The sequence below is a fragment of the Longispora fulva genome (assembly GCF_015751905.1).
Classification (GTDB): Bacteria; Actinomycetota; Actinomycetes; order Mycobacteriales; family Micromonosporaceae; genus Longispora; species Longispora fulva.
The window spans coordinates 4,006,852-4,233,006 of sequence record NZ_JADOUF010000001.1; the positions used below are offsets into that span (position 1 = coordinate 4,006,852).

The window sequence follows — 226,155 nt, forward strand, 5'->3', positions numbered from 1 at the left end:
AGGCGGTCCGGGCCCTCTCCCCCTGACGGGCCCCACAAATCCTCTTCCGGGGACGCCGGGACCCGGCCGGCGGACAATGACCCCATGAACGCCGTCACGCAGATCTTCGCGCTGGTCGCCGCACTCGTGCACCTGTGGGCCGGCACCATGGAGTCGTTCCTCTTCCACCTCCCCGCGGTCCGCAAGATGTTCACCGGCACGACGAACAACCCGCCGGAGCTGCGGCTGTGGACGTTCTGCCAGGGCTTCTACAACTACGGCCTCGGGGCGGGCCCGATCGCCGGGGTGATCCTCTACCACTCCGGTCACGCGGCGGCCGGCCACGCGCTCGTCATCTACGCGTGCGTCGTCATGGCCGTCTCCGGCCTCATCCTGTTCATCGCCGACCGCACGCTGTGGCGCGGCGCGCTCGGCCAGGGCGTCCCGCCGCTGATCGCGCTGGTCGCGGCCGTATTCACGACCTGACGGCTCAGTGGTGCCAGGTGAGGTCTACCGGCGGGTCGGGGAGGCGGCCGGCGATCAGGTCGGGGAGCAGGTCGGCCAGGCCGCCGGGGAAGACGGCCTCGTCGGTGGCGGCGAGCTCGGCGACCGTCCACCAGCGGAACCCGGAGTGGTGGGTCCGCTCGAACGCGGTCAGGCCGCTCGTGTCGACCTCGTGACTGTCCACCCGGTGCAGGAAGAAGTCGTCACGGAACAGGCCGTTGGCCCAGCCCAGGTCGGCCCGCCCGGACGCGGAGGCCACGTGCCGCAGCTCCCCGGGGGCCGCGCGCAGGCCGACCTCCTCGTGCAGCTCCCGCACGGCGGCGGCCAGCACGTCCTCGCCCTCGTCGATGCCGCCGCCGGGCGTGAACCAGCCGTGCCCGCGCGGATCGTCGGGCGTGAACTCCGACCGCACGAGCAGCAGCCGGTCGGCGGCGTCGAGGAGCAGGACCCGGGCGGTGCGGCGCGCGTAGTCGACCATGCCCCGCAGTCTAGAAGCCCCGATCAAACCCGTGAGACGGTTACGCCGCGCGAGGTCACCTGTGGAAGGCACCCGTCTTCACCGTGGTCGTGAACACCACCCAGTCGGCGGGCTCGACCGCGAGGGCCGGCCCACCGACATCCTTACTGTCCCGCACCCCGGTGACTCCCGACAGCTGCGCAACCTCGACACAGTTCGAGTTGGAGTTGCTTCTGGTCGACTTGCGCCACACGGCGTCAGCCAGGCTGCTCTTCATCGCTGCTGTAACTCCTCTGCTGCTCTCGCCAAGAACACCCGCGAGTCTGCCTCGTTGAGTGATCGATTGGCGAGCTCGTTGAAACCCTCCGCGAATCTGCCGACCTCGCTGGGACGATCGAGGTAGAGATCCCCGGTGAAGCCGTCGACATACACCGTCGCCGGCTCGCCGTCCCCGTTGCGCACGCGCGGAAAGTCCATGATCACGAATGGGCCCATGGTGATGCCGGTGTGAAATCCGAACGCGAAGGGCACCACGCGGATCACCACGTTGGGCAGGTGCCCGATGTCATTGATGTGCTTGAGCTGGGCCGCCATCAACACTGCGCCACCGACAGGACGCCTGAGGATGGCTTCGTTCAGGATGATCTCCAGCCGGGGTGCCTGAGGTGCCGTTCTCGTCAGGACCTTCTGCCTGGCCATCCGCAACTCAACCCGACGCGCGATCTCCTGTTCATCTCGACCACCAGGCGCGCCGACGATCGCTGCGGCATACGCAGGCGTCTGGAGTAGGCCCGGGACCAGCTCTGACTCATACCAGCGCAGGCTGGAGGCTGCTGCTTCCAGGTCGACGTAAAGTTCGAAGCCCTCGGGGATCACATCGCCGTAGGCGTGCCACCAGCCCTTGGCCTTCGTTTCGGCAGCGAGTGCCACGAAGTTGGCCGTCGTCTGCGCGTCGACCTGGTAGGCGCGGCACAGGGCCTCGATGTGGGCCCGGCCGTACTTCACGCTCGGGTCGCCGTTCTCCATCCGCCACAGGGTCTGCCGGGACACGTCGATCGTGTCGGCGACCTGGTCGGCGCGCATCCCGGACTTCTCCCGCAGCGCCCGCAGTCGCCTGCCGAGCTGCCTGCGCGGGACCGAACTTCCTGCTCCGTCGGACGTGTTCATGCCTTCGACCGGCTCCTCACTGGTCCCCGCGCCCGCGTTCCAGAATAGACGCGAAAGTAACGGACAGCACACCTCGAGGGCTTGCGGAACGCGAGAACAGCCCTCCCGAAATCTGCCCCGGATCCTACGCCCCGCAACGTTGAAATCCATCTGGGAGGGTTCTACGTTTCCGCCCATGCGGAACTCCACGATCGAGCTCGAGTTGGCCGGCTGGCAGCGGCAGGGCACCGAACTCGCCAGCGTCCTGCGACGGCACATGGGCGTCGACGGCCACTGCCCGGTGTGCGTGTGGCCGGACGGCACGCCCCTCACCGACCCGTGCGACCTCACCGTCGAGGCCCGCACGGCGCTGCGCCACCTGTGCGGCGAGTCATGACCGGACGGCACCCGGGCGGCCGGGCGTGAACCGGCCCGGCGGCGGGGAACGCGAGCCCGTCATGACGTCCCGCGAACACGCCGAACGCGTCCTCGACACGCACGTGGAGAACCTGATCGGCTCGTGCGGCCGGTGCTACGCCGACACCGGCCGGGTCACCCCGGCCCCCTGCCCGACCCGCCGCGCCGCCCGCCGCTACCTCGACTCCCCGTCGTGACCGTCTACTACAGCGCCTGGGCGCTGCCGGGCCCCCCGGAACGCTGCCGGTACGCCGGCCTCGGCCTCGCGGTCCTCACCGACACCGAGGCGCTCGACGTGCTGCGCCTCGCCGGGGGCCGCCACGGGCACCTCGTGGCGGTCCGGTGCGCGCCGTGCGACGGCTGGCACATCCGCCCCCGCACCGGCCACACCCGATGACCCCCGACCACGCACCCAGCTCCGGACCACCCCGAGAACCCGTCACCCTCTCGCGCGAGCCCTCCGGCCCGGTGGCGCCGCCCTCGCCGACCAGCCCCGGATCAGCGCGCGGAGCGGGCACCGTCGGCGCGGCGGTCGGCGCGCGGGCCCCGGAGGCGGTGCGCTGGCCCGTGCCGAGGTGTGCTCATCCCGTGTGCTTCGAGCGGGGCGGCGGCGAGCGGGGGCGTTACACGCGGAAGCAGGTGGAGGCGTTCGACGCGGTGCAGCTCCGGCGGGTGGCGGTCTTCGGGTGCCCGACGTTCCCCGGGCTGTTCCATACCCGGGCGCTGCCGGGGTGGCGGATCTGAGCCGCTGTCGAGGACCGACGCCGCCGGGTCGGGCTCCTGTCGTAACCGTCTGATCTTTCAAGGTCTTCTGCGGCGCGCCTGGGCTCTCGGGGTGATCAACGACGGGGTGCGGACCGGCTCCGGCGGGCGGAGGGCGTCGCGGCGGACCTGCTCGTAGACGATGGAACTGTGCACGGCGACCACCTCCTTGCGGGTCTGCACGACATCCAGGACCAGCTGCTGCAGGTGGCGGGTGTCGACGCAGGCGACGTGCACCAGGAAGTCCGCCTCGCCGCTCACGTGGAACAGCGCGCGGACCTCGGAGACGTCCAGGGCGAAGTCGACGAACCTGGCGAAAACCTCCCGGGTGTGCGGCCTGACCTGGACCGCGAGGATCGCCTGCACCGCCAGGCCGACCGCCTCCGGGGACACCTCCGCGTGGTAGCCGACGATGATCTGGCGCTCGCGGAGCCGGCGGACCCGGTCCAGGCAGGTACTCGGGGCGATCCCGACCTGGGCCGCGAGATCCTTGTTCTGGATCGTGGCGTCGTCCTGGAGCCGTTCGAGGATCGCCCAGTCGATGGCGTCGAGGCGGGTGTCCATGCCTGCAGAGAATACGGGTTCACCGAATCCGATTCGGCGGGAAGCTCGGAATCCGTGCTGGGTCCGGGGGGCCTTGTGCCGGGTCGGGCCAGGACCGGAAACTCGCGGCCATGCAGACCACACCCGCCGCCCTGCCCGCTGCCGCCCGCCACCGCACCCCGGCGGCCGAGGCGGTCGTGCTCGCCGAGGTGGTGCGGTCCGGGTTCGTCGAGGGGCGGCACCGGGGCTCGCTGGTCCTCCTCGACGCCGACGGGACGGTCTCAGCCTCCCACGGCGACGTGCGCTCCCCCATGCTCCCCCGGTCCTGCGCGAAGCTCGCCCAGGCCACCGCCATCGCCACCGCCGGGGTCGACCTCCCCGGCCACCTCACCGCACTGTCGGCCGCCTCCCACTCGGGCGAGGACTTCCACGTCGCCGGGGTCCTCGAGATCCTCGCCACCGCCGGCCTGTCCCCCGACCTGCTGCGCACCCCGGCCGACCTGCCGTACGAGCGCGAACACGCCCACCTGCGCGCCGGCGGCGACGCCAGCCCGCTCCTGATGAACTGCTCCGGCAAGCACGCCGCGATGCTCGTCGCCTGCGCGGTCAACGGCTGGGACCTCGACACCTACCTCGCCCCCGACCACCCACTCCAGGTCCTGGCCCGCGACACCCTCGCCGCCGGCGCCGGGGAGTCCGTCGCGTGGACCGCCACCGACGGGTGCGGGGCGCCCGTGCACGCGATCAGCCTCCTCGGGCTGGCCCGGCTGTACCGGTCCGCCGTCCTGTCGGCTCCCGGGAGCCCGGCGCGGCGGGTGGCGGACGCGATGCGGGCCTTCCCGGAGTACGTCGCCGGCGACGCCCGGCTCGACACCCGGCTGATGCGGGCCGTGCCGGGGCTGTTGACCAAGGTGGGGGCCGAGGCCGTGCAGGTGGGGGCGTTGCCGGACGGGCGGGCGTTCGCGCTGAAGATCGAGGACGGGGCGCATCGGGCGGTGCGGCCGGTGTTCGGGGCCGTGTTGCGGCGGCTCGGGGTCGCCGACGAGGCGGTGGAGGAGATCTGCCGGGTACGGATCCTCGGCGGGGGGCTTGAGGTCGGGCGGGTACGGGCGGCGGACTGGCTGGGCTGAGGCGCACCGGGCTCGCGCGGCGGGCGTTCGCGGCACCGGCTGCGGCTCGCGGCGGTCCTCGGGACACCGGGTCCCGGCCGGCGCTGGCACGGCGGAGCGCCGGGCCTGGCGCCGGCGCGGCGGGCGTGACGCCGGACACCCGGGGTCGGGTGGGGTGGGACTCCGGCTGTCCGGGGCGGCCGGAAGTGGTAGGCATAAGTCATGCAGCCGGGACGAGGGAGACGCCGATGAGGCAGTGGAAATCATTGGAGGCCATCGACGCGATGGCCACCACCCTGCACCGACGACACGTCGACAGGAGCGGAGAGCCGTACATCGAGCACTGCCGGGCCGTGGCGCGGATGACCGCGGAGAACGGCGGGACGCTCGTCCAGCAGATGGCGGCCCTGCTGCACGACTCGGTCGAGGACGTCGACGTCACCCTCAAGGAACTGATCGACCTCGGGGTCGCGCCGGAGGTGGTGGTACTCGTCGACGCGATGAGCCGCCGGCCGGAGGAGTCCCAGCAGGACTACCTCAACCGGCTCGTCACCACCCCGGACGCGATCCTGATCAAACGGGCGGACATCGCGCACAACTCCAGCCCGGAGCGGCTCGATCATCTCGACGGGGCGACACAGGAGCGGCTGCGGCTCAAGTACGCGGCGGCGACGGCCACCCTCGACGCCGCGGACCCGCGCTGACGGAACCGTTTCCGACGGGTCGCGCCCCGGGTCGGCACGGCAGTCTGTTCCGGTCGCGCGGACGACGGTCGGGCGCGGACAGCGGTCAGGCGTTGACGGCGGTCAGGGTCGCGAGGATGTCGCACAGCCGCTCCGCCTCGTCCTGCCACGCGTCGAACTCGATCCGCTCCCCCGCGACCGTGACCCCCACGGTCGTCAGCAGCCCCAGCTCGTGGGTGCTCGCCTCCGACATCTCGGCAACCGGCAGCGTACGTCCACCCAGGACGAACCGGTCCGCCCACAGCTCGGCGTCGACGAACTCGCCGGCCACGTAGGCCCGGCAGCGGAACATGGCGTCGTTCATTGTGTTTCCCCCAGCGTGATCCCCATGACAGTTGTCCGGGGGATCTTGCCACACACTGTCCACTACCGTCAGTGAAGAAACCGACAGTCCATCTCGGCCGGAGCCCCCCGAATCGTTACAGTGTGCTACGACAAACACGGTGCGTGACGAATTCGGCGGGACCGTGGGCGGAACCGGCGGGACCGTGGCAGCGAGCGGCGAAACCAGGGCCGGGAACCGGGTGAGATCCGCCGGAGGCGGAAGCCCGACCGGGGGCTCCGCACCGAAGCCCTGATCGCCTGAGCGGCGACGTCGTCGAAGGTTCGCATCTGTACGTGACGGGGCAGGACTATGCGAGGCGGACGAGTTCACCACACGTGAGGCCCGCCGCAACCGCGAACCACTCGATGGCCTGGACCGGGATCGGATCTCCGCATGCCGCAGGACGACCGACAGCTCGCGGAGATCGGAGCCCGGACGAATCTCCTGAACCTCCCACAGCGTGTTCTGCCCGCAGCACCGCGCCGGCACGGGACACGTCTCCCCCGGCCAGGGTCGTCCCCAAGCTCAGCATGCTTGTCACCGCAACTCCTCACCAGGGCGACTATCCGGCCCGGCCCGGGACGAGCTCCGGCCAGCGGTCCCCCGCAAGCGGGGCCCGGTCAGTCTCGGCACCGGCATACGTCGAACCTTGGGCCACGCCCCTGAATCGGGCTCAGCCCTACGCCAGGGCTGCGGCGCGGGCCACGAGGTCGCGGCGACGGCGACGCACCACCCGGAGCACCACGACCACGAACACGGCGAGTGCCACGAGCCCCAACGGCAGCCACGGCGGCGCCCACACCGACCCGGACCCGGTCGCCCCGGCGATCCGGCCCTCGGCGCTCACCGGGTTGAACGTCACCAGGGCCGTCAGCTGGCCGAGCGGCGCCACTCCGGCTATCTTGCGAGTCACGGCGATCTCGGAGCCGGGCAGCATCTCGGGGATCGGGACGTCACCGGTCTCGCCGAGGCCGATGCCCAGCGGAGCACGGGCCCGCACGTTGGCGGCGCCGGCGACCCGAACGTTGCCGGAGTTGCGGATCCAGTAGGTGACGGTCATGTCGCCGCCGGCGAACGGGTTCCACGGGTTGTCGTACTCGACCTTGACCGAGGACACCTCGGCGAACGGGCGCACCGGGCCCTCGACCCGGACGTAGACCCGGGCCGCGACCCGCTTGTCCACGTTGATCTTCTTGCCGTCCGCGCCGGTCTGCTCCTCGCTGAGCGAGGCGACGATGCCGCCCGCGTGGTCGCCGGGCGTGACCGTGGCGGGGATGGTCAGCCGAAACGCGATGTCGAGCCGCTTGCCGACCCCGATCGTGTACTGCTTGGGCGCCAGGTCCGTCCAGGTCCCCAGGTCCTTGGGCTTCTGCACGGCGGTGAGCAGGCTGTAGGCGCCGTCATTGGCCGTGAACGCGTCGGTGGGGTAGACCGACAAGGTCAGTTCGCGTGAGCTGAGGTTACTGATGCCCACATAGTCGAGGATCTGGTGCCCCGGCGCGGCCTTGTACTCGAAGGCGCCGCGGCCGTTGGGCCCCTGTTCGGAGGAGGGCTGCACGGCCCATCGCACCTCGTCGGCGGCGTGCGCCGGGGCGGGGACGAGCACCGCGAGCAGCGCGAGTACACAGAGGATCAGGAACCGTCTCATGGCAGCACTCCGAGTAGAACGAGGTAAAAAGGCGGAGGGGTCCGAGGACCCCTCCGCCCCCTTGTCCCTAGGCCAGGGTCAGGGTGAGGGTCGCGCTGTAGCTGCCCGGAGCGGTGGTGTCCGGGATGTTGAGGCTCAGGTTCGCACCGCACGTGAACGTGCCGGCGCTGCTGTTCGCCACGGCCTTGCAGAGGGTCTTGGCGGTGCCGAGACCGTTCGGAGCGGAGGAACCGGCGACGACCGCGCCCGAGCCGCTGACCTTGCTGGCCGACGGGGCCCAGCCGAGGTTGTCGGCACCGATGACGCCGGTACCGGCGTTCTTGAAGTCGTCCACCTGGCCGACCAGGTTCCAGCCGGCGTTGGTGCCCCGCAGGTCGACGACCTTCGCGGCGTTGAGCGCGCCGGTGGCGGAGCCACCGACGATGCCGCCGGTCAGGGTGACGGCGTTGCCGGCCAGCTCCAGGGAGAAGGCGCCCGGCGCGACGTCAGCGGTGATCGTCTGCGGCTTGGAGATGCTGCCGGCCACCGGGTTGATGGTGTACGACTGCGCCGACGAGACCGACGGCTTGTAGGCCGCGGCGTCCGCCGGGATGAACGCGGCGGTCAGCGAGAACGTGCCGACCGGGAGCGTCGTGGTGGACAGGGTCGCGGTGCCACCGACGACCGGCGAGGTGCCGACGACGGAGGTGCCCCGACGGAACTCGACGGTACCGGCGGCGGTGTTCGGGGAGACCGTGGCGGTGAACGTCACGTTCGTGCCCGAGGTGACCGGGCCGGCCGGCGCGATGCCGAACGCGGTGCCGGTGTCCTGGGCCGGAGCGGCCGTCTTGACCGACCAGGTGGTGCCCACGACCTTGATGTCGGTCATGAACAGGTCCGGGTGGTCACCCTGGGTCTCGCTGGTGCACACGACGACGACGGTGTAGTCGCCGGCCGCGGGCGCCGTGCCGCCGTTGGAGGTGGTGAACGACCGGTTGGCGCCGATCGTGAACGGCGCGGTGTCGTAGCCGCCGGCCGACTGCACCTTCTGCAGGTTGTTGTACGGGCCGCCGACCTTACCGACCTTGAGCGTGGCGTTGGTGCCGTACCCGGTGGGGCACGCCGCCGACGTGGTAGCCCCTGTGAACATGACGGCGTCGTTGACGTCGCCGCTCGTCTGCGACAGCGTCAGCGTGCCCAGCGGAGCAGCCTGGGCCGGCGCGGCCAGCGCGAGCGCCGCGGCGCTCGCCAGGACCGTGGCGGACACGAGGGCCGCCCCCCGCGCGAACAGGGACTGAGTACCCTTCATCAATCATCTCCTCTGAACGGAACAGATCCGAAACGATCTGTGCCTACGGTCAGGTTCGTCAGCGGTGGTGGCTGTGCGTGCAGGCCAACCTCTACGCCGGACATGCGCCAGGGAAACTCGCGATGACGCGGCCTAACCAAAACGCCCATGTACGTAGTCATGGGTGCGCGGGTCGACCGGGTTCTCGAACATCTCCGCCGTGGTGCCGTGCTCGACGATGACCCCGGGTGTACCGGCCTCGGCGAGGAAGAAGGCGCACTGGTCGGACACCCGGGCCGCCTGCTGCATGTTGTGCGTGACGATGACGATGGTGACCTCGGAGCCCAGCTCCGTGATGGTCTCCTCGATCCGACGGGTCGACGTCGGGTCCAGGGCCGAACACGGCTCGTCCATCAGCAGCACCCGGGGCTGGACGGCCAGCGAACGGGCGATGCACAGGCGCTGCTGCTGACCGCCGGACAGGCCGCCGCCGGGCTGGCGCAGCCGGTCACGGACCTCCTTCCACAGCCCGGCCTTCGTCAGGCAGCTCTCGACCAGGGCGTCCTTCTCGGTACGCGAGGCGCGCAGCCCGATCAGCTTCAGGCCGGCCACGACGTTGTCGTAGATAGACATCGACGGGAACGGGTTGGGCCGCTGGAACACCATGCCGATCTGCCGGCGGGCGTCGGTGATCCGCCGGGACTCGTCGTAGAGGTCCATGTCGTCGAGCAGCACCTCGCCGGCCAGGGAGGCACTGGGGACCAGCTCGTGCATGCGGTTCAGGATGCGCAGGAAGGTGGACTTGCCGCAGCCCGACGGGCCGATCAGCGCCGTCACCTGGCCGGCGGGCATGGTCAGCGACACCCGGTCGAGGACCTTGTGGTCGCCGAACCAGGCGGAGATCGACCGGGCGTCCAGCGTGGCGAGCTGGCTCGTCTCGAGGAGTTGCGTGGTCATGGACTGTCCTTAGAGGAGATTCGGGAGGAGCCGTACCAGGTGGTCGGCCACGGTGAGGCCCAGCGCGGTCAGCACGGGTACGCCGACGACCCACGCCTGGGCCCGGCCCCACCGGACCCGCGCCCACGCCACGCCGAACGCCGCGATCGTCAGCGCCTGGGCCCACAGCAGCAGCGGGGTCCACACCTCCGACTCGCCGGCCAGGGCGGTCTCCGACGCCGACAGCGCCGTGCCCTTCAGCGGCCGGGGGCCGTGCGGCTGGGCCGGGGTGGTCAGGTCTGCGTCGACCTGGATCACGTCGTCCGGCAGGAACGGCTGACCGGCCGCCGTCACGAGAACCAGCCGGCCGCCCGTGGTCGACGGCGGCGGTTCGAGGTCGCCGGACCGCCGGACTCCGAGCACCCGGTAGCTGTGCACGCCCTGCCCGGTCGTCACGGTCACGGTCGCGCCGCTGGACAGGAGGTCCAGGTCGCGGAACGGGGCGCCGTAGCTGGCCCGGCGGCCCATCAGGACACTCGTGCCGGCCTGGCCGGGGAACACGGTGTCCCGGCGGTGGCCGGGCCCACTCTCCAGCACGCCGCCGGCGGTGCCCTCGAACACCACCTCGTGCAGCCCGATGGCCGGGATCTCCAGGACGGCGACGGGAGTGCCGGGCTCGTACAGCCGGCCGGTCGTCTCGTCGAGCTGCCCCACCGGGGCGGTGGCCCGGGCGAGGTCCGCCCGGAAGTCCGCGTACGCCGTCTGCTGGGTGCGCTCGTGCCGGACATGCGACAGGAGGGCCACCTGGGAGGCGAAGCCGAGGGCGAGGACGGAGAGCAGGCTCAGCGCGGTACCCGGCAGATAGACCGCGAACCGGGGCGGGCGGACCGCCCGGACCACCTCGGGTGGGCCGGCCGGGCTGGACGCGGGCCCGGCGGCGTCGCCGGGCGGGGGCGAGTCGCCGCCGTCGGACGGGGCCAGCTCGGCGACGGTCTCCGTGGTCATGCCGCGCGCCGGCGGCGGCGGACCACCCATACGGCTCCGGCGCCCGCGCCGAGGAGGACCAGGCCGGCCGGGAGCAGCGGGCCGACCGACGTGCCCGTGGTGGGCAGCGGCCCCCCGGCGCGGGTCGGACCCGGCGTGCCGGTCGGCGTCGGACTCGCGACGTCCGCGTTGACCTGGGGCGCGGCGGTCGGCTGGGCGGCGGCGGGCTGGGTGCCGTCGACCTTCCAGGTGCTGCCGGTGACCGTGATGTGCGCGACGAACAGGTCCGGGTGGTCGCCCGCGGTGTCGCTCGTGCACACGACGACGACCTCGTACGCGCCGGGCGCCGGCGGAGCGTTCTCGTTGGACACCATGAACGAGCGGCTGGCGCCGATCGTGACCGGCGCGGCATCGTAGTGCCCGGCCGACTGGATCTTCTGCAGGTTGTTGTAGGGGCCCCCGACCTTGCCGACCTTGAGCGCCGCGTTCGTGCCGTAGCCGGCCGGGCACGCCGCCGACGTGGTGGCCGCCGTGAACATCACCGGGTCGGTGACACTCCCGCTGGTCTGCGACAGGGTCAACGTGCCGAGAGGCGCGGCCTGCGCGGGGCTGGCGAACGCCAGAACCGTCACAGCCGCGCCGAGGACGATCAGGGCTCTCATCAGGGTCACGCCTTTCGTCGACAGTGCTGGCGCGGCCCGCTGTCGGGCCGCGCCAGCACCGGTCATCAACTAGCTGTTGGCCTTGAGCCGGGTGTCGCCGCAGCCCTGGTGGAGCAGGTCCGCGAACGTCGAGCGGTAGCCGAAGCCGAAGAGCTCGATGGTCGGCTTCGCCGCGCACACGTAGGACGTCGAGCCGACGAACGTCGCCGCGATCACCGGGTCGGTGAGCTTGGTGGTCGGGACGACGTCGTAGACGTCGCGGACCAGCTCGGTGCGGAAGTTCACGTTGAGCACGCCGTTGGTGACGGGCGCCAGGTTGTTGACCCGGCCGAGGACGGCGGAGCCGCGACGGTCGGCGACGGTGACGCCGGTCTGGGTGAGGATGTTCGCGGCGTTGCCCTGGGCGATGAACTGGCCCGTCGAGAACGGCATCAGGTAGTCGTTGTGGTTGTCGAGGACCCGACCGTCGTGCTCCTGGATGGTGTTGTTCAGCGTCTGCAGGCACGGGTAGTCACCGGCGGCGATGTCCGCCTCGGTGACGCCCATCTTCGACAGCCAGAACGACCGGGTGCCCGAGCCGGACTGGACGAGCAGCGGGGTCACCGGGGTGCCACCCACGTTGGTGGTGAGGCAGCGGTAGATGCGCTGGAGCTGCACGTAGGTGAGGCTCGACGGCAGGTCGCTGTTCGCGTTGACCGCGTAGGTGACCGAGTCGACGCCGAAGGAGATGTAGGTGTAGGCGCCGGCCTCACCCGGGGTGCCGCCGCCGTAGCTGGACGACCGGGCGAAGTCCACGCAGCCGACGACGTTGGCGCCCTGGTACAGGCCGCCGGCCTCGCCGTTGGAGGCGCGCAGCGCGGTCCGGCCGTTGCCCGAACCGTCGGGGCGCTTGAAGTCGCAGTTCGCGGCCTTCGTCTTGATGTTGGTGTTGAGGGGACGGGCGTCGTAGGAGGCGATGACCTTGTTGTTCGAGCCGTCCTTGACCACCTCGCCCAGGCCGTTGAGCGCGTCCTGGGTGGTGTCGGAGCCGACGCCGGCCAGCTGGCGGTAGTCGCCCACCGGGTTCGGCTCGGCGGCGGCCGGGCTGGCCACGACGGCGAGGGCCAGGGCGGCCGCGCCGAGGCTGACGCCCAGCACCCTTCCAATGATCTTCACAGGTACTCCTCGTTCACAGGGGCAAGAGCCGAGATCATCGTTTCCCCGACTTGTGGTCGGGCCGCTTCGCCAACATGTAGGCCGAATGAATTCACGTCCGTCTCCGCCTACGGCTTTCCCAGCGCAACAGGGTCGGACCGGACAACGCGCCCACCAGGCCGGCGGTCAGGATCGCCACCCACGCCCAGCGGAGCAGTCCGACCGGCACCGACCGGGTCGAGCGCGCCGCCGGCACCGGGGTCTTGGCGCCCAGCGACGGGGCCGGCACGGCGACCTGCGGTACCACGCCGCGGTCGGGGGTGCTCTCCTCGACCTGCTCACCCGGCTCCGGCGGGTTGACCCACTTCTCCAACTGGTTGGCCATCGCGAGGGTCTGCGCCCGCAGGTTCTGCGGCAACGGCACGTACCCCGGCGGCAGCTGGCCCCGGGCCCGGCCCGGGTTCTGGCCGTCGGCGACGGCGTACCGGAGCATGTTCGCGAAGTCCTTGCGCGCCGCCGGTTCCTCGGAGGTGTCCGCCGCCGCGTAGGTGAGCATCGTCAACGGGTACGCCCCGGGGGCCTTCTTCTGCGGGTCGATCGTCAGCACCTGCGACCCTGCCGCCGAGGGGACCATCGCGGCGGCCCCGGCGAGCATGGCGTCGGGGGTCGGCGCGACGAACTCGCCGTTGGCGTTGCGCAGGCTGGCCGGGTAGAGGCCGTAGCGCTGCGCGGACACCGAGTCGGTGATGGAGAGCGAGAACCGCCGGCCGGGGGTCTGCGGCGGGTTGGCCTTGTAGGCCGGCGGATTGCGGCTCGGGTCCCACTCCGTCTTGCCCTTGCCGTCGGCGCGCGCGGTCTGCAGGGCGGCCTCGTGCATGGACTTCATGTACGGCCGGTACTTGCCCATGTCATACCCCTCCTCCTTCACCGCGTCGCTCGGGTCGTTCTTGTGCTTGGTGGGGTCGGGGTTCGGGTAATTGCTCGGCACCTTCCCGTCGGTGAACTCCTGCGCGAACGTGCTGTTGACCCGCATCAGCCGCGGCGTGTTCGGGTCGTTCGGCAGCCGGTAGGAGTACGGGGTCCCGTTCAGCCAGTCGTTGGCGTCCTTGTCGGCCCGGATCCACCGCCACACCTCGCGCGCGGCGGAGTTGTCGGGCAGCGAGACCATCAGGCCGTCGGGGGCTGCCTTGGTCAGGAACTTCGCGAACTGCGGGTTGAGCTCCACGAACTCGGGGTCGACGCGCAACTGTTTGATGTTCGTGCTGACCTGTGGCGGCGGATCGGTCGTCCCGCCCGGCACGTCGCGCTGGTAGGAGTGCGTGAGGAGCTTGGCGACGATGCGCGGGGTGAGCTTGAGCTCCGTGACCGGCGTGCCCTCGTCCGCCCCCGCGGGCTCCTTCTGGTTGTCGATGTTGAAGGCGACGACCACGCTGGACAGCGTCACCGGGCCCTGGAGCACGGTCGGGTCCCCCTCGCCGGTGCGGACCGGGTCGATGGTGAACCCCATCCCGGGCGCGCCCCGGCCCCGGACCGCGATCCGGCTGCGGACGTCGGCGTCGCTGTTCTGCGAGTAGCCGTAGACGGAGCCGGTCACGGCGCACAGCTTGGGCTGCCAGGAGGTGATCGCGTCGACGGCGAGTTCCGTGCCCATCATGCCGCGCTCGGCCGCCCCGACCGGGCAGCCGCTGGACACCGGCGCGAATTCGAGCGGGACGGCGATGGCGGACTGGAAGAACGTGCGGCTCAGGGGGCTGCCGTCCGTGGAATTGCCGTCCTTCTGCTCGGCGCCGTTCGCGTCGTGGTCGCCGCGCGGGACGATCACGAGCCAGCACGGGGCCAGGTTGCCGGTCGCGTCCTTGCGCACGCCGCAGCCCAGGTGCGGGGCCTGCACGGCCGTCTGCACCTCGAAGATCACCCGGCCGGTGTGCGCGGTGGACGTGCGCGCGTAGGGCACCTCGTTGGAGCTGTACCGGTCGAAGAACCGGGACAGCATCTCCGGGGTCTCCTGGTCCAGGGTGGGCAGGTCGTTGCGCTTCGGGTACGGCTGCCGGGGACTGCCGTTCGGAGTCGCGTCCCCGGTCAGCGCCGACCGGAACGGCACGGACTGCCAGTCGCTCGGCACCTGTGGGACGGGCTTGGGCTCGGGAACACTCGGGTCGGGCGCGGGAACGCCCGGGTCGGGCATGGTCTCCAGGGGGTCGGGATTCGAGCGCATCAGGTCGCGCAGGTGGGTGTCCGTGCCCGGCGCCTCCGTGCCGGGGCCCAGCGCCTTCCCGGAGCCGTACTGGCAGGTCTCCCGGAAGTCCAGGGCCTTCGGGTCGGCCCCCCAGCACTGCATCATCTGCAGGTAGTTCGTCTGGAACCCGCTCTGCGGGGTGGACGCCCCGCCGGTCCAGGTGACGGCGATCCCCTCGTTGCCGAGGTTCTGGGTCTTGGAGACCCGGACGGTCAGGCCCGTGAAGTCGTCGTAGACGCCCTTCTCACCGGACTGGACGCGGAACGAGTCGGTCAGCTTGTCGAAGTCCCACTCGTACGGGGTGTCGGCGTGCGCCACGGGCGGCCCGCTGAACAGCAGCCCCAGGACGACGGCCATCGCGGCCCAGCGTCGGTAACTCATCGGTCCTCACCTCGTCTCATCCGCCGGGACAGCAGGGGCGGTCCGACGATGACGGCGATCAGCAGCACGGCGGCGAGCAGCATCATGGTGTGCCGCAGCCGCCACCCGCCGTCCGCCTCCAGGGACACCGGGCTCGCCTCCACATCGGACACACCGTCCCCGCCGGAACCGTCGACCGCCCCGCCGGACGCGGTGCCGGCCGCCACCGGGCCGGCCGTGCCCTGGGTGGTCACCTTCTTCTTCGCGGTGTCCTTGCGCAGGCCGCCGGTACCCGTCGCGCACTGGGTCCTGCCGACCTGGTCGCAGTCGGGCGGCTGCGGGGCCGTCTCCGCGAGCTTGTTCGGGCTCGTGCTGGAGAACGTCGGGTTGTTGCACGTCTTGATGTCGGTGTCCTCCTGGATCGCGCCCGGCACCTTGCGCACCTGCTCCAGCCCCGAGCGCACCAGGTTGATCGGCAGCGGCGAGTAGCCGAGGATGTCGGCCTTCTGCTGCCCCTCGCACAGCAGGTACTTGCCGAACCGCGCGATCGAGTAGCCCTTGTTCTCGTCGAGCCCGCGTTCGATCTTGGTCGGCAGGATCATGTAGGAGTACGAGGACAGCGGATAGCTGCGTTTGTCCTCGTTGTGGTAGACCCCGTCGAGGTCCTGGGTCAGGTCCGGGCGGATCACGGCCTTGAGCAGCGCCACGGCGACGGCGTCGGCGGTCGGCTCGATGAAGTAGTTCGACTTGTTGCGGATCTTCGCGACCGGGAACTCGTTCTGCACGGCGTAGGAGTACTCGACGTAGGTGATCGCGCCCTCCGACGAGCTCTGCTTGACGAACCCCGCCGCCTCCGCCGAACCGCCCGCGCCGGTACCGATGATGCCCGGCGGGAACTGCGAGGTCAGCCCGCAGTTCTCACTGCGTTTGGCCCGCTTGCAGAACGCGTGCCACAGGTTCGGGTACTCCTTGCTCATCCACAGCGTGAACTGGGCCGTGGTGCCGGAGCCGTCCGAGCGGTACACCGGGACGATCGGCCGGGCCGGCAGCTTGAGCTCCGGGTTGTCCTCGGCGATCTGCTTGTCGTCCCAGGAGGTGATCACGCCGGTGAAGATCTTGGCCACGGTCTCGCCGGACAACCGCAGGTTGGTCACCCGGTTGTTGCCGATCTTCAGGTTGTACATGAACGACGTGCCACCGGCCACGATCGGCATGTACACGAACGCGCGCGAGGGCGGCGGATCGGCCACGCCGGTGCCCTCGTCGGTGATGCCGTACGGGATCTCGGACACGCCGAAGTCGGACTGCCCCTCGGCGAAGTACGACCGGCCCTTCGACGAGCCGAGCGGGTCGTAGTTGATCGTCCAGTTGTACTGGGCGACCCCGCGCCGCCACTCGTCGATCGCGTTGGCGCTCCAGGTGGAGCCGACCCCGGTCACCGGCACGATCACCGGCGCGGCCTGCGCCGGCGCTCCCCCGACCAGGGTGGCCGCCGCCAGCAGCAGAACGACCAGGAACCGTCTAAACATGACCATCCTCACGCTCGATATCCAGGGAACGGCGTCGGCGCTCGTCGAACCGCAACAGGTCGCGGGCCGAGGCCCGGGTCCGTCGGCGGCGCTGCCCCGCCGTGAGGTGCCCGGCCGGCCGGCCGCCGACGATCCGGGCCACCACGAACAGGATCAGGACCAGCACCAGGAGCACCGCCGCGGTGCCGAAGCCCCGGGTGACCATGTCCCGCATCGGGGACTTCACCATCGAGAACGTCTGCAGGGGCAGGGAGACCTGCGGGCCGGACAGCGGGTCGTAGTTCACGGCGAAGGACATGCCGGCCGTCAGCAGGACCGGGGAGGTCTCGCCGATCCCGCGCGCGGTACCCAGGATCACCGAGGTCGCCAGGCCCGAGCGGGCGGTGGGCAGCACGACGTGCCACACGGTGCGCCACCGCGACGCGCCCAGCGCCAGGGACGCCTCGCGCAGGGTGCCCGGCACGAGCCGCAGCACCACGTCGGAGGCCCGGATGATGATCGGCAGCATCATGACGCTCAGCGCCAGGGAGGCCGCGAACCCCGACTTGTTCACGCCCAGGCCGAGGATCACCATGGCGTACACGAACAGGCCGGCGACGATCGAGGGCAGCGCCGTCATGGCCTCGGTGACGGTCCGCACGATCCGGGTGAACCGGCCCCGGGTCTCGCTGAGGAACAGCGCGCAGCCGATCCCCAGCGGCACCGTGCCCAGCAGGGCCAGGCTGATCTGCTCGAGGCTGCCGATGACGGCGTGGTAGACGCCGCCCTCGGTCAGCGGGCTCAGCGGGCCGGCCCGGCCCATGTCACTGGAGTAGAAGTTCAGGTGCCGCAGCGCCGGGAAGCCCCGGTACAGGATGAACCCGATGATGAAGCCGAGCACGAGCAGCAGCAGGAAGCCGATGCTGTGCACCACCGCCGAGGCTATCCGGTCCCGGACCGCCGGCCCGCGCTCCTCGAAGGACACCAGCAGCGCGTAGAACAGCAGAAACAGCGTGTACGCGATGACGACGAACCCCAGGATGCCGTCGAACGGCGTGAGCTGGGTGTACAGCACCGCCGTCAGGCCGAGCGCCGCCGCGCCGGCTCCGAGGACGGTGTAGCGGTCCGACGGCCGGCCGCCGCCGAGCACCCGTCTGCGTTCGGACACCTCAGGCGTCACTGTCGGCTCCCGATCGGCTGCGGGTGATCACCATGGAGGCGAGGAAGTTGATGATCAGCGTCATCACGAACAGGGTGAGACCGGCCGCCATCAGGGCCGAGGTGCCCAGCGCGCCGGCCTCGCCGTTGCGGAGCGCGATCAGGGCGGACACGGAGTTCGCGCCGCTCTGCAGGATGTGCGGCTGGATCACGAACACCGGCGAGATGATCACGTAGACGGCGATCGTCTCGCCCAGCGCGCGGCCGAGGCCCAGCATGGTGCCGCCGATGATGCCACCCCGGCCGTACGGCAGCACGACGGTGCGGATCATGCCCCACCGGGTGCCGCCGAGCGCGTAGGCGCCCTCACGCTCACCGGCCGGGGCCTGGGTGAACACCTCGCGCATGATCGAGCACATGATCGGCGTGATCATCATGGCCACGACGAGGCCGGCGATGAACGCCGAGGACTTGTAGACGGTCTCCGTCTCCAACGGGTCCGAGGAGTCCGCCGACGGGATGGCGAACAGCGGGAACCAGCTCAGGTAGGTCGCCATCCACCGGGCCAGCCCCAGCACCATGGGCTGGAGCATGTGGAAGCCCCACAGCCCGTAGGCGATGCTCGGCACGGCCGCCATCAGGTCCACGAGGCTGACCAGCGTGGGCTTGAGCCGGCGGGGCGCGTACTCGGAGATGTACAGCGCCGTCCCGACCGCCAACGGAATCGCCACCACGATCGCCACGGAGGCGATCAGCACGGTACCGGTGAGCACAGCCGCGATCCCGAAGGTCCCCGAGTCCGGCTCCCAGCTCTCCGTGGTGAAGAAGCTCCAGCCCGCGATCCTCAACGCCGCCACGGCCCGGATGGTCAGGAACGTGCCCACCAGACCCATCGTGACCAGCACGACCATCCCGGCGAGCCGCAGCGCCCCGCCGAACACCCGGTCCGAGGGCGCCGGGCGCTCGGCGATCCCGCGCGGTTCGTCCTTCGTCTCGGCCGTGGTCACCGCGCCAACTTCCGCGCCTCGTCGTCGGCCCGCCACCGGCCGCCCCGGACGCTGCGGGCCCCCTCGACGACCCGGGCGACCGGGGTCGCGGTGAGGAAACACTCCAGGTTGTACCCGCACTCGCGGATCCGGAGATAGGACCGCGTCGAGCCGGCCACCGGCACCCCGTCGAGGTCGATCCGCCACGCCCAGTGGCCGTGCGTGTCGGCCACGGCCGAGTGCGGCCGGATCCGGTCGTACGCCACGCGGAGTTCGGACACGGCGTCGCTGCACGCGGCGTACGTGTCGAACAACCGCCAACTGCGACCCAGCGGCCGGTTGTTCGGGGAGATCAGCATCCACGCGACCCCGTCGGGTGTGGGCTCGTCCCCCCGGTCGCCGGGCATGGCCAGGAACACGAAGCGCGACAAGCTCACCCCACACCCCCATTGCTTCCATCGGTACGGGTTCAGGCTCACCACAGCCAGTGGCCGCCGTGACCGATCGAGGCACACGCCAGACATGCGGCAGGTGAACTCGACCTCGCAAGCGCGCAAAGTTTCCGATGCGGGCTTTGCGGATGTCCCCTATCCGAGGTGAGCATCCGGGTCGAACGGAACTCGAACTGGTGTACGATTTATGGGTGCGAGCAGCGGGGGAAAAGGTGGACGGCGTGTGGCTCAGAGCGATCGGTCAGCGGAAATCGCGGGAGCGGGGCGCCGCGGAGAGATTCAGGGCGGTGAGTTGATCGGCGGCCACGCCGAGTGCGCCGTCGACGTTCTGCAACCGGCCCCGGACCAACAGCGCCGGAGCCGTTCTGGCGATCCTGGCGTAGCGGCGGACCAGGCCCGGCGTGCAGATCACGTTGGCCTGACCGGTCTCGTCCTCGAGGTTGACGAACACGATCCCCCCGGCGGTCTCCGGAGCCTGGCGGTGGGTCACGATCCCCCCGATCAGGACCCGGCTCCCATCGGGCGCCTTCCCCAGCTCGCCGACCGGCACCGCGCCGCGGCCCCGCAGCCAGTCCCGGAGGAACTGCACGGGGTGGCTGTCCGGCGAGCTGCCCGTGGCCCACAGGTCCGCCGCGGCCAGCTCCGCCTCGCTCATCCCGGGCAGGGTCGGCGCGTGCGTGCCCACGACCGTGCCCGGCAACCGGTCCGGGGTGTCGCGGGCCGCGGCACCCGCCGTCCACAGCGCACGCCGCCGGTCCAGCCCCAGGCCGGCGAAGGCCCCGGCGGTCGCCAGGTTGCCGAGCTGCGCCTCGGTGACCCCGGCCCGCCGAGCCAGGTCAGTCAGGCCGGCGTAGGGCTGCCCAGCGGCGATCCGGGCCGCCACCTCGGACCCGATCCCCCGGACCTGGTCCAGGCCGAGGCGCACCGCCGGGCCGCCGACCCCCCAGGTCCCTGGCCGCGCCGACGCCGCCGCCGTCCCCGTCCCGGACAGGCCCGTGACCGCGGCGCTGGCGTTGACGTCCACGCCGAGGATCGGCACCCCGTGCCGGCGGGCGTCGCCGATCAGGCTGTTCGTGGAGTAGAAACCCATCGGCTGGGAGCGGATCAGGGCTGCCGTGAACGCCGCCGGGTAGTAGCGCTTGAGGTACGCGGAGGCGTAGACGATGAAGGCGAACGACAGCGAGTGCGACTCGGGGAAGCCGTAGCCGGCGAACGCCTCCAGCCGGTGGTAGAGGTCGTCGGCCATCGCGCCGGTGATGCCGTTGTCGGCCAGGCCGGCGTAGAACCGTTCCCGCAGTTCCCGCATCCGCGCGTGGGACCGCTTGGAACCCATCGCCTGGCGGAGCTGGTCGGCCTCCGAGGCGGTGAAGTTCGCGCAGTCGACGGCCAGCTGCATCATCTGCTCCTGGAACAGCGGCACGCCGAGGGTCCGGGCCAGCGCCTTCGCCATCCGCGGGTGCGGGACGGTCGGCTCCTCCAGCTCGTTGGCGCGGCGGATGTAGGGGTGCACGGCCCCGCCCTGGATCGGGCCCGGCCGGACCAGGGCGATCTGCACCACCAGGTCGTAGAAGCACTTCGGCTTCAGCCGGGGCGCGAGCTGGATCTGTGCCCGGCTCTCCACCTGGAACAGGCCGATGGAGTCGCCGGCGCGGATCATCGCGTAGATCTCCTGGTCGTCCGGCGGGAGCGCCGCCAGGTCCACCGTCGTGCCGTGGTGGTCGCGCACCAGGTCCACCGCGTGGTGCAGCGCGGTGAGCATGCCCAGCCCCAGCAGGTCGAACTTCACCAGCCCCGTCGCCGCGCAGTCGTCCTTGTCCCACTGCAGCACCGTCCGGTTCTCCATCCGGGCCCATTCGACGGGTACGACCTCGATGACCGGCCGGTCGCAGATCACCATCCCGCCCGAGTGGATCCCCAGGTGGCGGGGCGCGCCCACCAGCTCGGCGGCGTAGGTGGCCACGTCGGCGGGCAGGTCGTCGGGCGCGGGGCCGCCCCGGTGACCCGGCCCGGCCGTCCACGCGTCGGCCTGGCCGGGCGAGTAGCCCAGCGCGCGGGCCGCGTCCCGGATCGCCGAGCGGCGGCGGTAGGTGATCACGTTGGCGACCTGCGCGGTGTGGGTCCGGCCGTGCTTGTGGAAGAGGTACTGGATGACCTCCTCGCGTCGGCCGTTCTCGATGTCGAGGTCGATGTCGGGCGGCCCGACCCGCACGTCGCTGAGGAACCGCTCGAACAGCAGCCCGTACCGGATCGGGTCGGCCTTCGTGATGCCCAGCGTGAAGCAGACCACGGAGTTGGCCGCCGAGCCCCGGCCCTGCACGAGGATGTCGTTGCGCTCGCAGAACTGGACGATGTCCCAGACGATGAGGAAGTACCCGGGAAAACGCAGCCGCTCGATCATGTCGAGTTCGTAGTCGAGCTGTTCGCTGGCCTCCTCGTTGTCGGGGCCGTAGCGGCGGGCCATGCCCTGGAGCGCCTGCACGCGCAGCCAGGAGTCCTCGGTCTCCCCCGGCGGCACCGGGAACGGCGGCAGGTTCGGGGCGACCAGTTTCAGGTCGAAGGCCAGCTCGGCGGCGATGCCGGCCGTCCGGGTCACCGCGTCCGGCCAGGCCCCGAACCGGGCGCGCATCTCCGCCGCCGACCGCAGGTGCGCGGTGGGAGCCGGCGGCAGCCACCCGTCCATCTCCTCCAGCGACCGCCGAGCCCGCACCGCGGCGACCAGCTGCGCCAGCCGGTGGCCCGACGGCCGGGCGTAGTGCACGGCGTTGGTGGCCACCACCCCCAGACCCAGCTCCCCGGCCAGGCCGGCGAGGACGTCGTTGCGGTCGAAGTCGTCCAGGTGGCCGTGGTCGGTGAGCTCCACCTCGACGTTCTTCTTGCCGAACAGGCGGACCAGCGTCTCCAATTCCTCGCGCGCAGCCTCCGCCCCGCCGGCCTCCAGCGTCCGGCGGACAGCGCCCTTGCGGCAGCCGGTGAGCACCAGGACGTGGCCGCGCAGGTCGGCGGCCAGTTCGTCCAGGTCGTAGACGGGTCGGCCCTTCTCGCCGCCCCGGAGCTGGGCCGTGCCGATCGCCGACGACAGCCGGGCGTAGCCCTCGGTGCCCCGGGCCAGCAGGAGCAGGTGGCTGCCGCCCGGGTCGGGCGCCCCGGCCACCGTCGCCGGCAGGTCCAGGGACAGCTCCGCGCCGAACACCGCCTTCAGGCCGGCGGCGCGGGCGGCCTCGTTGAAGCGGACCACGCCGTACATGCCGTCGTGGTCGGTGAGGGCCAGGGCCGGCAGCCCCAGGCGGACCGCCTCGGCGACCAGGTCCTCCGGGGAGGACGCGCCGTCGAGGAAGGAGAAGTGGGAGTGGGCGTGCAGCTCGGCGTAGTCGCCGACCGGGGGGCGCTCCGGAGCCGGGGCCTTCGGCGGGCGGGGTTCCTCCGGGCCGGCGGCCTGCGGGGCGGGGTGCTCCTGGTCGGCGCTCAGTGGGGCGGCCATCAGGTCGCGCAGCTCACCCCAGGTGTGCGGGGCACCGCCACCCCACCGCTGGTCACTCAGCCGCCCACCGCCCCGACCCGCCGGCCGGTCGCCGCCCTGGCCGCTTCGCCGCCCGCCGCCCGGGTCAGTCATAGTCGGCCTCCAGCCGCCAGGCCCCGGCCGCGCACGAGATCAGTACGGCCCGGTCGGCGGCGAGCAGCAGCTGGAGCCGGGCCTGCCGGCGCGCGGTGGCCGGGTCCCACCACCGGTCGTCGGCCGGCAGCGGCCCGGCCCAGGCGAGCACCCCGGCCGACGCCCCGCCGTCGAAGACGATCCGGGCCGGTGGGGCGCTGAGCTCGGCCCGGCCGGTGACGGTCACGGGCCGGCCGGCGTCGTCGAGCAGCCGGACGGCCGGCGGCGAGGGGTACACAGTGGACGGGTACGGGGCCGGCAACGCCCCCGGCCACGGCCGGTCCGTCGGCCGTTCCGCCCCGCGCTCGTCCCCCCACGGGACCAGCCGGACCCGCTCGCCCGGGTCGCGCCCGCCGTCGAGGACCGGGGCCACCACCGCCTCGGGGCCGAGCAGGCCCTGCAGCCGCGACGCCGCCCGGTACGCGCGCTCCCGGTCGTCGCCCGTGCCGCCCCACAGGCCGGGTTGCAGCACTCCGGCGGTGACGACGCCCTCGGGGACCAGCCGCAGCCGCGCGATCCCGGACGGTTCACCGCCCCGCCGGGCGGTGTGGGTCAGCCAGCCGTCGAGCTGCCAGCGCAGCCGGTCGGAGACGTCCTGCGACCGCAGCAGCGCGTCGTGCCGCCAGACCCGGCGCAGCTCGACCCCCGTGGCGGTGGTCGCCTCGATGACGAGCCGGGTACAGGCCAGGCCGTGCCCGCCGAGCAGTTCGGTGAGCCGCTCGGCGAGGGCCCTGGCGGCGAACGCCGCGGCGTCGACCCGGTCCAGCGGGTCGTCGAAGGTCTGGTCGACCTCCAGGCCGAGGGGCGGGGTCCTGGGCGCGAGCAGCCGTTCGTCGCGCCCGGCGGCCAGCGCGTGCGCGAGGGCCCCGTCCGCGCCGAACCGCGCGCCCACGTCGCCGGCCGGCAGGGCCGCGAACCCGCCGAGGGTCGTGATGCCCAGCCGGCGGAGCAGGCCGACCAACTCGGGCCGGCCGAGCAGTCCCACGTCGAGGGCGGTGAGGAACCGGGCGCTGCCGCCCGGCGGGACGACGGCGCCGGTCAGGGCGGCCAGGGCGGCGGCGTGCACCCCGTCGGCGATCCCGACCTGGGCCTCCACGTCGCAGGCGAGGGCCAGCTTGTCGACGATGGTCTCGCCGGCCTTCTCCTCGCCCCCGTACCAGCCGGCAGGTCCCCGGGCCGCCAGCGCGCACGAGCCGGGCCGCAGCACCTCCACCCCGGCGGCGAGCTCCTCGAGCGCGGCGACCACCGGCTCGAAGGCGACCGCGTCGCGGGCCGGGTCCTGCTCGAAGACCGCCATGTCCGGGCACAGCGCCTGGGCGTCGCGTTTGCGCTGCCCGGGGCGCACGCCGACCGCGCGGGCCGCCGGACTGGCGTGCGCCACCCGGTTCAGCCGCAGGACCGCGACCGGGGAGTGCACGTCGGTGTCCGTGGCCCGGCACGCGGCGGTCACCGGCCAGTCCGGGCACCACACCACCATGGCCCGCATCGAAGAGGAATTATTCATCTGATGCAACATGGCTTTGTTCCTGCAGGATGATGACGTGGTGAGTTGCCATGGGGGTCGACAGTGGCCTGACCTGGGTGTTTGACCGCAGTGAACGGGTGATGCAACGATGTTGTATCCACTGCATCACTGGTGAGGGCTCATGCGGAGGCTGGACGTTCCTGGTGCGTCGCACCTGGTGCTCGTCGATGGTGTGATCCATCTCGACGAAGCCGCCGCGGTGTTCGAGGCGATGCTCGAGGGCTGGGCGCGTCAGCAGCGCAGCCGTCTGCTGGCGGCGACGACTGTGGACAGTCGACTGGCGTTGATTCGAAGATTCCGGGCGTTCACCGACGAGAATCCGTGGACGTGGAGTCCTGGTGACGTGGAACAGTTCACGTCGTGGCTGGTCGGTGGCGGCACACCGTTGGCGGTCTCGACTATCCGCGGCTATCAGATGACGCTGCGGCTTTTCTGCGACTATTTGAGCGATCCAGCCTATGGATGGCAAGAGGACTGCGTTCGAAGATTCGGATCCGCACCGATTCAGATCTGCCACGAATGGAACACCGTCGCGCATCTGGCTGACTACGAGGGAAAACCCGAACGTCGACCATTGACATGTGACGAGCTTGAGACGCTGTTCGATTTTGCTGACTCCCGGGTCGAGGCGATAGTCAGCTCCAGACGCAAAGGGGCGTTGGCCGCATTGCGTGACGCCCAGATGTTGAAGACGGCTTACGCTTTCGGACTGCGCCGTCAAGAATTGTGTCGCCTTGATCTGGTCGACCTTCGACCCAATCCGCATGCGAAAGCGTGGGGACGTTACGGTTCGCTGCATGTGCGTTACGGGAAGGCTTCCCGTGGTGGCCCGCCACGGCGCCGAACCGTATTGACGGTCCCGGAGTTCGACTGGGTTATTGACGGCATGCGGCAGTGGGTCACCGAGGCGAGGGCGCTGTTCAACGCCGGGGACCACCCTGCATTGTGGGTGACCGAACGGGCGAACCGGGTCTCCGTCCGCTACTTCGACAAACGTTTCGCCCAACTCCGCGATGAGGCCGGACTGCCCAAAGAGCTCGTCCCTCACTGTCTTCGCCACAGCTATGTCACCCACCTCGTCGAGTTCGGATACCCGGAACGGTTCGTCCAAGAGCAGGTCGGACACCGGTACGCGTCAACCACCGCGATATACACATCCGTGAGCAATGACTTCAAGAATCGAGTACTGGCCCAGGCTCTTGCCAGGGTGTACTCGCCTGAGAAAGGCGAACAGTCATGACCAGGAAGATGGCCTATCGTTGGCACCTGCGACAGCTCATGGCGACTCGTGGCATGTTCCAGACCAGCGACCTCGTCCCACTGCTGGCCGAACGCGGGGTGCGCCTGTCGCGCGAACAGGTCTATCGCTTGGTGACTCAGACACCCCAGCGCATGAACATGGACGTGTTCACCGCTTTGTGTGACATCCTCGCCTGCGGCCCCTCGGATCTCATCGAGGTCGTCGCCGAGCCCACGCAAATCCCCAAGAAGGCCGCGGCCGGTGAGGCCACCAACGCGGGGATCGGGCAGCTGCGACCCGTTCGCGCCCGGATCCGTCGGCCAAACCAAGGCTCGGACTGACCATGCCCAAGCCGATCGGCCGATGCACGGACTGCGGCAAAGACGGCAAACGCATGACGTCGAACACCTCTGGCATCTGCGGGAACTGCCGCGCTCATCGAACGGCCAAGATCTGCGTCCGATGCGGCCAGCACCGCCCCGTGAACAAACGCACCGAAGCGGGCCCCATCTGCGCTCGCTGCTACCGCCGTGACCCCGCCAACCAAACGCACTGCTCGCGCTGCGGTCGATTGAGCCATGTCGCCGCACGCACGAGCGATGGGCCAATTTGCGGCAGCTGCACTCCTCGTTCCCTAATACTCTGCAGTCGATGCGGACGCCAGGGACATCGTCGCGGCAAACTGGCTGGCAAACACATCTGCCGGCAGTGCGACTACGAGATCCGCCACCACCCTGAAACATGCCCGTCATGCCAGCAGTCCAGAATCCTGGCCTCCGCGAATCAAGCCGGACAGCGAATATGCGCAGCTTGCGCTGGCGGGCCATCACCGCTGGCCTGCCGACAATGCGGCCGCGAGGACTACCCCTACGGCATCAGATGCGCCCGTTGCGTTCTGGCCGAACGCGCCACCGCTTTGCTTTCCGGTCCTGACGGGCACATCAATCCCCGCATGAAGCCGGCCCTGGACGCGATGCTGGCCACACGCCGCCCCAAAACGGCGATCAACTGGATCCGCCGCAGTAAAGCGAAACCCGTCCTCCGCGGCATGGCACTTGGAGAAATACCGATCACCCACGAAGCCCTCGACGAGCTGCCCCGAACCCCCACGCTCGACCACCTGCGCGACTTCCTGATCACCTCCGGTGTCCTGCCCGCCCAACACGTTCGCTTGGAACGCCTCGTCCCATGGCTCAACGAGTTCCTCACCGACCAGCCTGCCGAACACGCGCGAATCGTGAGACTGTTCGCCACCTGGACGGTCTTGAGACGAGCTCGAGCCAAAGCGAATCGCGCTCCCTTCTCCCAGAATCAAGCAGCCAGAGCACGATCCACCATCCGCACCGCCCTCAGACTCCTTCAATGGCTCAGCGCCCAAGAAACAACCTTGGCGCAACTGCGCCAACCTCTCCTGGACCACTGGATCCTCGACTGCGCCCAGAACGAAAGGCACTACACCAAAGCGTTTCTCAGATGGGCCCACCAACACCAGCTCGCAGCCGAACTGAGCATCACGCGCCATCCGGATCCGCAACCCACGACGACCATGCACAACGACGATCGATGGGCGCTGGTCAACAAACTGCTCCACGATGACCACATCGCACTGGAGCTGCGCATCTGCGGCCTGTTCGTCTTGCTCTTCGGCCAACACCTCTCGCGAGTCGCAAAAATGACGGCCGATCAGGTCACCGACACCCAAACCCAACTGCACGTTCGGTTCACCACCGAACCGATCACCATGCCAACCCCACTGGACACCCTGATCCGCCACCTCATGCACCACCGCGGCCACTCCAGCTACCCGGACCCTGCCCAAAAATGGCTCTTCCCTGGCGGATTCCCCGGACGTCCCATCACCCCCGCCACGCTGGGCCAACGCCTGCACCAGATCGGCATCCACGACACCCGCCAGGCCCGCAACGCCGCCATGATGCACCTCGCCAGCGAAATCCCAGCCCCCGTCCTCGCCGACCTGCTCGGCCTCGACCCCGGACGCGCAGTGGTCTGGGCCAGACTCGCCGGCCGCGACTGGGCCAGCTACGCCGCCAACCGAACACCCAACCCGCTCCGGACAAATACAGCCCAGGAGCAATAAGCTCACTGCGCCCATTTACCCCACCACCCTCAGCCCCGCCCCGCCCGCGCGCACCGGCCGCGCGTGCCCGGATCCGGTACCCGTCGGATCGGGTTGTCGGCCCAGGCGCAGCGTCGCCCGGACCGGTCGGCCCGGCCCCCGCGCCGTGACGGTCAGCTCCCGGTACCGCAGCCGGCCCCGCCCCGGCCGCAGCCCGTGCCAGGCGGACCCTTCCGGCTCCAGGACCAGGTCGGCCCCTGGCCACGGGGTCGCTCCGTAGCCGATCAACACCCCGCCGCGTTGCCGGGCCCGCGCCGCCAGCCGGCCGGCCAGCCGGGCCGGCACCGCCCCGCCGGGCGCGGCGACCACCAGGTCGAATCCGTCGAGGAGCGCCGAGACCGCCTCCGGCCAGCTCGCGCCGGGGCGGGGCACCAGGGCGAGCCGGTCCAGGGCCACCCCGGCGTCGGCGGCGGCCAGGGCGCTGAATCCGGGCAGTCCGACCACCGCGCACCACGCGCCGGCTCCCGAGGCGCCGGCCAGCAGCTCGATCAGGAGTCCGGTCGAGCTGGTCAGCGCCACGGTGCTCCCCCGCCGCAGGCCGCCGGGGAGCAGGCCGGCGCACCGGGCCGTGACCGGCAGGTTCCTGGCCCCGGATCCGCCCTCGGCGTCCGGGGCGGCGGTCGCTGTCCGCACCGCCCCGGCGAGGGCCGGCGAACGCAACAATTCGGTCACCACCGCCCGTCGCGGGTCGTCGTCGCCCTCCGCGGCGGAGAACACGGCAACTCGACCCACCTCACACACCCCCAGACAGAAACACCCAGCTCACCGGGGGTACGAAGATCCTTGCTCCCCCCGACTATCGCACACTAGTACGAAACTTGTGGGCTCAGGTGAGGTAAAAAGTGGCCGCCAAGAGAGCGCCCATGGGACACTCTGCGCCGCCTCGACCAGGAGGGCGGCGAACCGACATTTCGCGGGTCAGGCGGCGTCGAGGTCGAGCATGCCGGCCCGGTGCAGGTACCCGCGCGCCGCCGCGACCGCCTCCGCCGTCGTGTCGTGCACCCTTCCCTCGGTCCGCAGCCGGTCGAGTACCCCGATGGCCTCCAGCGCCCGGGAGTGCGCGGCGGCGATGCCCGAGACGTGGACGGCGATCCCCTGGCGTTCGAGGCGCTCGATGGCGTCGCGGAGCATCCTGGCCCCGGTGCCGTCCACGGTCGACACCCGCGACAGGTGCAGGATCAGCACCCGGACGTCGGGCACCTCGGACAGTTCGGCCAGGAACCGGTGCGCGGCGGCGAAGAACAGCGGGCCGTCGAGGCTGTAGGTGGCGATGTGCTCGGCGAGCAGCAGGTCGGGGATGTCGAGGGGCACCTGTTCGACCCGGACGGCACGCGCGATGGCGCTGATCGCCAGCAGGCAGGCGACGACGAGGCCGATCCCGACCGCGGAGACGAGGTCGAGGGCGAGGGTCGCCACGGCGGTCAGGGCCATGATCAGGGCGTCGGACCGGGTGGAGCGGGCCAGGATGGCCAGCGAGCCGACCTCCACCATCCGGATCGCCGTGGCCAGCAGCACCCCGGCGAGTGCCGCGAGGGGGATGTGCGCGACGAGCGGCGCGGCGACCAGCATGACCAGGGCCAGGGCCGCGGCGTGGGTGAGGGCCGCCAGCCGGGACCGGGCCCCGAACCGGACGTTGAGGGCGGTGCGGGCGATGACCCCGCTGTTGGGCAGGCCGCCGAACAGCGGGGTGACCAGGTTGGCGATGCCTTGGCCGAAGAGTTCCCGGTCGGGGTCGTGCCGGGGTCCGACCGTCATCCCGTCGGCGACGGTGGCCGACAGCAGGCTCTCCAGGGCGGCGAGCGCCGCGACGGCCCCGGCGGCGGTGAGCAGCGCCGGGACCGCCGCCGGGTCGAGGAAGGCCAGCGACGGGGCCGGCAGTGTGGCCGGCAGCGCGCCGATCCGGGCGACGTCGAGCCCGCCGAGCTGGGCGGCGAGGGTGGCCGCGCCGACGGCGAGCAGCGAGAACGGCACCCCGGGCCGCCACCGGCCGCCGACGAGCATCACGACCACGACGAGGACCGCGAGCCCGGTGCCGGCCCAGTGCGGGGGGCCGTGGATCGCGTGCCAGGCTCCCATGATCACGTGGTCGCGGTGCGAGACGTGCACGCCGAGGGCCGCCGGGACCTGTTGCAGGAAGATGACGGCGGCGATCCCGACCGTGAAGCCCTCCACGACCGGGGCCGGCACGTAGCGGGCGAACCGGCCGGCGCGAGCCAGGGCCAGCCCGATCAGGGCGAGGCCGGCGAGCAGTCCGACGGTGAGCACCCCGCCGGGTCCGAACTGGTGCACGATCGGCACGAGGACCACGGTCATCGCGCCGGTCGGCCCGGAGACCTGCAGGTTCGAGCCGCCGAACAGGGCGGCGAGGATCCCTGCGACGATCGCGGTCGCCAGGCCGGCCGCCGCGCCGAGCCCGGAGGACACCCCGAAGCCGAGCGCGAGGGGCAGCGCGACGACGGCGACGGTGAGGCCGGCGAACACGTCGCGGCGGGGTTGGCGGCGCATCGCCACCAGGTCCGCGCGCGACGGCAGGAGGGCGCGCAGCCGGGTCCGGCCGGCCGCCATCGTGCTCCCCAACGCTCCCGGCACCGGTCACCCCCGTCACTCGGCGTCGCCAGATATCTCACCTAAAGTAGTGGATAGGCTACCCAAAGTGCTAGAGATAGAACATGAACACCAAGTTCATTTTCCGGTACGCCCTCCGCGCGAGGAACCGGGACCCCGGACATCCGGGGTCCTGACGCGGTTCAGGTGCGAGAACGACCCCGTGTAGGCCCGGGGTCGTTCGCCGGGAGCACGAACCTCGGCATTGACGTGATGTTAAGTCGGCGTTCAGGCGCCTTTGAGGTGTGGCCCTCCATGCTGTGGTCCCGCTCCCCTCCAGCGGGCGCCCACCCCTCGGAAGGTACCCATGAAGCGCCTCACCCTCGCCGGCGTCACGGTCCTGGCCGTCGTCACGCTCGTCGGCACCGGAGCCACCAACGCCGCCGCCGACCCGACCCGCACCCCCCGCGACCGGACGATCGCCCGCGCCACGGCCCACGTCAAGCAGCACCCGGCCGCCTTCGGCTACGGCCCCGGCCAGGCCCTCAGCGTCCGCGACGTGATCGTCGACCCCGACGGCACCGAGCACGTCCGCTTCGACCGGACCTACCAGGGACTGCCGGTGATCGGCGGCGACTTCGTGGTGCACACCGCGCGTTCCGGCACCCTCGCCGGCCACGACCACGCCCGGGCCCGCGACATCAAGCTCGCCTCGACCACCCCGAAGCTGTCGGCCCGCGACACCGCCGGCAACGCTCTGCGGTCCGTGACCGGGCTGACGGTCGACTCGTCCACCCCGCGCCTCGTGGTGTGGGCGCTGGACGGCACGCCCCGGATCGCCTGGGAGACCACGGTTGCCGGCACCGGCGCGCACGGCGAGCCCGACAGCGAGGTCGTGGTGACCGACGCGAACACCGGCGAGGAGCTGGAGCGCTACGACGCGGAGCCGAACGTCGCCGGGACCGGGAAGTCCGAGTACACCGGCAGCGTGTCGATCGAGACGACGCAGCAGGCCGACGGCACCTACACGTTGAAGGACGGGGTGCGCGGGCACGTCACGAAGGACGCGCACAACGTGTCCTCGAACTCGGTCACCGCCTCCTCCGGCACCCTGTTCTCCGACGCGGACAACATCTGGGGCGACGGGAAGAAGTTCTCCACCGACCGGTCCACGGCCGCCGTCGACGCGCACGCCAACACCGCCTGGACGTACGACTACTACAAGAACGTGCACGGCCGCAACGGCATCAAGAACGACGGCAAGGGCGCGACGGTGTTCGTGCACGTCGGCACGAAGTGGGACAACGCCCAGTGGTCGGACGCGTGCTTCTGCATGCTCACCGGTGACGGCAACGGCACCACCGACCCGGAGCAGGTCGACCTCGACACCATGGGCCACGAGATGACGCACGGCGTCACGTCGGCGACCGCGAACCTGCGCTACAGCGGCGAGTCCGGCGGCCTGAACGAGGCCACCAGCGACATCTTCGGCACCATGGTCGAGTTCTACGCCGGCAACGCCTTCGACCAGGGCGACTACCTGTTCAGCGACCAGTCCACCCCGCCGTGGCTGCGCCGGATGGACAAGCCGTCCGCCGACGGCAGCTCCGCGGACTGCTGGAGCCGGACGGTCAAGCGGCTCGACGTGCACAACTCCTCCGGCGTCGGCAACCACTGGTTCTACCTGGCCAGCGAGGGCAGCGGCGCGAAGACCCTCAACGGGGTGTCCTACAACAGCCCGACGTGCGACGGGTCCACTGTCGCCGGGATCGGCAACACCAAGGTCGCGAAGATCTGGTACCGGGCGCTGACGGTGTACATGAGCTCCACCACCGACTACGCCGGTGCCCGGGTGGCCAGCCTGAAGGCGGCGACCGACCTGTACGGCGCGACGAGCGCCGAGTACAAGGCCGTCGCGGCGGCCTGGACCGCGGTCGCGGTCAAGTAGCCGCACCCCGCCGGCGCGCCTCCCGTGCGCCGGCACCCCGGGAGGGGCGGACCCGACGGTCCGCCCCTCCCGTTCCGTGTCAGCCGAACACGTCGATCCGGTCGACGAGCATGTAGGTCCCCGAGCGTTTGACGGCCCGCAGCGTGTGCGGCCCGGCGCTCAGCCCGCGCGCCGAGTAGACGAGCTGCTGGGACAGCCGGGTCGGGTTCGTGGTGTCCACGGTGGCCTTGAGCACCCCGTCCAGGTAGAAGTCGACGAGCCCCTGGTCGCTGTACCTCTCGGTGCGGAAGTCCACCCCGGTGCCGGTGAACGCGTACGACACCGCGTCGCCGTTGGTCGTCGTGTAGTGCACGTCGGCGTTGTAGTCGGCGGCGTAGGTCCGGTTGGCGCTGACGTTCCAGGCCCCGGTGTAGGTCACGCCGGCGGCGTTGTCGTTGAGGACCGTCGCGCCGGTCGGGTAGAGCTGGCTGGCCGGCACGATCTGCTGCGGCGTGTTCGGGCTGGACCAGAACAGCTTGGCGCTCGCGTCGCCGCCGTTCTCGGTCTGTTCGAGGGTGATCGCGTACCGCTGCCCGGCCGTCAGCGTGATGCCGCCCTTGTCCACGGTCGCCCCGTGCGGGGTCGTGTTCGCGATCACCTGCTGCCCGTCGACCCACAGCCGCACGGTGTCGTCGGACAACGTGGCGAACGTGTACTTCTCCGTGAACCGGGGCTCGATCAGCCCGGTCCACCGGCCGGCGAAGTTGTCGGTCGGGATCGCCGGGGCCGGGGAACCGGTGTCGCGCCAGTTGTAGTTGACGCCCGCGTCGGTGCGGGTGACCGCCGGCGGCCCGGAGAACGCGGTGTTGGCCCAGAACTGCGCGGTGAGCCCGGTGCCGGTGCCCACGGGCGCGGCGGTCTGCGGGGCGATGTCCAGGACGATCACGGACGCGATCGGGTCGGGGGCGGTACCCGTCGGCTTCAGGTCGAAGCCGTCCCCGGCGGCGGTGACCGGCACCGACGCGCCGGTCCGCAGCACGTGCGCCCCGGTCACGGTGAACCCGGTCGTGGCGCTCAGGTGCAACGTCCCCCCGCTGGCCGGCCAGGTGTAGACCGATGCGTAGAGCTTGTCGGCCGCCCGGCTGACGACGCCCCAGGTCGGGCGGGTGACGAGCCCGGTGTAGCCGGCGCCGTACACGGCAGGGCCGTTGGCGGTGAGCCACGCGCCCATGCCGGCGAGCCGGTCGACCTCCGGTTGCGGGATCACCCCGTGGTCGTCGGGCCCGACGTTGAGCAGGTAGTTGCCGCTACTGGCGGCGATCCCGACCAGGTTGCGGGTCAACGAGGCGGTGGACTTGAAGTTGCTGTCGTAGCTCGCGTACCCCCAGTGGTCGTTGATCGTCATGCACGACTCCCACAGCTGGGCGTCGGTCGGCGTCGCGGGGATCTCCTGTTCCGGGGTTCCGAAGTCGCCGTCGGCGATCGTGCGCGTGCCGACCCGGTTGTTCACGATCGTGTTCGGCGACAGGCCCCGGACGTAGTCCTCCAGTTTCGTGCCCTCGGCTGCCGTCCACGGCGCCTCCCACTCGCCGTCGAACCACAGCTCGGCGATGTCGCCGTAGTTGGTGAGCAGCTCGCGCAGCTGGGCCCGCATCCGGGTCAGGTACGCCTGGTAGTTCGTGCTGCCGGGCTGCGCGTCGGGGTCGTGCCAGTCCCAGATCGAGTAGTAGAAGCCGAGCTTGACGCCCTGGGCGCGGGCCGCCGTGGCGAGTTCGGCGAGGATGTCGCGCTTAAACGGCGAGCGGTCGTGGATGTTCCAGTCGTTGACGGCCGTGGGCCACATCGCGAACCCGTCGTGGTGCTTGGTGGTGATCACGATGTACTTCTGCCCGCCGTTCTTCGCGGCGCTGACCACGGCGTTGGCGTCGAAGCCCGAGGGATTGAACGTGGCGGCCTTCGCCTCGTACTCGTTCCACGGGATGGCGCAGTTCCGCCGGATCCACTCGGCGTCGCGGCACACCGTGCCGTTCGACCGGGTGTACTCGCCCTTGTACGCCGAGTACAGGCCGAAGTGGATGAACATGCCGAAGTGGTCCGTCCGCCACCACTGGGTGCGGGCGGAGCTGAACGGGTCGTCGGGGACGTGGTTGTCGCCCGGCGCGGCGTGCGCGGGACCGCCGGTCACCACCAGGGCGAGGGCGAGGGCGAGTAGTGCCAGAAACGATCTGAACCGCATGGCGGCCTCCGGGGAGAGATCCGATGACCACGCTATAGTGGCGATGATACTCATCAATGTCAACGGGAGGTTACCGGGATATTTCCACCTCAGTGGACACTCCTTCCACGAAGAGATCCGATCTCAACGCGTCAGACCCGGCCGGGCCGGCCGCTGGCGTGTCGACACGCCGCGCGACCTCGGCGCGGCACCATGCGACACGACACCCCAACACTCTGTGCCTTTGCGCGCGGCCCACCACCAGATGTAGTGTCGTGCCGTTGTTGGTGCACAACCCCGCCAGGGGACGTGCGGCAAGAGGGAACCCGGTGCGAATCCGGGACTGCCCCGCAGCGGTGAGTGGGAACGAAAGCCGTCACACAGCACTGGGCGCGAGCCTGGGAAGCGACGGCCGGTAGGCGCGAGCACGACGCCCACGAGTCCGAAGACCTGCCAATGACGCGCGCGCCGGCGAAGGCGCGCGCATGTCCCGGGCCTCGTGGGCGGGCCCCGGCGGACGAGCGGACCCGTGTGCCGTTGTCGCCTCCTGCCCCGGTGCCCCTCGTGTTTCCGGGTGGGAGAACGATGACCGCAGTGCTGCACAGCCCCACGCCCGCCGAGACCGTCGCACGGTCCGCCGAGGGACTGGCCGGGGTCGACCCCGGCCGGGTCGTGCCCAACCCGTGGCCCGGGGCGACGGAGGCCGAGCTGCGGATCCGGGCCATCGAGATGGCCGCGGCGCTGGTCGCCGAGGAGCCGAACTACTCCCGGCTCGCCGCCCGGCTGCTCGCCACGCACATCACCGCCGAGGCCGCCGGCGAGGGCGTGACCTCGTTCTCCGGGTCGGTCGCCGCCAGCCACGCCGCCGGCCTGCTCGCCCCGACGATCGCCGGATTCGTGGCCCGGCACGCCGCCGAACTCGATGCCCTCGTCGACGACCAGAAGAACGACCTTTTCGAGTACTTCGGCCTGCGCACCGTCTACGACCGCTACCTGCTCCGGCACCCCGAGACCCGGCAGGTCATGGAGACCCCGCAGCACTTCTTCCTCCGGGTCGCCTGCGGGCTGGCCGCGTCCGTCGCCGAGGCCGCCGACCTCTACGCGCTGATGAGCACCCTGTCCTACCTGCCCAGCTCCCCGACCCTGTTCAACTCCGGCTCCCGGCGGCCCCAGCTGTCCAGCTGTTTCCTGCTCGACTCGCCCCGCGACGAGCTGGAGTCCATCTACGACCGGTACGCGCAGGTCGCGCGGCTGTCGAAGTACGCGGGCGGGATCGGGATCTCCTGGTCGCGGGTGCGCTCGCGCGGCTCCCTGATCCGGGGCACCAACGGGCACTCCAACGGCATCGTGCCCTGGCTGCGCACCTTCGACTCCTCGGTGGCCGCCGTCAACCAGGGCGGCCGGCGCAAGGGCGCGGCGTGCGTGTACCTGGAGACCTGGCACGCCGACGTCGAGGAGTTCCTGGAGCTGCGCGACTCGACCGGGGACGAGGCGCGGCGTACCCATAATCTGCATCTCGCGAACTGGGTGCCCGACGAGTTCATGCGCCGAGTGGAGGCCGACGCGGCGTGGTCGCTGTTCGACCCGAAGGAGGTGCCGGAACTCACCGACCTCTGGGGTTCGGAGTTCGACGCGGCCTACACGGCGGCCGAGCGGGCCGAACGCTACGTGAAGCAGATCCCGGCCCGCGACCTCTACGGCCGGATGATGCGCACCCTGGCCCAGACCGGCAACGGCTGGATGACGTTCAAGGACCAGGCCAACCGGACCTGCAACCAGACCGCGAAGCCCGAGAACGTGGTGCACCTGTCCAACCTGTGCACCGAGATCCTCGAGGTCACCAGCGACGGCGAGACGGCCGTGTGCAACCTGGGCTCGATCAACCTGGCCGCGCACTGCACCGACGCCGGCATGGACTGGGCGGCGCTGGACCGCACGGCGCGCACCGCCGTGACGTTCCTCGACCGCACCATCGACCTGACCTACTACCCGACCCCGGAGGCCGCCGAGACCAACCGGCGGTGGCGGCCGATCGGCCTGGGCGTGATGGGCCTGGCCGACGTGTTCTTCCGGCTCCGGCTGCCGTTCGACTCCGCCGAGGCCCTGGCGCTGTCCACCCGGATCGCCGAGCGGATCGCCCTCGCCGCCTACGACACGTCCGCCGGCCTCGCCGAGCAGCACGGCACCCACCCGTCCTACGCCGACACCCGGGCCGCCGACGGGGTGCTGCACCCCGACCACTGGAACGCCGCGAACTCCCCCGAGTGGGACGCCGTCCGGGCCCGGGTCGCCCGCACCGGGCTGCGCAACTCGCTCATGGTCGCCATCGCGCCCACCGCCACGATCGCGTCGATCGCCGGCTGCGCGGAGTGCATCGAGCCGCCGGTGTCCAACGTGTACAAGCGCGAGACGCTGTCCGGGGAGTTCCTCCAGGTCAACAAGTACCTGATCAGGGATCTCGTGGGTCGCGGGCTGTGGACCTCGGGGGTCCGGGACGCGATCCTACGGGCCGAGGGCTCCGTGCAGGACCTGGACCTGCCGTCCGACGTCAAGCAGCTCTACCGCACCGCGTGGGAGGTGCCGCAGAAGGCCCTGATCGACCTGGCCGCCGCGCGCACCCCCTACATCGACCAGTCCCAGTCGCTGAACCTGTTCATGGCCACCCCCACGATCGGCAAACTCTCCTCGATGTACGCCTACGCGTGGCGGGCCGGCCTGAAGACCACCTACTACCTGCGGTCGCGGCCGGCGACCCGGATCGCGCAGACGACGGTTTCCGCCACTCTGCCGACCATCGGCCCGGACGCCGAGGCCGTGGCCTGTTCCCTGGAGAACCCCGAGATCTGCGAGGCGTGCCAGTAATGCTGTTGAACCCAGGCCTGGACCTGACCCTGCGCCCCATGCGCTACCCCGACTTCTACGAGCGCTACCGGGGCGGCATCCGCAACACCTGGACCGTCGAGGAGGTCGACCTCACCGGCGACCTGCCCGACCTGGCCGCGCTGTCCGCCGGGGAGCGGCACCTCGTCAACCGGCTCGTCGCGTTCTTCGCGACCGGGGACACGATCGTGTCGAACAACCTGGTGCTGAACCTGTACCGGCACATCAACGCGCCCGAGGCCCGGCTGTACCTGTCCCGCCAGCTGTTCGAGGAGGCGGTGCACGTCCAGTTCTACCTGACGCTGCTGGACACGTACCTGCCCGACGACAAGGACCGGGCCGAGGCGTTCTCCGCCGTCGAACACATCCCGTCGATCCGGGCGAAGGCCCAGTTCTGCTTCCGGTGGATCGACTCACTGCACGATCTGCGGTCGCTCCAGACCCGCGAGGACCGGCGCGCCTTCCTGCTCAACCTGATCTGCTTCGCCGCCTGCATCGAGGGCCTGTTCTTCTACGGAGCCTTCGCCTACGTGTACTGGCTGCGGTCCCGCGGCCTCCTCGACGGCCTGGCGACCGGCACGAACTGGGTGTTCCGCGACGAGTCCATGCACATGGACTTCGCGTTCGCCGTCGTGGACGTGGTCCGCGCCGAGGAACCTTCGCTCTTCGACGACTCCCTCGGCGCGCAGGTGACGACCATGATCGAGGAGGCCGTCGAGGCGGAGCTGGCGTTCGCCGAGGACCTGTGCGGCGACGGGCTGGCCGGCATGACGGCCACGGACATGCGCTCCTACCTGGAGTACGTGGCCGACCAGCGGCTCGCCCGGCTGGGGCTCCCGGCGCGGTACGGGTCGGCGAACCCGTTCCCGTTCATGGCGTTGCAGGACGTGCAGGAGCTGGCGAACTTCTTCGAACGGCGGGTGACGGCGTACCAGACGGCCGTCGGCGGGACCGTCAGCCTCGACGAGGACTTCTAGGCGGGCGACGGAGGTGTCTGACCGCCGGAAACCGGGGCAGGCACCTCCGTAACAGATGAATGGTCTTGATCTTCGGTAGGGTGGGCCGGTGGAGTTCCGCCTGCTGGGTACCGTCGAGGCGACCGCAGCGGGGCAATCGGTCTACATCGGACAGCGCCGGGAACGTCGCCTGCTGGGGATCCTGCTCACCCGGCTGCCGCACCCGGTCGGCGTGGAACAGTTCATCGACCTGCTGTGGGGGGACGAGGCACCCCTCGAGGCGCGCGCCGCACTCCAGGTGCACGTCTCCCGGCTCCGGCGAAGCCTGGCCGACGCCGGGGTCCAGCTGAACCGGGCCGCGTCCGGGTACACCCTGAACGTCGACCCGGAACAGGTGGACCTGCACAGGTTCCGGGACCTGTGCGACCGGATCCGGACCGGACCGCGGGACCTCCCCGCCCTGCTCGCCGAGGCCGGCGCGCTCTACCAGGGTCCACTCCTCGGCGACGACGGCACGGAACGACTCCGCCGGGCACTGTGTCCCTGGCTCGACGAACTGTGGATGTCCACCCGGGAGTCCGCGGTCGAGACCACCGTCCGCCGGGGCGGGCACCCCCTCGCCGAGCTGGCCGAACTCGTCGCCGCGCACCCCGTCCGGGAGCGGCTCGCGAGCCTGCAGGTTCTCGCCCTGCACCGCGCGGGGCGGCGCGACGAGGCACTCGCGGCGTTCGAGCGGGCAAGGTCCGCGCTCGCCGACCAGCTCGGACTCGATCCCGGCCCCGAGCTGCGCCGAGCCTACGAGACGGTGCTGCACACCCCCGCCGTCCCCGCCCCGGCCCAGCTGCCGCCGGGCATCTTCGACTTCACCGGCCGTACGGAACCGCTCGCCGCACTCGACGGGTTCCTCACCCTGCGCGGCACCGTGGTGATCAGCACGATCGCGGGGACCGGCGGGGTCGGCAAGACCGCGCTGGCTCTGCACTGGGCGCACCGGGTCCGCGACCAGTTCCCCGACGGGCAGCTCTACGTCAACCTGCACGGCCACTCCGCGACCACCCCGGTCGGGCCGATGGAGGCGCTCGGCAGGTTCCTCCGCGCCCTGGGTTGTCCCCCCGAGGACATCCCCACCGAGATCGACGAGGCCGCCGCGCGCTACCGCAGCCTGCTCGCCGACCGACGGATCCTCGTGGTCCTCGACAACGCCCACCACCCCGACCAGGTACGGCCACTCCTGCCGGCCAGTCCCGGCTCGATGGCCCTGGTCACCAGCCGGGACCGGCTCGTCGGGCTCACCGCCCGCGACGGCGCGCGACGGCTGCACCTGCCGGCGTTCACCCCCGAGGAGTCGCTCGCCCTGCTGAGCGGCTGCGTCGGCGCCCAGCGGGTGACCGCCGAGCCCTGGGCCGCCGCCGAACTGGTCGCGCTCTGCGGCCACCTGCCGCTGGCGATCCGGATCATCGCGTACCAGGTCACGGAGGTTCCGCACCTGCCACTTGCCGGGCACGTCGCCCGGCTCCGCGCCGACCGGTTGAACGCCCTGGCCCTCCAGGACGACGTCGACACGTGTGTCCGCGCCACCTTCGACCTGTCCTACGCCGCCCTCGACCCCGACACGGCCCGGATGTTCCGGCTACTCGGGCTGGTGCCGGGCGCGGACTTCACGGCGGAGGCCGCGGGGGCGCTCACCGGGATGCCGGCGGGGCGGGCCCGGCGGTTGCTCGACCGGCTCGTGGCGGGCCACCTGGTGGAGGCGCATCCGGCGGGGCGGTACGCGTTCCACGACCTGCTGCGCGAGTACGCGGCCGGGCACGGCGCCTCCGACCCGGAGAGCGAAGCCTCGGTCACCCGGCTGACGGACTGGTACCTGCACACCGCCCTGGCCGCGGACACGGTCGCCGACATGCTGCCGACCCAGGAGATCATGGCGCATCCACCGGCGCCCCCGTCGGTCAGTCCGGGATCCTTCGAGGACCGGACGGCGGCCCTGCGGTGGCTGGACTCCGAACGGGCCGCCCTCGTGTCGGTCGTGCACCACTGCTGCGCCCACGGCGTCGAGGTGACGGCGCTGCGCGTCCTCGAAGCCCTGGGCGGGCACCTGCACCTGCGCCGGTGGTCCGCCGAGTTCCTCGCGACGGGACTCGCCCTGCTGTCGGCGACCACGGACGCGAGTGATCCCCGGGTCCGCGTTCTCGCGCACGATCTGGTCGCGGCCGCGTACCGGATCACGGGGAAGTTCGCGGAGGCCGTGCACCACAGCCGACAGGCGCTGTTCTGGCTGGACAACGTGGCGGGGCGGCCGGACGAGCCGCGGCTCCTCCTCAACCTCGGCCGGAGCCTGCGCCTCACCGGTCACCTGGCGGCGGCCGCCGACTGCTACCGGAGCGCGGCGAAGCGCTACGAGCAGGACGGGGTCGGCGGCGCCAAGACGATGTTCGTGGCCGGCGTGCTGGGCGACGTGTACCGCCACACCTCCGACTTCCAGGACTCGCTGACCTTCAGCGCGGAGGCGCTGGCCCTCGCCTGGGAGGTCGCACCCCCCTGGGCGCCCTACGCCCTCGAGGCGATCGCCAACGTGCACACGGAGTGCGGCCGGCACCAGGAGGGGATCGAACACGCCCGAGCCGCCCTGGACGCCGCCGAACGATTCGAGCAGCCGTTCATCAAGCCCAGCGCGTTCAACACCCTGGGCTCGGCACTGGCCGGGCTCGGCCGCCCCGACGAGGCGCACGGGGCCTACACCGACGCACTGCGACTGTGCGAGGACCAGGCCAACCCCGAGGCCGAGAGCGAGTCCCTGTGCGGGCTGGCGCTGCTGAGCAGCCGGACCGGCCGGCACGGGCAGGCCATCGAACAGGCCCGCCGAGCCGTGGACGTCGCGCACGGCAGCGCCAACCTCGTCGGCGAGGGCCGGGCCAGGGCGACCCTCGCCGAGATCCGGCTGGCGGCCGGCCACCGCGACGACGCCGCGACAGAGGCCCGACAGGCCCTCGCCGTCAACGAGTCCACCGGGCACCAGCTCGGCGAGGCCCGCAGCCTCCTGGTGCTGGGCACCGTGACCGGCGACAGCGACCTGGTGCGCCGGGCGCACGCGATCTACACCCGGATCGGCGCCCCGGTCCCGTCCTGACCTAGAACACCAGCCCCGCCGCGTAGTCGCACAGCGACAGCCGGTCCGCGTGCCCCAGCTTCGCGAGCAGGCTCGCCACGTGCTTCTCCACCGTCCGCGCCGAGATGAACAACCTCTGGCCGATCTCCACGTTGCCGATCCGCTCGGCCAGCAGCACCAGCACCTCGAACTCGCGCACCGTCACCCCGCTCTCCCGCAACGGCGCCGGCACCCCTTCCCACCCCTGGCGCTGCTGGGGCACAGACGCACCGGCCCGACGCAAGATGCTCCGGCAGGCGGCGCCGGTGGTGCCGAGCCCGGCACGGTGGAAGTACTCCCCAGCGGTCCGAGCCCACGCGACCGGATTGCCCCAGCCACCGTCCAGGGCCTCTTCCGCCAGCAGCCGGAGCACGATCGCCCGGCCCAGCGGGAACGGCTCTCCGACGTCATGACACTCGGCGACCGCCAGCTCCGCAGCGATGCTGTCTCCGTCCCGGGCGTGCAGCACCGCACGAGCGGCAACGACGAACTGCAGGTTCCACCGGACGAGGCCGGGCATGGAGCCGGCGATGGCGTCATGCTCCGCCCAGCCGGCGTCTCGGTCCAGCACCTCGAGGAGCAGCCCCAATCCGAAACTGCCCGACAGGGTGTACGCCGAGGGGAACCGTCGCTCCCTCTCCCGCGCCTGGTCGATCTTCGATCTGCACCCGGCCCGGTTCTCCTCGATGAGCTCGTAGAATCCCTCGGCCAGCCCCCAGGCGACGGGAAGGTAATGGGTGTCCTCACCACCGGCACTGACGAGTGCCTCGAGGTGAGTCTCCATGTCTCGGCGTCGACCCTGGTGCGCGGCCGAGACGGCGCTGACGAGGGACAGATAGCGGTTGACCTGGCGTAGACGCAGCCGGCCAGCCAGTTCCGCGCAAGGCTCCACAATGGCCTGGGAGCCGGCGTAGTCGCCGTGGTGAACGGCCAGCCAGGACAGCAGGCCGTTCACGGTGCACAGGGTCGGCAACGCCCCGATGCGGGCGGACTCCTCGCGGGCCTGGTGCAATCTGCCCGCGACGCCGTCAGCGAGCAGGTCGTTCCCACCCAGATAGCTCAGGGCGGTCACCCGCCACACCGAAAGCTTGTGCTCGTCGGCGAGGTCCAACATCCGCTGGAACAGGGACTCGGACTCGGCCATGCTCCGCCGTCTGGCGGCGATGCCGAGCACTTCCAACGCTTGGCAGCCCACCTCGGGAAGGGGGAAGCGGAGGGCGTCCTCCAGCGCACGCCGCGCCAGACCCTCAGCCTCCCCCACCCGAGGGTCGTCGGGCACGTCCTGCAGGATCCTGGCCTCGATCACGTCGATAGGCGCGCTGCGGCCGGGGGGAGCGTCGGGGCCGAGCAGCCGTCGGGCGATCGCGACCTGGGCCAGGCCGTCGCGCCACCGGCCCGCGACGGCAGCGGCTTCGGCCATCCGGGTGTGCAGGGCCGCGAGCCGCGCGCCGTCGAGGTGCCCGGCCAGCGCTTCGAGATCCTTCTCCATCTCCAGGGCACGCTCGGTCTGGCCGGATTCCGTGAGCGCCGACAGCAGGGGCTCCAGGGTCTCGGCCCGCAATGCGGGGCTGAACCAGCCGAAGGACAGGGTGCGGGCCTTCTCCAGTAGTGTGACCGCGCTGGTCGGCGCGCCGTCGGCGAGCGCACGGCGGCCGGCCTCGGTGAAGAGGCTGGCGGCGGCGGGCTCGTCCCCCGTGGCCAGTTTGAGCTGGGCGAGATGCTGGCACCAGTCGCCGTCGAGCGTGGGGAACAATGCCTCAATCGCGACGGCCAACTCGCCGGCGAGGGCGGCACGCTCGGAGGGTAGCAGCGGGGCGAGCAGTGCGTCGGCTGTGAGGGCGTGCCGGAAGGCGTACCACTCCGGGCCCTGTTCGTCGGGCACGATCAGCTGGGTGCGCACGGCTGTGCTCAGCACCTGCCGCAGCAACCCGACGTCCACGCCGGTGGCCCGCTGCACGACCTCGACCGAGAACCGGCGGCCAAGGGTGGCGGCACCGCGCAGCAGCGCGTGACCAGCCTCGCCGAGCCGTTCCGCCCGCTCCGTGACGCTGACGACAACAGTGGTGGGCACCTTCGTGGTCACTGAGCCGTCCACGGTCCACACCCGCGAACGTCGCACGAGGTGCCCGGCGCCGACCAGGCCGGCGAGCAACTCCTCGACGACGAACGGGTTGCCGTCGCCGTCCCGGCGCACTTGCGCCGTGACGATCGGCGGCACCGTCTCCTGGGCGGACTCCAGGCAGTGCGCGATCAACTGGTTGACGGCGTCATCGTCCAGCGGTCCCAGTTCCATCACCTGCGCCATCCGGCGGCGCAGCGCGGACTCCGCGAGTTCACGGGCCGCACCGACCTCTGGACGGCTCGTGGCCACCAGGAGGACCGGATGCTGGCCAAGGTTGTCGATGAGGTACTCCACCACCGCCAACGTCTCGGGGTCCGCGTCGTGCAGGTCCTCCAGAACGATCAGGCAGCCGTTGTCCCTGCTGGCGACGGCCAGCAGTCGCAGGATCGACTCGGCGAGGACCAGCACCGACTCGCCCCGCCGTGCGTCGTCCCGCTCCCGCCATTCCGGGATGAGCCGGCCAAGAGCCGGTCGGTACGGGGCCAGCTCGGGGTGGTCGGTGAGTCCGACGACCCTGACGAGGGTCAGCACCGCCTCCGCCAATGGGCGAAACGGCACCGAGGACGCGGTGGTGCTGGTGCGCCCATGGCACACCAGCACCCCTTCCGCCTCGGCGATGCGTTGCAGTTCCAGGGCCAGTCGGGACTTGCCGATACCCGCCTCACCGACGAGCAGCGCGGTCTGGCCCGTGCCGTTCAAGGCCACGCGCAACGCGTCGGTGAGGCGGGTGAGTTCGGCGTCCCGGCCGAGGAGCGCCGATGAGATCAACCGCATTCTGTCCCAAAGGCTCCGTTCGGCTCGCCCTTGGTGGTCGTCGTGAGCATGACGATCGTCCCGTCACCGCCGAGCCAGGGATCCATCACGATCTCCCCCGCCGGATGTCCCCCCTCCCGGTACTCCGGGTTCTTCCAGCCCCACACCATTTCCTCAACGCTCATGGTTTTCTCCTTCCGCCATGGCGTCCCCGATCAGTTTCTCCTGGGCGAGAAGGTCGTCGGGGCCCATGGCCGCTATCTTCTGGGACACCCGCGCCAGATGCGGCACGGGATAGACGTCGCGAACCCTCGCCCCGACGCCGGTGAACAGGTCGCGGCTGCCGGGCCGGCTGGTGAACACCGGCACGTCGCCGGCCCACAGCTCCCGCAGCTCGTGGTGGATCAGGCCCTCGCGGAGGGGGTCGCCGGTCGAGCGGGCCCACAGGTGGTCGAGGATCCGGTCCCGGTCGAGGGCGTCGCGCAGGACGTCGGGGTGGGTCGACTCGTCCAGGAGCATGGCGTAGGTCTGGGTCGGGCGGATCACGACCCGGATCTCGTCGTCGGCGAAGTCGGCGAGCCGGGCCAGGAACTCGTCCCGCGAGGCGACCAGCGTGGTGTAGCCGAGGCGGAAGCCGGCGAGCAGGTCGGCGGAAAAAGCCCGGGCGTCGACGGGTACGCCGCCGGCGAGCGGCCGGTTCCGCGCCCCCCGGGTGCGCAGGGTCCGCCGGTCGATCCGCATCCCGTCGGTGCCCGGCTCGGCGAGCACGGCGGACTCCGTCGGGTAGGGGGTGCCCTCCGCGCCGCCGAGCCCGCTCAGGTCGAGGCCGGCCAGGGGCAGCAGCCCGGTCTCGCTGACGGAGCCGGTCCGGTGCGGCGGGTGGAACAGGGTCTCCAGGTCGACGAGCACGGGCTGGTCCCCGCAGGCGATCAGGTTCTCCATGTGGAAGTCGACCCCGTCGAGGGCGTACACGAGGGCCAGGAGCGCGCCGAGCCGGCGGTAGTAGGGGCCGGGCGCGCCCGGCAGGGAGCGGTGTTCCACGAAGGCCGCCCAGCCGTGGGTGCCCCGGTCGAGGATGTCGGGGGTCAGCAGGTCGAGGCGACCGGGGTCGGCCGCCGCTGGAGGGGCCGGCTCACCGGTACCCGTCGGATCGGTCTTGGTGTTGAGCCAGCGCACGAGACCGTGGAAGCGCGCGTGCACCGCGAGGGACCGTGGCTTGTAGACCAGCTTGCGGCCGTCGGCGAACCGGAGGACGGCCACGGACCGGCCACCCCGGTGCGCGTCGCCGGCACCGGTGTCGACGGCCACGCACGGGCCGGGGTCGACTCCCCCGAACAGGCCGGCGACCACGGCGGGCCGATCGGCGCGCCACCGGTCGACCAGCTCGACGAACGCGTCGACGGCGTTGTCCGTCGCCTGGACGAGCAGCCGGGCGAGCACCGGGTACTCGTGCAGGATCGCGGTAAGCGCCGCGCGCCGGCTGGCCTGCCGGACGAAACTGGCGAACCGCTCCTGCGGGGTCGTGCCGTCGAGCCGGTCGGTGACCCGGGCGACGTTGAGTTCCAGGACCAGGGTGCGGCAGGCGATCCGGGTCAGGGTCACCGACAGCGACGCGGTGAACCCGGCCACCAGCAGGGACCTGTCCCAGGCCGGGGACTCCGGGATCCGGGCCAGGCAGCGCTCGCGCGCGGTGGCGACGAACGGGTCGAGGATCGCGGCGAACCCGGCCTGCCATCCGCCGCGGGCGTCGTCGTCCGGGTCCGCGCCGGAGGCCGTCGAGCCGGTGTCAGCGGAGGCGGTGGCCGGTGGCGCGGTCTCCAGCAGTGCCTCGACCTCCACCGCCCACCGGGGGCGCGACGCCCTGGCCGCGAGCTCCGCCGGCGCCTCGGCCAGCAGCGCGAGCACCCCGGCCTCGTCCAGCCCGACCGCGGCCAGCCGCCGCCCCCACTGCCCGGTGGCGGCGAGGTCGTGCGCGGCGCGCCACCGGTCCAGCCGGCGGGCCGCCCGGTCGGGAACGGGGGTGCTGGAGGTGGGTTGATCGGCCAGGGTCAGCCGTTCGGCCAGACTGAGGCCGCTCACCCATGGAGTCACATCAACATTCTGCGGGCGGGGAGCCGTTCTGCGCCATATCTCGCACCGCCCGGATGAAAGATCCTTTTTGGCAGGACCCCCCGCCCCCAGATTCCCGCGCCGTCCCCCCATATTCACCCGCACGCGTTGCGGGGCGCTGACCTGTGGGATTGACTCATCCCAAGCCACTCACATGGCTGCTCGGAATGGATCCGCCCCAACACGGTGCCATTCCGACGCCCCAGTGGGGGTGCGGCTCCTGGGACCGGGTCGCACCCCCACTAAAACCCTTTTATGGGTACTTTTCTACAAGTCGCGGAATGTCTCAATTCGCGCCCCCAGCAGATTCAGCCGCTGGGCGAGCTGTTCGTAGCCCCGGTCGATGACGTAGATGTTGCGCAGGACGGACGTCCCCTTCGCGGCGAGCATCGCCAGCAGGATCACCACGGCCGGGCGCAGGGCCGGCGGGCAGATCACCTCGGCGGCCGACCAGTGGGTGGGGCCCTCGACGTAGACCCGGTGCGGGTCGAGAAGTTTGACGTGCGCGCCGAGCTTGGTGAGTTCGGTGAGGTAGATGGCCCGGTTCTCGTAGACCCAGTCGTGCACCAGGGTCGCGCCGGAGGCCACGGCGGCGATCACGGCGAAGAACGGCAGGTTGTCGATGTTGAGCCCGGGGAACGGCATCGGGTGGATCTTGTCCAGGGGCGCGCGCAGTGTGGACGGCCGCACGGTCAGGTCGACGAGCCGGGTGTGCCCGTTGGCCGCCGGGTACTCCTCGCTGCGGGTGTAGTCGAGCCCCATCTCCTCCAGGGTCGCCAGCTCGATCTCGAGGAACTCGATCGGCGCCCGGCACACCGTGATCTCCGAGGACGTCACGATCGCGGCGGCGATCAGGCTCATGGCCTCGATCGGGTCCTCGGACGGGGCGTAGTCGACGGCCCGGTCGAGCTCGGCCACCCCGTGCACAGTCAGGGTGGTGGTGCCGACCCCGTCGACCCGCACGCCCAGCTCGCCGAGGAAGAAGCACAGGTCCTGGACCATGTAGTTGGAGCTGGCGTTGCGGATCACGGTGACGCCCGGGTGCCGGGCGGCGGCCATCAGCACGTTCTCGGTCACGGTGTCGCCGCGCTCGGTGAGGACGATGGCCCGGGTCGGCACGATCTCCCGGTCGACGTCGGCGTGGTAGAAGCCCTCGTGCGCCTTCACGGCGAGCCCGAACGGCCGCAGCGCGGTCAGGGTCGGCTCGATCGTGCGGGTGCCCAGGTCGCAGCCCCCGGCGTACGGCAGCTCGAACCGGTCCAGCTCGTGCAGCAGCGGGCCGAGGAACATCAGGATGCTCCGGGTCCGCCGGGCCGCCTCGACGTCCATCGTGCTCAGGTCCAGGGTGGCCGGCCGGGTGATCTCCAGGTCGTTCTCGTCGTTGAGCCAGCGGGTCCTCACACCGATGCTGCCGAGCACCTCCAGGATCCGGTTGACCTCCTCGATCCTGGCCACCTTGCGCAGCGTGGTGCGGCCCTTGTTGAGCAGCGACGCGCACAGCAGCGCCACACCGGCGTTCTTGCTGGACCGCACGTCGATGCTGCCGGAGAGCTGCTGGCCGCCCACGATCCTCAGGTGCATCGGCCCGGTGTGGCCGATCGAGACGATCTCGCTGTCGAGGGCGTCGCCGATCCGGCTGAGCATGTCGAGGCTGAGGTTCTGGTGGCCGTGCTCGATCCGGTTGACGGCGCTCTGGCTGGTCCCCAGGGCCTCGGCGAGCTGCGCCTGGGTCCATCCCCGGTGCTTGCGGGAGGCGCGGATGAGGCCGCCGATGCGGCGCAGGTAGTCATGGGCGTCAGACATGACGGCGACCTTATCTCACAGATGACGTTGCGACCGGCCCAACGTGGGGCGTGGCACGGATCCGGGAGACAGTAATTCGCTCAGTGACGGGAAGAAAACAGACAGCTCACCCGGGCCGGGCCACCCGGAGGCGACCCGGCACATGACGTTAGAACAGGGTGACGGGCAGCGACAGGTAGCTCGGCAGCAGGATCGAGTCGTTGAGCTGCGGGTTCGCCCCGATCGCCAGCTTCGGGAACCGGCGCAGCAGCCGGGGCATGGCCAGCGCGCCCTCCCTGCGGGACAGCGCCGCGCCCAGGCAGTAGTGCGGGCCGACCCCGAAACTGATCGGGTTGTTCTCCGGGCGGTCCGGGTCGAAGACGTCCGGGTCGGCGAACCGCTTCGGGTCCCGGTTGGCCGCGCCGAGCATCACCAGGATCGTGCCGCCCTTCGGGATGTCGACCCCGTGCACCGTCAGGTCCTCCGAGGCGCTGCGGCTGACGAAGTGCACGGACGTCTGGTACCGCAGGATCTCCTCGACCAGCGGGCCCGCGGCCTCCGGCACGTCCCGCATCCGCGCCGCCTGCTCGGGGCGTTCCAGCAGCTCGACGAGCGCGGCGGCGAACATCGGCGTCGTGGTGGAGAACGCGGCGTTGTACGTGACGACCAGGTTGCAGGCCAGCTCCAGGTCCGACACGTGGGTGCCGGCGTCGATCTCCTGGATCAGGCCGCTCGTCACGTCGTCACCGGGCTCCGCGCGCAGCCGGGCGATGAGCTCCAGGTAGTAGTCGACGAGTTCCTGGGTGGCGCGGTCTGCGGCCTCGAGCACCTTGGCGTTGTTGACCCGCATGTTCAGGGCCTCGTTGATCAGGTCGGTGCGCGGCGGCACCCAGGCCCAGTCCGCCTCGGGGATGCCGAGGAGCTGGCCGACGACCCCCGCCGGCACCGGATAGGCGAATTCCGTCATGAAGTCGATCTCGCCACCGTCGGCCCCGGCCGCCGCCATCCCGTCCAGCCGGGCGTCGATCAGTGCCGTGATCGCCGGCTCCATGGCCGTCACCCGGCGGGGGGTGAACACCTTGCCGAACAGCCGGCGGAACCGGCTGTGCTCGGCGGCGTTGCTGAACATGATGGTGCCCATCAGGGTGGTGTAGAAAGGGTGCTCCTCCCAGTCCGGTCGGGAGTCGGCGATGTTGCCCCGGTCCAGGTTGACGAACCGGACATCGCGCAGCACCTCGCCGACGGCCTCGTAGCCGTTGACGACGGCGCACATCTTCGAGCCCGGGATCTGGGGCAGGGAGTTGACCTGGCCGAGGGCGTGCAGGGACGCGTACAGCGGCCAGGGGTCCCTGCGCCCCGCCGGGCTGAGGATCTTTCGCAGGAGAATGCCAGCGTCCATAGTGAGGTCCTCTTACAGATGATCGAAGGAACACAGTGGAGCCTAGTCCGCCACATACGGACCGGGAATACCAAAGGAAAGGCCCCGGTGCACCAGAGGCGCACCGGGGCCCGGGTATTGCGGGTACTTATCGGAGCATGTTCAGGTTAACCGTGTCCGCCATCAGCTGGTAACCCGCGTCGTTCGGGTGGATGTGGTCTCCACTGTCGAACTCCGCGCGCAACTTCGTGGGGGCGGCCGGGTCACGCAGAGCCTTGTCGAAGTCGACGACACCGTCGAAGTCGGAGCTCGTGCGCAGGTACTCGTTGACCGCGATCCGGGTGGCTTCCCGCTCGGGGGTCCACACGGCGGCCGTCGAGGTCTCGTACGGCATCAGCGTGCAGCCGATGACCTTGATCGCCCGCTGGCGCGACTGGACCGAGATCTGGTGCAGACCGTCGATGATCGCATCGGCGCTCTCGTTGCTCATCCAGATGTCGTTGATGCCCAGGTCGACCACGACCGTACCGACGCCGGACGGCGCCAGGACGTCGTGCCCGAGCCGGAACAGCGCGCTGTTGCCGATCTCGGCGAAGCCGCCACCACCGTTGATGGGCTCGAGCCCGTCCTTGGTGATCCGGTTCCCGCTGACGCCCATGTTGAGCACGCCCGGGGTCCGGCCGTTACGCGGGTTGAGGATCAGGCGGGTGGCCAGGGCGTCCGGCCACCGCTTGTTCCCGCCCATCGTGGAGTTGGTGCCGTTGGCGATCGAGTCACCGAGGATGGCGACCGAACCGCCGGCCTTCTCCCGCAGCACGTCGATGCCGGCGAGGAAGTAGAAGTTCTCCCTCACGCTGGCACCGGGCATCGCGGCGGTGGTCGTCTGGTCGCCGACCATGTAGTAGGACGCCTGCCGCGACTGGAAGTGGAACGTCGTCGGCCCGGTCGCGACCGGGAAGAACAGCGTCACGACCAGGTCCTGCTGGTTCGGAATCGTCATGGTGACCGGGTCCGTCAGCAGGTCGGTGCCCTTCTTCTGCACCACCGACGTCTTCCCGTTGAACGTCAGCTCGTGCACGCTCGTCAGGTCGATGTCGGACGGGTCAGGGGTGGTCAGATCCGGCAGCGCGATCGTGGCGTGACCGATGGTGATGGACGGGTTCAGACCGTACTGGTCCGAGATCCGGATCCGCAGTGCCTCACCACCGACCGAGGTGTGCACGATCATGCGCAGGCTCTGGTTGGTGAAACCGATCTGGCTGGAGCCACCGGCAACACTTCCGGGCGTTGACCCCGCCGCCCACGTGCCGGTCCATTCCTGTGTCTTTTCAATGCCGCCGGTCGCCGAACCGCTGCTCGCGGCGAGCACAGAGGATGCGACAACCGCGACCGCCGTGGCGGCCAGCAGAACCCGCAACTTTCGAGGGGTGTTCATGTCGGGAGCGAACCTCCAATTGATGACCAACGTGGGTCGCCCGCCCGTGAATAACCAGGCGGTAGGGACAACAAGTTAGTGCCCTCGCCGTAGGGCGTCAATCGGCTCTTAGAATGGTTTCGCGCGCCCTTTCATGCATATCGATATACCGAATGCACTGTGGACCTACCTATTCGGGAAAGCGCCATGAAAAGGTCATTCCCGCGTTCGTTGCACAGTGGATCTTCCACACTGGCCCATACGCGGGTGGAGCTGTATGGTCCCGGTCACGGGGACCCAGTCGCCACACTATTCGCCCCCGTGAGGGCACGGAAAAGTAGGGGATTTAGATGGACAACTACGTCAATCGCGCCCTGGACATCCTCGCCGGATACGGCGACCGGGAGGCCCTCGTCGGCGACGGCGTCCGGCTCACCTACGACGACGTCCACGCGAAGGTGCTCGAACTCGCCGCGTCCCTGCAGGACAACGGCGTACGGTCCGGCACGGCGGTCGGCGTCCTGGTGTCCAACCCGCCCGAGGCGCTGCCCCTGCACCTGGCGCTGCACCTGCTCGGCTGCCGTACCGTGTGGATCGCCCTGATCACGCCCCGCAACGAGCTCGCCGCCTACGTGCGGCTCGCACAGCTCGACGTGCTGATCTACGACGCCCGCACCCAGGACGCGCTCGGCCGGGAGATCGCCGCGAGCCTCGCCCCGCTGCCGGTGCTGTGTCTCGGCCCCGACGGCCTCGGCCCGGACATCCTCGCGGCCCGGGCCGCCGACGCGCCCGCCCTGGACCTCACCGGCGTGACGCACGAGCCGGAGTCGGTGTTCCAGACCAGCGGCACGACCGGACTGCCGAAGATGGTGCACCACCGGCAGGGCTTCTTCGAGCAGGTCATCGCGCTGGCCGGCGAGTTCCGCGACTCCGGGCACCCGGTGCTGCGGCACCTGTCGGTCACCCCGCCGTGGCATGTCAGCGGGCCGATGACCGCGTACTTCAACCTGTTCCACGGCGGCGTGCTGTTCGTCCAGGAGGACTGGGACGCCGACGTCTTCCTCGCCACCATCCACGCCGAGCAGATCAACTCGACCTTCGTGTCGCCGCCGCTGTTCTACGAGCTGCTCGACCACCCGAAGCTGGCCGAGACGGACTTCCGGCAGATGCTGATGTTCAACGTCGGCAGCGCCCCGACCGCGCCGGCCCGCCTCGTCCAGGCGCACGAACTCCTCGGCCCGGTGGTCCGGATCGTGTACGGCCTGAGCGAGTCCACCCTGATCAGCGCCATGCCGAACGTCACCCCCGACCCGGCCCACCCGGACCGGCTCGGCTCGTGCGGCGTGCCCTACGGCGACGTGACGATCGAGATCCGCGACGAGGAAGCCCGGCCGGTGCCCACCGGCGAGCTCGGCGAGGTGTGGGTGGCCAGCAGACTCAACATGACCGGGTACTGGGGCCAGCCCGACTACACCGCCGAGACCCTGGTCGACGGCTGGGTCCGCACCGGGGACCTGGGCAAACTCGACGACGACGGCTACCTGTACCTGGTGGACCGGGTCAAGGACATGATCGTCACCGGACGCGGCTCGCGGAACGTGTTCTCCCGCCCCCTCGAGGACTTCCTCGCCGCCCAGCCCGAGGTGCGCGCCGCCGCCGTCATCGGGGTCGGCGACGACAAGCTCGGCGAGGTCGTGCACGCCTACGTCGTCCTCGCCCCCGACGCGGCGGTCACCGTCGAGGACCTGCAGGCCCGGGTCCTGGCGGACTTCACCCCGATCTGGGTGCCCCGGACCGTGGACTTCGTGGACCGGCTGCCGCTCGGCAACACCGGCAAGGTGGACAAGAAGGCGCTGCGGGCCCGGTACCTGGCCGAGCACCCGTGAGACGGCGTACCGGGCTGATCGCCCTGCTCGCCGCCGACACGGTCGCCGCGCTCGGCATCCAGATGTCGGTCGTGGCCATCCCGTGGCTGGTCCTGGTGATGACGAACAGCCCGGCCAAGATGGGACTGGCTGCCGGCGCGGAGATCGTCTGCTACGTCCTGTCCGGGATCTTCGCCGCCCCGGTCGCCGACCGGTTCGGCACCCGGCGGACCGCGATCGCCGCCGAGACGGGCAGCGCCGCGGCCCTGGCGACCGTCGCGCTGCTCCCGCACCTACACTTCGGCGTGCTGCTCGTCCTGGTGGCCGTCTCCGGCGGCCTGCGCGGCGTCGGCGACCGGGTCAAACACGTGATGATGCGGCCGATGGCCGAGATCGCCGACGCGCCGATGATCCGGGTGACCTCGGTCTACGAGAGCCTCACCCGGGTCGCGATGCTCGTCGGCGCGCCCCTGGCCGGCGTGCTCATCTCCGCGATGAGCGCCGCGCACGTCGTCGGGCTGACCGCCGTCACGTTCGCGGGCTGCGCGCTGCTCGTCACGCTGTTCGTCCGGCCGCCCGACGCCGGCCCCGCCGAGGCCCGCGAGCCGTACCTGACCGCGCTGCGCGGCGGGGTCCGCACCCTGCTCGGCGACCGGATGCTCGTCACGATGACCCTGATCCTGTTCGCGTCGAACCTGTTCACCCAGGCCGCCGTCGTCGTCTTCGTGCCCCTGTGGGTCCGCGACGTCGCGCACACCTCCACGGCGCTCGGCCTGGTCGACGGCGCGTTCGCCGGCGGGGTGCTGCTCGGCAGCATGGTGTTCACGCTGCTGGCGACCCGGGTCCCGCAGTACCTGGCGTTCACGCTCGGCGCCATCCTCGGCGGCGCGCCACGGCTGCTGGTGCTCGGCCTCAGCGACAACCTGGCCGTGGTGATGGGCGTGACCCTGCTGTCCGGGGTGGCGATGTGCGCCGTGAACCCGGTGTACGGCGCGGCCCTGTACCGCCGGGTGCCCGCCGCCCTGCAGACCCGGGTGTTCGGGCTGGTCACGGCCGTGTGCTTCTCGGGTATCCCCCTCGGCGGGATCCTCGCCGGCTGGGCGGTGCCCGGGTTCGGGCTGACCGGGACGGTGTTGTCGTTCGGGGTGGTGTTCCTGGTGGTCAGCCTGGTGCCGCTGCTCGGGGTGCGGGGACGGGACCCGTTGGGGGTGCCGGAGCGGGAGACGGCGGCGGCGTAGCGGTTGGTGGCTTTCGCACTGTTGGTCCGTCAGCAGCGGCGCGTTCACGCGTGTTTCATCGAGACTCCTGACTCTGTTGGGCACCGGTCCGCGACACTGGCGGCCCATCCCCATGGAGGTACCCGTGGAACGTCGTCAGTTCCTCACCATCGCCGCCGGCGCGCTCGCCGCGACCGGTTTCTTCCCGGACAACCTGCAGCGCGCCATGGCCGCGCCGGTCCAGCCGCTGGCCGCGCTGACCGACATCGAGCACGTGGTCGTCTTCATGCAGGAGAACCGCTCGTTCGACCACTATTTCGGGCTGCTGCGCGGGGTGCGCGGTTTCGGTGATCGGAGCCGGATCACGCTGCCCGGCGGGAAGTCGGTGTTCGAGCAGCCGAACGGGACCAAGACCCTGATGCCGTTCCGGGTGCACGACCAGTGCATGAACGGTACGCCGCACGACTGGGGCAGCGGGCACACCGCGTGGGACAACGGTAAGTGGGACAAGTGGGTGTCCGCGAAGGGCGCGGCGACGATGGCGTACTACGGCCCCGAGGACCTGGGCTTCTACTACCAGCTGGCCGACGCGTTCACCATCATGGACGCCTACCACTGTTCGGTGATGGGCCCGACGTGCCCGAACCGGCTGTACCTGTGGTCGGGGCACTCCGGCGGGTACACGGACAACTCGATGGGCGAGGGCAACCCGATCTGCACCTGGACGACCTACGCCGAGCGGCTGGAGGCGGCGTCGGTCAGCTGGAAGGTGTACCAGGAGTCCAACAACTACGACGACAACGGCCTGGCGTACTTCAAGCAGTTCCACGACGCCGCCCCGGGCACCGCGCTGCACGACAAGGCGATGGTGAAGTATCCGGACCTGGTGACGGCCTTCAAGAACGACGTCACGGCGGGTACGTTGCCGAAGGTGTCGTGGGTGGTCGCGCCGGACTACAAGTCCGAGCACCCGAGCTGGGGGCCGAACTCCGGGGCGCTGCTGACCAGTCAGTTGCTCGACGCGCTGGCCTCGAACCCGGCTGTGTGGAACAAGAGCGTCTTCCTGCTCACCTACGACGAGAACGACGGCTTCTACGATCACGTGCCGCCGCCGGTGCCGGCCCCGGGCACGCCGGGCGAGTTCAGCGGCGGCCAGCCGTTCGGGCTGGGCGTGCGGGTGCCGATGATCGTGGTGTCGCCGTTCAGCCGGGGCGGAAACGTCTCCTCGGAGACGTCCGACCACACCTCTGTGCTGCAGTTCCTGGAGAAGGTCACCGGGGTGGCCGAGCCGAACATCAGCGCGTGGCGGCGCAAGGTGACCGGCGACCTGACGTCGACCCTGGACCTGACGGGCACGGTCGGCACCTATCCGGCGCTGACCCGGCCGGTGGACCCGGCGTGCCGGTCCGGGGTGAGCGTCCGGCCGCCGAAGACGCAGGTGATGCCGGTGCAGGCGTCGGGGACCCGGCCGGCCCGGCCGCTGCCGTACCAGCCGACGTCGGCCCTGTCCGTGGACCGGGCGGCCGGCAAGGTGTGGATCGCGCTCGGCAACGCGGGGGCCGAGGCCGCGCACCTGGCGGTGTACGCGCAGGCGTTCCGCACCGACGGGCCGTGGCAGTACACCGTGGACGCGCACGCCTCGACGAGCGACTACTTCAACGTGCAGACGTACGGCGGCGGGAAGTACGACCTGGGCGTGTTCGGCCCGAACCGGTTCCTGCGCCGGTTCGCCGGGGACATCAACGCCGCGGGCGGGCTGCTCCAGGTGACCGACGAGGTCGACCCGGCCGCCGGGCTGTTCTGGCTGACCCTGGCCAACCACGGCACGTCTGCAGTGACCTTCACGGTCGCGGCGACCGGCTACCGGACGGACGGGCCGTGGACCTACCCGGTCGCGGCCGGCGGCTCGACCCGCGTCTCCTGGAATGCCACCACCGGCTGGTACGACCTGACGGTGACGACCGCCTCGGACACCGCCTGGACCCAACGTTTCCTCGGCCACATCGAAACGGGCGCGCCGAGCATCACAGGCTGAGCCTTGCCGTGGCCCCGGGGCGGTGCCCCGGGGCCACAACGCGCTACGGACGCCCGGATCACCCGTGTGATCCGGGCCGGTTGAGCTACCAGCTCAGGGCGAGCGCGGTGTCGTCGATGACGAACGACGTGTACAGCCCGGCGTCCTCGACACCGGTGAACGTGATGGTCACAGTCGAACCGGCCAGCGACGAGACGTCGACGGACCTGAGCACGAAACCGCCGGCGGCGTTCAGGTTCGAGTACGTCGCCAGGGTGGTGGAGCCCGCGGTCATAGTCAGCTTGTCGTAGGCCACCGTGGTCGTGGTCTCGGCCGTGTCGATGTGCAGGTACAGGCTCAGCGTCGCGTGGCACCCGGCCGGGATGGACACCGACTGCGACAGCGTGTCGGTGTGCGCGGAGCCGTAGCCGTCCAGCCACGCCCTCCACTGACCGCCGTGCGCGGGCTGGACGCTGCCGTCGTTGGAGATGACACCGGAGGCGGCGGTCCACGGCGCGACGCCGGACTCGAAGTCCGGGTTGACGAGCTTCTGGCCCGAGCAGGTGCCCGAGGACGAGGTCGGACTCGGGCTGGGGCTCGGGCTCGACGTCTTCGTCGGGGTCGGCGACGGGGCGGCGGTGCATGTCGGGTCGTCCACCTGGGCCGGGACGCTGACGGCGTTCCAGGCGGCCTTGACGGTGTTGAACTCGGTGCAGGTGCTGTTGCCGTAGAGGTTCTTGGCGGCCTGCAGCGTCCAGGTGCGGTACTTCAGGTACGAGGCGGACGAGGTCTTCATCAGCATCGCGTTGTACAGGATCTTGATCCACTTCTGGACGCCGATGCCTGTGATCGTGGTGCTGTTGCAGGTCGGGCTGACCGGGCCGCCAGCCGGGTTGGAGCCCATGGCCACCAGGTAGTCCCAGTGGTTGCCGGGGCCGGCGGAGGCGTGCACCTCGCCGTTGGGGACTGACGACGAGTAGCAGTTCGGGTGGTTGCCCACCAGCGACGGGTTGTACATGTTGCGGATCGGGCCGCTGCCGACCAGGTTGATCTCCTCGCCGACGGTCCAGTCCGGAACGTCGTACGGGGCGGGCTGGTTGGAGAAGGCCTCGGTGGCCGCGCCGAAGGAGTCGGCGATCCACTCCTGGGTGCCGTTGCCGGAGATGCCGCCCGGGGTGTGGTCGTCGATGCCGTGGCCCATCTCGTGGGCGACGACGTCGATCGAGGAGATCCACTCGTTGGCGTTGTTGTGCCCGATCTGAACCTGCGTGCCGTCGTAGAAGGCGTTGTTCTCGTCGAGGCCGACCCGGATCGGCCACGCGCCACCGTTGCCGTCCATGCCGCTGCGACCCAGCCACTGGGTCAGCATCTTCGCCTCGGTCTGCGCCGCGAACAGCGCGTCCACGCAGCCGGTCTCCTTGTTGGTGGCCGCGCCGTTGCCCCACATGTCATCCGAGCCGGAGAACGTGGTGTTGACGTTGAACACCGCTCTCTGACAGGGCAGGTTGGTGATGGTCGGGTCCTTCAACAGGTAGCTGCTGCCCGACTGGGTGGTGTTGAGGGTCAGCGGGTTCGGGCCGCTGTAGGCGCCGGTACCGGTGCCGTGCGCCACATGCTCCTGAACGTGCAGCACAGCGCCGGTGACCGCGTCGACGTCGACGGTCTGCCGGGTCGGGCCCTCGGGGTCCCGGCCGTTGACCGTGGACTCCCAGGCCAGCCGGGGAGCCGCGCCCGACGCGTACACCACGAGCTGGGTGCCCTCCACGGCCGGCGAGATGATCTTTCCCCGGGCGACGGCCTCGGCCGCGTCCCGGGCGACCTGCGGGGTGATCGACAGGTCGCCGATCGCGTGCTCCTGGGCGACGGAGGCGAACTTCAGCTGACCGAAGTCGTCGGTGGCCAGCACGAAGTCGCCGCCAGTGACCTTGAGACCCTTGTAGGTCCGGTCGAACGCCACGTACTGGGTGCCGTTCGAGCCGACCGCGTCGCGCTGGACGAAACTGTCGTCCGCGCTGGCCTTCAGGTAGGACGGCCGGCCGGCGACCAGCGACGCCGTCGACCGCAACGCGGACGCGTGCGCCGCGGCGGGGGTCGGGGTGACCAGCGAGGGGGCCGGCGCCGTGACGGCGGCGGCGGTGCCGGCCGCGGCGACCGCCACAGCCATGGCTCCACCCACGGTCAGTAGCCGATGGGAATGCTTCACGAGTGCTCCTTACGTTCCGGAGCCGGCGTCCTCTTCCGTGGATTGTGGACGCCGGACTCCGAACAGTGCGAGAGGTGACCACATGGCGCGCGCCGTTGCGCTTCATGTCATACGGACCTGCCGGGAGCCGGGTAGCGCCGAAGCCTTTCCAGCGCTTCGGGAGGCGCCCATGCCTCTTCGGTCACGGCAAGGGTTGTCGGGCATCGCGCCTGGTGAAGGCCGTATCGGCTCCCCACCGGTTCGGTGACGCCGCTAGTTTCCGCAGGGGCTGACGTTGCGCCAGTTGGCGACGATGGCGGAGACCGGAGCCCCGGTCAGCGTCGACGACCGGTTGCCGACCTCCGCGCACGAGGAACCCTTCTCCACGTGCCCCCAGTCCCCCAGGGTGAACTTGTAGCTCAGCGCGGCCCCGTTGGCCGGCAACGTCACCTTCCAGTGCGTCGTGTCCACGGCCGTCAGCGCCATGCCCGCCGCGTCCCAGTCCGGCAGCCCGGTGCCCAGGACGCTGAGGTTGCCGGCCAGGTAGACGGGCCCGGTGGTCCCGGCCGGCACGGTCACGGTCACGGTCAGCGAGGTCGAGGCGTAGCGCGCGGCGACGACGGACGGCCGTTCGACCGGGCTCCCCGCGTCGATGGACAGCGCGAGCCGGACGAACTGGGCCATCGACCAGGCCAGCGGGGCGGCGGAGTCGGTGCCCTCCCCCACCGGGAAGGGAGCACGGTCCCACGCCTGTTCCGGGATCAGGTAGCCGCTGTTGGCGGAGGCGGCCATGGTCGCGAGGTGGGTGGCGGCGGACCGGCCGGCGAGGAGTTCGTACTCGCCGCGTTCCCCGGACAGCAGCGGCCACAGGCGACCGATTCCCCCACTGCCCGTATAAGGCGACCCGTCGGACTTCTCGCCGTACGCGTCGTGGTTGTAGCGGTACCACATGGCGCCGTTGGGAGTGGTGACCTTCAGGGTCGCGTCGAGTTCCGGGAGGGACGCGAGGATCGTCGGGTCGTCGGCACGCTTGACGCCGAGTCTGACCAGGTCGAGGAAGCCGCCGTCGATGACGTCGCGCTCGTCCCAGGTGCCGCCGCCCGAGTTGATCTCCAGGGGCTGGCCGTCGTTCGGGTTGCCGTCGCCGTCGACCCGCTCGTAGTAGCGGCCGTCGCCGAGGTGCCCGGTGGTGGTGAAGGTCTGGGAGTCCAGGGCGTTGCGCCACGCGTCGGCCGTCGTAGCGTACGAACCGTCCCCGCCGAGGGCGGAAGCGCAGACCAGGCCCGCGATCTCGGCGGCGATGGTCGACGGGGAGTAGCCGGCCTCCTCCTCCCAGCGTTCCTGGGGGCTGTTGGTGCCCCGGGCGCGGAGGAAGTCGGCGGACTTCCTCAGCCTCGGCCAGGCGTCGGTGCGGCCGAGATGCCAGGCGAGGATGATCGGGTACGCGACCTCGTCGAGCTGCAGGCTGCCCCAGACCGGGGTGCCGTCGAGCCGGGTGTTCTGCGGGAAGGACCCGTCGGCGCGCTGCTGGACGTTGAGCAGGTAGTCCAGGGAACGGTTCGCGGCGGCGGTGTCGCCGGCGGCCAGTTGGGCGGTGGCGACCTGGTAGAGGTCGCGGGCCCAGACCGCGTGGTAGCCCGCCGTGCCCGGGTTGTCGGCGTTGATCGCCTGGCCCCACGGCACGGTGAGCGACGCGACGTTCGCGCCGAGATACGTCTTGTCCTCGTGCGCCTTCAAGGTCATCAACGCCACGTTGTACTGGGTCACCAGCCCCGTGGACGTCACGCTCGCCGGGGCGGGGTGCAGCCCCGACAGGTAGGAGTGCCAGCCGTCGGCGTAGGACGTGGCGACCGCCGGGAAGCCCGTGGCCAGGGAACCCGAGGCGGCGGCGGACGCGGCGGACCGGTCGGGTCCGAAGGCGAGGGCGAGGGTGAAGGTGGTGTCCGTGCCGACCGGCACCTGGCCGAACTGGACCAGGTTGCCGGGGGTGGGGGCGGAGTCGTAGGTGGCGTCCAGCACGTGGTTGGCGCGCAGGTCGACGTAGCCGTCCGAGGACGTGCCGCTGTAGCCGCTGGTCAGGGCCGTGAAGCCGGTGGAGACCGCGAGGGCGCTGGACACCGGGCCGTCGCTGGCGACGAGCTGGCCGGCGGAGGTGGCCCCGGTGTCGCCCATCCCGGAGTTGTTCAGGGACGGGTTGTAGAGGACGTAGAGCTGGAGCGGGCCGCCCGAGGTGACCTGGAACCTCGTCCGGAGCAGCATCGTCTGCCGGGCCGGGTCCGTGGCGTAACTCTTAATGATCTTGTATTTGCCGCTCTTGGCGGTGTTGACCTGGTCGTAGCTGAGGGACCGCTGGTCGGTGAGCGTGGTGGTGTGGTTCGTCGCGTCGCGCTCCAGCTCGGTGAACGTCGCCCCGTCACTGACCACGAACTGCAGGTCCTGGACGTTAGCGGTGTCGACCTGTGGGTAGTAGATCTCGTGGGTGACGCCCTGGCCGAGGGTGAACCAGACCTTCGAGCCGGTCGTGGCCGAGGTGCCCAGGCCGTCCTTCGCGCCGGTGGTCCAGGCCGAGCCCGTGCCGGGTGCTCCGGGGGCGACGGCGGCATAGGCCGGGGTGGGGCCCAGCAGCGCCGCGCCGAGCGCGACGACCAGAGGTAGGGCCGTGCGGGTTCGCATAGCGTTCTCCATCCGGGGGGTGATGGTTGCGCCGCAGAACATATTGCACTTTCGATACGTTGGCTACCCCTCGACAGCGCCAACTTCACCAGCAGGCAACAAACGCGAAACGTCCTTCAGGAGGTGGGGATGTCCCATCTTGGTCATGGGATGTTTCGGATCCGTTTCCGAATCGTTATTCAGAGCAACGTTAGTTCTCCTCGGTTCGGCTGGTGTCAGGCGTCACAGGGGCCTATGTTGTCGGCAGCAACATATCCCCCCGCAGCGCCGGGCCTCACCCGACGCGACCTCATGAAAGGACCCGAGCAATGCGCAAGGGACTCCTGGGCTTCACGACCGCCTGCGCGGTGCTGGCCCTCGGCCTGACCGGCTGTGGCGGCGGCTCCGGCGACAAGAAGGCCGACGCGAAGAAGCCGAAGATCGGCGTCATCCTCCCCGACAGCAAGACGTCGGCCCGGTGGGAGACGGCGGACCGCAAGTACCTGACGGAGGCGTTCAAGTCCGCCGGGGTCGACTACGACATCCAAAACGCCCAGGGCGACAAGAACGCGTTCCAGACCATCGCCGACCAGATGATCACGAACGGCGCGACGGTCCTCATGATCGTCAACCTGGACTCCGGTACCGGCAAGGCCGTCCTCGACAAGGCCAGGACGCAGGGCGTCGCGACCATCGACTACGACCGGCTCACGCTCGGCGGCGGCGCGCAGTTCTACGTCAGCTTCGACAACGTCGCGGTGGGCAAGCTCCAGGGCGAGGGCCTCGGCAAGTGCCTGACCGCCATGAACGCCGCCAAGCCGATCATCGCCGAGCTCAACGGCGGGCCGACGGACAACAACGCCGCCCTGTTCAAGAGCGGCTACGACGCGGTGCTGGACCCGAAGTACAAGTCGGGCGACTACGTCAAGGGTCCGGACCAGTCCGTGCCCGACTGGGACAACACCCAGGCCGGCACCATCTTCGAGCAGATGCTGACCAGTCAGCCGAAGATCGGCGGCGTGCTCGCCGCCAACGACGGGCTCGGCAACGCCGCGATCTCCGTCCTGAAGAAGAACAAGCTCAACGGCAAGGTCCCGGTCACCGGCCAGGACGCCACCGTGCAGGGCCTGCAGAACATCCTCGCCGGCGACCAGTGCATGACCGTCTACAAGGCGATCAAGCAGGAGGCCGACGCCGCCTCGAAGCTCGCGATCAGCCTCGCCAAGGGTGAGAAGGGTTCCGCCTCCCAGACGATCAAGGACCCGACCGCCGGCAAGGACGTCCCGTCCGTGCTGCTCACCCCGCAGGCGATCTTCAAGGACAGCGTCAAGGACGTCGTCGCCGACGGCTTCGTGACCAAGGCCGAGCTGTGCACCGCCGACTTCGCCGCCCTGTGCGACGCGGCAGGCGTCAAGTAGCAACCCCGTGGGCAGGCCCCCTCGCGTCCGCGGGGGGGCCATCACTAGAGGAGCCGTTATGCAGCCCGTGGTGGAACTCCGTGGGATCAACAAGAGTTTCGGAGCGGTGCACGTCCTGCGGGACGTGGACTTCTCCGCCTATCCCGGGGAGGTGACCGCGCTCGTCGGCGACAACGGGGCCGGCAAGTCGACCCTGGTCAAGTGCATGGGTGGCATCCACCCGATCGACTCGGGCGACTACCTGTTCGAGGGCCGGCCGGTGCACGTGCACAGCCCCCGCGACGCCGGGGCGCTCGGCGTCGAGATCGTCTACCAGGACCTGGCCCTGTGCGAGAACCTCGACATCGTCGAGAACATGTTCCTCGGCCGGGAGAACACCAAGGGCCTGATCCTCGACGAGCCCTCGATGGAGCAGCTCGCCACCGAGACCCTCGCCGGCCTGTCGGTGCGGACCGTGCGGTCCATCCGGCAGAAGGTGTCGAGCCTGTCCGGCGGGCAGCGGCAGACCGTCGCCATCGCCAAGGCCGTGCTGTGGAACAGCAAGGTCGTCGTCCTCGACGAGCCCACCGCCGCGCTCGGCGTCGCCCAGACCGCCCAGGTGCTCGAGCTGGTCCGCCGGCTCGCCGACAACGGGCTGGCGGTCGTCCTCATCTCGCACAACATGAACGACGTGTTCGCGGTGGCCGACCGGATCGCCGCGTTGTACCTCGGCCGGATGGCCGCCCAGGTCAAGGCGTCGGATGTCACCCACAGCCAGGTCGTCCAGCTGATCACCGCCGGTAGCGCGGCGGACATGAACGGAGCTTCGTCGTGACCACCACCGAGACCGCCCAGGAGAGCACCTTCTCTCCGGTGCAGGCGTACCTGGACAAGGTGCGCGGCGGGGACATGGGCGCCCTGCCCGCCGTGTTCGGCCTCCTCGTGCTGTGCACGGCCTTCACCGTCCTGCGCCCGGTGTTCCTCACCCCGGGCAACCTGGCGAACCTGTTCACCCAGGGCGCCGCCGTGACCGTGATCGCCATGGGCCTCGTGTTCGTGCTGCTGCTCGGCGAGATCGACCTGTCCGCCGGGTACACCAGCGGGGTGTGCGCCGCCGTCCTCGCCGTGCTGCTCACCAACCACGGCGTGCCGTGGTACCTCGCCGTGCTGGCCTGCCTGGTCACCGGCGTGATCATCGGCTTCACCCTGGGCTTCCTGCGGGCGAAGGTCGGCATTCCGTCGTTCGTGGTGACGCTGGCGGCGTTCCTGGCGTTCCAGGGCATCGCGCTGCTGCTGGTCAAGGGCGGGGCGAACATCTCGATCCGGGACACCGTGATCCTGTCGATCGCGAACAAGAACGTCCCGCCGCTGATCGGCTGGCTGCTGGCCGCCGGGTGCGTGGCCGGGTACGCGATCGTGCAGCTCGTCCGCGCCAACAACCGGGCCCGCCTTGGGCTGACCCGCACCCCGGTCGCGCTGGTCGCCGCCCGGATCATCGGCCTGGCGGCCCTCCTCGGGGTCGGCGTCTGGGTGCTCAACCTCGAACGCAGCCGCAACGCGGCGTTCGTGTCGCTCAAGGGCATTCCGATCGTGGTGCCCCTGATCGCCGTTCTGCTGGTCGTGGGCACGTTCGTCCTCGCCCGCACGAAGTACGGCCGGCACCTCTACGCCGTCGGCGGCAACGCCGAGGCCGCCCGCCGCGCCGGTATCAACGTGGACCTGATGCGGATGTCCGTGTTCGCCGTGTGTTCGACCATGGCGGCGATCGGCGGCATCATCGCGGCGTCGCGGGCCAACTCGGTCGACCCGAACACCGGCGGCAGCACCGTGCTGCTGCTCGCGGTCGGCGCGGCCGTGATCGGCGGCACCAGCCTGTTCGGCGGCAAGGGCCGGGTCCTCGACGCCGTCCTCGGCGGGGCCGTGGTCGCCGTCATCGAGAACGGGATGGGGCTGCTGGGCTACAGCGCCGGCGTGAAGTACGTGGTCACCGGGCTCGTTCTGCTGCTCGCGGCCGGGGTCGACGCCCTGTCCCGCCGACGGGGTTCCGTCGCCGGATTGCGCTGAGTAGTCGAGTCGACGGAGAATCCGAGCACATGCGCGCAGGACCGAGCCAGGAGGAGATCCGCAGGTACAACCTCGGATCTCTGCTCCGGCACGTCCATGTGCTGGGCCCGACCTCGCGGGCCCAGCTCACGGCACTCATGGGGCTCAACCGCAGCACCATCGGCGCGCTGACGGCCGACCTGGTGGCCGCCGACCTGGTCCGTGAGGAGCTGCCCCGCGACCGCCAGGGGGCCGGGCGGCCCTCGCTGGTGGTGCGGCCGGTGTCCGAGCGGATCCACGTGTACGCCTTCCACGTCGGCGTCGACCGGGTCGTCGCCGCCCGGGTGGGTCTCGGCTGCGTGGTCCTCGACCGCCGGGAGATGATCCACCCCCGGGGCGCGTTCAGCCCCGATGACGTGTTGCGCACGGTCACCGGCTTCGTGGAGCAGATGCGCCGTTCCGTCCCGGCGGACGGCACGTGCGTCGGGGCCGGCGCGTCGGTGTCCGGCCTGGTCCGGCACGTCGACGGCATGGTCAGCTTCGGCCCCAACCTGGGCTGGCGGGACGAGCCGTTCGGCGACCGGCTGTCCGGCATCGTCGGTGAACGGGTCATGGTCGGCAACGACGCGGACCTCAGCGCCCTGGCCGAGCACCTGCGGGGCGTGGCCGCCGGCTCGGACGACGTCGTCTACCTGCACGGCGACGTGGGCATCGGCGGCGGCATCATCGTGGCGGGCCGATTACTCGGCGGCCACGAGGGCTACGGCGGCGAGGTCGGCCACATGGTCGTCAACCCGTCCGGCGGGCCGTGCGGCTGCGGTTCGCGGGGCTGCTGGGAGACCGAGATCGGCGAGCGGGCCCTGCTGGAGGCCGCCGGCCGCTCCCCCGACGACGGCCGGCAGGGGGTCTCGGCGCTGATCGACTCGGCGTCCCGGGGCGACGCGGACGCCCAGGAGGCGCTGCGCCGGGTCGGGGACTGGCTCGGCTTCGGGGTCGCGAACCTGGTCAACATCTTCAACCCGCAGACCGTGGTGTTCGGCGGGCACCTGCGCGACGTGTATCTCGCCTCGGCCGCGCAGGTCCGGGGCCGGCTGAACCGGATGGGCCTGCACGCGTCCCGCGAGCCGGTGAAGCTGCGCACGCCGGCGCTCGGCGAGGACCTGCCGCTGATCGGCGCCGCCGAACTGGCCTTCACCCGCCTCCTCGACGACCCGCTGGGCACACCCTAAAAACCCAGTTCATACGGTTACGCCGCGTCTCTCCCGCGGCGCGAGGAGCCGGCGGCCGTCCTCTGGGAGGTGTGAACGGCCGCCGGTCCCCTCAGTCACGTCAGGCCGTTTCCCTCCGGCGGCGGCTGACGATCAGTACCGCGCCGACGACGCCCGAGGCGGTGAGCACCCCGAGTCCCGCCCACGCGGCACTGTTGTCGGTCGTCTCCGGGGCCGCCACCCCGAAGCCGCCGAGCTTGCCCTGGTTCGCGTAGTCCGAGCCGGGAAGTTTGTCGCCGTAGCGGCCGTGCACCACGTCCTGGTAGCCGGCGAGGCCCACGCCGGCGCCGACGATCGCGCGGGCCGTGTCGTTGAGAGGGACGACCCGGCCGTCGTGCACCTTGTACCAGGCGTTGACCTGCGGCTCGGTGAACACCAGGTCGGCGCCGGCCTGCCGGGGGTAGGCCACCTCGTCCACGGTGGACGAGATGTTCACGGCCTCCCACGTCGAGCCCCCGGGCTGGGCGATCCAGACCGAGGCGCGTTGCCCGTCGGCGGAGCGGGCCTCGACCGTGGCGTACGCGAACAGGGCCACCGGCGCGGACCTGTCCCCGGCGACGAAGGCGGGGTTGAGGGAGTACACGGCCTCGGCCGCCCCGGTCAGGCTGGGACTCTTGGCCGCGGCGGCGCGGTCGGCGCCGTCGCCGGTGAGCGCCACGGACCGGCCGGCCGCGTGCTCGTCGAGCTGGACGAAGAACCGGGCGAGCCGGGTCGGCGCGTCGCCCAGGCTCGCGGCGGCGCGCGCCGTGGCCAGGTCGGCGGCCGTGGGCCCGGCGATGCCCGGGGCGGCGGTCGCGGGGGCGGCCAGCAGGAGTGCCGTCGCGACGCCGAGACCGGCGAAGAGCGTGTGGAGTCTCATGTCAGCGTCTCCTCACAGACCGATCCGGTACAGCGACTGCGCCCAACGGAACTGGCCGTTGCTGACGTAGTAGCTGTAGGACGCCTGGCTGTAGCGTTGACTGCTCGGCCAGGGGTCGCCCCAGAAGATGGAGCTGGTGGCGGTGTCGTACCCGTAGATGACCTGGGCGTGGCCGCCGCCGGCCGTCCAGTAGATGCCGGTCTCGATCGGCCGGTTGCCGTTGATCTCGGTCTGCACGCCGCTGTAGGACAGCGCGCCGGTCACCGAGCCGGGCCGCAGCCCGAGCGCCTGGAACGCGCGCTGCACTGTGGACAGCTCGCCCGGCTGGTTCGGGCAGGTGGTGCCGGCGGGATAGCCGCGCCCGTAGTCGCAGAACGTGTTCTGGCTCGTGCTCGCGCCGTAGCCCAGGTAGCGGGCGATGGTGAGGCCGCTGGCGGCCCAGCACCACTGGTTCTGGACCTGCACCTGCTGCGAGATGCCCAGTTGCTTGCTGGCCGCGAACGCCGGCGTGGCGGGCAACGTAGTGATGAGCAGGGCGGTGAGGACGGCAACGGCGCCGCCGAGGCGTCGTCGGGTCATGTGCATGGTCACTCCTTTCGGGAGTGGAGGGGTGCACCTGACGTTAGGAGTAGACCAACATCAATGAAATGGGAAACAACCCTTGCGAAACCCTTTCTTCGGGTACTCCCATGACGCACCGCACGAAAGAGGGCCGACGGTCGGGGTGACCGCCGGCCCCCGGATTCCGGCGGGGTGGCAGCGCCGGTCACTGCGACCGACCATAGGAGACGTCACTGAATTAGGACAACCCTTGTAAAACCCTTCCAACCCACCAATTCATCTGGTACATAGCTTTCTGAGTGCAAATTAATTTTGTGTTACAGGGTTCAGCCGCCCACGATCCAGGCGGTGAGCACGGCGTGCGCGTCGGCGGGCAGCTCGAGATCGCGGAGCGTCGCGCGTGCTGCGGGGCGCAGGCTGGTGTTCCCGCGCCCCCGCACGACGACCCCGTAGAAGGCCTCCCGGGCGAACATGTGGTTCCGTCCCGCCGAAGCCGCGACGATGACCAGTAGCAGAGCCGCGCGGACCTGCGGCGGGAGCTCGCTCCACACCTCCGGGGCGTCCAGCGCCGCCGGGATCCGCAGGTTCCTGATCGCGCCCTCGACCGGCGCGAAGCGGACGGCGAGGTGCGGGGCCAACGCTGCCAGGTGTTCGAGTGCGTCGACACCTTGCCCGGCAGGTCTGTGGTCGAGAACGCGGAGTATCCACTCCGCCTGCGAGAACGAGCTGTTCCACGCGGTGGAGACGTAGTCGAACAGGCGGTCGAACCCGCCCCTCCGCAGACTCCGCGCGGACGGCAGCTCGAGGCACCGCCACCACCGCGCCCGCTCCGGGATCGCGGCGCCGAGACGCCCCGCGAAGCGGCTGGTCAGTGGAACGCTCCGCGACAACGCGCTGAAGAGACCCTGCCCCACCAGGCTCGCCCAGACGATGCCGGCGGAAGGATAGGCCGCCCGGTCCCCGGCTGCGGCCTCGACCGCCGAGATGATGCCCTGGGTGATGCGCGCCCGGTTGTCGGGGTTCCCCACGTGCAGGGCCGCAGCCAGCGGAACATCGTTGATGTCAGCGATCTCAGGCCCCCGCAGCCGGAGATCCGGATGCACCGAGCACGCGCGCAGCGTCGCCCGCGTGACCACGTCGCGGACCACGTCGTTTCCCGGCGCGACGTCGTCGAGCATCCCGGCGGCGAAGGTCAGGACCGTCGATGCCCGCACCGGATCGTCCGTGGCGTCGTAGTCCGCCATCGCCAGCCGCAGCACGCCGTCGGCGCCGCCCTCGAAGCTCCGGTCCAGGATCTGCACCGCCAACTGGGCCACCACGCTCCACGTCCCGTCACCCATCCGCGTCCGGAGTTGCTCCCAGACCGCCGCCGGGTCCGGCTTGGCCTTGACCAGCTGGGAGGCCGCGAAGTACTCGAGGAAGGTGCGGTGCACGAAGCCGTACTGGGGCTGCGCCCTGTCCACGCCCATGTCGGTGAGGACCCAGGCCCGCCCGGCGCAGAAGTCGAGGAAGTCCTCCGCCGCCTGCAGCGCCTCGTCCGGGTCCTCGAAACGCCTCTCGGACAGGTGCGCGGCCAGGCTGCGGCTCAGCTCGGCCCGGGGCAGGACCTGCCGGCCGGCCGGGTCGGTGAACAGCTGCCACGCCAGGCGTTGCACCGTCGGGCGGACGAAGGCGGAGTACTTGTGCGGGACCTCGATGTCGCGGGACCGGTCCCAGGTGACGAACAGCAGCTCGGCGCAGCGCTCGTAGATCTCCGGCCGGTTGCGGGGGATGTAGTGCGTGCTGGAGTACAGGGTGCACAGCAGGGACAGCATCAGCGGGTTCGCGCACAGGTCCCGGACCCCGACGCTCTCCCGGAGGAAGTCGCGGGCGAGGCTCCCGGGTTGCCTGGTCGGGTCGAGGGCGAACCACTTCGTCACGTACTCCGTGATCTGCCGGTCGCCGAACGGCGCGACGGCGGTCACGGCGAACAGGTCCGGCTCCAGTGGCGCGTCGGCGTAGCCCACGACGCGGGAGGTGAGCACGATCCGGGTCAGGGGGTAGCGGTGGACGAAGCCCTCCACCATGCGGGCGAAGGACCGGCGGTGCGCGGCGGTGCCCAGTTCGTCCAGGCCGTCGATGACGACGAGCGCCCGGCCGTTGAGGAGCAGGTACTCCAGGGCGTCCGGTGGCGGCTCCACCTGGTGCGGGCGGCGACAGACCGCCTCCAGGTACGTGACCAGGGTGTCGTGGCGGCGCCGCAGGCCGGCCGTGTGTTCGCGGACCACGAGCAGGAGCGGGACCAGCCCCGCCAGGCCGGGCACCCGGTCCGCGGCGAGGTCGTGCACGAGCTTGGCCGCGAGGGTGGACTTGCCGGCCCCCGGGTCGCCGAGCACCACGGTGCGCAGCCCGCCGGCCACGACCTTCTCCACAGTCGACGGATCCGCCTCCGGATCGTCCTGGGGCCGCAGGTTCGGGGCGACGTACAGCGCGGAGTAGTCCACGAACCGGGACTCGCCGGCGTGGTGCAAGCGGAGCCGGGTGTGCTGGGCGCGCGCGGCCTCGCGCAGGGTGCCGGCGAAGCCGTCGATCTCGACGAGGGAGTCGAGCCGCTGCAGCAGTTCCGCGTTGCGCACCCCGGCGGCGGCCACGTCCGCGCCGATCGCGAGCGTGTACCCGTCCACCTCGCCGGGATCGCCGACGGTGACCTGGACCAGGTGCAGCACCAGGTCCGTGACCTCGAAGCAGACCTCGGGTCCGAAGACCCCGGTGTGTCGTAGGCCGTGCCGGATCTGGTCCCGCAGGGTGGCGCGGGCCCCGTCGGGATCGGGACGTGCGGCGGCGACCAACGCCTGCCGCACCACCTGCGCGAACACCGGACCGTGCAGGAAGTCCCGCAGGATCCGCAGCTGTCCGGGGTCGAGCAGTTCCAGGACGGCGCCGGAACCGGCGGGCAGCATCACGGCCTGGGCGTCGTCGACGGCCCGGGCGGCGAGGCGGCGGCGCGCCCGGGCCGAGGACCGGGAGTGGATCACGTCGCCGGTCACCTGGGTGACCATCGCTCCGACATATCCGAGCAGGGTGGAGAGGACGAGTGACACGGGGCTCCTCGGGCACGAACCGGCGAATCCTCGACGATAGTGAGGCAAGCCGCCCGGCGCTGTCCCGTAGGCGACGGGCGTCACACCGACTATTACCTACTTAGTCGCTAGGGATAGTTGCCTTTAAGTGTCGCGGGCCATTAGCCTCCTTGCCATGAGCCCCTACCCGAGCACCCGCGCGCATCGCAGCACGCGATGTTCGCGTTGACGTAGCCGCTCTCCTCCCGCCCGTTCCGGGCCACCGATCCACCCCTTTCCCGCCGACCGCGACCCTCGCGGCCGGCCGCCACGGCCCGCGCATCCGCACGGCCGTCCGCAGGCCCCCACCTCGTTCCATCCAGTAAGGAGAACCATCCGTGCGTCGTTCACTCGCACTTCTCACAGCCCTCGCCCTGCTCGGCACCGGGTCCGGCTGCGCCAGTCGGGGCGACGCCGCGCCGGGCGCCGAACAGAAGGTCCTGCGCTACCAGGGCGCGGTCGGCGCGGTCACGCTCCCCGAGCTGGCTGCCGACCTCGGCTACCTCGACTCCATCTCCCTGAAGTGGATCGGCAACACGACCAGCGGCCCGCAGGACATCCAGGCCGCCACCACCGGCGACGTCGAGTTCGGCGGCGCGTTCAACGGGGCGATCGTCAAACTGAGGGCCGCCAAGGCGCCGATCCAGGCCGTCGTCGGGTACTACGGCGTCAACGAGCAGGTCTACGGCGGCTTCTACGTCCTCGACGGCAGCCCGATCAGGAGCGCCAAGGACCTGATCGGCAAGAAGATCGGCATGAACACCCTCGGCGCGCACTACGAGGCGATCCTGAAGACCTACCTGGTCCGCAACGGGCTCACCGACGAGGAGGTCAGGAAGGTCGAGCCGATCGTGGTCCCGCCGGTCAGCACCGAGCAGTCGCTGCGGGCTGGGCAGATCGACGTCGCCGTGCTCAGCGGCACCCTGCGGGACAAGGCCCTGGAGAAGGGCGGCATCCACCCGCTGTTCACCGACTACGAACTGCTCGGCGCGTTCACCGCGGGCAGCTACGTGTTCCGCACCGACTTCCTGAAGAGGAACCCGGGCACGGTGCGCACCTTCGTCACCGGAGTGGCCAAGGCCATCGAGTGGACGAGGACGACGCCCCGCGAGCAGGTGATCGCCCGGTACGCCGACATCCTGCGGAAGCGGGCCCGCAACGAGGACGACAGCCAGCTGAAGTTCTGGAGGAGCACCGGCGTGGCCGGCGCGGGCGGGCTGATCGCCGACAAGGAGTTCAGCACCTGGGTGGACTGGCTGGACCGGTCCGGCGAGCTGAAGAACGGCAAGCCGGCGCTGACGGACCTGTTCACCAACCAGTACAACGCGTACAAGGCGGCGTCATGAAGATCCAGTTGCTGGACGTGACCAAGACCTTCGGGGACTTCACGGCGCTGTCCGACGTCAGCCTGGACATCCGGGCCGGGGAGTTCGTGGCCCTCGTCGGGCCGAGCGGATGCGGCAAGTCCACGCTGCTCGACCTGCTCGGCGGGCTCACCCGGCCGACCGGCGGCCAGATCCTGATCGACGGGAACCCGGTCACCGGGCCGGGGCTGGACCGGGGCGTGGTGTTCCAGCAGTACGCGCTGCTGCCGTGGCGGACCGCGCTCGGCAACATCGCGTTCGGGCTGGAAGCCAAGGGGGTGGGCCGCCGGGAACGCGAGGAAAGAACACGTCACTTCCTCGACCTGGTCGGGCTCGACGGTTTCGGGGACCGCTACCCGCACGAGCTGTCCGGCGGGATGAAGCAGCGGGTCGCCATCGCCCGCAGCCTCGCGTTCGACCCCGAGGTGCTGCTGATGGACGAGCCGTTCGCGGCCCTGGACGCCCAGACCCGCGAATCGTTGCAGGACGAGCTGCTCCGGATCTGGGAGCGGACCGGCAAGACGATCGTGTTCATCACGCACGGCATCGAGGAGGCCGTGTACCTCGGCCAACGGGTCGCCGTGATGACCTCGCGCCCTGGGCGGATCAAGCGGGTGGTCGACATCCCGCTGGACTCCCGGACGAGCGGCGGGGACCTGCGCGCGAACCCGGAGTTCGTCCGGCTGCGCCACGAGGTGTGGGAACTGCTCCGCGACGAGGTCCGCGCGGCGCAGGCGAGCGAGAGGGAGGCCCGCGTTGGCTAGCATCTCCGTGCCGGGGGTCGCGCGGCTGCGCGTACCCGTCATCGGTTGGGTCTTTCGTCGGTTCGGGGTCCTGGCCCTGCTCGCCGCCGGGTGGGAGTTCGTGCCCCGACTCGGCTTCGTGGACGCCACGTTCCTGCCGCCGTTGTCGGAGGTCCTCGGCGCGTGGTGGGACCTGGCCCGCTCCGGCGAGCTGTGGAACCATGTCGAGATCAGCCTGGTCCGCTCGCTCAGCGGGTTCGCGCTGGCCATCGCGCTGGCGATCCCGCTGGGCCTGCTGATCGGCTGGTACAGGCCCGTGGCCGAGGCGCTCAGCCCCGCCCTCGAACTGTTCCGCAACACCTCCGCGCTCGCGCTGCTGCCCGTGTTCATCCTGATCCTGGGCCTCGGCGAGACCTCCAAGATCTCCCTGATCGTGTACGCCTGCTCCTGGCCGATCCTGCTCAACACCATCAGCGGGGTACGCGGCGTCGACCCCCTGCTGATCAAGGCCTCGGTCTCCCTGGGCCTCAAGCCGGCCCGCCTGTTCCAGAAGGTGATCCTGCCGGCGGCCGTGCCCACGGTCTTCACCGGCGTCCGGCTCGCTGGCGCCTACTCGATCCTGGTCCTCGTCGCCGCCGAGATGGTCGGCGCGAAGGCCGGCCTCGGCTACCTGATCAACGCCTCGCAGTTCAACTTCGCCGTGCCCGACATGTACGCGGGCATCCTCACCATCTCGGCCATCGGCCTGGTGTTCAACCAGGTCCTCGTCACCCTCGAACGCCGCTTCTCGACCTGGAGAACCACATGACCCGCCAGCTGCACCTCAACGCGTTCCTGATGGGCGTCGGCCACCACGAGGCCGCGTGGCGGCACCCCAGCACCGACCCCCGCAAGGTCCTCGACGTGAAACACTTCCAGGACCTCGCCCGGATCGCCGAACGCGGCACGCTCGACTCGCTGTTCCTCGCCGACGGCCTGTTCGTCGGGCCCAACGCCCGGCACAACATCCTGTCGGTGTTCGAACCGCTCACCCTTCTGTCCGCCCTGGCCGCCGTGACCGAGCACATCGGGCTCATCGCGACCGTGTCCACCAGCTACCACGAGCCGTTCAACGTGGCCCGCAAGTTCGCCTCCCTCGACCACATCAGCGGCGGCCGGGCCGGCTGGAACATCGTCACCTCCGCCACCGACGGCGAGGCCCGCAACTTCAACCTGCCCGGGGTCGCCGCGCACCGCGACCGCTACGACCGAGCCGAGGAGTTCGTCGACGTCACCCTCAAACTGTGGGACAGCTGGGAGGACGACGCCCTGCGCTTCGACGTCGAGGCCGGGGTGTTCGCCGAGACCACGAAGCTGCACGCCATCTCCCACGTCGGCGCACGGTTCCGGGTCGACGGGCCCCTCAACACGCCCCGCTCGCCCCAGGGCCGGCCGCTGCTCGTCCAGGCCGGCTCGTCGCGGGACGGCAGGGACTTCGCCGCCCGGTACGCCGAGGCCGTGTTCACCGCCCAGCAGACCCTCGCCGAGGCCCAGAACTTCTACGCCGACCTCAAGGCACGCGCCTACGAACACGGCCGCGAGGTACGCGTCCTCCCCGGCATCGCCCCCGTGATCGGCTCCACGGAGGCCGAGGCCCTCGCCCTGGCCGCCGACCTCCAGGAACTGATCGTCACCGACCACGCGATCCACCAACTCTCCCAGATCCTCCAACTCGACCTCAGCACCTACGCGCTCGACGGCCCGCTGCCCGACGTCCCCGACTCGACGACGATCGAGGGCATGCAGAGCCGCTACCAACTCGTGGTCGACCTCGCCCGACGGGAGAAGCTCACGATCCGCCAGCTCCTCGGCCGGCTCGGCGGCGGACGCGGCCACCGGGTCGTCGCCGGCACCCCCGAACAGATCGCCGACGAGATCGAACTGTGGTTCCTGTCCGGCGCGGCCGACGGTTTCAACGTGATGCCCCCGGTCCTGCCGTCCGGACTCGAAGCCTTCGTGGACCACGTGGTGCCAGAACTCCGCCGACGCGGCCTGTTCCGCGAGTCCTACACCGGCTCCACTCTGCGCGAGCACTACGGCCTGCCCCGCCCGGCGAGCCGCTACACGGCGGTCCCGGCATGAGCCTCGCCACCGACGCGCAGGACCTGTTGTTCCGGGCTGCCCGGACCGCGAACACGTTCACCGACGAACCGGTCACCGACACCCAGGTCCACGCCATCTACGACCTGATCCGCTTCGGCCCGACCGGCGCCAACGCCCAACCCCTGCGGATCGTGCTGGTCCGCACACCGGAGGCCAGGGCCCGCCTGCTCACCCACGTCAGCGCCACCAACGGGCCCAAGATCGCCGCCGCCCCACTCGTCGCGATCCTGGCCGCCGACACCCGATTCCACGAGACCCTGCCCAGGCTCTTCCCTCACAACCCGGGAGCCCGCGACTGGTACGCCGACCCCGCCTTCCGCGAGTCCCAGGCCCGCTTCAACGCCTCGATCCAGATCGGCTACCTCCTGGTCGGCATCCGCGCGGCGGGCCTGTCCGCGGGCCCCATGGGCGGCTTCGACGCACCGGGGGTCGACAAGGACTTCTTCCCCGACGGCCGGCTACGCTCCCAACTCCTCGTCAACATCGGCCGCCCCGGCCCGAACGCCTGGCAGGCCCGCCTCCCCCGCCTGGAACCCACCGAGGTGATCACCACGGTGTAAACCTCAGACCGCGACTCTCGCGGCGAGACTCCGTGGCCGCCGGCCGGGGACCGGAATCGGGGTGTGGGCCCGACCCCGAACCCGGCGGCCACGGCCCACCCTCCACAACCCGCCCCACCCCCGGCCCGCCGCCCCGGCACCCAACAGAGCCGGTGGGGTCGGGTTCGGAGGGAGTAAAAGGCTCTTCTCCCTCCGAACCCGACCCCACCGGCGCCCCTACCGGTGCACCTACCGACGCGGCGTCCGCAGATTCAAACTCTCCAACCAGTGATCCACCCGCAACAACACCGTCAACAGAAACGCCGCCACGAGCGCCAACCCGACCCCCGTGAGATTGTTCTCCAGATTGTCGAACCGGAGCAAAAAGAACTCCCGACCGTACGGCACCGCCACCACCAACCCGAACGCCGCGACCATCGCCCCCACCAACCCGGCCCGCCACCACGTGTACGGCCGGGCGACCAGCGCCAACGCCCACACCGCCACCAGGAACAGCGTCAACGCCGCCGTCGTCCGGTCGGCGTCCAGCCCGGAGGCGGAGTTGGCCCGGGCCAGCCAGTACGCGAGGAACGTCGCCAGGGCGCAGACCAGCCCGGCCGGGACGGCGAACCGCAGGACCCTCGGGACGAAGCCGGGCCGGGCGCGCTCGGAGTTGGGGGCCAGCGCCAGGAAGAAGCCCGGGACGCCGATCGTGAGCGCGCCGACGAGCGTGACGTGCCGGGGCAGGAACGGGAACGGCAGCCGGACGACGCCGACCAGGATGGCGAGGGCCACGGAGTACATCGTCTTGACCAGGAACAGGTTGGCGACCCGTTCGATGTTGCCGAGCACCTTGCGGCCCTCGGCGACCACGTACGGCAGGGTCGCGAACCGGTCGTCGAGCAGCACCACCTTGGCGACGGCCCGGGTCGCCGCGCTGCCGGAACCCATGGCCACGCCCAGGTCGGCGTCCTTGAGCGCGAGCGCGTCGTTGACCCCGTCGCCGGTCATCGCGACCGTGTGGCCGCGCGACTGCAACGCGCCGACGAACGCCCGCTTCTGCTGCGGCGTGACCCGCCCGAACACCGAGTGCTCCTCCAGCACGTCGGCGAGCGCCCCGGTCTCGGCGGGCAGCGTGCGGGCGTCCACCGGGGAGCCCGCCCCCGCCACGTCGAGGGACGAGGCCACCGCGCCGACGGACACCGCGTTGTCGCCGGAGATCACCTTGACCGTGACGTCCTGGGCCCGGAAGTACCGGAGCGTCTCGGCGGCGTCGGGCCGGATCCGCTGCCGGAGCAGGATCAGCGCGGCGGCCGTCACCGGACCCAACTCCTCGCCGAGAGCGTCGGCCCGGCCGAGAGCGAGGACCCGCATCCCGGTGGATCCGATGTCCTCGGCGAGGGCCCGCTGCGGGTCGCCGGGGGCGAGGAGGACGTCGGGCGCGCCGAGTACCCAGGTGCCCTGGCCGTCGAAGGTGACGCCGCTCCACTTCCGGGCCGAGGAGAACGGCACCTGGTCGGTCACCGGCCAGTCCGGGGCTGTCGTGGTGCCGGCGGCCGCGACGAGCGTCGGGTTGGGGGTGGACTCGGCGGCGGCGAGCGCGGCGAGTACCCCTCGAAGGTGTTCGGGGGTCTGACCGTCGCACGGCCGCACCTCGTCGAGGTCCATCCCGGACTCCGTGAGCGTGCCCGTCTTGTCCAGGCACAACACGTCGACCCGGGCCAGCCCCTCCACCGCCGGCAGCTCCTGCACCAGGCACTTGCGCCGCCCGAGCCGCACCACCCCCACCGCGAACGCGATCGTCGTCATCAGCACCAGACCCTCGGGAATCATCGGCACGATCCCGGCCACGCTGCTCACGATGGCCTGCGGCAGGCTCTGGTCGGCCCGCAGCTGGCTGACGATCAAGAGCACGCCGACCGGCACGATCAGCCAGGTCACCCAGGTCAGGATGCGGTTGATCCCGGTCATCAGCTCCGAGCGCACCAGACTGAACCGGCTGGCCTCCGCCACCAACGTGTTGGCATAGGAGTCGGGCCCGACCTTCGTCGCCTCGAACGCCCCCTCGCCGGCGACGACGAAGCTGCCCGACATCACCTCCGCCCCGACCTCCTTGTGCACCGGGTCGGACTCGCCGGTGAGCAGCGACTCGTCCACCTCCAGCCCGCTACTGGCCGTGACGTGCCCGTCGACCGGGATCTTCTCCCCCGCGCCGAGCAGAATCAGCTCGCCCAGCACGACCTCCTCGGGCGTGACCGCGTGCTCGGCGGCGTCCCGGCGGACCCGGACCGGGGCCCGGCCGAGCACGGCGAGCTGGTCCAGGGTGCGCTTGGCCCGCAGCTCCTGAATGACGCCGACGGCGCTGTTGAACACGATGACCAGGCCGAAGACGGCGTCCCTCGGGGAGCCGAACACGAGCACGAGGAGGACCATCGGGGCGATGATGGCGTTGAACCGGGTGAACACGTTGGCCCGGATCACCTGGGCGAGACTGCGATTGTGGTCCCGGCTGGCGACATTGACCTGCCCCCGCGCGACCCGCTCGGCGACCTGTGTTCGCGTCAAACCATCCATGACCCCTATCTTGTACGGTTTGCCCAAGTCGCGCGGCGGATCGCCCCCTTGATCGGTGTTCGCGGCCGAATCGTGGCTGCGTGGGTTGAGCCCCGGCCGCGTGGGGCGCCGTCAGGTGTTGTGCCTCCAGAGTTCCCAGCCTTCGGGGCCGTGGTGGGTCTGGTAGGTGTGGTCGGGGTCGAGGGACTCGTCGCCGTGCAGGGTCGGGACGCTCATGGCCGGGTGGCCTGCGCGGCGCAGTCGGTAGGTGTGGCCGGGTTCGGTCCACGCGCCGCCGGTGACGGTCCAGGTGACGCCGTCGTGGGCGAGGCCGTAGGTTTCGCCGGGGACGAGCCAGTAGGCGTAGACGCCGTCCTCGTCATGGTCGTCGTGCAGGCAGAGGCTGATGACCCGGTGCAGGCCGTCGGCCTCGTGGGTGTCGAGGGTGCCGAGGGCGGTCGCGGTGAGCGGTGTCATGCCTGGCTCCCGAGCAGTCCGGCGAGTTCCCGGCTGGCCCGGCGCTGGAGAGCCTTTGTCGCCCCGATGCCGCGGCCGAGTTCCGTGGCCGTCTCAGTCAGCGACAAGCCGTGCAGGTATCGCAACCTCAAGCACCGCTCCTGGGACAGGCTGAGCCTCGCCAGCGCGAACACAATGGTGGCTCGACGCTCGGCCGCGAGTGCCTCGGACTCCGGGGAATCCCTAGGGTCGCAGCGGTCCAGGGCAGCCGGCTCACCAGTTGTGTGGACCCGCTGTCGCCACGAGGACTTCGCGTCGTCGAATACAAGATTCCGCGCGATCGTCACCAACCAAGCACCCGGATCCCTTCCGGTCTCCGCATAGCGCTCGACCGCCCCCAAGGCCCGGGCGAAGGTCTCTGAGGTCAGATCCTCGGCCAGGACCCGGTTGCGAACCCGCCGCATCAAGAACGCGAAAACAGCTATCCGGTACCGGCGGTAAAGCTCAGCGAACGCCTCGCGATCGCCACTCCCAGCGCCGGCTATCAGCATTCGAGGATCGATGCCCCGATAGTCCACAGCACACCTCCCACGGTTTCTCAGCGTGTGAGGGAAACGCTACGATCGGTTGACATCCGGATCGACTGACTGGCGGTACGCGTTACGGCAGGTCAGCCACCAGGTAGACGGAACTCAGCCATGCAGGCCGACTCCCAGTCAGCGTTAGGAGTTGTCATGCCGCACAGGGGCGTCAGCGGACCTCCGTCCGGGCTCGTCACAGGTCACGTCTTCAAGCTGGTCCGGGAGTCGATTCCCCGTAGTCAGGAGGCGCTGGCGGTCGACCTCGGAGTGGATCGCACGACGATCCAGAGCTGGGAGTCGGGACGACGACCATTCACCTCGGTTGCACTGAGCCAGGTGATGGCAGTCAGGAACACGCTGTCCAGGCTCGGAGCCAATCTCGCGCTCCTTTCAGCGCTGGATGACGCGGCGGAGGCCGACTACCTACTCCATGCGCTGGTCAACTGCGATGCCTCGTCGATGCCCCTCGACCATCACCCTCTGGCGTCAGCGGTCGTCACCCGAAAGGTGACTGACATGCTCGCCTGGGCACTGAACGGCGCCGTGCCCGAGGTGGTGAGAAACCAGCCCATATCCAGGAGCCGTCGAGGACCAGTTGCCGAAGGCCCCACCCTGGGTTCTCCAGAACGACAGACAGCGTTTCAGCACCTCGGGATCACCGTGGAGCGCTCACGCGCGTCGAACCTCCTTCTGCACAGGCAGGCTTGCTACCTGGGAGGAATGGACTCGACCAGAGGATCAGCCGAGTGGCTCACGCAGGCTAGGAGACATCGGAAGTATTTCGGCAAGGCACACGGGTGGTCACTGGCCTGGCCTGACGCCCGATCCGTGGCGACGTCGCTGGCCAACCAGGGCGACAACGAGCCACTCCGGGACTTCATCGCCAACTGCCATGGCGACGATTCCTGCGAACTTGCCGGTCTCAACTACTGGGCATACTGGATCGGCGAGGTCGAGTCGCGACAGCGTGACGATCTGTTCATGGCCGACCGCCACCTGCCGTGGAGTGGGAACAGGTTGTTCCGGCATCTCGTGGGACGGCTCGACAGCGACTCCGCATTCGTGGATCTCAACATCCATAGTCTCTGGGCACTGCTGTTTCTACGACGAGGTCTACCTCATCACGACCCTGCCAGCGCCGGCGAACTCATGGCCCGGGCCGAGCGCATCCTGGACATCGGAACGGTTTCGCCTCAGTCTCACCGTGAGCTAACGTCGGTGACCTACGGGCTACGCATGGATGGGTTCACCATGGCGAGGAGTGACGTGTGAGCGGTGTTGAGGGTGCGATGCGGTTCATCTTCGAGACCGGGATGCTCAAGCGCGCCAAGCGCACCGGTTGGTGGATCGCCGGGGTCCCCGAGCCCGAGTCCATCGCCGACCACTCCTTCCGCGTCGGCGTCGTCGGGGCGATCCTCGCCGCCATGGAAGGGGCCGACCCCAACCGGGTGGCCCTCCTCGGCCTGCTGCACGACACCCAGGAGACCCGGGTCGGCGACATCCCGCACATCGGGCGGCGCTATGTCACCACCGTGCCCAACGAGCGGGTCACCGCCGACCAGGTCGCGCACTGCCCACCGGCCGTCGCGGCGATGGTCCAGGACGCCGTCGACGAGTACGAGAAGGGCGAGACCGTCGAGGCCCTCGTCGCCCACGACGCCGACAAGCTCGAGTGTCTCGTGCAGGCCGTCGAGTACCGCAGCAGCGGCAACGCCAACATCCAGCCGTGGATCGACTCGACCCTCGCGTCGTTGAAGACCGCGTCGGCCCAGCAGCTCGCACAGGCGGCGCTCGACGGTGACCCGATCGGGTGGCGCAACCCCTGAGCGACGCGGCCGACACCGGCCGCTACGGGACGAACCTGTAACCCATTCCCGGCTCCGTGAGCAGATGGCGCGGCCGGGCCGGGTCCGGCTCCAGCTTCCGGCGCAGCTGGGCCATGTACTGGCGCAGGTAGTGCGTCTCCGACACGTACGTCGGCCCCCAGATGTCGGTCAGCAGCTGCCGCTGGCTGATCAGCTTCCCCGGGTTGCGGACCAGCGGTTCCAGCAGCTCCCACTCGGTCTTCGTCAGGTGCGTGTCGGGCGTCACGGTGCGTTTTGCCAGGTCCACCGTGTGCTCCCCCACCGTCACCACCGGGGTCGACTCCGCCGGGGCGTGCCGGCGGGTGACGGCACGCACCCGGGCGAGCAGTTCGTCGACCCCGAACGGCTTGGTGACGTAGTCGTCGGCCCCGGCGTCGAGGGCCGCGACCTTGTCCTGGCTGCCGGTGCGGCCGGACAGCACGATGATCGGCACGTCGGTCCAGCCGCGCAGGCCCCGGATCACGTCGGTGCCGTCCATGTCGGGCAGGCCGAGGTCGAGGACGACCAGGTCGGGGCGGTGCTGGGCGGCCGAGCGCAGGGCCTGGCCGCCGTCGGGGGCGAGGTCGACCTCGTAGCCTCGGGCGGTCAGGTTGATCCGGAGCGCACGGACGATCTGCGGTTCGTCGTCGACGACGAGAATCCGGGTCATTGCCCCAGTGTGCGCCACTCGCGCCGGTCGATGATCACCGACATTCTCCTTGTACTCTTGCCGGCATGTCTCTGTTTGACCTGAACGTCAACACGCTCGACGGCCGGCCCGACGCGCTCGGCGCGCACCGGGGCCGCACCGTTCTCCTCGTCAACGTCGCCTCGCAGTGCGGGCTGACCCCGCAGTACACGGGGCTGCAGGCCCTCGCCGAGCGGTACGCGGACCGGGGCCTCGTGGTGCTCGGCGTGCCGTGCAACCAGTTCGGTGACTAGGAAGGTAAAAACAGTGACCTGGGTCACCAGCCTCTCCCACCACAGTAGCCAGACAACTACGCTAAGTAGCGCCCGAGAATCGCACCGCAGCCCACACGAAGCCCCTCGCACGGGCACGGCGCAAGGGGCTTCGGCTGACTATGCGGACAGGTCAAGGTGCAGGTTGTTTTCTTTCGCCGCGTCGGCCAGTTCGTGAAGTTCCACAACTTCGACATTGGCCGCGCGGAGAAGTTCCTTACCCTCGCAGTCCACGAAGGTCCCCGGCTCGGACCACGCTTGCACAACTCTCGGAATCTTGCGAGCCAGGACCAGGTACGCACACCCCTCGAACCCCAGGCTCTTGTTACCTGACGCTCTGATGCTGCATGGCTCCAGGGTTGTGTAGATGGTCGACTTAAGCAGTCGAGGATCGTCCGCATCGATCTTGCTAAGGGCCGACTCCTCCGCGTGAATCCGCCCCGTTTCCCGGGAGTAGCCGCGCGCCAGCTCCAGGCCCAGATCCGAGCCATCGTCATAGACGACCACGGAGCCGACCGCGAACGCATTAGCGTCGAACGGGCACTTCTCGGACTCACGGATGGACTCGCCCATCCAGTAGAGATCTTTGAGGTACTGCTTGTCAGTCATGATTCCCCACCTGGTTGAGCAGACATCGCGTCAATGAACTGTTGGACATCAGGGTCACCCCGCCACACCACAAGAGCATGCGTCAGTTCGACCAGCTCCAGCTTCGCTCGCGCCGATCGAGTGTCCCTCTGGATCGAGAGGGCCCGCAAGCCCAGGGATGCGGCGCGAGCCGCATCTTCCTGGCCTGCGCAGGCTCGCGCCTCACGCGCCAGGTACACACCTTGATCCCGCCGAAAGCCCTCCTGAAGGGAAGGGAGGGCAAGATCGTAGGCGTCCATGGCAGCTTCGTATCTGCCGAGAACAGTCCGGCTCTGTGCCCGGCAGACCTGGATGTACGGCTCATCGAAATACTGTCCCCAGTTGACGGCCTCCGGCTCAGCATCGGACAGCAGCTCGTGGGCCAGATCAAAGGATCGCTCCGCTTCGTCGGAGTCGCCCAACAGGGCGTGTCCATGTCCGGCGTACGTTGCGGCGATAGCGGCAATCTTGGATCTCGGGCGGGCCATCCGAATGGCGGCCTCGGCTGTCTCGACAGCCTCATCCCCTCGGCCCATCTCCCCGGCAAGTTGGCTCATCCTTGCCATGACAAACGCCATCGAGGACCAATCCCCGGCGGTCGTTGCCCATCCCAACGATTTGTCAATCCAGAACTCGGCAGCTTGGTGATCGCCTACGTCCTGGTGCAGCCATCCGACCAGATCGGCGTACTCGGCCAGGAGTCGCAGCCAGTCACCTCTACGGTCTGAGTGATAGAGCTTTGCCTGCTGGACAAGCTTGAACTGCTCCAGCGCCGCCGGAAGCATGTTCCGCGCCCCAAAGCGATTATCGCACTCCGCAAGCAGTCGCCTGCTCTCGTCGTAGTACTCGATCGGGTGGTGATCGATCGCTGGCGAGTCGACGTCTGCGAACTGCCCTAGAGCGTTCACCTGTGCATCCACGTAGACGACCTGCCCCTTTGCCGTCCTTACCGGAAGGACCAGTTGCAGGCCCGGTGCCAAGCGTGCATCACTGTTGCGCTCATTGACCACAGGGCCAACCAAAGAAGCCTCATCAGCCGCCGAACTAGCCTCATGAGGTGTGCCTCCGAACAGCGTGTCCCAGAGGCCCAGGAGCGCGCCGCCAGCCTTGAGGGCGCTGTCGAGCTTCACCGCTAGTGCGCGGCTAACGCCGCGCTCGCCCCGCTCCGCATAGCCGATGTGGCTTGAATCGCAAGGCACAGCCTTGCCTAGGGCAACCTGCGACCAACCCATTTGTGAGCGCCACTCGCGGAGCTTGGCACCCCACATGTGCACGGCGCTCGCATTGGGAGTCAGACGAGCTGGACGCTGCCCCAAGAATCCCTCCCATGTGGCTAATTGAGGCGCGCAGAAGGAGCCTCATGCCGCTGTCGTTCAGAGTGCCAGCGTACCCCCACTCTGTGTACAGGCCCGATCTACCCAATCACGACAGTAGATCTTGACCACGATAGGGGGTGACCATCCATGACCAGCACTGACTTCGAGGGCGAGAAGCCCGAGGGCGAGACCGACGAGGCTGCCGACGAGTAAGAAGTGCGCGAGCCCCCGGCATCCCTCACAGACGCGGTCGGGGGCTCGCATCAGGGTTCGAAGCCAACCGACTTCGGGAGGGATGCACAGTGATCGGTCTGCCGATCTTGCTCGACTGCTCGGAGTCGAAGGGTTGCCGGGACGAGCTGGGCGACCTTCTGCCTCGGTACGTGGAGGCGGACTCTCGCGGCTACGAGCGTCGGCGCTGCGGCGCTTACAGCTTCCTGTGGCACCGCTTTGGGGAGAGATCTGAGTCCGCAGCCGTCGAGGCTGCGGGTTGGGCCTGGGTGAAGCCGGCAGTGCGGAACGCACCGAGTTACAGGAGGACCAGATGAGCAGCGAGCACCGAGAGCCGACCAATCCGTTTCCTCGGTACGTCGCCCTGGCCCTGGTGGCTGCGGTCGCACTCGGCGGGTTGGTGTTCTGGATGTTCACAGTGATCGTTCACCACTAAGGGCGCGCTGTGACTGGGATGCGAATTGTTTTCGGCTCCAAGGAGCTGGACGGCCAAACGTACGTCGTGGACGGTCGGCTCTCAGGAGCTATGACGTTGTTCGTTGAGCGGCACAGCGAAGACCACGAGCCCTTGGTGATGGCGTTGATCTTGTATCGCGACTCCCCCAAACCGCAACTGACAGGCCCGCCTGGCTGGGAGGAGGTAACGGCTGCGGTCGGTGATTGGGCGCTGAAGCGCTACCGGCTCTGGATGCACGACCACGGCCGCTGTGATGGTCGTTGCTTGGATCAAGTGTGCAAGTAGCTGCGGGGGCTACCTTGCCCGCGTCACCTTCCCTGAAGGAGGACTAGTCATGACCACCACCCCCACCTTGGAGAAGACGGGCCGCGCGCTCATCTCCCCTGCCGTGTTCGACCGGTTGACCAACCGGGTCGTCACGGACCACCTGATCGACCTGCCGCGCGCGGAGCGCATCGTCGACCAGGCGCTCGGCTTCGTGGCGACGTGTGCGGCGAACCCGGGTGCGGCGCTGTCCCCGAGCGTTGAGGTCGACATGGGATGGCACGCCTTCCTCGTGCACACCCGTGCCTATGCCGACTTCTGCACGGAGGTCGCGGGGCGCTTCATCCACCACGAGCCCACCGACGAGACCGACGCCAAGAGCGGCGGCATCATGCGCACCGTCAAGGCGATGCGCGCGGCCGGCTTCGCCGTCGATGACGAACTGTGGCCCAACATGGCGGACTGCACGCAGTGCCACCAGGGCTGCACCGACAGCAACTGATCCGTAAAACGGCGGCCCCCGGGATGTCGGGGGCCGCCTACCTCGAAGGAGACTCCATGGCCCTCTGGGAGGACCTACCCGCCGCGCTGCGCGCGACGGCCGAAGAAGCCGGCAGTGCCCCGATCCTCAGGGCCACCCCCACGAGCGCCGGCACCATGTCAGCGCTCTCGGTGGTGCTGGACCTGGGCGACGGTACCCGCGCGTTCTGCAAGGGCACCCCCGCCGACGCGCCGAATGCGTGGATGCACCGCAACGAAGCGAACATCACGCCGGTGCTGCCCTACGGTTTCGCGCCGCGCCCGCTGTGGAACATCGATGAAGACGGCTGGCTGTTGACGGGGTTCGAGTTCGTGACAGGCGAACACGTCGATCTCACACCCGGGTCACCAGACCTGTCGGGCCTGGCCGATCTGGTGGCCACCGTGGGCAAGCGGCTCACGCCCGCTCCTCACACCACCGCCGCCCCACTGTCGGAGCGGTGGGCTTCCATGCCCGAGTGGGGCAGGCACCCGATCGACATCCTTGCGGGCTCGACCTTGCTGCACATGGATATGAACGCCAACAACATCATCGTCAACCGCGACACTGACCGGTTCTGGTTGGTGGACTGGGCGTGGTCTGCGACGGGCGCGGCGTGGATCGACCCTGCACTCATCGTCATCCGGCTCATCAACGCCGGGCACGACCCCGTCGAGGCGGAGCAATGGGCCAAGGCTGTGCCTGCGTTCCACAACGCCCCGGATGCCTTCCTTGACATCTTCGCGGACGTCATGTCCACCCTATGGACACGCCTGGCCGTCCGCAGGCCGACCCCGCATAGCGCGGGCCTGGCACGCGCCGCTCAGGTGTGGTTCGCACACCGCAGCAACAGGGGCCGCTGATGCTCCGCCGGGTTGCTCGCCGCGTAACCCTGGCCTTCATCTTCGGCTGGGCGTTCGCGTCCATCGCCCTGGGCATCACCACCGCACTGCGATGACCGAGCCCCGGCCGTGCCACTGCGACCCCCGTGTGAGTTGGCAGCGGTTCACCCGAGGGCAGACCAACCGCTTCACCCGGCAACAGCTCGACCGCATCAAGGTCGTGGCGTGCCCGGAGGCTCCGGGCTACTTCCACACCATCCCGAGGACACCACCACCATGCGCACCATCGCACTCCTAGCCCTTGCCGGCATCGTCGTCGTGATCCTGGGACGCGGCACACACGCCTGGCTCGGCCTCTGGCGCACCTATGCCAAGACCGGCCTGATCCTCGCCGGGCTCCTACTCGCCGCCCTGGTCAGACTCGGCGCGATACCACTGCACTGATCGGGTCAGGTAGCTGCGGGGGCTACCTGCCCGTTTGAATCGTTGTTCACATTGGATGCACAGGACTAGGAGAGTGGTGTTCAAAAAGTCCCTCATCGGAGTCGCAGCTCTGATCATGGCGGCCTCGGTCAGCGCGTTCGGGTTCGTCCCGGCTGACAAGGCCGACGCTGCCAGCACCTCGCGTGTCCAGCACGCCAGGACCACCCCCAACCCGGCATGCGACCGCCCCCAGCCGCAGGCCACCCGCCCGGCGACCCCGCCAGCCACTCCTTCCGCACAGCCCGAGCTGCCCAGCGCCGCGAAGGCCGCCGCGCCGAAGGTCGCCCCGTCGAGTGCCCCCGCCCAGTCGCGGCGGGAGGTCCGCGACCCGTACGGCAACGGGCAGCCCTGCCCCGGCACCGTCGCCAAGGTCCACGCTCAGGGGCTCAACACGGGCGGCAACCCGGGCTCGGGCTGCTTCGGGGTCACCTGGCACACCTCCACCATCTGGGACGTGCCGGTCTACTACACCAGTGACCGCATCTTCATCAGCTCCGGCGACACGTGCACGTTCGATCGCAACTTCCGCACGGTCGTGACTCTGGACATGGACGGCTGGTTCAAGGTTTTCGACTTCTACCAGCCCACCCAGACCTGGACGCTGATCTGGCACGCGGGAAACAACGGCTACCCGAACACCCCGTGGCAGGCCCGCACCCAGACGGCCTACGCCGACTACATCCTGTACCAGACCGACAACAACCTCGTGGCCTACACCGTGGGCGGAAGTCCACGATGGTCCTCCTGGACGTTGCAGGCGGGCCTGGCGTTCGGCACCGCCCAGAGTGACGGGAACTTCTGCATCTACCTGAACTACCAGACCGCAGGCTGGTGCACGGACACCAACTACTGATGACCATCCATACCTAAACTGGAGCCCCTGGCCGATGGCCGGGGGCTCCCTGAGCACCAGGAGAAACAGTGATCCTCCCCAAGGTGTTAGTGGCCGGGTTCGCCGCCATCGTCGCGGGATCGGCCGGCGTCGGCATCGCCAACCAACCGCCACGAACCGCGCCCGCCGCCAGCCCGTGTGACAGCATCGTCCAGGGCGACCGCTCGCGGTATGACTTCCTCCACGAGCTGGCGCTGTGCCGGGACCGCAACCCGCAGCCCGGCCCGTCCCCGGATGTGAGCCCCCAGCCCGCACCGACGATCCCCGGCGCGTGCGTGGTTGTGTCCAGGCCGACCACGGACGCGCAGCGGGCGACGACCCCGACCTGTCGGCCGAGCTTCCTCGGCAACAAGTAGGGGCCCCACGACGTATGAAAAGAGCCTCCCGCGAACTCGCGGGAGGCTCTTTGTCTCTCGGATAGCCCGTCATCTTGTGCAGGTAAGGTTTCCGCTATGCCGACAGTTTACGAGCACTCAATCAAGGCACTCGATGGCGAGCCGTTCGACCTTTCGGGCCTCAACGGCAAAGTCACGCTCGTCGTGAATGTCGCCTCCAAGTGCGGACTGACTCCCCAGTATTCCGGACTTGAGGAACTTCACGCGCAGTTCAACAGCAGAGGCTTCACGGTCCTCGGCGTTCCTTGCAATCAATTCGGAGGGCAAGAACCCGGAACTTCCGAAGAGATCGCCACGTTCTGCTCGACAACGTACGGCGCGACCTTCCCCCTCACGGAGAAGATCGAGGTCAACGGCGACGGCCGGCACCCGCTGTACCACGCGCTGGTGGAGCACGCCGACACCGAGGGCCACGCCGGGGACATCCGGTGGAACTTCGAGAAGTTCTTGGTCAACGCCGAAGGCGCGGTGGTCGGCCGATTCTCGCCGCAGACCACGCCCGAGTCGCCGGAGCTAGTCTCCGCGATCGAAGCGGCGCTGAGCTAACGCCCGAACGAAGAAGCCCCGCTCCTCCACGGGGGTAAGAGGAGCGGGGCTTTCGCGATCGATTCTAGTTGTGACTGCGCGTGCTGTCGAACATGTTTTCGACCTCCAAGGCGGACTCTCGTCCGCTGGGCGTTTCCTGCCACTTACTGAAAATTCAAGTCACTTGAATTCCAGTATCCGAATTGATTCGGCACTAGGCCGACACTTTCCGGCGTTCTGCACTTGCCCGACCGCGCGCCCTTCCTGTGCGCGTCGAACGCTCGCACATCACTGAACGTGACGCAGCACTCCCAACAGTGGCAGGTGCGCAGCCCTCCCCACCCTTTGCCGCACTTGGAACACCTGTGCACTCCCCCTCCTTCCTACTCGCCGTTCATGCGCCGGGCCAGGGCAACAAGCCCCCGGTCGGCGGCCTTGCGTTCGGAGTCGGACGCGCCTTCCGTCCCGTAGGCGTACCGGGAGATGACGGCGTGCCGCTGCTTGTCGGTCAGCCGCCCCAGCCCGTAGTCCAGGTCCATGCGCTCCACGGACACTCCCCCGCCGGTCGCCGCCGAGTCCATGCCGCCGAAGAAGGCACGCATGATCTTGACTTCCTCGGTGGTGGCGTTGTGCATCAGTTCCAGGAGGTAGCGGACCTCGTCGGCGGTGTAGTGGTACTGGTCGCACGCGTGGTGGAACATGGCCAGCTCACTGTGGGCGATGATGACGACGCAGCGCCGGGCGATGGCTTCGGCCTGGTGCTGGTCCATGTCGTAGCCGAGCTGGTGAAGCTTGCCCAGCCGCGCGACGACGTCCGTGACGGCGTAGTCGATGAGTTCGTCCACGGTGGACGTGAGGGGTAGCGCCTTGTACCGCTTCGCGGTCTGGCGTACCTCGTCGGCCACTGCGGCGAAGTCGATCTCCAGGAGTTCTCCGAGGGCGGTCCGGTTCCACACTCCTCCGCTGGTGAGGACCGTCGCCCGCTGCTCGGTGAGGCCGACCGCGCCCGCCGCCGCGTAGATGTCCTCCAGGGGCCAGCCCTTGCGGAAGGCCCCGGTTATGGTGCCCCCACTGAGCATGTAGGCCGTTGCTTTGGTCACGCTCACCACTTCTCACCTCCAAACACGAATCCGCCATCCTGGCGCATGGGCACGCCGACGGGCGTGACCTTGATCCCGTCGATCCACATGACTCCGAAACCGCTTTGCCAGTTGCCCCGGCCGTCCTTGAGGTAGGTCGCCTTGCTGACCTGCATCATGTGGCCGCACTCGAAACCCACGATGGTGCGTAGGTTCCCGCCGTAGCCGCTGGATTCCCCGACGATGCCCATGCGGTGCGTGTGGCCCATGAGCACACACTTGCCGTACTGCCGGGCGAACTTGATAGCCGAACCACCCGCGTACGTCGATAGGCCCCGCCCCAGGTGTCCGTGCGTCGAGATCCAGCCCGGCGCGATGTCGTGGAAGCCGCCCACGTCCGTGATGCCGAACCCCTCGAAGTCGAGCATGGTCCCGATGTTGTACGGACTTGCCCCCTCCCCCACGAGCGCGGGGGCGTACTGCTTGAGGTAGGACTCCGGCCGCTCGTCGTGGTTGCCTGCGTGGAACTTGAACGGGCCATCGAACACGTCTCGGATCTTCTGGAGCCACTTCTTGCCCACCTCGGCATCCCGGAAGATGGACCCTTCAAACTCCCCCCGGGTGTCCTTGTTCCACCGCGACGGCTGCGGGAAGTCCATAAAGTCACCAATACACAGCAGCTCGTCCGGCTGGTACGCGCCAACGAACTCAATGAACTTCGTGAGCTGCTTGGGGTTGTGGTAGGGAATCTGTACATCGGACATGATCACGATGCGCTTCAAACTGCTCCTTTGTTTCAAGTGGCTTGAATGTGGAGGGCGGGGGCCGAAACCCCCGCCCGTTCTGCTAGCTCGGCCAGCGGTTGCACTCGTAGTTGCGCTCGGGGCAGCGGAGCTGCTTGTAGGTCCGCTGGACCTTGTCGGACCAGCCCTGGACCAGGGTCATTTCCCCGTGCTCGCAGTACTCGCCCGTCTCGGTGTCGAGCACGGTGACTTCCTTCGAGCCACCGCCGCCCCTGCCACTGGACGGCTTGCCGGAGCCCTGCGGCTTGCTGTAGCCGCCGCCCTTGGCCGCCGCAGCGGGCTTGGCGGTCTCGCCGCCCCGGAAGAGGGCTGCCACCTTCTTGACGTTCTCGTGCAGCTTGGCCGCCACCAGGGCCTTCAGCTCCTCGGTCACGTCGTCGGCGGTCTTGGCGCGCACGACGATCCAGGCCGCGTCGTAGCCAGTGCCCTCCTTGAGGGTCACGGTGTAGCCCGTGCCGTCCGGCACGTTCTCGAACGGGTCTTCACTCACAGTCCATCTCCTCTTGATAGTTCACTTTGAAAGGCTCCGCGTCCTCGTCGACGCCGGGCCACTGTCCTTCCAGGACCATGCGTGCGATGAGCGCGTAGTTGGCGAGGTCGTTGAGCGTGTCGGTCACGCTCTCGTCCGGGGCGTCGCGGCCCCGGCCGTTCTGGTGCAGGTTGCGCAACCGGGCCATCTTGTCGCCCATCCGGACGATGAGGCCGTTCATCGCTCCGCCGTAGCTGGTGGCGATGTTGCTGGGGCCGTACTTGGTCTGACGGTCGCGGAAGATCTCCGCCGCCTCCGCCTGGTAGCCCTGGAAGATCTCGGCCAGCCGCTCGGTCTCCGCGCCCTCGGGCTCGGCGTACCCGCTGACCTGCACCCTCTGGGGCAGCGCTCCGGCTTCAGCCCACACCAGGTCACCGAACATGTCGGCAATGAGGCGGCCGATCGCGTCATTCATGCGCCGTGCGGGTATCGCCTTGATGTCCAGGTCCTCCTTCGCGGTGCGTTGCCGCGCCGCTGCCCACTCGGGGCGCTGCTGTGTCGTCATCCCTTCCCTTCAGTGCCATCCGGGGACTTTGTGGCAGAGGCAGGCTGGGCCGTCGCAGTCCCCCGACTGTCTCCGCTCGGGGCGCTCGCCTGTGCGAATCCACTTGTCAAGCGCCGCCCGACTCAGTCCCGCCTTTTCCATGTACACCTCTTGCCGCTCCCGTCCGCCCTCCAGGTCTGAGCGGACGATCTCCTCTCGCCACTCGGGCAGCACCTCGGCCGCGATCCGCTTCCACAGCGGCGAGTCACCCTCCGCGAGGACTCCCGCCGGGGTCTGATACCCCAGCCGTCCTAGCTCCCTGGCGCGTGCACTCATGTACTCGGCCCGTTCGTGTTCGACGTGCCGGGCCTTCCAATTGCGCGCGTCCCGTGGCCTCATAGCCCCATGCGTGCCCGTAGCGCCTCCTCCCCCCGCTCCATGATCATCTTGTTCACGTCCATCCCTTCGGGCATGAGGATGACCCTCAGCCCTCGCACGTCTTCGGCCACCTTCTCCGCCAGCGCCCGGCCCTGCCCCTTGTCGTCGTTGTCGGCCAAGAAGTACACGGTCCGGTAGCCGCCCTTGATGACAAGCTGGCGGTACGGGCCGCGCCACGTGTCCACGCCCGGCAGCCCTACGGCGGGCAGTCCCGCCTGATCGGCCGCCATGCGGTCCAGCTCGCCCTCAGTGATGACTAGAAAGTCTTCCGTCCGGTCCAGCGCGGTCACGCCGTAGAGCCTCGGCTTGCCCTCAAGGCCAGGAAGCCCCAGATACTTGGGCTCCCGCCGGTCATCGACGTGCCGGAACTTCATGGACACGGCACCCGCTCGGGTCAGGTAGGGGATCGAGATCATCCCCCGGTACTGCGTGAACCCGGGCACGTCAGCGCCGACGTAGCCGATCTGCGAGCGTTCCAAAGTCTCGCTCTGGAACGCGCGGCCGTGTAGGTACTCCTCCGCCGGGCTTCCATCCAGCAGGGCTGCGAACGTGGCCGTAGCTTCTTCCAAACTCCTTTTCAAACTGTCGGACGGTACCGGCATCTATCTCCTCTCGCTCCTCAAGCTGCATGATGAAGCCCCGCGCCCCGCAGGCATAGCACTTGAGATATCCACTGTCGGGATTGAATGCGGCCGAAGGCCGCTTGTCGTCATGCGCGGGACACTTGACCTTCACCCACATCCATAGCCCCCTCTTTCAAGTGACTTGAATGGACTAGCCGCCGTACCACTCGCGCAGCAGGACCAGGAACTGTTCGCCCGACATGATCACGAACCCGTGTCCCGCTCCAGGCTGGCCGTTGCGCCGAGCCCATACGACGCCAACACCCGCGCCGTCGTTGTCTCGCTCCACTTCGGCCTGGCGTACCCACTCTGGTAGCCGATACGTCCGCTCGTGCTTAGCCTCGATGACCAGTCCAGGCAGCCCTGAAATGTCTCCACGATCTGCCGAGCCAGCCAGCCGACGCCGTTCAACGTGCGGAAAGCCGCTCTCTCGAAGGTATTCAATGATCTCCTTCTCCCATGCCCGCCCCTTGGCCTTGGCGTAGTCCTGCTTGCTCAACCCCCCTCCCTCACGACCACTCGATATCACCCTCTTCTTGATAGTTCACTTTTGGAACGTCGACGACTTCGGCCGAGGTGAAGCACCCGCCGTCGAGCTGCATCCGCTCGAAGTCACAGGGCATCTCGTACACCACTCCCCCGCTGGCAGAGGCCCGGCCCGACCGGTTTTTGAGGACGCTGAATCCCATGGCCCCCTCATACGGCGTGTAGACGCCCATGATCAGGCTTGGCAGCTTGCTGACCTTGCCCCGCAGCGCGGACAGTGTCGGAACCTTGTCACCGTCGTCGTACTCTCCCGTGAGGTGGTGCAGGGCCAGGACGTGAGCGTTGATGGTCTTGGCCAGGTCCGACAAGTGGGACAGGGTCCTTTCCCACGCATTCCAGTCTTCACCCCCTCCCCGGTCCGCGACGTTGCCGACGTTGTCGACCACCACCAGGGCGGGCCAGGCACCCCATCCGTAGGCGTACGCCTCGCACGCCTCCGCGATGTGATCCGTGGTCACGTAGGTGTCGAACGACCAGCGGACGAAGTTGAACCGCGACAGCACCTCGTCCACAGAAGCGGGGTTGCGGGCCATGGCCTGGTCCGCCTCGTCCACAGTGACCCCCGTGAGCATGGCGAACATGCGCCCGCGCATGGTCACGGCATCGGTATCCGGGCACAGGTAGAGCACAGGCAAGCCGTGCTCCGCGACGCCCAGGGCTAGAGTCTGGGCCACCACGGACTTGCCTCGGCCTGGTGCCCCCGCTACCAGGGCGAGCTGCCCCCGCCGATGCTGCACCCCCGCACGAGCGAGGCTCTTGAGGACAGGGGGCAGGGGCTCACCAAGGTCCGCCCGCTCGTATCTTGCCCTCGTCATCGGAATCATTTCTCACCACCTAACTTGACAGTCCACTTTGATTGGAAGACGTGACTACTTAATAGTTCACTTTCTTTACGTGAAGAACAGTTCTGGCTTCTGGTAGGAGCACCAAGGCTTCATGCCGCACATGGTGCAGTGGGAGCCGGGCTTCGGCAGGAACACGCCGGCCAGGATGCCCCGGTTGAGCATCGTGAACCAGGCTTCTAGTTGCTCGATGGGATGGGAGACGTTGAGGAGCTTGCCCGCCTTGCCGTCCTTTGCCATGTAGTAGCTTCCCCTGTGGACGTTGAGGCCGTAGATCTCCCTCAGCGCCGCCGCGTACACGGCAAGCTGGACGGGGCTCTCCGGCTTCTTCGCCCCGGTCTTGAGGTCGTCGGCGGTGATCTCGCCGTTCGCCTGGACCCGGACTTGGTCGATGAAGCCGCGCAGGATCACCTCATTGAACTCCAGCTCAAAGGCGACCTCCAGGCCGACTCCCCGGGGAAGCCGATCGTCTCGGAGAATCCGCCAGTCTGAACTCAGCGCATGGTCGTGGTAGGCCCTCAGCTGGGTCTGCCCGCGCTCCAGCCGGCTGACGATGTCGTCTTCCGTGCGCTGCTTGGGGGCTCGCTGCCACTTCCACAGCTCCGGCCATTCCCGCTTCGCGTTCTCCACGGCCGAGAGGTACCGTCGCTCATACTCGGAGGTCATCCACTCTGCGGACTCCGTCCGGTTGTTCAGTTCCCAGTCCTCTGCGACGCCATGGAATTCAGTGCCCTGGAACAGCCATGCGGCGGGCGGCTCGTTGTGGCCATCGATGTACCGGAGCCGGTATCGCTCACCACAGGTCAAGTACAGGTCTAGCTGAGACACGGACCTGTTGGACTTGCTGATGATCTCAAGGGTCATGCGTTCTCGATCTGAAGCACGAGCACAGTGGTAGCTACCTCCCGCTTGGTGATGATGGTGCGGTGCTTCAAGACTTGAAGCACCCTGCCTGGCAATGCGGCGTTGACCCGCGCGGAGTCACCTTCCCAGTCATCAGACGTGATGACTACTTCATCTCCAATCTGGCTCACCCAAAGCCCTGCCTCCGAAAAAAGTTTGCGTTCCGGCTCGACATGCGTCATTGCGGTCCCCCCGTGGGTTTGAATGGTCGCACCTCCCCAGATTTCGACCTTCGCCGCCTCTGGCGACTCAGCTCCCATCGTCCGATGCGCATCTAACTGACTGGCTGAAGCCCTCGGCGGTCCGTCCTGTTCGGACTCCACCGACTGCCCATCCGTGCCCGCTGCCGTTCCGTCGACTGCGTGCACTCCCAGTGCCCACGGTTGCATTGCACTTTCTTCCTCGCCCGTACTGCCCTCCGAGCTTTGGACTGGCCCTGATCGCGGTGAGGGTGGCCGCGATGGCGTTGATAATGGATCACCTCCTAGTTTTTCAAGTGACTTGAAACTCCGTCCGGTTCACGGATCAAGCCTTCGTCGCCCGGTTGGCGAGGCGCGTACATCCACCCTCCTTCCGGATGGAGATCCGTGCCCTCAAAGTCGGGGTCATAGTCCACGACCACACCCGCACGGCGAATCTGGCGCTCCCAAACCTCAAACTCGTGGATCTCCCACGTGGCAAGCTCAATGTCTTGCCGCCCCTGTTCGATGAGTTCCAGCTTGTACCCAGTGCGGAGCAGTCTCGGTATCTTGCCGTTCTGGTTGTGCTTCGCAAGTACCCGCCAGGGGAGGCGTGACTTCGGAAGCTGGATATTTGGCTTGGTGAGTCCTAGCCTTGCTGCGGCGCGTTTCGCCCCAGAAACCGAGCCTTCGAAGATCTCGGCAATCTCCTCAAACGTGTACTTGTCGAGGAATGCTTGGAACTCACCCGGCTCAACGGGGAATTTCGGGGTGTTCGCCACGGGGTCACCTCCCTGCGTAAATACCGGTCACAGACCGCTGGTCAACAGTCTACTTAGTGTGAGCCAGTGCGCAGCTCGGCCGTGAAAGGCGTGTCCTGGTAAAGGCTGCCCCATGAGCGTCCTCCTACCTCGGGGTCGGTGGTGAATTCGATTCCTTGGATGGTCTCCGTCATGATCTGCCCCATTTCCCAGGCGATCAGGTGAGCATCCTTTTCCGGCGCTGATCCTACTAGTTCGTCATGGATCGGCAGGCGGATGTAATCGGTCATCCCGGCTCGGTGCGCTCGCACCAATGCCCCCGCTGTCACGTCTCTACTGGCTGACTGAATGTCGTAGTTCACCGCGCTGTACGCGCGCGCCCTGTCGACATGCAACCGCCTTCCGGTCCTCGTGGTGATGTGCCCGAGCCGCCTGGCCTCCCCCTCCCTTCGTTTCGCGTATGCCTTGATGCCGGGGTATGTCCTCATCAGGGAGTCGATCACATGACGTGCCGTCTCCTCGTCAATCCCTGCCTGACTGGCCAGGGCCTTAGCTCCCCCTCCGTAGATGGTCAAGAAGTTGGCCATTTTGCCAATCTTCCGCTGTTCTGGCCCGGCATTTTCTCCGAAGGCCGAACGAGCAGTCATCATATGCAGGTCTGAGCCGTCACGGAAGGCCCTTTCGATCACACGTTCTGTAGCCAGGAGTGCCAGCATGCGCAGCTCCTGAGCTGAGTAGTCCACGCTCCAGATGACCTCTCCGGGCTCCGCCTGGACACAGTGCCTGATCATGGAGTCCTCGGACGGCAAGATCTGTAGGCCCGGGTCCTGGATGGACATTCGAGCGGTACGCGCCGCGAGGGAATTGATGCCCGGATGCACCCGCGAAGCACCGTCGGCCATCTCCAGGAACCGGGTGGCATACGTGGAGTTCCACTTGTGTGCCCGCCGGGCCCGCTGGACCGCGATGGCCAGGGGGTCGCCCAGGGCGACGAGCTGCCCCAAAAGGATCTTGTCGACCTGGAGGAGACCCGTCTTGGTCCGCCCCGGGATGTCCACGCCCCGCCGTTGGAGCATGTCTGCGACCTGCTGTCCAGCATGGATGTTGTCCACGCCCAAGGCCCGTGCTTTGGCTTCCCAATGCTCCGCCTCCTCCGCGAGCCTGGAGGATAGACGCCGGGTGTACTCCATATCGATCAGCAACCCACGATCTTGCAGGATCGCACACACCATCGCCACATCCCGCTCAAACTCCACCAGGTGCCTCGCGGACCCCGGCACCCGGGGCCGGAGCTGGCCGACCAACCCGGCGGCGTTGAGCACGTCGGCCCCGGCATACCGGACGTAGACATCACTGGCGATGGGGATACGGGCGAACGCCTGGCCCACGTTGAGGGACCGCGCCCCGACTGAGCGGCGCTCTGCCATGGGCACCTTCGCGGCGCGTTCCTCGTGCCGCAGCGCCCCGAGCTGGTCGACCGTGATCAGCTCGCCATCTGTCAGGAGGCGAAGGCGCTTGAACTCGGCCTTGAGGTCGCGCTCCGCCTGGCGGGCGTCCGGGCACACGTAGTGTTCGGCCAGGTCCTCCAGGGCGTGCCCCGTGGGCCCGCCATCCTTGAGGGACCGGGAGTCCGTTAGGTGACTGAGGGTCCGCGTGTCCGTCATCCGCGTGAAGACGCCCTCAATCCCGGTGCCCCACTCCTTGTGCGCGGCCAGGATGTCATAGGGCGCGTTGTGCGCGACCAGCGCCGGATGCCGGGAGACGACCCGCCGGGCGGCCTCCCCAAACTCCGCACCCGACTCCACGGGCAGCACCCAAGCCTCATGGCGGGTGCCGAACTGAGCCAGCCTGACCCGGAAGTCTCCACTGTAGATGTCCAACCCCGTGGTCTCGACATCGTAGGCCAGCTCCCCCTGCCGCTCCGCCCACCCGTAGAACTCCCCCACCTCCTCCGCCCGCTCTGCGACACGGATAGTGGCCTCATCTCCGGCCACTCGGTGCGACAGCACCCGCATTCCCTTCACCCCCTCTCAAGTCACTTGAAAACACGAACTTGACAGTTCACTTTCAGAAGCTTGAAGCCTGACCGGCGAACCGGCCAGGACTTGACAGTACACATTGCTAAGATCTGGAGGCCACCCCGTTGGGGGTGACCTCCGTCACATCCTGTTACTTGGCGGGGGCCTCTGCCTTGGCCTTGCGGCCCTTGTTGGCCTTCGCGGTGGCCTCATCGATGATCTTGGCCTTGATCGTGACCTGGGCCTCGCCCAGGTCGTCGGCCAGCTCCGTGAGCGTGGCCACCAGAGCGGTGAACCGCTCGTGCCAGTCCGCCACCTGCGTCAGCTCAAGTTCCGCGTAGTCCACGTTCTCCGCGCCGAACTCGTCGACGCTGGCAACCGCGCCGGCAAGGAACTTCTCAAGACGCTTGGCGGTGGCCTTCTTCGCGCGGACCGCGTCCATGGCGGCGGAGCTGGAGCCCTCCCCCTCGGCCTCGCCACCCTCCCCTTCAGAGTCGGCCCCGCCCTTCTTCGCGGCGGCAGCGGCCTTGACGTCCGCCTCAGCCTTCTTCCGGCCAGCCTCAAGGCCGTACTCACCCTCCATGATGGAGAACACGGCCGCCCAGTCCCCCAGCTCCTCGCACGCCGTGTAGACCTTCTTGGCCAGCGAGATCATCTGGGGGTTGGTCTCTACCTTCTCCATGATCTCCTGCTTCTGGTCCGCCGTGACCCGGCCGAACTCCTGAGCAAGGTGGTAGTACGACGCCATGACGTGCTGACTCTTGGACATGTGCCGCCGGGTGGCGTTGCGCCGCCGCACGAAGGTGGGCAGGGACGTCGGGGCAACCTCCCGCTCGGTGGGCTCCACACCCGCGCGGGCCGACGCCACGAGCCGGGTACGGCCGTCCACCAGGACCCGGGTACCCGCCGGGAACTCCTTGCCGTACAGGTCGACATTCCACAGGACGTACTCAATCGGCTGGTCCGCGTCGAAGCCGTGCTCCTTCATGTCCGCGATCATGTCGGCCACGTCACCGAGGTCGATCGTGTACATGTCCGCCTGGCTGTAGATGGCGACCTTGTCCAGCTCGGGAAGGTCCTTGTGGCGGCTGCCAAGGGCGGCCTTCTTCGGAGCGGCCTTACGCGTGGTGCCAGTAGCCACAGTGGACTCCTTCTGAGGTGCCGCCTTCCGGGCCGGAGTGGCGGGCTTCTTGGTCATTTCGGCGGTGCCAGCGGTGCTCACGGTACGTATCTCCTCGATTATCGTCAAGTTTGTGATCTCAAGTCACTTGAATTTCCGCCCCTGGGGGCACACCCCCGAGGCAACGGGAGGGGACTCACGGCCCCCTCCCGCGCCACACCCCTAGCGCTTGGCGGTTCGCCAGTCAGCGCCGTAACGCTCTGCGGCCAGCCCCTCCAGGGCCTCCCACGCCTTGCCCATCCAGTCCCGCGCCGTTCGGTCCGCGCTGTCACGGAGCTGGTTACCGTGCACCGTGCTCGTCTTCATAGTGTGGCCCGCGAAGGTCCCGACGATGTTGGTAGAGCCGATCTCGTACCCCTCGTCATCGGGCCCCAGCGGTTCGAGTTTCCGCAGGATCACCCCCGGGTTGCCCAGTCCGTTACCCCCGGGAATGGTCCCGAGGTACACCACCCGATCCCCCACGTTGAACGTGTGGAGCCGCTGGCCGCTGTCGTCGCGCCGCACCTCTCGCCCTTCCATACCTTCCCTCTCTACCTGGCGTTCGTCGCTTGATGCGTGAGAGACCCGGCGGGGTCTCCATGCGCGTCACGCCCGGACGCATGCGCGTGCGCGTGGCCCGGCGTGACGCCCGCTTTCGTCACAGTGACCTTTACGGCCTAGGTGCCGATCGCCTTGTCGTCCGCGTGCAGGGCGGCAAGGATCGTGTCTCCCGCCGCGAATTCCCAGTGGTTGTAGTGGGCCCACTTGTCATGCTCAGTCAGGAAGAGCAGGACCCGGTTTCCGAAGTGCCCGACACTGTGAATCGTGCGGAGTCTGTAGTGGGGCCAGTCGGGATTGCCGTACGTCCGGATGACCGGCATACCTCCCACAACTTCCGTGACCGGAATCGACCGGGCGGACATGTGCGGCTTGCCCGACGCGTAGTGCTCTTCCAACTCCGCGTAAAAGCGAGCCTGATTCGATTCCTCAGACGGGGTAGTCACGTAGTCCTTGGTGGCAGTCTCCGTGATGAATCCGCCGTGCCCGTTCTTGATGAGCACGCGCCATTCACGCGCCCCACCATCGTTACGCTTTCTCTCTTCGACAATCAGTCCCGGTGCCAGTGCCGGCCCCGGCACCATCACCAACACCCGTGAGCCTCGCTTCACAGTCCCTCACTCACTCTCCCCGCCCAATCCGGGGCGGACCCTAGGCCGAGGTACCCCCCGACCGTTCTAGGCTCTCTGCGTCGCTCTCAGTGCCGCCTAGTGGCGCATCCCCGGACCAACGGCGACCGTTGGCGGACGGAGCACCCTAGGGGTGCGGTAGTCACGGTGAGCCATTGCTGCTGCCAGGTGGCCAACCTGGCAGCGACAAAAGCTGACCGTCCCTAGCGGAGTGAGCGCGTCCATTCCTCGTATGTGTCCGGGTGCTTGACCATGTGGCCGTATGGCCCGTTCACTTCGTCCGCGTATTCACGGACGTACCAATCCGCGTAGTCCTCCGCCTTGAATCCAGCGGGAATCTCGTCTTGTTCCGCCCATTGCCGCGCGTGCTCATGCAGACTTATAAACCGCATGCCCCTGCCTCTTTTCGTCTTTGATGTGCCAGTGAAGGGACTCAATCAATGCGCGTGCCTCAAAGTCCCGCAATGGGTAGCCCGTGAGTTCAACCGCGCCGTCACTGTTGATTCCGCCGAGAATGGCCCCGTCAGATTCGCGCTCCGCTATCACTCCCTGCCGATTCCCCCGGAACGCAACCCGGTAGGGTCCGTCGTCGCCCCTGAACCACAGGTAACTCAAGATCGTTTGATCCACGCGCCTACTCCCATACCGTCGCGCCAGTGCCACTCAGCGCGCGTCACGCGCTCAATGACACAACCGGGGCGATACTTGACAGTTCACTTTCACTTTTTCAAGTCACTTGAAAGTCAGGATTCCCCTACGGGTCATCTCGTTGTGAACCATGCGCAGCCTGTGAAGATCGCAACGCCGGATGTGCTCCGGCCGAACAGTCCGGCAATGGTCCGACAACTGATGGAGGGTGGTTCGCTCCACCGTGAACAGCTTTCCGATAGGCATGCGGGCAATCTCGGCCCGCAACTCTCGGCAAGCGGACGCTAGCGTGAGCGCGTCACGTCGCCGGAGTGCCGCTATCGTCTCGGCACGCTTGACGGGGTCGCTCATGTCGCCGTACGCGTCCCCGTAGGCGGCAAGGTAGGCCGCATAGTCCCTAGGCAAAGTCGTCCCCGTACTGGCGCTCACAGTCCGTCCCGCACTCGTTGACGCACTCGTCACACTTGCCGAGTGCCAGGGTCACGACTTCCGGGAAGCCACAACAGGGGCAGTCCATCAGGAGGTTTTCAGCGTTCAGGTAGTCATTCATCGTTTCTCCCTTTATCCGCACTGAATGCAGTTGCAAGAGTGGCTCGTGTGCTCACACGTGCCGTTCTCGATATCGTCGGCACATTGACGACCGTTGTCGTTCTGACAAACGCGCTCGTATCCGTGCGCAAGCGAGGTGTTGCCTGTGCACTCGTCCGGGTCGTCCCCGTTGCTCGCGTGGTAGTAGTGGCTGTTCCAGTCGCCGGGGTCCGTAGTCTCCGAAAGCTCCCACGTTCCGCCACAGGTCATGCACGTTTCCGACCCGGAGTCACCGGACTGGAATCGGTGCCCGTACGCGGACCAAACCGTGATCATCATTTGACACACTCCCGTTCGCTATCAGGCCAGTGCCACTCAGCTACCGGGGTAGCTCAATGACACAAGCTTGATAGTTCACTTTGCGGACATCAGAGATCCCCAGGGAGCGCGGAGAACAGTCTCCGACTCGTTCAGGAACTTGACCCGGATCACACGCTTGTCCGTGTCCACTACAGCGCACATGACGTTTCTCAGAAACGCATTCCAGGTCTCACCCCTCCCCCGGGGAATCAGACACAGCAGTTGGTCACGGGTCAGCAGTCGCTCACCACCCTTGGCAAGGGTCTTGAGAACGTCCGTACGGGTCGGTTTCTTGTTGACAGGCTTACGGCTCACGGTGTCCCCCTAGTCACACTTCACGTTGGCACTCAGCGGCGCGATATCCAGCGGCTTACGGTTCGGGTAGACGTTCGGGAAGTCATCCTCACTCGTGAGGCATGCGACTTCCGACCGTCCGTCCGGCCACACGATCGCGTAAGGGTGAAGGGTCGGCGCACTCCGGGCGTAGCTGGTCCCCTTGACCGGTGCGACCGGCCCGCCGGTCGCCACAACCCCCAGCACTCCGAGTGCGGTTACAGCGATCATCAGGAACACGACTCCGGCCACAATTGCGCCAGACACGATGGCTACCGACTTCACGATGATCGGCCCCTTGCGCTCCGGCATTCCGGCAGCGATGAACGGGGGTCGCGGATAGCGGGTCACGCGTGGCCTACCTCTCGTTTGACAGTTCACTTTGTAAGGCCGCATCTAGTTCTGGGGCGCGTCGACTTCCGCAACGATCATCCAGGCCAACAGTTCCGCGATAGTCCGCAGCGTGCGGGTAGCAACGTCACTCATGTCGGTGATCCCACCGAGAACGGGCATCCGGTACGCGCCCAGGTCGACGTATTCGAGCCAACGGGCGTGCGTGTCGTAATCGATGACGCCGTTTGCGATGTGCTCAACCATGTGATGCTCGCTGGGCCATTCCTTACCCAACTCCGACAGGGCGGCAAGGGTGTCATCCCGCACGGCGCGCAGAAAGAGCGCTCCGGGGTCCGTGTTGTCCAGCGGAACCCTCAGGTTCAGGCTTTCCGCCATCCGGCGGGTAGTCCAGTTCTGAACCCGCTTGACCGCAATCGGTGCAACGCTGCTCATGTCCCCTGCCTCTCGTGTGTCCCGCGCTCTCGACTTGCAAGGGGAACGCTACGGCTCTCAAAGTGCACTGTCAAGCGATCCACGTTTTCAAGTCACTTGAATTTTCGCGCGCCAGAGGAGAAGGAACCGCGCGCGATACGGCACGGGTGCTCAGATGTCAAGGGCCAAAGTGTGCGCCTCGTCACATCATGCGATCAGTAGAAAGCTGTTCGATTCGGGCAGGCAAGGCATGCAGGGCAAGACGCACCCTAGCGGCTCTCATTTGCCCATAGCCGAGTGTTTGCGGCACATCAGTGGTTCGCTGTGTGATTGGTTGTGAAGAGTTGTCAAAGGTTCAATGTGTGTGAAGTTCATTCGAATAAGAGTGTTGTTCAACAGTGTGATTGTTCTGTGATGAGTTTGCTTTGTTATTCGCTTTCACAAAGGAAAGTCTTTCACTCAATGAAAGTGTGTTGAGCTTTCAATGTGTTGAGACTGATCAATCAATTAATGATTGTTTCATCATGAAATGATTTTAGTTTCACAATGAAATGAGTTTGACTTTCGCCTATGGGGTGGGGGTGACCCGAAGCCATCAGAATCAAGCCCGGGGTCGCATAGCTGTTGATCTTCTGCCCGGGTTCCAAACTTCGGCCTGGCGGTGCCGCGCCTAGCTTGAGCTGCGAAGACTCTAAAATTTCGACTCGCACACGCGCGCACGCGCGAGAGATCAACGTGTGAACTGTGTCACGCCACAGTCCGCCAGGGCTGTCCCTCGGCCGCCCTGACCTATGGGGGCCGCCATGGAGCGACGGACACGGAACGAAGTGCAGTGGCCGGAGCGACAGAAGGAACAGAGCGACGAAATGCCAGCCTTGAAGCTGGCTAAACAAGGCGGCCTGGAGCCGCCAATTGTTTACTTCCTTCCTTTCTCAAAGCAAGTTCTTTTCGTCGCGCGGGCGGCCAGCTCGCGCACGCCCAGGACCCGGCCGCATCCCACTGTTGTGGCTTGCATCACAGGATGTCCGGCAGGGCTGTCCTTTCCCCGCACGTATCTATGTAGGGCGAAGGAGGCACAGCCGATGGCCTGGGACTCCAGCGACCGCAGGGCGCAACTCCCCCGCGACTGGCCCCGCCGCCGGGCCCTCGTGCTCCGGCGCGACGGGCACATGTGCCAGTGGGTACGCCAGGACGGCAGTGACGAACTCTGCCTTGAGGCTGCCACCGACGTTGATCACATCATCCCCGGATCAGACCACCGGCTTGTGAACTTGCGTGCTCTTTGCGCATGGCACCACGGCCGCAAGTCTGGCGGTGAAGGTGCGCAGGCCGCCGCCGCAAAGCGGACCAGCAGATACCGCCCCCGCGAGCAGCACCCGGGCCGGCTTGCACCGTAGTCGCGCTAGCGCCGTTTCGGCCGCGCGGGCGGTCGAGCTGCCGGCGGGGTAAGTACCGCTGCGTCGAGGAGTTCGGCTGCGGCGTTGCACGCCGCCGTGTAGTCCAGTCCGCTATTTGCTCGCCCCCGCCAATGCTCAGCCGCGTCGGCCAGTAGGTCTGTCCGGCCACCCGCCTGGTCTGCCAGCTCCTGGGCTGCCTGGTCAGGATCGACCTTTCGGTGCACACGGTTGATCGCCGCGCCGATCAGTCCGGCAGCGGCAACGCGGTCAGGGTCTGGACGGGGCACACCGCCAGTTTGCCACACCTGTTCGAATCCGGCCGTAAACCGGGTTACCCAAGCTGCCGACCAGGACGACACACCACACACATTCGCTCAGGGTGCTCACGTCCTCCGGTCGGCTCCAACGGTTCCGCTCCAGTTCGCGCTGTTGAGCGACCTCGCGCCCCTCCCTTCCTCTCTCGGGAGGGGCATCGACTTTCCTGGAGGTGGCGCATGGTGGACTACGGCAGTACGCCGAATCTCGGCATCGCGTTTCCCTTGGACACTGCCCCGTTCAACCCGCAGGCAGACATGGAGACTCTGGCGCGATCGATCGACACCAAGGTCAGTGCGTTCGTTCCGCAGACCTGGTCGGGTGGCCGCAACTCGCGTGCGGCCGGTGATCCGGTTATCAGCCTCGCGGTTAACGCCTCGCTGCAACCAGCCCCCATGAAGCGGGTCATCAACGGTGGCACGCTCAATGCGTCCGGCGGCGTAGTGGTTCCCACGACGGGCCTGTACTTGGTCCTTGCCGTGTTCGCATTCGACGGTACCGGTGCCGCCGCGACGTCGCAGTTCTTTCTGTCGCGCGACAATGCCGCAACGGCAACCAACCTTCTCGGGTCCTCGACCGCTTCGACGGATACGTGCTTCCTGTTCGCCCCCGTAGCTCTGAACGCTGGCGTTGCGCTGTATCTGAAGGTGAACTCCGGTCGCGCGATCACGACCGCGCTGGATCGTGACTGCTACCTGCTGTTCACGCGCATTGGCGCGACTCCGTCGTAGGGGGGTGCCGTGCCGGGTCCAGCTCCGAAGGACGGCCCCAAGATGGGGCGCTACACCTCGCCACTCGACAAGCCCGAGGACATCCAGGGCACGACCACGAACGCGCCGACGCTGCCGACACCTAACAAGTGGCTTGCCGCGACGGCGCGATGGTGGGACACATGGGTGTCTAGCCCACAGGCCGCTGTGTTCGCGGGTACGGACTGGCAGCGATTGCTGATGCTCCTGCCGCTCGTCGACGGATACAACCGGGCAGTCCACAAGCTGGACTACATGCTGGCCGATCGGCTCCTGACCCAGATTGTGCGCTCTGAGAGCCTGCTGGGCGCGACGCACGTCGACCGGCTACGCGGCCGTATCAAGGTCCAGCCCGAGGAGACGCCAGAGCCGCAGCCGGATCTGTCCGCGCTCGCGCGGGACTTCTTCGGGGACTGACCTACTCCCCCGCTTCCAGGGGGTGAGCGTCGATGAGCACTGGTCGTCAGACCGGCAACCTCCCGAGCAAGGCGCTCATGAAGGAGAAGATGCTCTCCGGGGAGTGGGACTTCACGGTCGCGCTCCTGGTGATCGTGTGGGCGGAGACCTGGCTCCTGATGCCAGACGGCCCCCGAGCTGGCGAGCCGTGGCGGTTCACCGCCGAGCAGCGGCATTTCTTGATGGCCTGGTACGCCATCGACCCCCACTACGTGGACCCCGATGACGACTTCCGGGGCCGGTGGGTGTGGCGTCGGGCCATCTTGCGTCGCCGCAAGGGCTGGGGCAAGGGCCCTTTCTCAGCGGCCATCGCCCTGATTGAACTTCTTGCACCGTGCCGGTTCATGGTCGGTGACGACCTGGTCGTCAGGCCCCAGCGCGAAACCGCGCCGTGGGTCATGCTCGCGGCCACGTCCGAACGCCAGACCAAGAACACGTTCCGCATGCTGCGGGCGATGATCGGCAAGCGCAAGGTCATCGACGGCATCCCGGTCGAGTCCGGCAAGACCATGGTCCAGGCCGGTGAGAACTTCGAGCGGCTTCTAGAGCCGGTCACATCGTCTACAGCCACTTTGGAGGGTGCCCAGAGCACTGCGGTGCTGGGCGACGAGCCGCACCACTGGACCAAGTCCAACGGCGGGCCCGGCTTCGCGGCCGTGCTCAAGCGCAACTTGGGCAAGATGCGAAACGGCCTGGCCCGGCTCATTCTCACGACCAACGCCCACGAGCCCGGAGCGGGTTCCGTGGCCGAGGACGAGTATGAGAAGTTCCTGGACGTCCAGGACGGCAAGGCCACAGAGACCGGCATCCTGTACGACTCCCTTGAACCGTCCACGCTGGTCACCGACCTCAGCGACATCCCCCGCCTCCGCCAGGCCCTCACCGAGGCCCGGGGCGATGCCGTCTGGTTGAGCATTGACCGGACGATTGCCGAGATCTTCGACGGCACCACCACGCCCGAAGACTCGCGCCGGTTCTTCCTCAACGAAGTCGTCGCCGCCAGAGACGCGTGGCTTGACCCGAAGCACGTCGACGCGTGCGCACGCCCGGACCTCGTCATCGACCCCAAGCGCGACCTGATCGCCCTCGGATTCGACGGCTCCCGGAACGACGATTCAAGCGTTCTCATCGGCGTTCGCATCGAGGACTCCCACATTTTCCTGATCAAGGCGTGGGAGAAGCCGGACGGTCCCGAAGCCGACGACTGGGACGTGCCCATGTCCGAGGTGGACGAGATGGTCGATTGGGCCTTCGCCACATACAACGTCGTGGCGTTCAACTCCGACCGGCACCCCTTCGACAGCTACGTCGACCAGTGGGGCGAGCGCTACCGGCACACCCTGTTCGTGAAGGCCAGCCCCAAGCACCCCGTGTCCTTCGACATGCGGGGCAGGCTGCCTGACTTCACCCGAGCGGCTGAGGCGCTGCGGGCGGCGATCGAGGAGCACACCGTCACCCATGACGGGCACCCGATCCTGGTCCGACACCTGAAGAACGCGAGGCGTCGCCCCAACAAGTACGGGGTGGGCTTCGGAAAGGTCAACCGCCAGTCACAGCGCAAGGTGGACGCCGCCGCCGCTGCCGTCCTCGGACGGGCGGCGCGAAGCTCCGCGATCCTCGCGGGCGTCATCGAGAAGCGCAAGCGCAAGGGCACTGGTCGCGCCGTCGGCTGGGGCTAAGTCCACATTCAAGTGACTTGAATATCTGGAGGTGGTCAGTGGGTCAGGCCGTCTCCGAACTGATCGGCATCATCCGCGACGCGCAGCCCAAGCGACTCCAAGAGGTCGAACGACTTCGGGAGGTCAACCGCTACATCAAGGGCCAGCACCAGCCGAGCTACCTGCCGAAGAACGCCAAGGCGGAGTATCGCGCGCTCGTCCAGCGCGCCGTGACGTGCTGGCTGCCCCTAATCGTTGATGTCCTCGCCCAGAACCTCTATGTAGAGGGCTACCGCGACCGCAAGAGCGGAGTGACAGCGGCTGCGTGGGACGAGTGGACCGGCAACGGCATGGACATGCGCCAGCACGCCGTGCACCGTGGGGCGCTCGGCTTGGGGGTTTCGTACGCGACCGTTCTCCCGGCAGTACCGGGCCGTCGCCGCACGAAAGCCAAGTCCGTCATCCGCCCCGTGTCGGCGCTGTCGATGATGGCGCTGTACGACGATGAGGTTGACGATGACTGGCCGGAGTACGCGCTCCAGTACAAGGTCAAGAGCTACGGGCCCGACAAGGGGACCACGGTCCGGGTCACCGACTCAGAGAACGTCTACACCTTGTTCGGCAAGGGCGTACACCTGGAAGGCGAGCTAGCCCAGGTCGCGGACCTCGACAGCTTCGAACTGGTCAGCACGCTCCGGCACGGCTTCGATGTCTGCCCGGTGGTGCGGTTCCGAAACCGCATCGAGACGGACCCGGACGGCTACCCGATCGGGGAAGTCGAGCCGCTGATGGGCACGCAAGACCGACTGAATGACACTTTGCTAGCGCTCAGCATGGCTCAGATTTATGGCGCTCACCGCCAGAGGTGGGCTACCGGCTTGGCCATCCCCGAGGACGCCGCCGGCAACCCGGTCGAGCCTTTCAACTCGGCCGTCAATCGGCTCTGGCACACCGACGACCCGGAAGTGAAATTCGGCGAGTTCGGGGAAACCAGCCTCACAGGCTACATCGCCAGCTTCGAATCCGGCGTCAAGTCCATGGCAGCCATCGCCCAGGTTCCGCCCCACTACCTCCTCGGCGGGCTGACAAACCTATCAGCAGAGGCGCTGGCGGCAGCGGAATCCGGCCTCGGGCGTCGGGTGTCGGAAAGAAAGAGCATGTTCGGGGTGTCGTGGGATCAGGTGCTTCAGCTCGCGGCCATCGCCGCCGGGATCAATGAGCCGCCCGACACGGACGTGATCGTGTGGCGGGACACCGAGGCCCGCAGCCTCGCGGCCACGGTCGACGCCTGGGGCAAGGCCGTCACCATGCTCCAGCTCCCGCCGGAAGCGGTCTGGGAACGCATCCCTGGCATCACCGCTGATGACATCGCGTTCTGGAAGCGCCTTCGGGCGGAGGCCGACGTACAGACCTTGCTGCGCAAGGAGCTAGAGGCCCAGATGCTCCAGGAGGTGCATGCCAATGGCGGAGACCCCGGAGGGGGACCAGCTCACGAGCCAGCACTACCGGCAGCAGCTTGACATCCGTGCCCGGGGGGCCTCAGAGGCGCTAGACCTCTGGGGCCTTCTGGGACCTCAAGACCTGCAAGCCACCTGGCCCACCGTGCAGACCCAGAGCCTTCGCCTACTCCAGGACTACCGAACCGAATCGGCCCGCGCCGCCGTCGACTACTACCAGGCGTTGCGCACCGCAGACGGCTACGGACCACTTCCGGCGCTGGCGCCAACTCCCCCGATGCCCGTGGACGACATCACCACGTCGTTGCGGCTGGCTGGTCCCATCGCGGTGCAGTCAGCGGTCAGCGTCGGCATTGACACCGCGACCGCGATGCAGTCCGCACTAGTCCACTGGACCGGCGAGATGCTGCGGTGGCTCCTGGTCGGCGGGCGCACGTTCCTGCTCAACCAGACGGTCAACGACCACAAGGCCAAGGGCTTTCAGCGGGTCGCCTCGGGACGCGCGTGCGCGTTCTGCGCGATGTTGGCATCGCGCGGGCCGGTGTACCGCTCGCGAATGTCCGCGAAGTACAAGAAGACCGGCGGCCTGTACCACCGCCAGTGCTCCTGTTCCATCGAGCCCGTGTGGTCCACCACCGCGAAGCTTCCCCCTTCCTCGCAGGTCTACCGCGACTTGTGGCACGACTCCACCGTGGGCTTCAGCGGCGACGCAGCCCTGAACGCCTTCCGCCGCGCGCTCGGCCACAACTAGCGCACCCCAACCAACTCGTGCCCCGGCTGGCCCGGGGGCTGTTCCTGGAGGACACCCATGCCCGACAACGACCCGACCGCCACCCCGAACGCCCCCGAGGACCAGGAGGTGACCGGCACGCCCCCGGAGGGCAGCCCGGCCCCGCTGGACCTGTCCGCCCTGGACACGGTGGACAAGCTCCCGACGTGGGCTCAGGACACGATCCGCCAGCTCCGCCGCGAGGCCGGGGACAAGCGCACCCAGGCGAGCACGCAGGCCACAGAGCTGGAGACCGCGCTTGCGCGCATCAGCGCCCTGGAAGCCAGCAACGCCGACGCGTCCCGGCAGCTCCGGGTGGCCGACCTCGCCAAGACGCACAGCGTGCCCGCCGAACTGCTCACCGCCTCCGGCATCACCGAGGACGCCGCGCTGACGGACTACGCCGCGCAGCTCGCCTCCGCGCTCGCCCCGAAGGAGGAGGCCCCACAGGCGACCGTGCGCCGCAAGCCGGTCGACGGCCTGACTGGGGGCGCTTCCGCCCCGCAGAGCCCGGCGACTCCGACCAACCCGGCGGACGTGGCGGCGCTGATCCTTGACCGCTAACTCACCCCTTTAGGACACACCTTTGCCGCAGAACACTTCTCACACCTTCATCAAGCCCGAGACCCTGGTCAGTGGCGTCGTGGGCATCCTGGACCGAGAGATCATCCTCCCGGGCCTGGTCCAGCGCTCCGCCGGGGCTGACTTCGCCGGGGCCGCAGGCGACGTCATCAACATCAAGCGGCCCGCGCGCCTGGTCGCCAATGAGACCGCGATGCGCGGTGACGACGTGGCCGGGCAGCTCGCCCCCCGCATCTTCGCTGACAACCTCGTCCAGCAGAAGATGCAGGTCAAGCTGGACAAGCACTTCTACTCGGCGGTGGACCTGACCGACGAACAGCTCACCCTGGACCTGTCGGACTTCGGCAACGAGGTCCTGGCCCCGCAGGCTCAGGCCATCGCGGAGAAGCTGGAGATCCTACTCAAGGGCGAGATCGAGGCCGTTGAGGGCAAAAACTTCATCGCCGCTGGCGCGAAGCTGTCCGCCACCACGGAGAAGCAGCTCCTGGCCCTGATCGTGAAGATCCGCAAGGCTCTCAACCAGGCCAACGTGCCGGCGCGGGACCGGGTCCTCCTGATCGGCACCGACGTGGAGGAGATCCTGCTCAACTCCGACCTGCTCAACAAGCAGAACGAGAGCGGCACTTCCGAGACGCTTCGCAACGGCCAGATCGGCCGCCTCAAGGGCTTCGACATCGTTGTGAGCAACGTGGTCAAGACCAACCTCCTGGTCGGTTTCCACAAGTCCGCGTTCTTCCTCGTCACGCAGGCCCCTGTTGTTCCGACCGGCGTGACCTACGGCGCGGGTACCGCGTACAAGGGCCTGGCCGCACGCTACGTCCGGGACTACAACTCCGAGACCGCGTCTGACCGTTCGCTCGTGTCGACCTTTGCTGGCGTGGCCACCACTGTGGACCAGACCGTGAAGACCACGGGCACGGGCGCTTCCCGGGTGCACTCGCTCAACCCTCCGGCGGTGGTTCGGGCGTGTGCGGTGACGTTCACCCCGGAGTCGTAACCATAGAAAGTGAACTGTCAAGTAGCGGGGTGGGGGCTTCGGCTTCCGCCCCGCCCGACTCTCGGGGGTGACTGTGGCGATCGTCCGCAACACGGCCCGATCCCCGGGTGGCCTTCCGGTCGCGGTGCGGGTGACGGCCGAGCTGGTCACCGGAGCGCCCGGCCTGGCCGGGTACACCGCCACAGGCACGGTGCTCGACAAGGCCCGGACACGGTCCGAAATTCAGGGAGCCTGGCAGCTCGACCTGGTCCCCAACGGCACGATCCTGCCGAGCCAGACGCACTACGTGATCACCGAGTACGCCGACCAGTACGCCTACCGACACACGGTGATCGTGCCGGACGGCGGCCCGCACGACTTGCGGGCCATCCTCGCCGTGCCACCGCCTTCCCCGTCGCCCCTCGTGCCTATCGGCGGAGGTGGCGCGGTCAGCAGCGTCGACAACCGCACGGGCGCGGTCACCCTGACCGACAGGTATTCGGCACTCGATCACCAGCACGACAGCCGCTACGCGGCGGCGTCGCACACGCACACCGGCTTTGCGTCCGCTGGGCACGACCATGATGGACGGTACGCCCTAGTCGTGCACGCCCATGACTACGCGGCCAGCGATCACCAGCACGACGGCCGATACTCCCTTGCCGGGCACGACCACGATGCGCGTTACGCGCTCACCGGCCACACCCATACGGGATTTGCCCCAGCGACCCACGATCACGACGGGCGCTACGCGCTGGCAGCCCACGAGCACGACAGCCGATATTCCCAGCTCGGCCACGTCCACACCGAGTACGCGCCCACCTCCCACAACCATGATTCGCTGTACTCGCCCGTGGGTCACAGTCACACCGGATTCGCACTCACCGGCCACACGCACACCGAGTACGCGCCTGTCACGCACAACCATGACGCGCTGTACTCGCCACTGGGACACAGTCACAGCGGCTTCGCCCTGACCGGGCACACGCACGACGCCGCCACCCTCACGGGCGTGCTCGACCTCGCGCGGCTCCCACTTCTCGGCCTGACTTCTCGTGCCGTGTCCGGCCGCTGGGCGATGGTGCCGCCTACCGGATCGACCACCACTCAGACGATCGCGGTCGGGGAGCTGATCCTCTGCCCCCTGGTGCTGCACACGGCCTTGACGGCTGATCAGGTTTCGATCGACGTGTCCACGGCGGCAGCCGGGGCGACCGTGCGGCTTCTCGTCTACGGCGCGGTGGCGAGTGGGCAACCTGGCGCGTTCACGACCGAGCCAGCCTCACCGTTCGACGCCAGCCAGTCTGGTGCACGAGTGGTGACCCTACCGGGGACGTACACCTTCCCCGCCGGAGTGACCTGGCTCGGCCTGCTCTCCGCAGGTTCCGGCGTCACGCTTCGGGCGGCAGCCTCCTGGCATCCGCTGGTCATGACCGACGCCGCCAATCCACCGTTTGGCACGGGCGTGGCGGGCGCATACCTGATGACTGGAGTCAGCACACCTCCAGCGAACTTCACGGGCGTCACTACGCGAATCGCACCAAGGATCAGTTTGCGGTCCATTTAGGAAATTCAAGTCACTTGAATTCGGAGGTGGCCAATGCTGCCGCTCGCAACACTGGAAGACCTCCAGGCCCGGCGGCCGATCTCCATAGACGAGACCGAGCGACCTCGGGCGGAAGCCCTCCTTGAGGACGTGTCAGCCGTCATTCGTGACGCGCTGGGCTTGCCGGGGCTGGCCATCGAGACCGCTCCCCCGCTGGTGCGGGTGATGACGTGTCGTATCGTCCTGCGCGTTCTGGACAACCCTGGCGGCTTCGTGTCGGAACAGATGGGCAGCTACAGCTACCGGCGTTCCAAGGACAGCACGGACGCGGGAATTCTCCTGTCGGACACCGAGCGGCGGGCGCTCATGCGCTCGGTCGGCAAGGTGCTGGCGGGAACGACCCGGACGCCCATCGGCATTGACGACCGCGACCGGGCAACCCATGCGGGAGGCGTGAATCATGATCTCACCACTCCTTCTTACTGACCCCGTCGTGTTCCTGGTGCCAGGCGAGCGGGTCGACCGCTACGGCAACACGGTCCAGACGTTCGACGTGGCGCGGGAGATTCCCCTGCGCGGTTGGCTCCAGCATCGCACCACCGCCGAGGCCACCGACGATGGCGACGCGTTCGTTGACCGCCTGGTCCTCGTCGTGCCCCGGCTCCCGGCAACCGCCGTTCCGGTGGGCCTACTCCGGGTCCGCCTCGCGGACGGGACCGTGTGGGAGGTTGACGGCTCCCCGAAAGCCATGAGAGCGGCGTACCGCATCTCCCATTTCGAGCTTGTCTTACGGGGGGTGACCGGTGGCTGATCACATCGTCGTTGACCCCGAGTTTGGGGCGAAGCTCATCCAGTCCCCGGAAGTCCTGGCCCTCATGACCGTGCTCGGCCATGAGGTCAAGCTGGTGTCCGAGGCGACAGCGCCCGTTGAGCGTGGTGACTTCCGTAGCTCGTTCCGCGTGATCATTCGCGTCAAGCGCGGGGGCGCTGTGGTGCGGGTGTTCAGCTTCGACCCCGGCGGAGGTGCCGCGAAGATCGAGCTGGGCACCAAGTACACGCCCGCCCACCGAACAATGACCAAGGCCCTGGCCTACGTCGCCCGGCGGCGCACATGAGCTATGTGATCTTCGGGGACGCCCAAGCCGCCGTCATCTCCTACGTCAAGGCGGAGATGCCCGGAACGCTCGCGGGCTCCCGCCTCCCGGTCGACTACTCCCCCGCCAAGCACGGCCCGTTCACACGCCTGACCCGCGAGGGCGGAACACCCCAGTTCCCCGTACAGGATCTGGCGCTGATCGGCATCGAGGTGTACGCCCCCACCTCAGAAGCGGGCATCGACCGCCTCAACACGGTTCTAGCCCTACTGGTCGCCGCCCGGCGACGGAACAAGGTTCCCGGCGTCATCTTCGGCTCCACCGCCGTCTACGGCGGGCCCATGTACCTGGAAGACCCCGACACCCACACCCCGCGATGGACCGCGTCCATCCAGATCTCAGTTAGGTGGACAGTTTGACCGCACCCATCGCAGACCCGCACAACATCCGCGTAGCCACGACTGGCCGGATGTACCTCGCCACCAGCTCCGCCGCCAAGTTCCCCATCACCCTTCTGGACGAGTTCACCGCGTGGGGTCCAGATTGGACGAAGCTGGGCGAGTTCGACACTGACGCCATTGAATACGGCTTCTCAGACGATATTGAGGAGCTTCGCAGTTGGCAGAACGGCGTCGTGAGGATCATCGTGAAGGGCCGGGAGCTGACCCTGAAGGCCAACGCCCTGGAGTCCTCGCGCCAGGTCGTGGAGGCGTTCCACGGGGGCTCCTTCGGCCCATGGAAGCCCGAGGGCACTACCGTGCCGGGCGTCTCCGCGCTGACCATCGGCACCACGACCGCACGCCCCGTGTACAAGATCGGGTTCGAGTGGTTCGACGGCGACCCCGCTGCACGCCACACCTGGCGACTCCAGCTAGAGACCGTCCAGGTCTCCCAGGTTGAGTCCCCGAAGTTCAATGGCGAGAACGCCGTGAAGTGGGGCATGACCCTCAAGGCGCTCGGCAAGGGCGGCGTACTGGCCCAGTGGATCACCAACGACCCGGCCGTCGTCGGCAGCTAACCGACCACAGTGGAAGCATTTCAAGTCACTTGAATTTTGAGGGGGACATCATTAGCAAGCCGAATCGCAAGCGTTACAAGCTGGAGCAGATCCGGGAGGCCAAGCAGGTCAACGGCTCCGCCACCATTCCCTTCGAGGTGGGGGGCCTTGACTTCGACCTTCCCGCGCCGGGCTTCTGGCCGGACGCCGCGCACCTCGCGGCCAAGGAAGGCAACTCCATCGGCCTGGCCAAGGCCCTGCTTGGTGAGCAGCATGAACTGTTCATTGAGGCCGGCGGGCAGTCGGATGACGTCGTCCTCCTGATGGCGCAGTGGTCCGAAGACGAGCAGGGCGTGAGCCTGGGGGAATCCTCGGCCTCGTAGCCCTCCTGGAGGAGCACGGCGAGGCACTTGAGGTTGATCTCCTCCGGTTGGGCATCGACCTTCCCGCGCAGATTGGCACGCCCGCGCTCACCTGGCGACGGCTGGGGATACTCCTGCACCACCCGTCCCCGGACTCCACGTTGGCGCGCAGCGTCACGGAGGACTGGACGCGTCAGGATCACCTGATGGCGGCGCTGCACGATCAGCTCAGCGTCCTCACGTTCCTGACGGGGCAGATGCTCACCGCCTGGGGCGCGAAGCGCAATCCCATCCAGCCACCCAAACCCCTGCCCCGCCCGGGTCTCAGTGAGCCCGAGAGTGGTCGGACCGGCAAGGGCATGCGTTCCCTCATGCGAGATCTGGGGGCGCGTTCATAACTCCATAGTGCAAGGAGGTGGTTGCCCATGCCGGCAATCCGGGCAGCCACCGCCTTTGTCGAGCTTCGGGTGGGTGACACCTCGGTACTCATCCGGGGTGTCTCCGACGCCGCGAAGGAAGCCGCGCGTCGCGCGTCGCAGACCATCGCGGGGCAGATCTCCGCCAGCCTGGACCGGGCCGCGAGCAAGTGGGCCGAGACCGGCCGATCTATGACGGCGTCCGTCACGCTGCCCATGCTCGCCGTCGCCTACGCGGCTACCCGCACGGGCGTCGAAATGGCGTCGATGTTCCAGAGCAGTGAGATCGCCTTCACGCGGTTCCTCGGCTCCACGTTGGCGGCTCAGCAGCACCTCAACGCGCTCAAGGTCATCGCGGTCCAGACCGGTGCGGACATCGAGGGGATGGCCAACGCGTCGGCCCGGATGATGGGCATCGGCATCTCCGCCAAGGAGTCGATCAAGTGGATCACCGCGATCAACGACACGGTCGCGGCGTTCGGCGGTAATGCCGAGGGCGCGAAGCTCGCCATGCGGGCCTTCACGCAGATCCTCCAGAAGGGCAAGGTCTCCGCCGAGGAGATGACCGGCCAGCTCGGTGAGCAGTTCCCGGCCTGGGAGATCCTGAGCCGCGCGGTCGGCAAGCCGGTCTCTGAGCTTCAGAGGTTGGCCGCTGAGGGCAAGCTCCTGTCCAAGGACGTCCTCCCGGCGATGTTCGCGCAGATGCAGAAGGACTACGGCGGCTCGATGGCCGCCCGTCTGGACACCATCTCGGGTGCGTGGCAGCGGCTCAAGCAGACCGTGTCCATCAAGCTCGGTGAGGCGTTCCAGCAGGAAGGGTCATCGTTAGCGGCGTCGATCAACACGCTGACAGCGAACGTCCCGGCGTTGATGGAGAGCCTGGGGCCGATCATCACGGCGGCCATCGCCCTGGCGGTGTCCGCGACGCCGTTCCTGCGCACTCTGGCGGACGAGTTCAACTCCCTGTCCCCCGCGCAAAAGGAAGTCGTCGCGGGGGCCCTTGCGTTGTACGCGGCCACCGGCCCGCTGCTCACGGTCGGCTCGCGGTTCCTGTCCATCGGTTCCGGGGCGTTCTCCGCAGCGCAGAGCGTTCAGCGGTTCGTCACAGGGTTCCGCTTCGGCAATGAAGCCCTAGCGAAGGGCGCTCCCCTGGCTACCCGCTGGGGTGTCGCCATCGGGAACATCGCCGTCAAGGTGTCGGCCGGGTTCATCAACGGCGTCAAGGCTTTCGGCCTGGGCATCATGGGCATCGGCCGGGCGCTGATTCCTGTCATCGTCCAGACCTGGGCGTGGACCGTCGCGCTCCTGGCCAACCCGGTCACGTGGATCGTTCTCGGGATCGTCGCCCTGGTCGCGATCTTCATCATTTTGTGGATCAAGGTCCGTGCCTTCCGCGAATTTTGGCAGGCAGTCTGGGCCGCGATCAAGGTTGCGGCGCTCGCTGTATGGGGGTGGCTGAAGGCTGCCTGGTCCGCCACGGTCTCAGCGCTGGTCACAGCGTTCGAGTGGGTGCGCGTCCGGGTCGTCGCCATCTTCCAGTTTTTCGCCCCACTTTTCCGCGCTGCGTTCAAGATCTGGGGCGCACTGTGGTCGGCCTACTTCGCGATCGTAGGCGCGGTTTGGCGCGGGGTTTGGTCCATTGTGGTCGGTGTGTGGCGGGTGCTCTGGGCGTTCCTTGAGCCCGCGATCCGGGGCCTCGGTCTCATTTGGAATTTCGTGTTCGGGCTGGTGTCCGCCGGCTGGCGAAATTTCGTGACCGGCTTCACGATCATCTGGAACTGGCTGTACGCGAACGTCCTTCAGCCGGTCGGCGCGTTCCTGTACGCGGTCTTCGTTCAGCCGTTCGTTGACGCGTTCGCGACCCTGTCCAAATACTGGGGCTACTTCACTCTCGGCCTGTCGACTTCCTGGGCGTTGATCAAGGCAATCTTCGTGGCTGGTTGGAACTTCTGGGTGGGCGTCTTCCAGGGGCTGTGGTCCACGGTCTCTGACGCCTGGACCAAGGCGAGCAAGGCCACGAGTGACTTCCTAGCCGATGTCTACGCGTTCTTTCTCGATATTGAGAACAATGTAGACAAGGCCATCGCCGTCTTCCACGCTGCCGTCGCCTGGATCGTCGGCATCTTCGACAACGCGGTCAGCGCCGTCCGCGCCTGGCTCGACAAGGCCGCAGCGTTCATCACCGGCTTCGCGTCGAACCTGCAACAGGGCGGAAAGGACATCATCGACGGACTGATCCGAGGCATCCGAGAGCAGGGCGTCAAGATCTACGACGCGATCATGGGGCCGCTCAAGGGGGCTTGGAACAGCGCGAAGCAATTCCTTGGCATCAACAGCCCGTCGCGGCTCTTCATGGAGCTGGGCCGCTACACCACCGAGGGCTTCACAATCGGCCTCAACCAAGGCGCGGCAGACATCACCGGCGCGTCCTCCCGCGTGTTCGGCGGCAACGTTCAGCGGGCGGCAGGGACCGGAGCGCCGAACGTGTTCGACGCTCTCGCGCAGCTCATCAACGTGAACGTCCAGATCGGAGACGAGCCGCTGCGCGGCATCGTGAAGACCGAGATATCCACCAGCGACCGCGCCAACGCGAGCGCTCTACGCCTCGGATACCGATGACGGGGGACGCCTTGGCGCGTCCCCCGTTTTCAAGTGACTTGAAAATGGAGGGAGGACTGTGGACCCATTGACTCCCTGGTACGTGGACATGCAGCGTCGAGCAATTTCGCTGAAGTTCACCGTTCCTCCGGGCGTCGGCACCGCCACAATCTCATGCGCGTATCGGGGCGTGTCCGGAAGGTCTCCAACGTTCGACCCGTTCACCCTGGAGAAGCGGCCGGATCAATCCGTGTCGGCCATCAAGACGGATCTTGCGCCGCCGCTTGATACGACCTTCGGGTACACAGTGTTCGACGGAGGCAGTCCGCTACCCAATCCGGTGACGGGCTTTGACTATTTCGATGGTCACAACTTCCTCATCCCGTCCGGCGGATTCGCATGGGTCCGAACGTCCGGTTCACCCAATATCACGGTTGCCCTCCTCATGGAGGGGCCGCCGACGCTGAAGTACGGCATCGAGGCAGCCACTTTCTACTCCGGAGCTGGCTATATGGAGGGGCGCGCAGTCGGCGCATCCCTACCCCGACGCCAGCCCACCGTTTCGGTGTCGTTCCTGACGCTGTCCACGAGTGAGGCTCAGCGCCTACGTTCGCTGTTGACGCTCAATCCGCTGTATTTCCAGTGGCCCGCCGGGGCGTTTATGCCCGTAGCCGATGAGTGGTACCAGATCGGTGACGTTGACGAAGTCCCAATCAGTTTCGGAGATGCAACTCGGCGCTGGACAGCGGAGCTGACCCCAGTCACATCACAGGCGACCAAATGGACGGACTCAGTTCTGCCTCACTACTACGAGTACGCCTATTTCTTCGCCACCTACCGCGACGCCGCGCAGCAGGCGTTCACATACGCGAAGGCCCAAGAGTACGCCCTGGGGCTCCTGGCCCCTCCTCTACCCAGACTGGAGCTTTGAATGGCGTTTGGCACCAAGCCGCTCAATCAACTGCTGGGAAATTCCGCATTCCTCAGCTTCAGCGCCGACATCTACCGGGGTCGGGCAATGATCTACATGAACGTTCCGGTACGTGGCGAGATCACGGGCACCATCGAGGCGAACTCCCGCCTAGGCGGGCGCATCACCATCCCGAACCCCGACACGGTCACCCCGCCGTCAGCTCTCGCCAAGACACTGGCCATCGGCACCGAATTCTACCTGTACGTGGACGTCAACAACGGAACCGACGACCACATCAGGTACCCGCTCGGGGTGTTCCACCCGATGTCTGTGGGCTACTCGCAGCCCACAGCGTCGTTCGACATCGAACTAGCGGACAGATGGGATTGGTTCCGGATCTTCGACCTGCCCTTCTTCAACAACTGGGCTGGCGGGTACTTTTACTTCCAGCAAGATCAGTTCACGTTCGCGGACATGCTCAGTCGCGCGATGCTGCGAGTCCTCCCGGGCGTGCTGTCGGGCACCCTGGACATCGACTCCAGCAACATCCAGGTCAACAACAGCACGCTTCGAGTCCGCCCAGGTACGGACATCACACGGCGTGCGTCGAGTGTGGTTGCGATTCTCGACCTGTCGCATTCGAACTTCGCGGACCTGGTGATGAGTACATCGGATCTCGCCGCGTTCTATGACCGTGAGGGCTACCCAACTCTTGACAAGTCGATTTACGCGCGCATCAAGGACGGCACTCACGATTGGGAACTGAACCCCGAGGATGCGCGGGTTGAGGGGTACAGCTTCAAGGCTGAGGGCTTCTACAACCAGGTTTCCGTGTCCTACCCGCATCCGACCTTGGGCAGTACCTACACGCAGGCTGCGGACGTCGATCCGAACTCCCCCACGTACCTGTTCGGGCCTGCCGGGTACCGCACCAAGCTCCTGGGCCATCTGCCCGTAGCCACCCAGGCGGAAGCCGAAGCGCTCATCGCGAACGTCCTCAAAATCGTGGTGAGCACGGACGCGCAGATGACCGTCACGATTCCGGCGTGCTGGGCGATCGACCCCGGCGACGTCATCCGCGTCATCAACCCCACCAACGGCCGCGCCGCCAACTTTCTCGTCGCACAGATCACGTACCCGCTCGGCCCCGGGGTCACAAACCTGACCCTGGTCAAGTGCAGCGACTTCGACCAGCAGCCCTGGGAGGTGTAAGTGTTCGACCTGATCAAGCTTCTCGCGTCCAGGTTCGACAATCCGGTCGCGGCGACCCAGCACAAGAAGAAGATCGCCATCATGCGGCGGGCACAGGCCACCTCGGCGGCTGACAACCCCTTCGTCATCATCGACGGCCCGGCGTTCCAGCCGCCCTGGAAGGTCGTCAAGGGAGTCACCCTCGCGGGCACCGTGGTCAACGCGAATGACGTCCTGGACTGCTGGAGCATCGGCATTCTCGCCGTGGCTGAAAAGCCTGACGGCAAGATGCTGGGCGAGGAATAGCCCAGCCAACCAAACAGCGCACGACGTGGAGCCTTCGAGGCTCCTTTTTTCATGCCCAAATACTGGAGGAGAGCACATGTCCGAGGCTCCAGGCCTCACAGCCCTCAAGAACTTCATGCAGTCCAAGGGCATCGCCTGCCTTGGCATCATCGGAGACCCCCGCACCCACAGCTACGGCTACCACCTCGCTCCGTCCCTGCTCCCGTCCACGGACTACTCCCTGCGAGGTGAGGCCAACCGGCCCGTGGGCGACCACTCGTGCGCCATCGACATCGGCATGTCCGGCTGGGACGGCCGTGGCTGGCTTCGCTGGTTCATCGAGCGCTGCCGCAACGACGTGTACAGCGGCATCTATGAGGTCATCGGCTCCTACGATGGCCGCTCGGTGCGGTACTGGTCGGACGGCACCAACTGGAACACCGATGGCGTTCCCTACACCGGCTCGGGTCACGACACCTGGGTTCACGTCGGGATCTACCGCAGCACCGCCCTCCAGGACCGTACGAACTGGATCGCGGACTTCCTCGGTGCCAGCGTCCCGACCCCGCAGCCCCCGAAGCCTCCGGCCCCGTCGTACCCGGCCTGGCCCGGTCGGGAGTTCAGCTACGCGCCCGGCCGTCCGCAGATGCACGGTGGCGACGTGCAGACCTGGCAGACCCGCATGGCACAGCGCGGCTGGTCCATCGGTGTTGACGGCTGGTACGGCCCGCAGTCGGCGGGCGTCGCTCGGGCCTTCCAGCAGGAGAAGCACCTCCAAGTGGATGGGGTGGTGGGTCCGCAGACGTGGGCGGCTGCGTGGACCGCTCCCGTCACGTAAACCGCCGGGAGTGGGTGAGGCATCGGGTCAGGGTCGTTGCGGTCTCTACGGGGATTTCAGCGGCCCTGCTCGCCGCCCTCCTACCCGCCCCCGTCCAACCGGCACCCGTCAGCACCACTCGACCCGCCGTGAGCACACCGAGCCCGACGCCTAGCCCGACTCCCCCGCCCTGCCAGGAGCCGAGCTACCTCGGATTCGGCTGCGATTGGGTCAGCCGCAAGGCCGCCATCGAAACTCTCATCGCTTCAGCCCCGGGCCATCCGGCCCTGATCCTCCACGATCGACTCACGGGCACCGAATATCAGGCGGGGCCGACCGACCGTGCGAGCTGGACGGGCTCAACCATCAAATTGGCACTGGCCCTGGTCGCCATCGAGACCGAGCGTGAACGGGGCCAGCAGCTCCCCTCCCGTACCTCCGAAGACATCGCCCTGATGCTCTCCGTCAGCGACGATGCTGCGGCTTCGCGGATGTGGAGCCGCTACGGCGGTACACGCCTCCTGACCATCTTCCGAGAACGCTTCGGCATGGCAGGGCTCGTCATGGCCGGCTCAAACGGCGACTGGGGAGCGCTCACCTGTGTTCCCGCCGATCTCACAGCCCTTGTGCTCTACCTACTGGACCACACCAGCCCCGAGACCCGAGCGAATCTCACCCACGCCATGCGCACAGTCGGGGACATCCAACGGTGGGGCGTATGGGGAGCTGGGCCGAACATGCGACCCGGCGTGAAAGACGGCTGGCTCCACACCGCCGGTACGTGGACCGTCGCCACGGTCGGCTTCGCTGGCCCTGATGAGCGCTACGTCATCTCGATCATGTACCCGATGCCCGCAGGGCAGGACTCCCTGACCTTGGGAGCACAAACGCTCACCGATCTCACAGCACTGATCTTCGGACGGGCAACGCCCGCACCCGCGATCATCCGACCAAGCTAAGGAGGAACACGTCTCTTGGCTACCGCAGACCTGCTCCCCGCACTCCTCGGCACAGGCGCGGTAACCACTCTCCTCGGTGCACTCCTCGGCCGCCGCCGATCAGCGGCGGAGATCTCCCGACTCCTCGCAGAACGAGACCAACTCCGCGCGGAAGCTACCAAGGCCATCACGGACGCCGCTGGGGCTCTGGTGGGCGAGTTGCACGCCGAGCTGGTGCGCCTGGCCGACGAGCTGTCCGAGACCCGCCAAGCCGCAGAACGCGCCGAGTCGGAATCCGCGAAGCTTCGCGCCGAACTCGCCGCCGCACGAGCCGAGATCACTGAACTCCGCGCACAGCTCACATCCCTCACCAATGGAAGGAACGCATGACCTACCTGACCTCTAAGGCTTTCTGGATCGCCACCGCTGAGCGAGGCGCTAAGACCTTCGCTCAGGCACTCGTGGCCGCGCTTACGGTCGGCCTGGCCGCTGGCGCTATCGGCGTGGACGTGCTCCGCGTCGACTGGATCACCGCCGCGTCCGTCTCAGCGGGCGCAACCCTTCTGTCCGTCCTCACGTCCATCGCGTCCGGTCCGTTCGGCCCGGCAGACTCCCCCAGCCTCACGAAGGCTGACCGCAGCTAGAACACGATCGCGCCCCTCCTGGCCTCACGGCTGGGAGGGGCGCTTTCGTTGTTGGGGCGCTAGGCGATGTCGCCCGCGCCGCCCATGATGGTGTTGAGCGTGAACGAGATTCGCTGTCGAAGCTCGCCAGCGGCTTCCGCGTCGCCCGCCTTCACCGCTTGCGCGTACTCGTCGACCGCGTTCATGACCAACTCAGTCGCCCAACCTGCCGACTCTTCAACTTCTTGCGGGTCACCCACTCGATTCTCTCCTGTGTGGATTCAAGTGACTTGAAACATCTAGTCGGGAATGCCGACAGCGTTCGGGTTCTTGCGCAGCGAGGCGAAAACGGCGTCACCTTCCACTTCAAACACGGCCGTCCACCCCCCTTCATAGTCCTCGTCCACCAACTCGATCCAGTAGGTGAGCTTGCACGAAGGGCACACCGCTCGGTCCCCGAACTCAGCAGTCAGCGGGATCTCAATCAGCCGTTCACAGCAAGGCATCTCCGCACTGACATGGTGCTTCGCGCGGGCGTCGCCCGTGAGCCGTAGAACCTTGCGCCCGTTCACCAGCACAGATTTCGACACCCGCTCTGATGCGCCGATCACAGCCAGCTCGGGGGCCTTAGGCTTCGGCACCACGGGACGCGGCGGGTCTGCCCACTGGGCCAGCCCATCGGCCAGTTGCCGACCTAGCCCCGGGTCCGCCACCACGACGCGGATGCGGTCGCCCTCCTCCTGGCCATCTGACCAGGCACGAATGACGTAGCCCTCGGTCCCGATGTGCCCTGCCAGGTTCTCATCAAGGACGGCGCGCAGCTCGTACGGCTCCGAGGGAGTGTCAGCGCCTTGCTTCCGGGTTGCGCCCGCCTCCCACTCCACCACTCGAAGCGCCAGAGCCTCCGAGCGGCGCTTCACCTCTTGGCGCTCTTCTTCCGTCTCGATCGGCCCACCGATCCACTCACGCATATAAAGGAGCGCGACAGCGTGGGCGAAGATTCCGAAGGTCGCTTGAAAGACCGCCTCAGCCAGCTTCTTACCGCCCACGGGCGAACGCCGCAGCGTCTTGCGGTACACCACCAGTGTTTCCCGTAACGCCTTGTGACCAAGGTGGTCCAGGTCGACCTTGAGCCGGTCGATGTCCTCGGGAGGCTCCCGGAACGTCATTGCGTCACCCCTCCTCAACTGCGATCAGGCACTTGATGGACTCCGCCTCTTCGGCGGTCAACAGGTAGCCGGGAAGCTCCCGGACTCCCAACACACACGCCTTGACCAGCCGATGACGGCCATCGGCGATGACCATGGTCGCCCGGTCCAGTTGCATGACAATGATCGGCTTCGTCAGGTCGACTTCCATAGCCCGCTCGCGGTCGACATTGCCCGGTGGGGGCTCAACCCAAGCCCCCGCCAAGGTCAGGATTCCTGCGTTCACAGCCGCCCGATACACACTGACCGGCTGTGGTTCACGCTCCGATTCCTCGATCACCCGCAGCGCGGCGGCGATGGGGTACAAGAACGGCCCCAGCATGAAGACCTCAGACATCATGCTTCCCCTACACGAGAGGGTTCAAGCCGCTTGAATTCACTCATGCGCCTTCTTCTCCCGGGCCCACTTCCTCCACGCCAAGGACGCGTCCGTCCGGGTCCGTGACCTGTCGCCAGGTAACGGGCTCGCCGCCCTGACTCTCGGTTTGGGCCTCCATAGCAGCCACTGTGTACTCCCACGGCTTAAACTCGGCACCACCATGCAGATAGATCTTCACGTAACTCTCGGGCGGCCTAGAGGGGTCACCCTCGGTCGGGAACACGACGATCCGCCCGAAGCACTCCTTGACGGCGTAGCGCTGGGTCTCGATCGGCGCAACATCGAACCTGCTTGCAATCTTCTCCATAGAGACAAGCCGATTGCGCTCCCCGCGCTCGCGCTCCGCCTCCTTCAACGCGGCCTCAATCGCATCGGACTTCGACTTGTTTTCAGACTTAGACGCCAGATAGTTCGTCCGGGTCATGTCGCCCCCGAAATAAGACTTTTCAACCTCCGTGAGAAGGCTTTCCAGTTGGGAGAGCTTCCTCTCCAACTCCGCGACGTTCACCCCCGCACGAGAATCGATCTCCCTGAAGATCCGGCGAAAAATGGTCGGGTTCGTCAGCGCCAGCTTCACACTTTGCCGAACGTAATCGTCAATTGACTCTGCGTATACATACATGTGCCCGGTGTCCTGACAGAAGTACTGCCGCCGTCGACCGCGCTTCTTCAAGGTTCCGGTTGTGTGCTGCGTACCCAGGCGACCCGCCTTGCTGAGGTGCGGATCTCCGTCGGGCTCCGGGCACCGACCACAGAAGTACACGCCGCCACCGAGGTACTTGATGTGGTTGCCGCCCCCCGAGCGCGTGGACAACAGGTTTAGCTTGAGATTCCGCCACTCCGGAACGGTGATGATCGGATTCCAGTTCCCCTGGACCAAGTCCTTCTCATCCAGCTCGAACGGCGGCACAGTCTTACTCTTGGTCTTCCACAGGATCGATGTCTGCTGGTACGGCCGGAGCCCAGCCAGCGCGGGATGCAGCACCGCCCGCCTCACGGCTTCCCGCTTCCACAGGCCACCTTTGGAGTTGAGCACCCCGTCAGCGTTCCACTTCCGGGCAACCCCGGTGTAGGTGCCCGCAGCAAGAAGGTACTCATGCGCCCACTTCAGGGCTTCCACCTCTCGGGGGATCTGGTCATAACTTCCCGTCGCGTCGTTCAGCCTGTATCCGAACACCCGACCCGCGAAGTGAGGAAGCCCCTGAGCGGCCCTCTCCTCGTTGTTCTCCTTCTGCCTGGCTGACTTCTTCTCCATCTCTCCACGGGCCTCAGCGGCCCGTCCACGGGCCGTAGACCGGTCCTCCGGCGAAGACGTATCGATCTGGCCACCCATGCCGTAGATGATCAAGAGCTGATTGCCGGCATCGGCCGCCGCGTCCAGGACGCGATCCATCTCGGTCGTGTGCCGCAAAAGACGGTCCTGGTCCCGACAGGCGATGTACCTGCAACGGCCCTCGCGGATCGCCACGACAAGGCTTTCGAACTTCTCGCGTTCCTTGTGAGGGTTCGATGCTGACTCGATGTCATCCAGCACTTGCCCCGCCGGGGGCAGCGGAAGACCAACGCGCTCAAGCGCCCCACGAGATACGGTGTCCTGACTTGCGATCGACAGCGACTTGACACGAAGAGCAGATAACCGCAGGTAGATCCACACTTCTTCGGGTGCTACGTCCTCAAAACTCCTCCGCCTCATGAACCCAAGTTTACGCTCCTAGTTCGGCGGCCAGGAGCCCGGCACCTCCGAGGAGATCGCCGAGTTCTGCGACGCCAACTACGGGGTCACCTTCCCCCTGACCGAGAAGATCGAGGTGAACGGCGCCGGCCGCCACCCGCTCTACCAGGCGCTGGTCGACACCGCCGACGCCGAGGGCCACGCCGGTGACATCCGGTGGAACTTCGAGAAGTTCCTGGTCAACGGCGACGGGGCGGTCGTCGGCCGGTTCTCGCCGCAGACCACGCCCGAGTCGCCGGAGCTGGTCGCCGCGATCGAGAAGCAGCTCTAGCTCCCGGGATCGGAGACAGCCTGCGGCCCCGGGGCCGTGGGCTGTCTCCACTGCGCCTGACCCCCGAGGTGGCTGCCGGCCCCAGGGTCGTCGAGCCGACGGGCCGGGGGAGGCCCCACCGTAACCGTTAAAGGGTTTTAGTAGGTGTTGCTCTTGACCGGGGCTTCGTCGGCCTTCTTGGCCTTCGTGCCGTCGGGGGCGATCGCGAACCAGACGCCGTTCCTGCCGTGCCCGGCGGTCTGACCGAGGGCCACGTCGGTCTTGAAGTAGTACAGCGGCCAGCCCTTCAGGGTTACCTGCCTGCCCTCGGGCCGGTCAAGGAGCCCGACGAGGCTCTTGTCGACGCCCTCGATGTCCACGGCGCCGTTCGGGCCGGCGAGGACGGGCGGCCAGTTCTCGGCGCACGCGTCGAAGCAGGTGCTCTTCGCCGGGTTGTTGGTGTCCTTGTCGAAGCGGTAGATCGTGCGGCCCTTGGCGTTGGTGACGAAGGTGGTGAAACCCTCCACAGTGGCCACCCTCAGGGTCTGCGGGGCACCTGCGGCCGAGGTCGAGGTGGCGGGGGCCGACGTGGCCGGGGTGGCGGTCTTCGGGGCGGTCGTCGTGCACGCGGTCATCGCGAGGGCGGATCCGGTCAGGACGGCGAGGGCGATCAGCTTCTTCATGGTGTTCCTCCGTTGCGTCGGTCTCTACCCCGTACTACACAGCCCACCCCGGAACGGTTCATACATATAAAAAAGGCGCCCGAGATATCCGGGCGCCTTCTCCGCGTGCGACTACAGGGGCAGGGACGCGAACGTCCTCCCGCTGGTGTTGACGATCTCGACCCGGGCGACCTGCCCGGCGTCGAGGGCCGCCGTGCCCTCCAGGGTGGTGCCCCCGGCCGCGCCCTTCTCGGACACGATCCACCCGCCGGCCACCTCCCGGGAACCGTCCTTGCCGACGATGACCAGGCGGCAGTTCTCGCCCAGCGGGATGCCGGTCACGGCGGCGGTGACCTTGACCCAGTGCGCGACCGGGACGACGCTCGCGGTGAGCCGGACGTTCGACGTCGGGTCCACCGTGGTGCCGCGCAGCGTGCCCGGGGGCTGGGCCGTGGCGGTCGCGGACGGCAGCGCCACGGGTGGTGGGACGTCGACGCTGGCTCGGCCGGCCAGTACCCCGCCGACGGCGACGCCCGCGAGGACCACGATCCCGGCGGCCAGGGCGTACAGGCGGCGGCTGCGGTCGCGGGCGCCCTGCTCGGCGCGCAGCCGGCCGAGGACGCGGTCGAGGACGGCGTGGTCGTCGGGCGGGCCGTACAGCAGCGCCTCCGGCGGCACCTCTCCGAGCACGTCCCTCACCTCCTCCAGCTCCGCGACCTCACGGCGGCACCCGGCACAGCCGGTCAGATGGTCGTCGAACGCGCGGCGCTCGTCGTCGTCGAGCGCGCCGAGGACGTACGCGCCCGCCAGGCTCCTGTCGTGCGTCATCCCCCGACTCCTCTCAGCGCGACCGGCGAGGTGTCCAGCCAGTCCCGCAGCGTGCGCAGCGCGTAGTGGGAGCGGGACTTCACGGTACCGGAGGGGATGCCCAGCACCTCGGCCGTCTCGGTGACGGTGCGGCCCTGGAAGTACAGCTCGACCAGCACGCTGCGGTGCTCGTCGGACAAGGTGTCCAGCGCCTCGAGGGCGACCATCGAGTCGACCACCCGCTGGGAGTGGTCCCGCTCGACCGGCACGGCTCCCGGCGACTCGGCGACCTCCGTCGGCCGGGCCGCCCGGGCACGGTAGCGGTCGGCGACCAGGTTGCGGGTCACCGTGAACAACCAGCCGCGCACCGAACCCTCCGCCTCCGACAGGGCACCGGCGTGCTTCCACGCCCGGATCAGGGTCTCCTGCACCACGTCCTCGGCGGCGGCGCGGTCACCGGTGAGCCGGGTCGCGTACGCCAGCAACGCCCTGCCGTGCTCCTCGTACAGCGAACGGACCAGTGCCTCGTCGCTGGATGGCTGCCGTCTTCGCGGCCACATCGCACCCGCCCCTTCCTACGCTCTCACCCTGGGTACGCGCGCCGGGCCGAAACGGTTCACCAGATCTCGGCCCGAGTTCCGGCGGGCGGCGCCGCCCGGGCTGGTTCACCGTGCCGCCCGGGAGTAGATCGCGCTCGGGCCGGCGTCCGAAGGATCGTCGGACTCCAGGTCACGGACCGCGACCAGGGTGAACCCGGCACGCTCCAACGCCCGGCACGAGCCCCGGTTGGCGGCCTGCGGAACAGCCACGACCTGGCTCACTTCCGGGTACAGCGCCGCCGCCACCGGCACCGCCGCCCCGATGGCCGCGGCGCCGACGCCCCTGCCGAGCTGGTCGGGCTCGCCGACCAGGTAGTCGAGGCCGGCGGCCCCGGCCAGCCCGACGTCCTTCTCCCAGACCGGGTAGTCGGCGTGCCGGTAGCACTGGACGATGCCCGCCGGCACGCCGTCGACCTCGATCACGAACACCCGGGTGGCGCTGACCCCGTCGACCCTCGGGCCGTACTTGCGCTCCACCGCGTCGAGCGCCGCCGGCACGTTCGGCCACCACGCGCGGACGTGGTCGGCGCGCAGCCACCGCAGCAGGGCGGGGAAGTCGGCGCGGGTCAGAGGCCGCAGCTCAACACTCACCCCGTGAGCTTAGGCGTCCCCGGTCAGGAGCTCAGGTGCTGCACCTCCGCGTAGCTGCGGGCGGAGGCCGTCACCTGCCCGCCGGACCGGATCGCCGCCGCGGTGTCCAGCGCGGCGCTCAACGCCACCCGGAACAGCAGCGAGCCCAGACTGACCCGGGCCACCCCCAGGTCACCGAGCTGCGCCACCGTCGGACCGGTGGGCGCATACAACACATTGAGGGGTACGCCGACGTCCAGCACCAGCGCCGCGATGGTGTCCGGATCGGACAGTCCGGGGACGAACACCCCGTCGGCGCCCGCGGCCTGGTACGCGTCGAGCCTGCTCCGGGTCTCCCCCTCCCGACCGCCCAGCCAGTGGGTGTCGGTGCGCGCGTTGACGAACAGGTCCGGGACGGCCGCCTTCACCGCGGCGATCTTCGCGGCCTGACGGGCCACGGGCACGAGGCCGCCGTCGGCCAGGCCGTCCTCCAGGTTGATCCCGACCGCCCCGGCGTCGGCCAGCTCGCGGGCCACCTCGGCCACCTCGGCCGGGTCGTCACTGAACCCGCCCTCGGCGTCCACACTGAGCAGGAAGCCGGACCCGCCGAGCCGGCGCGCCAGGAGCAGGGTCTCGGCACGGGTCGCGGCGGTGCCGTCCGGCAGGCCGGCGGCGGCGGCCACCCCGAGGCTCGTGGTGCCGATCGCCGCGAAACCCTGCCCGGCCAGGGCGACGGCGGAGGCGTGGTCCCAGGCGTTCGGCAACAGGAGCGGGGTACCGGGTACGTGCAGGTCGGCGAAGCTGGTCATGACGGGTCCCTTCGGGTGGGCGGGGTCAGGTCGCCGACGGCTTCGGCGTAGTAGTCGGAGCCGGAGACGTGGAACGCGAGCTGGCGGAACGTCCAGCCCCGGCCCGGCGAGTGGTCGAGCTGCTCCGGCGTCAGGGCGCCGAGGCGGTTGGCCCAGATCCGGGCGAGCCGGGTGAGACGGCTGCGGGCCTCGTCCAGGTCGATCCGGGTGAACGGGGCGGTGTCGGCGGCGGTGGTCACCATGGAGGCGTGCCAGTGGTCGGGGATCGTCTCCTCGCCGGCCAGGCGGGCCTCGAGCTCGGCGAGGTGGTCAACGAGGTGGTCGGCGACCCGGCGGACCGCCTTGTGCGGGGTGTAGACCCGGTCGTCGACGGGGCGCGGGCGGCCGTCCCAGTGGACCCAGGTCGCGGCAAGATCCAGCACCCTGCCGACCATACCCGTCACGACCTCGGCCGGGTCCCGATCGTCGGTCCCGGGGGCATCCTCGGCTGGCTCGGGCTCCACTGTGACCGGCGTGCCCGCCAGGACGCCTGCGGCCAGGGCCAGGGCATGGGCCCGGCCAGGGCACACGCGGGGCTCCGCGCCGAAGGTCAGCGGCTCCGGGCCGGACCGGGACGGGTCGAAAAGGTCGGGGGCGGTGAACAGCTCCGGGTCACGGTTGGCCGCCGCGATATCCAGGGCCACCAGCTCACCGGCCGCGACCTCCACCCCGCCGATCCTGGTCGCGGCCACGGCGACCCGGCGCATGACCCGGACCGGCGGGTCGTGGCGCAGGGTCTCGCGGAGGAGACCGTCCACGGAGTCCTGACCGGTGCCATCGGCCCGGCGGGTGTGGGCGATGAGGCCGGCGGTGGCGTCGCAGGCCTGGATGAGGAGACCGATCCGGTTGGCGGCGACCTCCAGCGGGTCGGCGTCGGCGGCCTCGGACGCGGTGTTCGCCGTTCTCGGCACGAGCCAGGCCACGGCCGCGTCCGCCGCCGGGTCGTCGCCACCGAAGTACGTGGTCGCTGCCAGGGCCACGGCCTCGGCGACCGCGTCCGGGTCGGACAGGCCGAGAGCCTGCGCGAGGGCGCGCACGACCACGTGGCGTGGATCGAGCCGGGCGTCGGCGTTCGTCGTGGCCGCGCGGAGGGTTGTCGGGTCCAGGCGGGCGAGGTCGGCCTCGACGAGGGCGCGGCGGCGGGCGTGCGCCTCGCCGGTGCTGAACCGGGCGACCGTGGAGCGCAGCCACGCCATCGTGCCGGGCGGGCCGGGCTCGGCGGGCGTCGGGACGAGTGCCGGGTCGGCGAGGGCGGCGGTGACGTCGGCGTACCGGTGGAACGTGATCATGTCGACCACCGTAGGGCCGGGACGCTTCGGCGGTCGCCGAAGTGTGCCGGGGGCATGATGGGGGCATGTCGCTCGCCGAACTCGCCGGACTGCTCGCGGATCCCACCCGGGCCACGATCTGCCTCGCCCTGCTCGACGGCCGGGCGTGGACGGGCATCGAGCTGGCCCGGCTCGCGAAGGTCGCGCCGTCCACGGCCAGCGAGCACCTGACCCGCCTGATCGCCGGCGGCGTCCTGGCCGAGGAGCGCCAGGGCCGGCACCGGTACGTGCGGCTGGCCGGCCCGGAGATCGCCACCCTGCTGGAGGACCTGTCGTCGTTCTCCTCGACGCCGCGCCCGCCGAGGTCCCTGCGCGAGTCCAACCAGCACCGCGCGGAGGCCCGGGCCCGGACCTGCTACGACCACCTCGCCGGCCACCTGGGCGTGGCCGTCGCCGACGCGATGGTCCGCGACGGTCTCGTCACGGACGACACCGGGCTCACGGTCACCGCGTCGGGCGTGGCCTGGCTGGAGCGGCTGGGCATCGCCCTCGCCCCGGGGCGGGGCCGCCGCCCGGTGGTGAAGGCGTGCCTGGACTGGACGGAGCGGCGGACCCACCTGGCCGGCCAGGTCGGGGCGGCACTGTGCGGTACGGCGATGGACCGCCGTTGGGTGGAACGGATCGGCGCGGGGCGCGCGCTGCGGGTGACCCCGGCCGGCCGGGACGCGTTCCGCGAACACCTGGGCATCGACGCCCCGTAGCCGGCGGGTCAGCGGTAGCCGTTGCGGGTGTACGTGAGGCTGAACGTCCCCTCCCCGTTGAAGTACGCCGCCACGAGCTTCGCCGGGTCCGTGGCCAGGAGTCCGCGTGGCAGGTCGGAGCCGTCGTCGTGGTCGTCCCAGCCCCAGGGCGCGTTGGCGGCGTTGTCCTTGCCGTTGTCGCCCCGGAACGTGCCGAACGACGCGAACGTCTCCGCGTTGTTCCGCCGCGCCCACAGGCCGCCCGTGGCGAACACGTCGACCAGTTGGTAGCCGACCGACCGGTCGTTGCCGCTGGTCGGGATGCCGGCGGTGCCGGAGGGGTAGTACACGACGCCGTCGCCGCCCGGGAAGGCCGCGCCGTCCCACGCCTTGAGGCCGTGGCCCTTGGCCTCCTGCCGGGTGGTCGGCCGGGATTGGCCGCCGTAGGACTGCATGAGGACCGGGCCGTCGATGGACTCGCGCCCGTTGGTGTACGGGCTGCCGGCCGGCGTGAACGAGTAGAAGTCGCTGTGCGCGACGGTGACCATGCCCTCGAGCTTCCCGTACGTGCTGCCGTCCCGGCGGATGGCGAGCAGTAGCCCCTCCATGTCGTTCTCGTGCGACTCGCAGAACACGTTGTCGCACCAGTCGCGGGGGTGGTAGAAGGCGTACACGATGAACCAGTGGGTAGAGGTCTCGACCACCGAGTAGGAGACCGTGCCGAGCAGGGGTGACGTCGGCTCGTTCTCCCAGTTGTCCAGGCCGTTCCAGTTGCCGTCGTAGTTCACGGCGGACAGGTAGTCGGCGTCGTAGTCGGAGGAGTCGGTGTCCTGGTAGTGCACCGGGGCCCAGCGCTGGGCGAGGGCGAGGTCGGAGACCTGGGCGGCGGCCGGCGCGGGAGCGGCCAGCGTGGCGGCGAGCAGCAGCACGGGGAGTAGGCGTCGCATGACGCGCACGCTATCGACCGCTCGCAGTCAAGTACATCTATGTTTGGTGAAATCCGGGCGACGGTTGCGAGGATTCTCACTCCCCCGCACCCGCCGCCACCTGGGACGATGTTCCCGTGATCATCGAGGGCGTGTCGATTCCCGACTTCCCGGACGCCGAGCCCCCGCTCCCCGCCCGGCAGTGGCCGATGACCGTCCCGGCCGTGGCGCAGATCTTCCGCGAGGGCCTGACCTTCGACCGGCCGGTGACGTTCCTGGTCGGGGAGAACGGGTCGGGCAAGTCCACGGTCCTGGAGGGCATCGCCGAGGCGTACGGGCTGGACGGCCGCACCGGGCACGCCGGCCGCAGGTACGCCCAGGATGACGAGCCCGGCGTCCTGGGCGCCCGGATGAGGCTGATCCGCACGCGGCAGGGCAGCCGGATGCTCGGCCGGCGCGCGAAGGGCTTCTTCCTCCGGGCGGAGACCGCCTACGAGCAGTTCGTGAAGATGGGGTACGCCACCCCCGACGTCGTCAGCCACGGCGAGAGCGTGTTGCAGGTCCTCGACGGCCGGTTCACCGACGTGGGGCTGTACCTGCTCGACGAGCCGGAGGACGGGTTGTCGTTCAGTTCGTGCCTGCGACTGCTGGCCCAGTTCTCGCTGCTCGTCGAGGAGGGCGCCCAGGTGATCTGCGCGACGCACTCCCCGCTGGTGGCGGCGTACCCGGGGGCGGCCGTGCTGGAGGTCGGCAAGCACGGGATCCGGCCCCGGGCGTGGCGGGACCTGGAGCTGGTGGACCACTGGTCGCGGTTCATGGCCCGGCCGGACGCGTACCTGAGAGGTCTGCTCTAACTCCCAGCCCGTCCCCAGGCTGTTCACAGACACCGCCCCGACGATGGCCCCATGGGACGACGTGGATGGTGGCTGGGGCTGGCGCTGGCGGTGCTGGTCGCCGGGGCGGGACTGTCGGCGGTCCGGGGCCAGGCCTCGGCGTCGACGCCTGCCGCGAGGGACGTGCCGGCGGCATCGGGGACCACCAGCCCGACACCGGCCCCGACGGAGGCGCCGCCCGGGACCCCGCAGCCGGTCGCCCCGGCCCCTGCCCCGCCGGACCTGGTCACGCCCGCGCTCGACGCCGCGCTCGCCGGCTTCGAGGGCACCTTGTCCCTCGCCGTCGTCGACCACGTGCACGGCACGACCACGCTCTACCACGCCGACGACACCTTCCGGACGGCCAGCATCGTCAAGGTGGCCATCCTCGCCGAACTCCTCGACCGCGAGCCGGACCTGTCCGACGACGACCGCGCGCTCGCGTACCAGATGATCACGGTGAGCGACAACGACGCCGCCTCCGACCTGTGGGACGCCATCGACGGCGCGACCGGCCTGACCGACCTGGTCGACCGCCTGGGCCTGGCCCACACCGTGCCCGGCGAGGACGGCGCGTGGGGCGTGACCACCACGACGGCGGCCGACCAGGTCCGGCTGCTCGACGCGGTCACCGGGCCGGGGCTGTTGGCGACGCTGATGTCGGAGGTGAACCCCGACCAGCGCTGGGGGGTGACCGCCGCCGCCCGGTCCGGGGAGTCCGTGCTGGTCAAGGACGGCTGGATGAACTGGGACGACGTGGACGGCACCTGGTCGGTCAACAGCATCGGCCGGATCACCGGGCCCGGGGTGGACGTCACGATCGCCGTGCTGTCGACGGGCAGCACGGCGGAGGAGGACGGGATCGCGGCCGTGGAGAAGGCCGCGACGGCGGCCCGAGCGGCGGGCGGCTGGTGAGAACGCCCGGCTGACCCGGGGTCACATCCATCCGACCGCAATTCATGCAGGTGCATAAATTGTGGGTGCATGCGCGCCCGGCGGCCCGGCGCTCCGGCGGCACAGCCCGTTCACAGGTTTCGCACAGCGGGGCCACAGTGCCTGTGGGCACAATGCGACTATGACAGCACCCGACCCCCGGCGGCCGGACGGCGAACCGCCCCGGGTCCTGGTCGTCGACGACGAGCCGACCCTGGCCGACCTGCTCACCATGGCCCTGCGCTACGAGGGCTGGCAGGTCCGCTCCGCCCCCGACGGCTCGACGGCCGTCCGGCTGGCCCGGGAGTTCCGCCCCGACGCCGTGGTCCTCGACATCATGCTCCCGGACCTCGACGGCCTGGAGGTGCTCCGCCGCCTCCGCAACGACAAACCAGATATTCCAGTACTTTTCCTGACAGCTCGCGACGCCGTCGAGGACCGGGTCGCCGGCCTGACCGCCGGGGGCGACGACTACGTGACCAAGCCGTTCAGCCTGGAGGAGGTCGTCGCCCGGGTCCGGGCCCTGCTCCGCCGCGCGCTGCTGCACACCGCGCGCACCGAGGCCCTGCTGGTCGTCGGGGACCTGACCCTCGACGAGGAGTGCCGGGAGGTCCGCCGGGCCGGCGAGGAGATCACCCTGACCGCGACGGAGTTCGAGCTGCTGCGCTACCTGATGCGCAACCCGCGCCGGGTGCTGTCGAAGTCCCAGATCCTCGACCGGGTGTGGAACTACGACTTCGGCGGGCAGGCCAACGTGGTCGAGCTGTACATCTCCTACCTGCGGAAGAAGGTCGACGCCGGCCGGCCGACGATGATCCACACGATGCGCGGGGCCGGGTATGTCCTCAAGCCGGCCGACTAGAACGTGGTCGCTGCGGGCCCGGCTGCTCGCGGGCCTGGTGGCGCTGCTCGCCGTGGCCTGCCTCGTCGTCGGGGTCACCACCACGCTCGCGCTGCGGACGTTCCTCGTCGGCCAGCTCGACCAGCAGCTCGTCGCCGCCGGGCACCGCTCCGCCGCCGGGGCCGGCCGGCCGCCGCCCCAGGACCCGTCCCGGCCGACGCCGCCGCCCGGGCTGGAGTTCCTCCTCGGACCCGGCCAACCCGTCGGCACCGTCGGGGCGCGGGTGGTCGACGGCCGGGTCACGGTCGCCGGGGTCCTGGCAGCCGACGGCACGGTCACGGCGATCCCGGTGGACCGGCGCGCCCCGTTCGCCAACGTCGCGACCGACGACCGGCCGCACGACGGCCACCTGCCGGAACTCGGCGGCTACCGGCTGATCGCCGAACCGACCCGGGTCGGCGACACCGTGGTCACCGGGCTGCCGCTGTCCGGGGTGGACGCCACCGTGTGGCGGCTGGTCGCGGTGGAGAGCGCGGTCGCGGTCGCGGTGCTGGTCGCGGCCGCTCTGGCGGGTACCGGGGTCGTCCGGCTCGCCCTGCGCCCCCTGCGCCGGGTCGCCGCCACCGCCGGCCGGGTCGCGGAACTCCCCCTCGACCGGGGCGAGGTGGCGCTGTCCGAACGCGTCCCCGACACCGACCCGCGGACCGAGGTCGGCCAGGTCGGGGCGGCGCTGAACCGGATGCTCGACCACGTCGGCACCGCGCTGCAGGCCCGGCAGGCCAGCGAGACCCGGGTCCGGCACTTCGTCGCCGACGCCAGCCACGAGTTGCGCACTCCCCTCGCGGCCATCCGGGGGTACGCCGAACTCACCCGACGGGGCCGCGACCAGGTCCCCGAGGACATCGCGTACGCGCTGAGCCGGGTCGAGTCCGAGAGCGCCCGGATGACGGCCCTCGTTGACGACCTGCTCCTGCTGGCCCGCCTCGACGCCGGCCGCGACCTCGCCACCGGGGAGGTCGACCTGTCCCGGCTCGCGGTCGACGCCGTCAACGACGCGCGGATCGCCGCCCCCGGCCACCGGTGGACCCTGGACCTGCCGCCGGAGTCCATCACGGTCACCGGCGACGGCCCGCGCCTCCACCAGGTACTCGCCAACCTGCTCTCCAACGCCCGCACCCACACCCCGCCCGGCACCCTGGTCACCACGACCCTGGCTGTGCACGCCCCCGACGGCCCGGCCTCGACCGCCCCGCCCGCCGGGCCCGGACGCCGGCCCCGGACCGGCACGGTGACGCTGTCGGTGGCCGACGACGGGCCCGGCATCCCCGAGGGCCTGGAGGTGTTCGAACGGTTCGCCCGGGGGGACAGCTCCCGGTCCCGGGCGGCCGGCAGCACCGGACTGGGCCTGGCCATCGTCACCGCCGTCGTCGCCGCGCACCAGGGCACGGTCGAGGTCACCAGCCGGCCCGGCAGCACCACGTTCACGGTCCGGCTGCCCTCACAGCCGGGGCACAGCCCGGACACAAGCCCGGCATAGCCGCCGCCGCCAGGGTGGCCGGATGAGACTCCTCCGCACCCGGTGGCCACTGCTGCTCCTGCTGCTTGGCACCGCGGCCCTGTACCTGTGGGGCCTCGGCGCCTCCGGCTGGGCCAACTCGTTCTACTCCGCGGCGGCCCAGGCCGGGTCGCAGTCCTGGAAGGCGTGGTTCTTCGGCTCCCTGGACTCGGCCAACGCGATCACCGTGGACAAGCCGCCGGCCTCGCTGTGGCTGATGGGCCTGTCGGTGCGGCTGTTCGGACTCAGCGCGTGGAGCATCCTCGTGCCCCAGGCCCTGCTCGGCGTCGGCACCGTCGCCGCTCTCTACGCGACGGTGCGCCGGACGGCCTCGTGGCGGGCCTCGGTCGCGGTCTCCGGCGACGGTCGCCCGGACCGGGTGTCCGGCGAGGTCGCCGGGCTGGTCGCCGGGGCCGTCCTCGCGCTGACCCCGGTCGCGGCGCTGATGTTCCGGTTCAACAACCCCGACGCGCTGCTCGTGCTGCTCCTGGTCCTCGCGGCGTACACGACCGTCCGCGCCGTCGAGCGCGGCTCCACCTGGTGGCTGGTCGCCGCCGGGGCCTTCGTCGGCTTCGGCTTCCTGACCAAGATGCTCCAGGCGCTGCTGGTCCTCCCGGCCCTCGCCCTCGGCTACCTCCTCGCCGCCCCGGTGCGGATCTGGCGACGGATCGGGCAGCTGCTCCTCGCCGGGGCGGCGCTCGTCGTGTCCGCCGGGTGGTGGGTGCTGGCCGTGGAGCTGTGGCCGGCCGGGTCGCGGCCGTACATCGGCGGGTCGCAGCACAACAGCGTGCTCGAACTGACCCTCGGCTACAACGGGTTCGGCCGGCTCACCGGCGAGGAGACCGGGAGCGTGGGGGGCGGGCAGGGGCGCGGCTGGGGCAGTACCGGCTGGGACCGGATGTTCGGCACCGACATCGGCGGCCAGATCGGATGGCTACTGCCCCTGGCACTGTTGTTCCTGGTCGTGGGGCTCGCGGTGACCTGGCGGGACCGGCTGTCGCGGGCCGGGTTCGTGGTCTGGGGCGGCTGGCTGCTGGTCACCGGCGGGGTGTTCAGCGCCATGCAGGGCATCTTCCACCAGTACTACACGGTCGCCCTCGCCCCGTCGGTCGGCGCGCTGGTCGGCATGGGCGGGGCGGTGCTCTGGGCCCGCCGGTCCTCGTGGTGGGCGACGGCGGTGGCCGCGGCGGGCGTGGCCGGCTCCGCCTGGTGGGCGTTCGTCCTGCTCGGCCGGAGCGCGGCCTTCCTGCCCTGGCTGCGCCCGACGGTCCTGGTCCTGGGCATCGCGGCGGCCTTGGCGCTCCTCGTCTCCGGGCTGCTGTCCGCCGGGGTGCTGGGCACCGGCGTCCCGCGCGGCCGGAACGCCGCGTCCGGCCCACCCGCCAGTGACATCCGCGTCCTGCCCACCGCCACCGTTCAGGAGTCGAACGATTCGACCGGTGAACCGACCCTGGATCCGGACGCCGACGCACGGCCCGGAACGGGATCCGGTCCCGACGGACGGCCCGGAACGGAGTCCCGTCCCGGGGTGCGGCTCGGGGCCCGGCTCGCGATGCCGGCCGCCGTCGCCGGTCTGGTCGCGGTGCTCGCCGGGCCGGCGGCCTACGCACTCGACACGGTCGGCACCCCGCACACCGGTGCGATCGTGACGGCGGGGCCGGCGGTGGCGGGCGCGCGGGGCGGTCCGGGCGGCTTCCCCGGCGGGCCCGGGGCTCCGGGCGGTGGCGCGGGCGGACCCGGGGCAGCTCCGGGCGGCGGGGCCGGTGGTCGGGGCACCGGCGACGGTCGGGGAGGCGCGGCCTTCCCCGGCGGGTCCGGGATTCCGGGCGGAACCAACGGCCAGGGCGTCCCGCCGGGCGGCACCGGGCGGACCGACAGCCAGGGCCTCCCCGGCGGGCAGGCCGCTCCGGGCGGGCAGGGCTTCCCCGGCGGCGCGGCCGGTGGGCGCGGCGGCATGGGCGGACTGCTCGGCGGGCGCGAGCCCAGCGCCGCGCTGGTGAGCCTGCTGGCGGCGGACGCCGACCGCTACACCTGGATGGCCGCGGCCGTCGGGGCCAACAACGCCGCGTCCTACCAGCTGGCGACGCAGCGGCCTGTGATGGCCATCGGCGGCTTCAACGGCAGCGACCCGGCCCCGACGCTCGCGGAGTTCCAGAAGTACGTCGCCGAGGGCCGGATCCACTACCTCCTCGGCGGCGGGGCCGGCGGGATGGGCGGGGCGGGCAGCGCTGGCGGGGCGGGCGACTCTGCTGGTGGCATCGGCGGGATGGGTGGCTCGATGGGCGGCAGCAGCGCCTCGCGGGAGATCACCGCGTGGGTGGCGGCGACGTTCACCGCGACGACCGTGGACGACACCGTGGTCTACGACCTGACGTCACCCCGGTGATCCCCAGCGCTCCGGTCGGACCCGACCGACCGGAGCGCGCCCTGGCGGGATCCCTGCGGAACGGGTGGAGCCGGCCGGTCCGGACCTGGCCGAACGGCAGGTCCCGGTCATCCGTGCGGCGCGCCGGACCGGCCACTGCGGTCGGACCCATCAGCCGTTCGGCTGGCGGGAACACTCACAGGATCCACATAGGATTGCCGGAACCACACGGGGGGACGGCGATGACGGACAGTTTGACGGCACAGGTGCTGCGGGTCACCGACAAGCTCGCGGCGGCCCGGCGGCTGCCCGGTGCGGCGAAGGTGCCCGGGGCCGACAGCCACGGCTTCCACCTCGGCCCGCCACTGCCGGAGTCCGAGGTGGCGGCGTTCGAGGGCCGACATGGCGTGCGTCTGCCGGCGGAGTACCGCGCCTTCGTCACCCGGGTCGGCCACGGCGGTCCCAGCAACCTCGGCGGGGCCGGCCCGTACCACGGCCTGCTCCCGCTGGACCGGTGGGACGACGCGCTGGAGGAGCCGGCTACCGACGAGGTGCTGGCCACCCCGTTCCCGATGGATCCGGACTTCGCCTACCGGGACTGGTGGGGCGAGATGGGGCTCGGCGTCAAGGACGAGCCGTTCACCGGCGCGCTGGCCCTGAGCCACGAGGGCGAGGGCTACCTGTGGGTCCTCGTCGTCACCGGCCCGGCCCGGGGCCGGATCGCCAGCACGTACTTCGACGGGACGGGCCCGCACCTGTCCCCCGCCCCGGACTTCCTGTCCTGGTACGAGCACTGGTTGGACACCGTTCTCGCCGGTTAGCCCCGGTTCATAGCTCCCGCACAGCGGCGGCACACGCCCGGCACAGCCCCCGACGGGACCGTCAGGGCATGACGATGCCCCCCGCCGCCGTACTCGACGTCGTGATCCCGGTGTACAACGAGGAGGCCGATCTGGCCCCGTGCGTCCGCCGGCTGCACGCATTCCTCGCCGGGGCGTTCGCGTTCCCCTGCCGGATCACGGTCGCCGACAACGCGAGCACCGACCGCACGCCCGAGGTGGCCGCGGCCCTCCGCGACGAGCTCTGCGTCCACTATGTCCGGATCGAGGCGAAGGGCCGCGGGCGGGCTCTCAAACAGGTCTGGCTGGCCGCCGAGGCCCCGGTACTCGTCTACATGGACGTCGACCTGTCCACCGATCTGGCCGCCCTGCCGCCCCTGGTCGCCCCGCTGCTGTCGGGGCACTCGGACCTGGCGATCGGCAGCCGGCTGTCCCGGGGGGCGCGGGTGGTCCGGGGCCCGAAGCGGGAGTTCCTCTCCCGGGCGTACAACCTGCTGCTGCGCGGGACGCTGGCCACCGGGTTCTCCGACGCGCAGTGCGGGTTCAAGGCGATCCGCCGCGACGCCGCCCGGGAGCTGCTGCCGCTGGTCGAGGACACCGGCTGGTTCTTCGACACGGAACTGCTGGTGCTGGCGGAGCGCTCCGACCTGAGGATCCACGAGGTACCGGTCGACTGGGTCGACGACCCCGACAGCCGGGTGGACATCGCGGCGACGGTCCGGGCCGATCTGGCGGGGATCATCCGACTGGTCCGGCACCTGCGCGACCTGCCGTTGGGCGAGCTGCGTGCCCGGTTGGGCCGGGCCCCGCTGGACCCGCCGGGGGTGCCGCTCGGGCTGACCCGGCAACTGGTCCGGTTCGCGGCGGTCGGCGCGCTGAGCACCTTCGCCTACCTGCTGCTCTACGCCCTGCTGCGGCCCGGCCTGGGCGCGCAGGCCGCGAACCTGGCCGCCCTGGGCGTGACGGCCGTGGCGAACACCGCGGCGAACCGGCGGCTCACGTTCGGCATCTCGGGGCTGCGGAACGCCGCCCGGCACCAGGCCCAGGGGTTCGCCGTGTTCCTGCTGTGCCTGGCCCTGACCAGCGGGGCTCTGGCCGGCCTGCACGTCGCGTCGGGCACGCCGCCAAGGTCGGTGGAGCTGACCGTCCTGGTCGTCGCGAACCTGACGGCCACGGTCCTGCGCTTCCTGCTGCTCCGCGCCTGGGTCTTCCGCCCGGCTCCGGCCCCCGCGACCGCCCGGGTCGACGGCGAGCCGGCTCCCGGGCCGGGCCCGGCCGGTCAGCACATCCCGGAGGTCACGCCCAGCACCCGGGAGCCGTCGAGGTCGGCGAGCTTCACGCCGACGAACTCCCGGGCCCGGTCCGACGTCTGGTAGCGCAGCGCCGGGGCCTCGCTCTCGACCACCGACAGCACGACGGCCGCCACCTCCTCGGCGCTCTGCGCGGCGGCGAACGCGGCCTCGGTCCTGGCCACGTACCGCTCCAGGACCGGGCGGTAGTCGCCCATCCCGGCGAGCAGCGCAGCCCGGTCGGTGACGGCGTTGGCGACGAACTCCGTGGCCACCGCGCCGGGCTCCACGAGGGACACCCGCACCCCGAACTGGGCGGCGACCGGCGCGAGGCTCTCCATCATGCCCTCGACGGCGAACTTGGCGGCGCAGTACGCCTCGTTGAAGGGCTGGCCGACGACCCCGCCGACGCTGGACACCGTGACCAGCCGCCCCCGGGACGCGCGCAGGTGCGGCATGGCCGCCTTCGTCATCCGCACGACGCCGAGCAGGTTGACGTCGAGGACGGCCTGGAAGTCCTCGACCGAGTCGGTCTCGACCGTGCCGACGTGCCCGGCCCCGGCGTTGTTGACCAGGACGTCGATCCGGCCGTGGTCGCGCAGCACGCCGGCGATCAGCTCGGCGACGGACTCCGCGGAGGTGACGTCGAGCGCCCGCACGTCGGCGACGTCCGCCAGCTCCCCGGCCCGGGACGTGTCGCGCATCGTGGCGACGACCTGGTGACCGGCGTTCGCGGCCTGAAGGGCGAGCGCCCGGCCGATGCCGGTCGAGGTGCCGGTGATCAGGACGACGTTACCCATGACAAACCCCTTAGTTGATGGCCATGATGGTTATCCTCATGAACTACATTGAGTATGCACATGGACAGTTCATGTCGTCAACTATCCTGGGGGCATGACCGACCCCGTGACCTCCGAGGTAGTGCGCCTGATCGCCCAGATCGTGGCGATGTACACGAAAGAGTATGAAACAGCCGCCGGCGCCCGCGACCTGACCACCATCCAGGCCAAGGTGCTCGTGATGCTCGCCGAGCCGATGGCCATGCGCGAGATCGCCGACCGACTGGGCTCCGAGCGCTCCAACGTCACGGGCATCATCGACCGCCTGGAGGCCCGGGGCCTCGTCGAACGCCGCGCCGACCCGGTCGACCGACGGGTCAAGAAAGTCGCGCGCACGGCTGGCGGCGAGGCACTGGCGACCGGTTTCGCCGCCGAACTCCGATTCGCCGCCGCGCCCCTCGCCGGTTTGTCCGTGACCGACCGCACACAGCTCCGCGATCTTCTTCGCCAGGTGGCGGGTACGGACCTATCCTGACTGCCATGATCGGAGAACGTGACCTGTCCCGCCTGCTCAGCGGCCTGGAGCCCGAGCAGCACCCGGGCCGCTACGTGTTCGTCAGCGTGCCCGGCAAGGCCCCCGGGGACGTGCACCCCGTGGTCACGGTCACCGAGGACGACGGCACGACGCTGGTGCTGACCCGCGCGGAGGCCGACACGCACCACCTGGAGTACGACCTGGTCATGGCGTGGATCACGTTGACCGTGCACTCCGCGCTCGACGCCGTCGGGCTGACCGCCGCGGTGGCCACCGCCCTCACCGGCGAGAACATTCCGTGCAATGTGGTCGCCGGCTACTACCACGACCACGTGTTCGTGCCGTACGACGACGCGGCCCGGGCCATGGCGGCGCTGCGGGCGCTGGCCGCGACCGGCTGAACCGACGCTGCCGGGTCGGGCCCCACCGTAACCGTCTGAAAGGTTTTTACGGGGTTGTGATGCCCACCCCGCGGATGTGCTCGAAGATCAGGCTGGTCTCGGCGTGCGCGATCGACGCGCGGCTGACCAGGTGGTCGAGGACGAAGTCGCGCAGCGCGTCGGCGTCCGGCACCGCCACGTGCAGCAGGTAGTCGGTCTGGCCGGTCACGTGGTAGACCGCGAGCACCCCGGGCAGGGCCGTGGCCAGCGCGCGGAACTGGTCGATGTGGTCGCGGCCGTGCCCGGCGAGCCGCACGGACACCAGGGCCTGGAGCGCGTAGCCCAGCGCCGCGAGGTCGACCTCGGCGTGGAAGCCCCGGATCACCCCGTTGTCGCGCAGCGCCCGCAACCGGGTCAGGCAGGTCGACTGGGCGATCCCGCACGCCTCGGCGAGGGCGGCGTTGGACATCCGGCCGTCCTGCGCGAGCAGCGTGACGATCCTGCGGTCCGTGTCATCGAGGCGAAGATCCTTCGGCATGACCCCATTGTGCATCCGTGTTTTCGCAGATCACAATCATAGACAGATCAATTTCAGAATATTTTACGAGTGGATTGCGCTTCTTCATTCGATTCTTCATCCTTCGCATATGACCAGCCTCGACACCCTGGCCGTGCACGGCGGCCGCGCGGACCTCGCAGGACTCGGCGTGCACGTGCCGCCGATCGACCTGAGCACCACCTACCCGCTGCCGGACGTCGAGCTGGGCGGCGACTCCTACGAGGCGATGGCCACCGGCGGCCGGCCCCTCGACGGCGGCAGCCTCGTCTACCAGCGGCTGTGGAACCCGACCGTCGCCCGGTTCGAGGAGGCCCTCGCCGACCTGGAGGGCACCGCCGAGGCCGTCGCGTTCGGCTCCGGCATGGCCGGGCTCACCGCGTGCCTGCTGGCCACGGCCGCCGAGGGCAGGCGCAACATCGTCGCGGTCCGCCCGCTGTACGGCGGCACCGACCACCTGCTCGCCGTCGGCATGCTCGGCACCACGGTGACCTGGGCCCTCCCGCACGAGGTGGCCGACGCGATCGGCCCCGACACCGGCCTGGTGATCCTGGAGACCCCCGGCAACCCGACCCTCGACCTGATCGACATCGCCCGGGTCGTCGAGGCCGCAGGCGACGTCCCGGTGCTGGTCGACAACACGTTCGCCACCCCGGTGCTCCAGCGGCCCGTGCTGCACGGCGCGACGCTGGTGCTGCACTCGGCGACGAAGTTCCTCGGCGGGCACGGCGACGTGCTCGGCGGCGTGGTCGCCTGCTCCCCCGAGTGGGCCGCCCGGCTGCGGTCCGTCCGCGCGCTGACCGGCGGGCTGCTGCACCCGCTCGCCGGGTACATGCTGCACCGGGGCCTGCAGACCCTGCCCGTCCGGGTCCGCGCCCAACAGGAGTCGGCCACCAAGCTCGCCGACGCCCTGTCCGCCCACCGCGCGGTGTCCGAGGTGTACTACCCGGGCCTGCGCGACCCGCACGCCCTCGTCGGCCGGCAGATGTCCGGCCCGGGCGCGATCCTCGCGTTCTCCGTGCACGGCGGCTACGCCGCCGCCGTCAAGGCGGCGTCGGCCTGCTCGGTGATCACGCACGCGGTGTCCCTCGGCGGGGTGGACACGTTGATCCAGCACCCCGCGGCGCTGACCCACCGACCGGTGGCCACCGAGGCGCGACCGCACCCGGGCGTGCTCCGGGTGTCCGTGGGGCTGGAGGACCCGGCCGACATCGTCGCCGACCTGGTCGGGGCCCTGGACACGGTGATCTGATCCCGGGTCGGCCTGCGGCCGGGGCTCCGCCCCGCCCGCAGGCCACACCCCCGGCGCGCCCCGCTCCGGACCCGCCGCCCGCCGGCCCGGCCCGGGGCGCGCCGCGTTCCCGGCGGTCACGAGGAAGGCCGACCTCCGCCGCCGGGGCAACCGGGGCCTCGCCTTCGCCGCACCCTGCCAAAGTGACCTCCTCCGGTTCAGGTGTGGTCGTGGTCCAGCATCGCCCAGCCGAGCGGCGTCACGTGGTGCACCACCCGGTTGCGGTCCCGGACGCTCGCCAGCAGCCCGGCGTCGCGGAGCACCTTCGCCTGCTCGCTCGCCGAGGGCACCGAGATCCCGGCCCGGCGGGCGAGTTCGCTCGTGCTGCAGCCCGCGCCGGCCACCTCCAGCAGGGTGGCGCGGGTCCGGCCGATCAGCGCGGACAGCGCGGAGCGTTCGGCCCGGTCGGGCAGGAGCACCGTGTCGGAGAACCGGCTGACCGGGTAGATCAGGACCGGCGGCAGGTCCGGGTCGAACATGGTCATGGGCTGGTTGACGCAGAAGTACGACGGGACGAGCAGCAGGCCCCGGCCGCCGAGGTGGATCTCCTGTGGCCGGTGGCCGGGGACCCGCAGCTCGCCGCGGGACCATTCCATGATCGGTCGCAGACTGCGCAGCAGGCCCTCCACGCCACCGTCCAGCATGGCCCTGGCCCGCAGCGCCCGGTCGCGTTCCGTCGCCTGCCTGATGACCGGCAGGTGCGGCGCGATGGCCTGCTCGTGGTAGGCGCGCATCGTGTCGGTCAGTTCGACGACGGCGTCGGCCCCGCCCCGGGCGAGCGGGCCGACGTCGCCCGGCAGCCGGCGGTCGGCGGCGAGTTGGCGCAGCTCGCGGTCGAGCATCGTGGCCGGGGTGCGCCGGATCGCCTCGAGGCCCCGCTCCAGGCCCTGGCCGGCGGCGAACGGGGTGAGGAAGTCGGGAAAGTACCCCATGGTGGGGGTCAGGGTCATGAACCGCCGCCACTCCGGCCGCGAGGTCAGGCCCCGGATCCGGTCACAGGTCGCGCGCCGCCAGTCGCCGAACAGCAGGTCGCCGCGCTGGCCCCGGAGCATGTGCACGCTCAGCACCAGCTCCCAGAGCGGGTCCGGCGCCGCCGCGAGCCGGGTTCTGGCGATGTCCTCGCTCGTGAAGTAGATCCTCAGCATGGTGGCCGTCCAGGGCGAAGGTCACGCGATCGTATCCCCACCTCGGGGTCGTGGGACGCACCGGCCGGGACGGCACCCCACGCGGGGGACCGCCCCGGCCACCGTGCCCCGCTGGCCACGGTGCTGCGACCGGGCGCCGGCCGTGTGCCGCCGCGGCGAGGGGACTCCGCCACGACACCCATCGCCCCGGCGGTCGTACCCGCCGTGGACGCCCCCGTCCGGGCCCGTCGCCACGTCGCGCGGGCGGGTCCGGCGGTCAGCTGCCGGTCACGGAGAGCATCGCCGGTCGGTACCCGGCGGTCAATGTTGTTCGGGCCAGGCCGAAACAGCCGCCCGGGTCACAGCTCCTTGGTGAAGTACACGAGGGTCCATCGCGGGAACGTCGACCGGCCCGCCTCGGCGTAGCCGAGTCCACGGTAGAACGCGAGGGCCTCGGGCTGGTTGGTCGCGGCGTCCAGGAACATCGCCCGGAAGCCCAGCTCGCCGGCCCGGTCCTCCAGGGCCGCCATCAGGGCCCGGCCGACCCCGCGGCGGCGGACGGCGGGGTGAACGCGGACCCGCAGTACCTCCGCGTGGGTCTCGCTTCTGGGCTTGAGGCCGCCCATGCCGACGAGGTGGCCGTCGGTCTCCACGACGAGGAACTCCAGAAAGGAGCCGGCGATGTCCCCCAGGTCGGGGTACGCCGCCGGCGGGTGCGGCTCCGGCGGCAGCGCGAGGGGGACGGAGTCGTCGGCCGCCCCGACACTGGGCAGGTTGTTCAGCGCCCATACCGTGGGCGCGTCGCTCGGCCGGAACTCGCGGACGGTGATCACGACCCACTGTCACCCGTCTATCCCCTGTGGCACAAGCGCGTATTCGGGTCGACATCCGGGACCCGATCCGCCCATTCGGAGAAAACCGCCCGCGACCCCGACCAATTGTTAGGGTAGCCTCACCTCAAGGAGGTGGGGTCGTGACAGTCATGACCGGGACGCCACGGGTCGACGTGGCCGACGCCCTCGCCCGCGCGTCGGCGCTCAGCGGCTTCTACGCGACACTGCCCGCCGACGCGCCCGGCCTCGTCCCGCTCGACGCGCTCCTGCGCCCCGACTCCCTCGCCGACCTCCTCGCCGGCGCCGACACCGCCTGCGGCGGCTGCCGGACCCGACCGGCGCGCACGGCCGCCGCGATCATGCTCGCGTCCGAGTTCTTCTCGGTACTGGCCGCCGGGCCCGCCGGCCTCCTCCTCGCCGACCGCCGCGCCCTGCTCCTGGCTCCCGGCAGCGTCGCGCTCCGCGGCGACGGGGAGGGGGGCTTCGACGCGCTCGCCGGCACCGGCACGCTGCTCGTGCTCCCCGACGACCCCGCGGCCGGCCAGCCGGGCACCGAGACCGCCGGTTCGGTGACCGCGCTGCACACCCGGTTCGCGGCGTCGTACGCCGACCTCCTCGCCCCGGTCGTCGAGGCGGTCGCGGCCGTGACCCGGCGCAGCCGGCGCGCCCTGTGGTCGGAGGCCGCCGACCGGTTCGCCGGGGCGGCGCTGGTGGCGGCGCGGACCCTGGCGGCGGAGGACGCCCGGCACGCCACCGGCGCGGGAGCCGGCACCGACCCGTCGCGGCCGGCACCGCTGCGGCCCGAACTGCGCGCGGAGGTCGACGCCGTCCTGGCCGTCGCCCCCACCCCGCTCCGGCACCCGGTGCGGTGGATCGACGTGACCGCACGTTGCGGCCGGGTCACCTGGAAACGACGCGGCACGTGCTGCCTGACGTACCAGACCCCGAAGTGGACCGGCGAGTACTGCACCACGTGCCCGCTGATCCCCGAGGAGGAGACGGTGCGCCGGGTGGCGGCGTACCTCGACGCGCTCTAGAGTGCCCGGACCGCCTCGGCCACCGACAGCGGCCGCCGGCCGAGCAGCGCCGCGAGATCCCCCGTGACCTCGGAGAACCCGCCGGAGGCGATCGTGGCGTGGATGTCGAGCAGCACCGCGACCAGCCCCTCGGGCACCTCCGCGGCGCGCAACTGGCGGGCGTACTCGTCCGGGGCGACGGCGTCGTGCGTCACCGGCCGGCCGGTCACCTCCGACAGGGCCGCCGCCAGCTCGTCCTGGCTCCACGCGGCGGGGCCGGTGAGGTCGTACACGTCGCGGTCGTGGGTCTCGTCGGCGAGCACGACGGCCGCCGCCTCGGCGAGGTCGTCACGGAGCGCGCTGGCGACCCGGCCGCGCCCGGTGGCCGTGACCAGCTCCGTCTCCTCGAGCACCCCGCCGAGGAAGTTGTCCGTGTACAGCGGGTTGCGCAGGAACGTGTGCCGCAGCCCCGACCCGGCGATCACCGCCTCCGTCCTGCGGTGCACCTCCCCGATGCTCGCCGGGCTCGCGGTGCTCAGGCTCGTGTAGACCAGCGAGGACACCCCGGCGGCCACGGCCCCGGCCACGGCGGCCCTGTGGTGGGCGAACCGCACCTCGTGCGGCATGCCCGCCGAGGAGATCAGCAGCATCCGCCGGGCCCCGGCGAACGCCTCCGGCAGGGTGTCCGGCTCGTCGAAGTCCCCCCTGCGCACGGAGACGCCGAGGGCCGCCAGGTCGGCGGCCGCCCCGGGATCGCGCACGCTGACGGCGAGGGCGGTGGCGGGGACCCGCGCCAGGAGGTGGGTGACGACCCGTCGACCCAGTTGACCGTTCGCTCCGGTGACCAGCAACATGCGCGGAACGCTACGGCTCCCGCGAACTCCCGTCAGGACGCGCGGAGCAACCTGTGCCACGACCGTGGCCTACCGGTGATCACCGCCAGCCCATTTGGGTGGATCAGACCCAGTGGTTCCCCAGCCACATCCGGGCCCACCACGCGGCGTTGGAGATCGGCGTCCCCGTCAGCACCGGGTAGAAGTAGGCGAAGCAGACCGCCACCAGGCCGACATAGGCCCCGATCACGGCCGGGCCGGCCGAGCGCCACCGTCGGGCGACCGTCCCGAGGACGAACACGACGGCCAGGATCAGGAAGGGCTCGCTGGGGGCGGCGTAGAAGTAGTACATGGTGCGGGTGGTGAAGGCGAACCACGGCACGATGCCGACCAGCGCCCCGGCCAGGATCGCCCAGGCCCGCCAGTCCCGGCGGCTGATCGCCAGCCAGGTCAGCACGACGAGCGCCGGCAGGAACGACCACCACAGCACCGGCGTGCCGAGCAGCAGCACCACCGAGGAGCACTGGTCGGCCCCGCAGCCGGTGGCCGGGCCGCTGGCGAACAGCACCGGCCGGCTCAGCAACAGCCACTGCATCGGCCAGGACTGGTACGGATGCCCGGTGTCGAGTCCCGTGTGGAAGGTCAGGGCGTCCACGTGGTAGCGGTACAGGTTGTACAGCGCCCCGACCACCGGCCACTCCGCCCGGCCGTGGTCGCGCAGCCAGTGCCGGTCCCAGGCGTTGTCGCTGGCCAGCCAGCCGGTCCACGTGCCCAGGTAGACCGTGACCGTCGCGCCGGTGTACGCCAGCGCCGCGCCGAGCACCCGGCCGACCGCCGGGCGGGGCAGCCGGGCGGACCGCCGGCCCCGGTACTCCCACACCACCAGCAGCACCACGAACGCGACGGCGTGGAACACCGCGCTCCACTTCACGCCCAGCGCGCAGCCGAGCAGCGCCGCGCTGGCGAACCGCCACCACAGGCGGGGGGCCCGCCCCGCGAGCAGCCGGGACCGGCGGTGGTCGCGGTCGGCGACGAGGCAGGCGAACGAGCCGACCGTGAACGCGAGCAGGAAGATGTCCAGCAGCGCGAACCGCGACAGCACGAACTGGAACCCGTCGAGGGCCATCAGGAGCCCGGCGGCGCAGCCCAGCACCGTGGAGCCGAACATCCGCCGGCCGAGCCGGGTGACCACCACGACGGCGGCGACCCCCGCGAAGACCCCGGCGATCCGCCAGCCGAACTCGTCGCGGCCGAACAGCGCCTCGCCGGCCGCGATGCACCACTTGCCGAGCGGCGGGTGCACCACGAAGTCGGGGTAGTTGTTCTCGACGTTCCACTCGACGCCCCGGTCGAGCATCGTCTGGGCGTGCTTGACGTAGTGCTGCTCGTCGAACTGCTGGCCCCGGGGCGTGGCCAGCCCGAGCACCCGGATCACGGCCGCGATCAGCGCGACGGCCGCCGTCCACACCCAGGACACCGGGTCCGGCGGGGCGAGCGGGGTCAGTCGGCGGCGGACGAGGTCGCCTGCGGTGGGGGCCATGCCGTGATCCTAGAGATCCCGGAGCGCCTCCCGCACCGCCTGAACCTCCGGTACCCCGAGCTCGGTGTAGAGGGCCAGTGCCTCCTTCAGGTTCAACCGGGCGTCCTCGGTCTCGCCCAGGGCCCGGTGCGCGTGGCCGAGGCCCCGGTGCGCGCGCGCCTGCTCGGCACGTTCACCCAGCTCGGAGGCTATGGCGTGCGCCGCGTCGAACCGGAGCAGGGCCCGGCGGTGCTCGCCGGACGCCGACAGGGTCTCGCCGAGCCCGTTGAGCAGATTCATTTCCTGGTACCTCTCGCCGACCTCGCGCGCCAACTCCAGCCCCCGGGTGAAGTGGTCCAGTGCCTGGTCGAGCCGGCCCTGTTCCAGGTGCACCATGCCGACCCCGTCCAGGGCGTTGGCCTCGCCGCCCCGGTCCCCGTACTCCAGGGCGATCTCCAGCGACCGTCCGTAGTGGATGAGCGCCTCCGGGTAGCGCTTGAGGATCCGGCACAGGTTGGCGAGATTCTGCAGCGTGATGCCCTCCGCCGTCCGGCTGCCCACCCGGCGGAAGATCTCCAGGGCCGCGCGCTGTTCGCGCAGCGCCTCCGGGTACCGGCCGAGGCGCTTGTGCACGATCGCGATGTTGCTCAGGTTGCGGGCCTCGGCGACCGGCTCCCCGACCTCGCGGGCGATGACCATGGCCCGCTCGTGGTGCGCGATCGCCTCGTCGTACCGGCCGAGGCGGACCAGGACCACGCCCATGTTGTTGAGCACGTTGCCCTCCGAGGACCGGTCCCCGACCTCCCCGGCGATGATCATCGACAGCCGGAAGTGCTCGTACGCCTCCGCGTACCGCCCCCGGCGCCAGCACGTGATCCCCAGGAAGCTCAGGGACTTGCCGCGCTTGGCCTGGTCCGTGCCGCCGAGGGCCAGCCGGTGCAGGGTCTCGGCCTCCAGGTAGTGCGAGCCGGTGTCGAGGTAGCGGGTCAGGAGCAGCGACAGGTCAGCGGTGTGCTCCAGCCAGCCGTGGGCCGCGGCATGGCCGGCGACGGCCATCAGGTTGGCCCGCTCGGCGTCCAGCCAGACCACGGCGGCGGCCCCGTCGGCCAGCTCCGGGGTCGGGGAGCCGCTCGGCGGTACCGGGGGCCGGCGGTGCGCGTCCTGGGTGTCGTAGACGTCCATGGCCCGCGACGCCGTGTACCGGTAATGGTCGAACAGCCTGGTCAGCGCGTCGTGCCGCTCGGCGGTCCCGGCCAGGTCCGCGGCGTAGAACCGCAACAGGTCGTGCATCGTGTACCGGCCCGCCGTGCGCTGGGTCAGCAGGTGCGCGTCGACCAGCCCGTCGAGCAGGTCCTCGGCCACCCGGTGCTGGACGCCGGCCAGCGCCGCCGCGGCGTACACGTCGACGTCCGGTCCCGGGTGCGTGCCCAGCAGCCGGAACAGCCGCTGCTGCTCCGGGACGAGGTCGGCGTAGGACAGCTGGAAGACGGCGCTGACGTCCTGGTCGTCGACGGCGAACTCGGCGAGCCGGTGCCGTTCGGCGCGCAGCCGTTCGGCCAGGTGCGCGACGGTCCACCGGTCGCGGTGCGCCAGCCGGGCCGCCGCGATCCGCAGCGCCAGCGGCAGGCACCCGCACAGCCCCAGCACCTCCGCGGTCGCCCCCGGCTCGGCGCGCGCCCGGTCGCCGACGATCCCGACGAACAGGGCGTGGGCGTCCTCCTCGGACAGCACGTCCAGGGACACCGGCACGGCTCCGTCGACCGTGGCGAGCCGGCGGCGGCTGGTGATCAGGACCAGCGAGCCCTTCGTTCCGGGGATCAGCGGCCGGACCTGGGCGGCGTTCGCCGCGTTGTCGAGGACGACGAGCACCCGGCGGTCGGCCAGCTCGTCCCGCCACAGGGCGGCGCGTTCGTCCAGCTCCGTCGGGATCTGCGCGTCGGGCACCCCGAGGGCGCGCAGCAGCGAGGCGAGCGCGGCCCCGGGCGCCACCGGGGTCCGGCCGGCCGTGAAGCCGTGCAGGTCGATGAACAGCTGCCCGTCGGGGAACCGGCCGGCGAGGCTGTGCGCGACGTGCACGGCGGTCGCGGTCTTGCCGACGCCGGCCATCCCGTCGATCGCGGAGATGACCACGGTCGTCGCCGACCGGGCGGCGAGCGCGCCGAGCCGGGCCACCTCGGCGGACCGGCCGGTGAAGTCCGGCACGTCGTACGGCAGCAGCCGGGGCACGCTCCGGGCCTCGACCGGGGCCGGGGCCGCCGGTGGGGTGCCCTCGCCCCGCAGGATCTGGCCCTGCAGCGCCGCGAGGGCCGCGGAGGGCTCCAGGCCCAGCTCGTCGGCGAGCAGCCGGCGGGCCTCGTCGTAGCGTTCGAGGGCCTCTGCCTGCCGGCCGCCCCGGTACAGGGCGAGCATGAGCAGGCGCAGCGGCTCCTCGCGCAGCGGGTGCGCGCCGGCCAGGGTGGACAACTCCGCCAGGGCCTCGCGGTGCAGGCCGGCGTCGAGCTCGAGGTCCAGGCAGATCTCCAGGGCGGTCAGCCGCTCCTCGACCAGCCCGGCGCGGGCCCGGTCGACGAGCTCGCTGTCGGGGACGTCGGACAGCGGCTCGCCCCGCCACAGGTCCAGGGCCGCGCGCAGCCCGACCCGGTCGCCGGCGGCCCTGGCCACCGCGACCCGCTGGCGGAACACGTGCGCGTCGACCTCCGTCGGCGGCACGTCCAGGGCGTAGCCGCCGCCCCGGCGGGTGATGCCGACCCCGACCGGGCGGAACAGCGCCCGCAGCCGGGAGATGTACGTCTGGATCATCCCCTGGGGGCGCGGCGGCGGGTCCTCGCCCCACAGCGCCTCGACCAGCCGTTCCACGGACACCACCCGGCCGGTGTCGAGGGCGAGGACGGCCAGCACCGCGCGCTGCATCGGCGGGCCGAGCGGCAGGGGCTGGTCGTCGTGCCAGTACTCCACCGGCCCCAGCAGTCCCAGTCTCACCGCCGGACCCTAACAAGGTATCCGCTGGTCACCCAATGGCCGCTCACCCGGTGGGAAGCCGGACGGCCGCGAGCAGGTAGCGGAACCGCCCGTCCCCGCCGGTCAGAGACGCCGCCTTGCCGGGCCCGGCGAACGTCATCCGGACGCTGTCGCCGCCGAGCGCCGTGAGCCCGTCGAGCAGGAACCGCGGGTTGAACCCGATGCTCAGCTCCCCGTCGAAGTCCGCGTCGAGGGCGGCCGTGGCGTGCGCCTCGCTGCCGGCCCGGGCCTCCAGCCGGAGCCGCCCCGGACTGAACACCAGGTGGACGGGCGTCTGCGGGGCCGCGACGAGGGCGACCCGGCGCAGGGCGTCGAGCAGCGGGCCGGTGCGCACCTCCGCGTGGATCGCGCCGGTGGCGGGGAACTGGGACACGTAATCGGCGAGCGGGTTGTCGAGGAGGCGGGTGACGGTGTGCCGGGGGCCGCAGTCGAGGCCGAGCAGGCCGTCGCCGAGCCGGAGGGTGAGCGTCGTCCCGGCCGACAGGTGCCGGGCGGTGGCCGCCAGGGTGCCGGCCGGGACCAGGGCCGTGGCCGCGCCGGCACCGAATTGTCCGGGAGCGGTGCTGGAAGGCCCACCCTGGCCGGGGCCCGTGCCGTCGAGCGCTCGATCCCCGGCCGGGGACCAGGGCAGGTGCCGGACCCCCATCCGGTACCGGTCGATGCACGACAGGGTCAGGGTCTCCCCCTCCAGGTGCAGCCGCGCGCCCGTGAACGCCGGCACCGTGTCGTCCCGGCTGGCCGCGAGCACGACCTGCGCGACGGCCTCGGCGAACAGGCCGGCGTCGACCGTGCCGGCGACCGGCGGCGGGACGGGCGGCGACGGATAGTCCTCGACGGGCATCGTGGCCAGCGTGAACGTCGCCTCCGCACAGGACACGACGAGGCCTCCGCCGCCTCGGGTCAGGCCCACCGGCCCCGGCGGGAGACTGCGGACGATCTGGGCGAGCAGCCGCCCGGAGACCAGCGCCTCGCCCGGGTCCGTGACCGACGCGGTGGCGGTGGCGGTTGTGGCCACCTCGTAGTCGAACGCGGAGACGGTGAGCCGTTCACCGGCGCGCAGCATCAGACCGGCGAGCACCGGCACCGCCGGCCGGGCGGGGAGCGCACCGGCCGCCCAGGTCACGGCGTCCGACAGGTCCGAGCGGTCGATCGTCAGCTTCACGCCCGCCACCCTAGGCCGGGGGTACGACACGACTACTCCGGTGCGTTGCCCCGCCCGACCCGGTAGGGCTCGCTGACGCCCTCGTACGCGACGTGCGCGACGAGGCCCTGGGCGGCATGGTCGAGGTTGTGGCAGTGGTCCATCCAGATGCCGGGGTTGTCGGCGCGGAACGCGAGCACGTACGTCGACCCGGCCGGCACGTCGAGGGAGTCCCGCCATTCCGGGGACCCGGTGGCGGGGGTGCCGTCCCGGCTGAGAATGACGGCGTGGTGGCCGTGCAGGTGCATCGGGTGCGCCTTGCCGGAACCGTTGACGATGGTCATGACGACGGTGTCGCCCTCGCGGACCACGAACATCGGGACGTCGGGGAACAGGTGGCCGTTGACGGTCCACCACACGCCGGGCCGGCCGTCGACGAAGCCGGGGAACCGTCCGATCCGCAGGGTGAACCGCCGGTCGGCGCGGCCGGGATCGAGGCCGAGCGGGGCCGGGGTGCCGTAGCGCAGCGGGTCCACGGTGCCGGCCGGGGACAGCGCCGGGGCCGGGGCCGCGCCGGGTCGGCCGAGCACCAGGGCCACGCCGCCGAGGTCGACCCGGACCGCCGGGCCGGTGGACGGCACCACGAGACCCAGGTCGGCGCGCCCGCCGGCCGGGACGAGGACGGCCTCGCCGGTCAGCTCGCCGGGTTCGTGCAGGTCACGGGCGTCGAGGGCGAGTAGCCGGTAGGGCGCGCCGGCGACGGTGACCCGGACCGTGTCGTTGTCGGTGTTGACGACCCGCAGCCGGACCGGACCGGCCGCGTCGACCCGGGGCGTGCCGGTCCGGCCGCCGACGGTGCGCAGGTTGGCGTAGGTGTGCACCGGGGCGAGCACGTCGAGCCCCGCCGGGCCGGCGACCACGGCGCCGGGCCCGAGGCCGGCCGGCCCGGGACCCTGGCCAGGACCGGGCTCCGACCCGGAACCGGGAGCCGGCCCGGACCCGGCCGGTTCGATCACCAACGCCCCGAACAACCCCTGCCGCACCTGCTCATGCGACACCTGATGCGAGTGGTACCAGTAGCTCCCGGGGCGCCCGGCCCGGAACCGGTACACATGGCTCCCGCCCTGCGGCACGGCGTCCTGGGTGACCCCGGCGACCCCGTCCTCGGCGTTGGGCACGTCCACCCCGTGCCAGTGCAGGGTGACCCCGTCGGCCACGGACTCGTTGACCAGCGTCACGGCGACCAGCTGCCCTTCGGTGGCCCGGATCGGCGGCCCCGGCGAGAGGTGGTTGACCGTGTACCCGGTCATTCGTTCCCCGCCGCCGAGCACGAAGGACTCCCTGCGCGCGGTGAGCGTCACGGCCACGTCGGGTTCGCCGGCCGGCCCGGTGAGGTCGGCGACGCTGACGCCGTGGTGCACGTGCGCGTCGGGGCCGCCGCCGAGGTCTGGCCGGCCGAGGTCCATCACGGAGTACGTCGACGGCAGCAGGCTGTCCTGCCACGCCCAGCCGAGCGGCCCGACGACGGCGAGAGCGGCGACGGCGGCCACCGCGAGCCGGATCCGGCGGGACACGTCAGGCGACCGTCATGGGTCCTGTCAGCGGCGCGGCCGGGCGTCCGGCGGCCTGTCGGGCATGGATCGCCATGCCGAACAGGACCAGGGCGTTGAAGCCGTGCAGCAGGCCGAGCCCCGGCCAGGCGAACGAGAGGAAGCCGAGCGCGACCTGCAGCGCGACAAGCCCGACGATGATCGCCGCCCAGCGCACCCCGTGCGGCACGTGCGCGAAGAACGCCACGACGAGCAGCGCGATCGCCAGCAGCGGGACGACGATCTGGCCGCCGATGCCGTGCAGCATCCAGCCGGCGTTGCCCTTGTAGCTGTCGTCCAACAGGACGGGTTGGTCGTCGGTGTCATGGGCGAGGCCGAACACGCCGAACGCGATCCAGGCACCCTGCAACGCCACCGAGACCGCGACGAGAATGGCCAGCACCTTGTACGTCGTCCTCACGGCTACCCCCTCGACTCTGCCAGGCTTCGATTCTCCCGCACATACCGTCCAAATGGTATGGAAACTCGCCAATGAGACTGGCTGTCGGGCTCATGCAGCCGACATCATGAAAACTGCATGCGGCCGCCGGTAGCTTTCTGGGCGTCGGGGCACCCATCCCCGGCAGCGGTGGCCCGACGCAGGCCACCCACCCGTCCTTCCGGGGGGCGTCCTTCCGTCTCGCAAACTAGAGACGCCCCCCGGAAGAGACAACCCAGAACCCTTCTCCGGGTACGGAGGGCTCCGCCCCGGCGACGCCGGCCGGAGCCCCGCGCCCGTCCGGGGTCCCGGGCCCACCGGTGGGGCCGGCCCGGGACCCCGGTACCGGGGTCAGTCGGCCCCGCCGCGGCGGTTCACCACCAGCCGAACTTCTCCGCCAGTTCGAACACCGCGAGGAGCAGCAGCGCGCCCACCACGAACGCCCCGTTCGCCAGGGCCGACCCGACCAGGAACGTCACGGCCGCGCGCCGCGTCGACCCGGGGATGGTCAGGAACACCGCCACGAAGCACAGCACCAGGGCGAACCCGTACGCGCCGATACAGAGCAGGAGCCCGAGCACCAGCCAGGCCGGGCCGAAGAAGAAGGTGGCGAACAGAACCTCGCCCACGCCCATGGCCCCGACGGCGCCCCAGACGCCCAGGGCGAGGAACCCGCCGATCCCGAAGTCCAGGAAGCGGCGGAGCAGGGTCGGCGGGGCCGGCGGGGGCAGCAGGACGGGCGTGGGCAGCAGCGGGACATCCGGTCGCAGGGTGTGTTCGACGTTCACAGGGGACCTCCGGGTGGCGTGCCAACCGGGGGTTCGGCACGGCGTCGACAGACTAGTGCGCCGACGGCTGACCCGCTGCCCGGTCGGGGGGAGGACCGCTGGAGACCGGGGCGGGTGTCGCCGTAACCGTCGAAGCTCTCTAGTAGAGCAGTTGCCAGCCGCCGAGCCGGACCACGAAGGTCGTCAGGGTCCCGGCGCTCACCCCGCCGTGGTAGTTGGGCCCGAAGGCGTAGTTGCCGGCCACCCCGTCGTAGTGGATGTTCTCCAGGGCGTCGCGGAGCGCCTTGTGGTCGGTGCCCTTCGTCGTCGTGATCGCCTCGGTGATCATGTGCAGGGCGTCGTAGGCGCTGGGCGCGACGCCGGAGTAGGTGTCGTACGCCTGGATGTAGCGGCGCCGGAACTCCTGCTGGGCCAGCCCGGCCGGGGTGGTCGCGATGCCGTTGGGGTCCAGCACCGCCGGGTGCACCATGAACATGCCCTCGGCATCGGCGGCGACCGGGCCGGTGAGGAACTGGTCGGCCCCCGCAGACGGATCCAGGAAGACCTTTCCGGTGTACCCGGCGGCGTGCACCGCGCTCACCGCGCGCGCCGCCCCGGGCATCAGCGCCCCGATCAGGATGGCGTCGGGCCTGGCGGCGAGCAGCTCGGCCACCTGGTCGGGCGCGTCGGAGCCGTCCTCGGCGATCCGGACGCCCTTCGTGAGGGTCACCCCGTCGCTGGACCGCACGCCGAGCGCCGCGGTCATGACCTGGGTGACGACGTCGCCGTAGGCGCCCTTCGCGGTCAGCAGACCGATCTTGTGTGCGCCCATCCGCACCGCGTTCTCGATGATGGCAGCCGCGATGTCGCCGCCGTTCGGCGACACCTTGAAGCAGTACTTGCGGCTCGCGACCGGGGTGACGATCGCGTCGCTCGCGGCGAGGGACACCAGTGGCACGCCCATCTCCTCGACGACGGGCACGATCGCGAGGGTCACCGCGGTGGTGCTCGCGCCGACGATCGCCGACACCCCGTCGGCCGTGATCAGTTCGCGGGCCGCCGCCGCGCCCTTGGCCGGGTCGCTGGCGCTGTCGCGGACGACGAGCCGGACCTTGCGGTGCTTTCCGCCGACGTCGACGCCGCCCTGGTTGAGCTGGTCGACCGTGACCTGCAGCGCGTTGCGGTGCACGGTGCCGATCACGGCCCCCGGTCCGCTGAGTTCGAGCACGGCCCCGACGACGACCTCGCCCTCCAGTCCGGCGGCGCCACCCCGCTGCGGCGTCGAGCCGCAGCCGGCGGCGACGGACGCGACGAGTACGGCTGCGGTGAGCCCTGACCAGAACCTGCGATCGACCATCCGCCGATCGTGGTCACACACTGTGGCGGCAGTCAAGCGACGAACGTGGACATTACCGGACCCTGACCTGCTTTCCGCTGCCGATTCCCCGAAGTCCCGTCACATGTGGTTACTCGGATATGACGGATTTGCCGCGCCCGGAGTGCCGTGCACAATGAGGAAATGGATCTCAACGCTGACCTCGGCGAGGGCTACGGCCGCTGGCACCTGACGGACGACGAGGCCCTCCTCGACGTCGTGACCAGTGCGAACGTGGCCTGCGGCTTCCACGCCGGCGACCCGTCGATCATGCGTCGGGTGTGCGCGGCCGCCGCCGATCGCGGGGTGCGGATCGGCGCCCAGGTGTCCTACCGCGACCTGGCCGGCTTCGGCCGCCGGGCGATGGACGTGCCGGCCGACGAACTGGCCGACGAGGTCACGTACCAGATCGGCGCGCTGCGGGTCTTCGCCGAGGCCGCCGGCGGCACGGTCAGCTACGTCAAGCCGCACGGCGCGCTCTACAACCGGGTGGTCGACGACCCGACCCAGGCCGCGGCCGTGGTCGCCGGGATCGTCCGGGCCGGTGGCCGGCTGCCCGTGCTCGGCCTGCCCGGCTCAGCCCTGCACGAAGCGGCTGGCGCCGCCGGGCTGCCGACCGTGGCCGAGGCGTTCGCGGACCGGGCGTACACAGCCCGGGGCACGCTCGTCCCGCGCGGCACGCCCGGCGCGGTCCTCGAACCGGAGGCGGCGGTCGCCCAGGCGCTCGGCATCGCCCGCGAAAGCCGGGTCACAGCGGTCACCGGGGAGGTGGTCGTGGTCGAGGCGCGGTCGATCTGCGTGCACGGGGACAGTCCGGGGGCCGTGGCGGTGGGGCGGGCGATCCGGGCGGCCCTGGCCGTGGAACCGTTCGCGTAGCCTTTCGGCCCTGTTCCCGGACAGGGCGGCACCAGCCAGGCCGGTGGGATCGGGTTCGGAGGGAGTCAAAGGCTCTTCTCCCTCCGAACCCGATCCCACCGGCCCCCTCGCGAGTTCGAGTAAGGACTGTGTCGGCTCCCGCACAGAGGACTGGCGCGATCGCGGTCCGGAGCGGATCGTGATCTCATGACCACTCCCCGCAGTGCGATCTACGGATGGGTCCCTGACCTGCCCGACCAGCGGGACCACCTGTTCTCGGCGGCCCCGTCCTCCACTCCCCTGCCCGCGAAGGTCGACCTCCGTGGCCAGTGTCCACCCGAGATCTACGACCAGGGCCAGCTCGGCAGCTGCACCGCGAACGCGATCGGCGGCGGCTTCGAGTTCAACCTGATCAAGCACGGGTTGGAGATCTTCACGCCGTCCCGGCTGTTCATCTACTACAACGAGCGGGTCATCCTCGGCACCGTCGACAGCGACAGCGGCGCCATGATTCGCGACGGGATCAAGTCCGTGGCCAAGCAGGGCGTGTGCCCGGAGACCGACTGGGGCTACGACATCTCCCGGTTCACGGAGAAGCCCCCCGCGAGCTGCTACGACACGGCGCTGCGGCACCGGGTCACCGCCTACAAGCGGGTGCCCCAGACGTTGCGCCAGCTCAAGAGCTGCCTCGCGCAGGGCTACCCGATCGTGTTCGGCTTCGCGGTCTACGAGAGCTTCGAGTCCCCCGAGGTCAGCCACACCGGCACGGTGCCGATGCCGCACGTGGACACCGAGCAGATGCTGGGCGGGCACGCCGTCCTGTGCGTCGGGTACGACGACGAGACGATGCGGTTCCTGGTGCGCAACTCGTGGGGCGAGCACTGGGGCGACGGCGGGTACTTCACGATGCCGTACCCGTATCTCACCGACAGCACGCTGTCGCGCGACTTCTGGATGATGACGCAGACGACGTGACGTGATCGGGGGCGGCGGGCGGCGGCGCCACGGGGGCCGCCACCCGCCGCGCACGCCCGCCGGCACCCGGCGCCGGTCAGACCCCGAAGAACGGCCGCGCGGTCTCCGGCAGCGTCACGTCCACGGCCCCCGCGTACCGCGCCGCCCACACCTCCCGGGTCATCCGCAGCCGGGGCATGTCGTCGGCCCCGCCCTCGCCGCGCGCGTGCCGCCGGACCCCGTTGTCGACGTACCCCAGCGACCGGGACACCCCCAGCGACGCCGCGTTGTCGTGCCAGGCCTCGGTCTCCGCGACCAGCGCGCCCAACCCCTCGAAGGCCAGCGCCAGCACCGCCGTCCGCATCGCCTTGCCGATCCCGAGGCCCCGGAACCCCGTCCCCAGCCAGGAGGCGGTCTCCACGGTGCGCAGGGTCGCGAAGTCGGCCGCCTCCAGGTTCTGCGCTCCGGCGAGGACCCCGCCGACCCGGACCGTGAAGTCCAGGCACCAGTCGTCGGGGCGCCAGTTGCCCAGGTTGCGCCAGTAGTACGTGTGCACAGCGCGGCCGGAGCGGCCCTCCGCCAGGCCGAAGGTCGGCAGCCTCGGGTCGATCTCGACGTCGGCGGGCATCAGGTCGGCCAGCGCCAGCAGGTCGGCGTCGACGGTCGGGGTGAGCACGACGTCGCCGACGGCGAGGCGGATGTCCAGGAACGGCCAGTAGGTCATGCCGGCATCGTCGCAGCTCCTACCGCCGGAACGCACTCCGATATGCGGCGGGGGCCACTCCGACGACGCTGTGCAGATGCTGGCGCATCGAGGTGGCGGTGCCGAAGCCGGCGCGCTCGGCGATCCGGTCGACCGGCAGGTCGGTGGTCTCCAGCAGCTGGCGGGCCAGCTCGACCCGCTGCCCGGCGAGCCACCGGGCGGGGCTGAGCCCGGTCTCCTCCCGGAACCGCCGGGTGAACGTGCGCACGCTCATCCGGGCGTGCGCCGCCATGGCCCGCAGGTCGAGGTCGTCCGCCAACCGGGTCAGCGCCCAGCCCCGGGTGGGCCCGGTGCTGGCGTCGCCGGTCTCCGGCACCGGCCGCTCGATGAACTGGGACTGGCCGCCGTCCCGCCACGACGGCACCACGCACCGCCGGGCGGCCCGGTTCGCGACCTCGCTGCCGTGGTCGGACCGGATCACGTGCAGGCACAGGTCGATGCCGGCGGCGACCCCGGCGGAGGTGAGCACCCGGCCGTCGTCGACGAACAACACATCCGGATCAAGATCCACTTTTGGGTACCGTGACCGGAACAGCTCCGCGTAGTCCCAGTGCGTGGTGGCCTTCCGCCCGTCGAGCAGCCCCGCCTCGGCGAGCACGAACGCCCCGGTGCAGATGGACATGACCCGGCCCGGGAACTCCCGCAGCGCCCGCAGCACCGGCTCGGGCGTCCCGCCGTCCTGGACCAGGGTCGACCGGCCGTGCACCCCGGGCACGATCAGGGTGTCCGCCGTGGCCAGGGCGTCGAGCCCCAGGTCGGGCACGACGGTGAACCCCGCACCGGCGGCCCGGACCGGACCGAGACCCACGGTGATCACCTCGTAGTAGGGCGCGCCGACCCCCATCGGGTCCGCCTCGTTCCATGCCTCCCCGGCAGCGAGGCGTGCGTGCCGATTCCCGGCGGGACCGGCCTGGCCGGCCGCCGGCGTCCGCACCGGGACCCGGCCCCCGACGCGGTCACCCTCGCCCCCGTCGCCGCCCAGCTTGCCGCCGGGCCTGTCGCCCGCTGGGCGGTGTCGGGCCGCGCCGAAGACCTGCGACGGCGTGCCCAGGTCGAACGCCACGAACATGTCCAGCGCGATCACGGCCACCCGGTGCGGTCTCATGGCCCGATTCTTTCACACATTGGCTTCCGGGCCACTCCCGTCCGCGCCCGGAAGGGCACAGGATGACCCGGTGAGAACATTGCACCGCGCCTGGGTCATCGCCGCCGTCATCCTGGTCGCCATCGTCGGGGCGGCCGGCTTCCGGGCCACCCCCGGCGTCCTGATCACCCCGTTGCAGGAGGAGTTCCACTGGTCGCGGAGCACCATCTCCGCGGCCGTGTCCGTGAACCTGCTGCTGTTCGGCCTCACCGCGCCGTTCGCCGCGGCCCTGATGGAGAAGCTCGGCGTCCGCCGGGTGGTCGCCAGCGCGCTGGTGCTGGTCGCGACCGGCAGCGGACTCACGGTGTTCATGACGTCGAGCTGGCAGCTCATCCTGTGCTGGGGCGTGCTGGTCGGCCTCGGTACCGGGTCGATGGCTCTCGCGCTCGTCGCCACCATCACCGGGCGCTGGTTCACCCGGCACCGGGGCGTGGTGACCGGCGTGCTGACGGCCGGCGGGGCGACCGGACAGTTGATCTTCCTGCCGCTGCTGGCGTACCTGGCGAAGGCGGACGGCTGGCGGGTCGCGGCGCTCAGCGTGGCCGGGTCGGCGCTCGCCGTCGCGCCGCTGGTCTGGTTCTTCGTCCGGGACCGGCCGCGCGACGTGGGCCTGCTGCCGTACGGGGCCACCGAGGAGCCGCCCGTCGTGCCGCTGGCCCCGGGCGGGGCGGCCCGGCGGGCGATCGGGGCGCTGCGCACCGCGGCGCGTACCCGGTCATTCTGGTTCCTGGCCGGCGGCTTCGCGATCTGCGGGGCCAGCACCAACGGCCTGGTCGGCACGCACTTCATCCCTGCGGCGCACGACCACGGCATGGCCGAGACCACGGCCGCCGGGCTGCTCGCGCTCGTCGGAATCTTCGACATCGCCGGCACGATCGTGGCCGGTTGGCTGTCGGACAGGATGGACTCCCGCAAACTCCTCGCCTGGTACTACCTCCTGCGCGGCCTGTCCCTCCTCGTCCTGCCCAGCCTGTTCTCCGCCACCACCCACCCCAACATGCTGATCTTCATCGTGTTCTACGGCCTGGACTGGGTGGCCACCGTCCCGCCCACCGTGGCGCTGTGCCGGGAGGTGTTCGGCGAGGCCGGGCCGGTCGTGTTCGGCTGGGTGTTCGCCTCGCACCAGATCGGCGCGGCGGTCGCCGCCGTCGGGGCCGGCCTGATCCGCGACTCGTTCGGCGACTACGACGCGGCCTGGTACGTCGCCGGCGCGCTGTGCTTCGTCGCCACCGGGTTCTCGTTGGGAGTCCGAGGAAAGAGCAGGAAACTGGTCCCGGTGACCGTCTAGGGTGTTTTCATGGTGAAACCTGCCCTGCCGATCGAGACGGAACGGCTGCGCCTGCGGCCGTACGCCGCAGCCGACGTCCCCGACCTCTACGCCCTGGAGTCGCACCCGGAGGTGCACCGCTACCTCTACTCGGAGCCGCGCGACCTCACCCAGGTCGCCGAGCGCGCCTCGGAGCGCACCGACTGGGTCGCCTTCCACGCGGAGGGCGACCAGTTGGCCCTGGTCGTGGAGCTGAAGGAGACCCGGGAGGTGATCGGCAGCGTCCTCCTGCACTGGGTGAGCCAGACCCACCGGCAGGGCGAGATCGGCTACACGCTGCACCCGGACCACCACGGCAAGGGCTACGCCAGCGAGGCCGCCGCCCCGCTGCTCAAGGTCGGCTTCGAGGACCTGGGCCTGCACCGGGTGGTCGGCCGGCTGGACGGCCGCAACACGGCGTCGGCGAAGGTGCTGGAGAAGCTCGGCATGCGCCGCGAGGCCCACCTGGTACAGAACGAGTTCGTCAAGGGCGAGTGGACCGACGAGGTGGTCTACGCGCTGCTGGCTAGCGAGTGGAGCGGCGCTTCTTCCTGACGCCCCAGAAGACCATGCCCGCGATCACCGTGCCGACCAGGCCGAGACACAGCCAGGTCATGAAGCCGGGGTACGTCGACGAGGAGCCGCTGACGCCGGAGTGGTAGCCGCCCGTGGACCGGTAGCCGCTGGAGCCCGAACCGCTGTAACCGCTCGAGTGGCCGCTGCCGCCCTTGATCCCGGACGAGCGGCTGCCGCCGCTCGACCTGCCGCCGCTGCCGCCGCCCTTGGCGAAGGCGGTGGCCGGCAGGATCAGCAGCGTGAAGTAGACGGTCGTAACGATGGTCGCGACTCTGCGCACCTGTCCCCCGGGTGATCGACGGCGAGGTTCCCAGGATGGGAGGCCCCGCCCGCCCCGTCAAGCGGTAGGGCCCGCGCTCGGCACCAGCGGCCCCGCCGCCGCCTCCGCCATCCCCGCCTCGGCCAGCCGCCGGCAGGCGCGCTCCCAGGCCTGGGTGTCCTCGAGAACCAGATCGTCGGTGACCTTTCCCCAGCGGATGGTCAGGAAGTGCGCGAACTGATTCAGATAGGGCTGCCCGGCGACCGTGCCGCGGATCTGGACGTGCGCCGTCAGGCGCTGCCGCCACGGCGGCCCGGCGATGACGAGTCGCCGGATCTCGAAGCGCGGCGCGGGGAGCAGCCGCGCGAAACGCTCGAACCAACGCCGGAGGTCGTGCTGGCCGCTCAGCCGCGCGCCCAGCGGGGTGTCGCCGACGAAGGTCAGGGTGCAGTCGGCGGCGAACTGCGCCAGCAGGGCATCGAGGTCGCCGCGCTCGACGGCGTCCAACCCCCGCCGGTACTGGCGACGCGCCACCAGCGCCATCGGTCCCATGGTGCCACCCTCCACGCTAGATTGACACTGTCAAGCAAGCATGGGACAGGAGATTGACAGTGTCAAGCAGTCGGGGCGTCGGTGAGCACTACCAGGGCGATCTGCGGCGGACCCTGCTGGAGGCGGCCGGGAACCTGCTGGCCGAGGTGGGCGCCGACGGGGTCAGTCTCCGGGAGGTGGCCCGGCGCGCCGGGGTCTCGCACGCGGCCCCCGCGCACCACTTTCGGGACCGGGCCGGGCTGTTCACGGCGCTGGCGACCGAGGGGTTCGAGCTGTTCGACCAGCACCTGCGGGCCGCCCTGGCCACCGAACCCCGCCAGCCGTTCGACCAGCTGCCCGCGCTCGGCCGGGCCTACGCCGAGTTCGCCGAGGTGTACCCCGGCCACTTCGCCGTCATGTTCCGGCCGGCGCTGATCCAGGTGACCGATCCCGGGTTCGCCGCCGCGAGCGACGCCGCCTTCGAGACCCTGCGCCGACACGTCGAGCGGTGCCAGCGGGCGGGCTGGCACGCCACGGCCGACACCCAGGCCCTCGCGGCAGTCGCCTGGGCCCTGGCCCACGGCATCACGGCACTGCGCGCCCAGGGTTCCCTGGCCCGGCACTACCCGGACGTCTCCCTCGACGGCGTCGTCGCCCTGGTGGGCACGCTCCTGCACGGGGAATCCGCAGGATAGGACGAGCCCGTCCCCCGGGACGGGCTCCGTCAGGCCGTGTCCACCCACGTCACCGCGTGCGCCTCCGTCACGTCCGGGGTCTCCCACTTCGCGGCCAGCCGGCGGAGCACCGCCTCGGGCACCGGGGCGGGCCGGGCGGCGTTGCGGGCCCGGATGACGGCCGGTGGAGCCTCCAGGCCGACCAGTTCGACCCGGCCGCCGTACGCGACGACCAGGCCGACGCACTGTTCGCGGAGCTGCCGGGTCACGTTGGTCGCGTTCCACACGAACGGCCGGCCGGCCCGCAGGTGCTCACGGGCCTCCTGCTGCGCCGCGGCCACGACCGGGCCCTGGCCGTCCGTCGGCTTCACCCCGAGCCTGGCGCGCACCGCGTCCAGGCTCACCACCGGAACGCCCGGGCGGTGCGCGGCGATCCAGTGGTCCTTGCCGACCCCCGGCAGACCGGACAGCACGGTGACGGTGAGCCGGGTGTCGTCGTAGGCGGGGTAGTCGGGATCGCGGTCGTCCCTGCGGAAATACTCGAACCGGGCGTGGTCGGACGGGAACGCGCGGGGGCCGTCGAGGCAGTGCTGCTCGGCGCAGTACTCGCCGTACAGGGCGACGTTGTCGAGGAACTCGTCGGTGTCCGTGCAGGTGCGGCCGAGGATGTCGGCCGTGGCGAGGAGTACCAGATGGGAGTTCTTCGCCAGCAGGCTGACCCGGAACGCGATCCGCCGCAGGTCCGGCCGCTCCAGGGCCCAGAACGGGATCTGGTGGTGGCGGACCAGAGCGGCGACCGACTCGCGGAACTCCCGGGGCGCGCCGCCCTCCCACAGCACCCGGCGGGCGAACAGTTCGCCGCGCCGGGAGTGGCCGTGCGCCGTGATCCGGCCGTCCTCCTCGCGGGTGCAGTCGGGCTTGGCGACGTCGTGCAGCAGCACGGCGGCGAACAGCAGCTCCCGCTCGGCCGTCGGCAACGCCCGCCAGGCGGGAAGCCCGGCCAGGGCCTCGCACGCCATCCGGGTGTGGACGGCCACGTCGCCCTCGGCGTGGTGGATCCGGTCCTGCGGCACGCCGGCCATCCGGCGCACCCAGTCGAACCGGGCCTCGATCGCGGCCCACGGCACCGTCCATCCAGGACCGTCGGGGCAGAGGTCAGTGAACATACATCACCGCCGGGTCGGCGAGCTGGTTCGGCGTGATCGGCCGGTCCTGCCAGTGGCTGCCCGAGTCGAGCACGGCGGTGAGGAAACTCGGCCGGACCCACTTGTACCGGCCGACGGTCTCGCCGCCCTCCTCGACCTTGACGTACAGCCCCTCCATGTCGTCGGAGGCGTCCGTCTCGCCGTCGGCGGCCCCGGTCGCGGCCAGCGCCGCGCGCCAGTCGGACGTCCGGCACGTCGAGGGGCCGACCAGCGCGGTCAGCTCGGCGAGGGTGTCCAGCGCGCCGGTGCGCAGCACGGGCACGGAGCACACCGGGGTGCCGTCGAGCAGGTCCCGCCGCCTCGCGGTGGACAGGAACGTGCCGGTCGAGCGGTCCAGGACGTCGAACTCGCAGAAGTAGTGCGGGAGGGCGTCGTAGAAGACGGTGTGCTTGGCGTACAGCCACTCGCCGTAGAGCACGAAGCGGGTGCCGAGCCGGGGGCGGAGCGCGTCGGCCACGGTCGCCGCCCAGGCCTTCAGCGGCCCGAACTGCCGCTCGCGGGGGCCACCGGTCAGGTAGTGGCCCCGGCTCTGCAGCAGCAGCCCGCCGTCCTCGGCGAAGCTGATCGCCGCGTTCGCCCCGTCCAGCTTCTCCTCCACGACGAGGAACCGGCCCCGGATCTCGTCGAACGGGACCGCCGCCAGGTCGTGGTCGCCCGGCTGGAGCCGGGAACCCTGGAGATGAGGGGTACGGGGGTACTTGCGCAGCATCCGGTCAGTTTTTCACCCGCATCAAGTGGATTTCAGTTCGATCGCCAGGTCGATCATCTCGGGGAAGTGCGGCCCGTCGGTCAGCAGCAGCACCTTGGCTTCCTCTGGCGTGACCACCCTGACCTCGAGCACCTGTTCTCCGTCGTCGGGGTTGGTGGGTTCGCCGTCGACCGTCACGTCGGCGTACAGCCACAGCCAGGCCAGCTCGGGATGCGACTGCCATGGCTTGTACGGCGCGGGCCTGCCGCTCACGCACCGGTGCGCGCCGATGAGGCCCAGCGGTCCCGCCAGAGTCGCACCCGCCTCCTCCGACAGCTCCCGGGCGACGCAGTCGACAATGGACTCGTTCTCCTCCCGGGTGCCCCCGGGCAGGAACCACACGTCGCGGGTGTCGCGGCAGACCACGATCCGCTCGCCGACGAAGCCGACGACATGGATGTTGCTGACCAGCTCGTCGGGGGCCGGCCCGGTGCTGAACACGGCGTCCAGGTCAGCCCACTCGAAGCGGAGCGGCGCGTGCAGTACCGGAAAGCGGGTCTGGAAGTTCATGCCGTGTTCATCCGGAAGTCGGCCATGTCGAAGCCGGGCGTCACGAAGCAGGTCAGCAGGACCTCCTTGTCCCACAACGGTCTCGCCGCCTGCCAGGTGCCGCCGGGCACCACGGCCTGGAGCACCTGGCCGGCCTCCAGGTCCGGGCCGAGCACGATCTCGGTCTCCTCGCCGGGCTTCTCGCCCGTGCCGCCGGTGCGCAGCAGGAGCGGGCCGCCCAGGTGCCACAGCCACAGCTCGTCGGAGCGGACCGTGTGCCAGACGGACTCCTCGCCGGAACGCAGCAGGTAGTGGATGCACGTCGCCGTCGGGCGCTCCCCGTCGTAGCCGGGGGGATCGAAGGTCACGGGGGAGGTCCAGGTGCGCCGGTACCAGCCGCCCTCGGGGTGCGGCTCGAGTCGGAGCTGCTCGATCATCGCTCAGGTCGCCTTCCGCCAGGCGGCCACCAGGGACCGCACGCTGTCGAACCGCCGCTCCGGTTCCGGTCGGCACGCGACGGCGACCACGTCGAGCTGGTCCGCCGTGCCGCGCCACGCCGACTCGTCGTCCTCGCCGTCGAGGAGCGTCCGGATGATCCGTCCCAGGGTGTACACCGTGGTCCGGATGTCGATCACACTATCCGGTCTGTACGGGTACTCCTCAGGAGCCATCAACCGCACGGCCCCCGACACCTGTCCGGTCGGCGTGAACGGCCCCGGCCGGTACCCGTCCATGTCGCACAGCACCATCGTGCCCGTGCCGAAGTCGTAGAGCAGAGCGCCCTCGGTGAGGTCCACCGCCACCATACCCGCGCGCTCCACGGCCAGGTGCGCGTCGAGCACCCGGCCGAGGGCGCGTCGCACCTCCGGCACCGGGCGCTGGCGGAACCGGGCCAGGGCGCCCGCCGGGTCCCTTCTGGACTGTCCACGGTGGTGCAGCACCTCGCCGCGCTGCCAGGAGTACACGAGGGCCAGGGTCTCCCCCACCGTGATCGCGTGCCGCAGCGGCACGATCGCCGGGTGCCGGACCATGGCGTGGAACGCGACCGCCCGGCGCAGGGACGCGTCGGCCGCCGGAGTACGGGCGGTCTTCACGAACCAGCGCCGGGCGTCGACCTCGACCCCGTAGGCCACGCACCCGGAACCCTGCCGGTCGAAGGTGCGGAACACCTCCCCGACCCGGTCCAGGTACGGCTCGACGGCGTCTACTGCGGCGATGTCCAGCAGGGGATGCGACATAGGCCAGCATCTTGCCATCCCGGACACCTCAGGAGACGGCCCCCGTGTCCGTCACACTACCGACAGTCCTCGCCCGGAACCTACGGGCGAGTAGCAGACCGGCGCCGGCGGCCACGGTCAGCGCCACCACGGCCGGAGTGATGCTGCGCACCGTGACCAGCACGAACCAGGTGCCACCGCCGGCCAGGCCCACCAGCGCCCAGCCCCAGCCCCGGGCCGCGCGGGTCACCCGGTCCGCGCCGACCAGCACGGCCATGGCGCACGGCACGATCACCAATTGGGGCAGGTCGAGGGCGAGGTAGGTGAGCAGCGTGCCGGTCTCCAGTGTCCACCCGTCAAAGCTGGCCGGGGTGATCTCGATCAGGTCGCCGGTACTGAACACCAGGGGCGCGGCCAGCAGCGCCGCCACGGCGGCCGGCCACACGGCCGGGCGAGCAGGGCGGTCGCGGACTCCGGTCAGGGCGACCGGCGCGAGCACGGAACCGGCCAGGGCCAGCTCGGCGCGGTCCGGGTGCCGCACCGCCCAGATCAGGAACACAGCCGAGGCCGCCACGACCAGGTACGGCGTCGCGACCGGCCACCAGCGCCACGCCACGGCGGCGAGCAGGACGGCCACGTAACCGAGGAGGATCGAGCGCTCCCCGTGCCCGGCGTGGTACGGCAGCAGGACCGCCGAGAACGCCGCCCCGACGCCCAACACCGCCGTGGTGACGGACCCCGCGCCGAGCGCCCGGGGCGCGCCCCACCGCAGCGCGACGACGAGGACGCCGACGGCGACGAGCAGCACCAGCGGGGACACCGGGCCGCGCAGCATGCCGAGGATCGCCAGGGTCCCGTCTCCGTAGCCGTAGCCCAGCACCTGCATGGCCAGCCACATGGCGGGCACCAGGAGCAGGACGGCCGCCCACAGCCAGCCGCCGCCCCTCGCCCGGCCGGACCGGACCCCGACCCCGACCAGGACCGCCAGGGCTCCGAGCGCCAGCACGGCGGGCAGCACCAGGGTCCAGCTGAAGCCCAGGCGGCCGATCACGACGTAGTCCTGCTCCAGGCCGCGCGTCCACAGCCCCGTGCCCACGACGACCCCCGCCCCGGCCGCGACCAGGGCGACCCTGCCGGCCACCGACGCCGCGAGATCGCGGGTGCCGCACAGCGCCAGGACACCCAGCAGCACGAACGTCCCGAACGTGTGCGGCTCCATCGACTGGTGGAGGACGACACCCTGTTCGCGCACCGGAACCACCCCGGTGGCGAACTGCCCGACGACGGTGGCGGCCAGGGTCGCGCCGAGCACGATCCGGCCGGCGGCCCGGGGCAGCACCGCCCAGGCGAGGACGGCGGCCAGCCAGCCTGCCGCCACGCCGAACTCCCACCAGTTCTCGCCGATGTCGAGGGGGACGGGCTCGCCGCCGGGGCTGGCCCGGTACAGCACGACCGTCGACACGACGGCCAGGAGCACGACCGCGACCGGGGCGACCCTGCGCAGCCCGACCTCGGCCCCGGCGTGCCGGTCCAGGCCCAGCCGGCGGCGCAGACCACTGCCGAGCATGTCGGAGACGTCGGCCAGGGTCGGGCGGGTCTGGCCGGGGCGGGCCCCGTCGAGCAGGGTCGCGACGAGCTCCTCGCCGCGTTCGGCACGAAACTCTTCGGGGTACGCGCGCAGCAGCGCACGGTACCGACGCTCCAGCATGGCTCTCCTAGGTGGTGGCGAGTCGGGGTGCGGGACCGGTGCGGGCGTGCAGCCGGGCGGTGGCCTCGGCGGCGTTGCGCGCGAGGCGCTCGGCCTCCTCGGCGAGGACCTCGGCGCCGGAGTCGGTCAGCCGGTAGTACCTCCGGAGGCGGCCGTCGACGACCTCCTCGCGGTCGGCGACGACCTGACCGGCGGTGGCGAGCCGGTCCAGCGCGGCGTAGAGGGTGCCGGCGCGCAGGGTGAGCCGGCCGGCGGACAGGGCGGTGACCTCGGTGATCACGCCGTAGCCGTGCAGCGGGCCCCCGGCGAGCGCCGTGAGGATGAGGAAGGTCGGTTCCTGAATGGACTGGGCCATGCCCACCAATATACCGACCGTCGGCATATACCGCCAGACGTATACACCCAACGAGCTCTTGTCTTTGATCTTTACAAGAAGTAGCTTGCTGTAAACCACTGGCGAAAAGAGGTCCGTCGATGACCACCCCCGACTGGCGGGACGGCAAGCGCTACCTGTGGCCGCTGGGCCTGCTCGTGCCCCTGATCCCGTTCGGCGCCTGGCTCGGGGTGCACCTCACCGGCCTGTCGCTGTTCTGGTGGTCCGGGCCGATCCTCGTGTTCGTCGTGTTCCCGCTCGTGGACACGATCGTCGGCCAGGACACCGAGAACCCGCCGGAGGCGGCGATCCCGGGCCTGGAGGCCGACAGGTACTACCGGTGGTGCACCTACCTCTACCTGCCCGTCCAGTACGTCTCCCTGGTGTTCGCCGGCTGGCTGTGGACCCGGCCGGAACTCGGGACCGTCGACCGGGTCGGGCTGGCCGTCAGCGTCGGCTGCGTCAGCGGGATCGCGATCAACACAGCGCACGAACTCGGCCACAAGCGCGAGGACCTGGAACGCTGGCTCAGCCGGATCGCCCTCGCCCAGACCGGCTACGGCCACTTCTACGTCGAGCACAACCGGGGCCACCACGTCCGGGTCGCCACCCCGGAGGACCCGGCCAGCTCCCGGCTCGGCGAGAGCTTCTGGGCGTTCCTGCCCCGCTCGGTCGCCGGCAGCGCCCGGTCGGCGTGGAAACTGGAGTTCGCCCGGCTGCGGCGCGGCGGCGGCAACCCGTGGACCTGGCGCAACGACGTGCTCACCTCGTGGGCGATGACCCTGGTGCTCTTCGCGGCGCTCGCGGTCGCGTTCGGGCCCGCGATCCTGCCGTACCTGCTGATCCAGGCCGTGTTCGGCTTCTCCCTGCTGGAGGTCGTCAACTACCTGGAGCACTACGGCCTGTCCCGCCAACGCGAACACACCGGCCGGTACGAGAAGGTCCGCCCCTCGCACTCGTGGAACTCCAACCAGGTGCCCAGCAACCTGCTGCTCTTCCACCTCCAGCGGCACAGCGACCACCACACCTACCCGACCCGGCGCTACCAGTCGCTCCGGCACTTCGAGGAGGCACCGCAACTGCCGTCCGGGTACCCGTTGATGATCATTCTGGCCTGGGTGACCCCGCTCTGGCGGCGGGTGATGGACCCCCGGGTCCTCGCGCACTACGACGGGGACCTCAGCCGCACCAACCGGGGGCCGCAATAGGATCGGCGCATGACCTATCCCCAGGCCGCGCGCGCCCTGCTGCGCGACACCCTGCTCGACGCGGTCGCCGAGCAGCTCACGGACCGGGCGTTCGGTGAGATCACGATGGCCGGGGTGGCCGCCGGGGCGGGGGTCAGCCGGCAGACGCTGTACAACGAGTTCGGCTCCCGGCCGGCGCTCGCCCAGGCCTACGTGATGCGCGAGGTCTCCCGGTTCCTCGACGGGGTCGAGCGGGCGGTGCTCGCGCACGCCGACGACCCGCACGCGGCGGTCACGGCGGCCTTCGGGGTGTTCCTGACCACGGCGGCCGACCACCCGCTGCTCAAGAGTCTGATCACGAAGGACGGCAACGCCGAGCTGACGGCCCTGATCACCACGGGCGGCGAGCCGGTGCTGCACACCGCGACGGCGTTCCTCACCGACCTGATCGTGCGGACGTGGCCGCACGTGGACCCGGACGCGGCCCGCCTGCTGTCGGAGGCGGTCACCCGGCTGGCGATCAGCCACGCGATCCTGCCGAGCGCGGCGCCGGAGCTGACCGCGACGGCCGTCGAGCGGCTACTGTCGCCCTTCATCACGGCGGAGACGGGCCTGCCGCCGCGCTGACCGGCCGGACCCGGGAGGTTCAGGCCTCGCCCGCGCCACCGTGGGCGGCGGCGGCCCGGAAGATGTCCGCCAGCACCTCCGGGTCGACGTCCGAGAGGCGCTTGAACCGGATGCAGCTCTTTCCGATGTCCGCCTTCGGCAGCCGGTCCCGGTACCCCTCGGCCAGGTAGCCGCCGTCGGTGGTGACAGCCGTGACGTACACGGAGATGTAGTTCTTCCGGCTCGCCATCGACAGCAGCACCCAGTCGCCCTCGCGCCCGGAGGCGTAGCGGTAGTGGAACTTCCCGTAGCCCGGCATGCCGAACTCCATCGTGGGCGCCAGGTCGGGCACGGTGCGCCGGATCAGGTCGTGCAGCTCGGCGAGCTCGGTCCTGCGCGGCTGGTCGAGTCCCGCGATGTACTCCTCCGGCGTGCTCATCCATTCATTCTTCCCGATCAACTCCCGACTGAGGTATATATAAATAATCGTCGATAATGTGAGGGGTTCTCATGCCCATTCCGTTTCCGTTGCCGGATCCACCGACGCTCTACCACCCGACGCCGCTGCTCGCCGAGCTGCGGGAGAACGAGCCGGTCGCCCAGGTGCGGTTCCCCGACGGCAAGCTCGCCTGGCTCGTCACCCGGTACGCCGACGTGCGCACCGTCATGACGGACAACCGGTTCAGCCGCGCCGCCGCCAGCACCCCCGACCAGCCGCAGATGGGCCTCGGTTCGCTGGCCACCGAGTCCCTGATCGCGAAGGACCCGCCGGAGCACACCCGGTTGCGCCGGCTCGTCGCCCGCGCCTTCACGCACCGCAGGGTCGAGGAGCTGCGGCCCCGGGTCGCCGACGTCGTGACCGAACTCCTCGCCGGCCTGCGCAAACAGCCCGAGCCCGCCGACCTGGTGCAGAACTTCTCCCTGCCGCTGCCGGTGCAGGTGATCTGCGACCTGCTCGGGGTGCCGGCCACCGACCGGGACCGCTTCCACGGCTGGTCGGACGCCGTGATGGGCAACTGGGAGCGCGACCAGGAGATCATGGTCGGCGGCCTGACCAGCCTCAGCCAGTATTTCGCGGAGCTGATCGCCGAGAAGCGCGCCCACCCGGGCGACGACCTGATGACCGGCCTGATCGCGGCGCGCGACGAGCACGACAAGCTCACCGAGCAGGAACTGGTCACCCTCGGCATCGGCCTGCTGATCGGCGGGCACGAGACCACCGCCAACCAGATCAACATGTTCCTGCTGACCCTGCGGGAGCACCCGGCGGAGCTGGCCAGGCTCCGGGAGGACCCCAGCCTGCTGGAGTCCGGGGTGGAGGAGTTGATGCGCTTCACCCAGCTCGGCAACTCCGTGTCCAGCATGATCCGGGTGACCACCGAGGACGTGGAGCTGGGCGGGGTCACCATCCCGGCCGGCTCCCCGGTGATGCCGGCCCTCGGCGCGGCCAACCGCGACCCCGCGGTGTTCGTCGACCCCGACCGGCTCGACGTGACCCGGGCGGACAACCCGCACATCGGTTTCGGGGCTGGCGCGCACCACTGCCTCGGCGCGCAGCTCGCCCGGATGGAACTCCAGGAGGCGTTGCGCGGCCTGCTGCACGGCCTGCCGAACCTGCGGATCGTCGCGCCGGAGTCGGAGCTGGTCTTCAAGCCGACGATGATCGTGCGCAGCCTGGAGTCGCTGCCGGTGGCCTGGTCATGAGCGGGCGGTGGCAGGTCAGCGTCGACAAGACCCGCTGCATCGGATCGGGGATGTGCGCCGGGTCCGTTCCCGAACTCTTCGAACTCGACGGGGGGCTCTCCCGGCCGGTGCTGGAGACGATCGACCCCGACGAGCGGGTGCTCGACGCGGCGGTCTCCTGCCCGGTCGAGGCCATCCTGCTGGTGGACACCGCGACGGGCGCGGAGGTGCCGCTGGAGTAGGCGGGCGCGGGTCCGCGGGTCAGTCCTCGCGGACCCAGCCGTGCGGGACTCCGCCGTTCAGTCCCCGGTGAGGGACGGGTCCTCCTCCGGGGCGGGGCCGGCGACCAGCAGCCGGGCCGTGCGGACCTGGTCGACGATGTCGGCGAGCGCGTCGTCGACCCCGTCGGCCACGTCGGGCAGCGGCAGGTCCGCCGGCGGGTGGTGCAGCACCACGGAGGCGGCCAGGTCGTTGAGGGCCGCCGACAGCAGCGCGGTCTGGGTGGCGTCCGGGGGCGGCGCGCCGGTGTCGAGCCGCACGGCGTAGCCGGTGACGGCGTCGGTGACGTTCTCCAGGGCCACGACGGCCGGCCACCAGGCGGCGGCCCGGGTGCTGGCCGGCGGCGGCTCGGCGAGGGCCTGCTCGACGGCGGTCCGGGCGTCGGCGAGCCCCCGGTACGCCTGCCGGCGCAGCCGCACCCTGTCCGTGGTCGCCGCCGGGCGCAGCGCCCCGTCGAGGTAGCCGGCCACCCCGCGCACCGCGGTGGCGAACCGGGGGCCGATCCGGGCGTGCCAGGTCTCCGGCCACAGCAGGTAGCCGGCGACGAGCACGATCCCGCAGCCGAGCACCGTGTCCACGATCCGCAGGCCCAGCAGCGGGCCGGCGTGGCTGGTCAGGTCGATCAGGAACAGGAACGCCGGGGTGGTGGCCACGGTCATCACGCCGTAGCCGCGAACCCGGCTGACCGGGACCAGGGCCATGGCGATCACCACGAACGGCACGATCGGCCAGCCGGGCGGCACGACGGCGAGCACCGCCCCGGCGATGGCGACCCCGAGGACCGTGCCGGCGGCGCGCTGGGCCGCGCGGGCGAACACGGAACCGAAGTCGGGCTTGAGGACGAACGCGACGGTGGTGGGCAGCCAGTAGGACCTGTCCTGGTGCAGCAGGCCGGCCGCGAACAGGGCCAACCCCATGCACAACGCCAGACGGGTGCCGAACATCAGCGCCGCCGGGGACAGCACCCGCGCGACGGCCTGCCGGGTCCGGTCCGGCCGGGCCGCGCCCGGGGTGCCGTGCCCGGTCAGGTGGTCCTGGCCCGAGTCGGAGACCGCGCGCAGCGCCACCCGCAGCGACCGCAGGCCCGGGGTGTCGCCGGGCAGCTTCTCCGGCAGCTGGGGCCGGCGGTCCTCCCGGATCGCGTCGGCCACCTCGAAGACGGCGGCGACCATCGCGTCCGGGACCGGCTTGTTCTCCCACAGCAGCGCCGACGTCGACTCGCCCAGCAGGGTGCCGGCGTTGAGCAGCTCGAGGAGCTGGCGTTCCTCCTCGGTGCGCGGGCCGGTGCGCAGCCGGTAGCCGAGCAGGTTGTCGTAGGCGTTGTTGAACGCGGCGGTCACGAACCGCCGGGCGGGCACCGCCGCCGGGGTGCCCGTCACCGCCAGCTGGTTGACCAGCGAGTCGAACGCGGCGGCCACGGCGGCGCGCTGCGGGCGCTGTCGGGCCAGTGGCCACTCGGCGACGGCCAGGAGCAGCAGCAGGGCCGCCCCGGCCAGGTACAGCACCGGCGGGGCCCACCGCGGCCCGGACAGCGGCATCGAGTAGCCGAGGACGCCGGTCACGACGAACTGCAGGCCGGCCAGGGAGCTGACCGGGCCCGCGGCCGCCGCCGCCCCGCTGGCGAAGAAGAGGCCGATGAGGACCGGCAGCGCGTACACCTGGTGGCGCAGTTCGATCCCGACGACCATGCCGAGCGCGCCGGCCAGGGCGGGCACTGCGATCCGCAGCAACCGGGTCCGGTACGCCTCGGAGCGGTCGTTGGCCGAGGACAGCAGCATCGCCAGCGCCGCGGGCACCACGAGCGGCAGGTGGTCGGTGGCCAGCCCGACGGTGAGCACGATGACGACGGCGAGGGTGAGACGCAGCGTCGGCCCCCACGGGATGGGCGCGGACACCGGACGGAGGGACAACACCAGCCAGTCGGGGGCGTAGCGGTCCGGACGCCACCACTGGGCCTGGGTCATAACTGAAAGATAATAGGCTTTCCGCGCGCTGTGAAAAGATCAAACACACCGCCGACGAAAGGGACCGGGTGCATTCGGACAACCTCTACGTGATCCTTCTCATCGCCGGCCTCGCGGTACTCGCCAGCGTCGGTGCGGCCCGGCTCGCCAGCGGCGCCGGCCTCCCCGTCCTGCTCGCCTACCTCGGAGTGGGCCTCCTCCTCGGCGAGGACGGCCTCGGACTCCGCTTCGACAACAACCACCTCGCGCACAACGTCGGCAACGCCGCGCTCGCCGTCATCCTCGTCGAGGGCGGCCTGGCCAGCCACTGGCGCACCCTGCGACCGGCGCTGCTGCCCGCCGGGCTGCTCGCCACCGTCGGCGTCGGCATCAGCGTGCTCATCACGGCCCTCGGCGCGTGGCTGTTCATCGGCGTCGACTGGCGCCTGGCTCTGCTGCTCGGGGCGATCGTGGCCTCCACGGACGCCGCCGCCGTGTTCTCCGTCCTGCGCAACCTGCCGCTGCCGGGCCGGCTCGGTGGGCTGCTGGAGGCCGAGTCCGGCTTCAACGACGCGCCCACCGTCATCCTCGTCGTCATGCTCAGCGCCGCCGGGCTGGACTGGACCGCGCCCCTCGTCATGCTGTACCAGCTGGTGGCCGGCTCGGCGTTCGGCCTGCTGATCGGCGGGGCCGGCGCGTGGCTGCTGCGCCGGCTGTCGTTGCCGTCCTCCGGCCTGTACCCGGTCGCCGCGTTCGGGACCGGCATCATCGCGTTCGCCGCCGCCGGCACGCTGGAGGCCAGCGGGTTCATCGCCGCGTACCTGGCCGGCATCGTGCTCGGCAACGCCGGCCTGCCGCACCGCCGCGCCGTGCGGTCCGTCGCCGAGGGCCTGGGCTGGGTCGCGCAGATCGGCCTGTTCGTCATGCTCGGCCTGCTCGTCACCCCGCACGAACTGGGCTCGGCGATCCTGCCGGCCCTCATCGTCGGCGCGGTGCTGCTCCTCGTCGCCCGACCGGCGTCGGTCCTGGTGTCCCTGCTCCCGTTCCGGTGGCCGTGGCGCGAACAGGCCTTCCTGTCCTGGGCCGGACTGCGCGGGGCGGTGCCCATCGTGCTGGCCACCATCCCGGTGGTCGCCGGCGTCCCCGGCAGCGAACAGCTGTTCAACATCGTGTTCGTCCTGGTGGTCGCGTTCACCCTGGTCCAGGGGCCGACGCTGCCGTGGCTCGGCCGGATCCTGCGGGTCACGGTCTCCGACCCGATCCGGGACATGGAGGTCGAGTCCGCGCCGCTGGACGCGCTCGCCGCCGACCTGCTGTACCTGACCATCACGCCCACGTCGCGGCTGCACGGCTGCGAGATCTTCGAGCTGCGGCTGCCGGCCCCGGCGGCGATCACCCTGGTGGTCCGGCGGGGCGAGGCGTTCGTGCCCGAGCGGCGGACCCGGCTGAAGATCGGGGACGAGCTGCTCGTCGTCACCGGCGCGGACAACCGGCCGGCCGTGGAGGACCGGCTGCGGGCCGTGGCCCGGGGTGGGCCGCTCGCGCGGTGGTACGGGTTCCGGTGACGCGCTGACGAACGGCCGTCGCTGCCGGGGCGGGGACCACCGTAACCGTCAAGGTCCTCGGTTTTTCGGGAGCGGCGTCCGCCGGCCCGCGGCAGGTCCCCGCGCGGGTCCGCGGCTCAGCCCGGATGCGCGCCGACCGCGTCGCGGATCTCGATGCCCAGCGACAGCCCACTGGACCGGGCGCAGTGCCCGCAGCAGAAGAACCGGCCGTCGACCTCGACGCCGTGCCCGAGGACCCGGCACCGGCAGTGCTCACAGATCGGGGCCAGCCGGTGGGCCGCGCACTCCATGGAGTCGAACACGTGCACGTTGCCACCGACCGTGTGCACCTCGAACGACATCCAGTAGTCGTTCCCGCATACCTCGCAGATCGCCATGCCCAATACTGTGCAAGACGACGACCCGCCCGCGGGCGGAAACTGCCGATTTAGGGCAGTACCTGGATAGTCTCGGTCGGTTCCCGCAGCGCCCGGCCCACAGTGCAGTACTTCTCGTGCACCCGGTGCGCGACCGCCTCGAACACCGCCGCGGCCTCGTCGTCGCCAGCCGGCAACTCGATCTCGTACGTCGCCGTCACCGCCCCCAGCTTCGTCGGCTCGACCTTCTCCGCCTCGACCCGCACCGCCAGCCGCACCAGCCGGTGACCACGCTTGGCCGTCAGCGGCTCGATGGTGACGATCTCGCAGCCGCCGAGGGCCGCGAGCAGCAGCTCCACCGGGGTGAAGACACCGCCGTCGTCACCACCGCCGATCGCGACCCGCGCGCCGCGGTCGTTGGTGGCGACGAACCCGCCGTCGTCGGTTCGCTCAACGTTCACAGTGGCCATGACCGGGGATGGTAGCGGAGGCCGCGCCCCCGACGGGCCCAACGAAACCAACTTCAACACCATTAATTGGTACGGCGACACCTGCCCCGGGTTCCAGCGGCACCTCCCCGCTGGAGGACATCGGGGTCAGCCCGGGGCCCCGACGCCCAGTTCCACCGGCACCGCCTCGCGCGGGGTACCGGACTCCGGGGTGGCGCGTGCCGAGGTGGCGCGGGTCGGGGCCGACAGGCCGAAGGCCAGGCCCGCCGCGACGAGCACCGTCCCCAGGATCGCCCCGCCCGACGGGACCGCCCCGTCCAGGACCGCCGTCGCGGCCAACGCCGCCACCGGCAGCAGCCCGGCGAACATCCCGGCCTTCTCGACCCCGAGCCGGACCAGCCCGCCGTACCAGAGCACGAACGCACATGCCGTGAGTACCACCGCCAGATACAGCAGCGCCCCGGCCTCCGGCACCGTCGGCACCCGCCACGTCTCCCCGGACGCCACCGACGCGACGAGCAGCAGCGGCACGGCGAACAGGCACGCGTACGCCGCGATCGCGATCGGGGTCAGCTCCCCCAGCAGCGGGGCGGCGAGCAGCGAGAACCCGACCTCCCCCGCCAGGGTGCCGGCGGACCACACCAGCCCGGCGGTACTCGCGTGCCCCGCGCCCTGCACCAGCGCCACCCCGGCCACGATCACCGCCGCCCCGACCGTGATCCGCAGCGCCGGCCGGCGGCGTGAGAGCAGCGGGCCGATCAGGGCGAGCACCACGGGCGTACCCCCGACGACCGTTCCGACGACCGCCGGCTCGGCCTCGCGCAGGGCCGAGAGCAGGCAGACGTTGAACCCGACCAGCCCCACCGCCGCCAGCACGACCAGCCGCCCCGCGGAGCGCAACCCGATCCGTGGCAGCCGGCGCGCGATGGCCAGCAGGATCACGACCGCCAGGGTGTAGCGCAGCACCTGTCCGGCCAGCGTCGGATAGGACAGCAACGCCCGGCTGATCGGGACGGAACTGCCGAGAATGACCATCGCGGACGTGCACAACGCGGCACCGAGAACCTTCATGCCGGGTACGCTAGTCCCGACTTGGACCACCCCACAGGGCCAATCGATCAGCGAAAGACAGGACCAATGCTCGGGCTCTCCCTCACCGGACCGGCACGCGGCGACCAACTCGTCGACGCCCTGCGCGCCGCCGTCCGCGACGGCACCCTGGCCCCCGGCACCCGGCTGCCCTCCACCCGCGACCTGGCCGCCGACCTCCGGGTCTCCCGCGGCCTCGTCGTCACCGCCTACGAACAGCTCACCGCCGAGGGCTGGTTGTCGGCCCGCCGCGGCGCGGGCACCGTGGTCGCCCTCGCGCCCACCCCCACCCCGGCCCCCTTCCCTGTCCACCACGAACCGCCCCTGCCCGTGCCCCTGCGCCCCGGCGTCCCCGACCTGGCCCTGTTCCCCCGCGCCGGCTGGCGACGCGCCTACGAACGGGCCCTGGCCACCGTCGCCGACCGCGACCTCGACTATCCGGACCCGGCCGGCTCCCCCCGGCTCCGCGCCGCCCTCGCCGAGCACCTCGGCCGGGTCCGCGCCGCCCGGGCCGACCCCGCGCACCTGCTGATCACCACGGCCACCGCCCAGGCCCTGACCCTGCTGGCCACCGCACTGGCCGAGGCCTCGGTGCCCAACGGAAGCAGGGTCGCGGAGCCCGCCGGGAGCGCCGTCGCCGGACCCGTGCTCCCCCACCTCCGGATCGGCGTCGAGGACCCGGGCAGCGCCGGCATCCGCGAGCACCTCCTCGCCAACGGCCTGGAACCCGTGCCGATCCCGGTCGACTGCTCCGGCATCACGGTCCCGCCCGCCGGGTTGGCGGCGGTGCTGGTCACGCCGGCGCACCAGTACCCCACCGGCGTCGTGCTGTCCCCCGCCCGCCGCGCCGCCCTCGTCGCCTGGGCCCGCGACACCGGCGCCCTGATCATCGAGGACGACTACGACGCCGAGTTCCGCTACGACCGCGACCCCGTCGGCTGCGTCCAGGGCGTCGCCCCCGACGTCACGGCCCTCGTCGGCTCCGTCAGCAAGGCCCTGGCCCCCGCCGTCCGCCTCGGCTGGCTCCTGGTCCCCCCGGCCCTGTGCGCGGCCGTCACCCGGGCGAAGACCGCCGCCGACCGGGGCGGCCCCACCCTCGAACAGCTCGCCCTCGCCGAACTCCTCACCGGCGGCGGCTACGACCGGCACCTGCGCCGGGCCCGCCGCGCGTACCGGACCCGACGCGACGCCCTGCTCGCCGCCGTGACCCGCCACCTCCCCGACGCCCAGGTCGAGGGCATCGCCGCAGGCCTGCACGCCGTCGTGACCCTGCCGGAAGGTGTGGACGACGTGGCACTGTGCGCGCGGGCCGTGGAACACGGACTGGCCCCGACCCCACTGAGCAGCCTGCGCCTCGCAGCGGCCGGCCCACCGGGCCTGGTCATCGGCTACGCGGCCACCAGCCCGGCCGAACTCACCGCCGGCATCCGCCTCCTGGCATCCCTCCGCGAATAGCCCCTCACTGTCCGCCCGCCAGCCGCCGCAACACGTCCGCCACCCCCGGGTCGAACCCCCACCCCGAACCCTCCGGCGACACCGGCCCGAGCACCTCGCCGCCCGCCCGGGCCACGGCCAGCACGATCGCCAGGTCCCGCACCCCACAGGGGCGCGCCACGGCGACCACAGTCCCGGATCCGAACCCGTAATTGCGCGCCTGGGACCTGGCTGCGGCGTCGAGCTCGGCGTACGTCAGGACGTGGTCGCCGTGACGCACGGCTATTTTCTGCCGATTTCTCGTTACCTGGGCGTCAAATCCGTCCAACACGCCGGCCAACGTCCCCCCGACCGGACTGTCGACCCCGACACGCCGATCCACCAGCACCGCCCCCGCGCCATCCCCCTCAACCGGACCGGACCCGGCAGCGTCCCCTGACGGAAGCGGGTCCACCAGGGCAAGACCGGCGGCATCCCGCGACCGGCACCGGTCGGCCACGGCGGACCCCGCCCCGTTCCCGGATCGCGGCCGGTCAGCCATGGCGGCGCTCCCTTACCGCCGCCGCGAGTACCCGCAGCACCCCCTCCGCACGGTCCACCCCGGACCCGTCCGCGTCCAGCATCAGCCCCGCCACCCCGCGCTCCCCCTCGGCGATCCGCCACGCCCACTCGTCCACGACCCGACGGTCCGCCGCCGTGGCGTCCACGACCAGCCGGGCCGGTCGACCCGCCGAGGCGAGCGCCGCCAACGCGGCCGTGACCCGCCGAGGTGCACTGGAGGGGAGTACCGGATGACAGCCCTGCCCCACCGAACCGTCGCGACCCGGCGCCGGCCGCACCCCCACCGGCATCGGGAACGGCGGCAGCACGCCGGACCGCCCGTCCACAGTCACCCAGGCCGCGTGCGCGAGGTGCACCGTCGCCCCGCGGACCTCCTCGGCGGCGGGGCGGCGCCGGATCTGGGCCCGCAGCCCCGACACACTGAGGCGCCGGTCGAGGGCCGCCGCACGCGCCCCGGTCCGCGCGCCCTCCGGATTCAGCCACCTGTCCAACCCCCGGCTCCGGGGTACCCGGACCCGGGGCGCGTACTCCACGGCCACCGGCAGCCCCCACGCCACCTCCCCGGCGGCCGGCCGCCCCTCGACCCCGATCCGCAGGGCGATGAGCAGGTCCTTCTCCAGCCCCTTGGCGAGACCCGCGAGCCGTGTCGCGTGCTCCCCGACCAAGGCCCGCCCGGGGTCGACGACGACGAACAGCCGGTCGTCGTACCCGTCGAACAGGGCCGCGACCGCCCGTCGGTGCCGCGCGACGGCCGCGCCGTCGACCAGCCCGCTCCGGTCCTCGAAGATCCGCACGCTCCACCAGCCTCTTGAGTTAGTCTCCCCTAACTTAGGGCAGGCTAACTTGTTGCCGGCGCGCTGTCACCCGTGACCCGACCCACAGGCCCCCGGCCCGCCACATCCACCAAGCCGCCAGACCCGAGGCCCCCGAAGCCCCGGGCCAGCGCCCACCCGGCCGGAGACTCCCACCGGCACTCCAGACAGGACAAAGGCCCGCCACCCCCGAGGGGATGACGGGCCCACAGCGCAGGAAGCGCACGGACACCACGGCCCACGCGCGTCCAACGCCCTAGCTGTCCTTCGGCTCCGCCGGCTTGGCCCGCTTCTTCGGCGCCGGCGTCTCCGTCTCCACCGAGGCCGGCGGGTCGATCGACGTCGCCGGACCAGCCGTCATCGCCGTGTCCGTGGGAGTCGGCTGCTTCTCGGGGGCGGTCTCCGCCTCGCTCGGACCGACCGTGCCGTCCAGCAGGTGCGCCAGCGCCGCGCCCGTGATCCGGCGGAACTTGCGCCCCGGCCGGCGGCGGTCCAGCACCGCCACCTCCAACTGTGCGCCCTCCAGCACGCGCGGCTTGCCACCCTCGCCGCCCACGCTGCCCAGCGCCGCCACCGCCAGCTTCAGCGCGTCGGCGAGGGACGCCTCCGGGCTGTGGCTCTGCCGCAGCTTGTTCGAGATGGCCTCCGTGGAGCCGCCCATCGCGATGAAACCGGCCTCGTCACCGACCGAGCCGTCGTACGTCAGCCGGTACAGCTCGTCCGTCTGCGGCGTCGCCCCCACCTGGGCGACGCACACCTCCACCTCGTACGGCTTCGAGGAGTCGGTGAAGATGGCGCCCAGCGTCTGCGCGTACCCGTTGGCCAGGCCCCGGGCGTTCACGTCCCGCCGGTCGTAGGAGTAGCCCCGCAGGTCGGCCATCCGCACCCCGGCCGCGCGCAGGTTCTCGAACTCGTTGTACCGGCCCACGGCGGCGAAGCCGATCCGGTCGTAGATCTCGCTGATCTTGTGCAGGGCCGTCGACGGGTTCTCCGCGACGAACAGCACCCCGCCCTCGTACGTCAGGACGACGACGCTGCGCCCCCGGGAGATGCCCTTGCGGGCGTACTCCGAGCGGTCCCGCATGATCTGCTCGGGTGAGGCATAGAACTGCATAGCCACGGCTGGGCTCCTCTCAGTGAGTCAGGGGTCAGACGGAACGCTGGGCGACGATCGCCTCGGCCAGCGCGGCGGTCTCGGCGTCGCCCAGGCGGTGGGTGCCCTCGGCGGTGGCGGTCATGACGATCGGGAAGATCCGGCGGGAGAGATCCGGCCCACCGGTCGCCGTGTCGTCGTCGGCGGCGTCGTACAGCGCCTCGATGGCCATCGCCTGGGCGTCGGCGATGCTCACGCCCGGCGTGTAGCGCTTCTTCAGCGAGGACTTCGCGAACAGCGAACCCGAACCGATCGCGTGGTAGTCCTTCTCGGCGTAGATGCCGCCGGCCACGTCGTAGCTGAAGATCCGGCCGGCCTTCGCCGGGTCCACCGCGTCGAGGTCGAAGCCGGCGAACAGCGGCACGACCACGAGCCCCTGCATCGCCGCGCCCAGGTTGCCCCGGATCATCGTCGCGAGCCGGTTGGCCTTGCCGTCCAGGGTGAGCGGCGTGCCCTCGATCTTCTCGTAGTGCTCCAGCTCGACCTGGAACAGCTTGATCATTTCCAGGCCCACGCCCGCGGTACCGGCGATGCCGATCAGCGAGTACGCGTCCGCCGGGTAGACCTTCTCGATGTCGCGGCTGGCGATCAGGTTGCCCATGGTCGCGCGCCGGTCACCGGCGAGCACGACCCCACCGGCGGCGGCGATCGCCACGATCGTCGTCGCGTGCGGGGCCATCTCTGCGGCGCTACCGGGCGGCAGGGCCCGACCGCCGGGAAGCATCTCCGGAGCGGCGGCGCTCAGGAACTCGGTGAACGACGAGGACCCCGGAGTGGTGAAGAAAGCTGGAAGACGCCCGGGTGAATCAAATCCCGATGCCACGTGGTCTCCTTCAGATACTCGATCGCCTTGCGGAGGCTGCCGACGTTGTCTTTGAACTGGCCGAGCCCGCCATTGCAGTTGAAGCAAAGGATGCCACGTACGTTACCGAATACATGATCGTGGTCAACGTGCTCGGGGGCCGGCGCACCACAGATCGCACACTGTCCACCCTGCTCGGCGAGCAGGGCGTCGAAGTCCTGCTGGGACATGCCGTAGCGCCGCTTGAGGTGGCGCTCCCGAGTGCTGCCATGGTTCTTCTCGATGTTCTTGCGGGTGCGCTCGTTGTGACACGGCCGGCAATAGCGATCGCGTCCCGAGGACTTTGACCGGTTGAGCGGAAATGCCTCCAGCGACCTGATCTCCTTGCAATCAGGGCACCGCCGGTAGCCATCGGGAAGTTTCTCCCGTTGCTGAACGACCCGGCCTTCCGCCTCAGCGCGCTTCAGCCGACTCGCCGTCGCGCGCTCGTTGAAACAGGGCTTGCAGTAGCTGCCCTTGCCCGAAGGGCGCTTGCTGCTCGCGCAGAAGTCTTCCAGGGGTTTCCACGCGGAACAGTCGCGGCACTGGCGCCGACCGTCCTGGTCCGAAGAAAAATCGGACATATACGCCTATTCCCCCCCTTTCTGCACGTACCCCCTAATGAACTCTTCTGCGTTTTCTTCCAGGACGGAGTCGATCTCGTCCAGGAGGTCGTCGACGTCCTCGCCCATCTTCTCCCGGCGCTCGGCGGCCTCCGGATTCGTCGCTGGCGGCGGGGTGTCGACCTCGTCGTCCTTGCGGTTCTTCCCGGACTGCGACTGCCCACCCGTATCACGTGTAGCCATCGTGATCTCCCTCCTGAGAAGCGTCACTCACCCTAACGCGCCGGTGTGACAAAACAGTCCCCCGGCACGTTCAGACTTGAACTGTTACGCCGGTCCCTTACCGGTCAGCGCCTCAAGGAGGTCCTTGGCGCTCGCACAGCGGTCGAACAGCGCCCCGACATGCTTCTTGGTGCCCCGTTCGGGCTCCAGCATCGGCACCCGGACCAGCGCCTCGCGGCCCACGTCGAAGATGACGGAGTCCCAACTGGCGGCGACGACCTCGGAGTAGTACTGCGCGAGGCAGCGGCCCCGGAAGTACGCCCGGGTGTCCTCCGGGGGCTCGGTGACCGCGCGGGCCACCTCCTCATCGGTGAACAGCCGCTTCATCGAGCCCCGGGCCACCAGCCGGTGGTAGAGGCCCTTCTCGAGCCGCACGTCGGAGTACTGCAGGTCGACGAGCTGGAGCTTGGGGGACGCCCAGGTGAGGCTCTCCCGCTCCCGGTACCCCTCGAGCAGGCGCAGTTTGGCCACCCAGTCCAGGGTGTCCGCGCAGCCCATCAGGTCCGAGCCCAGTCGGGTGAGGATGTCCTCCCAGCGGTCGAGCACGTCGTCGGTCTCCTCGTCGGAGCCCTTGGCGTCCACATAGTTGCGGACCCGCTCGTAGTACGCCCACTGGATGTCGAGGGCTGTCAGGCGGCGGCCGTCGCGGAGCCGTACCCGGTGGGTCAGGGTCGGGTCGTGGCTGATCGCCTTCAGCTCGCCCACCGGGTCGGCGATCGCGAGGTCGCCGGCGAGCGCCTTGTCCTCGATCATGGCCAGGACCAGGGACGTGACGCCGACCTTGAGGAACGTCGCGATCTCGGCGAGGTTGGCGTCGCCGATGATGACGTGCAGCCGCCGGTACTTGTCCGCGTCCGCGTGCGGCTCGTCCCGGGTGTTGATGATGGGCCGCTTCAGCGTGGTCTCCAGCCCGACCTCGACCTCGAAGAAGTCGGCGCGCTGGGTGATCTGGAAGCCGGTGCCGGAGCCGTCCTGGCCGATGCCGACCCGCCCCGCGCCGCAGTAGATCTGCCGGGTGACGAAGAACGGCGTCAGGTACGCCACGATGTCGGCGAACGGGGTGGACCGCTTCATCAGGTAGTTCTCGTGGGAGCCGTAGCTGGCGCCCTTGTTGTCGGTGTTGTTCTTGTACAGGTTGATCGGGGGCGCGCCGGGGATGGTGGCGGCGCGGCGGGCCGCCTCGGCCATGACCCGTTCGCCGGCCTTGTCCCACAGGACGATGGCGCGCGGGCCGGTGACCTCGGGCGTGGAGTACTCCGGGTGGGCGTGGTCGACGTAGAGCCGGGCGCCGTTGGTGAGGATGACGTTGGCAAGGCCGAGGTCCTCGTCGGCGAGGGCTTCCGCCGGGTCGTAGAGGGCGCCGGAGTAGCTGAAGCCCCGGGCGTCGCGCAGGGGCGACTCCTCCTCGTAGTCCCAGCGGGCGCGGCCACCGCGGGTCAGCTCGGGTCGGGCTCCGTAGGCGTTGACGATCTGGGAGGAGGTCACCATGGGGTTGGCCCCGGGTTGTCCCGGCACCGAGATGCCGTACTCCACTTCGGTACCCATCACGCGACGCACACTCATCCGCACACCTCGCCCCTCAATCGGCCGACTCTACGCTGAAGCCTACGGGGATTTAGGAGATTCCATAAGCTCGTAGTGGCGGACAAGCTTCACAGCGTAGGGCTTTTGTGGCCTTACCCTGCCGCTGCGGCACAGAACTCGTTTCCTTCCGGGTCGGCGATCCCGTGGCCGAGCGCCGCTGTCCAGCAAGACTAGCCCGCGTCGGGCGGTGGCGGGCCGGTGACGCGGCGGCCGGGGTCAGGCGGCGAGGTCCCAGTGTCGGCGGTCGCGAAGGGCTGTGACCAGGGCGTGGGTGGTGTCGGGGCCGGCGAAGCCGTCGACGGTGAGCCCGGCGCTGGCCTGGAAGGCGCGCAGGGCGGTGTCGCCGTCGCCGCCGAGGCCGAGGTCGGTGAGCATCCGGTGCACGAGCAGCGGGTCGGCGGGCGGCGCGGCCGTGGTGTCGGCGGCCACCACGCCGGCCAGTGCTGTGCCCATCGCCCGGAACAGCTGTCGCAGGTCGGTCATCACACACCCCTTTTCTTCGGTACCTCCAGGGTGTCCCGGCCCGCGGCGGCCGACATCGGCCCCAGGTCGGCTCCTGTCGTCCCGGGGTGTACTACCTGGGTCGCACGTCCCTCGGGGTTTCCCCTGACCCCGAGACCCCGAGCCGGGTGGACCTGCCGGGTGTGGAGGCGGGCCGGCTGCCCCGTGGCCAGCTGGCGGCCGGCTGGGAGCGCCTGGCGGCCCTGTGGGCCCGCTGGCGGTCGGGTGGGGTCAGTCCGTGGCGAGTCGGGCGTGCAGGTGGTCGTCGTGGCGGGTGCCGTCGGCGGTGCGGTGACCGCCCCGGCGGGTGCCTTCGAGGGCGTAACCGGCGGCGGTGGCGACCCGGCATGCGTCGGGCCGGTCGGCGAGGTGCAGGAACTCGATGCGTTCCAGGCCGAGGGCACCGAAGGCCCAGCGGGTGACGGCGCCGATGGCGTCGGTCTCGATATGCTGGTCGCGGGCCCAGGGGGCGATCCGGTAGCCGAGTTTGGCGGTGCCCCAGGTCTGGTCGATGCGGAACAGGTGCACCATGCCGAGCAGGTTGCCCTCGGTGATCTCCAGGATCGAGAGGGTGATCTGGTCTCCGGCGGACCAGTCGCCGAGGCGCTGGCACCAGGCGGTGGCGGTGGCCTCGTCGGTGACGCCGGGGGCGGGGTCGACGGCGGGGTCCTGGAGCATCCGCCAGGCGGCGGGGCCTTCGGGGGCGTGCGGGGGCCGGAGCTGGAGGTTCCCGGCGACGATCTCGACGGGGTCGATGGCTGCCATGGCGGTCATCATGCCCGACGTCCCGCCAGCCCCGCCGCCCGTGGCGATCGCACGGCCGTCGCGGCTTCGTGCACGGTGGCGGCTACCGGGGGTGCCTGAAGATCACGAGGACGCCGCCGGCGGCCCCGCCACGGATGTGCCGCGATGCAGGGTCAGTGACGCAGCGTAATCAAATGATGTTTTTGGGGGGTTGATCTTGGGTGTGCCGACGGCCCGGTCACGTGGGTGACCGGGCCGTCGCGGAAGTGCTACAGGTACTGACCGGTGTTGCTGGCCGTCTCGATCGAGCGGCCGGCGTCGGCGCCCTTGCCTCCGGAGACGAGCGTGCGGATGTAGACGATCCGCTCGCCCTTCTTGCCGGAGATCCGGGCCCAGTCGTCGGGGTTGGTGGTGTTGGGCAGGTCCTCGTTCTCGCGGAACTCGTCGACGCAGGCGTCGAGCAGGTGCTGCAGGCGCAGCCCCTTCTTGCCGGAGGACAGGAAGTTCTTGATGGCCATCTTCTTGCCGCGGTCCACGATGTTCTGGATCATGGCGCCGGAGTTGAAGTCCTTGAAGTACAGGACCTCCTTGTCACCGTTGGCGTAGGTGACCTCGAGGAAGCGGTTCTCCTCCGTCTCCGTGTACATCCGCTCGACGACGGCCTGGATCATGCCCGCGACCGTGGCGTCACGGGACGCGCCGTGCTCGGCGAGGTCGTCGTCGTGCAGCGGCAGGGTGTCCAGGATGTACTTCGAGAAGATGTCCTTGGCCGACTCGGCGTCCGGGCGCTCGATCTTGATCTTCACGTCGAGCCGGCCGGGGCGCAGGATGGCCGGGTCGATCATGTCCTCGCGGTTGGAGGCACCGATCACGATCACGTTCTCCAGGCCCTCCACGCCGTCGATCTCGCTCAACAGCTGGGGGACGATCGTGTTCTCCACGTCGGAGGAGACCCCGGATCCGCGGGTGCGGAAGATGGAGTCCATCTCGTCGAAGAACACGATGACCGGCGTGCCCTCGCTGGCCTTCTCCCGGGCGCGCTGGAAGATGAGCCGGATGTGCCGCTCGGTCTCGCCGACGTACTTGTTCAGCAGCTCGGGACCCTTGATGTTGAGGAAGAAGCTGGTGTGCTTCTCCTCGCCCCGCAGCTCGGCGATCTTCTTGGCCAGCGAGTTGGCCACCGCCTTGGCGATCAGGGTCTTGCCGCAGCCGGGCGGCCCGTAGAGCAGGACACCCTTCGGCGGGCGCAGCTGGTGCTCCCGGAACAGCTCGGCGTGCAGGAACGGCAGCTCCACGGCGTCGCGGATCTGCTCGATCTGACGGTCGAGGCCTCCGATGTCGCTGTAGTCGATGTCGGGGACCTCTTCGAGGACGAGCTCCTCGACCTCGCTCTTGGGGACCCGCTCGTACGCGTACGCGGCGCGCGGCTCCACCAGCAGGGAGTCGCCGGGGCGCAGGTGCGTGCCGATCAGCGTCTCCGCGAGGTGGACGACCCGTTCCTCGTCCGCGTGGGACATCACGAGTGCCCGGTCGCCGCCCTCAAGGATCTCCTTGAGCGAGACGACCTCGCCGGCGCGCTCGAACCCGAGCGCCTCGACGACGTTGAGCGCGTCGTTGAGCAGCACTTCCTGCCCGCGGCGCAACTTGTCGAGCTCAATGGACGGTGACACCACGACCCGCAGTTTGCGGCCGCCGGTGAAGACGTCCACCGTGTCATCGTCGTAGCGACCCAGGAATACGCCGTATCCACTGGGCGGCTGGGCCAGTCGGTCGATTTCCTCTTTGAGCGTGATGATCTGTTCGCGCGCGTCCTTGAGCGTTGCGACCAGTCGCTCGTTCTGCTCCGATGACCGCTGCAACTGGGCCTGGGTGGCGGCGAGCCGCTCTTCCAGGAGCCTCAGGTGCCGTGGACCATCCGTCAGCTTGCGCCGAAGTAGCGCGAGCTCCTCCTGGAGGAACTCGACCTGCGTGGAGAGGTCCTGCGCCTCCTGCTCCCACCGCTCGGCGCGCGCGTCAGCATCTTCGTTTCGTGCCACGTCCCACCTCCCCGGGCTTGACGTCGTGTTCTCCACACTAACGGTTGTGGGACCAAAATCGATCCCCCTGATCCGGCGATTCCCGACCCGTTACGGCGAAGTAGGGTGGGGCCGTATGGCCAGAAGTTGGCCGAGGGGGAGGAAGCACGATGTCAGAGCTGCGGGTCTGGGTCGATCAGGATCTGTGCACCGGTGACGGCCTGTGCGTGCAGTACGCGCCGCAAGTCTTCGAATTCGATGTCGACGGCCTCGCGTACGTGAAAAATGACAGCGGAGAGTTGCAGCTCGACCCCGGAGTGCGAGTGGGGGTCCCGGATCACCTGAAGCTGGACGTCATCGACGCCGCCAAGGAGTGCCCGGGGGACTGTATATATGTCCACCGCGTCGATGACGACGTCGTGGTGGCCGGCCCTGGGGCGGAGGGCTAGACCGCGATTGCGGACGATCCGGCGCGGAGGACCACCTCCGCGCCGGTCCTGTTTTCCCAGCTAGAACGCCCCGATGGCGCGTGCCGCGCCCGGCTAGAACGCCCCACGCCCGGTTAGAACGCCCCGCGCCCGGTGAGCTGTCCCAACAGGTGGGCGAACTGTTCCAGGCGGTCCATCTGCCCGGCCCCGCCGTCCGTGACGGTCTTGCCGAACCGCAGCGAGTCGTGCCGGATCGGGGTGGGCTCGCCGGCCTCGGCGATGGCGCCGGCCTCGTCGAGGGAGCTGAGCAGCACGTACACGTCGACGCCCTCCCTGCGGATCGCGCCACTGGGCTCGCGGAAGAGCCGGCGACGGTAGCCGACCTCCGTGACCGCCGACAGCGGGATGACCCGGACGGCCGAGGTCATCGAGCCGGGCGGGCCCTCCTCCTCCGGCAGGTCCTCGCCGTGCCAGAGCAGCAGCCGGTGGCCGTCGCAGATGGCGGCCTCCTGCCAGACGGCGTTGAACTCGTTGACGAACCGCTCCAGGGTGAACCCGAGCACGGTCGCGCCGACCAGGAGCGGCTCGACGGCGGCGAGGGCCACGTCGGGGTCGCGCAGATAGGCGCGGGCCGCGACGTCCAGCTCCTGGTACGGGGACCAGTCCGGGAAGATCGCCAGGTCGTCACTCAACGGTTTCAGTCCCCTTTTGCGCGGCCTTGCGGGCCTGGTACGCCTCGATGCCCTTGCTCGGCTTGCGTCGCCGGACCGGCGCGGTGACGCCCGGGGCCAGCTTGCGGGCCGTGACCAGGAAGGCGGTGTGCGCGATCATCCGGTGTTCCGGGCGCACGGCCAGGCCCTCCAGGTGCCAGTCGCGGATCATGCTCTCCCAGGCGTGCGGCTCGGTCCAGCCGCCGCGCTCCCGGAGCGCCTCACACAATTCGGACAACTGTGTCGTTGTCGCAACGTACCCAATCAGGACGCCGCCGGGGATGATCGCCTTCTCGACCATGTCGAGCATCTCCCACGGCGTGAGCATGTCGAGGATGACCCGGTCGATGTCGTTGCCGTCGAAGCCGGCCACGTCGCCGAGCCGCAGATCCCAGGTGGGCTGGGGGCCGCCGAGGAAGTTCTCGACGTTGCGCTGGGCGATCGCCAGGAAGTCCTCGCGCATCTCGTAGGAGATCAGCCGGCCGGAGGGGCCGATCGCCCGGAGCAGGGAGCAGCTCAGGGCGCCGGAGCCGGCGCCTGCCTCCAGGACGCGCGCGCCGGGGAAGATGTCGCCGAGGGCGACGATCTGGGCGGCGTCCTTCGGGTAGATCACCTGGGCGCCACGGGGCATGCTCAGCACGTAGTCGGCGAGCAGGGGGCGCAGGGCCAGGTAGGCGGTGCCGCTGACCGACGTGAACACCGAGCCCTCGGGGCTGCCCAGGATCTCGTCGTGGCTGAGCGCTCCGCGGTGGGTGTGGAACTCCTTGCCGGGTTCCAGCACGATCGTGTGCATCCGACCCTTGGGGTCGGTGAGCTGCACCCGGTCGCCGGGGCGGAACGGTCCACGCGGCTGCATCACTTGCGTTGTCTCCTCGGTTCGAGCAGGAAGGCGAGGTCCTCGGTTCGCAGGACCCCCACGACATCCTGCCCGGCGGTCACCAGGTACTCACCGGCCGGGTTGCTCCGCACGGCGTCGGCCACGGACTCGCCGTCCAGATCGATCGACAGGTGTCGCACGGTGGCGATGTCGCGGGCGGCGAGGTCGACGGCCATCCAGGGGCTGCGGTGCGCGGGGACGGCGTGCGCCGCCGGCCACCGGACCAGGGCCACCGGCCGCTCCCGCCCGTCGAGGATCATGATGCCGCCGGCCTCGGCCTCCCCCGCCCGGCGCAGTGCCTCGGCGATCGGCGTGCCGGTGGCGACCGTGATCAACGGCCGGACCAGCTCCGCCAGCCGGATCTCCGGCACCCGGCGCAGGATCGCGCCCAGCCGGATCGCCGCGGACGCCCCGGACCACAGGACGGACACGACCAGCACCGTGAACACGATCCCGACCGTGGTCAGCCGGCCGGTCACCGCCCCGGCCACCGCCAGGGCCCCGAGCAGCACCGCGACCACCCGTCCGGCCCAGCCGGCGACCACGCTGCCGGTGTGCCGGTCGCCGGTCGCCGACCAGACCACGGCGCGCAGCGCCCGCCCGCCGTCCAGCGGCAGGCCGGGCAGCAGGTTGAGGACGGCGATCAGCAGGTTGCTCAGGGCCAGCTGGAAGGCCAGTTCCCGGCCGATGGTGCCGGGGTCGGTCAGCGCGAACAGGGCCACGCCCAGGCCGCCGAGCGCCAGGGACACGGCCGGGCCGGCGAGGGAGACGAGGAGTTCGGCGCGCGGGCGGGGCGCCTCGGTGTCCATCTCCGTGTACCCGCCGAGCAGTTCCAGGGTGATCCCGCGCACCCCGATCCCCGACCGCAGGCTCACCACGGCGTGCCCCAGCTCGTGCAGGAACACGGACAGGAGCAGGGCCAGGACGAAGACCAGCGCGATCAGGTACGGCGCCGGGCCGGTGAGCCGCGGCAGATGGCCCCGGACCACGGAGCCGTACGCCACGGTGACCACGGCGGCGAACACCAGCCAGGAGGCGTGCACGTACACCGGGACGCCCAGGACGGAGCCCACCCGGAGCGCTGCCGTCCGTCGTTGTCGACTCACCGCTCCGATGCTACGTGTCGGGGGTGTCCCATACTCTTGACGGCATGACGACGACCGAGCACGCGGAGCCACGACGGGTCGCCCTGTCGCCGTCGCGGGCCGCCGACTTCAAGACGTGTCCGCTGCTCTACCGGCTGCGGGCCATCGACCGGCTGCCCGAGCTGCCCACGCCGGAGATGGCCAGGGGCACCCTGGTGCACTCGGTGCTGGAGCACCTCTTCGATCTGCCTCCGGCTGAGCGCACGCCGGAGCGGGCGGCGGAGATGGTCGCCCCGGAGTGGTCCCGGATGAGCGGGGAGGCCCCGGACCTGGCGGCCCTGTTCGACGGCGGCGAGGCACCGGCGGAGTGGCTGGCGTCGGCGGAGGAGCTGCTCGGGGGCTACTTCACCCTGGAGGACCCGACCCGGCTGGAGCCGGCCGAGCGGGAGAGCATGATCGAGGCCGAGCTGCCCTCCGGGCTGCTGCTGCGCGGCTTCATCGACCGCCTCGACGCCTCCCCCGCCGGTGATCTGCGGGTCGTCGACTACAAGACCGGCAGCGCGCCCCGGGAGGCGTTCGAGGCCAAGGCCCTGTTCCAGCTCAAGTTCTACGCGCTGATGCTGCTGCGCACCCGGGGCGTCGTGCCCCGGGCGCTGCGGCTGCTGTATCTGCGCGACCGGGCGGTGTGCGACTACACCCCGGACGGGGCCGAGGAGCTGGAGCGGTTCGAGCGCAACCTGGAGGCCCTGTGGCGGGCCATCACCACCGCCACGGAGAACCGGGACTTCCGGCCCCAGCCGAGCAAGCTGTGCGGCTGGTGCCGGCACCAGGCCCACTGCCCGGAGTTCGGCGGCACCCCGCCGCCCTGGCCCGAGCAGCCCGGGCCCACGCCGTGATCGGCAAGTGGCTGCGTGCCCACCCGCTGGCGGCGGACTCGGCGCTGGCCGCGTCGCTCGGCCTGTTCGCGGTGCTGGGTGGGCTGGTGTCCCCGCCGGAGTTCCGGACGGACAATCCGGTGTGGCTGACGGTTATCTGGTCGGCCGTCGCGGTGGTGCCGATCGCCGTGCGCCGCCGGTGGCTGGTGCCGGGACTGGTGGCGACCGTGGCGATGTGCCTGGTGTCGCAGCTGCACCTGATGTCGGGCGCGGAGTCGTACTCGCTGATGGTGCTCACGTACACGATGGCGGCCTACTGGTCCCTGCGCCGCGCGCTCCTGGTCGCCGTCCCGGTCTGGGCCGGCATCATGGTGTTCTACGTGGTGCTGCACCACTACGGGGTCGTCGAGCAGCAGGCCTGGTTCAGCTCCCCCGAGCTGTTGTTCTTCTCCAACTCGGCCGTGTTGACGTTCACGCTGCTGATCGGCCGGCTGAACAAGACCCGCCGGCTCGTGGAGTCCGACCTGCGGGAGCGGACCAGGATCGCGGAGACCACCCGCCAGGCCCTCGCGGACCAGGCCGTGGCCGACGAGCGGCGTCGGATCGCCCGGGAGCTGCACGACGTGGTGGCCCACCACGTGAGCGTGATGGGCATCCTGGCCACCGGGGCCCGCCGGTCGATGGCGACGAACCCGGCGGCGGCCGACGCGGCGCTGAGCACGATCGAGGAGACCGGGCGCACGACCCTGCGGGAGCTGCGCCGGCTGCTGAACATCATGCGCACCGACGACGACGGGGCCGACCTGGCCCCGCAGCCGAGTCTGGCCGGGGTGGAGTCGCTGATCGAGCAGTTGCGCGAGGCGGGGCTGCCGGTGCGGCTGGAGGTGCTCGGCGAGCCGTACGACCTGGATCCCGGGGTCGCGTTGACGATCTACCGGATCGTGCAGGAGGCGCTGACGAACACGCTCAAGCACGCCGGGCCGGCCACGGCCGAGGTGCGGTTGACGTTCGGGGACGAGGCCGTGGAGGTCGAGGCGACCGACGACGGGCGCGGGCCGTCGGTGCGGCCGAACGTGGCCGGGCACGGCCTGGTCGGGGTCCGCGAGCGGGTCGCGCTGTACGGCGGACAGCTGCGGCTCGGCCCCCGTCCGGGTGGCGGATTCCGGATAGCGGCCAGCATCCCCATGGACCGACCAGGTAGCGTCACTGAACGTGAATAGCGGTCAGCTCCCGGTCCGAGTCCTGCTCGTCGACGACCAGCCCCTGCTGCGCACGGGGTTCCGCATGGTGCTGGGTGCGGAGAGTGATCTGGACATCGTCGGCGAGGCCGGCGACGGCGCGGAGGCGGTGGACCTGGCCCGCCGGCTGCTGCCGGACGTGGTGCTGATGGACATCCGGATGCCCCGGATGGACGGGGTGGCGGCGACGAAGGCGATCGTGGACGCCCGGCTGCCGGTCCGGGTGCTGATCCTGACGACGTTCGACCTGGACGAGTACGTGGTGAGCGCGCTGCGCGCCGGGGCCAGCGGTTTCCTGGCCAAGGACGTGCCGGCCGAAGACCTGGTGTCGGCGATCCGCACGGTGGCGGCCGGCGAGGCCGTGGTGGCCCCGCGCCTGTTGCGCCGGCTCCTCGACCAGGTCGTGGAACACCTGCCCGACCCGAACATGAACCCGACGAAGGCTCTGAGCGCCCTCACGGAGCGTGAGCGGGAGGTGCTGGGGCTGATGGCCCGGGGGCTGTCGAACGCGGAGATCGCGAAGGAGTTGTCCGTGTCGGAGACGACGGTGAAGACCCACGTCGGCCACGTGCTGACCAAGCTCAATCTCCGGGACCGGGTGCAGGCCGTGGTCCTCGCGTACGAGTCGGGTCTCATCCGCCCCAACGCGTAGATCGTCTCGTCCCCTGGGGGGAGCCCGAAACATTCCGGAGCACGACTCGCCCGGCTGATCGGCCGCCTACTGTCACTCTTAGATACCTCCGCCACGGGGATAAAAGGGGACAGCAGTGACTTCAGCGGTAAAGTCGGTCGCGGCGCGTGCGTCCGATGTGTGGAAGGTGTACGGGCAGGGCGAGGCGCAGGTGATCGCGTTGCGGGGCATCAACGTGGAGCTGGCGCAGGGGCAGTTCACGGCGATCATGGGTCCGTCGGGGTCGGGTAAGTCGACGTTGATGCACTGTCTGGCGGGTTTGGACACGGTGACCCGTGGTGATCTGTTCGTGGGTGACACCCAGGTCAACAAGCTGTCGGACAGCGGGTTGACGAAGTTGCGCCGGGACAAGATCGGTTTCATCTTCCAGCAGTTCAACCTGCTGCCCACCCTCACGGCGGAGGAGAACATTCTGCTGCCGTTGTCGATCGCCGGCCGTAAACCCGATCAGGCCTGGTACGACACGGTCATCAAGACCGTCGGGCTCGAGGACCGCCTCAAGCACAAGCCCACCGAACTGTCGGGCGGTCAGCAGCAGCGCGTGGCGTGCGCCCGCGCCCTCGTCTCCCGCCCCGATGTGATCTTCGCCGACGAACCCACCGGAAACCTCGACTCACGCTCCGGTGCTGAGGTCCTCAACTTCCTGCGCAACTCCGTGCGCGACTTCGGCCAGACCATCGTCATGGTCACCCACGACCCCACCGCCGCCTCCTACGCCGACCGGGTCATCTTCCTCGCCGACGGCCAGATCGTCGACGAACTCCTCGAACCCACCGTCGACCAGGTCCACGACAAACTCAAGAGCCTGGACCCCCACGCCCACAGCGGTGACGTCTGATGCTCAAAGCAACCCTGAAAAGCCTCCTGTCCCGCAAACTCCGACTCGTCCTGTCAGCACTCGCCGTCGTCCTCGGCGTCATGTTCGTCTCCGGCTCCTTCGTGCTGACCGACACCCTGGGCAAGTCCTTCGACGGGCTGTTCTCCTCGGCGTTCTCCGCCATCGACGTGCAGGTGGCCCCGAAGGCGAAGCCGGCCGACAACGGCCAGCAGTCGGTGGACACCGTGCCGGCGTCCGTGGTGGACCAGGTCCGCTCCACGTCGGGAGTGAAGAAGGCCGAGGGCCAGGTCTTCGTCGACGGCGCCAAGGTGATCGGCAAGAACAACAAGCTGATCCCCGGCAGCGTGCGGTTCGGCACGAACTGGATCGACGGCGCGGCCATCGTGGAGATGCGCGAGGGCGTCAGCCCGAAGGTGGACGACGAGATCGTCGTCAACAAGCTGCTGGCTGACGCGTCCGGCTACAAGGTCGGCGACTCGGTGCAGGTGCTGACGCCGTTCCAACCGAAGAAGGCGTACAAGATCGTCGGGGTGTTCGGGTACACCGGCGCCCGGGACTCGCTGCTCGGCGAGCAGACGGTCGCGTTCACCACGAAGGCCGCCCAGGAGAACATGCTGGGCAAGACCGGGGTGTTCAACTCGATCGAGGTGCAGGCCACCTCCGGGGTGAAGCCGGAGAAGGTCCGCGACGACCTGCGCGCGGCCCTCGGCGACAACTACGCGGTGAAGACCGGCAAGGAGCTCACGAAGGAGCAGACGGACCAGGTCCAGAAGGGTCTGAGCTTCTTCAACTACATCCTGCTGGGCTTCGCGGCGGTGTCGCTGCTGGTCGGCATCTTCCTGATCGTGAACACGTTCTCGATCATCGTGGCGCAGCGGACCCGGGAACTGGCCCTGATGCGGGCCCTGGGTGCGAGCGGCGGCCAGGTGATCAACTCGGTGATCATCGAGGCGCTGGTCATCGGCCTGATCGCCTCGATCCTCGGCCTCGCCGCCGGTGTCGGGGTGGGCGCGCTGCTGATCCTCGCGATCGGCTCGGGCTTCGGCGGCATCTCGCTGAGCACCCTGACCGTGCCGACGAGCGCCGTCATCGCCGCCTTCGCCGTCGGCATCCTGGTCACCCTGGTCGCGGCCGTCGTGCCGGCTGTCCGGGCCTCCCGGATCCCGCCGATCGCCGCCATGCGCGACGCGGTCAACGTCAGTAAGCCGCTGACCAAGCTGACCATCTTCGGCGGCGTGGTCACCGCGCTGGGCGTGGCCGGGCTGTGGTGGGCGCTGTCGGGTTCGGCCAAGGGCGGGGCGTTCGGGCTCGCGCTCGGCGGCGGCCTGCTGCTGTCGTTCGTCGGCGTGGCGCTGCTCACCCCGATGATCGGCAAGCCGGTGGTCTCGCTGCTGGCGCTGCCGTTCTCCTGGTCGATGCCGGGCAAGCTGGGTCGGGGCAACTCGTCCCGCAACCCGCGTCGGACCGCGATCACGGCCGCCGCCCTCATGATCGGCATCGCGCTGATCACCGGCGTGAGCGTGGTGCTGACCTCGCTGAAGGCCACCATCACCAAGAGCCTGGACACCGGGATGTCCGCCGAGCTGATCGTCTCGGGCGAGCAGACCGGGCCGACGCCGCCCACGTTCGAGACGGCGGCCCTGCCGAAGATCAAGTCGATCGCCGGCGTGCACGGCGTCACCGGGGTGTACTTCGACCAGGTGACCGCGAACGACAAGGACGCGATCGCCGGCGTGTACAGCGACCTGCCGACCGCCGTCGACGTTCTGAAGATCAAGACGACGGCCGGCACCGTGGGCACCCTGGCTCCCGGCGAGGTGCTGACCAGCGCCAAGCACGCCAAGGACGACAACCTGTCCATCGGCAGCACCGTGAAGCTGCAGGGCGTGAAGGGCGATCCGGTCAGCTACAAGGTGGCCGGCATCTACGCCGACAACGACCTCCTGCGCAACTTCACGTACCTGCTGCCCACCGGTGCGGTGGACAACTTCCGGATCCCCAACCCGGTGCAGGCGTACGTCAAGCTCGACGACGGCGCCAAGGTGGCCACGGTCAAGGCCGAGGTGGACAAGGTCCTGGCCGACAGCCCCGAGGTCACGGTCACCGACCGCAGCTCCTTCGTGGAGCAGCAGACCAAGGGCCTGGACAGCCTGATCGTGATCATCCAGATCCTGCTGTCGCTGGCGATCATCATCGCGGTCCTCGGGGTCATCAACACCCTGGCCCTGTCGATGATCGAGCGCACGAAGGAACTCGGCCTGCTCCGCGCCGTCGGCATGGGGAGGGCCCAGATGATGGGGATGGTCACCGTCGAATCGGTGGTGATCTCGGTGTTCGGCGCGCTGCTGGGCATCGGCGTCGGCGTGGCGCTGGGCGCCGCCATCGTCCGGGCGCTCAAGGACCAGGGCTTCAGCAGCTTCGCGCTGCCGTGGGGCCAGATGATCGGGTACCTGATCTTCGCAGCGGTCATCGGCGTCATCGCCGCCGTGATCCCGGCGATCCGGGCCGCGCGGACCGACGTGCTGAAGGCCATCTCCTACGAGTAGCCGCCCAGTGAAAGGGGGCCCCACCATCCGGTGGGGCCCCCTTTTTTCGGGCGGGCGGGTAGCTTTCCCCGGATGAGACTCACTGTCGTGGGATGCGCGGGTTCGACCACCGGCCCGGACTCGGCCTGCTCCAGCTATCTCGTCGAAGAGGACGGCCACCGCCTCGTCCTCGACCTCGGCGCCGGCGCGTCCGGCCCCCTGCAGCGCTACGCCGACCCGCTCGACATCGACACCGTCATCCTGTCGCACGCCCACTCCGACCACTGGAGCGATACGACCCAGCTCGGCTACCACCGGGCCCGGGCCGGAAAGCCGGTCACGGTGATCGGACCGTCGGACATGCACGAGGTGCTGACCACGAACCCGGACACGTTCGACACCACGGTCGCGACGGCCGGCGACCGGACGATCGGCCCGTTCGCGGTCCGCCTCGGCCGGGTCCGGCACGGGAACCTCGAGTGCTGGGCCACCCGGATCGGCGACGCGTTGTGTTACACGGCCGACACCGAGCCGTGCCCGGAGGTCGAGGAGCTGGCCGCCGGCTGCCGGGTGCTGCTCGCGGAGGCATCCGGCCTCGACGCCGACGGCCCGCTGCGCGGCCACCTCACGGCAGGCGACGCGGCCCGGCTCGCCGCCCGGTCCGGCGCGCGGCTGCTGATCCTCACCCACCTGCGCGCCTGGCAGGACCCGCTCGCGTTGCTGGACGAGGCCCATGCGATCGCAGGCTGCCAGGTCGTGCTGGCCACTCCCGGCCTGCGGGTCGCCCTGTAAGTTCAGACGGTTACGGCGGGGCGTCCCCGGCACGCACCGGTCCGAGGCGCACTGCCGCCCGGCGTCCCGGGGCGTCCCCTGTGGCACATGTGGCGTGGCGTCCACCGCCACCCCAGCTCACGGCTCCGGCGCTCCGTGCCGTAGGCGTCCTGCCGTTTATGTGGCTAGTTCGGCGTCGCCCGGTCACGGAGCTGGCCGATGGAGTCCACGTACTTCAGGACGAGCCGCGCGAAGTCGAGCCGGTCGCGCTCGGTCCAGTCCGCCGTGATGTGCAGGAACGCCTCGCGCTGCTGCTCACGGAACCGGCCGAGCAGCGCCACGCCCTCGTCGCTGAGTTGGAGGATGGTCCGCCGGCCGTCGCGCTGCGAGGCGGCCCGGACCAGGTACCCGGCCGAGATGCAGTCGGAGACCATCCGGCTGGCGACGGACGGGTCCACGGCGAGGCTGGCGGCGACCGCGCCGACGGTCACTTCGCCCTCGACGTCGCCCTCCTCGACGATGGTGAGCACCAGGGTCCGGCTCAGGTCCTTCGCCGGCACCGGGTTCTCCACCTGGGTCAGCACCGTGCGCCGCATCTTCCGGAACGCCGGCCCGACCGAGGTCAGCAGCTCAGCGGCCTCTTCCTCGCTGTATCCACTCTCCATGGCGCCATGCTACCAACAATGATGTGTTGACACGAATACGTGTGCATGCAAGCATGCATTTGCACATCACAACGAATGGAGTTCGCCATGACCACCCTGATCACCGGTGCCCGCGGCAAGGTCGGCCGCGCCGTCCTCGACCGCCTCCGGGCCGCCGACCACCCGACCCGCGCCGCCAGCAAGAACCCTGCGGAGCTCACCGTCCCCGCCGTCGAACTCGACCTCACCCGCCCCACCGCCGCGGCCCTCGACGGCATCCGCCAGGTCTTCCTGTACCCGGAGCCCGACGGCATCGCCGACCTGGTCACGGCCGCGGAGTCCGCCGGGGTCGAGCACATCGTGCTGCTGTCCTCGTCCTCGGTCCTGGGACCCGACGCCGACACCGACCCGCTCGCCCGGCCCAGCCTGCTCGTCGAGCGCGCCCTCGCCGACTCCCCGATCACCACGACCGTGCTGCGGCCGGACGCGTTCGCAAGCAACGCCCTCGGCTGGGCGTACCACCTGCGCTCCGGTCACCCGATCCGGCTCGCGTTCCCCGACGCCGGCATCGCCCCGATCCACCCCGACGACGTCGCCGACCTCGCCGTGGCCGCGCTGACCGGCGACGCGCTCACCGGTCGGGCCGTCACCCTCACCGGCGGCGAGTCGGTCAGCTTCCGCGCCCAGCTGGACATCCTCGCCGAGCTGCTCGGACGCGAGATCCCCGTCGAGCGGATCACCCGCGCCGAGGCGGAGGAGCAGTTCGCGCAGCACATGCCGCCAGCCATGGCCGCCGCGTTGCACGACCTGTGGGAGCCCGTCGACGGCCACGCCGCCACCCTCGGCGACACCACGGAGACCCTGCTCGGCCGCCCCGCGCGCACGTTCGCACAGTGGGCGGCCGAGAACCTCGACGCCTTCCGGCCCCAGGGCTGAGCGCACCCGGCGGACTCCGGCGCTCGCGGCTCGCGGCTCGCGGCTCCGGGATGGTGTGCGCACTGACGGCCGGAGCCGCGGGAGCGTACCCGGAAAGGGGTGGTTCGGGGCTAGAGCAGGGTGCGGAGGAACGGCAGGTCCACGCCCACCAGGCTGTCCGCGACGGTCGCGCCGAGCCCGGCCAGGGGGACCTCGCACGGCACGGCGAGCACCGCGCACCCGGCGGCGACCGCGCTGGCCACCCCGGTCGGGGAGTCCTCGATCGCCACGCACCGGCCCGGGTCGACCCCGAGCAGTTCGGCGGCCCGCAGGTACGGGGCCGGGTCCGGCTTCGTCTCCGGCACCTCGTCGCCGCACACCACGACGTCGAAGTTCTCCCGGCCGAGGGTGTCCAGGCACACCTCGACGAGGTGCCGACGGGTGGCGGTGACCAGCGCCAACGGCACGCCCTGGGCGCGCAGCACCGCGATCAGCTCGGCGGCGCCCGGCCGCCACGGCACCCCGGCGGAGAACAGCTCGACCATCCGGCTCTCCAGCCAGTCTGTGCTGTATTCGTGGTCCAGCTCCGGGCGGCCGATGTCGGTGTGCAGGATGTCCATCGAGTCGGCCATGCTGGCCCCGACCATCGCCGTCCGCGCGGCGGCGGTCATGGTGCCGCCGTGGTGGGCCGCGAGATCGTGCAACGCCACCTCCCACACCTTCTCACTGTCGAGGAGGGTGCCGTCCATGTCGAGAAGTACAGCCGCGAGTGTCACCAGTTGATCGTGCCAGCAGGTCGGGTCGTAGGGTGAGCCGCTATGGCATACATCATGTTGGCCCTGGCCATCGGCTGTGAGATCGGCGCGACGACGGCCCTGAAGTATTCCGAAGGATTCACCCGCCTGTTACCCACCGGCCTCTCCCTGGCCGGTTACGTGGTGTCGTTCTTCTTCCTGTCGGTGGCGCTGAAACACATTCCGGTCTCCACGGCGTACGCGATCTGGTCCGGGGTCGGGACGGCCGTGATCGCGGCGATCGGGTTCACGTTCCTCCACGAGGAGTTGTCTGCGGTCAAGATCGGCGGGATCGCGTTGGTGATCGGGGGCGTGGTGCTATTGAACGTGGGCGGCGGCCACTAGGACCGTCCCTTCAGGAACGCCGCGATCCGCGCCCAGGCGTCGGCGGCGGCCTCGGCGTGCCCGTCCCGGCCGAAGTGGTCCCACTCGATGAAGCCGTGCGGCTGACCCGGATAGACCACGATCTCGTGCGGGACGTCCACGGCCGCCAGGTGCCGTTCCAGGTTCTCGTGCACGCTGGCCGGCACCTCGGTGTCCGCGCCGCCGAACAGGCCGAGCACGGGCACCCGGATCCCGGACCCGAAGTCGTCGGGGAGGGCCGCCGACGCGCCCATCGCCCCCACGTACGGGCAGATGCCGATCACGCCGGCCAGGCCGAGGTCGGCGGTGCCCGCGTACAGCGCGTTGGCGCCACCGATGCAGAAGCCCGCGGCGTAGACCGGCCCGTCACCGGCCGCGCGCAGGTGAGCGACCGCCGCCGCCAGGTCCGCCAGCACCAGCTCGCGGTCGAAGCTGTCGTTGATCGCCGGGTCGTACTCCTCGCCCCGCGCGCCCGGGCCCAGCGTCCGGCCGTAGTAGTCGATGACCAGCACGTCCGCCCCGGTCCGCGCGAACCGGCGGGCCAGGTTCCGAAACGGTGCCCGCATCCCGCCGACGTCGGGCAGCAACACCAGCCGCGCGCCGGTGGGCTCCTCCGCGCCGGCGAGATAGGCGCCGAAGCGGGAGCCGTCGGCCGACGTCAGATCGATCAGGGGATCCGGGGCGGAGGAGGTGGGGGCGTCACCGTCGAGGCACATGCGTTGACCGTATCGAGGTGGTCAACGGAAATTCGGGCGCTCGGACTCGGCGACCCGGAGCGCGGCGGTGCCGTGGACGGGACGGAGGCGGCGGGCGGGCCCGCCGATGCCCGGGTGGGGCGGGGAGGGCCGCTGCGCGCCGGGGCAGGTGTCGCCGTAACCGGAAAAGGGGTTAGTGGTTTGCGGCGTTGCCGAAGGAGGTGATGACCACTCCCAGCACCAGGACGGCCATGCCGATGATGGTGGTCAGGTTCAGGGGGTCGTGGAAGAGCAGGCGGCTGGAGATCGCGACCAGGACGATGCCCGCCGCCGACCAGATCGCGTAGGTGACGGCGATCGGTACGCCCAGCTGGACGACCTTGGAGTCGAGGTAGAACGACAGCGTGTAGCCGGCGAGGAGGCCGATCACCGGCCAGAGGCGGGTGAAGCCGTCGGAGACCCGGACGAGCAGGGTCGCGCCGACCTCCAGGACGATCGCGACGCTCAGCAGGATCCACTTCAGCATCGCGTCACTGTATCGTCAGAAAAGGCGTTAAATATCCTGTACCCACCGGATGCCATGGAAACCGGGGGCGAGGTCGAAGTCGATCAGGTGAGCGAGATGTCCGTCGATGAGGCGCAGTTCCGCGACATCCTTGTGCGGGGAGCGCGCGTCCAGCCGCCAGATCCGGTGCGCCGAGCGAACCCGGGCCGCCGGGTCGAAGCGGACGGTCAGTTCGTAGTTCTGGCCGGCGGCGCGGAACCACGTGCCGTGGTAGGCCTCGGGGACCGTGCCGTCGAGGTGGTACTCGACCGGGTAGGTCTCGCCCTTGGTCAGCGCTCCGAACAGCAGCTCCGCCGCCGTCAGCCCGGCGGCCGGGTCCGTGCGCACCCGACCCAGGCGGCAGGTCCGGCCGGCACGCAGCCGGGGCAGGCCGCCGTCGGAGGAGTGCGACAGCACCACGTGCCGGTCCACGCCGCTGGTCGTCGCGCGGACCACGATCCGGGTGTCGACCTGCCAGGGCCACGGGTCGGCGCCGACGACGAGTTCCTCCTGGATGCCGAGGACCCGCACGCCCGGTTCGGTGGCGTCCAGTTCGGCGCGGAGCCGGTTGGCGAGGACCCGGGAGGTGCCCTGGCCGGACTCGGGCCAGCGGCCGCGCCGGGGCGCGCCGAGGAGTCGGGCCAGGTCCCCGCACCGCAGTCCGAGGATCTCCTCGAGCAGGGCGAGGGCGCGCAGGGTCTCCGGGCGTTCGGGGCGGCTGACCCCGCGCTGCCAGTTGCTCAGGCTGGAGACGCTGACCCGGACGCCCTGGTCGGCCAGGCGCTCGCAGAGCCGGTCGAGGGTCAGGCTCCGGGCGTGTATGGCCGCGCGGAGTGCCGTGTGGAACGGACCGTCCCGAAGTCCGTCGATGTGGTGCCTCCATAAGTTACTGACGGGTACTGAATTTCCAGAATGATGCCCCATCTTCCCTGCCAGCTGCCAGGGGGCCACGCTCGTGTTCATCGCCCGTCCACCCGGCATGTCGCAACCGGCAATTCTCCACCCGCAACATGACGCGGATCGGTGAACCACTCACCCCCTCAGGAGAACACATGTTCAGGAGACAGGTGGCCTTCGTGGCCGCAGCTGTCGCGGCCCTCGCCACCGTCGGCGCCGGCGTCGCGATGGCCTCGCAGACCCCCTCGGGCACCGCCGTCGCTGTCGCCGCGGTGCCACGCCCCGACCACGTCGTCGTCGTGGTGTTCGAGAACAAGGACTACTCGACCATCATCGGCAGCTCCAGCGCCCCGTACTTCAACTCTCTCGCCGGACAGGGCGCGAGCTTCACCCAGTCCTTCGGGGTCACCCACCCCAGCCAGGGCAACTACGTCGCGATGTTCTCCGGTTCCCAGCAGGGCGTCACCGACGACACCTGCCCGCGCAACCTCGGCAACGTCGCCAACCTGGGCAGCCAGCTGATCGGCGCCGGATTCACCTTCAAGGGGTACTCCGAGTCGATGCCGTCGGACGGCTACACCGGCTGCTCCAGCGGCAACTACGCCCGCAAGCACAACCCGTGGGTCGACTTCAGCAACGTGCCGGCCGCCAGCAACGTGCGGTTCAGCGCGTTCCCGACCGACTACACCACGCTGCCGACGGTGTCCTACGTGGTACCGGACATGTGCAACGACATGCACGACTGCTCGGTGTCCACCGGTGACACCTGGCTGAAGAACAAGCTCGACGGCTACGCGCAGTGGGCCAAGACGCACAACAGCCTGCTGATCGCCACGTTCGACGAGGACAACTTCAGCTCCGTCAACCAGATCGCCACCGTGATGGTCGGCGAGAAGGTCCGGACCGGCACGTACTCCGAGCAGATCAACCACTACAACGTGCTCCGCACCATGGAGGACGCCTACGGGCTGTCCGCGCTCGGCAACGCCGCCACCGCGACCCCGATCACCGACATCTGGTCGACGACGACCCCGTCGCCGACCCCGACCGCCTCGCCGACCGCCTCGCCGACCAGCTCCCCGAGCCCGTCGCCGACGCCGACGGCCAGCCCGACCCCGACCAGCAGCCCGACCCCGACCCCGACCGCGGGTTGCGTCAGCCCCGGCCAGAAGCTCGGCAACCCCGGCTTCGAGACCGGCACCGCCGCGCCCTGGACCGCCACCTCCGGCGTCCTGGACAACGGCACCTCCGAGCCGGCGCACGCCGGCTCCTGGAAGGCGTGGATGGACGGCTACGGCTCCGCCCACACCGACACCCTGTCCCAGTCGGTGACCCTGCCGGCCGGGTGCGCGTCCTACACGCTGTCGTTCTGGGTGCACATCGACACGGCGGAGACCGGCTCCACGGTGTACGACAAGCTCACGGTGCAGGTCGGCAGCACGACCCTGGCCACGTACAGCAACGTCAACGCCGCGGCCGGGTACGCGCAGAAGACCTTCAACCTGGCGGCCTTCGCCGGCCAGACGGTCACCCTGAAGTTCACCGGCGTCGAGGACAGCTCCCAGCAGACCTCGTTCGTCATCGACGACGCAGCCCTCACAATCGGCTGATGTACCTCTCCACGGTTCGACCCGGGGCGTCCGACAAGGGCGCCCCGGCCCGCCGGTTCGTCGCCGGCAACGTGCTCGCCCTGGGGCTGGTCAGCCTCGTCACCGACGTGTCCGCCGAGATGGTCACGGCGGTGCTGCCCGCGTACCTGGTGCTCGGGCTGCACCTGTCCATCGCGCAGTACGGGGTCGTCGACGGCCTGTACACCGGCGCGACGGCTCTGACCCGGCTCGCCGGCGGCTACGTCGCCGACCGGTTCCGGCTGCGCAAGCTCGTCGCCGGACTCGGCTACGGCCTGTCGGCGGCGGCGAAACTCGGACTCCTCGCGGCCGGCGCCGTGCCGGGCGCGATCGGGGCCGTGATCGCCGTCGACCGGACCGGCAAGGGCCTGCGCACCGCGCCCCGGGACGCGCTGATCACGCTGTCCTCCCCCGCCGACGGGCTGGGCCGGGCGTTCGGCGTGCACCGGACGCTGGACAGCATGGGCGCGTTCGCCGGCCCGCTGTGCGCGATGGCCGTGCTGGCCCTCGCCGGCTCCGGGCAGTCCTACGACGCGGTGTTCGTCGCCAGCTTCTGCGCGGCCGTGCTCGGGGTGCTGCTCCTCGTCCTGTTCGTCCGGGACCGGCGCGACGAACTGCCGCCGGTGCGGGCCTCGCTGCCCCGTGCGTTCGGGCTGCTGCGCGACGGCCGGTTCCGGGGACTGTGCGTCGCCGCCGTGCTCCTCGGCGCGACGACGGTCGGCGACGGGTTCGTCTACCTGATCCTCCAGCGCCGCGACGACCTGCCGGTCTGGACGTTCCCGCTGCTCGCGGTCGGGGCGAACCTCGCCTACCTGCTGCTGGCCACGCCGCTGGGCTGGCTCGCCGACCGGATCGGCCGCTGGCCGGTGGTCCTCGGCGGGTACACCGCGCTGCTCGCCGTGTACCTGCTGCTCGCCTCCGGGCACGGCCCGCTGCCGGTGATCCTCGGCCTGTACGGCCTGTTCTACGCCGCCACCGACGGGGTACTGATGGCCCTGGCCGGCCCGCTACTGCCCGCCGAACTGCGGACGAGCGGGTTCGCGCTGGTGCAGTCGGGACAGGCCCTCGCCTATCTCGTATCCTCCGTACTGTTCGGCCTCGCCTGGCAGGCCTGGGGCGTGCCCGTCGCGTGCCTGGTCGCGGCCGGGGCGGTGGCCGTGGCCCTGCCGGTGTCCGGGATCCTCCTCAAGGGACGTACCTCATGAAGTGGCGCATTCTGGTCGCACTGACCGCGACCGTCGTGCTCGCGGGCGCCGCCCTCGGCTACGTGTGGTTCACCCGGCCAGCGCCCGCGACGGCCTCGACGCTGTCCCTGGCCGGTCCGGGACTCCTGGTGCGCAGCGACGGCGTGCTCGCCGTGATCGGCCCGGACGGCACGAAACGGGCGTCGAACCTGCGCTGCGCCCGGGTGTACGCCGCGCACGGCACCGGGGTCTGCCTGCGCGAGGACGTGGGCGCCTACCAGGTCACGGTCCTCGACGCCGACCTGAAGGCGAAGCGCAGCATCCCGCTCAACGGGCTGCCGAACCGGGCCCGGGTGTCCGCCAGCGGCCGGATGGTGTCGTGGACGACGTTCGTGACCGGGGACTCCTACAACGGCGGCCAGTTCGCCACCCGGTCCGGCATCCTCGACGCCCGCGACGGCACCCTGGCCGGCAACCTGGAGAACTTCACGGTCCAGGAGGGCCGGCCCAACCAGGACGCCAACTTCTGGGGGATCACCTTCGCGGCCGACGACAACCGGTTCTACGCGACGATGTCCACCGGGGGGCACCGGTACCTGATGGAGGGCGACTTCGCGGCCCGGGCCATGAGGCAGGTCAAGGACAACGTGGAGTGCCCGTCGCTGTCGCCGGACGGGACGCGGATCGCGTACAAGAAGATGCTGCCCGACCGGACCTGGCGGCTCACGGTGCTGGACCTGGCCACCCTCGCGGAGACCCCGCTGGCGGAGACCCGCAGCGTCGACGACCAGGCGGCGTGGCTCGACGGCGCGACGATCGGCTACGGGGTCGACAAGGGCGTCTGGGCGGTGCCGGCGGACGGGACCGGGACGCCCCGGCTGCTCGCTGCGGACGCGGAGTCCCCGGCGGCGCTCTGACATCCGGTCCGGCCGCTCGACTTTTCCGCCCGGTTCGCGGCGGTTCCGTGGCTAGGGTGGGGTGATGACGCGCGCCTACCGGATCGGACTCATCGGCTACGGGCTCGCCGGCTCAGCCTTCCACGCCCCACTGATCGCCACGACCCCAGGCCTGGAGCTGGCCTCCGTGCTGACGAACAATCCCGAGCGGGTGTCCAGGGTCCGCCGGCAGCACCCGGGGGCCCGGATCGTCGGGAGCATCGAGGACCTGTTCGCCCTCGACCTCGACCTGGTGGTGGTCGCCTCCCCGAACCGGACCCACGTGCCCTACGCCGCCGCCGCGCTGGGGCTGGGGCTCGGCGTCGTCGTGGACAAGCCGCTGGCCGGCACGTCCGCCGAGGCCCTCGAACTGGTCGAGCTGGCCGAGGAGCGCGGCCTGCTGCTCACGGTCTACCAGAACCGGCGGTGGGACGGCGACTTCCTGACCGTCCGGCGGTTGATCGCCGACGGGGAGCTGGGCCGGGTGCACCGGTTCGAGTCCCGGTTCGAGCGGTGGCGGCCGCTGATCAAGGAGGGCTGGCGGGAGAACGCCGACCCGGCCGAGGTCGGCGGAACCCTCTACGACCTGGGCAGTCACCTGGTCGACCAGGCCCTGGCCCTGTTCGGCCCGGCCGCGGAGGTCTCCGCGGAGGTGGACACCCGCCGGGCCAGCGCCGGGGTGGACGACGACGCGTTCGTGGCCGTCACGCACGTCAACGGGGTGCGCTCGCACCTGTGGACCAGCGCGATCACGGCCCAGGTGGGGCCCCGGCTGCGGGTGCTCGGCGACGCGGCGGGCTATGTGAAGTACGGCCTGGACCCGCAGGAGAACGCGCTGCGCGCCGGCCTGCTCCCCGGCCCCGGCTGGGGTGTGGAGCCCGAGGGGGCCTGGGGGCTACTGGGCGTCGACGGGGCGGCGAAGCCGGTGCCGACGGAGCCGGGCGACTACCCGGCGTTCTACCGGGGCGTGCTGGGGGCGCTGCGCGGCGAGGGGCCGGGGCCGGTGGACCCGCGCGACGCCGTGGCGACCCTGACGGTGCTGGAGGCCGCGCGCCGGTCCTCGGCCGAGGGCGTCACGGTGCGCCTGGCCTAGGGTCACGGTCCGCCCTCCGCAGGGTCACGGTCCGCCTGCCACAGGAAAGGGTGCCCGCCCCGGAAAGGAACGGACACCCAAGAGCAACACCATGATCCGGTTACGGAGGAGACCGACCCGGCACGCGTCGGTGACTCCCCGCCGGACCACGCCGCCCAGTGGACGGCAGCGGGGTCCCGCCGCCCGTGAACGGCTACGGGGTCCCGCCGGGCCGGGTGGCCCGGCGGGACATCGCGTCCTAGTAGGTCGTCGCCCGCAGGACGCCAGCGCCGAAGCCGGCGTTCTCCGGCCGCTTGAGGGCCAGCGCGTACATCGTGCGGTTCACGGCGAGCGGCGACTGCGAGGCGCCGATCTGCTGACGGATCAGCGCCGCGACACCGGCCGCCGACGGCGCCGCCGCCGAGGTGCCGAAGAAGCGGCATCCGCCCTGGACCGCCGACGGGCAGGTGCCGGAGCCGAAGCCGCCGACGCCGCTGACGGTCACGCCGTCGGCCGCGCCCCAGGCCGGCGCGACGAAGGAACGGAACCCGCCGCCGGCCACGCCGGTGCACGGCCCGACGCCGGAGGCACACACCGTGGTCGACATGATCTGCACCGGGCCGGCCGCGCTGTAGGACTCCAGCGGGACGGTGGCAGGGTTGACGGAGACGTTCGAGGCCACCGCGCCGGCGCTGGTCGCGAAGCCGAGGTAGTTGGAGTCCGGGTTGAGCGAGCCGGCCCGGTCACCCGGGTCGACCGTGGTCACGCCCGAGGTGCGCCACCGCAGGTCGAACGTCGGGGCCTTGACCGCCGAGGAGGTGCCGGCCACGTCCACGACGAGCTTCGCCGGGATGTTCGCGCCGGTGGTGTTCTGGAAGACCAGCTGCTCGATGGTGTCGCCGACCCCGTTGGCCTGCACGTTGGTGCTGGACGCGAGGCAGTCGCTGCCGTCGGCCGTCATCAGGTACAGGTTGAGGTTGGTGAAGCCGCCCTGGCCGACCGTCGGGTAGATGGCGCGCGGCTCACTCCACTGGAGGGTGGGCAGGAGCGTGCCGCCGGGCCGGACGATGACGTCGTAGGTGTTGTCCGTGCCGCGCAGGTTCACCGTGTTGTTCGGGACGCTCGGGCAGTGCGCGTAGCCGCCGGCCACGCCGTCGGGGGTGCGGCCGGTGCCGACCGCCGGGGCCCGGGAGGCGTGCTTGGCGCCCAGGTTGCCCGCCGAGGAGCTGACCCAGACGCCCTGCTGGGCGAGCTTCTCGGCCGTCACGGCGCCGAGGCCCTGCTGGAACGCCGGCTCGTCGTCGAACGCGATGTCCTCGGCGATCAGGTTCGCGCCCCACGCCGCCAGGTTGTGGAACGCGCCCACGTAGGAGGTCAGGTCGTCGCCCACGGTGTGGAAGGCGAGCTTCGCGTCGGGGGCCATGTCGTGGACGATCTCCATCATCGCCGTGCCCTCGTCGCCGTCGCCGACAGCGAGCGCGGTGGCGTCGGCCGGCAGTTCGCCGCGCGCGATGGAGTCGGCCAGGTGGGTCACGCCGTCGGAGATGAACCCGACCTTCTGGCCGGCGCCCGTCAGGCCCCGGGAGTTGGCGACGTCGGTCCGGTGCAGCGGCGCGCCCTCGGCGACCAGCGGCTCGGAGTCGACCTGCGGCTTGAGGGTGGGACGCACGGTGGCGACCCAGCCGAGGCCGGCGACGGCGTCGACCTTGTCGTAGGGCACGACGGCGTGGATCAGGCCGACCTCGGGCAGCGCCACCCCGGGCACCTTCGCGAACTCGCCGGAGCTGTCCACGACGGTCGCGCCCAGGTCCCGCAGCGCCTGCTCCTCGGCCTTGCCGACCGGGCCGGTGGCGTGCAGCGTGAGGTCGATGCCGCCGGCGGGCGTGATGGTGAGGAAGCCGGCGCCGAGGGTGTCGAGCTGGGTGTCGGACAGCCCGGCGGCACGCAGGCCGTGCGTGCCGCCGACAGCCGCGCGGATCTTCGAGACCCGGTCGGCGACCAGGCTCGGGATCTTGCTGGCCGCCGCCGGCGCGGCCGGTTCGGCGGACGCGGTGCCGGCGACGGCCATGACGGCCAGAGGTAAGGCGAGCGCGAACGCCGCCGTCAGTGCCGTAACTCTCCTGGGCAAGGGGGCCTCCCACGTCAGATCAAACGGATGCCCGACCCTATCGCGCGCGGGTGTCATAGAGAACACTGTGGACTGACCCGTTACACAGCGTGGTCGCCGATCAGTGACACCGCAGCACAAACCGGTAACACGCTGGGCTCGGAGGCACCCCGGCTCCGCAGGGCCACGGTCCCGGCGGCGGCCTCCCGGGCCCCGATCACGGCCACGTACGGCACCCGCCCGTCCCGCGCCCGCGCCACCCGGGCCCCGAGCGCGCCGTCGGCGTGCACCTCGATCCGCAGTCCGGCCGCGCGGGCCGCCGCGACGAAGGCGTCCACCGGCGCGTCCCCGATCGGGAGCACCGCGACCTGCACCGGCGCGCACCAGGCCGGCAGGGCGCCGTCGTGCTGGTCGAGGAGCAGTCCGAGCAGGCGTTCCATCGAGCCGACCAGCGACCGGTGGATCATCACGGGGCGGCGTCGCGAACCGTCCGAATCGGTGTATTCCAGGCCGAAGCGCTCCGGCTTGTGGAAGTCGAGCTGGATGGTGGAGAGGGTCCACTCGCGACCGGCGGCGTCCGGTACCTGGATGTCGATCTTCGGTCCGTAGAACGCCGCCTCGCCGGGCAGCTCCTCGAACTCACACCCGCGCTCGACGAGGGCCGCGCGCAGGATGCCCTCGGCCCGCGCCCACATCCCGTCCCCGTCGACGTACTTGGCACCGGGCCCCCGCAGCGACAGCCGGTACCGGTACCCGGAAATGCCGAGTTTGTCGTAGCACTCGCCGATCAGGTCGAGCACGGAGCCGACCTCCGCGTCGAGCTGCTCCGGGGCGCAGAACAGGTGCGCGTCGTTGAGGGTGATGCACCGGACCCGGTTCAGCCCTCCGACGACCCCGGAGCGCTCGGCCCGGAACATCTGGCCGATCTCGCCGATCCGGACCGGCAGCTCGCGGTAGGACCGGCCCCGGGCGGCGAACACGAGCGCGTGGTGCGGGCACAGGCTGGGCCGCAGCACCTCGTCGTCCATCAGAGGGAACATGTCCTCGGCGAAGTGCTGCCAGTGCCCGGACAGCTCGTAGAGCTCGCGTTTGCCGATCGGCGGGGAGTAGACCTGCTGGTAGCCGGCCCGGCGTTCCAGGCCCCGCACGTAGTCCTCGATGGCGGACCGGACAGCGGCCCCGGCCGGCAGCCAGACCGGCAGGCCGGCGCCGATCAGCGGGTGGTTGTGGATCAGGCCCAGTTCGCGGGCGAGTTTGGCGCTCATCGTGTGCTCCTTCGATGCTGGGGCACACGCATCGGAAGACAAAGCCCCGGGGCACATGCCCCGGGGCTGGTCGTTCGCGTGGGTTACCGCGCGTCGGTCCGTCGCCAGGGGTGTCCTGGCGTCGTCGTCGACATGCTGGCGCGGATCATGTCGGCAAGGCTACCCCCGGCACCGACCCGCCGCAACCGGGTTGATCCGGACATTCCGAAGGAGCGGCGGCCTCAGGAGTCGGCGGCGACCAGGAACTGGTGGGCGGCGAGTTCGCGGTACAGCGGGCTGCTCTCCAGGAGCTCCGCGTGCCGGCCGACCGCCACGACCTTGCCGTGTTCGAGGACCACGATCTGGTCGGAGTCGACCACCGTCGACAGCCGGTGCGCGACCACGATCAGGGTGCGGTTCTCCGCGACGGCCGAGATGGCCTGGCGGAGCGCGGCCTCGTTGCGGGCGTCGAGGTTGCTGGTCGGCTCGTCGAGCAGCAGGATCGGCGGGGCCGACAGCAGGGTCCTGGCGATGGCGAGCCGTTGGCGCTCCCCGCCGGACAGCAGCACGCCGCCCTCCCCGACCTGGGCGTCGAGCCCGAGCGGGGTCCGGTCGATCAGGTCGGTCAGGTTGACGGCGGCCAGCACGTCGGCCATCTGGGCGTCGGTGGCCGACGGGGACGCGAGCAGCAGGTTGTCCCGCAGGGTGCCGGCGAGGACCGGGGCCTCCTGCTCGACGTAGCCGAGGTGGGAGCGCAGCTCGTCGCGGGGCTGGTCGCGGACGTCGCGGCCGGCGACCCGCAACTGGCCGGACTCCAGTTCGTAGAAGCGCTCGACGAGGGACAGCAGGGTGGACTTGCCGGCGCCGGACGGGCCGACCAGGGCGGTGCGGGTGCCGTACGGCACGGTGAAGCTCACGTCGCGGAGCACCGGGTCGCCGTTCTCGTAGGAGAAGCCGACCTGGTCGAACTCGACGGCCGGGCCGCCGACCGGCACCCCCGCCGCCCCCGTGTCATGGTCGGTCTCCGCCGGCAGGGTCAGGATCTCCTCGATCCGCTCGAGCGCGCCGAGCCCGGCCTGCAGCTGCGTGTACGCCTGGAGCGCGCCGCCGAGCGGCATCACGAGGAAGAACAGGAACAGGATGAACGCGACCAGGTCGCCGACCGTGATGTGTCCACTGGCGACCCGGGCGCCGCCCACGCCCAGCACCAGGAGGAAGGAGCCCTGGATCGCGGTCACGACCGTGGGGCGGATGAAGGCCTGGAGCCGGGCGATCCGCAGGCCCGCGTCGTAGGCGTCGCGGGCGCTGGCGGAGACCACCTCGGTCTCGCGCGCCTCGGCCCGGCTGGCCCGGATGGTCCGGGCGGCGGAGATGGCCCGCTCGACGGCGGAGGTCATCTCCCCGACCCGGGTCTGGGCCTCCAGCGACGCCTTGCGGACCTTGCCGGCGAAGCCGATCCCGGCGGCCAGCCCGGCGGCGAGGCCGACGAGGGTGACCGCGAACAACAGCGGATCCAGCACGATCATTGCGGTGGCCGAGCCGAGGACCATGACGGCGCCGGAGACGATCTCGAACAGGCCGGAGGTGACCACGGCCCGCAGCAGGGTGGTGTCCGCGCCGACCCGGGAGAGCAGGTCCCCGACCCGCCGGCGGTCGTACTCCACGATCGGCAGGCGGAGCAGGTGGCCGGTCAGTCGGCGGCGCGACGACAGCACGATGCCCTCGGCCGTGCGCTGCAACAGATACTCCCGGACGCTGTCGACGACCGACGCGCCGATCAGCAGCCCCACCAGGATCAGGACGAACCGGCCGAACGACTCACGGGCGCCGATCGCGTTCAGCAGCTCGCGGGTGACGAGTGGCTGCACCAGGGTGCCGGCGGCGGCGACCAGCGAGAGCACGGCGACCACGGCGAGGGTGCCGCGGTACGCGCGCAGGTAGGGCAACAGCGACCGCAATCCCACGGTGGGTCTGGGCTTCGACTCCGACATTGCTGCCTCCCGATCAACGTCTTCGAGGGTATCCGGCCCCGCGCGTCCGGCAGTCGGTCCCGAGAACGAGACGGGTCCCCTTCGGAGGGAGGACACGGACGGTCGCGATCGGGTGCCCGGCGGTCCGAAAGGGCGGTGCCGGGCCACGTTTGTCCCGTGCCGTTGACAGCGACGAAGATCAGTGGTTGATTCGTTAGGCAACCTTCCTAACCTTCCCCCTCAGGAGGTACCCCTCATGCGGATCACCCATCGACTCGTCGGGCTGGCCACGGCGGTGACCCTCGTCGCGGCGGCTCCCCTCGCCCTCGCGAGCTCCGCCTACGCGCAGTCCGAAGCGCTCGGATCCCACGTCACCGCCGCGCACGTCGACCTGACCGACCCGCACAAGAAGGACATCGCCATGCAGCTGGTGTCCAGCGCTGAGAACTCCTCGCTGGACTGGAAGGCGCAGTACAAGTACATCGAGGACATCAAGGACGGGCGCGGGTACACGGCCGGGATCATCGGGTTCTGTTCCGGCACCGGGGACATGCTCGACCTGGTGGAGCTGTACGCCCAGCGCAAGCCGGGCAACGTGCTGGCCAAGTATCTGCCGGCGCTGCGCAAGGTCAACGGCACCGAGTCGCACGCCGGCCTCGGCTCGGCCTTCGAGAAGGACTGGAAGACCGCCGCCAACGACGCCGCCTTCAAGAAGGCCCAGGACGACGAGCGCGACCGGGTGTACTTCACCCCGGCCGTCAACCAGGCCAAGGCCGACGGCCTGTGGGCCCTGGGTCAGTTCGCCTACTACGACACCATCGTGATGCACGGCGACGGTGGCGACCGCGACAGTTTCAGCTCGATCCGGAAGAACGCGCTGAAGAAGGCCAAGCCGCCGTCGCAGGGCGGGGACCAGGTGGCCTACCTCAACGCGTTCCTCGACGCGCGCAAGGTCGCCATGAAGCACGAGGAGGCGCACGCCGACACCAGCCGGGTCGACACCGAGCAGCGGGTGTTCCTCAAGGCCGGCAACCTCGACCTGAACCCGCCGCTGAGCTGGAAGGTCTACGGCGACCCGTTCCACATCGCCAGCTAGTCACCGGCACGGCCGGCGCGCGGGCAGCGGAGGTCGCTGTCCGCGCGCCGTCGCGTCGGGCACGGCCCGGTGTCACAGGGGGCCCGGCAGGTCGGCGGGTTCCGCGCGCACCAGGCCGGCCCCCGTGGTGAGCAGCGTGACCGCGAGGACCAGCACCCCGTACCCGATGATGAGCCACCAGGGCAGATCCGCCGCGCCGAGCGGGCGGGCGGTCGCCGCCAGCGCCGAGGCGACCAGCGCCCCGGCGACGGCCACCCCGAGGGACTGGCCGACCTGCCGGCTGGTGGACGCGATCGCCGCGGCGACCCCGGCCTGGGCGCGGGGCATGCCCGACACGGCCGTCTGGGTGACCGGCGGGTTGACCACGGCGAAGCCGAACCCGAAGACGGCGTAGGCCGCGATCAGCCAGCCCAGCGGCGTCGTGGCCGTCACCGGGAGCATCATCAGGCCGCTGGCGGCGATGGCGGCGCCCGCGAGCAGCAGCGGGAGGCGCGGGCCCCGGCGGCCGACGAGCCGGCCGGACAGCGGGCCGAAGACCAGCACCATGGCGGCCATCGGCAGGACGGCCAGGCCGGCGTGCGCCGCGGACAGGCCCCGCACGGTCTGCAGGTAGAGCGTGTTGAGGAACAGGAACCCGCCGAGCGCCGCGAACGAGCTGACCGCGATCAGCGTGGCCCCGGAGAACGGGGCGCTGCGGAAGAACCGCAACTCCAGGAGCGGGTCGGCCCGGCGCGGTTCGTACAGCAGCAGGGCGGCCAGTGCCGCGGCGGCGAGCGCGAACAGGCCAACGATCAGCGGCGAGGACCAGCCGGCCACCGGGCCCTCGATGATCGCGGAGGTCAGGGAGCCCAGCAGCGTGATCACCAGGGCCTGGCCGACCAGGTCGGGCCGGCGGGGGCGGGGCGCGCGCGACTCGGGCACGAACAGCGCGGTCAGCACCACCGCCGCGAGCCCGATCGGGATGTTGATCCAGAAGATCGCCCGCCAGCCGACGGTACCGACGAGCAGGCCGCCGACCACCGGGCCGAGCGCCATGCTGATCCCGACCACGCCGGACCACACGCCGATCGCCCGGGCCCGCTCCCGGGGCTCGGTGAACGTGTTCGTGATGATCGACATGGCCACCGGGTTGAGCATCGAGCCACCGACGGCCTGCACGATCCGGGCCGCCACCAGCCAGCCGAGGGACGGGGCCAGCCCGCACAGGAACGAGCCGCCGGTGAACAGCACCAGACCGACCTGGAACGTGCGCCGCCGCCCGAGCCGGTCGGCCGTCGAGCCGGACAGGATCAGCAGGCTGGCCAGCACGACGACGTAGGAGTCGATCGTCCACTGCAGGTCGGAGACCGTGGCGTGGAACTCGCGCTGGATCGCCGGCAGCGCCACGTTGACGATGGTGTTGTCGAGGCCGACGATCAGCAGGCTCATGCAGCAGATCGCCAGGACCAGGCCCCGTCGCCGGTCGGACAACGTGCCTCCCGGCGTGGTGCCGGCCGGGCTGGGGAGACCAGCCCGGCCGGGTTGAGCGTCACGGCCCCGGTGGGGGCCGCGCGGTGCGTCACGGCCCGAGGGCCGCCGTTTCGCGGCTCATCGGGTCGCGCCGCGGCGACAGGAGCGGGCCGCGGCACGGCCTCAGGTGTGGGCCGCGGAGATCCCCGCCAGTTTAGTGCTGGCCAGGTCGTGCGCGAGGATCGCCGTCTCCACCGCCGCGACCGTCGAGGAGGAGGTCACGCCGGGGAGGGTGGCCACGTCGATGGCGTACAACGTGAACTCGTACTGATGGGAACTCCCGCCCGGGCAGGGGCCGAAGAACTGCAGGGCCTTGTTCCCGGTACTCATCCCCTTCTGCTTCGCCGGCGCGTTCCCCGGCACGTCGTAGCCGAGGCCGAGCCCTTCGGGCAGCGAGCCGGCGCTCGGCGCGACGTCCCAGATCACCCAGTGCTTGTTGCTGTTGGCCGTGTCGACCAGGGTGATCGCGTAGCTCTTCGCCCCGGCGCTCGCGCCCCAGGCCAGCGGGGGCGAGATGTCGTTGCCGGCCACCCCGTCCTGCTGGCAGGTGTACTTCACCGGGATCGTGCCGCCCGCCGGGAACGCGCCGCTCGTCAGGCTGAACGGCGAGCCTGCGAACTTCAGCCGGACGATCACGTTGTCCAGCACGCTGGGCGTGCCGCCGTTCTTGTCGTTGTTCGTGGAGGTCAGCCACAGGCCGCCGTCGGGGGTCTTGACGACGGTGCGCAGCCGGCCCCACCGGCCGTTGAAGAACGCCCGGGGCGCGTCGGTGGTGGCCCCGGTGATGTGCATGACCCACAGCCGGCTGCCCCGGATCGCGGCCATGTAGATCCAGTCGTTGACGATCTCCAGGCCGCTGGGCGAGGCGGCGGCGACGTCCCACTGCTGCACCGGGCTGACGTAGCGCGAGTCGGAGCACTTGCCCTCGCACGTCGGCCAGCCGTAGTTCTTGCCCGGCTGGATCAGGTTGAGCTCGTCCCAGGTGCTCTCGCCGAGTTCGGACTCCCACAGCCTGCCCTGGGAGTCCCAGGCCAGGCCCTGGACGTTGCGGTGCCCGTAGGAGTAGATCCGGGTGCCGAACGGGTTGCCGGGCGCCGCCGCCCCGGTCGTGGTGACCCGGAGGATCTTGCCGTTGAGGGAGTTGAGGTCCTGGGCACGGGAGCTGGTCTTGGCGTCCCCGGTGGCGATGTAGAGGAAGCCGTCCGGGCCGAACTTGAGCCGGCCGCCGTTGTGGAACTGGTTCTTGGCGATGCCGGTGACGATGGGTTCGCGGGCCCCGATGGCCCCGTTCTCGTACGTGAGCCGGGCGACCCGGTTGTCCGAGGAGGACGTGTAGTAGATGTAGACGTAGTGGTCGGACGCGTAGCTCGGCGACACCGCGAGCCCGAGCAGGCCGCCCTCGCCGCCGGTCGTGACGGCCTCGGTGACCTTGCCGACGACGGTCTTCTGCCCGTCGGCGGTGACCCGGACGATCTCGAACCGGTCGCGCTCGTTGACCAGCGCGGACCCGTCGGGCAGGAACCCGATCCCCCACGGCAGGTCGAGCTTGGTGATGTCCTTGTCGTAGACCGGGTCGCCACCGCCGCCCCCGGAGCCGGGGGTCCGCACCGACAGCGCGGGGCTGCGCGGCGAGACGTTGTTGTTGGCGTCGAACGCCTCCACGGTGAAGGCGTAGGTGGTGTTGGCGGTCAGGCTGTCGGCCGTGGCCTGCAGGTCGGGCACCGTGGCGAACTTCGTGCCGTCGCGGTAGACGTTGTAGCCGGTCACCGCGGAGTTGTCCGTGGCGGCCGTCCAGGCCAGGGTGACGCTGGTGGCCGACACGTTCGTGGTGTGCAGGTTCGCCGGGACGGTCGGCGGCTGGGTGTCGTCGCTCGGCGGGGTGGTGATGTCGAGGCTGTTGCTGGCCTGCGAGACGTTGTCGGCCGCGTCGCGCGCGGCGACGGTGAGGATGTAGCGGGTGTTCGGGGTCAGGTTGCGCACCGCGGTGGTGGTGACGTTGCCGCCGATCTCGGCGACGATGTTGCCGCCGTTGTACACCTGGTAGAGGGCCACGCCCACGTTGTCGGTCGCCGGGTCCCAGGCCACCTGGACCTGGTTGGGGGTCGGGGCGCCGACGAGCCGGAAGTTCGGCGGGACGGTCGGCGACTCGGTGTCCGTGGGGGCGGCCACGCCGAGCTTGTCGAGGTTGGGACCGCCGGCGGCGCTGGAGCCGGTGAGCCGGACCGTGTTGGCGCCGGCGGTGAGTGCGGCGTTCACGGTCCGCGTCGCCCAGGTGTCCCAGGTGGTGGTGGAGGGGAACGACACCGCCGGGGCGACCACGCTGCCGTTCACCGACACGTCGAGGGGGCGGTCGGTGGTGGTGCCGTTGGAATACCGGACCGCGAGGGCGTGGTTGCCGGCCACCGCCGCGTTCACCGTGAACTCGACGTAGCCGCCGGCGGCGTTGTCGTAGTTGACGAAGCCGGTGCCGGTGTAGCCGGTGTGGTTGGCCTCGACGACGCCGCCGACGATCGTGGCGTTCTCAGCCTGGTAGTCGGCGCCCGGGGAGGCCGTGACGTCCACGTCGAGGTAGTCGAGGTTGGGACCACCCGTCGCCGTGGTGCCGGTGAGCCGGATCTTGTTGGCACCGGCCACCACGGGCGCGGTGAGCGTCCTCGTCGCCCAGGTGTCCCAGTTCGCGGTGGCCGGGAACGACGCGCCGGCCGCGACCACGGTGCCGTTCACCGTCACATCGGCGGGGCGGTCGGCGGCGGTGCCGTTGGCGTAGCGCACCCCGATCGTGGCGGTGCCGGCCGACGCGGCGGTCACGGTGAACTCGACGTAGCTGCCGACGGCGTTGGTGGAGTCGACGAAGCCGGTACCGGAGTATCCGGTGTGGTTGGTGGCGACCACGCCCTGGACGATGGTGGCGTTCTCCGCCTCGTAGCGGGTGGCCGCGGCGGCGGCGCTGCCGGCCGGGAGCATGGCCGCGACCAGCAGCGCCGAGCCGAACGCCGGCAGGAGACGCAGAAGGGGTCTGGACTTCACGGACTCACCTCACAATGGATAGATAGCCTTCCTTACCTGAATGGCGCCGCGATCAGACCACCGGGGAGGGACACGTGTCAACGACGCAGTCCGCCCGGCGGGACGACCTTCAACCGCAGGAGCTGGTCGAACCCGTGGCCGACACCTTCGCCGGGCCGCCGGCGGTGGTGGTGGCGGCGGTGACGCAGTACCCGGAAACGTGCTGGAATCCCAGGTCGAACGGTCCGCCGGAGCCCCGCTGGGCCGTGAAGTGGTCGAAGGTGACGTCCGAGCCGGCGTTGACGATCACCGCCGGCCGCTGGTCGTCCGCCGCGAACCGCACTGAGCTGGCGGTGAAGGTGATCCCGCTGACCTCGTGCAGGTACCAGCCGTAGGCCGGCCGGGTGCCCAGGCTCTTCGGGTTGTAGTCGCCGGTGTCGTCCGGCACCTTCGTCGGGTCCGTCGCGGCGTGCCCGCCGGGCACCGTGAGGTCGACGTGGTCGAAGCTGACGTCCGTCACCGGGTGCCCCGGCTGGCCCCAGATGGTCGGACTGTAGGCCCCGGCGCTCGTGCCGCGGACGTTGCTGAAGTGGATGTCGCTGATGCTCCCGACGCCGGGGCCGTCGCCGCACCGCTTCCGGGTGCCGACCTTCAGCATGATCGGGGAGGCGGTGTTCGCCATCGTGACGTCGTCGTAGCGCACGTCGGAGATCCGCGCGCCGTCCATCGACACCAGGCCCAGGCCCGACTTGCCCGCGCCGGTGATCGTGACGTGGCTGAACCGGTAGTGGGTGAAGTCCCCGCAGGTCTCCGAGCCGAACATCAGCGCGTTGCAGCAGCCGGCGGACAGCTGGGCGGTGTCCACCGTGACGTTGCCGTTGGGCAGCTTCTGGCCGAGGGCGTAGTCGCTCTTGAAGACCAGGGCGTCGTCGTTGGCCGCGGCGTGGATGTTGGTGATGACGACATTTCTGGTACTGATGATGTTCCAGCCGTCCCGGTCCCCCGCCGTGTCGATGGTCAACCGGTCCGACGTCACGTGGTCGCACCCGTTGATCAGGGCCGCGAAGTGCCCGCCGCGCTTGAGGGTGATGCCCGACAGGGTCAGCCCGTCGCACCGGGTCAGCGAGAGGATCTTGTCGGCCTCGCCGGACTTCGGGTTGCCGGTGATCAGGTTGCCGCCGCCGTCGATGGTGCCCGAGCCGGTGAAGCCGATGTTGGTCAGCCGGTCGCCGTGGATCATCGCGTTGTGGAAGTGGCTGTGCCCGTAGTCCTGGTACCTGTCGTTCGGGTTCGGCTCCGGCGGGTCGTAGGTGTCGGCGCCCGAACCCTTGATCGTCGAGCCGGCGTCGAGGCGCAGGGTCACGTCGCTGAGCATGTGGATGGTGGTCGCCGACCGGTAGGTGCCGGCCGGGAACTGGACAGTGCCGCCGCCGGTCGCGTGGTTGGCCGCGACGATGGCCTTGTTGATGGCGGCGGTGTCGTTGGCGTTGCCGTCGCCCTTCGCGCCGTAGTTCCTCACGTTGAAGACGGCGGCGGACGGCGCTGACGTGGAGGTGGCCGGGGCTGCTGTCGCCGGGGCTGCTGTGGCGGCCACCGCCGCCGTGACCGCTACGAGAACGGGTCCCACTCTTCGAGTCGACACGATGGTCTCCCTTCGTCGGCCGCGGCGCGGACACACCCGGCCTGTCGGACAGGATGTTCCGCCAGCGTGTTCGGGTGGTGACCGTTTCCGCCCGGCGAAAAGGCACCTGGGACCCCGTCGCGGACCGACATACGGTGAGGATCCGACGCCCGCCCCACGGAGGCCGCCATGAATCCCATCTCCCGTCGGGTCGCACTCGGCGCGGCCCTCGTCCTCGCGCTCCCCCTCGGCTCCTGGCGGCCGGCCGACGCCACGGTCGCCGACCCCCGGCGGTCGCCGGCCGACCCGACCATCCCCGCCGACCAGACCGAAGCGACCCGGACCGACCGGGTCGCGCAGGCCGCCCGGATCGTGCCGGTCGCCTCGGTGGCGGCGTTGCGGACCGCGCTCGGCCGGGCCCAGCCGGGCGACCGGATCGAACTCGCCGACGGCGTCCACACCACGACCTCCCCGATCCTCGTCCCCCGGTCCGGGACGGCTGCGGCACCGGTCACGGTCGCCGCCGCGCACCTGGGCCGGGCGGAGATCACGGGCACGGCCGGGTTCGCGTTCGGCTCCGGGGTGTCGCACGTGGTCGTCGAGGGCTTCCGGTTCACGCACACCGCCGGGATCGAGGTGCCGGCCGGTTCTGCTTTCGTGCGGCTCACCCGCAACGTGGTGCGGCTCGCCGGGTCGACGCAGTACTGGGTGACGGTCGCCGGGGACGACTGCGAACTCGACCACAACCTGTTCCAACACAAGAGCACCCTCGGCAACTTCGTCGAGGTGGTCGGACCGGGCTCGGGGATGGCGCAGCGGGTGCTGGTCCACCACAACCACTTCCTCGACCACTCCTACCGGGGCGGCAACGGCGGCGAGGCGATCCGGTTCGGGCTCAGCGGCCGCCAGCACGCGTCGGCGCGCGGCAGGATCGAGAACAACCTGTTCGAGCGGTGCGACGGGGACCTCGAGGTCGTCTCGGTGAAGTCCTCGGACAACGTGGTCCGGTACAACACGCTGCTGAACTGCCAGGGGACCATCACGCTGCGGCACGGCAACCGGACCCGGGTCGAGGGCAACCTGCTGCTCGGTGGCGCCGGCGGCATCCGGGTGTACGGCGACGACCACGTGGTCGTGGACAACGTCGTGCAGAACAGCGGCTACCCGGCCCTGTCGGTGGGCGGCGGCGAGATCGTCGACGACACCGGGAGCACCACCGACCACGAGCGGGCCGACCGGCTGCTCGCGGCGTTCAACACATTCGTGGGCGCGGGGCCGCTCGTGGTGTTCGGCGGGGGCAAGAAGTACGGGCCGAGGACGGTCACCCTCGCCAACACGATCCTGCTCGGTACGGGCGGCGGGGCGCTGGTCCAGGTCAAGCAGGGCAGCGAGCTCACCTTCGCCGGCAACATCGCCTGGTCGGGCACACCCGGCATGCCGGCCGGCGGCTACCGGCAGGTGGATCCGCGCCTGGTGCGGGACGCGACCGGGCTGTACCGGCCGGCCGCCGGGTCGCCGGCGATCGACGGGGCCGTGGGGGCGTACCCCCAGGTGGGTCTGGATCTGGACGGGCAGGTCCGGGGCGGGCGGAAGGACGTCGGCGCGGACGAGACCGGGGCACCGGGGGCGACCCGCGGGCCGCTCACCCCGGCGGACGTGGGCCCGACCGGGCCCTGAGGCGGCGGTCCCGGGCCGCGCGGCCCGATCGCGGGACGCGCGGCCCGGGATCGGGCCGGGCCCTGACTAGCGCACGCCCTCCTTGCGCAGGGTCGCGCCCAGCGCCCGGGTGTGCTTCACGACCGCCTCGATGACCCGGTCGATCTCCGCCTGCGGCAGGTCCGCCGGCATCGAGCAGCTGATCGCGTCGCTGGCGGGGATGCGGTAGTCCACCGCGCACGCCACGCACGCCACCCCGGGCGTGCCCTGGCCGCGCTCGAAGGCCCAGCCGCGCGCCCGGACCTGGTCGAGCTCCGCGACCAGGGTCGGCATGTCCGTGATGCTGTCGACGGTGAGCGCCGCCAGCGGCTCGTCGAGCAGCGTCACCACCTCGTCGTCGGTCAGCCCAGCGAGCAGCGCCTGGCCGAGGGCCGTCAGGTGCGCGGGCAGCCGGCGGCCGACCCGGGAGATGATCCGGACCGCCTCGCGGGACTCCCGGCTGGCCAGGTAGAGCACGTGCCCCTCGTCCCGCCGGGCGAAATGTACTGTATAACCGATTTCGGCGCGCAGGTCCTCCAGGGCCTCCCGGGCGAAGGACAACGCCGGGTCCTTGTCGAGGTAGGCGGTGCCGGTGAGCAGCGCGTGCGGCCCGATGCCGTAGGCCGAGCGGGTCTCGTCGGCCTCGATCCACTTCAGCTCGGCGAGGGTGCGGATCAGCGCGTGCAGGCTGCTGCGCGGGTAGCCGACCCGCTTCTGCAGCTCCGACAGCGTGAGCCGGTCGGGTGAGGCCGCCAGGGCCTCGAGGATGCGGACGGTCCGTTCGGCGGACTTGACCAGCGAGGACTCCATTGTCCGTCCCATCTACGCGTGTATTGACTGCCACTATAGCGAACGATAACTTCATCTCACATGGTGTGCAGCATACTGGCTGCCGTCCACATATATGAACCGGAGTGCCGCGATGCTTCCAGACGGACTGCTGTCGTTTCCGCTGACCCCGTTCACCGCCGGCGACCGGGTGGACCTCGCCGCGTACCGCGAACACCTCGAACAGCAGCTGGCCGGAGGCCCGGGGGCGCTGTTCGTCGCGTGCGGCACCGGCGAGTTCGGGGCACTGTCCCCCGCGGAGTACCGGGAGGTGGTCCGGGCGGCCGTGGAGACCGTCGCCGGCCGGGTGCCGGTGTTCGCCGGAGCCGGCGGGGGGCCGGCCGTCGCCAGGGAATTCGCGGTCGCCGCCGCCGAGAACGGGGCGGACGGCCTGCTGCTGCTCCCGCCGTACCTGGTCACGGGCCCGCCGGCCGGGTACCTGGGCTATGTCGAGCACGTCGCGGCCGGCACGGACCTGCCCCTGATCGTGTACCAGCGCGCCAACGCCCGGCTCACCTCCGCCACGGCCGTGGCGCTGCTCGACCTGCCCACCGTCATCGGGATCAAGGACGGGATCGGCGACGTGGACGCCTTCCTGCGGATCGTCACCGCCGTGCGGGCCAGCGGACATCCGCGCGCCGAGGCGTTCGGGTTCCTCAACGGGCTGCCCACGGCGGAACTGTCCGCGCAGGCGTACCGGGCGATCGGGGTGCCCAGTTACTCCTCGGCGGTGTTCT

The 226,155-nt window shown here is 70.2% G+C and carries 219 protein-coding genes, 2 pseudogenes and 1 riboswitch (2 of these 222 cut by a window edge); of the genes and pseudogenes, 100 read left to right on the forward strand and 121 right to left on the reverse strand.

The genetic code is table 11. The annotated features are described in order from the left end of the window. Nucleotides 1-26, forward strand: the end of a protein-coding gene (locus IW245_RS17695; protein WP_197004284.1) for an ATP-dependent DNA ligase. It extends 1,447 nt beyond the left edge of the window; the window shows 26 of its 1,473 coding nt (coding positions 1,448-1,473); its start codon lies off the left edge, out of view; its stop codon occupies nucleotides 24-26. A 58-nt stretch (nucleotides 27-84) separates the two neighbouring features. Beyond that, complete coding sequence (locus tag IW245_RS17700; RefSeq protein ID WP_197004285.1) at nucleotides 85-465, forward strand: DUF1304 domain-containing protein; 381 nt, start codon at nucleotides 85-87, stop codon at nucleotides 463-465. A gap of 4 nt (nucleotides 466-469) precedes the next feature. Here IW245_RS17700 and IW245_RS17705 read toward each other — a convergent pair whose 3' ends face one another. From IW245_RS17705 to IW245_RS17715, 3 genes are read right to left on the reverse strand one after another with little or no spacing between them, the layout of a single operon-like run. Beyond that, nucleotides 470-961 carry an NUDIX hydrolase gene (locus tag IW245_RS17705; protein ID WP_197004286.1) on the reverse strand — a complete coding sequence of 164 codons (492 nt, stop codon included), beginning with the start codon at nucleotides 959-961 and terminating at the stop codon, nucleotides 470-472. A gap of 55 nt (nucleotides 962-1,016) precedes the next feature. Then, nucleotides 1,017-1,217 carry a DUF397 domain-containing protein gene (locus tag IW245_RS17710; protein WP_197004287.1) on the reverse strand — a complete coding sequence of 67 codons (201 nt, stop codon included), beginning with the start codon at nucleotides 1,215-1,217 and terminating at the stop codon, nucleotides 1,017-1,019. Continuing rightward, the gene (locus IW245_RS17715) at nucleotides 1,214-2,365 is read right to left on the reverse strand and encodes a helix-turn-helix domain-containing protein (RefSeq protein WP_307788893.1); all 1,152 of its coding nucleotides are present in this window, start codon (nucleotides 2,363-2,365) and stop codon (nucleotides 1,214-1,216) included. The genes IW245_RS17710 and IW245_RS17715 overlap by 4 nt, the downstream gene beginning before the upstream one ends. Here IW245_RS17715 and IW245_RS17720 point away from each other — a divergent pair. From IW245_RS17720 to IW245_RS17735, 4 genes are all read left to right on the forward strand, one after another. Then, a complete protein-coding gene (locus tag IW245_RS17720; RefSeq protein WP_197004289.1) occupies nucleotides 2,283-2,483 on the forward strand; it encodes a hypothetical protein in 201 nt (66 codons plus the stop codon). The genes IW245_RS17715 and IW245_RS17720 overlap by 83 nt on opposite strands. A 25-nt stretch (nucleotides 2,484-2,508) precedes the next feature. Next, the gene (locus IW245_RS17725) at nucleotides 2,509-2,700 is read left to right on the forward strand and encodes a hypothetical protein (RefSeq protein WP_197004290.1); all 192 of its coding nucleotides are present in this window, start codon (nucleotides 2,509-2,511) and stop codon (nucleotides 2,698-2,700) included. Further along, nucleotides 2,697-2,900, forward strand: coding sequence for a hypothetical protein (locus tag IW245_RS17730; RefSeq protein WP_197004291.1), 204 nt, complete (start codon nucleotides 2,697-2,699; stop codon nucleotides 2,898-2,900). Before IW245_RS17725 ends, IW245_RS17730 begins: the two co-directional genes overlap by 4 nt. A 191-nt stretch (nucleotides 2,901-3,091) precedes the next feature. Continuing rightward, nucleotides 3,092-3,247 (forward strand): hypothetical protein, encoded by a 156-nt coding sequence (locus tag IW245_RS17735; protein WP_197004292.1) that lies wholly within the window; start codon nucleotides 3,092-3,094, stop codon nucleotides 3,245-3,247. Nucleotides 3,248-3,304: 57 nt separating this feature from the next. On the opposite strand, the gene IW245_RS17740 is transcribed toward IW245_RS17735, so the two are convergent. Continuing rightward, nucleotides 3,305-3,829: an Lrp/AsnC family transcriptional regulator gene (locus tag IW245_RS17740; protein ID WP_197004293.1), complete on the reverse strand. Its 525-nt coding sequence runs from the start codon at nucleotides 3,827-3,829 to the stop codon at nucleotides 3,305-3,307. Nucleotides 3,830-3,939: 110 nt separating this feature from the next. On the opposite strand from IW245_RS17740, the gene IW245_RS17745 reads away from it, so the two are divergent. Next, nucleotides 3,940-4,938 carry an asparaginase gene (locus IW245_RS17745; protein ID WP_197004294.1) on the forward strand — a complete coding sequence of 333 codons (999 nt, stop codon included), beginning with the start codon at nucleotides 3,940-3,942 and terminating at the stop codon, nucleotides 4,936-4,938. Nucleotides 4,939-5,165: 227 nt separating this feature from the next. Further along, nucleotides 5,166-5,621 carry an HD domain-containing protein gene (locus IW245_RS17750; protein WP_197004295.1) on the forward strand — a complete coding sequence of 152 codons (456 nt, stop codon included), beginning with the start codon at nucleotides 5,166-5,168 and terminating at the stop codon, nucleotides 5,619-5,621. Nucleotides 5,622-5,706: 85 nt separating this feature from the next. On the opposite strand, the gene IW245_RS17755 is transcribed toward IW245_RS17750, so the two are convergent. From IW245_RS17755 to IW245_RS17815, 14 genes are all read right to left on the reverse strand, one after another. Next, a complete protein-coding gene (locus IW245_RS17755; protein ID WP_197004296.1) occupies nucleotides 5,707-5,964 on the reverse strand; it encodes a hypothetical protein in 258 nt (85 codons plus the stop codon). A 700-nt stretch (nucleotides 5,965-6,664) separates the two neighbouring features. Continuing rightward, complete coding sequence (locus IW245_RS17760; RefSeq protein ID WP_197004297.1) at nucleotides 6,665-7,633, reverse strand: WxL protein peptidoglycan domain-containing protein; 969 nt, start codon at nucleotides 7,631-7,633, stop codon at nucleotides 6,665-6,667. Between the two features lie 67 nt (nucleotides 7,634-7,700). Next, nucleotides 7,701-8,921 carry an Ig-like domain repeat protein gene (locus IW245_RS17765; protein WP_197004298.1) on the reverse strand — a complete coding sequence of 407 codons (1,221 nt, stop codon included), beginning with the start codon at nucleotides 8,919-8,921 and terminating at the stop codon, nucleotides 7,701-7,703. Nucleotides 8,922-9,053: 132 nt separating this feature from the next. Beyond that, nucleotides 9,054-9,857 (reverse strand): phosphate ABC transporter ATP-binding protein, encoded by an 804-nt coding sequence (locus IW245_RS17770; protein ID WP_197004299.1) that lies wholly within the window; start codon nucleotides 9,855-9,857, stop codon nucleotides 9,054-9,056. Between the two features lie 9 nt (nucleotides 9,858-9,866). Continuing rightward, nucleotides 9,867-10,841, reverse strand: coding sequence for a sortase domain-containing protein (locus IW245_RS17775; RefSeq protein WP_197004300.1), 975 nt, complete (start codon nucleotides 10,839-10,841; stop codon nucleotides 9,867-9,869). After that, nucleotides 10,838-11,482, reverse strand: a complete 645-nt coding sequence (locus IW245_RS17780; RefSeq protein WP_197004301.1) for an LPXTG cell wall anchor domain-containing protein — start codon at nucleotides 11,480-11,482, stop codon at nucleotides 10,838-10,840. The genes IW245_RS17775 and IW245_RS17780 overlap by 4 nt, the downstream gene beginning before the upstream one ends. Nucleotides 11,483-11,551: 69 nt before the next feature. Next, nucleotides 11,552-12,637: a type 2 periplasmic-binding domain-containing protein gene (locus IW245_RS17785; protein ID WP_197004302.1), complete on the reverse strand. Its 1,086-nt coding sequence runs from the start codon at nucleotides 12,635-12,637 to the stop codon at nucleotides 11,552-11,554. Nucleotides 12,638-12,728: 91 nt separating this feature from the next. Beyond that, entirely contained in the window at nucleotides 12,729-15,233 is a 2,505-nt protein-coding gene (locus IW245_RS17790) for a hypothetical protein (protein WP_197004303.1), read from the reverse strand. After that, complete coding sequence (locus IW245_RS17795; protein WP_231398840.1) at nucleotides 15,230-16,741, reverse strand: phosphate ABC transporter substrate-binding protein PstS; 1,512 nt, start codon at nucleotides 16,739-16,741, stop codon at nucleotides 15,230-15,232. Before IW245_RS17795 ends, IW245_RS17790 begins: the two co-directional genes overlap by 4 nt. Beyond that, nucleotides 16,734-17,888, reverse strand: a complete 1,155-nt coding sequence (gene pstA / locus IW245_RS17800) for a phosphate ABC transporter permease PstA (RefSeq protein ID WP_233473091.1) — start codon at nucleotides 17,886-17,888, stop codon at nucleotides 16,734-16,736. Before pstA ends, IW245_RS17795 begins: the two co-directional genes overlap by 8 nt. Nucleotide 17,889: 1 nt before the next feature. Further along, nucleotides 17,890-18,885, reverse strand: coding sequence for a phosphate ABC transporter permease subunit PstC (gene pstC, locus IW245_RS40790; RefSeq protein ID WP_233473090.1), 996 nt, complete (start codon nucleotides 18,883-18,885; stop codon nucleotides 17,890-17,892). Next, complete coding sequence (locus IW245_RS40795; RefSeq protein WP_231398841.1) at nucleotides 18,882-19,301, reverse strand: hypothetical protein; 420 nt, start codon at nucleotides 19,299-19,301, stop codon at nucleotides 18,882-18,884. Before IW245_RS40795 ends, pstC begins: the two co-directional genes overlap by 4 nt. 256 nt (nucleotides 19,302-19,557) lie before the next feature. Next, on the reverse strand, nucleotides 19,558-22,794 hold the full coding sequence (locus IW245_RS17810) for an error-prone DNA polymerase (protein ID WP_372445308.1): 3,237 nt from the start codon (nucleotides 22,792-22,794) through the stop codon (nucleotides 19,558-19,560). A 124-nt stretch (nucleotides 22,795-22,918) separates the two neighbouring features. Further along, nucleotides 22,919-24,469, reverse strand: a complete 1,551-nt coding sequence (locus tag IW245_RS17815; RefSeq protein ID WP_231398842.1) for a DNA polymerase Y family protein — start codon at nucleotides 24,467-24,469, stop codon at nucleotides 22,919-22,921. A gap of 142 nt (nucleotides 24,470-24,611) precedes the next feature. On the opposite strand from IW245_RS17815, the gene IW245_RS17820 reads away from it, so the two are divergent. The 3 genes from IW245_RS17820 (at nucleotide 24,612) to IW245_RS17830 (ending at nucleotide 27,828) form a co-directional block, all read left to right on the forward strand. Beyond that, the gene (locus IW245_RS17820) at nucleotides 24,612-25,730 is read left to right on the forward strand and encodes a tyrosine-type recombinase/integrase (protein WP_197004307.1); all 1,119 of its coding nucleotides are present in this window, start codon (nucleotides 24,612-24,614) and stop codon (nucleotides 25,728-25,730) included. Then, nucleotides 25,727-26,071: a helix-turn-helix domain-containing protein gene (locus IW245_RS17825; protein ID WP_197004308.1), complete on the forward strand. Its 345-nt coding sequence runs from the start codon at nucleotides 25,727-25,729 to the stop codon at nucleotides 26,069-26,071. The genes IW245_RS17820 and IW245_RS17825 overlap by 4 nt, the downstream gene beginning before the upstream one ends. Before the next feature lie 611 nt (nucleotides 26,072-26,682). Continuing rightward, nucleotides 26,683-27,828: a hypothetical protein gene (locus IW245_RS17830; RefSeq protein ID WP_197004309.1), complete on the forward strand. Its 1,146-nt coding sequence runs from the start codon at nucleotides 26,683-26,685 to the stop codon at nucleotides 27,826-27,828. A 15-nt stretch (nucleotides 27,829-27,843) separates the two neighbouring features. Here the strand turns inward: IW245_RS17830 and imuA' are convergent, their stop codons facing one another. Both imuA' and IW245_RS17840 read right to left on the reverse strand, forming a co-directional pair. After that, nucleotides 27,844-28,599 (reverse strand): DnaE2-dependent mutagenesis accessory factor ImuA', encoded by a 756-nt coding sequence (gene imuA', locus IW245_RS17835; RefSeq protein ID WP_197004310.1) that lies wholly within the window; start codon nucleotides 28,597-28,599, stop codon nucleotides 27,844-27,846. Nucleotides 28,600-28,785: 186 nt separating this feature from the next. Next, complete coding sequence (locus IW245_RS17840; protein WP_307788894.1) at nucleotides 28,786-30,456, reverse strand: SulP family inorganic anion transporter; 1,671 nt, start codon at nucleotides 30,454-30,456, stop codon at nucleotides 28,786-28,788. A gap of 322 nt (nucleotides 30,457-30,778) precedes the next feature. On the opposite strand from IW245_RS17840, the gene IW245_RS17845 reads away from it, so the two are divergent. Next, nucleotides 30,779-32,359: a M4 family metallopeptidase gene (locus tag IW245_RS17845; RefSeq protein WP_197004311.1), complete on the forward strand. Its 1,581-nt coding sequence runs from the start codon at nucleotides 30,779-30,781 to the stop codon at nucleotides 32,357-32,359. Nucleotides 32,360-32,438: 79 nt separating this feature from the next. On the opposite strand, the gene IW245_RS17850 is transcribed toward IW245_RS17845, so the two are convergent. Beyond that, nucleotides 32,439-34,574, reverse strand: a complete 2,136-nt coding sequence (locus IW245_RS17850) for an alpha-L-fucosidase (protein WP_197004312.1) — start codon at nucleotides 34,572-34,574, stop codon at nucleotides 32,439-32,441. A gap of 247 nt (nucleotides 34,575-34,821) precedes the next feature. Continuing rightward, nucleotides 34,822-35,025: riboswitch (cobalamin riboswitch) on the forward strand. Between the two features lie 113 nt (nucleotides 35,026-35,138). Here IW245_RS17850 and IW245_RS17855 point away from each other — a divergent pair. From IW245_RS17855 to IW245_RS17865, 3 genes are all read left to right on the forward strand, one after another. After that, on the forward strand, nucleotides 35,139-37,415 hold the full coding sequence (locus IW245_RS17855) for a ribonucleoside-diphosphate reductase subunit alpha (RefSeq protein WP_197004313.1): 2,277 nt from the start codon (nucleotides 35,139-35,141) through the stop codon (nucleotides 37,413-37,415). Further along, entirely contained in the window at nucleotides 37,415-38,410 is a 996-nt protein-coding gene (locus tag IW245_RS17860; RefSeq protein ID WP_197004314.1) for a ribonucleotide-diphosphate reductase subunit beta, read from the forward strand. The genes IW245_RS17855 and IW245_RS17860 overlap by 1 nt, the downstream gene beginning before the upstream one ends. 88 nt (nucleotides 38,411-38,498) lie before the next feature. Next, a complete protein-coding gene (locus IW245_RS17865; RefSeq protein WP_197004315.1) occupies nucleotides 38,499-41,516 on the forward strand; it encodes an AfsR/SARP family transcriptional regulator in 3,018 nt (1,005 codons plus the stop codon). Between the two features lies 1 nt (nucleotide 41,517). Here the strand turns inward: IW245_RS17865 and IW245_RS17870 are convergent, their stop codons facing one another. From IW245_RS17870 to IW245_RS17895, 6 genes are all read right to left on the reverse strand, one after another. Beyond that, entirely contained in the window at nucleotides 41,518-44,430 is a 2,913-nt protein-coding gene (locus IW245_RS17870; protein WP_197004316.1) for a helix-turn-helix transcriptional regulator, read from the reverse strand. Continuing rightward, nucleotides 44,421-44,594 carry a hypothetical protein gene (locus IW245_RS17875; protein WP_197004317.1) on the reverse strand — a complete coding sequence of 58 codons (174 nt, stop codon included), beginning with the start codon at nucleotides 44,592-44,594 and terminating at the stop codon, nucleotides 44,421-44,423. Before IW245_RS17875 ends, IW245_RS17870 begins: the two co-directional genes overlap by 10 nt. Continuing rightward, nucleotides 44,584-46,500, reverse strand: coding sequence for a type 2 lanthipeptide synthetase LanM family protein (locus tag IW245_RS17880; protein WP_197004318.1), 1,917 nt, complete (start codon nucleotides 46,498-46,500; stop codon nucleotides 44,584-44,586). Before IW245_RS17880 ends, IW245_RS17875 begins: the two co-directional genes overlap by 11 nt. Before the next feature lie 285 nt (nucleotides 46,501-46,785). Next, nucleotides 46,786-48,321, reverse strand: coding sequence for a helix-turn-helix domain-containing protein (locus tag IW245_RS17885; RefSeq protein ID WP_197004319.1), 1,536 nt, complete (start codon nucleotides 48,319-48,321; stop codon nucleotides 46,786-46,788). A 148-nt stretch (nucleotides 48,322-48,469) separates the two neighbouring features. After that, nucleotides 48,470-49,699: a cytochrome P450 gene (locus tag IW245_RS17890; RefSeq protein WP_197004320.1), complete on the reverse strand. Its 1,230-nt coding sequence runs from the start codon at nucleotides 49,697-49,699 to the stop codon at nucleotides 48,470-48,472. A gap of 127 nt (nucleotides 49,700-49,826) precedes the next feature. Next, the gene (locus IW245_RS17895) at nucleotides 49,827-51,113 is read right to left on the reverse strand and encodes an SGNH/GDSL hydrolase family protein (RefSeq protein ID WP_231398844.1); all 1,287 of its coding nucleotides are present in this window, start codon (nucleotides 51,111-51,113) and stop codon (nucleotides 49,827-49,829) included. A 329-nt stretch (nucleotides 51,114-51,442) separates the two neighbouring features. On the opposite strand from IW245_RS17895, the gene IW245_RS17900 reads away from it, so the two are divergent. From IW245_RS17900 to IW245_RS17910, 3 genes are all read left to right on the forward strand, one after another. Next, a complete protein-coding gene (locus IW245_RS17900; RefSeq protein WP_197004321.1) occupies nucleotides 51,443-52,978 on the forward strand; it encodes an AMP-binding protein in 1,536 nt (511 codons plus the stop codon). After that, nucleotides 52,975-54,195, forward strand: coding sequence for an MFS transporter (locus IW245_RS17905; protein WP_197004322.1), 1,221 nt, complete (start codon nucleotides 52,975-52,977; stop codon nucleotides 54,193-54,195). The genes IW245_RS17900 and IW245_RS17905 overlap by 4 nt, the downstream gene beginning before the upstream one ends. Nucleotides 54,196-54,319: 124 nt before the next feature. Beyond that, entirely contained in the window at nucleotides 54,320-56,209 is a 1,890-nt protein-coding gene (locus IW245_RS17910) for a phosphocholine-specific phospholipase C (protein ID WP_197004323.1), read from the forward strand. A gap of 85 nt (nucleotides 56,210-56,294) precedes the next feature. Here the strand turns inward: IW245_RS17910 and IW245_RS17915 are convergent, their stop codons facing one another. Further along, on the reverse strand, nucleotides 56,295-58,391 hold the full coding sequence (locus IW245_RS17915; RefSeq protein WP_233473089.1) for a M4 family metallopeptidase: 2,097 nt from the start codon (nucleotides 58,389-58,391) through the stop codon (nucleotides 56,295-56,297). Between the two features lie 252 nt (nucleotides 58,392-58,643). Beyond that, the gene (locus IW245_RS17920) at nucleotides 58,644-61,043 is read right to left on the reverse strand and encodes a glycoside hydrolase family 15 protein (protein WP_197004324.1); all 2,400 of its coding nucleotides are present in this window, start codon (nucleotides 61,041-61,043) and stop codon (nucleotides 58,644-58,646) included. 308 nt (nucleotides 61,044-61,351) lie between these two features. On the opposite strand from IW245_RS17920, the gene IW245_RS17925 reads away from it, so the two are divergent. From IW245_RS17925 to IW245_RS17940, 4 genes are all read left to right on the forward strand, one after another. Next, the gene (locus IW245_RS17925; RefSeq protein ID WP_197004325.1) at nucleotides 61,352-62,440 is read left to right on the forward strand and encodes a sugar ABC transporter substrate-binding protein; all 1,089 of its coding nucleotides are present in this window, start codon (nucleotides 61,352-61,354) and stop codon (nucleotides 62,438-62,440) included. A gap of 58 nt (nucleotides 62,441-62,498) precedes the next feature. Then, nucleotides 62,499-63,254, forward strand: a complete 756-nt coding sequence (locus IW245_RS17930) for an ATP-binding cassette domain-containing protein (protein ID WP_197004326.1) — start codon at nucleotides 62,499-62,501, stop codon at nucleotides 63,252-63,254. A gap of 74 nt (nucleotides 63,255-63,328) precedes the next feature. Next, on the forward strand, nucleotides 63,329-64,483 hold the full coding sequence (locus tag IW245_RS17935) for a sugar ABC transporter permease (RefSeq protein WP_197008560.1): 1,155 nt from the start codon (nucleotides 63,329-63,331) through the stop codon (nucleotides 64,481-64,483). A 29-nt stretch (nucleotides 64,484-64,512) separates the two neighbouring features. After that, the gene (locus tag IW245_RS17940) at nucleotides 64,513-65,691 is read left to right on the forward strand and encodes an ROK family protein (protein WP_197004327.1); all 1,179 of its coding nucleotides are present in this window, start codon (nucleotides 64,513-64,515) and stop codon (nucleotides 65,689-65,691) included. Nucleotides 65,692-65,791: 100 nt separating this feature from the next. On the opposite strand, the gene IW245_RS17945 is transcribed toward IW245_RS17940, so the two are convergent. The 3 genes from IW245_RS17945 to IW245_RS17955 form a co-directional block, all read right to left on the reverse strand. After that, nucleotides 65,792-66,589 (reverse strand): hypothetical protein, encoded by a 798-nt coding sequence (locus IW245_RS17945; protein WP_197004328.1) that lies wholly within the window; start codon nucleotides 66,587-66,589, stop codon nucleotides 65,792-65,794. Nucleotides 66,590-66,601: 12 nt separating this feature from the next. Next, nucleotides 66,602-67,168, reverse strand: coding sequence for a papain-like cysteine protease family protein (locus IW245_RS17950; protein WP_197004329.1), 567 nt, complete (start codon nucleotides 67,166-67,168; stop codon nucleotides 66,602-66,604). A gap of 308 nt (nucleotides 67,169-67,476) precedes the next feature. Continuing rightward, nucleotides 67,477-70,230, reverse strand: a complete 2,754-nt coding sequence (locus tag IW245_RS17955) for an NACHT domain-containing protein (RefSeq protein WP_197004330.1) — start codon at nucleotides 70,228-70,230, stop codon at nucleotides 67,477-67,479. 356 nt (nucleotides 70,231-70,586) lie between these two features. Here IW245_RS17955 and IW245_RS17960 point away from each other — a divergent pair, with 356 nt between their 5' ends. From IW245_RS17960 to IW245_RS17980, 5 genes are read left to right on the forward strand one after another with little or no spacing between them, the layout of a single operon-like run. Next, the gene (locus IW245_RS17960) at nucleotides 70,587-71,594 is read left to right on the forward strand and encodes an ABC transporter substrate-binding protein (RefSeq protein WP_197004331.1); all 1,008 of its coding nucleotides are present in this window, start codon (nucleotides 70,587-70,589) and stop codon (nucleotides 71,592-71,594) included. Then, nucleotides 71,591-72,376, forward strand: a complete 786-nt coding sequence (locus IW245_RS17965; RefSeq protein WP_197004332.1) for an ABC transporter ATP-binding protein — start codon at nucleotides 71,591-71,593, stop codon at nucleotides 72,374-72,376. The genes IW245_RS17960 and IW245_RS17965 overlap by 4 nt, the downstream gene beginning before the upstream one ends. Next, nucleotides 72,369-73,163 (forward strand): ABC transporter permease, encoded by a 795-nt coding sequence (locus tag IW245_RS17970; protein WP_197004333.1) that lies wholly within the window; start codon nucleotides 72,369-72,371, stop codon nucleotides 73,161-73,163. The genes IW245_RS17965 and IW245_RS17970 overlap by 8 nt, the downstream gene beginning before the upstream one ends. Further along, the gene (locus IW245_RS17975) at nucleotides 73,160-74,476 is read left to right on the forward strand and encodes an LLM class flavin-dependent oxidoreductase (RefSeq protein WP_197004334.1); all 1,317 of its coding nucleotides are present in this window, start codon (nucleotides 73,160-73,162) and stop codon (nucleotides 74,474-74,476) included. The genes IW245_RS17970 and IW245_RS17975 overlap by 4 nt, the downstream gene beginning before the upstream one ends. Continuing rightward, nucleotides 74,473-75,057 (forward strand): malonic semialdehyde reductase, encoded by a 585-nt coding sequence (locus tag IW245_RS17980; protein WP_197004335.1) that lies wholly within the window; start codon nucleotides 74,473-74,475, stop codon nucleotides 75,055-75,057. The genes IW245_RS17975 and IW245_RS17980 overlap by 4 nt, the downstream gene beginning before the upstream one ends. Nucleotides 75,058-75,285: 228 nt before the next feature. Here the strand turns inward: IW245_RS17980 and IW245_RS17985 are convergent, their stop codons facing one another. The 3 genes from IW245_RS17985 to IW245_RS17995 all read right to left on the reverse strand — a co-directional run bounded on the left by IW245_RS17985 (nucleotide 75,286) and on the right by IW245_RS17995 (nucleotide 78,623). Beyond that, the gene (locus IW245_RS17985) at nucleotides 75,286-77,610 is read right to left on the reverse strand and encodes an HAD-IC family P-type ATPase (protein ID WP_197004336.1); all 2,325 of its coding nucleotides are present in this window, start codon (nucleotides 77,608-77,610) and stop codon (nucleotides 75,286-75,288) included. 111 nt (nucleotides 77,611-77,721) lie between these two features. Next, on the reverse strand, nucleotides 77,722-78,066 hold the full coding sequence (locus IW245_RS17990) for a hypothetical protein (protein ID WP_197004337.1): 345 nt from the start codon (nucleotides 78,064-78,066) through the stop codon (nucleotides 77,722-77,724). Further along, on the reverse strand, nucleotides 78,063-78,623 hold the full coding sequence (locus tag IW245_RS17995) for an RNA polymerase sigma factor (protein WP_197004338.1): 561 nt from the start codon (nucleotides 78,621-78,623) through the stop codon (nucleotides 78,063-78,065). Before IW245_RS17995 ends, IW245_RS17990 begins: the two co-directional genes overlap by 4 nt. A 156-nt stretch (nucleotides 78,624-78,779) precedes the next feature. Between IW245_RS17995 and IW245_RS18000 the strand changes: the two genes are divergently transcribed. Both IW245_RS18000 and IW245_RS18005 read left to right on the forward strand, forming a co-directional pair. Continuing rightward, entirely contained in the window at nucleotides 78,780-79,898 is a 1,119-nt protein-coding gene (locus IW245_RS18000; protein ID WP_197004339.1) for a helix-turn-helix domain-containing protein, read from the forward strand. A gap of 17 nt (nucleotides 79,899-79,915) precedes the next feature. Then, nucleotides 79,916-80,452: an HD domain-containing protein gene (locus tag IW245_RS18005; RefSeq protein ID WP_197008561.1), complete on the forward strand. Its 537-nt coding sequence runs from the start codon at nucleotides 79,916-79,918 to the stop codon at nucleotides 80,450-80,452. A 22-nt stretch (nucleotides 80,453-80,474) separates the two neighbouring features. Here the strand turns inward: IW245_RS18005 and IW245_RS18010 are convergent, their stop codons facing one another. Continuing rightward, nucleotides 80,475-81,140, reverse strand: coding sequence for a response regulator (locus tag IW245_RS18010; RefSeq protein WP_197004340.1), 666 nt, complete (start codon nucleotides 81,138-81,140; stop codon nucleotides 80,475-80,477). 65 nt (nucleotides 81,141-81,205) lie between these two features. On the opposite strand from IW245_RS18010, the gene IW245_RS18015 reads away from it, so the two are divergent. After that, nucleotides 81,206-81,412 (forward strand): hypothetical protein, encoded by a 207-nt coding sequence (locus IW245_RS18015; protein WP_307788895.1) that lies wholly within the window; start codon nucleotides 81,206-81,208, stop codon nucleotides 81,410-81,412. 138 nt (nucleotides 81,413-81,550) lie between these two features. Here the strand turns inward: IW245_RS18015 and IW245_RS18020 are convergent, their stop codons facing one another. Continuing rightward, the gene (locus IW245_RS18020; RefSeq protein WP_197004341.1) at nucleotides 81,551-82,039 is read right to left on the reverse strand and encodes a cytidine/deoxycytidylate deaminase family protein; all 489 of its coding nucleotides are present in this window, start codon (nucleotides 82,037-82,039) and stop codon (nucleotides 81,551-81,553) included. After that, nucleotides 82,036-83,325, reverse strand: coding sequence for an NsdA family TPR-like regulatory protein (locus IW245_RS18025; protein WP_267920105.1), 1,290 nt, complete (start codon nucleotides 83,323-83,325; stop codon nucleotides 82,036-82,038). Before IW245_RS18025 ends, IW245_RS18020 begins: the two co-directional genes overlap by 4 nt. Before the next feature lie 592 nt (nucleotides 83,326-83,917). Between IW245_RS18025 and IW245_RS41700 the strand changes: the two genes are divergently transcribed. From IW245_RS41700 to IW245_RS18055, 7 genes are all read left to right on the forward strand, one after another. Further along, nucleotides 83,918-84,040 carry a hypothetical protein gene (locus IW245_RS41700; protein WP_267920099.1) on the forward strand — a complete coding sequence of 41 codons (123 nt, stop codon included), beginning with the start codon at nucleotides 83,918-83,920 and terminating at the stop codon, nucleotides 84,038-84,040. 355 nt (nucleotides 84,041-84,395) lie between these two features. Then, complete coding sequence (locus IW245_RS18030; protein WP_197004343.1) at nucleotides 84,396-84,827, forward strand: glycine-rich domain-containing protein; 432 nt, start codon at nucleotides 84,396-84,398, stop codon at nucleotides 84,825-84,827. 56 nt (nucleotides 84,828-84,883) lie between these two features. Beyond that, nucleotides 84,884-85,708: a phosphotransferase family protein gene (locus IW245_RS18035; RefSeq protein ID WP_197004344.1), complete on the forward strand. Its 825-nt coding sequence runs from the start codon at nucleotides 84,884-84,886 to the stop codon at nucleotides 85,706-85,708. Between the two features lie 255 nt (nucleotides 85,709-85,963). Then, nucleotides 85,964-86,131: a hypothetical protein gene (locus tag IW245_RS18040; RefSeq protein ID WP_197004345.1), complete on the forward strand. Its 168-nt coding sequence runs from the start codon at nucleotides 85,964-85,966 to the stop codon at nucleotides 86,129-86,131. A gap of 76 nt (nucleotides 86,132-86,207) precedes the next feature. Further along, on the forward strand, nucleotides 86,208-87,023 hold the full coding sequence (locus IW245_RS18045; RefSeq protein ID WP_197004346.1) for a hypothetical protein: 816 nt from the start codon (nucleotides 86,208-86,210) through the stop codon (nucleotides 87,021-87,023). Between the two features lie 68 nt (nucleotides 87,024-87,091). Further along, on the forward strand, nucleotides 87,092-87,418 hold the full coding sequence (locus IW245_RS18050; protein WP_197004347.1) for a hypothetical protein: 327 nt from the start codon (nucleotides 87,092-87,094) through the stop codon (nucleotides 87,416-87,418). Nucleotides 87,419-87,514: 96 nt separating this feature from the next. Continuing rightward, nucleotides 87,515-88,003 carry a glutathione peroxidase gene (locus IW245_RS18055; protein WP_197004348.1) on the forward strand — a complete coding sequence of 163 codons (489 nt, stop codon included), beginning with the start codon at nucleotides 87,515-87,517 and terminating at the stop codon, nucleotides 88,001-88,003. Nucleotides 88,004-88,146: 143 nt separating this feature from the next. Here IW245_RS18055 and IW245_RS42805 read toward each other — a convergent pair whose 3' ends face one another. From IW245_RS42805 to IW245_RS18145, 19 genes and pseudogenes are all read right to left on the reverse strand, one after another. After that, nucleotides 88,147-88,353 carry an FDXHR family putative zinc-binding protein gene (locus tag IW245_RS42805; protein ID WP_443673912.1) on the reverse strand — a complete coding sequence of 69 codons (207 nt, stop codon included), beginning with the start codon at nucleotides 88,351-88,353 and terminating at the stop codon, nucleotides 88,147-88,149. A 12-nt stretch (nucleotides 88,354-88,365) separates the two neighbouring features. Further along, entirely contained in the window at nucleotides 88,366-89,082 is a 717-nt protein-coding gene (locus tag IW245_RS18060; RefSeq protein WP_197004349.1) for a hypothetical protein, read from the reverse strand. A gap of 2 nt (nucleotides 89,083-89,084) precedes the next feature. Continuing rightward, on the reverse strand, nucleotides 89,085-89,843 hold the full coding sequence (locus IW245_RS18065; RefSeq protein ID WP_197004350.1) for a metallophosphoesterase: 759 nt from the start codon (nucleotides 89,841-89,843) through the stop codon (nucleotides 89,085-89,087). 64 nt (nucleotides 89,844-89,907) lie between these two features. Further along, nucleotides 89,908-90,354 (reverse strand): D29-gp49 family protein, encoded by a 447-nt coding sequence (locus tag IW245_RS18070; protein WP_197004351.1) that lies wholly within the window; start codon nucleotides 90,352-90,354, stop codon nucleotides 89,908-89,910. Next, nucleotides 90,347-90,898, reverse strand: a complete 552-nt coding sequence (locus IW245_RS18075; RefSeq protein WP_197004352.1) for a nucleotide modification associated domain-containing protein — start codon at nucleotides 90,896-90,898, stop codon at nucleotides 90,347-90,349. Before IW245_RS18075 ends, IW245_RS18070 begins: the two co-directional genes overlap by 8 nt. Before the next feature lie 374 nt (nucleotides 90,899-91,272). Next, nucleotides 91,273-91,917, reverse strand: a complete 645-nt coding sequence (locus tag IW245_RS18080; RefSeq protein WP_231398847.1) for a toprim domain-containing protein — start codon at nucleotides 91,915-91,917, stop codon at nucleotides 91,273-91,275. 28 nt (nucleotides 91,918-91,945) lie between these two features. Further along, nucleotides 91,946-92,056, reverse strand: a pseudogene (locus IW245_RS42695) (CHC2 zinc finger domain-containing protein); the annotation flags it as partial. Between the two features lie 33 nt (nucleotides 92,057-92,089). Then, complete coding sequence (locus tag IW245_RS18090; protein WP_197004355.1) at nucleotides 92,090-92,437, reverse strand: hypothetical protein; 348 nt, start codon at nucleotides 92,435-92,437, stop codon at nucleotides 92,090-92,092. Nucleotides 92,438-92,447: 10 nt separating this feature from the next. Further along, nucleotides 92,448-93,308, reverse strand: a complete 861-nt coding sequence (locus IW245_RS18095; protein ID WP_197004356.1) for an AAA family ATPase — start codon at nucleotides 93,306-93,308, stop codon at nucleotides 92,448-92,450. 66 nt (nucleotides 93,309-93,374) lie between these two features. Continuing rightward, nucleotides 93,375-94,190: a PD-(D/E)XK nuclease family protein gene (locus tag IW245_RS18100; protein WP_197004357.1), complete on the reverse strand. Its 816-nt coding sequence runs from the start codon at nucleotides 94,188-94,190 to the stop codon at nucleotides 93,375-93,377. Further along, complete coding sequence (locus tag IW245_RS18105) at nucleotides 94,187-94,411, reverse strand: hypothetical protein (protein ID WP_197004358.1); 225 nt, start codon at nucleotides 94,409-94,411, stop codon at nucleotides 94,187-94,189. The genes IW245_RS18100 and IW245_RS18105 overlap by 4 nt, the downstream gene beginning before the upstream one ends. Before the next feature lie 302 nt (nucleotides 94,412-94,713). Continuing rightward, nucleotides 94,714-95,190, reverse strand: a complete 477-nt coding sequence (locus IW245_RS18110) for a helix-turn-helix domain-containing protein (protein WP_197004359.1) — start codon at nucleotides 95,188-95,190, stop codon at nucleotides 94,714-94,716. Between the two features lie 53 nt (nucleotides 95,191-95,243). Further along, complete coding sequence (locus tag IW245_RS18115; protein ID WP_197004360.1) at nucleotides 95,244-97,184, reverse strand: DNA polymerase; 1,941 nt, start codon at nucleotides 97,182-97,184, stop codon at nucleotides 95,244-95,246. Nucleotides 97,185-97,338: 154 nt separating this feature from the next. Next, nucleotides 97,339-98,328, reverse strand: a complete 990-nt coding sequence (locus IW245_RS18120; protein ID WP_197004361.1) for a hypothetical protein — start codon at nucleotides 98,326-98,328, stop codon at nucleotides 97,339-97,341. A 201-nt stretch (nucleotides 98,329-98,529) separates the two neighbouring features. Beyond that, complete coding sequence (locus IW245_RS18125; protein ID WP_197004362.1) at nucleotides 98,530-98,886, reverse strand: hypothetical protein; 357 nt, start codon at nucleotides 98,884-98,886, stop codon at nucleotides 98,530-98,532. Nucleotides 98,887-99,023: 137 nt separating this feature from the next. Beyond that, nucleotides 99,024-99,497, reverse strand: a complete 474-nt coding sequence (locus tag IW245_RS18130; RefSeq protein WP_197004363.1) for a hypothetical protein — start codon at nucleotides 99,495-99,497, stop codon at nucleotides 99,024-99,026. Between the two features lie 1,081 nt (nucleotides 99,498-100,578). Continuing rightward, nucleotides 100,579-100,731, reverse strand: a complete 153-nt coding sequence (locus IW245_RS18135) for a hypothetical protein (protein ID WP_197004364.1) — start codon at nucleotides 100,729-100,731, stop codon at nucleotides 100,579-100,581. A 662-nt stretch (nucleotides 100,732-101,393) separates the two neighbouring features. Beyond that, nucleotides 101,394-101,753, reverse strand: a complete 360-nt coding sequence (locus IW245_RS18140) for a hypothetical protein (protein ID WP_197004365.1) — start codon at nucleotides 101,751-101,753, stop codon at nucleotides 101,394-101,396. Between the two features lie 45 nt (nucleotides 101,754-101,798). Continuing rightward, complete coding sequence (locus IW245_RS18145) at nucleotides 101,799-102,188, reverse strand: hypothetical protein (RefSeq protein WP_197004366.1); 390 nt, start codon at nucleotides 102,186-102,188, stop codon at nucleotides 101,799-101,801. Nucleotides 102,189-104,058: 1,870 nt separating this feature from the next. Between IW245_RS18145 and IW245_RS18150 the strand changes: the two genes are divergently transcribed. From IW245_RS18150 to IW245_RS18260, 23 genes are all read left to right on the forward strand, one after another. Beyond that, on the forward strand, nucleotides 104,059-104,610 hold the full coding sequence (locus IW245_RS18150; RefSeq protein WP_197004367.1) for a hypothetical protein: 552 nt from the start codon (nucleotides 104,059-104,061) through the stop codon (nucleotides 104,608-104,610). A 9-nt stretch (nucleotides 104,611-104,619) separates the two neighbouring features. Continuing rightward, complete coding sequence (locus IW245_RS18155; protein WP_443673913.1) at nucleotides 104,620-105,045, forward strand: phage terminase small subunit; 426 nt, start codon at nucleotides 104,620-104,622, stop codon at nucleotides 105,043-105,045. Between the two features lie 32 nt (nucleotides 105,046-105,077). Continuing rightward, nucleotides 105,078-106,763 (forward strand): terminase large subunit domain-containing protein, encoded by a 1,686-nt coding sequence (locus IW245_RS18160; RefSeq protein WP_197004369.1) that lies wholly within the window; start codon nucleotides 105,078-105,080, stop codon nucleotides 106,761-106,763. A 38-nt stretch (nucleotides 106,764-106,801) separates the two neighbouring features. Then, the gene (locus tag IW245_RS18165) at nucleotides 106,802-108,262 is read left to right on the forward strand and encodes a phage portal protein (protein WP_197004370.1); all 1,461 of its coding nucleotides are present in this window, start codon (nucleotides 106,802-106,804) and stop codon (nucleotides 108,260-108,262) included. Beyond that, nucleotides 108,204-108,950 (forward strand): VG15 protein, encoded by a 747-nt coding sequence (locus IW245_RS18170; protein WP_197004371.1) that lies wholly within the window; start codon nucleotides 108,204-108,206, stop codon nucleotides 108,948-108,950. The genes IW245_RS18165 and IW245_RS18170 overlap by 59 nt, the downstream gene beginning before the upstream one ends. 57 nt (nucleotides 108,951-109,007) lie before the next feature. Beyond that, nucleotides 109,008-109,532, forward strand: coding sequence for a hypothetical protein (locus tag IW245_RS18175; RefSeq protein WP_197004372.1), 525 nt, complete (start codon nucleotides 109,008-109,010; stop codon nucleotides 109,530-109,532). A gap of 22 nt (nucleotides 109,533-109,554) precedes the next feature. Beyond that, on the forward strand, nucleotides 109,555-110,547 hold the full coding sequence (locus tag IW245_RS18180; RefSeq protein ID WP_197004373.1) for a major capsid protein: 993 nt from the start codon (nucleotides 109,555-109,557) through the stop codon (nucleotides 110,545-110,547). A gap of 130 nt (nucleotides 110,548-110,677) precedes the next feature. After that, complete coding sequence (locus IW245_RS18185) at nucleotides 110,678-112,093, forward strand: hypothetical protein (protein ID WP_197004374.1); 1,416 nt, start codon at nucleotides 110,678-110,680, stop codon at nucleotides 112,091-112,093. Nucleotides 112,094-112,126: 33 nt separating this feature from the next. Next, complete coding sequence (locus IW245_RS18190; RefSeq protein WP_197004375.1) at nucleotides 112,127-112,558, forward strand: Gp19/Gp15/Gp42 family protein; 432 nt, start codon at nucleotides 112,127-112,129, stop codon at nucleotides 112,556-112,558. Next, a complete protein-coding gene (locus IW245_RS18195) occupies nucleotides 112,533-112,883 on the forward strand; it encodes a hypothetical protein (protein WP_197004376.1) in 351 nt (116 codons plus the stop codon). Before IW245_RS18190 ends, IW245_RS18195 begins: the two co-directional genes overlap by 26 nt. Beyond that, nucleotides 112,876-113,187, forward strand: a complete 312-nt coding sequence (locus tag IW245_RS18200; protein WP_197004377.1) for a hypothetical protein — start codon at nucleotides 112,876-112,878, stop codon at nucleotides 113,185-113,187. The genes IW245_RS18195 and IW245_RS18200 overlap by 8 nt, the downstream gene beginning before the upstream one ends. Further along, entirely contained in the window at nucleotides 113,184-113,585 is a 402-nt protein-coding gene (locus IW245_RS18205) for a hypothetical protein (RefSeq protein WP_197004378.1), read from the forward strand. Before IW245_RS18200 ends, IW245_RS18205 begins: the two co-directional genes overlap by 4 nt. Then, nucleotides 113,582-114,184: a phage tail tube protein gene (locus tag IW245_RS18210; RefSeq protein WP_197004379.1), complete on the forward strand. Its 603-nt coding sequence runs from the start codon at nucleotides 113,582-113,584 to the stop codon at nucleotides 114,182-114,184. The genes IW245_RS18205 and IW245_RS18210 overlap by 4 nt, the downstream gene beginning before the upstream one ends. Before the next feature lie 29 nt (nucleotides 114,185-114,213). Next, nucleotides 114,214-114,546, forward strand: coding sequence for a hypothetical protein (locus tag IW245_RS18215; protein WP_197004380.1), 333 nt, complete (start codon nucleotides 114,214-114,216; stop codon nucleotides 114,544-114,546). A gap of 47 nt (nucleotides 114,547-114,593) precedes the next feature. After that, a complete protein-coding gene (locus IW245_RS18220; protein WP_197004381.1) occupies nucleotides 114,594-114,923 on the forward strand; it encodes a hypothetical protein in 330 nt (109 codons plus the stop codon). 27 nt (nucleotides 114,924-114,950) lie between these two features. Further along, complete coding sequence (locus tag IW245_RS18225; protein WP_197004382.1) at nucleotides 114,951-117,560, forward strand: tape measure protein; 2,610 nt, start codon at nucleotides 114,951-114,953, stop codon at nucleotides 117,558-117,560. An 82-nt stretch (nucleotides 117,561-117,642) separates the two neighbouring features. Continuing rightward, nucleotides 117,643-118,470, forward strand: coding sequence for a hypothetical protein (locus IW245_RS18230; RefSeq protein ID WP_197004383.1), 828 nt, complete (start codon nucleotides 117,643-117,645; stop codon nucleotides 118,468-118,470). Beyond that, nucleotides 118,471-119,664, forward strand: a complete 1,194-nt coding sequence (locus tag IW245_RS18235) for a hypothetical protein (RefSeq protein ID WP_197004384.1) — start codon at nucleotides 118,471-118,473, stop codon at nucleotides 119,662-119,664. Next, nucleotides 119,665-119,949 carry a hypothetical protein gene (locus tag IW245_RS18240; protein ID WP_197004385.1) on the forward strand — a complete coding sequence of 95 codons (285 nt, stop codon included), beginning with the start codon at nucleotides 119,665-119,667 and terminating at the stop codon, nucleotides 119,947-119,949. A 76-nt stretch (nucleotides 119,950-120,025) separates the two neighbouring features. Continuing rightward, the gene (locus IW245_RS18245) at nucleotides 120,026-120,766 is read left to right on the forward strand and encodes a peptidoglycan-binding domain-containing protein (RefSeq protein ID WP_197004386.1); all 741 of its coding nucleotides are present in this window, start codon (nucleotides 120,026-120,028) and stop codon (nucleotides 120,764-120,766) included. Nucleotides 120,767-120,894: 128 nt separating this feature from the next. After that, nucleotides 120,895-121,704, forward strand: a complete 810-nt coding sequence (locus tag IW245_RS18250) for a serine hydrolase (RefSeq protein ID WP_233473088.1) — start codon at nucleotides 120,895-120,897, stop codon at nucleotides 121,702-121,704. A gap of 15 nt (nucleotides 121,705-121,719) precedes the next feature. Further along, nucleotides 121,720-122,073, forward strand: coding sequence for a hypothetical protein (locus IW245_RS18255; RefSeq protein ID WP_197004387.1), 354 nt, complete (start codon nucleotides 121,720-121,722; stop codon nucleotides 122,071-122,073). Next, nucleotides 122,070-122,327, forward strand: coding sequence for a holin (locus tag IW245_RS18260; protein ID WP_197004388.1), 258 nt, complete (start codon nucleotides 122,070-122,072; stop codon nucleotides 122,325-122,327). Before IW245_RS18255 ends, IW245_RS18260 begins: the two co-directional genes overlap by 4 nt. 59 nt (nucleotides 122,328-122,386) lie before the next feature. Here the strand turns inward: IW245_RS18260 and IW245_RS41705 are convergent, their stop codons facing one another. From IW245_RS41705 to IW245_RS18275, 4 genes are all read right to left on the reverse strand, one after another. After that, nucleotides 122,387-122,512, reverse strand: coding sequence for a hypothetical protein (locus IW245_RS41705; RefSeq protein WP_267920096.1), 126 nt, complete (start codon nucleotides 122,510-122,512; stop codon nucleotides 122,387-122,389). Nucleotides 122,513-122,605: 93 nt separating this feature from the next. After that, nucleotides 122,606-123,475 (reverse strand): hypothetical protein, encoded by an 870-nt coding sequence (locus tag IW245_RS18265; protein WP_197004389.1) that lies wholly within the window; start codon nucleotides 123,473-123,475, stop codon nucleotides 122,606-122,608. A gap of 4 nt (nucleotides 123,476-123,479) precedes the next feature. Then, nucleotides 123,480-123,851 (reverse strand): ParB N-terminal domain-containing protein, encoded by a 372-nt coding sequence (locus IW245_RS18270; protein ID WP_197004390.1) that lies wholly within the window; start codon nucleotides 123,849-123,851, stop codon nucleotides 123,480-123,482. 43 nt (nucleotides 123,852-123,894) lie between these two features. Beyond that, the gene (locus tag IW245_RS18275) at nucleotides 123,895-125,586 is read right to left on the reverse strand and encodes a recombinase family protein (protein WP_197004391.1); all 1,692 of its coding nucleotides are present in this window, start codon (nucleotides 125,584-125,586) and stop codon (nucleotides 123,895-123,897) included. 22 nt (nucleotides 125,587-125,608) lie between these two features. Here IW245_RS18275 and IW245_RS18280 point away from each other — a divergent pair. Then, nucleotides 125,609-125,896 (forward strand): annotated as a pseudogene (locus tag IW245_RS18280) (glutathione peroxidase); the annotation flags it as partial. Between the two features lie 137 nt (nucleotides 125,897-126,033). Here the strand turns inward: IW245_RS18280 and IW245_RS18285 are convergent. From IW245_RS18285 to IW245_RS18310, 6 genes are all read right to left on the reverse strand, one after another. Further along, nucleotides 126,034-126,558 (reverse strand): hypothetical protein, encoded by a 525-nt coding sequence (locus tag IW245_RS18285; RefSeq protein WP_197004392.1) that lies wholly within the window; start codon nucleotides 126,556-126,558, stop codon nucleotides 126,034-126,036. A 111-nt stretch (nucleotides 126,559-126,669) separates the two neighbouring features. Next, the gene (locus IW245_RS18290) at nucleotides 126,670-127,365 is read right to left on the reverse strand and encodes a zf-HC2 domain-containing protein (protein WP_197004393.1); all 696 of its coding nucleotides are present in this window, start codon (nucleotides 127,363-127,365) and stop codon (nucleotides 126,670-126,672) included. Continuing rightward, a complete protein-coding gene (locus tag IW245_RS18295) occupies nucleotides 127,362-127,904 on the reverse strand; it encodes a sigma-70 family RNA polymerase sigma factor (protein WP_197004394.1) in 543 nt (180 codons plus the stop codon). The genes IW245_RS18290 and IW245_RS18295 overlap by 4 nt, the downstream gene beginning before the upstream one ends. A 105-nt stretch (nucleotides 127,905-128,009) precedes the next feature. Then, nucleotides 128,010-128,534: a GNAT family N-acetyltransferase gene (locus IW245_RS18300; protein WP_197004395.1), complete on the reverse strand. Its 525-nt coding sequence runs from the start codon at nucleotides 128,532-128,534 to the stop codon at nucleotides 128,010-128,012. 23 nt (nucleotides 128,535-128,557) lie between these two features. Then, nucleotides 128,558-129,322, reverse strand: a complete 765-nt coding sequence (locus tag IW245_RS18305; RefSeq protein WP_197004396.1) for an isocitrate lyase/PEP mutase family protein — start codon at nucleotides 129,320-129,322, stop codon at nucleotides 128,558-128,560. After that, entirely contained in the window at nucleotides 129,319-130,650 is a 1,332-nt protein-coding gene (locus IW245_RS18310; protein ID WP_197004397.1) for a cytochrome P450, read from the reverse strand. The genes IW245_RS18305 and IW245_RS18310 overlap by 4 nt, the downstream gene beginning before the upstream one ends. A 65-nt stretch (nucleotides 130,651-130,715) precedes the next feature. On the opposite strand from IW245_RS18310, the gene IW245_RS18315 reads away from it, so the two are divergent. After that, nucleotides 130,716-131,390: an ArsR/SmtB family transcription factor gene (locus tag IW245_RS18315; protein ID WP_197004398.1), complete on the forward strand. Its 675-nt coding sequence runs from the start codon at nucleotides 130,716-130,718 to the stop codon at nucleotides 131,388-131,390. Nucleotides 131,391-131,398: 8 nt separating this feature from the next. On the opposite strand, the gene IW245_RS18320 is transcribed toward IW245_RS18315, so the two are convergent. Next, nucleotides 131,399-132,316: a hypothetical protein gene (locus IW245_RS18320; protein ID WP_197004399.1), complete on the reverse strand. Its 918-nt coding sequence runs from the start codon at nucleotides 132,314-132,316 to the stop codon at nucleotides 131,399-131,401. Nucleotides 132,317-132,432: 116 nt separating this feature from the next. Between IW245_RS18320 and IW245_RS18325 the strand changes: the two genes are divergently transcribed. From IW245_RS18325 to IW245_RS18355, 7 genes are all read left to right on the forward strand, one after another. Then, complete coding sequence (locus IW245_RS18325) at nucleotides 132,433-133,149, forward strand: AAA family ATPase (RefSeq protein ID WP_197004400.1); 717 nt, start codon at nucleotides 132,433-132,435, stop codon at nucleotides 133,147-133,149. A gap of 51 nt (nucleotides 133,150-133,200) precedes the next feature. Further along, nucleotides 133,201-134,082, forward strand: a complete 882-nt coding sequence (locus tag IW245_RS18330; protein ID WP_197004401.1) for a serine hydrolase — start codon at nucleotides 133,201-133,203, stop codon at nucleotides 134,080-134,082. Between the two features lie 160 nt (nucleotides 134,083-134,242). After that, on the forward strand, nucleotides 134,243-134,962 hold the full coding sequence (locus IW245_RS18335) for a response regulator transcription factor (protein ID WP_197004402.1): 720 nt from the start codon (nucleotides 134,243-134,245) through the stop codon (nucleotides 134,960-134,962). After that, a complete protein-coding gene (locus tag IW245_RS18340) occupies nucleotides 134,940-136,478 on the forward strand; it encodes a sensor histidine kinase (protein ID WP_197004403.1) in 1,539 nt (512 codons plus the stop codon). Before IW245_RS18335 ends, IW245_RS18340 begins: the two co-directional genes overlap by 23 nt. A 22-nt stretch (nucleotides 136,479-136,500) precedes the next feature. Beyond that, nucleotides 136,501-138,882 (forward strand): ArnT family glycosyltransferase, encoded by a 2,382-nt coding sequence (locus tag IW245_RS18345; RefSeq protein ID WP_197004404.1) that lies wholly within the window; start codon nucleotides 136,501-136,503, stop codon nucleotides 138,880-138,882. 221 nt (nucleotides 138,883-139,103) lie between these two features. Continuing rightward, nucleotides 139,104-139,682 carry an SMI1/KNR4 family protein gene (locus IW245_RS18350; RefSeq protein ID WP_197004405.1) on the forward strand — a complete coding sequence of 193 codons (579 nt, stop codon included), beginning with the start codon at nucleotides 139,104-139,106 and terminating at the stop codon, nucleotides 139,680-139,682. 68 nt (nucleotides 139,683-139,750) lie between these two features. Continuing rightward, on the forward strand, nucleotides 139,751-141,076 hold the full coding sequence (locus IW245_RS18355) for a bifunctional glycosyltransferase family 2/GtrA family protein (RefSeq protein WP_197004406.1): 1,326 nt from the start codon (nucleotides 139,751-139,753) through the stop codon (nucleotides 141,074-141,076). Here the strand turns inward: IW245_RS18355 and IW245_RS18360 are convergent. After that, nucleotides 140,980-141,789 (reverse strand): SDR family NAD(P)-dependent oxidoreductase, encoded by an 810-nt coding sequence (locus tag IW245_RS18360; protein WP_197004407.1) that lies wholly within the window; start codon nucleotides 141,787-141,789, stop codon nucleotides 140,980-140,982. The genes IW245_RS18355 and IW245_RS18360 overlap by 97 nt on opposite strands. A gap of 94 nt (nucleotides 141,790-141,883) precedes the next feature. Between IW245_RS18360 and IW245_RS18365 the strand changes: the two genes are divergently transcribed. Together IW245_RS18365 and IW245_RS18370 are read left to right on the forward strand one after the other, a co-directional pair. Then, nucleotides 141,884-142,303 (forward strand): MarR family winged helix-turn-helix transcriptional regulator, encoded by a 420-nt coding sequence (locus IW245_RS18365; protein WP_197004408.1) that lies wholly within the window; start codon nucleotides 141,884-141,886, stop codon nucleotides 142,301-142,303. Nucleotides 142,304-142,308: 5 nt separating this feature from the next. Further along, on the forward strand, nucleotides 142,309-142,704 hold the full coding sequence (locus IW245_RS18370; RefSeq protein WP_197004409.1) for an ACT domain-containing protein: 396 nt from the start codon (nucleotides 142,309-142,311) through the stop codon (nucleotides 142,702-142,704). A 46-nt stretch (nucleotides 142,705-142,750) separates the two neighbouring features. On the opposite strand, the gene IW245_RS18375 is transcribed toward IW245_RS18370, so the two are convergent. Next, nucleotides 142,751-143,221: an Lrp/AsnC family transcriptional regulator gene (locus IW245_RS18375; protein ID WP_231398850.1), complete on the reverse strand. Its 471-nt coding sequence runs from the start codon at nucleotides 143,219-143,221 to the stop codon at nucleotides 142,751-142,753. A gap of 109 nt (nucleotides 143,222-143,330) precedes the next feature. Here IW245_RS18375 and IW245_RS18380 point away from each other — a divergent pair, with 109 nt between their 5' ends. Beyond that, complete coding sequence (locus tag IW245_RS18380) at nucleotides 143,331-144,491, forward strand: trans-sulfuration enzyme family protein (protein WP_231398851.1); 1,161 nt, start codon at nucleotides 143,331-143,333, stop codon at nucleotides 144,489-144,491. Between the two features lie 197 nt (nucleotides 144,492-144,688). Here the strand turns inward: IW245_RS18380 and IW245_RS18385 are convergent, their stop codons facing one another. Further along, nucleotides 144,689-145,675, reverse strand: a complete 987-nt coding sequence (locus IW245_RS18385) for an ArsR/SmtB family transcription factor (RefSeq protein ID WP_197004411.1) — start codon at nucleotides 145,673-145,675, stop codon at nucleotides 144,689-144,691. 338 nt (nucleotides 145,676-146,013) lie between these two features. Continuing rightward, a complete protein-coding gene (locus IW245_RS18390) occupies nucleotides 146,014-146,487 on the reverse strand; it encodes a GNAT family N-acetyltransferase (RefSeq protein ID WP_197004412.1) in 474 nt (157 codons plus the stop codon). Nucleotides 146,488-146,627: 140 nt separating this feature from the next. Here IW245_RS18390 and IW245_RS18395 point away from each other — a divergent pair, with 140 nt between their 5' ends. Continuing rightward, nucleotides 146,628-147,524, forward strand: a complete 897-nt coding sequence (locus IW245_RS18395; protein ID WP_197004413.1) for a (2Fe-2S)-binding protein — start codon at nucleotides 146,628-146,630, stop codon at nucleotides 147,522-147,524. Here IW245_RS18395 and IW245_RS18400 read toward each other — a convergent pair. The 8 genes from IW245_RS18400 to IW245_RS18435 form a co-directional block, all read right to left on the reverse strand. After that, nucleotides 147,521-148,357 carry an NAD(P)H-binding protein gene (locus IW245_RS18400; RefSeq protein WP_197004414.1) on the reverse strand — a complete coding sequence of 279 codons (837 nt, stop codon included), beginning with the start codon at nucleotides 148,355-148,357 and terminating at the stop codon, nucleotides 147,521-147,523. The two genes, IW245_RS18395 and IW245_RS18400, sit on opposite strands and share 4 nt — an antisense overlap. A 103-nt stretch (nucleotides 148,358-148,460) precedes the next feature. Then, nucleotides 148,461-149,876, reverse strand: coding sequence for a dolichyl-phosphate-mannose--protein mannosyltransferase (locus IW245_RS18405; RefSeq protein ID WP_197004415.1), 1,416 nt, complete (start codon nucleotides 149,874-149,876; stop codon nucleotides 148,461-148,463). 9 nt (nucleotides 149,877-149,885) lie between these two features. After that, nucleotides 149,886-152,834: an AfsR/SARP family transcriptional regulator gene (locus tag IW245_RS18410; RefSeq protein WP_197004416.1), complete on the reverse strand. Its 2,949-nt coding sequence runs from the start codon at nucleotides 152,832-152,834 to the stop codon at nucleotides 149,886-149,888. Nucleotides 152,835-152,877: 43 nt separating this feature from the next. Further along, nucleotides 152,878-154,035 (reverse strand): DNA polymerase III subunit beta, encoded by a 1,158-nt coding sequence (gene dnaN, locus IW245_RS18415; protein ID WP_197004417.1) that lies wholly within the window; start codon nucleotides 154,033-154,035, stop codon nucleotides 152,878-152,880. Nucleotides 154,036-154,067: 32 nt separating this feature from the next. Continuing rightward, on the reverse strand, nucleotides 154,068-155,588 hold the full coding sequence (locus tag IW245_RS18420; RefSeq protein WP_197004418.1) for a multicopper oxidase family protein: 1,521 nt from the start codon (nucleotides 155,586-155,588) through the stop codon (nucleotides 154,068-154,070). A gap of 1 nt (nucleotide 155,589) precedes the next feature. Beyond that, the gene (locus IW245_RS18425; RefSeq protein WP_197004419.1) at nucleotides 155,590-156,024 is read right to left on the reverse strand and encodes a DUF6220 domain-containing protein; all 435 of its coding nucleotides are present in this window, start codon (nucleotides 156,022-156,024) and stop codon (nucleotides 155,590-155,592) included. Nucleotides 156,025-156,416: 392 nt separating this feature from the next. Then, nucleotides 156,417-156,830, reverse strand: coding sequence for a hypothetical protein (locus IW245_RS18430; RefSeq protein ID WP_197004420.1), 414 nt, complete (start codon nucleotides 156,828-156,830; stop codon nucleotides 156,417-156,419). A 139-nt stretch (nucleotides 156,831-156,969) separates the two neighbouring features. After that, nucleotides 156,970-158,166: an ABC transporter substrate-binding protein gene (locus tag IW245_RS18435; RefSeq protein WP_197004421.1), complete on the reverse strand. Its 1,197-nt coding sequence runs from the start codon at nucleotides 158,164-158,166 to the stop codon at nucleotides 156,970-156,972. 162 nt (nucleotides 158,167-158,328) lie between these two features. Between IW245_RS18435 and IW245_RS18440 the strand changes: the two genes are divergently transcribed. Continuing rightward, nucleotides 158,329-159,060 (forward strand): LamB/YcsF family protein, encoded by a 732-nt coding sequence (locus IW245_RS18440; RefSeq protein ID WP_197004422.1) that lies wholly within the window; start codon nucleotides 158,329-158,331, stop codon nucleotides 159,058-159,060. Nucleotides 159,061-159,246: 186 nt separating this feature from the next. Beyond that, a complete protein-coding gene (locus tag IW245_RS18445; protein ID WP_197004423.1) occupies nucleotides 159,247-160,014 on the forward strand; it encodes a C1 family peptidase in 768 nt (255 codons plus the stop codon). A 76-nt stretch (nucleotides 160,015-160,090) separates the two neighbouring features. Here the strand turns inward: IW245_RS18445 and IW245_RS18450 are convergent, their stop codons facing one another. After that, nucleotides 160,091-160,717: a GNAT family N-acetyltransferase gene (locus IW245_RS18450; protein ID WP_197004424.1), complete on the reverse strand. Its 627-nt coding sequence runs from the start codon at nucleotides 160,715-160,717 to the stop codon at nucleotides 160,091-160,093. A gap of 19 nt (nucleotides 160,718-160,736) precedes the next feature. Beyond that, nucleotides 160,737-161,861, reverse strand: coding sequence for a GlxA family transcriptional regulator (locus tag IW245_RS18455; protein ID WP_231398853.1), 1,125 nt, complete (start codon nucleotides 161,859-161,861; stop codon nucleotides 160,737-160,739). A 70-nt stretch (nucleotides 161,862-161,931) separates the two neighbouring features. Here IW245_RS18455 and IW245_RS18460 point away from each other — a divergent pair, with 70 nt between their 5' ends. After that, the gene (locus IW245_RS18460; RefSeq protein ID WP_233473087.1) at nucleotides 161,932-163,188 is read left to right on the forward strand and encodes an MFS transporter; all 1,257 of its coding nucleotides are present in this window, start codon (nucleotides 161,932-161,934) and stop codon (nucleotides 163,186-163,188) included. A gap of 9 nt (nucleotides 163,189-163,197) precedes the next feature. Continuing rightward, nucleotides 163,198-163,761 carry a GNAT family N-acetyltransferase gene (locus IW245_RS18465; protein WP_197004426.1) on the forward strand — a complete coding sequence of 188 codons (564 nt, stop codon included), beginning with the start codon at nucleotides 163,198-163,200 and terminating at the stop codon, nucleotides 163,759-163,761. On the opposite strand, the gene IW245_RS18470 is transcribed toward IW245_RS18465, so the two are convergent. Beyond that, nucleotides 163,733-164,062: a hypothetical protein gene (locus IW245_RS18470; RefSeq protein WP_197004427.1), complete on the reverse strand. Its 330-nt coding sequence runs from the start codon at nucleotides 164,060-164,062 to the stop codon at nucleotides 163,733-163,735. The two genes, IW245_RS18465 and IW245_RS18470, sit on opposite strands and share 29 nt — an antisense overlap. 57 nt (nucleotides 164,063-164,119) lie before the next feature. Then, nucleotides 164,120-164,584, reverse strand: coding sequence for a nuclear transport factor 2 family protein (locus IW245_RS18475; RefSeq protein ID WP_197004428.1), 465 nt, complete (start codon nucleotides 164,582-164,584; stop codon nucleotides 164,120-164,122). 68 nt (nucleotides 164,585-164,652) lie between these two features. Between IW245_RS18475 and IW245_RS18480 the strand changes: the two genes are divergently transcribed. After that, nucleotides 164,653-165,267: a TetR/AcrR family transcriptional regulator gene (locus tag IW245_RS18480; RefSeq protein ID WP_197004429.1), complete on the forward strand. Its 615-nt coding sequence runs from the start codon at nucleotides 164,653-164,655 to the stop codon at nucleotides 165,265-165,267. Between the two features lie 29 nt (nucleotides 165,268-165,296). Here IW245_RS18480 and IW245_RS18485 read toward each other — a convergent pair whose 3' ends face one another. Genes IW245_RS18485 through IW245_RS18515 form a run of 7 tightly spaced genes read right to left on the reverse strand, consistent with a single transcriptional unit; the run spans nucleotide 165,297 to nucleotide 170,968 of the window. Continuing rightward, on the reverse strand, nucleotides 165,297-166,412 hold the full coding sequence (locus IW245_RS18485; protein WP_197004430.1) for an AAA family ATPase: 1,116 nt from the start codon (nucleotides 166,410-166,412) through the stop codon (nucleotides 165,297-165,299). Beyond that, on the reverse strand, nucleotides 166,402-167,160 hold the full coding sequence (locus IW245_RS18490; protein WP_197004431.1) for an RNA ligase family protein: 759 nt from the start codon (nucleotides 167,158-167,160) through the stop codon (nucleotides 166,402-166,404). Before IW245_RS18490 ends, IW245_RS18485 begins: the two co-directional genes overlap by 11 nt. Before the next feature lie 21 nt (nucleotides 167,161-167,181). Then, on the reverse strand, nucleotides 167,182-167,709 hold the full coding sequence (locus IW245_RS18495) for an NUDIX hydrolase (RefSeq protein ID WP_197004432.1): 528 nt from the start codon (nucleotides 167,707-167,709) through the stop codon (nucleotides 167,182-167,184). Further along, nucleotides 167,706-168,125, reverse strand: coding sequence for a cupin domain-containing protein (locus tag IW245_RS18500; protein ID WP_197004433.1), 420 nt, complete (start codon nucleotides 168,123-168,125; stop codon nucleotides 167,706-167,708). Before IW245_RS18500 ends, IW245_RS18495 begins: the two co-directional genes overlap by 4 nt. A gap of 3 nt (nucleotides 168,126-168,128) precedes the next feature. Further along, nucleotides 168,129-168,926 carry a serine/threonine-protein kinase gene (locus tag IW245_RS18505; RefSeq protein WP_197004434.1) on the reverse strand — a complete coding sequence of 266 codons (798 nt, stop codon included), beginning with the start codon at nucleotides 168,924-168,926 and terminating at the stop codon, nucleotides 168,129-168,131. A gap of 28 nt (nucleotides 168,927-168,954) precedes the next feature. Next, nucleotides 168,955-170,613 carry a hypothetical protein gene (locus IW245_RS18510; protein ID WP_197004435.1) on the reverse strand — a complete coding sequence of 553 codons (1,659 nt, stop codon included), beginning with the start codon at nucleotides 170,611-170,613 and terminating at the stop codon, nucleotides 168,955-168,957. 7 nt (nucleotides 170,614-170,620) lie between these two features. Beyond that, entirely contained in the window at nucleotides 170,621-170,968 is a 348-nt protein-coding gene (locus tag IW245_RS18515) for a PadR family transcriptional regulator (RefSeq protein ID WP_197004436.1), read from the reverse strand. Nucleotides 170,969-171,087: 119 nt separating this feature from the next. Here IW245_RS18515 and IW245_RS18520 point away from each other — a divergent pair, with 119 nt between their 5' ends. Both IW245_RS18520 and IW245_RS18525 read left to right on the forward strand, forming a co-directional pair. Beyond that, nucleotides 171,088-172,194, forward strand: a complete 1,107-nt coding sequence (locus IW245_RS18520; RefSeq protein WP_197004437.1) for an alkane 1-monooxygenase — start codon at nucleotides 171,088-171,090, stop codon at nucleotides 172,192-172,194. A 9-nt stretch (nucleotides 172,195-172,203) separates the two neighbouring features. Then, entirely contained in the window at nucleotides 172,204-172,800 is a 597-nt protein-coding gene (locus tag IW245_RS18525) for a TetR/AcrR family transcriptional regulator (protein WP_197004438.1), read from the forward strand. Between the two features lie 19 nt (nucleotides 172,801-172,819). Here the strand turns inward: IW245_RS18525 and IW245_RS18530 are convergent, their stop codons facing one another. Continuing rightward, nucleotides 172,820-173,218 carry an iron chaperone gene (locus tag IW245_RS18530; RefSeq protein WP_197004439.1) on the reverse strand — a complete coding sequence of 133 codons (399 nt, stop codon included), beginning with the start codon at nucleotides 173,216-173,218 and terminating at the stop codon, nucleotides 172,820-172,822. A 71-nt stretch (nucleotides 173,219-173,289) separates the two neighbouring features. On the opposite strand from IW245_RS18530, the gene IW245_RS18535 reads away from it, so the two are divergent. Together IW245_RS18535 and IW245_RS18540 are read left to right on the forward strand one after the other, a co-directional pair. After that, nucleotides 173,290-174,483 (forward strand): cytochrome P450, encoded by a 1,194-nt coding sequence (locus IW245_RS18535; RefSeq protein ID WP_197004440.1) that lies wholly within the window; start codon nucleotides 173,290-173,292, stop codon nucleotides 174,481-174,483. Beyond that, a complete protein-coding gene (locus IW245_RS18540; protein WP_197004441.1) occupies nucleotides 174,480-174,704 on the forward strand; it encodes a ferredoxin in 225 nt (74 codons plus the stop codon). The genes IW245_RS18535 and IW245_RS18540 overlap by 4 nt, the downstream gene beginning before the upstream one ends. Nucleotides 174,705-174,761: 57 nt before the next feature. On the opposite strand, the gene IW245_RS18545 is transcribed toward IW245_RS18540, so the two are convergent. Then, complete coding sequence (locus IW245_RS18545) at nucleotides 174,762-176,705, reverse strand: FUSC family protein (protein WP_197004442.1); 1,944 nt, start codon at nucleotides 176,703-176,705, stop codon at nucleotides 174,762-174,764. A 68-nt stretch (nucleotides 176,706-176,773) separates the two neighbouring features. Here IW245_RS18545 and IW245_RS18550 point away from each other — a divergent pair, with 68 nt between their 5' ends. Beyond that, the gene (locus tag IW245_RS18550) at nucleotides 176,774-178,249 is read left to right on the forward strand and encodes a potassium/proton antiporter (protein WP_197004443.1); all 1,476 of its coding nucleotides are present in this window, start codon (nucleotides 176,774-176,776) and stop codon (nucleotides 178,247-178,249) included. A 116-nt stretch (nucleotides 178,250-178,365) separates the two neighbouring features. On the opposite strand, the gene IW245_RS18555 is transcribed toward IW245_RS18550, so the two are convergent. The 3 genes from IW245_RS18555 to IW245_RS18565 all read right to left on the reverse strand — a co-directional run bounded on the left by IW245_RS18555 (nucleotide 178,366) and on the right by IW245_RS18565 (nucleotide 180,125). After that, on the reverse strand, nucleotides 178,366-178,626 hold the full coding sequence (locus IW245_RS18555; RefSeq protein ID WP_197004444.1) for a metallothionein: 261 nt from the start codon (nucleotides 178,624-178,626) through the stop codon (nucleotides 178,366-178,368). 50 nt (nucleotides 178,627-178,676) lie between these two features. Then, nucleotides 178,677-179,075: an OsmC family protein gene (locus tag IW245_RS18560; protein WP_197004445.1), complete on the reverse strand. Its 399-nt coding sequence runs from the start codon at nucleotides 179,073-179,075 to the stop codon at nucleotides 178,677-178,679. 126 nt (nucleotides 179,076-179,201) lie between these two features. Further along, the gene (locus IW245_RS18565) at nucleotides 179,202-180,125 is read right to left on the reverse strand and encodes a DMT family transporter (protein ID WP_197004446.1); all 924 of its coding nucleotides are present in this window, start codon (nucleotides 180,123-180,125) and stop codon (nucleotides 179,202-179,204) included. Nucleotides 180,126-180,191: 66 nt separating this feature from the next. Here IW245_RS18565 and pdxR point away from each other — a divergent pair, with 66 nt between their 5' ends. After that, nucleotides 180,192-181,598, forward strand: a complete 1,407-nt coding sequence (gene pdxR, locus IW245_RS18570) for a MocR-like pyridoxine biosynthesis transcription factor PdxR (RefSeq protein ID WP_197004447.1) — start codon at nucleotides 180,192-180,194, stop codon at nucleotides 181,596-181,598. 4 nt (nucleotides 181,599-181,602) lie between these two features. Here the strand turns inward: pdxR and IW245_RS18575 are convergent, their stop codons facing one another. The 10 genes from IW245_RS18575 to arc all read right to left on the reverse strand — a co-directional run bounded on the left by IW245_RS18575 (nucleotide 181,603) and on the right by arc (nucleotide 190,654). Further along, nucleotides 181,603-181,857, reverse strand: coding sequence for a hypothetical protein (locus tag IW245_RS18575; RefSeq protein WP_197004448.1), 255 nt, complete (start codon nucleotides 181,855-181,857; stop codon nucleotides 181,603-181,605). 253 nt (nucleotides 181,858-182,110) lie between these two features. After that, nucleotides 182,111-182,932 carry a hypothetical protein gene (locus tag IW245_RS18580; RefSeq protein ID WP_197004449.1) on the reverse strand — a complete coding sequence of 274 codons (822 nt, stop codon included), beginning with the start codon at nucleotides 182,930-182,932 and terminating at the stop codon, nucleotides 182,111-182,113. 274 nt (nucleotides 182,933-183,206) lie between these two features. After that, nucleotides 183,207-184,070: a proteasome subunit alpha gene (gene prcA / locus IW245_RS18585; RefSeq protein WP_197004450.1), complete on the reverse strand. Its 864-nt coding sequence runs from the start codon at nucleotides 184,068-184,070 to the stop codon at nucleotides 183,207-183,209. Nucleotides 184,071-184,098: 28 nt separating this feature from the next. Then, nucleotides 184,099-184,926, reverse strand: a complete 828-nt coding sequence (gene prcB / locus IW245_RS18590) for a proteasome subunit beta (protein WP_197004451.1) — start codon at nucleotides 184,924-184,926, stop codon at nucleotides 184,099-184,101. Continuing rightward, on the reverse strand, nucleotides 184,845-185,528 hold the full coding sequence (locus IW245_RS18595) for an endonuclease VII domain-containing protein (RefSeq protein WP_197004452.1): 684 nt from the start codon (nucleotides 185,526-185,528) through the stop codon (nucleotides 184,845-184,847). Before IW245_RS18595 ends, prcB begins: the two co-directional genes overlap by 82 nt. Nucleotides 185,529-185,534: 6 nt before the next feature. After that, complete coding sequence (locus IW245_RS18600; protein WP_197004453.1) at nucleotides 185,535-185,750, reverse strand: ubiquitin-like protein Pup; 216 nt, start codon at nucleotides 185,748-185,750, stop codon at nucleotides 185,535-185,537. Between the two features lie 84 nt (nucleotides 185,751-185,834). Continuing rightward, nucleotides 185,835-187,352, reverse strand: coding sequence for a depupylase/deamidase Dop (gene dop, locus IW245_RS18605; protein ID WP_372445183.1), 1,518 nt, complete (start codon nucleotides 187,350-187,352; stop codon nucleotides 185,835-185,837). A gap of 237 nt (nucleotides 187,353-187,589) precedes the next feature. Then, nucleotides 187,590-187,856 carry a peptidoglycan-binding protein gene (locus IW245_RS18610; RefSeq protein WP_197004454.1) on the reverse strand — a complete coding sequence of 89 codons (267 nt, stop codon included), beginning with the start codon at nucleotides 187,854-187,856 and terminating at the stop codon, nucleotides 187,590-187,592. A gap of 249 nt (nucleotides 187,857-188,105) precedes the next feature. Then, nucleotides 188,106-188,639, reverse strand: coding sequence for a GNAT family N-acetyltransferase (locus tag IW245_RS18615; protein ID WP_197004455.1), 534 nt, complete (start codon nucleotides 188,637-188,639; stop codon nucleotides 188,106-188,108). 248 nt (nucleotides 188,640-188,887) lie between these two features. After that, nucleotides 188,888-190,654: a proteasome ATPase gene (gene arc, locus IW245_RS18620; RefSeq protein WP_197004456.1), complete on the reverse strand. Its 1,767-nt coding sequence runs from the start codon at nucleotides 190,652-190,654 to the stop codon at nucleotides 188,888-188,890. 149 nt (nucleotides 190,655-190,803) lie between these two features. Here arc and IW245_RS18625 point away from each other — a divergent pair, with 149 nt between their 5' ends. Then, complete coding sequence (locus tag IW245_RS18625; protein ID WP_197004457.1) at nucleotides 190,804-191,082, forward strand: ferredoxin; 279 nt, start codon at nucleotides 190,804-190,806, stop codon at nucleotides 191,080-191,082. A 113-nt stretch (nucleotides 191,083-191,195) separates the two neighbouring features. On the opposite strand, the gene IW245_RS18630 is transcribed toward IW245_RS18625, so the two are convergent. Genes IW245_RS18630 through IW245_RS18640 form a run of 3 tightly spaced genes read right to left on the reverse strand, consistent with a single transcriptional unit; the run spans nucleotide 191,196 to nucleotide 193,754 of the window. Next, nucleotides 191,196-191,753, reverse strand: coding sequence for a hypothetical protein (locus IW245_RS18630; protein ID WP_197004458.1), 558 nt, complete (start codon nucleotides 191,751-191,753; stop codon nucleotides 191,196-191,198). Further along, nucleotides 191,746-192,627, reverse strand: coding sequence for a tRNA (adenine-N1)-methyltransferase (locus IW245_RS18635; protein ID WP_197004459.1), 882 nt, complete (start codon nucleotides 192,625-192,627; stop codon nucleotides 191,746-191,748). Before IW245_RS18635 ends, IW245_RS18630 begins: the two co-directional genes overlap by 8 nt. After that, the gene (locus IW245_RS18640) at nucleotides 192,627-193,754 is read right to left on the reverse strand and encodes a site-2 protease family protein (RefSeq protein WP_197004460.1); all 1,128 of its coding nucleotides are present in this window, start codon (nucleotides 193,752-193,754) and stop codon (nucleotides 192,627-192,629) included. The genes IW245_RS18635 and IW245_RS18640 overlap by 1 nt, the downstream gene beginning before the upstream one ends. A 44-nt stretch (nucleotides 193,755-193,798) precedes the next feature. On the opposite strand from IW245_RS18640, the gene IW245_RS18645 reads away from it, so the two are divergent. The 6 genes from IW245_RS18645 (at nucleotide 193,799) to IW245_RS18670 (ending at nucleotide 200,692) form a co-directional block, all read left to right on the forward strand. Beyond that, on the forward strand, nucleotides 193,799-194,629 hold the full coding sequence (locus tag IW245_RS18645) for a RecB family exonuclease (protein WP_197004461.1): 831 nt from the start codon (nucleotides 193,799-193,801) through the stop codon (nucleotides 194,627-194,629). After that, the gene (locus IW245_RS18650) at nucleotides 194,551-195,828 is read left to right on the forward strand and encodes a sensor histidine kinase (RefSeq protein ID WP_233473085.1); all 1,278 of its coding nucleotides are present in this window, start codon (nucleotides 194,551-194,553) and stop codon (nucleotides 195,826-195,828) included. Before IW245_RS18645 ends, IW245_RS18650 begins: the two co-directional genes overlap by 79 nt. Further along, nucleotides 195,821-196,498 carry a response regulator gene (locus tag IW245_RS18655; protein ID WP_197004462.1) on the forward strand — a complete coding sequence of 226 codons (678 nt, stop codon included), beginning with the start codon at nucleotides 195,821-195,823 and terminating at the stop codon, nucleotides 196,496-196,498. Before IW245_RS18650 ends, IW245_RS18655 begins: the two co-directional genes overlap by 8 nt. A gap of 115 nt (nucleotides 196,499-196,613) precedes the next feature. Further along, nucleotides 196,614-197,375 carry an ABC transporter ATP-binding protein gene (locus IW245_RS18660; protein WP_197004463.1) on the forward strand — a complete coding sequence of 254 codons (762 nt, stop codon included), beginning with the start codon at nucleotides 196,614-196,616 and terminating at the stop codon, nucleotides 197,373-197,375. Then, nucleotides 197,375-199,921, forward strand: coding sequence for an ABC transporter permease (locus tag IW245_RS18665; RefSeq protein ID WP_197004464.1), 2,547 nt, complete (start codon nucleotides 197,375-197,377; stop codon nucleotides 199,919-199,921). The genes IW245_RS18660 and IW245_RS18665 overlap by 1 nt, the downstream gene beginning before the upstream one ends. A gap of 72 nt (nucleotides 199,922-199,993) precedes the next feature. Next, nucleotides 199,994-200,692 (forward strand): MBL fold metallo-hydrolase, encoded by a 699-nt coding sequence (locus IW245_RS18670; RefSeq protein ID WP_197004465.1) that lies wholly within the window; start codon nucleotides 199,994-199,996, stop codon nucleotides 200,690-200,692. 164 nt (nucleotides 200,693-200,856) lie between these two features. Here IW245_RS18670 and IW245_RS18675 read toward each other — a convergent pair whose 3' ends face one another. After that, on the reverse strand, nucleotides 200,857-201,336 hold the full coding sequence (locus IW245_RS18675; protein ID WP_197004466.1) for a MarR family winged helix-turn-helix transcriptional regulator: 480 nt from the start codon (nucleotides 201,334-201,336) through the stop codon (nucleotides 200,857-200,859). A gap of 87 nt (nucleotides 201,337-201,423) precedes the next feature. Here IW245_RS18675 and IW245_RS18680 point away from each other — a divergent pair, with 87 nt between their 5' ends. Then, the gene (locus IW245_RS18680; RefSeq protein ID WP_197004467.1) at nucleotides 201,424-202,251 is read left to right on the forward strand and encodes an NAD(P)H-binding protein; all 828 of its coding nucleotides are present in this window, start codon (nucleotides 201,424-201,426) and stop codon (nucleotides 202,249-202,251) included. Nucleotides 202,252-202,361: 110 nt separating this feature from the next. On the opposite strand, the gene IW245_RS18685 is transcribed toward IW245_RS18680, so the two are convergent. After that, nucleotides 202,362-203,006: an HAD family hydrolase gene (locus IW245_RS18685; RefSeq protein WP_267920117.1), complete on the reverse strand. Its 645-nt coding sequence runs from the start codon at nucleotides 203,004-203,006 to the stop codon at nucleotides 202,362-202,364. Between the two features lie 42 nt (nucleotides 203,007-203,048). Here IW245_RS18685 and IW245_RS18690 point away from each other — a divergent pair, with 42 nt between their 5' ends. Continuing rightward, nucleotides 203,049-203,369, forward strand: a complete 321-nt coding sequence (locus IW245_RS18690; protein ID WP_197004468.1) for a DMT family transporter — start codon at nucleotides 203,049-203,051, stop codon at nucleotides 203,367-203,369. Here the strand turns inward: IW245_RS18690 and IW245_RS18695 are convergent. The 3 genes from IW245_RS18695 to IW245_RS18705 all read right to left on the reverse strand — a co-directional run bounded on the left by IW245_RS18695 (nucleotide 203,366) and on the right by IW245_RS18705 (nucleotide 205,589). Then, nucleotides 203,366-204,103, reverse strand: coding sequence for a dienelactone hydrolase family protein (locus tag IW245_RS18695; RefSeq protein ID WP_197004469.1), 738 nt, complete (start codon nucleotides 204,101-204,103; stop codon nucleotides 203,366-203,368). The two genes, IW245_RS18690 and IW245_RS18695, sit on opposite strands and share 4 nt — an antisense overlap. A gap of 172 nt (nucleotides 204,104-204,275) precedes the next feature. After that, complete coding sequence (locus IW245_RS18700) at nucleotides 204,276-204,608, reverse strand: DMT family transporter (protein WP_197004470.1); 333 nt, start codon at nucleotides 204,606-204,608, stop codon at nucleotides 204,276-204,278. 27 nt (nucleotides 204,609-204,635) lie between these two features. Continuing rightward, nucleotides 204,636-205,589, reverse strand: a complete 954-nt coding sequence (locus IW245_RS18705) for a hypothetical protein (protein ID WP_197004471.1) — start codon at nucleotides 205,587-205,589, stop codon at nucleotides 204,636-204,638. Between the two features lie 89 nt (nucleotides 205,590-205,678). Between IW245_RS18705 and IW245_RS42260 the strand changes: the two genes are divergently transcribed. From IW245_RS42260 to IW245_RS18725, 4 genes are all read left to right on the forward strand, one after another. Then, complete coding sequence (locus tag IW245_RS42260; RefSeq protein WP_197004472.1) at nucleotides 205,679-207,133, forward strand: alkaline phosphatase family protein; 1,455 nt, start codon at nucleotides 205,679-205,681, stop codon at nucleotides 207,131-207,133. Continuing rightward, nucleotides 207,133-208,356: an MFS transporter gene (locus tag IW245_RS18715; RefSeq protein WP_197004473.1), complete on the forward strand. Its 1,224-nt coding sequence runs from the start codon at nucleotides 207,133-207,135 to the stop codon at nucleotides 208,354-208,356. Before IW245_RS42260 ends, IW245_RS18715 begins: the two co-directional genes overlap by 1 nt. Continuing rightward, nucleotides 208,353-209,252, forward strand: coding sequence for a TolB-like translocation protein (locus IW245_RS18720; RefSeq protein WP_197004474.1), 900 nt, complete (start codon nucleotides 208,353-208,355; stop codon nucleotides 209,250-209,252). Before IW245_RS18715 ends, IW245_RS18720 begins: the two co-directional genes overlap by 4 nt. A 64-nt stretch (nucleotides 209,253-209,316) precedes the next feature. Next, on the forward strand, nucleotides 209,317-210,363 hold the full coding sequence (locus IW245_RS18725) for a Gfo/Idh/MocA family protein (RefSeq protein WP_197004475.1): 1,047 nt from the start codon (nucleotides 209,317-209,319) through the stop codon (nucleotides 210,361-210,363). A 238-nt stretch (nucleotides 210,364-210,601) separates the two neighbouring features. Here IW245_RS18725 and IW245_RS18730 read toward each other — a convergent pair whose 3' ends face one another. The 3 genes from IW245_RS18730 to IW245_RS18740 form a co-directional block, all read right to left on the reverse strand. Then, nucleotides 210,602-212,470, reverse strand: a complete 1,869-nt coding sequence (locus tag IW245_RS18730; protein WP_197004476.1) for a S8 family serine peptidase — start codon at nucleotides 212,468-212,470, stop codon at nucleotides 210,602-210,604. 80 nt (nucleotides 212,471-212,550) lie between these two features. After that, a complete protein-coding gene (gene thrS / locus IW245_RS18735) occupies nucleotides 212,551-213,714 on the reverse strand; it encodes a threonine--tRNA ligase (RefSeq protein WP_197004477.1) in 1,164 nt (387 codons plus the stop codon). Nucleotides 213,715-213,935: 221 nt separating this feature from the next. Further along, nucleotides 213,936-215,684 (reverse strand): ABC transporter ATP-binding protein, encoded by a 1,749-nt coding sequence (locus tag IW245_RS18740; protein ID WP_197004478.1) that lies wholly within the window; start codon nucleotides 215,682-215,684, stop codon nucleotides 213,936-213,938. Between the two features lie 235 nt (nucleotides 215,685-215,919). On the opposite strand from IW245_RS18740, the gene IW245_RS18745 reads away from it, so the two are divergent. Continuing rightward, a complete protein-coding gene (locus tag IW245_RS18745) occupies nucleotides 215,920-216,759 on the forward strand; it encodes a chitosanase (protein WP_197004479.1) in 840 nt (279 codons plus the stop codon). 72 nt (nucleotides 216,760-216,831) lie between these two features. Here the strand turns inward: IW245_RS18745 and IW245_RS18750 are convergent, their stop codons facing one another. The 3 genes from IW245_RS18750 to IW245_RS18760 form a co-directional block, all read right to left on the reverse strand. Beyond that, nucleotides 216,832-218,229, reverse strand: a complete 1,398-nt coding sequence (locus IW245_RS18750; RefSeq protein ID WP_231398854.1) for an MFS transporter — start codon at nucleotides 218,227-218,229, stop codon at nucleotides 216,832-216,834. A 162-nt stretch (nucleotides 218,230-218,391) separates the two neighbouring features. Beyond that, complete coding sequence (locus IW245_RS18755) at nucleotides 218,392-221,295, reverse strand: YbhB/YbcL family Raf kinase inhibitor-like protein (RefSeq protein WP_233473145.1); 2,904 nt, start codon at nucleotides 221,293-221,295, stop codon at nucleotides 218,392-218,394. Nucleotides 221,296-221,404: 109 nt separating this feature from the next. Next, entirely contained in the window at nucleotides 221,405-222,916 is a 1,512-nt protein-coding gene (locus IW245_RS18760; RefSeq protein WP_233473144.1) for a glycoside hydrolase family 28 protein, read from the reverse strand. Nucleotides 222,917-223,084: 168 nt separating this feature from the next. Between IW245_RS18760 and IW245_RS18765 the strand changes: the two genes are divergently transcribed. Next, on the forward strand, nucleotides 223,085-224,572 hold the full coding sequence (locus IW245_RS18765) for a polysaccharide lyase 6 family protein (protein ID WP_197004480.1): 1,488 nt from the start codon (nucleotides 223,085-223,087) through the stop codon (nucleotides 224,570-224,572). Between the two features lie 66 nt (nucleotides 224,573-224,638). On the opposite strand, the gene IW245_RS18770 is transcribed toward IW245_RS18765, so the two are convergent. Continuing rightward, entirely contained in the window at nucleotides 224,639-225,412 is a 774-nt protein-coding gene (locus IW245_RS18770; RefSeq protein WP_197004481.1) for an IclR family transcriptional regulator, read from the reverse strand. A gap of 100 nt (nucleotides 225,413-225,512) precedes the next feature. Here IW245_RS18770 and IW245_RS18775 point away from each other — a divergent pair, with 100 nt between their 5' ends. Further along, nucleotides 225,513-226,155, forward strand: the 5' portion of a protein-coding gene (locus IW245_RS18775) for a 5-dehydro-4-deoxyglucarate dehydratase (protein ID WP_203787643.1). 269 nt of this gene lie beyond the right edge of the window; only the first 643 of its 912 coding nucleotides appear in the window; it begins with the start codon at nucleotides 225,513-225,515; the stop codon falls past the right edge of the window.

Excerpts from the sequence above, each read along its gene's own strand:
- IW245_RS17700 (WP_197004285.1), top strand. The coding sequence starts at position 85 with ATGAACGCCGTCACGCAGATCTTCGCGCTGGTCGCCGCACTCGTGCAC.
- IW245_RS17705 (WP_197004286.1), bottom strand. The coding sequence starts at position 961 with ATGGTCGACTACGCGCGCCGCACCGCCCGGGTCCTGCTCCTCGACGCC.
- IW245_RS17710 (WP_197004287.1), bottom strand. The coding sequence starts at position 1,217 with ATGAAGAGCAGCCTGGCTGACGCCGTGTGGCGCAAGTCGACCAGAAGC.
- IW245_RS17720 (WP_197004289.1), top strand. The coding sequence starts at position 2,283 with ATGCGGAACTCCACGATCGAGCTCGAGTTGGCCGGCTGGCAGCGGCAG.
- IW245_RS17715 (WP_307788893.1), bottom strand. The coding sequence starts at position 2,365 with ATGTGCCGTCGCAGGACGCTGGCGAGTTCGGTGCCCTGCCGCTGCCAG.
- IW245_RS17740 (WP_197004293.1), bottom strand. The coding sequence starts at position 3,829 with ATGGACACCCGCCTCGACGCCATCGACTGGGCGATCCTCGAACGGCTC.
- IW245_RS17745 (WP_197004294.1), top strand. The coding sequence starts at position 3,940 with ATGCAGACCACACCCGCCGCCCTGCCCGCTGCCGCCCGCCACCGCACC.
- IW245_RS17750 (WP_197004295.1), top strand. The coding sequence starts at position 5,166 with ATGAGGCAGTGGAAATCATTGGAGGCCATCGACGCGATGGCCACCACC.
- IW245_RS17755 (WP_197004296.1), bottom strand. The coding sequence starts at position 5,964 with ATGAACGACGCCATGTTCCGCTGCCGGGCCTACGTGGCCGGCGAGTTC.
- IW245_RS17760 (WP_197004297.1), bottom strand. The coding sequence starts at position 7,633 with ATGAGACGGTTCCTGATCCTCTGTGTACTCGCGCTGCTCGCGGTGCTC.
- IW245_RS17765 (WP_197004298.1), bottom strand. The coding sequence starts at position 8,921 with ATGAAGGGTACTCAGTCCCTGTTCGCGCGGGGGGCGGCCCTCGTGTCC.
- IW245_RS17770 (WP_197004299.1), bottom strand. The coding sequence starts at position 9,857 with ATGACCACGCAACTCCTCGAGACGAGCCAGCTCGCCACGCTGGACGCC.
- IW245_RS17775 (WP_197004300.1), bottom strand. The coding sequence starts at position 10,841 with ATGACCACGGAGACCGTCGCCGAGCTGGCCCCGTCCGACGGCGGCGAC.
- IW245_RS17780 (WP_197004301.1), bottom strand. The coding sequence starts at position 11,482 with ATGAGAGCCCTGATCGTCCTCGGCGCGGCTGTGACGGTTCTGGCGTTC.
- IW245_RS17790 (WP_197004303.1), bottom strand. The coding sequence starts at position 15,233 with ATGAGTTACCGACGCTGGGCCGCGATGGCCGTCGTCCTGGGGCTGCTG.
- IW245_RS17795 (WP_231398840.1), bottom strand. The coding sequence starts at position 16,741 with ATGTTTAGACGGTTCCTGGTCGTTCTGCTGCTGGCGGCGGCCACCCTG.
- IW245_RS17810 (WP_372445308.1), bottom strand. The coding sequence starts at position 22,794 with ATGGCCGCCCCACTGAGCGCCGACCAGGAGCACCCCGCCCCGCAGGCC.
- IW245_RS17815 (WP_231398842.1), bottom strand. The coding sequence starts at position 24,469 with ATGAATAATTCCTCTTCGATGCGGGCCATGGTGGTGTGGTGCCCGGAC.
- IW245_RS17820 (WP_197004307.1), top strand. The coding sequence starts at position 24,612 with ATGCGGAGGCTGGACGTTCCTGGTGCGTCGCACCTGGTGCTCGTCGAT.
- IW245_RS17825 (WP_197004308.1), top strand. The coding sequence starts at position 25,727 with ATGACCAGGAAGATGGCCTATCGTTGGCACCTGCGACAGCTCATGGCG.
- IW245_RS17830 (WP_197004309.1), top strand. The coding sequence starts at position 26,683 with ATGAAGCCGGCCCTGGACGCGATGCTGGCCACACGCCGCCCCAAAACG.
- IW245_RS17845 (WP_197004311.1), top strand. The coding sequence starts at position 30,779 with ATGAAGCGCCTCACCCTCGCCGGCGTCACGGTCCTGGCCGTCGTCACG.
- IW245_RS17850 (WP_197004312.1), bottom strand. The coding sequence starts at position 34,574 with ATGCGGTTCAGATCGTTTCTGGCACTACTCGCCCTCGCCCTCGCCCTG.
- IW245_RS17855 (WP_197004313.1), top strand. The coding sequence starts at position 35,139 with ATGACCGCAGTGCTGCACAGCCCCACGCCCGCCGAGACCGTCGCACGG.
- IW245_RS17860 (WP_197004314.1), top strand. The coding sequence starts at position 37,415 with ATGCTGTTGAACCCAGGCCTGGACCTGACCCTGCGCCCCATGCGCTAC.
- IW245_RS17870 (WP_197004316.1), bottom strand. The coding sequence starts at position 44,430 with ATGCGGTTGATCTCATCGGCGCTCCTCGGCCGGGACGCCGAACTCACC.
- IW245_RS17875 (WP_197004317.1), bottom strand. The coding sequence starts at position 44,594 with ATGAGCGTTGAGGAAATGGTGTGGGGCTGGAAGAACCCGGAGTACCGG.
- IW245_RS17885 (WP_197004319.1), bottom strand. The coding sequence starts at position 48,321 with ATGTCTGACGCCCATGACTACCTGCGCCGCATCGGCGGCCTCATCCGC.
- IW245_RS17890 (WP_197004320.1), bottom strand. The coding sequence starts at position 49,699 with ATGGACGCTGGCATTCTCCTGCGAAAGATCCTCAGCCCGGCGGGGCGC.
- IW245_RS17895 (WP_231398844.1), bottom strand. The coding sequence starts at position 51,113 with ATGAACACCCCTCGAAAGTTGCGGGTTCTGCTGGCCGCCACGGCGGTC.
- IW245_RS17900 (WP_197004321.1), top strand. The coding sequence starts at position 51,443 with ATGGACAACTACGTCAATCGCGCCCTGGACATCCTCGCCGGATACGGC.
- IW245_RS17920 (WP_197004324.1), bottom strand. The coding sequence starts at position 61,043 with ATGCGAACCCGCACGGCCCTACCTCTGGTCGTCGCGCTCGGCGCGGCG.
- IW245_RS17925 (WP_197004325.1), top strand. The coding sequence starts at position 61,352 with ATGCGCAAGGGACTCCTGGGCTTCACGACCGCCTGCGCGGTGCTGGCC.
- IW245_RS17930 (WP_197004326.1), top strand. The coding sequence starts at position 62,499 with ATGCAGCCCGTGGTGGAACTCCGTGGGATCAACAAGAGTTTCGGAGCG.
- IW245_RS17935 (WP_197008560.1), top strand. The coding sequence starts at position 63,329 with ATGGGCGCCCTGCCCGCCGTGTTCGGCCTCCTCGTGCTGTGCACGGCC.
- IW245_RS17940 (WP_197004327.1), top strand. The coding sequence starts at position 64,513 with ATGCGCGCAGGACCGAGCCAGGAGGAGATCCGCAGGTACAACCTCGGA.
- IW245_RS17945 (WP_197004328.1), bottom strand. The coding sequence starts at position 66,589 with ATGAGACTCCACACGCTCTTCGCCGGTCTCGGCGTCGCGACGGCACTC.
- IW245_RS17950 (WP_197004329.1), bottom strand. The coding sequence starts at position 67,168 with ATGACCCGACGACGCCTCGGCGGCGCCGTTGCCGTCCTCACCGCCCTG.
- IW245_RS17965 (WP_197004332.1), top strand. The coding sequence starts at position 71,591 with ATGAAGATCCAGTTGCTGGACGTGACCAAGACCTTCGGGGACTTCACG.
- IW245_RS17975 (WP_197004334.1), top strand. The coding sequence starts at position 73,160 with ATGACCCGCCAGCTGCACCTCAACGCGTTCCTGATGGGCGTCGGCCAC.
- IW245_RS17980 (WP_197004335.1), top strand. The coding sequence starts at position 74,473 with ATGAGCCTCGCCACCGACGCGCAGGACCTGTTGTTCCGGGCTGCCCGG.
- IW245_RS17985 (WP_197004336.1), bottom strand. The coding sequence starts at position 77,610 with ATGGATGGTTTGACGCGAACACAGGTCGCCGAGCGGGTCGCGCGGGGG.
- IW245_RS17990 (WP_197004337.1), bottom strand. The coding sequence starts at position 78,066 with ATGACACCGCTCACCGCGACCGCCCTCGGCACCCTCGACACCCACGAG.
- IW245_RS18000 (WP_197004339.1), top strand. The coding sequence starts at position 78,780 with ATGCCGCACAGGGGCGTCAGCGGACCTCCGTCCGGGCTCGTCACAGGT.
- IW245_RS18005 (WP_197008561.1), top strand. The coding sequence starts at position 79,916 with ATGCGGTTCATCTTCGAGACCGGGATGCTCAAGCGCGCCAAGCGCACC.
- IW245_RS18010 (WP_197004340.1), bottom strand. The coding sequence starts at position 81,140 with ATGACCCGGATTCTCGTCGTCGACGACGAACCGCAGATCGTCCGTGCG.
- IW245_RS18015 (WP_307788895.1), top strand. The coding sequence starts at position 81,206 with ATGTCTCTGTTTGACCTGAACGTCAACACGCTCGACGGCCGGCCCGAC.
- IW245_RS18020 (WP_197004341.1), bottom strand. The coding sequence starts at position 82,039 with ATGACTGACAAGCAGTACCTCAAAGATCTCTACTGGATGGGCGAGTCC.
- IW245_RS18025 (WP_267920105.1), bottom strand. The coding sequence starts at position 83,325 with ATGTGGGGTGCCAAGCTCCGCGAGTGGCGCTCACAAATGGGTTGGTCG.
- IW245_RS41700 (WP_267920099.1), top strand. The coding sequence starts at position 83,918 with ATGAGCAGCGAGCACCGAGAGCCGACCAATCCGTTTCCTCGGTACGTC.
- IW245_RS18030 (WP_197004343.1), top strand. The coding sequence starts at position 84,396 with ATGACCACCACCCCCACCTTGGAGAAGACGGGCCGCGCGCTCATCTCC.
- IW245_RS18035 (WP_197004344.1), top strand. The coding sequence starts at position 84,884 with ATGGCCCTCTGGGAGGACCTACCCGCCGCGCTGCGCGCGACGGCCGAA.
- IW245_RS18040 (WP_197004345.1), top strand. The coding sequence starts at position 85,964 with ATGCGCACCATCGCACTCCTAGCCCTTGCCGGCATCGTCGTCGTGATC.
- IW245_RS18055 (WP_197004348.1), top strand. The coding sequence starts at position 87,515 with ATGCCGACAGTTTACGAGCACTCAATCAAGGCACTCGATGGCGAGCCG.
- IW245_RS18075 (WP_197004352.1), bottom strand. The coding sequence starts at position 90,898 with ATGACGACACAGCAGCGCCCCGAGTGGGCAGCGGCGCGGCAACGCACC.
- IW245_RS18080 (WP_231398847.1), bottom strand. The coding sequence starts at position 91,917 with ATGCCGGTACCGTCCGACAGTTTGAAAAGGAGTTTGGAAGAAGCTACG.
- IW245_RS18095 (WP_197004356.1), bottom strand. The coding sequence starts at position 93,308 with ATGATTCCGATGACGAGGGCAAGATACGAGCGGGCGGACCTTGGTGAG.
- IW245_RS18100 (WP_197004357.1), bottom strand. The coding sequence starts at position 94,190 with ATGACCCTTGAGATCATCAGCAAGTCCAACAGGTCCGTGTCTCAGCTA.
- IW245_RS18105 (WP_197004358.1), bottom strand. The coding sequence starts at position 94,411 with ATGACGCATGTCGAGCCGGAACGCAAACTTTTTTCGGAGGCAGGGCTT.
- IW245_RS18115 (WP_197004360.1), bottom strand. The coding sequence starts at position 97,184 with ATGCGGGTGCTGTCGCACCGAGTGGCCGGAGATGAGGCCACTATCCGT.
- IW245_RS18125 (WP_197004362.1), bottom strand. The coding sequence starts at position 98,886 with ATGGAAGGGCGAGAGGTGCGGCGCGACGACAGCGGCCAGCGGCTCCAC.
- IW245_RS18135 (WP_197004364.1), bottom strand. The coding sequence starts at position 100,731 with ATGAATGACTACCTGAACGCTGAAAACCTCCTGATGGACTGCCCCTGT.
- IW245_RS18145 (WP_197004366.1), bottom strand. The coding sequence starts at position 102,188 with ATGAGCAGCGTTGCACCGATTGCGGTCAAGCGGGTTCAGAACTGGACT.
- IW245_RS18150 (WP_197004367.1), top strand. The coding sequence starts at position 104,059 with ATGGTGGACTACGGCAGTACGCCGAATCTCGGCATCGCGTTTCCCTTG.
- IW245_RS18160 (WP_197004369.1), top strand. The coding sequence starts at position 105,078 with ATGAGCACTGGTCGTCAGACCGGCAACCTCCCGAGCAAGGCGCTCATG.
- IW245_RS18170 (WP_197004371.1), top strand. The coding sequence starts at position 108,204 with ATGGCGGAGACCCCGGAGGGGGACCAGCTCACGAGCCAGCACTACCGG.
- IW245_RS18175 (WP_197004372.1), top strand. The coding sequence starts at position 109,008 with ATGCCCGACAACGACCCGACCGCCACCCCGAACGCCCCCGAGGACCAG.
- IW245_RS18190 (WP_197004375.1), top strand. The coding sequence starts at position 112,127 with ATGCTGCCGCTCGCAACACTGGAAGACCTCCAGGCCCGGCGGCCGATC.
- IW245_RS18195 (WP_197004376.1), top strand. The coding sequence starts at position 112,533 with ATGATCTCACCACTCCTTCTTACTGACCCCGTCGTGTTCCTGGTGCCA.
- IW245_RS18205 (WP_197004378.1), top strand. The coding sequence starts at position 113,184 with ATGAGCTATGTGATCTTCGGGGACGCCCAAGCCGCCGTCATCTCCTAC.
- IW245_RS18225 (WP_197004382.1), top strand. The coding sequence starts at position 114,951 with ATGCCGGCAATCCGGGCAGCCACCGCCTTTGTCGAGCTTCGGGTGGGT.
- IW245_RS18235 (WP_197004384.1), top strand. The coding sequence starts at position 118,471 with ATGGCGTTTGGCACCAAGCCGCTCAATCAACTGCTGGGAAATTCCGCA.
- IW245_RS18245 (WP_197004386.1), top strand. The coding sequence starts at position 120,026 with ATGTCCGAGGCTCCAGGCCTCACAGCCCTCAAGAACTTCATGCAGTCC.
- IW245_RS18260 (WP_197004388.1), top strand. The coding sequence starts at position 122,070 with ATGACCTACCTGACCTCTAAGGCTTTCTGGATCGCCACCGCTGAGCGA.
- IW245_RS41705 (WP_267920096.1), bottom strand. The coding sequence starts at position 122,512 with ATGAACGCGGTCGACGAGTACGCGCAAGCGGTGAAGGCGGGCGACGCG.
- IW245_RS18265 (WP_197004389.1), bottom strand. The coding sequence starts at position 123,475 with ATGACGTTCCGGGAGCCTCCCGAGGACATCGACCGGCTCAAGGTCGAC.
- IW245_RS18270 (WP_197004390.1), bottom strand. The coding sequence starts at position 123,851 with ATGTCTGAGGTCTTCATGCTGGGGCCGTTCTTGTACCCCATCGCCGCC.
- IW245_RS18275 (WP_197004391.1), bottom strand. The coding sequence starts at position 125,586 with ATGAGGCGGAGGAGTTTTGAGGACGTAGCACCCGAAGAAGTGTGGATC.
- IW245_RS18285 (WP_197004392.1), bottom strand. The coding sequence starts at position 126,558 with ATGAAGAAGCTGATCGCCCTCGCCGTCCTGACCGGATCCGCCCTCGCG.
- IW245_RS18290 (WP_197004393.1), bottom strand. The coding sequence starts at position 127,365 with ATGACGCACGACAGGAGCCTGGCGGGCGCGTACGTCCTCGGCGCGCTC.
- IW245_RS18295 (WP_197004394.1), bottom strand. The coding sequence starts at position 127,904 with ATGTGGCCGCGAAGACGGCAGCCATCCAGCGACGAGGCACTGGTCCGT.
- IW245_RS18305 (WP_197004396.1), bottom strand. The coding sequence starts at position 129,322 with ATGACCAGCTTCGCCGACCTGCACGTACCCGGTACCCCGCTCCTGTTG.
- IW245_RS18310 (WP_197004397.1), bottom strand. The coding sequence starts at position 130,650 with ATGATCACGTTCCACCGGTACGCCGACGTCACCGCCGCCCTCGCCGAC.
- IW245_RS18315 (WP_197004398.1), top strand. The coding sequence starts at position 130,716 with ATGTCGCTCGCCGAACTCGCCGGACTGCTCGCGGATCCCACCCGGGCC.
- IW245_RS18320 (WP_197004399.1), bottom strand. The coding sequence starts at position 132,316 with ATGCGACGCCTACTCCCCGTGCTGCTGCTCGCCGCCACGCTGGCCGCT.
- IW245_RS18330 (WP_197004401.1), top strand. The coding sequence starts at position 133,201 with ATGGGACGACGTGGATGGTGGCTGGGGCTGGCGCTGGCGGTGCTGGTC.
- IW245_RS18335 (WP_197004402.1), top strand. The coding sequence starts at position 134,243 with ATGACAGCACCCGACCCCCGGCGGCCGGACGGCGAACCGCCCCGGGTC.
- IW245_RS18340 (WP_197004403.1), top strand. The coding sequence starts at position 134,940 with ATGTCCTCAAGCCGGCCGACTAGAACGTGGTCGCTGCGGGCCCGGCTG.
- IW245_RS18345 (WP_197004404.1), top strand. The coding sequence starts at position 136,501 with ATGAGACTCCTCCGCACCCGGTGGCCACTGCTGCTCCTGCTGCTTGGC.
- IW245_RS18350 (WP_197004405.1), top strand. The coding sequence starts at position 139,104 with ATGACGGACAGTTTGACGGCACAGGTGCTGCGGGTCACCGACAAGCTC.
- IW245_RS18355 (WP_197004406.1), top strand. The coding sequence starts at position 139,751 with ATGACGATGCCCCCCGCCGCCGTACTCGACGTCGTGATCCCGGTGTAC.
- IW245_RS18360 (WP_197004407.1), bottom strand. The coding sequence starts at position 141,789 with ATGGGTAACGTCGTCCTGATCACCGGCACCTCGACCGGCATCGGCCGG.
- IW245_RS18365 (WP_197004408.1), top strand. The coding sequence starts at position 141,884 with ATGACCGACCCCGTGACCTCCGAGGTAGTGCGCCTGATCGCCCAGATC.
- IW245_RS18370 (WP_197004409.1), top strand. The coding sequence starts at position 142,309 with ATGATCGGAGAACGTGACCTGTCCCGCCTGCTCAGCGGCCTGGAGCCC.
- IW245_RS18375 (WP_231398850.1), bottom strand. The coding sequence starts at position 143,221 with ATGCCGAAGGATCTTCGCCTCGATGACACGGACCGCAGGATCGTCACG.
- IW245_RS18380 (WP_231398851.1), top strand. The coding sequence starts at position 143,331 with ATGACCAGCCTCGACACCCTGGCCGTGCACGGCGGCCGCGCGGACCTC.
- IW245_RS18385 (WP_197004411.1), bottom strand. The coding sequence starts at position 145,675 with ATGCTGAGGATCTACTTCACGAGCGAGGACATCGCCAGAACCCGGCTC.
- IW245_RS18400 (WP_197004414.1), bottom strand. The coding sequence starts at position 148,357 with ATGTTGCTGGTCACCGGAGCGAACGGTCAACTGGGTCGACGGGTCGTC.
- IW245_RS18405 (WP_197004415.1), bottom strand. The coding sequence starts at position 149,876 with ATGGCCCCCACCGCAGGCGACCTCGTCCGCCGCCGACTGACCCCGCTC.
- IW245_RS18435 (WP_197004421.1), bottom strand. The coding sequence starts at position 158,166 with ATGGTCGATCGCAGGTTCTGGTCAGGGCTCACCGCAGCCGTACTCGTC.
- IW245_RS18440 (WP_197004422.1), top strand. The coding sequence starts at position 158,329 with ATGGATCTCAACGCTGACCTCGGCGAGGGCTACGGCCGCTGGCACCTG.
- IW245_RS18445 (WP_197004423.1), top strand. The coding sequence starts at position 159,247 with ATGACCACTCCCCGCAGTGCGATCTACGGATGGGTCCCTGACCTGCCC.
- IW245_RS18450 (WP_197004424.1), bottom strand. The coding sequence starts at position 160,717 with ATGACCTACTGGCCGTTCCTGGACATCCGCCTCGCCGTCGGCGACGTC.
- IW245_RS18455 (WP_231398853.1), bottom strand. The coding sequence starts at position 161,861 with ATGAGACCGCACCGGGTGGCCGTGATCGCGCTGGACATGTTCGTGGCG.
- IW245_RS18465 (WP_197004426.1), top strand. The coding sequence starts at position 163,198 with ATGGTGAAACCTGCCCTGCCGATCGAGACGGAACGGCTGCGCCTGCGG.
- IW245_RS18475 (WP_197004428.1), bottom strand. The coding sequence starts at position 164,584 with ATGGCGCTGGTGGCGCGTCGCCAGTACCGGCGGGGGTTGGACGCCGTC.
- IW245_RS18485 (WP_197004430.1), bottom strand. The coding sequence starts at position 166,412 with ATGTTCACTGACCTCTGCCCCGACGGTCCTGGATGGACGGTGCCGTGG.
- IW245_RS18490 (WP_197004431.1), bottom strand. The coding sequence starts at position 167,160 with ATGCTGCGCAAGTACCCCCGTACCCCTCATCTCCAGGGTTCCCGGCTC.
- IW245_RS18495 (WP_197004432.1), bottom strand. The coding sequence starts at position 167,709 with ATGAACTTCCAGACCCGCTTTCCGGTACTGCACGCGCCGCTCCGCTTC.
- IW245_RS18500 (WP_197004433.1), bottom strand. The coding sequence starts at position 168,125 with ATGATCGAGCAGCTCCGACTCGAGCCGCACCCCGAGGGCGGCTGGTAC.
- IW245_RS18505 (WP_197004434.1), bottom strand. The coding sequence starts at position 168,926 with ATGTCGCATCCCCTGCTGGACATCGCCGCAGTAGACGCCGTCGAGCCG.
- IW245_RS18510 (WP_197004435.1), bottom strand. The coding sequence starts at position 170,613 with ATGCTGGAGCGTCGGTACCGTGCGCTGCTGCGCGCGTACCCCGAAGAG.
- IW245_RS18515 (WP_197004436.1), bottom strand. The coding sequence starts at position 170,968 with ATGGCCCAGTCCATTCAGGAACCGACCTTCCTCATCCTCACGGCGCTC.
- IW245_RS18520 (WP_197004437.1), top strand. The coding sequence starts at position 171,088 with ATGACCACCCCCGACTGGCGGGACGGCAAGCGCTACCTGTGGCCGCTG.
- IW245_RS18525 (WP_197004438.1), top strand. The coding sequence starts at position 172,204 with ATGACCTATCCCCAGGCCGCGCGCGCCCTGCTGCGCGACACCCTGCTC.
- IW245_RS18530 (WP_197004439.1), bottom strand. The coding sequence starts at position 173,218 with ATGAGCACGCCGGAGGAGTACATCGCGGGACTCGACCAGCCGCGCAGG.
- IW245_RS18535 (WP_197004440.1), top strand. The coding sequence starts at position 173,290 with ATGCCCATTCCGTTTCCGTTGCCGGATCCACCGACGCTCTACCACCCG.
- IW245_RS18540 (WP_197004441.1), top strand. The coding sequence starts at position 174,480 with ATGAGCGGGCGGTGGCAGGTCAGCGTCGACAAGACCCGCTGCATCGGA.
- IW245_RS18545 (WP_197004442.1), bottom strand. The coding sequence starts at position 176,705 with ATGACCCAGGCCCAGTGGTGGCGTCCGGACCGCTACGCCCCCGACTGG.
- IW245_RS18555 (WP_197004444.1), bottom strand. The coding sequence starts at position 178,626 with ATGGCGATCTGCGAGGTATGCGGGAACGACTACTGGATGTCGTTCGAG.
- IW245_RS18560 (WP_197004445.1), bottom strand. The coding sequence starts at position 179,075 with ATGGCCACTGTGAACGTTGAGCGAACCGACGACGGCGGGTTCGTCGCC.
- IW245_RS18565 (WP_197004446.1), bottom strand. The coding sequence starts at position 180,125 with ATGAAGGTTCTCGGTGCCGCGTTGTGCACGTCCGCGATGGTCATTCTC.
- pdxR (WP_197004447.1), top strand. The coding sequence starts at position 180,192 with ATGCTCGGGCTCTCCCTCACCGGACCGGCACGCGGCGACCAACTCGTC.
- IW245_RS18595 (WP_197004452.1), bottom strand. The coding sequence starts at position 185,528 with ATGTCCGATTTTTCTTCGGACCAGGACGGTCGGCGCCAGTGCCGCGAC.
- IW245_RS18600 (WP_197004453.1), bottom strand. The coding sequence starts at position 185,750 with ATGGCTACACGTGATACGGGTGGGCAGTCGCAGTCCGGGAAGAACCGC.
- dop (WP_372445183.1), bottom strand. The coding sequence starts at position 187,352 with ATGAGTGTGCGTCGCGTGATGGGTACCGAAGTGGAGTACGGCATCTCG.
- IW245_RS18610 (WP_197004454.1), bottom strand. The coding sequence starts at position 187,856 with ATGACCGACCTGCGACAGCTGTTCCGGGCGATGGGCACAGCACTGGCC.
- IW245_RS18615 (WP_197004455.1), bottom strand. The coding sequence starts at position 188,639 with ATGGCAGCCATCGACCCCGTCGAGATCGTCGCCGGGAACCTCCAGCTC.
- IW245_RS18625 (WP_197004457.1), top strand. The coding sequence starts at position 190,804 with ATGTCAGAGCTGCGGGTCTGGGTCGATCAGGATCTGTGCACCGGTGAC.
- IW245_RS18635 (WP_197004459.1), bottom strand. The coding sequence starts at position 192,627 with ATGCAGCCGCGTGGACCGTTCCGCCCCGGCGACCGGGTGCAGCTCACC.
- IW245_RS18645 (WP_197004461.1), top strand. The coding sequence starts at position 193,799 with ATGACGACGACCGAGCACGCGGAGCCACGACGGGTCGCCCTGTCGCCG.
- IW245_RS18665 (WP_197004464.1), top strand. The coding sequence starts at position 197,375 with ATGCTCAAAGCAACCCTGAAAAGCCTCCTGTCCCGCAAACTCCGACTC.
- IW245_RS18670 (WP_197004465.1), top strand. The coding sequence starts at position 199,994 with ATGAGACTCACTGTCGTGGGATGCGCGGGTTCGACCACCGGCCCGGAC.
- IW245_RS18675 (WP_197004466.1), bottom strand. The coding sequence starts at position 201,336 with ATGGAGAGTGGATACAGCGAGGAAGAGGCCGCTGAGCTGCTGACCTCG.
- IW245_RS18680 (WP_197004467.1), top strand. The coding sequence starts at position 201,424 with ATGACCACCCTGATCACCGGTGCCCGCGGCAAGGTCGGCCGCGCCGTC.
- IW245_RS18690 (WP_197004468.1), top strand. The coding sequence starts at position 203,049 with ATGGCATACATCATGTTGGCCCTGGCCATCGGCTGTGAGATCGGCGCG.
- IW245_RS18695 (WP_197004469.1), bottom strand. The coding sequence starts at position 204,103 with ATGTGCCTCGACGGTGACGCCCCCACCTCCTCCGCCCCGGATCCCCTG.
- IW245_RS18700 (WP_197004470.1), bottom strand. The coding sequence starts at position 204,608 with ATGCTGAAGTGGATCCTGCTGAGCGTCGCGATCGTCCTGGAGGTCGGC.
- IW245_RS18705 (WP_197004471.1), bottom strand. The coding sequence starts at position 205,589 with ATGAACACGAGCGTGGCCCCCTGGCAGCTGGCAGGGAAGATGGGGCAT.
- IW245_RS42260 (WP_197004472.1), top strand. The coding sequence starts at position 205,679 with ATGTTCAGGAGACAGGTGGCCTTCGTGGCCGCAGCTGTCGCGGCCCTC.
- IW245_RS18715 (WP_197004473.1), top strand. The coding sequence starts at position 207,133 with ATGTACCTCTCCACGGTTCGACCCGGGGCGTCCGACAAGGGCGCCCCG.
- IW245_RS18720 (WP_197004474.1), top strand. The coding sequence starts at position 208,353 with ATGAAGTGGCGCATTCTGGTCGCACTGACCGCGACCGTCGTGCTCGCG.
- IW245_RS18725 (WP_197004475.1), top strand. The coding sequence starts at position 209,317 with ATGACGCGCGCCTACCGGATCGGACTCATCGGCTACGGGCTCGCCGGC.
- thrS (WP_197004477.1), bottom strand. The coding sequence starts at position 213,714 with ATGAGCGCCAAACTCGCCCGCGAACTGGGCCTGATCCACAACCACCCG.
- IW245_RS18740 (WP_197004478.1), bottom strand. The coding sequence starts at position 215,684 with ATGTCGGAGTCGAAGCCCAGACCCACCGTGGGATTGCGGTCGCTGTTG.
- IW245_RS18745 (WP_197004479.1), top strand. The coding sequence starts at position 215,920 with ATGCGGATCACCCATCGACTCGTCGGGCTGGCCACGGCGGTGACCCTC.
- IW245_RS18765 (WP_197004480.1), top strand. The coding sequence starts at position 223,085 with ATGAATCCCATCTCCCGTCGGGTCGCACTCGGCGCGGCCCTCGTCCTC.
- IW245_RS18770 (WP_197004481.1), bottom strand. The coding sequence starts at position 225,412 with ATGGGACGGACAATGGAGTCCTCGCTGGTCAAGTCCGCCGAACGGACC.